Origin of the sequence: Pseudarthrobacter phenanthrenivorans Sphe3 (genome assembly GCF_000189535.1) — a bacterium.
Classification (GTDB): domain Bacteria; phylum Actinomycetota; class Actinomycetes; order Actinomycetales; family Micrococcaceae; genus Arthrobacter; species Arthrobacter phenanthrenivorans.
The window spans coordinates 727076-956337 of record NC_015145.1 but is presented as its reverse complement, the minus strand read 5'-3'; the positions used below and the strand labels follow the sequence as shown (position 1 = coordinate 956337).

Below are 229262 nucleotides of genomic sequence, written 5' to 3'. Positions count from 1 at the left end.
GCCAGGCAGAATCATCGCTGGTGTCCAGCAGGGCCACGGTACCGTGGGCCAGGTTCAGTGCCACGCGCTTGACGGCCAGCAGTTCCAGGTAAAGGTGCTCGTTCATCCGCGCCGGGGTGTCGATCATGTACTTCACGGCGTCCCGGACCTTGCGGTAGTTGGCGCTCTTTTCCCTGTGCATGTGCAGTTCCAGGGCGGAGCGCTGCTTGAGCCTCGGCTCGTGGCGGTTCAACCAGGTGACAGCGGCGTGCACGGCCACAACGAGGGTGAGCGAAACAGCGTAAATCCACCAGCCGCTGGACAGCAGGAACAGCGGCAGGTTGCCGATGGCCACGAGCGCGATGAACACGCGAAGCGCGGCGATGCGGCGCATGGTGCGGGCGACGGCGGCCACGCCGTCACGGAAACGGTGCTGTTCCTTGCGGGCCGCGGCGGGATCGATGGTGAACTCGTCAAGGACCAGGATGCCCTTTGCTTCCGGGCTCAGCATCTGCCCGTACCGGGGCATGAACGCGGGGACAGTCTCGATGGTTATTTCAGGTGTTGAGGTCATGAGAGGGCTTCCAAGATGCGGGGGTGGTTGCGGTGATCTTAGTGGTTCAGGAGCGCCCACGTATGCATAGGTCCACTATGTGAACACCCCGGCCTGCCGGGTGTGGTGCCAGGCACTGCAATTGGAACATCCGCCCGGTGCCGTCAGACTGAAGGAATGCAGACTTTCCTCCCGTACCCTGATTTCCGGCAAAGCGCCGCCGCCCTGGACACCGCCAGGCTGGGCAAGCAGCGCGTGGAAGCGCTGCAGACACTCCGTGCGCTGGTGATACCCGGCTACGGCTGGCAGACGCATCCGGCGATCCGCATGTGGATGGGTTACGTTCCGGCCCTCACCATGTACGGCCTGGCGATGGTTGACGAGTGGACGCAGCGCGGCCATCCGGACAACACGCGCGGGAACATCATGGAATTCGCGCCGCAGGCAGCGCACCCGGACTACGCGGCGAAGATCCCCATGCCGCCGTGGCTGGGAGACCCGGACTTCCACCTGAGCCACCGCTCCAAGCTGGTGCGGAAGGAGCCCAAGTTCTACGGCTCCCTCTTTGCCGACGCAATCCCGGAAATGGATTACCTCTGGCCGGAGCCGCGCCACGAGTTCCTGCCGGAGGAGGCCGAGGGTGACGTTCTGTGGATCCTCCGTTCGCCGCATCCCGACGTCGATCCGCAGGCCTTGGACACTGTGGCATTGCCTCCGGTGAACGGCTTTGCAGATACCCCAGCCGTTGACGAGTATGCGCCGGTCTACGTGGAGGACACATCCCGCCGGCCCTCGAAGCAGTCGCGGAAGGCACCGCCCAAGCCGCAGGCGAAGAAGCCCACCCGCAAGCGCCTGGCGCAGGAGGAAGCCTTCTCCACCCTTCCGGGCAAGACGCCCGTTGCTGTGCCCTTTGAGCACGGCGCCAAGTTCGCGGTAGGCCAGGTGGTGGGGCGTCCCATCACCCTGGAGGACGGCAGGTTCGGCCGGAACTTCACGGTCACGGAGATCATTGACCGCTCCGCATTCACTTACCCGGCCCTCCTGCAGGACCCGCGGGTGTTCTTCCCGGTGGAGGCGCCGTAGCAATGACCATCCTTCTAGCCGGCTGTGGCGACCTTGGCACCGAAGCCGGGCTGCGGTTCCATGCCCTCGGCCACCGCGTGGTTGGTTGGCGCCGCTCCCCGGCAAAACTGCCGGCCGCCATCGAAGGTGTGGCCGCTGACCTGAGCGCGCCGAACCTGCCGCCTGTCCCTGCCGACACCACCGCCGTCGTCATAGCTGTGGCGGCGGACTCGCCGTCAGAGGATGCCTACCGGGCAGCCTATGTGGAAGGCCTTCGCCATGTCCTCGCTGCCTTGGAGCGCGACGACGTGACGCCGCAGCGGGTCCTGTTCGTCTCCTCCACGGCCGTCTATGGAGATGCCGACGGCGGCTGGGTGGACGAAAGGACTCCGCCCGCCCCCGGCGGATTCTCAGGACGGGTCCTCGTCGAAGCGGAGCAACTCCTTCAGGACAGGTTCACCGGGACTCCAACCTCGGCGACGTCCCTCCGGCTGGGCGGCATCTACGGCCCAGGCCGGACGCGCCTGATCGACCAGGTGCGCGGCGGCGACGCCGTGATTCCGGAAGACGTCCGCTACACCAACCGCATCCACCGCGACGATGCCGCCGCGGCAATCGTCCATCTGGCGACGACGCCTGCCGAGCCGGCTCCCATCTATGGGGGCGTGGACAACGACCCCGCGGACCTGGGCAGCGTGCTGCGTTTCCTGGCCGCGGAAATGGGACAGCCCGAGCCTCCGGTTGGTGATGCCGGCCCGGCGCGGGGCGGCAACAAGCGCTGCCGGAATGACCTCCTGCGCAGCACCGGTTTCGAGTTCGCTTTCCCCTCGTTCCGGGAGGGGTACCGGGACATCCTTGCCGGCAACGGAGTCCGGCACCCGTAGCAGCCTGCGCAGTGGATCTCCCGGCCGGCGTTAGGCTGGCTGCCTGACCTCCGGCACGTGGGAAGGCGTGAAGCATGGATTTTCGGCACATCATCGAGACCGTTGGGGAGTTCGTCGACTTCGCAGGGGTGGCCGTGATGGTGATCGGCGCGCTCATTTCCATCCCCCTGGCCCTTCGGGGGCACCAGCCGCGCAGGCTGCCTGCCACGGCCGGGAAGCTGGGCATCTACCGCGCCTACCGCCAACTGTTGGGAAGGTCGATCCTCCTGGGCCTGGAGCTGCTGGTGGCCGCTGACATCATCCGCACCGTGGCGGTCACCCCTACTTTCGAAAGCGTCGGGGTGCTGGCCATCATCGTGCTGATCCGGACCTTCCTCAGCTTCTCGCTCGAGCTTGAAATCACCGGGCGCTGGCCCTGGCAGAAAGAACCCCGCACAACGGCGGAGCCCGCCGGGGCCGCAGCAGGCTGAACCGTGGTTCCCGCCAACGGGCTAGGCTTCACCCGTGGATAAGCACCCGCATGCCACCGACCCGTGGCCCGCGCCGCCGGAACTTCCGCTGCCTGCGATCATGGACCAGCGCTGGCTTGATGCAGTCTTCCTCCATTGGCGCATCCCTGAAGCAGCGGCGGCACCGTTTATGCCGGCGGGAGTGGAACCGGATGTTTTTGACGGGTCCACGTGGGTGGGGCTTATCGGGTTCCGCATGCAGGGAGCCGGAATCGGGCGGGGACCGGGAATCCCCTACCTGGGCTCCTTCAATGAAGTGAACGTCCGCCTCTATTCGCAAGAACCGGATGGCACAAGGGGCGTGGTCTTCCGAAGCCTGGACGCGGACAGGCTGCCCGTTGTGCTTGCGGCCCGGGCAGCCGGGATACCGTACGTCTGGTCCCGCATCCGGTCCTGGCGGGCACCTCGCGGGCGCTCCGGCAGCGATTCCGGTGAAGGCACTGCTGGCTACTCCGTAACCCGGTTCCGCCATGGAGCATCCAGCTGTTTCAGCGTCCGCCCGGACCTCACCGCTCCCGCAAGCGACCCACTGTCGATCCATGTCACAGCGCGGTTCGGACTCCACAGCCGGTTCCGGGGACAGACGCTCTTCATCCCCAACACGCACGAGCCGTGGCCGCTGTACCGGGCCGGGCTGCACGAGTTCCAGGACGGCCTGGTCAGGTCTGCAGGCATAGAGGTGAGCGGTCCGCCGGAGTCGGTCCTCTATTCACCCGGAGTGAGGACCCAGTTCGGCCGGCCGCGGGTGCTGAGCGGCTCCACGGGCCGGAACGTCAGGCGTCCTGCCAGCCCCGGCCCTCGCTGAAGGTAGCCACCAGCGTGCCCACGCCCTCCAGCAGGGAATTGGAAGGATCGAAGTACAGTGCGCCTTCCGTGGCGCGGCTGTGCAGAATGAGTTGCTCCGCCTCCAGCTTTGCCTCCGGCACGGTGGCACCGATGATGCCCGTCCTGGCCGGCAGTTCCGGCGTGTGGACGATCTCCGCGTTGGTCTCGGACAACGGGACGGTGGTGCCGGCGTTGATCTCATCGTGGGGGAACTCAAACTCGGCGTCGCCGGATTCGGCAGGAATGGTGTACTCCAGGAAATACGTCATGATTCCACCTTTGCAGAAACGCTTCCACGCCGAAAGTCTGCCCATTCCGGGCCGCTTCAAACACGTATTCCCACGTCAGGCTGACACTCCTATACTTGCCGGATGATGATGTCGCTGTGGTTTGGCGTCATAGCATCCAGCGCATTGGTGGTGGGTGCCCTCATCGGCGTCCGCTTCGAACTTCCCAAGCGCCTCCTGGCCATGCTGCTGGCGTTCGCCGCCGGTTCGCTCATCACAGCCCTGGCCTTCGAACTCTTTGAGGACGCCTACGAACACGGCGGCATCATTCGTGCCGCAATCGGCCTGATGCTGGGGGCGGTGGTCTTCACCGTCCTGAGCGCCCTGCTGGACCGGTGGGCCCAAGCGGGAGACGCGAAACGAGCCAAGCCCGCGGACGAGTTCCAGGGCAGTGCCAAGCTGGACACCGATGCTGCCGCAGAGGACAAGCCTGCCACGCAGGCGTCCACGAGCGGAGCCGCCGGACTCGCGTTGCTGGCCGCCGTCACGCTGGACGGCGTCCCTGAGAACCTTGCCTTGGGCATCTCGCTGGGCGAAGGAACCGGAGGCCTGGCACTGCTCGCCGCCATCTTTGTTTCCAACTTTCCAGAAGCCCTCGTGGGCTCGGCCTCTATGCGGAGCCAGGGCAGGTCGGCGGGCAGCATCATTGGGCTCTGGCTCGGTTGCGCCGCCCTGTTGGTCATCGCCGTCGTTGTCGGCGCCGGGCCGCTGTCCGGCACCGACCCGGAAGCCATCTCGGTTCCGCTGGCCTTTGCGGCCGGAGCCGTCATCGCGTCCCTGGCGGACACGCTGATGCCGGAAGCCTACGAGCATGGGGGTCCGGCGGTGGCGCTCAGCACCGCCGCCGGATTCGTCCTGGCGTTCGTTCTGTCACTTGCCTGAGCGACCAGCGGAAGCCTGACGAACCCCAGGCAGCGGCTACTTACCCAGTCCCGCTTTCCGAAGAGCTTCGGCCATGGCCGTGTTCACGGGCGCAGGCTTCCTGGAAGGCGCGGGCGCCGACGGCGCCGCCGACGAATGCCCCGGCGAGGCCACATTGTTCCCGGGCTTGCCGCCCTGCTCCTTGCCGCGCCCCGGATTCCGGGAACTGTTCCCGCCCCGCCCCGAAGTCGCCCGGCCGGCAGTCGGCTCGTCGTCGAGCCGCAGCGTCAAGGAGATCCGCTTGCGGTCAGGGTCCGCCTCCAGCACCTTGACCCGTACCACCTGCCCGGACTTCACCACTTCCCGGGGATCGGAAACAAAACGGTTGGACATCGCGGAAACGTGGACCAGGCCATCCTGGTGCACGCCCACGTCCACGAACGCCCCGAACGCGGCGACGTTGGTCACCGTTCCTTCCAGCACCATTCCCGGCTTAAGGTCCGAAATCTTCTCGATCCCCTCAGAGAACGTTGCAGCAGCAAACGCAGGGCGCGGATCCCGGCCCGGTTTGTCCAGTTCGGACAGGATGTCCTGCACGGTGGGCAGGCCCACTGAATCGTCCACAAAATCCCGCGGGTCCAGGGACGAGGCCGGCGCGGAGCCGGCAGCAACCAGGATCTTCCGGGCAACGGCGTACGACTCCGGGTGGACACTGGAGGCGTCCAGCGGTTCCGCTCCCCCGGTGATGCGCAGGAACCCTGCGCACTGTTCGAACGCCTTCGCCCCAAGGCGCGGCACCTTCTTCAGGTCACTGCGCTTGGCGAACGGGCCGTGCTGGTTCCGGTAGGCCACGATGTTCTCACTCAAAAGGGGTCCGACGCCGGCCACGCGGCTGAGCAGGGCGGGTGAAGCGGTGTTGACGTCCACGCCGACGGCGTTCACGCAGTCCTCCACCACCGCGTCCAGGCTGCGGTCGAGTTTTGAGGCCGTAACGTCGTGCTGGTACTGACCGACGCCGATGGACTTCGGATCGATCTTGACCAGTTCGGCGAGCGGGTCCTGCAGCCGCCGGGCAATCGAGACGGCGCCGCGCAGCGACACGTCCATTCCCGGCAGTTCGGCGGCGGCCAGGGCGGACGCTGAATAGACCGAGGCCCCGGCTTCGGAAACCACCAGCTTCTGCGGCTTGCGGTCCACATCCGGCAGCAGCTTGATCAGCTCGGCCGCCAGCTTGTCCGTCTCCCGCGACGCGGTGCCGTTGCCGATGGCCACGAGTTCGACGGCGTGCTGCCGCGCCAGGCGCACCAGCGTGGCCAGTGCTTCATCCCATTTCCGGGCCGGCGCGTGCGGGTACACCGTGTCCGTGGCCACCACTTTTCCGGTCCCGTCGACCACTGCCACCTTAACGCCGGTCCGCAGTCCCGGGTCCAGTCCGAGCGTCGCCCTGTTCCCGGCGGGAGCGGCCAGCAGCACGTCGCGCAGGTTGGCAGCGAACACGCGGACGGCTTCGTCCTCCGCGGCGGCGAACATCCTGCCGCGGAGGTCTGCTGTCAGCCTGGCAAGCAGCCGGGAGCGCCACGCCACCTGGGCGGTCTGCACCAGCCAGGCGTCGGCGGGACGGCCGCGGTGGGCGACGCCGAGGCACTTTGCCACCGCGGACTCGTAGCGCGCGCGGGCGGCGGCCAGGGCGTCGTCGTCCGTTGGATCCGCTTCGGCAAGGTCAAGCTCAAGGACGCCGTCCTTCTCGCCGCGCAGCAATGCAAGGACGCGGTGGGATGGCATGCCGGCAGGCGCCTGGGCGAACTCGAAGTAGTCGGCAAATTTCTGCCCGTCCGACTCCTTGCCCTTCTTCACCCGCGACACCATGCGGCCCTGGGTCCACAGCCTCTCCCGGAGGGTGGCCGCGAGGTCCGGGTCCTGGCCCACCCGCTCCACCAGGATGGCGCGTGCGCCCGCGAGCGCGGCAGCGGGATCGCCGATGGAGTGATCGGCATTGAGGTATTTCGCTGCCTCGCGTTCCGGGTCCAGGTCCGGCCGTTTCAGCAGGGAATCGGCCAGCGGTTCAAGTCCGGCTTCCCGCGCGATCTGTGCCTTGGTGCGCCGCTTGGACTTGAAGGGCAGGTAGATGTCTTCGAGGCGTGATTTGGTGTCCGCGGCGAGGATGGCTTTCCTGAGCTCAGGCGTCAGCTGGCCCTGCGCCTCCACCGCTTCAAGGACGGCACCACGGCGGTCGGCAAGTTCGCGGAGGTAGCGGAGCCGCTCGTCCAGGTCACGCAGTTGCGCATCATCCAGTGTTCCCGTGGCTTCCTTGCGGTAGCGGGCAATGAACGGGACCGTTGACCCGCCGTCGAGCAGCTCTACGGCGGCCTTCACCTGCCAGGCTTTGACGCCCAGCTCTTCGGCGATCTGGGAGTAGATTGCGTCGTCCGGGTTGGATGCGGACGGGGCGGACGGACGGTGCGGCAGTTGGGTCACCAGAACATCTTGCCTTACGCCGTTCCGCTCCTCCACTGCCGGCGCCGGGCAAGGGTATTCCGCTACCGCCCGCAAAGTGCTGTAGTGGAGGTGCCGTCACAGGCGCCCAATGCTCGAGGAAGAGGCCACCATGAGGGAACTGCTTATCGTTTTTCAGGAGGGATTCGAGGAAGCCAATATCACCGTGACGGTCAATGGCAAACAGGCCCGGCGCGACCTGGGCGTCTCCACCAACCCGATTCTTGGCATCGCCAACGAGGTGTCCGTGGAGCTTCCGGCGAAAGGCGCGCAGGTGGGCGTGGAGGTGACGAACCGTGGCCTGAAGGCGATTACCAAGGTCAGCGGGAAGCCGAAAAGTATCCTGGTTTCCATCGAGGACGGCAGGCTGGTGATGACGGAAGGCACGGGCAGGGAGGCGGTGCTCTAATGGTCGTGAGCCGCCCGAAATCAGGTCTGGCTAAAGTCCATTCGGTGGAGTAGCATCTGATCACCGCCGGCTTCCCTCGGAACCCGGCGGGCCACTTTTCACACTGTGAGCCGGAGGTCGTCGGATGGCCTGCGGCGCTGCTGCCGGGACAGCACACCGCGCAGCAAAACGACGGCGGCACCCAGGCCGGGTGCCGCCGTCGTACCTTTTAAGCCGCTGCTAGTTCTGGTAGGCGGGGTAGTCCGTGTAACCCTTGGCGCCATCGGCGTAGAAGGTGGACGGGTCCGGCTCGTTGAGGGGAAGGCTGTCCTTCCAGCGCCGGGCAAGGTCAGGGTTGGCGATGGCAGGGCGGCCCACCACCACGGCGTCGGCAAGGCCGTCGGCTACCAGCGAAGCAGCCTCATCACGGGTGGTGACCACACCGAAGCCGGTGTTGACCAGGAAGGTCCCGCCAAACCGCGCACGCAGGTCCTGGACCAGCTCGCCCGAGGGATCGTGGTGCAGGATGCTGAGGTACGCAAGGTTGAGCGGGGCGATGCTGTCCACCAGCACCTCGTAGGTGGCACGGACGTCGGCGGCATCAGTTTCAGCGATGCCCTGGACGTTGTGCTCCGGTGAAATACGGATTCCAACGCGGTTGGCGCCCAGTGCTGCCACCACGGCGTTGACGGTCTCGATGACAAACCGGGCGCGGTTCTCGGGGGATCCGCCGTAGCTGTCGGTGCGCACGTTGGAGTTGGGTGCGAGGAACTCATGCAGCAGGTAACCGTTGGCGGAGTGCAGCTCAACCCCGTCGAACCCTGCCTCAATGGCGTTCAGGGATGCGTTGACGATCTCCTGGATCACCATGGGCAGCTCGTCCGTGGTGAGTGCATGCGGCACGGGATAGGGCTGCTTGCCCTGCGGGGTGCGGACGTCGCCTTCAATCGCAACGGCGCTGGGGGCCACCAGTTCCAGTCCCCCTGTGATGTCCGGATGCGATACCCGGCCGCCGTGCATGATCTGGGCAAACATCCGGCCACCTTCAGCGTGGACGGCGTCGGTGACCTTTTTCCAGCCTGCCACCTGCTTTTCGGTGATGATGCCGGGCTGGCCGGCGTAGGAGCGGCCTGCCTGGGCGGGGTAGGTTCCTTCGCTGACGATGAGGCCGAGGGTAGCGCGCTGGCGGTAGTGCTCGACGACGAGGGGGCCGGGTACCCCTTCCTCACCTGCGCGGAGCCTCGTCAAGGGTGCCATGACCAGGCGGTTGGGAAGCTCGAGTTCGCCGAGGGTGAGGGGGGAAAACAGCATGCGCGGTTCCTTTCGAAAGCTGAAGACTTACTGTCTTGGCCAACTAGGAAGCTCCTGCAACTATTCCTGCTGCGACGGGAATCACCTTCCGAAGCGGACCACCGCGGCGCGGGTGACCCAATTACCGCACTGCGCCCGGGCACCCCTGCCCCTGCGGGTTGGTGTTGCAGTCATCGGCGTAGTTCCGGGTAAGTGACCGCCAGACGCTGATGGTCTGCGCGGGAGCGGTGAACTGGCCCTGCCCTGGAATCGGCAACTGGGGTCCGGCGTTGACTGAGTACGTGCCCTGGAAGGAAGTAGTCAGAACCACCTGGAAGTCGCCCGTGGTGCCGTAGGCGTGGCTGGTCCGGGTTTCCTCGCCCCAGCGGTCCTGCGGCAGGGGTCCTCCCATAGAAGGCTGTGGCCCGAAAACGGTCCCGTCCCCGTAGTTCCACGTGTATTGGACCGGGGTGGCAACGATATGCACCTGCTGCCCGAACATGGTGACGTCGAACTGCTGCTCGACTGCCTGGGCATAGAAGTTGGTCTCCGCACCCCTGAGCGTGTGCGGGCTGGGCTGGGCCACCACGGTTCCGGCACTGACCGGCAGGCTCTGGAACTGCCGCTGGATGTCAGCGGCAATCCGGGGCAGGAGGTCCTCGGGTTTCGCATCGTAAAGGCACGTGGGGCCGGAGTGGTGGGCCCAGACAGCACCCGGTACGCCTCGAGGACGTGAGAGCCAGGTGACGGGAATACCGTCTTCACCGTCCGGCCCGTCCTTGCACTCAATTTGCCTTGCCAGGCAGGGGGTGTCGAAGTCTCCCCCACCAAGATGGCACTGAAGTTCGTACTTGTACTCGTTGGGATCAGTATTGACGGCGTCAGGATCCGCGCGCCTGAATTCGCCAGTGTCAGGGTGAGGTGCCCAGTTATCAGCTCCCATTCGAAGCCCAGTGTCTACAAAGCCCCCGCCAATCCGTGGTTTCGGCTCTGCCCCCTCTTCTGCTTCAACAGCCAAGAAAGACGTCGTCAGGAGCACCGCCGAGCAGGCGAGGGTTGAGAGGACCTTGCCTATGTAAACCATGGTTACCGAGTCAACCCGAGGTCGCTGACTACCCATCCCCCGTCGGCAAACTTCACCATCGCGACGCTTCCAGCGTTCGTTGCAGGTGTCTTCTCTTGATAGGGGCTTCCATCCTGATTATGGATGACAAGCTCTGTCTGCAGTACTTGAAGAACAACCTGTGTAGTGCCGTCGGTAGAGGGCTTTGCAGTTGCAACAGGAACCTCTATTTGGCCGCCGGTAATCCACTTGCTTTCAGCCCAAGCAGCTTCGATATCGTCAATGAGCCCTCGACAAAAAGAGCACTCGGGTTTGGAGAGCTCCGACAGTTCCGCAGTGTCACCGGTTTCGTAGGAGTAACTGAGCACACTGAACCAGTGCTTCGCGAACGCCTCTGCCCCTTCCTTCGTCTCCGTCTTCGCCACCTCGGGCAGCACCGGGACGGGGACGTTCTGGGCGGGGCCGGATGCGTCTGCCGGTTTGTAGACGGCGCTGGGGGTCGGCGTCGGGGTGGGCGTAGGACTGGCCGTGGCCGATGCGGTGGGCGGGGAGGATTCCGGGCCTGGGTCTGCAGGTGCGTTGCCGGCACAGGCGGAAAGCATGAATACCGCCGCCACACCGGCGGAAACAGCACCTAACTGTTTTGCCCAAGCCGAAAGGAGTTTGTGTGTTGTCATGGGCCGCTAATCCCCCAGTAGTTTCAAGACGGCTTGCTCCGGACAGTGCCTTAAGGGTAGCCCAGGTCACATTTCTGCGATCAAACTTATCCACAGCTGCCCGACCACGGTTTTACCACCGGCACCGGCCCGGAAAAAGTCACAAGGGAAGCCGGCGCCAAAGCACCGGCTTCCCTTGTGACAGACAGTCAAGAAACTACTTCTGCGGAGGAAGCACCAACTCCCCTGTCTTATCCGTCGACAAGGCGAGGGATGAGACATACTGCGGACCGCCGTCGGGAGCGTCCTTGGCCGAGCGGACCATGTCCGGACGCTCAAACTCAATGCCTGTCACATGGCACAGCAGCTTGGCATCACTCGGGTTGCCGTCGGCGTCGAACATGGGCAGGTCAATTCCGTCATCGGTGCGGCGGAGGTAATACCGGCCGCGCGTAGCCAGCGCCAGCAGCGGCGGGAGGACCAATGCCAGCCCCACCGCGAAGATCGGCGAGAACGGCTGGATGGCGGATCCAAAGGCGCCGAAGAACACGGCAATGGAGATCCCCGCAGAAGCGAGCATCGAGACGAAGCCCACCGGGTTGACGGCGTACAGCATGCCGCGCCTGAATTCGGGCACCTTGGGCGAAATCTTCAGCAGGTACTTGTTGATGGCAATATCGGACGCCACCGTGACAACCCAGGCCATGGCGCAGTTGGCGTAGAACCCGAGGATGGTGTTGAGGAAGTCGAACATGTTGGCTTCCATCAGGACCAGGGCGATGGCCAGGTTGACCACCACGAACACCATCCGTCCGGGGTAGGTCTTGGTGATCCGCGTGAACGAGTTGGTCCAGGCCAGCGACCCCGAGTAGGCGTTGGTGACGTTGATCTTGATCTGCGAAATGACCACCAGCACCACGGCCAGCGTCATGGCCAGCCAGGCCGGCATCATTTCGCGGTAGACGCCCAGGAACTGGTGCACCGGCTCGTTGGCGGTGGCGGAGGCAGCCGGATCCAAAGTAGCGATCAGGTAGATGGCGATGAAGAGGCCGACGATCTGCTTGATGGCGCCGAAGATCACCCAGCCGGGCCCGGCGAGGATCACTGCCCGCCACCACGCACCCCTATTGGCCTCGGTGCGGGGCGGCATGAAGCGCAGGTAGTCGATCTGTTCGGCAATCTGGGCCATCAGGGACAGGCACACGCCGGCGGCCAGCATCACGGAAGCAAGGTTGGGCCCGCCGTCGCCCGATTGCCCGGTGTAGGCGAAGAAGGTGTTGATGCTCTCCGGGTGCGAAACCAGCAGGTAGCCCACCGGGACCACCATTAGGAGCAGCCACAGCGGGGTGGTCCACACCTGCAGCTTGGCCAGCGTGTTCATCCCGTAGATCACCAGCGGAATGATGATCACGGTGGATGCGGCGTACCCCAGCCACTGCGGGATCCCCAGGCCCACTTCCAGGCCCTGGGCCATGATGGAGCCTTCCAGGGCGAAGAAGATGAACGTGAACGTGGCAAAGATGACGTTGGTGACCACCGAGCCGTAGTAGCCGAAGCCGGAGCCGCGGGTGATCAGGTCCAGGTCGATGTTGTACCTGGCAGCGTAGTAGGCCAGCGGGAAGCCGGTGGCGAAAATGATGACAGCGGCCACCAGGATGCCGAAGATGGCGTTGACCGTTCCGTAGGCGATGCCGATGTTCGCACCGATGGAGAAGTCAGCCAAGTAGGCGATGCCGCCCAGCGCACTGGTGGCCACCACGCCCGCGCTCCACTTCCGGTAGGAGCGCGGCGCGAACCGGAGGGTGTAATCCTCGAGGCTTTCCTTGGTGGCGTTGAGTGCAGCGGCGTTGCCGGCTGCTGTGGTTGCCGCGGAACTTCCGACGACGGCGGCGCCAGGTGGTGCCGCCGGTTCCAGCAGTTGCGTTGTGTCTTTGTCGATGGCCATGTGATTGCGTCGCTTTCGTCCGGGAGGGGGTCTGAGGCGACGCTATCCAGCCAGATCGACGCTCCGGTCACAGCGTTGTTTCCGGGGTGTTAAGCCTTGACCAGTCCTGTAAACAAATGTCGGGGTGGGCCTTTGTTGTCCCTCCACAAAAAACGCTGGCCCTCGCCGACTTACGGTCAAAAGGAGAATTCCGCCGAACAAAAGGACAACCATGACAAATCATGCATTCCGGGAATATCCCATCCTCCAGACCGCCCGGCAGCAGGTCCTGGAACAGGGCATCGGCCTCACGGAAGCCCAACTGGTGGAGGTCCTCCGCCTGCCCGATAACGCCGTGCCTGCCGCCCTGGACTTGGCGCACCAGGTCCGCCTGGAGCACTGCGGCGAGGACGTTGAGGTGGAGGGCATCATCTCCATCAAGACCGGCGGCTGCCCTGAAGACTGCCACTTTTGCAGCCAGTCCGGGCTCTTTGACAGCCCGGTCCGCGGCGTCTGGCTGGACATCCCGGAGCTGGTCAAGGCCGCCAAGGAAACCGCCGCCACAGGGGCCACCGAGTTCTGCATCGTCGCTGCCGTCCGCGGGCCCGACATAAAGCTCATGAACCAGATCAAGTTCGCCATCGACCGCATCAACGAGGAGGTGGACATCAACATCGCCTGCTCCCTGGGTATGCTCACCCGGCAGCAGGTGGACCAGCTCGCCAGCTGGGGCGTGCACCGCTACAACCACAACCTGGAAACCGCACGCAGCTACTTCCCCGAGGTGGTGACCACCCACACCTACGAGGAGCGGCTGGAAACCTGCGCCATGGTCAAGGAAGCGGGAATGGAGCTATGCTGCGGTGCCCTGATCGGCATGGGCGAGACACTTGAGCAAAGGGCCGAACTGGCGGCCCAGCTCGCCGCCCTGGAACCGCACGAAGTCCCCCTGAACTTCCTCAATCCCCGGCCCGGAACCCCTCTGGAAAACCAGGAGATCATGGACGGCAAGGACGCCCTCCGCGCCATCGCAGCGTTCCGGCTGGCCATGCCCCGCACCGTCCTGCGCTACGCCGGCGGCCGCGAACTCACCCTTGGCGACCTGGGCACCCGCGACGGGCTCCTGGGCGGCATCAACGCCGTCATCGTGGGCAATTACCTCACCACCTTGGGCCGGCCTGCCGACGCTGACCTCAACCTCTTGGTGGACCTCAACATGCCCATCAAAGAACTCCAGAAGAGCCTGTGATCCCCAATCGCTCAATTGCTGATGCCTTCTGCGGCCTCTGCGGAGATCCGCAGGAAGGAGAGCCGCAGGAAGGTGATCCGCAGGAAAAGGAAACGTCCGACGGCGGGACCCCGCCGCCGTGGAACGTCCGGCAGGCAGGCGGTACTTCAGGCGACATCGACGCGCATGGCGCGTGCAGGGCGCGGTTGCAACTGGAGCCGCCCCGGTATTGCCCCCAGTGCGGACGCCGGCTCAAGGTGCAGGTCACGCCGCATTCCTGGCAGGCAAGCTGCTCGCGCCATGGCGCGACCAGGTCCTGAAGATGCAGAATTAAGCGCAACCGCTGGCGCATTTCTACATTGGGTAGAAGAATGGCTTCATGATGTTTGAACACGCAGATGGACAACCTGTACTGGAACTCGACGATGAGCAGTCCTGGCGCCTTCTGGAGGGCACCAAGCACGGCCGGCTGGTGGTCTCCGTGGCCGGAGAACCGGACATTTTCCCGGTCAACTACGTCACTTCCAACCGGAAGATCTACCTGAGGACGGCCCCGGGCAACAAGCTGGCCCAGCTGACCATCAACTCCACTGTGCTCTTCGAAACGGACGGAATCCTCTCCGAAGAGGCCTGGTCCGTGGTGTTGCGGGGGAAAGCGCGGGTGATCAGCAACTCGGCCGAACTTGAGGCCGTGGAGCAGCTGGGCCTGAAAACGTGGGTGCCGACGCTGAAGGATTTCTACGTCGAAATCGAGCCCACCTCTGTCAGCGGCCGCCACTTCCAGTTCGGGGAACAGCCGGAACGGGACATCTAGGACCCTCCTAGACTGGAAGCATGGCGGACAAGCTCTCCCCGGAGCGGCGCAGTTGGAACATGTCCCGGATCCGGGGCAAGAACACCAAGCCTGAGCTGGTGGTGCGCCGGCTCCTCCATGCCCTCGGGTACCGGTACCGGCTCCACGGCACGTCCGGCAGCGGCCGCCTGCCGGGCAACCCGGACCTGGTGTTCGCGGGGCGCCGGAAGGTCATTTTCGTGAACGGATGCTTCTGGCATTTCCATGACTGCCGGGTGGGGCAGCACGCACCCCAGGCCAACGCCGAATTCTGGGCGGCCAAGCGCACCCGTACCCGCGAGCGGGATGCCAATCAGCGTCGCCTGCTCACCGAGGCAGGCTGGGACGTCCTGACCGTTTGGGAGTGTAAGCTCAAGGACAGTTCGGCCCTGGAATTTGAGCTGGTGCGATTCCTGGAGAACACCCACTGAGCTGGTCGATTCAAGTGAGCCCAGGGGCGGCGAAAAACCGCAGTCTCATCAAGAAACCCACAATAATCCTTCCGAATCCTTTTGCCCGAAAGCAACACACCTAACCTGAAGTGACACCAGCGACCCACATAAGCGCACACTTCCAGGAATGGACTGCATTCGCCGAAAGGACCCCCATGAGCGCCGAAGATGACGTCCCCCGGCCCTTGGTGGACCAGTCCGTACTGGACCGGCTTCGGGAGGAACTGGCCGAGGACGAAGGCTACTGCAGGGTTTTCGTGGGGAACTTCATCGAGTACCTGCCGCACCGCATAGGGCGCCTCCGCCTGGCCCTGACCACTGGGGACCTGGAGGGTTCAGTGGACGCGGTCCTGAGCCTGAAGACCTCCAGCCAGATGGTGGGCGCCGAGCGGCTGGCGAGCCTGGCCATGGATCTGGAGGGCGAAATCCGGACCGAAGCCCGCGAGGCGGACGTGGCGGTAGTCCTTCCACAGCTGGCTGCCACCTTCCTGCGGACCATCAACTACTGCAGCCGGCAGACGATGCACCGGCTGCAGTCTCAGTGTTCCCCTGGTGCCAGGCGGTAGCCGACGCCGCGGACCGTCTGCAGCCAGCGCGGCTTCTGCGGCGAATCCCCCAGCTTCTTGCGCAGGTTCCCCATATGTACCTCGACGGAACGTTCGTCTGCCTCGCTGATGTAACTGCCGACGTCGTAATCCTCGTCGCGCAGCCGGCGGACCAGATCGGATTTGGTCCGGACAGTGCGGCCCGCTTCCAGGAGGGCGTGCAGGAGTTCGAACTCGGTTCGGGTGAGGTTCATTTCCTTGCCGTCCACAACCACGGTCCGGGACGAGTAACTCAACTCCAGGCCGTTGTGGCTGTAGTTCCCGCGCTCGGGATGGGCTGCTCCGGCCTCTGCGGATGGCTCTGCCGCGGGCGCTTCGGCGGGATCGGTAACGGATCGGGGCCGGCGCATCATGGCGGCAATCCGCGCGCGGAGCTCCCTGGGCCGGAACGGCTTGGTGAGGTAGTCATCAGCCCCGGATTCCAGGCCGATCAGGGTGTCCAGTTCCTCCGTGCGCGCCGTGAGCATCACGATGTACGCATCCGAAAATTCGCGGATCTGGCGGGAAACCTCAAAGCCGTCGATGTCCGGCAGGCCGAGGTCCAGGGTGATGACGTCGGGATTGAGGTTCTTGGCAATCAGGACGCCCTCAGCTCCGCTGCTGGCCACGCTGACATCGAAACCTGCCTGGGACAGCACCGTTCGTACCAATTCCCGGATGTCGTGGTCATCCTCGATGACCAGTCCAACTCGTGCATCACTCATAGCGCCCCCTCAGCAGCCAACGTCAGAAGTATAGCTGGCTGCCGATATCCTGCTGGTATGGCTCCGCACCACCGCTCCCACACGTCACCGCACCATGGCTGATCCGGCAACCTGGTCATCGGGCAGGCTGCGGTTTTTCAAGCGTCCGTTTCATGAGTACCGGCTGACAGACCGGGTGGCACTGAGCCAGATGCCGCTGTTTGTCACCACGCTGCTGACCGTGTTCCTTGTCCTGGCCTTTTTCCCCGGCACCATGAACAACCCGTTCTTCGCCACGTTCGTCATCTCCCAGCTCGCCATCATGGCCCTCTGCTACCTGGTGCCCTGGGACCGCCTGCCCTACACGAGCTTCCTGGCAATTCCGCTCCTGGACTTCATCTCCATCGGGGTTGGCAGGGAGGGCGGGCAGGACAGCCTGCTTGGCATCAGCCTCCTTGCCGTCTTCCCGGTGATTTGGTTGTGCGCCTCCGGGTACTACCCGCGGGCAGCGTTATGGCTTTCATTCCTGGGCCCGCTTGCCATCATCTGGGTCCCGCTGCTGCTGAAAGGGAACCTCACGCCCCAGGACCTGGCGCGTTCACTCCTGCTCCCGGTGATGATGCTTGGCATCGGCGTGTCCGTAAGCGTCCTTACCCACAGCATGATGCGGCAGCAGCGCGAACTTGAGGAGAAGGATGAGCTGCTGCAGGCCAGCCTGCGTGCAAGCCAGCGGCAGGAGTCACTGCTGAACACAGTCCTGGACACTGTGCACCTGGGCGTCCTGGCCGTGGATGCGGGCGGCCACGACATCCTGATGAACCGCAAGCAGCGGGCCAACCACGAACTTGCCCGCCCGCGTGACATTGCCGATCCCAACGAGTCCCAGCTGCTGGTGTTCGGCCCGGACCGGAAGACGCCCGTTCCGGTGGAGGAGCGCCCGGTCCGCCGGGCCGTCCTGGGTGAAACCTTCACCGACTACCTGGTATGGCTGGGTTCCGGAAGCGGCCAGCGGGCCGTGGTGACCACCGCCCGGGCCATGACCGACGACGACGGCGCGTTCGCGGGTTCAGTCATCGCCTTCAGCGATGTGACAGACCTGGTGAATGCCCTGGCCGCGAAGGACGACTTCGTCTCCAGCGTCTCCCACGAGTTCCGGACCCCGCTGACCTCCATCCTGGGCTACGTGGAAATCCTCCTCGCGGACGAGCCGGACGAATCGCAACGCGACATGCTCGAGATCATTCGCAGGAACTCTGAACGCCTTCTGACCCTGGTTTCGGACCTCCTCGCCAGCCGCAACGGCCAGCTGATCGTCACGCCCCAGACAGTGGACGTCGCAGAGCTGGTACGGTCCAGTGTCTCTTCGGCGCAGCCGCGTGCCGCGGCGGCCGGACTGGTGCTGAAAGCAGATACCCCGGACCGCCTCGAGGCCCATGTGGACGGAGCCAGGATCTCCCAGGTCCTGGACAATTTGGTGTCCAACGCCATCAAATACTCTCCCGGCGGCGGCCGGGTGCTGGTCACGCTGGCACAGGAGGACGGGCACCTTGAGTGCCGGGTGACCGACACCGGCATGGGAATGAGCCCCGAGGACGCATCCGAGGTGTTCGCCAAGTTCTTCCGTGCCAGCACCGTCCGGCGTACCGCGATCCCCGGCGTGGGACTGGGCCTGCCCATCAGCAAGGCGATCATCGACGCCCACGGCGGAACCATCGCCGTTCACAGCACCCTGGGCGAGGGAACCACGTTTACGTTCCGGGTGCCGGTCTAGCGGCCCTTACAACCTCGCCCCAGGATTGCCGGGCCAGCTCGCGGATCGCTCCAAGGATTTCCGACGGCGGCCGGGACAGGTCCACGGGAAACTCCACAATGTCGATATCGGTGTTGAGGATACGGCGGAGTTTCATCTCGCCGGACCCCGCGTAGACAAGCCAGGCGGTGGGAACAGCCAGCGCCGTGCAGTGGGCGAGCATTTGGTAGTGGTCTGCGGTCAGGGAGGCGCCGGGATCGGCCGCCGCCTTGTACTTGGTGTTGTAAACCACCACCGGCCGCCCGCCGAGCAGGTGAACGGCGTCGGGGCGCACCGAAAGCCTGTCCGCATCGTTCACGGCCTCGCTCAGGAGTGCGTTGTACTGGAGCCGGAGCTCCCCCGGATATTCGGCCATCGCTTCACGCAGCGCCGTGCCCACGAAGTCCTCGAAAACCTGCTCCATGTCCACCACGAATGAGGCAGTCTGCTGGCTGCCTTCGCCGGCTTCGGCCGAGGCGTTGCGCAGGATGAGCTCAGCCAGGCGCAGGACGGCGTGGTAGCGGACGTTCATCCGGGTGGCTTGCCACGGCGGCAGCGGCGCGCCGGCTGGAAGGCAAGTGACGGCGTCGAGCTTTCCCTTGAGCTGGCGCAGCCGGGCCAGCACCTCCGGCCGCACGCGCGGAACCTGGCCCATCCGTTCCAGCGCAGCCCGCAGGATCCGGTTCTCGGCGATGTCCTCGGTGAACTCGTCATAGGACACCTCCAGGGGCACCAGCATGCCCGGCCGCCGGGAGATCTGGTCCGAGATCCGGATCCTGCCCTTGACCGTCCGCAATGATTCATCCACCGTGAGGTAGCCCTGCAACACGCCGCGCCCCAGCGCCCGTTCGGCCAGCTGTGCCAGCGATTCAGCCAGCGCACCCCACAGCTCCCGGTCCTCCGAGGCGGCCACGGAATCGGGGCGGAACCCCTGCTCGCCGGCGTAGCCCAGCAGGAACAGGAGCCGGCTGAGACCCAAGCGGTCCTTGGGACGGACGTCCAACTGCACGGTGGAGGTCCGCACCGACCCCACTTTGCCTGCCGGCTCAATGCGGTACAGGCCCAGGCCCAGCGGCGAGACCTTGGCGAGGCCGCTGGAGTTCAGGAACGAGGCGCTGGCAGGGTCCAGCCGTTCCACGATGCCGCGGGACAGCTCATCCAGCACCAGGTGCCGGACGCGGCCTCTCGGGTCAGCGCCCTGCAAGGCGTCCCAGCAGCTGGTCCAACCCGAAGCGCTCCTCCAGCTGCGCCCGGGTGAGCTGGCCGTGGTAATGCTCCTCCAGCAGCGGCATAAGCTCGTACTTCCAGATCCGCCGCAGCCCGGCGGGAGTCTGCGCGGCGGGCTTCATGAAGTAGGACGGCCCGATCATCAGGTCGCGGTCCCACTCGTCGATCGCTGCGTTCAGGGCATCCAGCAGCAGGGCGGGGGTGGCGTCCAGCTGCCGGGCCTGCAGGAACCGCAGCAGCGAACCCTTCACAGGTTCCGTCTGCGGGTGCAGCTCGATGAAGGAGAACCGGCGCCGGATGGCTGCGTCCATCATGGCGATGGAGCGGTCGGCAGTGTTCATGGTGCCGATGATGTAGAGGTTGTCCGGCAGCGTGAACGGCTCGTTGGGGCTGTACTGGAGGTAGATCCGGTCGTCCCGGTATTCCAGCAGGAAGTACAGCTCGCCGAACACCTTGGCCAGGTTGGCGCGGTTCATCTCGTCAATGATGAGGAAGTACGGCTTCTTCTCGTTGCCGGGCTTGGCGGCCTCTTCCGCCAGGCGGCGCAACGGTCCGGCCACCAGTTTGAAGGACACCTGGCCGTCGTCCGTCTTGTCCGGCCGGTAGCCCTCGAAGAAGTCCTCGTAGGCGTAGGAGGGGTGGAACTGGACCAGTTTGACCCGCTCGTCCGTGGTGTCGTCCGCTAGCTCGGCGGCCAGGTGCTTGGCCAGGTAGGTCTTCCCGGTGCCCGGCGGCCCGTACAGGACCAGCTGCCGGTTCTCCTCCAGCAGCTCGGCGATCTCCTGGAGCGGTTCCAGGTCCATATGCAGCGAGTCCGCGAACTCGCGCGTCAACGGGCGGAAGCCCTCCTGGACGGGAGGTACGACGGCGGCCGCTTCAGCGTCGCCGTCGGGCTCGGTTTCCGCCTCGGGAGGGAGCAGTGCCTGCAGGGCCTGCAGCACACGCGTCACATCCACCACGATGCCGGCGGTGGCCAGCTGCCGCTGGACGTGCCGGGGCAGGCTTGCGGTGGCGTGGCCTTCGTCGAACCAGCGCACCTTGCGGCGCAGCCGCCGGTTGTCGTCGTTGTAGTCCGGTTCGCCCAGCACCCCGCCCAGGCGGACCGTTCCGGCGTGCTGGTACAGCACCAGGTCGCCGGGCTTCATGACGGTGAGGAAGGCAAAGACTGCCGTCTTGGTGTCCTCGCGCTCCACATACCCGAGGTGCTTGTAGTCCTCGTCCACGGCGTGCTGCACCAGCCCTGCCGTCACGCCCGGGTCGAGCAGGCGGAGGTGCTCGACGTCGAGCGTCACCTTCTCCTCGGCCTGCCACGCGGTGAGGAGCTCGGTGTTGTCGCCGTGGGTCCGCAGCAGCCAGGCACGGTGGCCCGGGTCGCCCACTTTGCGCCACTGGCTGACGAGTTGCCGGGCGTACCAGTCGATGCGCTGGCCGGCCTGCTCATCCAAGTGGAGCCGGATGCGGTGGATGTCCGCGGTGATGTCCTCTTCGCTGTCGCCCTTCGCACCGCCCACCAGGGAGGCGAAGGCGTCCCTGATCTCCTGCCGTTCCACGTCCGCCACCACTGGCTCGAAGTAGCTGGGCCAGGCGAGGAACTCGATGCTGCGGCGGATGGCAGGCTGGTCATCCGGTGCGGCAGCGGCAAGCCGGTGGAATTCCAGCGGATCCTGGAGGGCTGCCGTGATGGCGGCGGTGGGCTGCTGGTCCACATGCTGCACGAACCGGCACAGCCATTTCAGGTGGTCCCAGATGGTCCAGTTGAACTCCGCCGTGCGGTCCCTGATGACGCCGTGGTCTGTCATGCCCTGATACAGCTCTTCGGGCAGCTCCAGCGGAGGCTCAAGCCAGGACGCGGCCTCGGCAACGCGGGCACGCTTGACCTTCAGCGACTTCACCTCGTGGGCCAGCGGCAGTGACTGCAGGAAGAGCAGCTCGACGGCAAGCTGCTTCGCTTCGCGGGACGCGCCGTCCAGGTTCTGCCGCAGGTTGGTCATCATGGGAGCCTTGGGGTCCGGCGTCCCCCGTTCCAGTCTCTCCAGCAGCTCGGCCGCCGCCTCCGATGTCCAGGTCTGGGTCCGTCCGTCCAGCGCTGAGGGCTTCCCCAGCAGGCCCGGACCGAGCACGAACCACGCCGCATCCTCGATCTCCCGTGAGATGCCGAGGGCGCGGGTCATGGCAGCAGTGGAGGCGGGGGTCATGCATTCAAATTTACAGGGTCAAGCTGGATGGCCGCTCAACGGCCATCCAGCTTGGCCCGCCCGGCTCCCTATTTGGCTCCGGCTCCCCGCTTCCGGCCGAAGGTGAAGTAGCCCACGGGACCGACGAAGTTGATAAAGGATGCGGCGCGCCAGGCAGCCTTGGGCCCGTTAATGAGGGCGGCCGGGCGCTTGGAGATGTCACGCTGTGCTGCCACCAGCAGCGATACCTGGACGATGCCTACCAGGATGGTGCCGATCTTGGAAGACGTGGACATCTCTTTCCAGGTCTTCTTCTTCCTGGCGACGCGGGTTTTGTTCTTGGCCATCTGGCTTTCCCTTTCATGTTGGTGGTGGTTCCAGTCCAGTATGTCCGGCCGGTCCTGTACAGGGGCTTAGTGCCTGTACGGGGCCAGCCGGTCCTTTTGAATGGGCGTGAGCCGCTGGACCCTGCCAGTGGCTTCGTCCACGAACGCCAGGTGGCTGCTGGCTTTGACGCAGGCCTCCCCCGTAACCGGGTCCTGGACCAGGTAGTGGATGTCAAAGCTGGCGCCCTTTACTGCACCGATCCAGACCTGGACCACGGCGGGCACGTTGCGGTACTCCAGGGTGCGCACGTAGCGGATTTTGTGGTCCACCACCAGCGCCATGGTGCCGTCCGGCACGTCGTTGAACAGGGAGACGTGCGGTTCGATGCCGGGCAGACCCGCGCCCCTAGGCGGGCCGAAGGCAGCGATGCGGGCTTCCTCCAGCATGCGGACAATTTGGACGTTGTTGATGTGCCCATAGGCGTCCATGTCTCCCCAGCGCATGGGGACCAGCACCTCGATGCTCCGGCCCCCGTGGGCGCTCAACTGTGCACCGCCGTCGAATCATCCACTGGCACTTCCCCGGCATCGGCTCCGGCGAACTGGGACATGTACAGGCGGTGGTACGCGCCCCCGGCAGCCAGGAGCACCTTGTGGTTGCCCTGCTCCACGATCTTGCCGTTTTCCATCACCAGGATGGTATCTGCGTCACGGATGGTGGACAGCCGGTGGGCAATGACAAAGCTGGTGCGGTCCGTCCGGAGCGCTGCCATGGCCTTCTGCACCAGCAGTTCGGTACGGGTGTCAACGGAACTGGTGGCCTCATCGAGGATCAGCAGTGAAGGGTTGGCCACGAACGCGCGGGCAATGGTGATCAGCTGCTTTTCGCCGGCGCTGACGTTGTTGCCTTCCTCGTCGATCACGGTGTTGTAGCCGTCCGGCAGGGCGCGCACAAAGCGGTCCACGAATGTGGCCTTTGCCGCCGCCATCACCTGGTCCTCGGTGGCGTCCAGGTTGCCGTAGCGGATGTTCTCATAGATGGAACCGCCGAACAGCCAGGCATCCTGCAGCACCATGCCCACCTTGGACCGCAGCTCGGACCGGCTGAGGTGGGTGATGTCCACGCCGTCCAGCAGGATGGAGCCCGAGTTGAGCTCGTAGAACCTCATGACCAGGTTCACCAGGGTGGTCTTCCCCGCACCGGTGGGCCCCACGATGGCCACGGTGTTCCCGGGCTCCGCCGTAAAGGAGAGGTTCTCGATGAGCTCCTTGTCCTCGGTGTAGCTGAAGGTGACGTTCTTGAACTCCACGTGGCCGTCGGTCTTGGCCGGCAGGTGTTCCGTAGCGGTTTCGGCGTCCTGTTCGTCTGCATCCAGGAATTCGAAAACGCGCTCGGCCGAGGCCACGCCGGACTGCAGCATGTTGGCCATGCCGGCCATCTGGCCCAGCGGCTGGGTGAACTCCCGGGAGTACTGGATGAAGGCGGTGGCGTCGCCCAGGGACATGGACCCCGAGGCCACACGGAGTCCGCCCACCACAGCGATGCCCACGTAGCTGAGGTAGGACACGAACTGCATCACCGGGTAGATGATGCCGGAAACAAACTGCGCCCCGAAGCTGGCCTTGTAGAGGGCCTCGTTGCGTTCTTCGAACCGCTCCAGCATGTCCGCGTCCCGGCCGAAAACGCGCACCAGATCGTGGCCGGAGAATGACTCCTCGATCTGCCCGTTCAGCGCCCCGGTATTCTTCCACTGCGCCGCAAAGAGTTTCTGGCTGCGGACTCCGATCAGGCCGGCCGCCACCCCGGAGAGCGGAAGGGCAACAAGCGCGATCAGGGCCAGCTGCCAGGACACGATGAACATCATGATCACGATGCCGATGACGGTCAGCAGCGAATTGATCAGCTGGGCGAAGGCCTGCTGGAGCGCCTGCTGGATGTTGTCGACGTCGTTCGTCACCCGCGATAGCACGTCGCCGCGCTGGCGGGTGTCAAAGTAGTTCAGCGGGAGCCGGTTCAGCTTCTTCTCGGTGTCGTCGCGGAGGCGGCGGATCACCTTCATTACGATCCGGTTGAGCACGTAGCCCTGCAGCCACAGGAAGATGTTGGCCACGAAATACATGAGCAGGACCACCGCAATGAGCATGGTGAGCCTGTCAAAGTTGATGCCCGTGCCGGGCACCAGCTCCATCCGGGTCACCATGTCCGCGAAGTTGTCCTGGCCCTGTTGCCGCAGCCCGTCCACGAACTGTTCCTTGCTGACGCCCGGGGGCAGTTGCTTGCCTACCACGCCGGCGAAGATCACGTCCATGGCCTGGCCCAGGATCTTGGGGGCGATGACGTTCAGGACCACGGCCACCACCACCATGGCCACCACCACATAGATGCCCAGGGCTTCGGGCTTCAGCAACCCCATCAGCCGTTTGGCTGAGGGCCAGAAGTGCTCGGCCTTCTTGGCCGGCATCCCGCCGAACATGTCCCCGTCGGCTTCGGAGGGGGTGTATTCCTCCTCGACGAAGTCGTCGTCCTGCAGGACCTCCGCGTCCTCGGCGGGAGAACCGGCGGCCCGTCCTGGCGTTTCCTGGATGGACGTGGAGTCCTTCTTGCGGGGGCTCATGCCATTTCCTCCACGCTGAGCTGCGACTCAACGATTTCCTGGTAGGTGGGTGACGTTTCCAGCAGTTCCTCATGGGTTCCGCGGTCCACGATCCGGCCGTTGTCCAAGACCAGGATCTGGTCGGCGTCGGTAATGGTGGAGATCCGCTGGGCCACGATGATCACGGTGGCGTCCGCTGTGATGCCCTTCAGCGCAGCACGCAGCCGGGCATCCGTGGCGACGTCCAGGGCAGAGAAAGAGTCGTCAAAAAGGTAGACGCGGGGTTTGGTTACCAGCGCGCGGGCGATGCACAGGCGTTGGCGCTGGCCGCCGGAGACGTTGGTACCGCCCTGGGAGATCCGCGAATCCAGTCCGTTCTTCTTGGCCCGGACGAACTCATCGCCCTGGGCCACGCGCAGGGCTTCCCACAACTCCTGGTCCGTGGCTTCGGTCTTTCCGAACCGGAGGTTGTGCTCGATGGTGCCGGAGAAGAGGTAGGGCCGCTGGGGCACAAGTGCCACCCGCCGGGTGATGTCCGCGCGGTCCATCCTGCTGACCGGGACGCCGTCCAGCAGCACCTCCCCCTCGGCGGGGTCGTAGAGCCGTGGGAGGAGGGACAGGAGGGATGTCTTGCCCGCACCTGTGGAACCAATGATCGCGATGGTCTGGCCGGGACGCGCCGTGAAGCTGATATTGCTCAGCACGGGCGCCTCCGCACCAGGGTAGGCGAAGCTGACGTTGCGGTATTCCACCACCCCGCTCAAAGTGCCGGGGGCCTCCGGACGTTCGGGATCGTGGATGGAGGGTTCGACGGCGAGCACCTCGCCGATGCGGTCCGCGCACACCGAGGCACGGGGAATCATCATGGCCATGAACGTGCCCATCATGACCGCGATGAGGATCTGGAGCAGGTACTGGAGGAAGGCCGTGAGGGCGCCCACCTGCATCTCACCGGCGTCCACCCGCTGCCCGCCGAACCACAGCACGGCCGCTGTGGACAGGTGGAGGATCATGCTGATGGCAGGGAACATCAGGACAAACAGGGCACCGATCTTCAGCGAAACGTCTGTCAGTTCCTTGTTGGCCTCACCGAAGCGGTCCGTTTCATACGGCTCCCGGACGAAGGCGCGGACCACCCTGATGCCGATAATTTGTTCGCGCAGCACAGCGTTGATGCGGTCGATCTTCTTCTGCATGGAGCGGAAGAGAGGCATGAGCCGGACCACCAGGTAGCCCACCACGACGGTCAGGAGAGGCACGGAAACCCAGACCAGCCAGGAGAGGTTGAGGTCCTCACGGAGCGCCATGATGATGCCGCCCACACACATGATGGGGGTGGCCACCATGAAGTTCAGGCCCATCAGCACGAGCATCTGGACCTGCTGCACATCGTTGGTGCCGCGGGTTATGAGTGTTGGGGCGCCGAAGGCGTTGACGTCCTTGGCGGAAAAGCTGGTGACCTTGCGGAATACCCCTCGCCGCAGGTCGCGTCCCATGGCCATGGCCGTCCGGGACCCGAAGTAGACGCCGGCGATGGCGGTCCCCACCTGGATGAAGGCAACCAGCAACATCACGGCGCCGGTCCGCCAAATGAAGTCCGTGTCCCCGCGGGCCACCCCCTCGTCGATGATCCGGGCATTCAGGCTGGGCAGATACAGAGCCGCGATGGTGGACGCCAGCTGGAACACGATGACGGCCACGATGTATGGCATATACGGCCTGGAAAACCGCCGTATGAGGGTAAGGAGCATGCCCGCGGGTCCTTCGGGTAGGTCGAGGATGGGTTCGCAAAATACGAGGCTTAAGTAGTAGCAGCCGGGGCTGACATCCTTAGCCTTCCCACTCTACGAAACTCCTCCCCGGGGTGAAACAAGCGCCACGAAAGATCATCCGTGGGGATTACCTCCGCTCACCTGCCCGCGGAGGCGAACGCCGCCGTCGTGCTTTCCTGCTCCCGTTCCTGCTCGGGAGCCGGCTGGATGTCCACCGTCCGGCGCAGCGGCTTCTCCTTGATGAACAGCACTGACACCAGGGCCACCACGGCCACGGCGGCGGAGATCAGGAACACTTCGGCTGTGGCGTCACCGTAAGCGGCACGCATGACCTCCCGCACCGGTTCGGGCATGTGTGCAAGATCCATGCTGGAACCTGCCGACCCGCCCTGCACAGGGATGCCGGCCGCGGCCAGTCCCTGAGTGGCCAGCGCACTGACCCGGTTGGCAAGGACCGCGCCCAGGACGGACACGCCGATGGCGCCGCCCACCGACCGGAAGAACGCCACGGAAGCACTGGCCGTACCGATGTCCCCGGCCCGCACTGTGTTCTGCACTGCCAGGACAAGGTTCTGCATCAGCATGCCGAGGCCCAGGCCCAGGACGGCAGTGAAAACTCCGGCATGCCAGAGCTCAGTGGTGTGGTCCATGGTTCCGGCCAGGCCCAGTCCGCCGATCAGCAGGATGGAGCCGGCAACCAGGTAGCCCTTCCACTTTCCCGTGCGGCTGATCAGCAACCCGGACGCCACCGAACCGGCAAGGTTTCCGGCGATCATCGGCAGGGTGAGGAGCCCGGCTTCGGTGGGGGTGGCGCCGCGGGCCACCTGGAAGTACTGGCCCAGGAACGTGGAGGAACCGAACATCGCAATGCCCACGGCCACGGAGGCGAGGATGGCCAGGGCCGTGGTGCGTTCGGAGATGATCTTGAGCGGGATGATGGGCTGCTCCACCTTGGATTCCACCAGGACCAGCAGGGCCAACAGGATGACACCGCCGCCCACCATGAGGGCGGACTGCCAGGAGATCCAGTCGTAGTAGGCGGGGTTGCCGGCGAAGGAGACCCAGACCAGCAGGAGGCTCACGCCCGAGGTCAGCAGGACGGAGCCCAGCCAGTCGATCTTGGCGGGCCGCCGAACGTGGCTGATCTTGAGGGTGATCTGCAGCAGGATGAGGGCGACGACGGCGAGCGGCACGCAGACGAAGAAGGTCCAGCGCCAGCCGAGGGGGCTGTCCACGATGAAGCCGCCGAGCAGCGGCCCGCCGGCAGTGCCGACTGCCATGACAGCGCCCATGTAGCCGGAGTATTTTCCGCGGTTCCGGGGCGGGATCATGGTGCCGATGATGGCCTGCGACAGTGCCGTGAGCCCGCCCATGGCCACACCTTGGATCACGCGGGCACCCAGCAGCAGCGGGATGGTCTCGGACAACCCCGCAAGGACGGACCCTGCGACGAAGATGATGATGCTGAGCTGGACCAGGACCTTCTTGTTGAACAGGTCTGCCAACTTGCCCCAGATGGGGGTGGTGGCGGCGTTGGCCAGCAGCGCGGCGGTGATTACCCAGGCAAAGTCGGTCTGCGTCCCGTGGAGGTCGGACATGATGGTGGGCAGGGCGTTTGCCACGATGGTGCTGCTCAGGATCGCGGTGAAGAACGCGGCCAGGAGCCCGGTAAGGGCTTCCATGATCTGGCGGTGGGACATTTCGGGCGGAGTGCCTGCTGGGGCGCCGGCTGATGTGGCGGGGGCGGCAGTTCTTGCCATAGGTCTGCTCCTAAGCGGTGGTTGTGATGGTGCCGGCCGCCGTTGCCCGGGCTGAGGACTTCAGTGATTCGGTGAGCTTGTGCAGGATCGCCGCAGTGTTGCCGGCGTCCTCCTCACTCCAGTCGCGCAGGTACTCCTGCAGGACTGCTGAGCGCTGCTCCTCGATGCGGCGAAGCTTTGCGGCTCCCAAGGGCGTGAGGGCAACCAGCTGGGCGCGGCCGTCGTCGGGATCCTGCCTGCGGGCCACCAGGCCGTGCTCTTCCAGGTCCGCGATATGGCGGCTGAGGACCGGCGCACTGACACCCAACCGCTCCGCCAGCCGGGTCGCCCGGGTCTCCCCCTCCCCCACGAACCGCAGGACGCCCTGCAGCGCGACGCCGGCCTCCTGCCCCCGGGCGCTTGCGGTGGCGATGCACCGCACTGCCCGGTGAAGGTCGAAGATTTGATGGACGAGTTCTGCCGCCGTATCCGGTGCTACTGCCATGGTTCAAGGCACTCCCTACTTGTTTGCCTGAAGCAACTATATCCTAATTTGGTTACCTTAGGAAACTAACGCTTGGAGGTGGCACAACAAAAGGGGCCCCGGCTCCGATGAGCCGGGACCCCTTGCCGACCAGCAGGCCGGGTGCAACAGGTAATTACGCGGGCAAGTGTGTGGGCGCGAACATCTTCAGCAGCGTCTCCACCACGACGACGTTGGGCCCTTCCGCGGCGAAGCCAGCCTTCAGCGCCTCCCCCACGTCCTCCGGCGCCACCTTCGCAGCCGGCACGCCAAAAGCTTCTGCAAGTTTGACGAAGTCAGGCCGTGCAAGTTCCGTGGCCGTGGCCTTGCCAAAGGCGCCCACCATGTATTCGCGCAGGATGCCGTAGCCGCCGTCGTCCACTATCAGCCATGTCACCGGCACGTTGTGCTGTTTGGCGGTGGCAAGCTCCGCGATGGAGTACATGGAGGAGCCGTCACCCGAGACCGCGAGCACCCGGCCGGGTTTGCCAAGGGTTTCCAGCCCCACGGCCGCCCCGATGGCTGCCGGGAAGCCATAGCCCAGGCCGCCGGCGCCCTGGGCCGAATGGAACTGGCCCTCGCGGGCGTCCCAGCAGGACCATCCCCAGTAGGCGGCGATGGTCATGTCCCAGAAGGTTTGCATGTCCGCCGGCACTGCCTCGCGGATATCCGCCATGAACTTCAGTTCCTTGCCCAGGTCCTGGGATTCCAGGCGGGCGCGGACCTTGGCAAGGGATTCCTTAACCAGGCCCTCCGGCGACTGTCCGTGCCAGTCCGGCGTGGCTTCGGCAGGGACGGCAGCCAGGGCTTCGTCCAGGGCTGCGAGCGCCTGGCCCGCGTCGGCGCGGATTCCCAGGCCGGGGCGGTTGGATTCGAGGACCCGGGGCTCGGCGTCAATCTGGATGATCCGACCGCGGGGCTCGAACGTGAAGTAGTTGGACGTGACCTCACCAAGGGAGGAGCCGATGACCACCAGGACATCCGCATCCTCCAGAAGGTCCGTCATGTACCGGTCCTCGATCCACGACTGCAGGGAGAGCTCGTGGGTCCAGGGGAAGGCCCCATTGCCGCCGGGCGTGCAGATCACCGGTGCCCGCAGCTTCTCGGCGATGGACAGCAGCGACTTCTCCGCCCGGCCCCGCCGCGTCCCGCCGCCGGCAATGATCGCGGGACGTTTCGCTGCCTGCAGCCACTTTACGGCTTCGCGGACCAGCTCCACGCGCGGGGGGTTGTCCGCGGCTTCCGCCAGCGCATCCTCCACCGGCGGGACCATGATCGGGTCGAGCAGCACGTTCTGCGGAATCTCGAGCCACACAGGTCCCTGCGGTGAAGAGATTGCCTCAGTCCAGGCGTCCTGGATGGCGGACGGGATGCCCGAGGCATGCTGGATCAGCCGCTGGCTCTTGGTGACGTTCGCGGCCGAGGCCTTCTGGTCATCGAGCTGGTGCAGCATGCCCTTGCGCCGGGCGCCCAGGCCCTCGAGCGGGATCTGGCTGGCGACAACCACCATGGGAACCCCGGTGGCGTAGGCCTCCTGGAGCCCCGCCAGCGACGTCAGCGCCCCGGGGCCGGTGGAGAGGAAGAGGACGCCGACCTCCCCGGTGGCCCGGGAGTAACCGTCCGCCGCGAAGGCGGAGTTGTTCTCCACCCGCGAGGACACGAACTGCAGGTTGCCGCGGCCCATGGCGTCAAAGAGACCAAGGGCGTGCTGGCCGGGGATGCCAAAAACCGTCTTTGCCCCCAGCGCTTCGAGGGTCTCGACGACGAGGTCCCCGCCGTTGCGGGCGCCCGTGCCCTTATTCGGGGCTGCTGTCCCCGGATCGAAATCGATCATCAGTGCTACTCCTTGCCCGCGGCGGCGAAGCCTGCCGGCCGGCGGACCTCCTGGCCGAGGGCCTGTGCCGCGTAGCCGCTGGCTGCTCCAAACCGGTCCCCGGGCACGGCCTTGTCCGCCATCAGCGTCACCAGCTCATAGGCCACATGGCTGGCGGCAACGCCCGTGATTTCGGCGTGGTCGTAGGCCGGGGCCACCTCCACGACGTCGGCGCCCACCAGGTTCATGCCGCGGAAGCCGCGGATGATCTCCAGCAGTTCACGGCTGGTGATGCCGCCCGCTTCCGGGGTGCCGGTACCCGGGGCGTGGGCGGGATCCAGGACATCGATGTCCACGGAGATGTAAAGCGGTCGGCTGCCGATCCGGTCGCGGACCTTGGCCACGGTTTCCAGGACGCCCTGGTAGTAGACGTCAGCGGAGGTGACGATGCCGAACCCAAAGCGGTGGTCGTCGTCGAGATCCTTCTTGCCGTAGAGAGGCCCGCGGGTGCCGATATGGCTGATGGCCTCGGTGTCCAGGATGCCTTCCTCCACCGCGCGCCGGAATGGAGTGCCATGAGTGTATTCAGCACCGAAGTAGGTGTCCCAAGTGTCCAGGTGCGCATCGAAGTGGAGCATGGCGATGGGCTCCCCGGCGCGTTCGGCGGCGGCCCGAAGCAGCGGCAGGGCGATGGTGTGGTCCCCGCCCAAGGTCACCAGCTTGCTGCCGGCGGCCGTCAGGTCCAGCGCGTTCTGCTGGATGGTTTCGATGGCTTCATTGATATTGAACGGGTTGACGGCCATGTCCCCGGCGTCGGCCACCTGGATGTTTTCGAACGGGCTCACGTCCCAGGCCGGGTTGTACGGGCGCAGCAGGCGGCTGGCTTCCCGGATGTGGTTGGCGCCGAAGCGGGCACCGGGACGGTAGGAGACGCCGGAGTCGAAAGGGACCCCCACCACGGTGACATCAGCCTTGGCAACCTGGTCCAGCCGGGGAAGGCGGGCATAGGTGGCAGCTCCCGCATAGCGGGGGATCCGGGATGAATCGATGGGGCCAAGGTTGCCGTTGGCTTCGATGCGCAGCTCTTCCAATGGAGGCCTCTCCTTCAAGGAGTCGGGGACTGATGTGACTGCCATCATACACCCTGGTTTTCCTATGTGCATCAGTTGTTTACTTCGATCGCCTGCCCCGCGTAACCCGTGCGTTCCTGCCCAGTTACTCCCACCGCCACCTCGGCCATGCCCGCCCCACCCGCAGAATTCCGGCACTCATCATCACGACGAACCCGGTGTACGGCAGGTAACCGGGAAGGAACGCACACCACAGCCAGGAAGATGTGTCCACATAGGGCAGGCACCCGGTTCCCCTGCTGCAACACGGGAGATCAGATGCCGATGCAAGGACTACCAGGCGGCAATCCGGCACAACGGCCGGCTCAGTTGCGCCAGCGCCGCCGCCCATTACGGGCTCTGGCTGAGACAGACACCTTCACGGCTCCACCTGGCCTGCAATCACGGCCACGGCAGCGGCTTTGTCCGCCACCGCACAGTCAGGTTCGAGGGTCATCCCTCCCTGCCAATAGCTGCAGTGGAAGACGTCGCCCTGCATGCTTTGGGGTGCCTCCCGCCGCCAGCATCCACCGCGATAGCGACGTCGGCAGTCCGCCTGCACGGCGTATCCCCGGAACTGCTGGCCCGCGAACTGCGGGCAGACCGCTCCGGCACGGCACTCCGGGCACTTCGGGAACTGGACGTGCGGGCCGAATCCATTGTTGAGGTCGATGCTCAGCACCTGTTCCGGAGCAACGGGATCAGCTACGAGGCACAAGTCTTCCTGCCGGGATCGGCCGGGTTGACTTCCTGCTGGATGGTTTCCTCATCGTGGAGATCGACGGCTTCGCGTTCCACTCCAAACGTGAGGACATGCTCCGCGACCGGAACCGCAACAACGCCTCGGCCGTCAACGGGTATGCGGTCCTGCGCTACATGCCCGAGCACGTATGGTTCAGCCCGGATCAGGTTCTGGCGGAAGTCAGGGCGGTACTGGCGGCCCGCCACAGTACGGCTTATTGAGTGGTGTGCGTTCCAGCCCAGTTACCGCCGGACAACAACCCTTGGGCGGGACGAGTTCCCACAGTTACCTACGGCTGCACAACGTACTGGCGTAAGTAACTGGGACGGAACGCACGCGGCGGACAGAAAGGCAGTTACCGGCTCGCGGCGGGAACCAGGACCCAGAGCACCTCGACCGGCCTGTCCGTTGGGTTGATCCAGGTGTGCGGCTCGCGGCCCGGGAAGGTTACGGTGTCCCCCGTGCTGAGGTCGTATTCCTCATTAGTCAGGATCAGCCGGATGTCCCCCTTGATCACGTGGAGGACGTCGACGTCGCAGTCCACGGCGTAGAGTTCGGACTCGCCGCGGCCGTGCGGTTCGATCATCGCCTGGATGATCTGGACCCGCCGCTCGGAACGGGCCGTCAGGAGTCGCTCCACAATGCCATGGCCGCCCAGGGAGATCCGCGGCCCGTCGTTGCGCTTGGTCAGGTGCGTTTCCGGTGCGGCAAACAGGTCCCCGATGGAGATCGAGAGGACCTGGCACAGGGTGACCAGGGAGGCCACGGACGGGGAGGTAAGGTCGCGCTCCACCCGGCTGAGGAATCCCTTGGTCAGCCCGGTGGCATCGGCGACCTGCTCGATGGTGAGCCGCTGGGACTGGCGGGCGGCCCGGATCCTGGAACCGATGGCGACCGGAACATTGCTCGGCTCAACTGGCAGTGCCTTCATCTAGGAACCTTTCATTGCCGGCAGCCCGGCCCATTCTGGAGCAATCCTAATAGCCAAGGGCTTCTGTGACGTGTCATTGCAGGCGCGCCCCGGAGTCCAAAGCTCCCTTGACTGTTACCACCATCACAGCCTACTCTTTGGACAACACCTGTTGCCTATAGGGCAATATTCGAGAATCCCCTCTCACTCCCCTTTCTCCGCAGCAGTTGACCGGGCCTCCCTTTGCCCCGGCACAGCCAGGCTGCCAACATGCTCCAAGGAGCCCAACATGGACGCAAGCGTCATCAATATCGCCATCGTGGTGGTGTACCTGCTGGCAATGCTGGCTTTCGGCTGGTGGGGCAAGTCCCGCACCAAGAACAACAGCGATTTCCTGGTGGCCGGCCGCCGCCTTGGCCCCTTCCTCTACACAGGCACCATGGCGGCCGTAGTCCTGGGCGGCGCCTCCACCGTGGGCGGCGTGGGCCTCGGCTACAAGTTCGGCATCTCCGGCATGTGGCTCGTGGTCGCCATCGGCGCGGGCGTCCTGCTGCTGAGCCTGCTGTTCGCCGGCACCATCCAGAAACTGAAGATCTACACGGTCTCGCAGATGCTCACCCTGCGCTACGGCAGCAGGGCTACTGAAGCCTCGGGCATCGTCATGCTCGCCTACACGCTGATGCTGTGTGCCACCTCCACCGGCGCCTACGCCACCATCTTCGTTGTGCTCTTCGACTTGGACAGGGCCATGGCCATCGCAGTCGGCGGGGCAATCGTGCTGGTGTACTCCACGGTGGGCGGCATGTGGTCCATCACCCTGGCTGACCAGGTGCAGTTCATCATCAAGACCGTGGGCATCTTCTTCCTGATGCTGCCCTTTACCCTCAACGCAGCGGGTGGTTTTGAAGGCATCCGCAGCCGCGTGGACGAAAGCTTCTTCCAGATTGACGGCATCGGTGTGCAGACCATCATCACGTACTTCGTCGTCTATACCCTTGGCCTGCTGATCGGCCAGGACATCTGGCAGCGCGTCTTTACGGCCAAGACCCCCACCGTGGCCCGCTGGGGCGGCGCCACCGCAGGCATTTACTGCATCCTCTATGGCGTTGCCGGCGCATTGATCGGCATGGCCGCGAGCGTGGCCCTCGCCGACATCGAGATCGCGGTCAAGGACGACGTCTACGCCGAGGTTGCCCAGACCCTGCTGCCCGTGGGCATCGGCGGACTGGTCCTCGCGGCAGCGGTGGCCGCCATGATGTCCACCGCTTCCGGCGCCCTGATTGCTGCCGCCACCGTGGCCCGGGCAGATGTCCTGCCGTTCGTGGCCAGCTGGTTCGGCAAGGACATCAACACCGGGGACACGGACAACCCTGAGCACGACGTCAAGGCCAACCGCATCTGGGTCCTCGCCCTGGGCATCGTGGCCATCCTCATCGCCATCATCACCAAGGACGTGGTGGCAGCCCTGACCATCGCCTACGACATCCTGGTGGGCGGCCTGCTGGTGGCAATCCTCGGCGGCCTGGTGTGGAAGCGCGGCACCGGCCTGGCAGCCGCCGTGTCCATGGCTGTGGGATCCGTGGTGACCCTTGGCACCATGATCATCCTGGAAGTCAACGCCAAGGCGCCGCTGGACGGCATTTACGCCAACGAGCCCATCTACTACGGCCTGCTGGCCTCGGCAGTGGTCTACATCGCAGTGTCCCTGCTGACCAAGCCCACCGATCCGCAGGTCATGCGCAACTGGCAGCGCCGGGTGGCCGGGCAGGGCAACGAAGAGGCTCCGGTTCCCGCCGCAGCGCGCTGAGTCCGGCGAGATCCATCACCGGCAGGACGTACGACGGCGGCACCTCCCTTTGCTTGGCATGAAAGGGGAGGTGCCGCCGTCGTCAGTCCTACTCGGCCTCGCGGACCTCGTCCGGGTCGTCCAGCGGGACGGGGCGGTCCTCGGCGTCGATGACGATCGGAGGCGCCTGGACCACCGGTTCCTCCTCGTCCAGGAATTCGTCCTCCGTGTCCCAGTCGTCCTCAACTACCGGTGCATCCTCGGCGTAATCGTAGGCGGGATCCGCCTCGACGGCCTCCAGGTGCGGCATGTCCGGGTGCTGTCCGGTGGTGCTCATGATTGAACCTCCGTTTGTTCGCCTGACGTGCTCTTTCAGTGAGGGCGCTGGCTGCGCCACACTTTCATCACAGCACCGCCCGGCATGCGGGTCAATAGCATTGTGCTTGGAGCAAAGGGCCCTTGAAAAGGTGCCGAATTACGGCGGACCGAAACTTCCGGAAGAGGAATACCTGCCAAAAATCCGCGGAATTCCGCAGTAAGCTGGCACTGCAATGGGGCCGAACCATGCCCCATCCAGCCCAGGAGTACCCGTGTCCCAACAGGCCGAACCCAACCAGCAGGCCAACCGCCCCACCGCGTCCGAGGGGACACCTCCCTCCACTGCAGCGCAGCCATCCCAGCCAGGGCAGCAGCCCCAGCCCTCGCCGTCGGACATCAAGCGCTGGCGCCAATACCTGGCGGATGAGCGGGCAGAAGCCGCCGTCTACCGGGACCTGGCGCAGAACCGGCAGGGCGAAGAACGCGACATCCTCCTTGCCCTGGCCGAGGCCGAGGGCCGACACGAGGCGCACTGGCTCGCACTGCTGGGGGAACGCGCGGGCAAACCGCGGCGCGCCTCGGTCCGCAGCCGGCTGCTGGGCTTCCTGGCCCGCCACTTCGGCTCGGTGTTCGTGCTGGCGCTGGCCCAGCGCGCCGAAGGCCGGTCCCCCTACGCCAAGGATCCCAACGCGACGGACGCGATGGCCGCCGATGAGCAGATCCACGAGGAAGTGGTCCGCGGACTGGCAACCCGCGGACGGAACCGGCTGGCCGGCACCTTCCGCGCCGCCGTCTTTGGCGCCAACGACGGCCTGGTGAGCAAACCTGTCCCTGGTGATGGGCATGGCCGCCTCCGGTGTGGCCAGCAGTGTGGTGCTCCTGAGCGGCATCGCGGGGCTCCTGGCGGGGGCCATGTCCATGGGCGCCGGCGAGTTCATTTCGGTCCGTTCCCAGCGTGAACTGCTGGCGGCAACCCGGCCCACCCAGGTCACCCTGATGGCGGCCCCCAAGCTTGACCTCGAGCACAACGAACTGTTGCTGGTGTACCTGGCCCGCGGCATGACCCAGGAGGCCGCCGAGCATCGGGTTGCCGAACGGATGGGTCTGTTCTCCTGCGACTGCGATCCAAGCCTGTCGCTGCAGCCGGAACTGCCCGACGTGGAGGACCAGCACGAGGCAGTGGGCACTGCGTGGGGCGCGGCCCTGTCCAGCTTCTGCTTTTTCGCGTCCGGCGCCATCGTGCCCATCCTGCCGTTCGTCTTTGGCCTGACCGGCGTTGCCGCGCTGGTGGTGGCAGGCGTGCTGGTGGGCCTGGCCCTGCTGGTCACCGGCGCCACGGTGGGCCTGCTGTCCGGAACCTCACCCCTGACGCGCGGCCTGCGCCAGCTTGCCATCGGGCTGGGCGCCGCCGCCGTCACTTACCTGCTGGGGCTGGTCTTCGGCACCGTGGTGGGTTGACGGTGGGCGGTCTCCTGATCGGCGCGCGCTAGTGGAGCCGCTGCTGCCGGGGGAACAGCGGCACGGGGAACAGCGGCACGGGGAACAGCGGCAAGGGGGATCGCGGCATGCCGCAGCCAGGGTCCGCCGGGGTGCCCGCGAGGTTTCCAGGCTCTTCCTGATCGCCGCCCTCACCACGGTCGGCGTCGTGGGAGCAGCAGTGGTCCTCGACGGTCCACGCTTCAGGGAACTGCTGGAGGTACGGATCGGCCCCGGGAAGGTTCCTCCTGGCGGCCAGAACGGCGGCCAGGCTGACCAGCCTGCGGGCCAGGCCGGCCAGACGCCGCAGTCCGAAACGCGGATGGAGGCGCCGCCCCCGGGCTTCGAGGAATCGAAGGTTCCGCTGGCCGCGGCCAGCCCGCCGGCCGTGGGGAGTGACGCGTACCAGTTCCTTGCGGTCAACGGGGACGGGACGCCAGTGGGGTACTCCCCCTGCAGGCCGCTGCATTACGTGGTGAATGACGCGCTGGCACCCGCCGGTTCCCAACAGCTGGTCACCGATGCGATCACCAGCATCTCGGCGGCTACCGGGATCCAGTTCGTCTACGACGGCACCACCTTAGAGCAGCCCTCCCCGCAGCGGCCCCCGTATCAGCCGGACGCCTACGGCGAGCGCTGGGCGCCGCTGCTGATCGCGTGGACCACCCCGGAAACAGCGCCGCAGCTGAAGGGGAAGGTGATCGGCACCGGCGGCAGCACGCATTTCAGTTACGACGGCGGTCCCAAGACGTTCGTGACCGGGGGGCTGGACCTGGACGCCCCGCAGATCGCCGACGAGCTCCTGAACCCGGACGGCCACCTGTATGCCAGCGCCGTGATCCTGCACGAGCTCAGCCACGTGATGGGCCTGGACCATGTGGAGGACCCCACGCAGCTGATGTATCCGGAGATCGGGACGCCGGCGGGACTGTCCGCCGGGGACCTGAACGGGTTGTTTGAGCTGGGCAAGGCCCAGTGCCGCAAGGACCTGTGACCGCGCACTGTGACAGCCCCAAACTCCGGATCTGGCGGCCCTAACGGGCTTGCCCGGACCCAAGCTGTTTCCGCAGGATCTCCACAGCCTCCTGCACCGTGTCTACCAGGAAGATCCGGTCTTCCATGGCGCGTCCGGCCGCAAGGCTTTGGAGCATGGGCCACGCGGGGTACTGGTGCTCCCAGTGGTGCCTGCCCACCAGCACCATCGGCGTGATCTTTTCCCGCGCCCCGTAGTAGTTTTCGCAGGCGTCCTGGAAAATTTCCTGCACTGTGCCGGCAGCACCGGGCAGGAAAACGATCCCCCCATTGCACAGTTCCAGCAGGATGGCCTCGCGGATGGCGTTGGCAAAGTACTTGGCAATGTGCGTGGCGAAGTAGTTGGGCGGCTCGTGCCCATAGAACCAGGTGGGGATTCCCAGCGACGGCGTTCCGTCCGGAAAGCGTTCGACGACGGCAGCCGCCGCGCGTGCCCACGCGGACACCGAGGGACGGAACCCGGGGACGGAGGCGAGCATGCCCAGCGCGGCGTGGACGTCGCCGTCGGACGCGCCGCTGAGGTAGGCGCCGAGATTGGCGGCCTCCATTGCCCCCGGTCCCCCGCCGGTGGCCACCACATGGCCTTCCTTGGCAAGGAGCCGGCCCAGCATGGCGGCTTCGGCGAAACCGCTGGTCCCGCGCTGCGCGGCATGGCCGCCCATGACACCCACCATGGCCCGGCCTTTCCACGGCCCTGTCCGCGTCAGTTCCTCGAGCGCATCGCCGATCGCATGGTCATGCAGGGCGGAGGCCAGGGTGGCGTCGATCCGGTGCCGCTGGCCATGCTGGATGCTCCACTGGTAGATCAGCGCATCCGGCAACTGCTCATAAGGTGAGTCCGCCAGCCCGGCGTACAGCTCCTGGGGCGAGTAGAGGGTAGCGCGGTAGGGGTTGAACGGGACTGTCTCCAGCCGGGGGAAAATCAGCGCGCCCCGCCGTCGCAGGCGGTCCTCCATGCCGTCGTCGAACGTGCAGCCGAGGAAGATGGCACCTTCCACGTGCATGTCCGCCAGTTCGTCGGACCTCCCGCGCAGGTCCAGGGACTGCGCGTGCCAGCCGTGCATGTCGAGGGCACCTGCTGCCACCAGGCGGTCGAAGCTTTCAAGGTCCTGGACCTCGAGGTTGTGCGGGCTGGGACCCAGGTTTCCGGAAAGGTTCACGGTCTAAACCTAAAGCAACGCCGGGCCAGATACAGCTCCTCCGCAGGTCCGGAACGGGCTGGGCCTGACCCCGCGTTGATGTGGGAGGCTGACGAATCAGGCCGAAGTTCCGGTGGACGCGGGCGCCTCGACGACGGTCGCGAACAGGAAGGAGATGGCGGCGAGGATGATGCCGCGCCGGGCGTGGCCAGGTTCTTCCTTGGCCGTCACCTTTCCGCTTGACGGGCTTCCGGGGCCTGCTACGATCTAAGGGAAAGTATGTCCTATCAAGCGAACATATAGCGGCAAAGTGGCCGCCCTGCGTTTGAGTCCTGATCGGGCTGGGCCGCAGAAAGGAAAGCACCATGGCGAACAACCTGGGTCTCAGCATCGACCGCTCCTCCCCAGTTCCCTTGTACCACCAAGTGGTACAAGGCATAGAGGCAGCCATCTACAGCGGGGTCCTGGAGCCAGGCAGCCGGCTGGACAACGAAATCGACCTGGCAGCCCAGCTCAACCTTTCCCGCCCCACCATGCGCAAGGCCATGGACGAACTGGTCCGGTCAGGCCTGCTGGTGCGCAAGCGCGGAGTGGGCACCCAGGTGGTGTCGAGCCAGGTTCGCCGCCCGCTGGAGCTTTCCAGCCTCTACGACGACCTCACCAACAACGGCAAGAAACCCACGACAGAAGTCCTGAGCTTCTCCCATGTCGAGGCGGACGAACCTACGCTGGCCACCCTGCAACTGCCTGCCGGATCCAAGGTGTACCACTTCACCCGCCTCCGCAAAGTCGGCGGAAAACCGCTGGCCCTGATGGAGAACTGGGTCCGGGATGACATCGCCGAGATGGATGAGGCCATGCTGTCGGCTGAAGGACTCTATTCCATCCTGCGCCGCGGTGGCGTCAACTTCCGGCTCGCCAACCAACGGATAGGCGCTGTGGTGGCCAATGACTACCAAGCCACCCTCCTGGAGACCGCTCCCGGATCAGCACTGGTCACCATGGAGCGCACGGCCACCGATGACACCGGCCGCCGCGTGGAAACCGGGCACCACGTGTATCGGGCCGATTCCTACAGCTTTGAAATGACACTCGTACAGCGCTGATTCAAGGAGCCAACTGCATGACCAACTGGGTTTACCCCCTGGGTACCGCCGCCGACGGCAAGTGGGATGTCTCGATCGGAACGTCCGATTCCTCCCTCGCCGTGGACGGGTGGGCACACACCGGCCTGAAGGTGGCCACCCTGGCGGCAGGGTCCGACGTCGTCCTTCCCGCCGCGGATGAGGAACGCATCGTGGTGCCGCTCAACGGATCCTTCACCGTCACAGTGGACGGCGGGGAATACCAGCTGGCGGGGCGCGCCTCCGTCTTCAGCGGCCCCACCGACGTCCTCTATTCCGGCACCGGGCGCGCGGTGACCATCAGCTCGGCCGACGGCGGCCGCGTGGCGGTTGCCACGGCCCCGGCCAGGGCCTCGTACCCCACCCGCCTGGTGGCCGCCGCCGAGACCCCGGTGGAGCTGCGCGGCGCCGGCAACTGCTCACGGCAGGTCCACAACTTCGGCACGCCGGCGGCCCTCGAGGCAGACCGGTTTATCGTGTGCGAGGTCCTGACTCCCGCCGGCAACTGGTCCTCCTACCCGCCGCACAAGCACGACGAGGAAAAGGAAGGCGAGACGCACCTCGAGGAGATCTACTACTTCGAGACCCGGGTGGCGCCGGGGTCGGCAGCTCCGTCCGACGCCGATGCCATCGGCTACCAGCGCGTGTATGCCTCGGATGAGCGCCCCATCGACGTGTCCGCCGAAGTCCGCACCGGTGACGTTGTCCTGGTTCCCTACGGCTGGCATGGCCCTGCCATGGCGGCCCCGGGATACGACCTGTACTACCTGAACGTCATGGCCGGACCCGGCCCGGTGCGCGAGTGGCTGATCAGCGACGACCCGCACCACGGCTGGATCAGGCAGACCTGGGACGGCCAGGACATTGACCCGCGGCTTCCGTTCGGTTCCTAGGTCCTTCCGCCGCGCCGGGAGGGGCACCGGGTGACCATGCGCTCCAGCCCTGCATAGCTGGACAAAAGCTCAAACGTGAAGGGGCGCTGCAGGCTCCTTCGGCGCTTCCGCCGCGACCTCTGCCCCGCTGGCACTCCGTTTGGCGGCGGCGGCTGCGAAAGCCATGACCACCAGGCCCAGCAGTGTGATGCCCGCTCCTGCCCAGATGGGCGAGGTGTAGCCAAGCCCTGCAGTAATGGTGACGCCGCCCAGCCACGCGCCCAGTGCGTTGCCCACATTGAAGGCCCCGATATTTGCGCCAGAGGCCAGGGTGGGGGCGCTGCTGGCGTAGTTCATCACCCGCATCTGCAGTCCGGGGACGGTGGCGAAGCCAAAGCCGCCCACAAGGACCAGCGAGGCCACGGTAAGCAGTTGGCTGGTGGCCGTGAGGGCAAAGACGACGAGGATGGCGGTAAGGGCCGCGAGGACCACCAGCAGGGTCCGGTCCAGGTTCCGGTCAGCCGCTTTTCCGCCGAGAGTGTTGCCCGCGAAGAGCCCCAGTCCGAACAGGATCAGGAGCCAAGGCACCATGCCGGCAGCGAAGCCGGATACCTCGGTGAGGGTGTAGGCGATGTAGGTGAAGGCGCCGAACATGCCCCCGAAACCGAGGATCGTGACCACAATCGAGAGCCATACCTGGCCGGAGCGAAAGGCCCGCAGTTCGCCGCGCAGCCCTCCGCTTTCGCCCCGGGCTCCGGCCGCCTTGGGGACGAGCGCCAGGATCCCCGCGAGCGCCAGGACACCGATGGCGGTGATAGCCCAGAAGGTGGCGCGCCAGCCCGCAGCCTGGCCCAGGAGGGTGCCGAACGGCACGCCCAAAACGTTGGCCGCCGTCAGGCCGGTAAACATCAGCGCGATGGCACCCGCCTTCTTCGCAGGGGCAACCATGCCTGCCGCCACCACCGAGCCGATGCCGAAGAAGGCGCCGTGGGCCAGCGCCGCGACAACCCGGCCTGCCATCATTGGCCAGTAGTCGGCTGCGGTGGCCGAGAGCAGGTTACCCGCGATGAACAGGACCAGCAGCGCCGCCAGCACCGGCTTCCGCTGGAAGCGGGTGACGGCCGCGGTGAGGCCCAGTGCGCCCACAACCACCGCCAGCGCATAGCCGGAAATCAGCCAACCCGCTTCCGCTTCGGAAACACCGAAGTCCGCTGCCACCTCGGGCAGCAGGCCCATGATCACAAACTCGGTAAGTCCAATTCCAAAGCCCCCAAGGGCCAGTGCTATCAATCCGACAGGCATGCCGGTACTCCTCTGCGTTGTGTGGGGACGCGCATGTTGGTGTGCGCAGGATTGCGCGTAAACTACTTGCAGGCGCGGGATTTATTGTTGCATACGCAATTATCCCGCGCAAGCAACTATCTAGGTGAGGAGTACTACCATGGGCATTAAGGACGACGCCGTCGAGGTCCGGGCGCAAGGCTGGCGCACCCTTGCCGCCCTCCACGGCCTCATCGAGACGGAGTTGGAGCGCTCGCTCCAGTCCCAGTACAAGCTATCGGTGGTGGAATACACCGTCCTGGAAGCCCTGAGCAGGCAGGACGGCTGGCACATGCGGATGCAGCAACTGGCCCGCGCTTCTGCTCTGAGCCCCAGCGCCACTACCCGGCTGGTCAACCGGCTGGAGGACAGGGGCCTGCTGACGCGCATCCTGTGCGCCGACGACCGCCGGGGAATCTATACGGAGCTGACCTCCGCCGGCCTCAGCCTCCTTGAGGAAGCGAGGCCAGTGCACGACGCCACCCTTGAACGTGCGCTGCTTGCGGCACAAGACATCCCCGAGCTGGCCCCGCTGGTGGACGCGCTCCCCAAGCTGCACGCAGTGTCCTGACCCGGCTTATCAGGACACTTGGCTGGCTACGGCTCCTGCCACGCGTACCGGGAGGCCGCTGGCCAGGGATTCCTGCGCGGCGTCTGCCACCCGGGAGGCGGCCACGGCGTCCTCGGGCGTGCACGGGTTGTCCCGCTCGCCCAGGACAAGCTCAACGAAGGCGGCCATTTCGGAACGGTAGGCCTGGTCGAAGCGCTCGGCGAAGGTCCTGTGCGGCTCACCCGAAGGGAAAGCGACGCCGGGTTCGGCCGAGGCCATGGCTGTCTTTTCGTCCAGCCCCACCATTAGTGACCGATTGGATCCCTGGATCTCCAGGCGCACGTCATGGCCTGCTCCGTTGTACCGCGTGGCCGAAACCGTGCCTACTGTCCCGTCGTCGAACGTCACCAGGGCCAATGCGGTGTCCACGTCCCCTGCTTCGCCGATTGCCGGGTCACCGTTGTTGGAGCCTTTGGCGTAGACCTCGACGATCTCGCGGCCTGTCAGCCAGCGCAGGATATCGAAGTCGTGGACTGAACAGTCCCGGAAGAGTCCACCGGAGGTTGCCAGGAACTCCACGGGCGGCGGAGCCATGTCGCAGGTGACCGCGCGCAGGGAGTGGATCCATCCCAGCTCGCCGGCCTGGTATGCCCGCCGTGCCTCACGGTAGCCGGCATCGAAACGCCGCTGATGGCCGATCTGGACCACACCGTTGCTGTCCCGGATGTAGTCCAGGACGGGCAGGGCGTCCGCAACGTTCATGGCCACCGGCTTTTCGCAGAAGACCGGGATGCCGGCGTCCACTCCCGCCTTGATCAGTTCGGGATGGGTCGCCGTGCCCGTGGCCACCACCAGGCCGTCGATGCCGGAGGCGAGCAGTGCATCCACAGAAGAAAGGTACTCGGCGCCGAGGCCCGCGGCCACGCTCCGGGCATGCTCTTCGGCCACGTCCGTGAGCCGGAGGGTCACGTTAATTCCCTTCGGATTCAACACCTCGTTGAGGGCGACGATGTTCTGGGCGTGCATGACGCCGATCCGGCCTACGCCGACCAAACCAAGCGTTGCATTCTTCATGATTTTTCCTCTGCATAGACGGTAAAAGCGGTCCGGAAGGCGTCGAGGGCTGCGTTGCTGTCATCCTTCGCCCACGCCTCCATGCCGACTGTGCCCTTATAGCCAGCTTCGGCGAGGGCCCGGGCCACAGCCGCGTAGTTGATTTCCCCGGTGCCCGGCTCGCAGCGTCCCGGAACGTCCGCCACCTGGATTTCACCGATGTACGGCATCGCCGACCTCACAAGTTCGATGAGGTTCCCCTCCCCCAGCTGCGCGTGGTAAAGATCCAGCATCAGTTTGGCGTTCGGGTGCCCCGCGGCCTCCACCAGTGCCAGGGTGTCCTTGGCGCGTGCCAGCGGAATACCGGGGTGGTCCAGGATGGTGTTCAGGTTTTCCAGGCAGAACGTCAGGCCATGCTTTTCGCCCAGCTTCCCGAGCTTTTCCAACGTCCGGGCGCCCGTGGCCCACATGCGGCCGGAGGATCGGTAGACCGGGCGGGCGGCCCGGCCGTCCACAAGTTCCGCCGGGTGCACCACCATGCGGCTGACGCCGAGTTCGTGGGCAGTGGGGATCAGAGCTTCAGCTGTCCGCACCACGTCGTGGGCCGTCTCCGGGTCCACCAGGCTGCCGGACGTGTAGCCGGTCATGGAGGAAAAGACGGCGCCGGTAGCCTTAAGCGCCTGGATGTCTTTGTTCCGGGAATCCCACATTTCAACGTCGAATCCCGCCTCGTGGATCCGCCGTACCCGTTCCACGAACGGAAGGTCCAGGAAGACCATTTCGGCGCAGACGGCCAGCCGCATCAGAGCGTGGCCTTCTCGCTGACGGCGACAGGGGCGCCCCGTTTGACCGATTCGATGCAGGCCAGCGCCATGGCCAGGGCGCGGCGGGCGTCGGCGGCACCGGGGGCAAGGCTCACGTCGGACGACGGCGAGGGCACGCCGTCGCGCTTTGCCCGCACGGCCGCGGCGAAGTCGGCGAGTTCGTCCGTGTAGGCCTGGCGGAACAGCTCCACGTTGAGGCGCGGTGTATCCGCCGAAAGTCCTTCTGCGGTGTAGCGCCGGGCCGCCGTTTCGGTGGACCGGCCGGCCTGCACCATGCCTTTGGAGCCGAAAACTTCGCCACGGACGTCATAACCGTACAGCGCACTGAAGTTGGCTTCGGCCACGGCCACGGCACCGTTGCTGTACCGGATGGTCACCACCGCCGTGTCCAGGAAACCCTGGTCGCGCAGGGACGGCTCCACAAGCGCGTCCGCCACGGCGTACACCTCCACGGGTTCGGCACCCTCGTTGAACCAGTTGAGGGTGTCGAAATCGTGGATGAGGGTCTCCAGGAAGATGGTCCACGCCGGGACCCTGGCGGCGTTGGGGATGCTTCCGGTCCCGGGGTCGCGGGTCAGCGAGCGCAGGAGTTGCGGGGTTCCTGCGGTTCCGGCGGCGAGGTCCTTCTTCGCTGCCTGGAAGTCATCGGCGTAACGGCGGTTGAATCCGATCTGGAACAGGACGCCCGCCTCGTCCACGGCGGCGAGCGCGGCGTCCAGTTCGGCCAGGGACTGGCCGGCCGGTTTCTCGCAGAAGACGTGCTTTCCGGCTGCCGCCGCTTGGGCAATCAGTGTTGAGTGGAACCGTGCCGGGCTGGCGATGACCACGGCGTCAATCTCCGGATCGGCGAAGATGTCTTCGGCACTCGCTGTCACCTTCGCGGTACCCAGATCCTGGGCAAGGTTCTGCGCGGACTCTACGTTCGGGTCCGCAATGGCGGCAAGGTCGGCGCCGGGGACGCGGCGGGCGATGCTTTCGGCGTGGAAGGCACCCATCCAGCCCGAGCCGATGAGTCCAATCCGTACCGGTGCGGGCTGTGCCGCAGCGTTCTGCGTGATGTAAGCCAATGGCTAGTCCTCTCGATGTACTTACAGGAATGGGTCAGGCGAGCGTATTGCTTTCACCGGGAGATCGGAGTCGGCAGGCGAGCGGCGGGCAGGTGTGCAGGCGGCTTCAGTAGATGACCTTCGTGTAGGCGCCGTCGCTGTGCAGCGACCGGATCATTGCCTGGGCAACCTGGGACGCCCGCAGGCCGTCCTCTCCCGTGGCAAGCGGGGCCGGTTCACCGAGTTCGAGCGCGGAGATCCAGGCCTGCAGCTGGAGCCAGTAGGCGTCGGCGAAGCGGGGACGCCAGTCAGCGGGAATCCGTGAGCGCCGCTGGCCTTCCTCCTGCACGGCCGGGACCGCCGGTTCCGGCGGGGCGGTGGTGCCCCGCTCCGACACAACCTCACACGCGGTGGTGTAGCCGTATTGTGCATTGAGGAACAACTCCAGGGTGGCCAGGGTTCCGTCTGCCAGGCGGAACAGCATGAACGCCGGATCCTGGAGGCCGCCGCCGGCGAAGCGGGAACTCCGGCCCGCCTGCCACGAGACCTCGGCGATGGGCGAGTGCAGCAGCCAGGGGACGATGTCCAGTTCGTGGATGGCGGAATTGGTGATGGCGGATTCGGCTGTGGTGCCGGGACCGGTCTGGTTTTGGTCTTTCCACTGCCCGGCAGCGGGGGTCCGCAAGAAACGATACGGACCCCTGCTCACCAGTGAAGCGGGCCCGGGCTGCCTGCGGCTGCTGTCCAGCCGCTGTCAGCGAGCGTCGCCGACGTCAGCAACCTCGGCCTGTACTTCCTTGACGACGTCGCCGTGCCCGCCGATCTGTTCGAGCTCGTGGGCGAGCTCGGCGAGCTCGGCGCCGCCGGCCATCTGGGCCGTCAGCTCATCAAGGGTGATGTCCTTCTTGTCGTAGTAGCCGATGGACCTGCCGCGCTTCAGCAGCAGGAAGCGGTCACCGACTGGGAAGGCATGGTGGGGGTTGTGGGTAATGAAGATAACGCCGAGTCCGCGGTCGCGGGCCTGCAGGATGTAGCGCAGGACTACGCCCGACTGCTTCACGCCGAGGGCCGCCGTCGGCTCGTCCAGAATGAGGACCTTGGCACCGAAGTAGACTGCGCGGGCGATCGCGACGCACTGCCGCTCACCGCCGGAGAGCTGGCCGATGGGCTGCTCAACGTCACGCAGGTCGATGCCCATGTCCGCAAGTTCCTTCTTGGTGACGTCCTTCATCTTCTGGACGTCCAGCTTCCTGAACGGCCCGAAGCCGGTGGTCAGCTCCGAGCCCAGGAAGAAGTTGCGCCAGATGGGCATCAGCGGCACTACGGCCAGGTCCTGGTAGACCGTGGCGATGCCAACATCCAGGGCATCCCTGGGCGAGCTGAACTTGCGCTCCTCCCCCATGACTTTCAGGACGCCCTCGTCATGCTGGTGAAGCCCGGCGATGATCTTGATCAAGGTGGACTTGCCTGCCCCGTTGTCGCCGAGGACGCACGTAACGCGGCCGTTGTCAACGGCCATCGTGACATCCGTAAGGGCAACGATGCTGCCGTAGTGCTTGCCCACGCTCTCCAGGGACAGCAGGTGCACGGGCGTGTGGGTCAGCGGATCCTTTTCGTCCCTGAGGAGCTGCTGCTGGTCTATCTGCTTGGCGTTCATGGTTATCAGCCCTTACTTGCGTCTGCACGGCGCTTGACGTACAGGTTCACGATGGTGGCGAGGAGAAGCATCAGGCCCAGGAAGAACTTGAACCAGTCCGGGTTCCACTGGGCGTACACGATGCCCTTGTTGGCCATGCCGAAGATGAAGGCACCGATGGCGCCGCCGACGGCTGAGCCGTAGCCGCCGGTCAGGAGGCAGCCACCGATGACGGCAGCGATGATGTAGAGGAATTCGTTGCCCACGCCTTCACCGGACTGCACGGCGTCGAACGCGAACAGGTTGTGCATGCCGAGGATCCAGCCGCAGAATCCGACGGCCATGAAGAGGCCGATTTTGGTGGCTTTGACGGGCACGCCCACGGCGCGTGCGGCGTTCGCGTCGCCGCCAACGGCGAAGATCCAGTTGCCCACCTTGGTGCGCAGCAGAACCCAGGACGCCACGGCCACCAGCGCGATCCAGATGAAGACCGTGTTGTTGACGTCCACGCCGCCGATTTTCACCGAGGAGGCAAAGATGGCTCGAGCCGCCTGGTAGCCGTCCATGTCGGAGATCGATGGGGAGGACACGCCACCGCCGATCATCCGGGTCAGGCCCAGGTTGAGGCCGGTGAGCATCAGGAAGGTGGCAAGGGTGACGATGAAGCTCGGCAGCTTGGTCTTCATCAGGATCCAGCCGTTGATGAAGCCAATGGCCAAGGACACTACGAGGGCCAGGACCACGCCCACCCACACATTCATGCTGAAGTACCAGCTGAACATCGAGGCTGTCAGTGCTGAGCTGATCACGGCCACACCGGTGGAAAGGTCGAACTCTCCGCCTATCATCAGCAGCGACACTCCTACGGCCATGATGCCGATGGTTGAGCTGCCGTAGAGGACGGTGGCGAAGGCGTTCGGCTGGATGAATGTCTGCGAGACGGAAGCGAAGAAGACGAAGAGGACGATTGCGCCGACGAGCGCGCCTACTTCGGGACGCGCAAGTAGTTTCTGGAAGGGGTTCCGCTTGCTGACGCGTTCGTCGCGGACCGCCGGGGACTTGGTCACACTTTGGGTGATGGTCATGATGTTTCTCCTACCTAGCGCCGGATCCGCGGCTTGTCGCCGCGGATCCGGCGGGGCGGGTGTCCTAGCGGACACCCTCCTTGGCAAACTTGAGGACGTCGGGGGCTGCTGCCTGGTCGACGATTGAGGGGCCGGTTAGCACGGGCTGGCCGCCGCCAACGTGGATGCCTGCGCGCTTGGCCTGCCAGAGTGCGTCAATGGCGCCGTAGCCCTGGAGCCACGGCTGCTGGTCAACTGTGAAGGCAACCTTGCCATCGATGATCGCTTGGGCAAGATCACCGTTCATGTCGAAGGAAGCAATCTTGACCTTGTCCTTCAGGTTCAGGGACTCCACGGCCTTGTGAATCGTCAGCGTGAAGGGGGCTCCAAGCCCGATGATGGCATCCGCTTCAGGCGTGGCCTGGAGCTTCGCGGTGACAGTGGAGGAAACCTGCGTCATGTCCGTGCCCTGGACGAACAGGTTCTCGGTGGCCGGAATCTTGGATTTTACTCCGGCGCAGCGGGCATCGAGGGCAACATTTCCCTGCTCCATAATGACGCAGATGGGACGCTTGACGCCCATGGACAGAAGCTTCTCACCTACGGCGGCACCTGCAAGGTTTTCATCCGAACCGAAGTGGGTGAAGGCGCCAAGGCCCTGCCAGACGTCGGCTCCGGAGTTGAGGCTTACCACCGGGATGCCGGCGTCCGTTGCCTTCTTCAACGCGTCCTTGAGCGCATCCGGCTTGGCCAGGGTCACGGCAATGCCGTCAACTTTCTGGTCGATGGCCTGTTGGATCAGCTGCGCCTGGCGCCCGCCCTCAGGGTCCGAGGTGTAGAGCAGCTCCACGTTGTCCTTCGCCGAGGCTTCCTCGGCGCCCTTGCGCAGGATGTCCCAGAACGTGTCGCCCGGAGCGGCGTGGGTGACGAGAGCGATCTTCATCCGCTCGGTAGTGGCGACCTGGCCGCCGCCGGAGGTGCCGCCCTGTTCGGTCCTGCCGCCGGTGCTGGAGCAGGCGCTAAGTGCCATCATGGGGACGACCGCGGCTACCAGCGCCGCCTTCCGCCAGGAAAACTTCTTCACGATAAATCTCCTTCGATTTCGGGCTGACAACACGCTTCATCGCGTGCTCTGAAAATGCCTTCACCTAGATCATGGTGACCCGGTTCACAAAAGTCAATACTTTGTCCTGACATTAGCATGTTCTTACGTAAACAAACTTGCCTTTCCCTGATGATTGGGCCGTCCAACGCAGTCCCCGGAACTCCATCGGACAAAGGAAAATGCCCCCTTGAGGTCGTCTCAAGGGGGCATCATCTGGGTACTCAGCGTGTCTGCGGCACGGCCTCGCCGTCGCGCTCCGCCACGGCTTCGGGCCGTTCCCCAGCCACATTCTTGAAGTAGTGCTCCAGGTCCTCAAGGCTCTTGTCCTTGGTCTCGGGAACGTACCTGGCGGCAAAGGCAATAGCCCCAACGCCCAGCACGGCAAATACGAAGAAAGTGTTGGAAAGCCCAATGCCTGCCAGGAGTTGCGGGAAGCCGAAGCCCACCAGGAAGTTCACGATCCAGAGCACGAACGCGGACGCACCCATGCCGAGCCCGCGCATCTTCAGCGGAAAAATCTCGGACAGCATCAGCCAGGTCACGGGTGAAATGGCGCCCTGCTGGAAGGCCAGGAATGTCACAGTCAGCGACAGGATGACGAAACCCCGCGCAGCGCCCTCCGGCAGGATCAGCGAGAAGAGCCCGATCAGCAGCAGCGCCGTCGTCGTCCCTACCTGGCCCGTAATCAACATCCGGCGGCGGCCCACCTTGCCCAGGAGCCAGATGCCGACAAACGTGGCCAGCACAGAGATGACGCCGTTGGCGATGTTGGCTGTCAGCGCAGCTTCCCGCCCGAACCCGGACTCTGCCAGGATCTGGGTTCCGTAGTACATGATGGAGTTCACGCCGGTGATCTGCTGGATCACCGCCAGGCCGATCCCCACCATGAAAATCCTGCGCAGCCATGGAATTCCCAGGTCCCTCCAGGAGCCCATCTTGGACTTGTAGTCCTCTACGGCCATGGCCTTGACCTCTTCGAACTCCGCGCGCGCTTCAGCCTGCGAACGGATGCGCTGCAGCACGCTGAGCGTTTCGCCGAAGCTGCCCATGGAAGCCAGCCAGCGCGGACTTTCCGGCATGAAGTTCATCCCGATCCACAAGGCGATGGCAGGGAGCGTCGCAATGACGAGCATCCAGCGCCAGATGCCGCCGGCCTCGCCGAAGGTGTTGCCGAGGTAGGCATTGAAGATGAACGCCAGCAGCTGGCCGGTGACGATCATCAGCTCGTTCTGGGTCACGATCCGTCCGCGGCGGGCGCTCGGAGACACTTCCGCCAGGTACACGGGCACGGTAACCGACGCGCCGCCGACGGCGAGACCCAGCACGAACCGGGCTGCGATCATCACCTCCGTGTTCGGCGCGAAAGTGCAGGCCAGGGTACCCAGCAGGAAGATGACCGCGAGGACCATGATCATCCTCCTGCGCCCATTCCGGTCCGCGAGCCGGCCGCCGAACAGGGCGCCAAACGCAGCACCGAACAGCAGGGAGGACGTTACCAGCCCCTCCGTCAGGGGAGTCAGCCCCAGGTCCTCCTCCATATACGGGAGGGCGCCGTTGATAACGCCGGTGTCGTATCCGAAGAGCAGGCCTCCGAAGGTGGAGATGATGGTGACAGTGCGGAGTGCACGCTTGTGGTTCGTCGGCTGCTTGGACTGGGTATCTGCTGGAACAGGGGAACTCATCCATTCACTTTCTGGACGTACTGCTTCATGGTCTCCAGCTGGTAGCGGGAAACCTCGTCGGCATTCTCGTCTTCCGCGAAGACGCTGGACACCATCACGGTATCGTCCCGGTCCAGGAAGCCGATCTCCTTCAGTCCGCCAAAGAACTCATCCCAGTTCACGTCGCCGTCCCCAATTTTCAGGTGCTGGTGGACGCGGACCGGGTTGCCCGGCGGGTTGGTGATGTAGCGCAGGCCGTGGGAGGCGTGGTGGTCCATGGTGTCCGCAACGTGCACCAACCGCAGCTTGTCCCCTGCGGCCCGCATAATGTCCAGCGGCGGATTCTTCATGTGGAAGCTGTGCGAGGCCACGTAGACCATGCCAACGTTCTTCGAGTTGACGCCGCGGATCACGCGGAGGGCGGCGAGGCCTTCTTCCACGAAGTCGTCCGGGTGCGGGTCGATCAGCAGGTCGATGCCCTCCCGTTCGATGATGGGCAGCAGTTCCTCCATGGAGCGGTAGAAGGCCCTTTCGGACTCCTCCGCCTTCTCCGGACGACCGCTGAACTCGGTGTTCATCGTACTGACGCCAAGGTCCACGGTGATCTGGATGGCACGCTTCCAGTAGCGGACAGCCGCTTCCCTGGCGTCCTCGTCCGGCCCGGACCAGCGAAGCACCGGCAGTACGGAGGCAATTTCGATCCCCGCATCCTTGCAGGCCTTGTTCAGCTGGCGCACAAGTTCGTCATCCGCTTTGGGATGGTTGAAGAAGGGAATGAAATCCGCGTGCGGCGTCATCTGCATGTACTTGTAACCGAGGTCCGCAGCCACCTTCGGGAACTCAAGCAGGCTGTGCGAATGGTGGAACGGGGTGGGGTCAAGGGCGATTTTCACGAGAAACACTCCATCGTGGATCAGAACGGCAGGCCGGGAGGTTACTTGTACAGGTCGGGCTTTGCGGCGAGCTTCACGGCGACCTTTTCGCCGTTCTTCTGCGCTTCGACGCCTGCTTCGCAGCATGCTGCGGTGGCGTAACCGTCCCAGGCGGTGGGGCCTCCAATTTCGCCCTTAAGTGCCGCGTCCACCCATGACTGGATTTCGACGTCGTACGCCGCGCCGAAGCGCTCCTCGAAGCCGGGCGTGACGTTGCCGCCCCAGTGGCCGGCGCTGCGGGTGTAGGGTCCCTTGTCGCCGCCAATGTTGACGACGCCTTCCTCGAAGGAAGCCTGGGTGGCCACTTCGTAGCCGAACTTGGCGTTGACGAAGATTTCGACGTCGGCCAGGACGCCGGACTCAGTCTCAATCAGTACGTGCTGGGGGTCGTGCTGGCCTGCCGGGGCATTACGGGTGGTCTTGCCCAGGCGGACCTGGACGCTGGTGATTTCCTCACCGGTGAAGTACCTGATGGCGTCGAACTCGTGCACCACGGAGTCGTTGATCAGCATCTCGTTGGTAAAGCCATCCGGGGTGGTGGGGTTCCGGTGCTGGTGGTGCAGCATGAGCAGTTCGCCCAGTTCGCCGGTCCGGATGATTCCGCCCAGGGCCGCGTACTCGGCGTCGAACCGCCGCATGAAGCCCACCTGGATGCGCTGGTGGCCCAGCGCCACCTCAGCCTCGACGACCTTCCAGGAGGATTCGGCGTCGGGGGTCAGCGGCTTTTCGCAGAGGATGGGGATGTCCTTGGCGAGGGCCTTAAACAGGATGTCCTCGTGCAGGAAACCGGGGGTGGCGATCAGGACCGCGTTGACATCGCCATTGTTGAGGGCTTCCTCGGCGTCAGCAAGTGCCACGGCGCCAGGGATGCCTTCGATGGCAGCCTGGGCGCGGGCCAGGTCAACGTCCACGACGGCGGCAACTTCGGCTCCGTGGATGCGCTTGTTGAGGCGCTGGATGTGGTCCGCACCCATGCGGCCGGCACCGATGACAGCTACGCGCAATGTTTCAGTCATTGTCTTTTCCTTAAGTGTCTTGGAGGTAATCAGTTGACGGCGGTACGGGAGCCGCAGGACAGCAGGTACTTGCGGGTGCGCTTGGCAATCGGCATCGGCACATCGAACGCGACCGGATACATGTCCTGCTCCACAATGCCAAAGATGGGACGGTTCAGTCCTTCGACGGCTTCGATGACCGCGCGGAGGTCCGGCAGGCCATTGGGCGGTTCGGTCATGACACCGGCCAGGTTGGCGGCGGCCCACGTCATGTTCTCCTCGTTGACCTTCTTGAGGATCTCCGGATTGATCTGCTTCAGGTGCAGGTAGCCGATGCGGTCCGGGTAGTTCTTGATCAGTTCCAGGCTGGAAGCACCGCAGTATTCGGCGTGGCCGGTGTCCAGGCACAGGTTCAGGTACTGCGGGTCGGTGGCAGCCAGCAGGGTTTCAATGTCCTCCTGGGCACCCACGTGCGAGTCGGCGTGCGAGTGGAACTGCTGCTTCAGGCCGAAGTCCTCCAGCAGGGTCTTGCCCAGGCGGTTGTGGCCGTCGAAGAGGTCACCCCAGGCCTTGTCTGTCAGCGTGCCGCTTTCGACAGCCTCGCCGGTGACATCGTCGCGCCACATGGCCGGGATAACCACAATGTGCTCGCCGCCCATGGCTGCTGTCAGCTCGGCTACCTTGCGGGCCGGTTCCCAGGCGGTCTCCCACTGGTCCAGGCCCCGGTGGAAAGCGGTGAACACTGTGCCGGCGGTGACCTTCAGGTCGCGGGCCTTGAGCTCCTCGGCCAGCCGGGTGGGGTCGGTGGGAAGGTAGCCGTAGGGGCCCAGCTCGATCCACTTGTAGCCGGATTCTGCTACCTCGTCCAGGAAGCGTTCCCATGGGGTCTGTTTCGGATCGTCCGCGAACCAGACGCCCCAGGAGTCCGGTGCCGTGCCGATGATCAGCTTGTTCTCAGTCATGACAGCGTTGTCTTTCTAGTTGGACGGAAAGTTGTAGGAGGCGCCGGAGGCGTGGTGGGTTTCGGGCCAGCGTGAGGTGACCACCTTGCCGCGGGTGTAGAAGGAGACGCCCTCGGGGCCGTAGATGTGCTTGTCGCCGAAGAGCGAGGCCTTCCAGCCGCCGAAGGAGTGGTAGGCCACCGGCACGGGCAGCGGCACGTTGATGCCGATCATGCCCACGGTGACGGAGCGCTGGAACTTCCGGGCGGCGGCACCGGAGGAGGTGAAGATGGCGGTGCCGTTGCCGTACGGGTTGGCGTTGATCAGCGCGATGCCGTCCTCAAGGGTGTCCACGCGGACCACCACCAGGACCGGTCCGAAGATCTCCTCGGTGTAGGCGGTCATTTCGGTCTTGACGTGGTCGATCACGGTGGGGCCCACCCAGAAGCCGTCTTCGTGGCCGGTGACTACCAGATCGCGGCCGTCCACCACCATGGCAGCGCCGGCCTGTTCGGCTTCGGTGACGATCCGGACGATGCGTTCCTTGGAAGCAGGGGTGATGACCGGGCCCATTTCGGCGTCGGCTTCGGTACCGTTCTTGACCTTTACGGCAAGGGCGCGCTCTTCGACCTTCTTGACGATCAGGTCAGCAGCATCCCCGACGGCGACAGCGACCGAGATGGCCATGCAGCGTTCACCGGCGGAACCGAACGCGGCGGCGGCGAGGTGGTCGGCGGCGTTGTCCAGGTCGGCGTCAGGCATGACGATGGCGTGGTTCTTCGCCCCGCCCAAGGCCTGGACCCGTTTGCCGTGCTTGGTGGCGGTCTCGTGGACGTACTGCGCGATCGGGGTGGAGCCAACAAAGGAGATGCCGTCCACGTCCGGGTGGGTCAGCAGCCCGTCAACGGTTTCCTTGTCGCCGTGCAGGACCTGGAATACGCCGTCAGGCAGCCCGGCTTCCTTCCAGAGCTTGGCCAGGAGCAGCGAGGCGGAAGGGTCCCGCTCAGAGGGCTTGAGGATGAAGGCGTTGCCGGTGGCGATCGCCATCGGGGCCATCCACAGCGGCACCATCACCGGGAAGTTGAACGGGGTGATGCCTGCGACCACGCCGAGGGGTTCGCGGAAGTTGAAGACGTCGATGCCGGTGGACACCTGGTCGGAGTAGTCGCCCTTGAGCAGGGTGGGGATGCCGCAGGCGTATTCGATGACCTCCAGGCCGCGGCCGATTTCGCCCTTGGCGTCGGAGAGGACCTTGCCGTGCTCCGCGGTCACCAGCGCGGCGAGGTCGTCCACGTGCGCGGCGACGAGTTCGCGGAACTTGAACAGCACGGCGGTGCGCTTGGCCAGCGAAATGTCGCCCCAGGTGTCGGCGGCCTTGCGGGCAGCAGCGACGGCGGTGTCCAGGTCGGCGCGGTTTGCCAGGCGCAGGGTGGCGGACACGGCGCCGGTGGCCGGGTTGTACACGGATGTGGTCCGGTCACCCTCGCCGACGGTCTCGGCGCCGTTGATGAAGTGGTTGATGACGGTGGTCTCAGTGGTGGTGGCAGTCATGGGACTCTTCCTTGAGTGGTGTAAAGAGAGTGCGTGGTGGGTCAGGAGACAGGGGGTCAGCCGAGCAGTTTGCGCTGGCGGGACTTGTGGTCGGTGTAGGTCTGGAAGGCCGCTTTGGTGGATTCCAGTTCGGAAACCTGGGAGACGGGAACGTCCCACCAGGATTCCGACGACGGCGCGTCCAGGAGCGGGTCCGACTCGACGTGGATCAGGATCGGGCCGGAACCTTCAGGCGCTGCCTTCGCATCGCGGATGGCCTGTTCGAGTTCGGCGATGACCTTCTCCCCCGGTTCGATCCGGATCACCTTCACGCCCAGGGACCGGGCATTCAGGGCCAGGTCAACGGGCAGGGTCTCGCCTTCATCGAAGCTGTGGTGTTCCTCATCCAGTGCCCGGTACTTTGTGCCGAACCGCTGCGAGCCGAGGGATTCGGACAGGGAGCCGATGGAGGCGTAGCCGTGGTTCTGGATCAGGACGACGATCAGCTTGATGCGTTCGGCGACGGCGGTGACGAGTTCCGTGTGCATCATCAGGTAGGAGCCGTCCCCCACCATGACGACGACGTCCCGCACCTCCGCGCCATCGCCGCCTGCCGCCGTCGTGCTTGCCGCTTCGGCGAGGACCGCACGCTTGACGCCGAGGCCGCCGGGGATTTCATAACCCATGCAGGAGTAGGCATATTCGACGTGGTAACCGAACGGGTCCCGGACCCGCCACATCTTGTGCAGGTCACCGGGCAGGGACCCGGCGGCACAGATGACCACGTCGCGGGCGTCCATGGCGCGGGAGGTGGCGCCGATAATTTCGTTCTGCGCCGGCAGGGGCGTGTGACGGGTGTCGAACGCTTCGTCCACCGTGGCGTCCCAGCGCTTCTTCTCGGCCGCGACCTGCTGCTCCAGGTCGGCGCCCACGCGGTAGCCGCCCAGGGCTGCGTTGAGCTTGACCAGTGCCTTGCGGGCGTCGGCCACGATGGGCAGCGTGGTGCCGTGCTTGTACGCGTCGATCGGGGCGACGTTGATGTTGATGAAGCGCACGTCAGGGTTTTGAAAGGCGGTCCGCGACGCGGTGGTGAAGTCCTCATAGCGGGTGCCGATGCCGATGACCAGGTCCGCCTCGGCAGCGATGGCGTTGGCCGCCGTCGTGCCCGTGGAGCCGATGGCTCCGAGGCTGAACCGGTGATCCCAAGGCAGGACGCCGACGCCGGCCTGCGTGTTGCCCACCGGAATGCCGGTCAGCTCCACGAACTTCGCCAGCTCGTCGTTGGCATAGGCGTAGAGGACGCCGCCGCCAGCGATGATCAGCGGCCGCTTCGCGGCACGGATCGCCTCGGCGGCACGGCGGATGTCGCCATCCTCCGCGTCCGGGCGGCGGATCCGCCACTCCCGCTCGGCCAGGAACTCCTCCGGGACGTCGAAGGCCTCGGCCTGGACGTCCTGCGGCAGCGATATGGTCACGGCACCGGTCTCGGCAGGGTCCGTGAGGACCCGCAGGCCGTGGTGGAACGCGGAGAACAGCTGCTCCGGCCGGTTGACCCGGTCGAAGAACTTGGACAGCGGCCTGAACGCGTCATTGACCGTCAGGTCGTAGGCGTAGGGCTGCTCGAGCTGCTGCAGGACCGGGTCCGCGGCGCGGGTGGCAAAGGTGTCACTGGGCAGCAGCAGCACGGGAAGCCGGTTGGTGGTGGCGAGCGCGGCGCCGGTGAGCAGGTTGGACGAGCCCGGGCCGATGGAGGTGCTGACCGCGAAGGTCTGGCGGCGGCGTGTGTGCCGGGCATACCCCACGGCCTGGTGCACCTGGGCCTGCTCGTTCCGGCCCTGGTAGTAGGGCATGATGGCCGGGTCCAGCTGCTGGTACTGCTTCAGCGCCTGGCCCACGCCGGCCACGTTGCCGTGGCCGAAAATGCCGAAGGTTCCCGGGATCAGGCGCTCCCGGTAGTCCACCCCGTTGACCGAGTCCACGGTGTACTGCCTGGAAAGGTATTCGACGACCGCCTGCGCCACCGTCATGCGGCGGGTTCCCTGTACTGGTGCCATGGTGGGTCTACTCCGATGCTTCTGAAGTGTGGTTGAGAAGGGAAGCGGCGGTGGCGACGGCGCCTGCCACGTCCCCGTCAGCGGGATACAAGAGGGTCCGGCCAACGGTCAGGCCCTGCACTCCGGGAAGGGCAAGGGCTGCCTGCCAGCTGGCGAAAACTTCATCCTGGCTGCTGTCCGGGTCCCCGCCCAGGAGCACCGTAGGCATGGTGGTGGCGGCCATAACGCGTTCCATCTCCGCCACCACTGGCAGCTTCATCCAGGTATAGGCGCTGGTGGAACCCAACCCTTCGGCGATGGCAATCGACTTGATCACGGCGTTCGGCGTGAGGTCATTGCGGACCCTGCCGTTCTCGCGGACCGAGAGGAACGGCTCCACCATGGCGATCAGCTTCCGCTCCGCCAGGGAGTCAATGGCCTTTGCCGTTGCCTCAAGGGTCACCACGGTATCGGGGTCGCCCAGGCAGATGCGGGTCAGCATCTTGCCGCCGTCGGCGCCCAGGGCCTCAAGCGCTGCTGCGGTGTGCCCGGTGAAGCGGTCATCAAACTCGTTAACCAGCCCGGCAAGACCGCCACGGTTCATCGAGCCAAACACCAACTTGCCGTCCAGGGCTCCGAGCAGGAGCAGGTCGTCCATGATGTCCGGTGAGGCCAGGACGCCGTCAACCGCCGGGTTGGCCAGCGCGACCTGCAACCGGTCCAGCAGCTGCCGGCGGTCCGCCATGGCTACCGGATCGCTTCCGACGGCAAGGGCGCCGCGCGCGGGGTGGTCAGCAGCGACGATGAAGTTCTGCCGGCCGGACTTCAGTCCCGGATGGCGACGGCGGGCCTGGCGGCGCGGGCAACGGCGTCCGGATCTTCCAGCCCGGATGGTGCTCAGGTGTTCGTAGCGGCGGGGATCGTCATTGACCGCGTGGTTGGAGGCAATGGGCGTCAGGGTCACAGCGCGGCTCCTTCCGTGGCAAGCTGCTCAGAGGCGCCCGTAACGCTGCCAGGCACGGTGCGGCCGCGTTCGGCCAGCAGGGTGTTGACCTCTTCCGGCGTCGGCATGGCATCTGCGCAGGAGAGGCGGGAGGCGACGATGGCACCCGCGGCGTTGGCGTAGTCGAGGACCTGTTCCAGCGGCCATCCCGAAAGCAGGCCGTGACAGAACGCGCCGCCAAAGGAGTCGCCGGCTCCAAGCCCGTTCAGTGTTTCCACCGGGACCGGGGCGGAGACCACGCGCTCGGTGCGGGTCTTCGCCATCACGCCCTCGGCGCCGAGTTTGACGACGGCGATTTCCACGCCGGCGGCCAGGAGGCGGTCCGCCTGCTCGTCAGGGGTCCCCTCCCCCACAGCCACGGCACATTCCTTGTCATTGCCGATGGCAACGGTGACATGCGGGAGGATCTTGGCCACCTCGGCGCGGGCTTCTTCTTCCGAGTCCCAGAACATAGGCCGGTAGTCGAGGTCCAGGATAGTGAACTGGCCCTTCGACAGGCCGGTGCGGGGACGGGCCTCATGGGCGGAAAGGTGCGCGCTGCGGCTGGGCTCCTGGCACAGGCCCGTTACTGTGGACCAGAAAATACCGGCCTCGCGGATGGCGTCCAGGTCCAATTCCTCTGCCTTGATCTGCAGGTCCGGGGCCGTGGGGAGCCGTCCGTAGAAGTACAGCGGGAACTCGTCCGTAGCCGGCTTGATGGCACAGAAGGTCACCGCCGTCGGGTACTGCTCCACGGGTGACACGAACGTGTCATCGACGTTGAACTTGTGCAGTTCGCGGTGGAGGTACTTTCCGAACGCATCGTCCCCGGTGCGGGTAATCACACCTGTCCGGCGGCCGTGCCTGGCTGCAGCGACGGCGACATTCGACGGAGAGCCGCCAAGGTACTTTCCGAAGGACGTCACGTCCTCCAAGTCAACCCCAATGTCGTTCGGGTAGATATCAACGCTGATGCGCCCGATCGTAAGAAGCTCGTGGGTCACGGTAATCGTGGACCTTTCTGATGTGGAACTCTAAACCTGTTATGAGGGAGCCCTGGACTCGCTGCGGTGACTTACGCCACGGGCACTACTTTGCCCTAGCTTGGATGTCCTGTCAAACGTTTGTACTGACATACTTACAACGCGACGTGGTCGCTCTGAAATGACGGGCCATCCCAAACGGACGGCCTACTTTTTGGGTACAGCCAGTTCGCCGGTGACATATTGAGCACGGCCAAATCCAAAGGACCAGTCGCCGGCAGTGTTCTCCACATAGCCGATGAACACGTCTTCCCCGGCGATGCCCACCTCCCCGAGCTTTTCCGCCACGGCAGCGAACAACCGCTGTTTCGCTTCCTGCGATCGCCCACCCTGCGTGAAGATCTGGATCATTACTACATCCCGGGTCCGCTCGAACCCCAGGCCGGCATCCTGGGCAAAAATCTGCCCCTCTGGGTGCTCGGTGAGGATATGGAAGTAGTCCCTCTCGGGGATCGAGTATTCAGCCAGGATGGCGTCGTGGATGCCCCGGCTGAGCTGCTGCAGCGCTTCCCTGCCGCGCCCTTCATTTACATCAATGCGTACAAGCGGCATTCGCTTCTCCTTCGAGACTTTGTATTGACATACTAACAAAGCCGCCCCGCCCGAAGCAAGACCCAAAGGCTTGAAAAGGCAGCAAGACACGCCTACTCTTAAACAACCGAAAGGTTGATAAACGCGAAGATTGATGAAGGATGGCCCCGGTGAGCTCCGACAGCGCGGCCTTGGACTCGGCCTTCATGGCCCTGGCCGATCCCGTCCGGCGCAGTATCATCGCCCGGCTCAGCCGGGGTCCGGCCACTGTGAACGAACTGGCAGAACCGTTCGAGATCTCCAAGCAGGCAGTCTCGAAACATATACAGGTGCTCGAGCTAGCGGGGCTGGTGACCCGCAGCAGGGACGCACAGCGTCGGCCCGTGCACCTGAACCCGGCGCGGCTTGAGGAACTGACAGCGTGGATCGACCAGTACAGGCTGGTCCGCGAGGGGCAGTTCCGCAACCTCGACGCCGTACTTAGATCACATGCTGCAGCCGGCAGCGACTAATCTCCAAGGAGTCATCATGAGCAATTCCCTGAAACTCAGCGTTCCTGAAGGCGTCCCTTTCATCGACTACGAGCGGGAGTTCGACTTCCCCGTGGCCGATGTATTCCGCGCCCACAGGGAGCCGGACCTGATCGTCCAGTGGCTGGGCCCGCGGGGCTACAAGATGGACATCGACCATTACGATTTCCGGACCGGCGGCAGCTACAGCTACCTCCACACCGGGCCCGAGGGGGTCCCCTATGAATTCAGGGGGATCTTCCACACGGTCCGGGAGAACGAGTTCGCCATCCAGACCTTTGAGTTTGGCGGGTACCCGGACGTCGTCAGCCTGGAATTCATGACGTTCGAGGACCTGGGCAACGGCCGGTGCCGCCTGCGCGGCCACTCTGTCTACCCCAGCCAGGAGGCGCGGGACGGCATGGCACAGTCCGGAATGGAAGGCGGCATGAGCGAGGGCTACGAGCGACTGGACGAACTCCTCAGCGGGGCCAAGGTCTGAAGCGAAAAAAGGGACGACGACGGGAGGTCACCTTCGCGGACGAAGGCGACCTCCCGTCGTCGTACTTAACAGAAAAAAGCGGGGCAACCTGCCGTCCCGAAGGCCGGCAGGTCGCCCCGCTCTACAGCTGTACTGCTTCGCAGCCTAGAGGGCTGCGTAAACCTCGCGCAGCAGCTTGGCGGTCTCGGACGGCGTCTTGCCGACCTTGACGCCAGCGGCCTCAAGGGCTTCCTTCTTGGCCTGGGCCGTTCCAGCGGAACCGGACACGATGGCGCCTGCGTGGCCCATGGTCTTGCCTTCGGGGGCGGTGAAGCCGGCAACGTAACCGACAACCGGCTTGGTGACGTTGGCCTTGATGAAGTCGGCAGCACGCTCTTCAGCGTCGCCGCCGATTTCGCCGATCATGACGATGGCCTTGGTCTCGGGATCAGCCTCGAACGCGGCCAGGGCGTCGATGTGGGTGGTGCCGATGATGGGGTCGCCGCCGATGCCGATGGCGGTGGAGAAGCCAAGGTCGCGCAGTTCGTACATCATCTGGTAGGTCAGGGTGCCCGACTTGGAAACGAGGCCGATGGGGCCCTTGCCGGTGATGTTGGCAGGGGTGATGCCCACCAGGGATTCACCGGGGGTGATGATGCCGGGGCAGTTCGGACCAATGATGCGGGTGACCTGGTTGCCGTCGGCGTCGACCTTGGACTGGGCCAGCGCCCAGAACTCCGCGGAGTCCTGGACCGGAACACCTTCGGTGATGACGACGACGAGGCCGATGCCGGCTTCGATTGCCTCCACCACTGCAGCTTTGGTGAATGCCGGCGGCACGAAGACGATGGAGACGTCAGCGCCGGTTTCTGCCATGGCTTCCTTCACGGTGCCAAAGACGGTGATTTCCTTGTCGCCGTGCAGGACGGTGGTGCCGGCCTTGCGGGCGTTCACGCCGCCCACGATGTTGGTGCCGGCCTTCAGCATCAGGGCGGTGTGCTTGGTGCCTTCGCCGCCGGTGATGCCCTGGACGATGACCTTGGAGTCCTTGTTCAGATAAATAGACATGGTGCGTCCCTTTACTTCGCTGCGTTGGCGAGCTCGGCGGCCTTGTCGGCGCCCTCGTCCATGGTGGCGGCCAGGGTTACCAGCGGGTGGTTGGCCTCGTTCAGGATCCGGCGGCCTTCCTCGACGTTGTTGCCGTCGAGGCGGACTACCAGCGGCTTGTTCGCTGTGTGGCCGAGCTCGGCCAGCGCGCCCACGATGCCCTTGGCGACGGCGTCACAGGCGGTGATGCCGCCAAAGACGTTCACGAACACGGACTTGACCTGCTCGTCACCCAGGATGACGTCCAGGCCGGCGGCCATAACCTCGGCGGAGGCTCCACCGCCGATGTCCAGGAAGTTGGCGGGCTTGACGTTGCCGTGGTTTTCACCAGCGTAGGCAACGACGTCGAGCGTGGACATGACCAGGCCGGCGCCGTTGCCGATGATGCCTACTTCGCCGTCGAGCTTGACGTAGTTCAGGTCCTGCGCCTTTGCCTTGGCCTCGAGGGGATCGGCAGCGTCCTTGTCCTCAAGGAGGGCGTGCTTGGCGTGGCGGAATTCGGCGTTCTCATCGAGGGAGACCTTGCCGTCCAGGGCCACGATTTCGCCGGCACCGGTCTTCACCAGTGGGTTGACCTCCACCAGGGTGGCGTCTTCCTTCTTGAAGACGTCCCACAGCTTGAGGATCACGGCGGCGACCTTGCCGCGCAGTTCCTCGGGGAAGCCTGCGGCTGCGACGATCTCGTCAGCCTTGGCCTGGTCAATGCCCACGGCGGGATCGATGGCGATCTTGGCCAGGGCTTCCGGGCGTTCGACGGCGAGCTGTTCGATTTCCATGCCGCCCTCAACCGAGCACATGGCCAGGTAGTTGCGGTTTGCCCGGTCCAGCAGGACTGAGAAGTAGTATTCCTCGGCAATGTCCGCGCCCTGGGCGATCATCACCTTTTTGACGGTGTGGCCCTTGATGTCCATGCCCAGGATGTTGGTGGCGTGTTCAAATGCCTCATCCGCGGACTTAGCAACCTTGACGCCGCCGGCCTTGCCGCGGCCGCCGACCTTTACCTGCGCTTTGACGACAGTTACGCCGCCGATCTTCTCGGCAGCTGCCTTTGCTTCTTCTGGGGTGTACGCCACGATGCCGGCAAGCACGGGTACACCGTGCGCCTCGAACATATCGCGCGCCTGGTATTCAAACAGGTCCACGGTTTAGTGTCCTTCTACGTCGAAGTAGTTTCTGTACAGTCGGACACCATCGAAGACGATGACCGGGCTGCGGAATTGCACGCACCGGGGCCCTGTTGGAAACGAGCCACGCGGCGTGATGCTCCACTGGGAACTCTAGTCCTTTGTAGGGACCGGCCCGTCCCAGAGTACCCCTTATGTGAGTAACGACACTATTCTATGGAACGTAGAAAAACCGCGGATTTACGCGGATTTTGAGGGCTCGCCGGGGGCCGGCGAACTGCTGCTGCGGGGTACGGAGATCAGTTCGTAACGTTCGGCGGAAACGAAGAATCCGATGCCTGCTGAGACGTTTCCGCACGCGACCCCGCCGTTGTACGCAGAACACCGCAGCCCGTTGCGCTCGAGGTTCTGGCCTTCCGCGAGGACAGGCAACTCCGCGATCGGACCGGTCTTGTTTCCCTTTGGACCGTACGTTGCTTCCATTTGTGTGACACCGGAACGGCATTCGCCGTACCGTGCATCGTCCGGCGTGAGCAGCGCTACCCCGCCCAGGTAGCCGAGGTTGGTCCCCGCGCAGTCATCTTCCACGTCGCCCTGGTCCGGCTTGGGGTAGGTGGCCAGCTCGCAGTGGGCTACCGGCACAATGGCCAGTTTGTTGTTCTCGCTGTCGCTGAAGCCGTTTTGCCCGTACGGGAGGTTGATGTGGGCGCCGCGGGCTGACGTCAGGAAACACGCTACTGTCCGGTCCTCCGTAACAAACGCGAGGAGGTCGTCGGTGCCCGAGAAATCCTGGGGATCCACCAACGCTGCCTGCTTCAACTGCTCCAGGGGTGGAAGGGGCGGCGGAGGCTCATAACCGGGGTCCTCAACGGTGACCGAACAAGCCGTTGCGGCCATCAGGGACAGCGCGGCGGCCATCCCCCACACAATCCGTCGCATGGCACCCATTATGCGTTACTGCGGCAGCCGCCTGGAGCCGGGGACACTTTCGATGACCTCTGCTGCTGCCTGCGCCGGATCCTGCCGTGCGAAGTCTTCCCGCATCTGTTGAGCCCGGTTCTTCCACTGCGGGTCAGCAAGGATGGAACGCACAGCCGCACGGATCTTCTCCGGCGAGGGCGCCTCGGTCCGCAGGTTGATGCCGGCACCGGCGTACTCCACCCGTGCATTGACGTCACTCTTGCCCTCGTTGATGCCCGACACCACCAGCGGGACGCCTGCCGAGAGTGCCAGCTGTACACCGCCAAACCCGCCGTTGGTGATGAAGACATCCGTGGATCCAAAGGCCGCGCCAAAGTCCACGTAGTCCCTGATGTGGATGTGCGGTTGCGGATAGCGCTAACGCAGCTCCGCGGTCTTCCTGCCGCCGGTTGCCACGATGACCAGTGCGTCCATGTCCTTCAGCGCTTCCAGCGCGGGAATGATCAGTTTGTTCTGGTCCGCGTTGTCCATTGTGCCCTGGGTGAGCACAATGGTGGTCCGGTATCCGCGCGGCAGGTCTTCCGGGTCGGTATCACCGGGTGGCCGGAAGGGCAGGAGGGCCCCGACATATTTCACTTTCGGGTTCCTATTGCGGCGCGGAAAGTCGAGGGACTCGGTGCCGGCCTGGATGATGGCATCCGAGCACCGGTAGGCATCGTCGGTGAGCCTGGCCCCTTTGGGCACGTCCAGCCCATAGAAGCTGTGCTGGCGCTGGTAGCTCTGGTGGGCAGCGCGGAGAATCACTTTGTCCGACAGCAGCCCGGCCATGCCCTGCAGCGCCTTCTCGGCAGGGTTCCGCGGCGGCCGGAAGCCGAAGAAGAGTGGGGGCACCAGCGGATCGCTTTCCATATTGGGAATCACCACTACATTCACTACCGGCTTGGCCAGCAGGTGCGCAACGAGCCGCTGGATGAACATGGAGTGGTCCACTACCAGGACGTCGAAGGGGAATTCCCGGTCCAGCTCCCGGATGTCCTCAAAGAAGTTGCTGATGTTGCTGGCGAAGATCTTTTCACCGTCAAAACCGATAGCCATGGGTCCGTTGAGTTTTGCCCGTTCCGGGTACAGCTCGAAGAGGTTGTCGGCGCGGTGCTCAATGGCCCGTTTGAAGGGAAGGATGGGAATTCCGAGGTCCTGGAGCTTTCGGGCGAACACCGGCCCCGTGTACCAGCGGACATCATGTCCTCGCTCCTTCAGCTTCATGGCCACTCCGGTCATCGGATTGAAGTGGCCGTCGATTGCTTGGCTCGCGAACAGGATGTTCATGGTCCGCTCCGGTTGCTAGGCGCTGAGTTTCGTCAGCGGCGCGTACCGCAGGAGCAGGCGTTTCTCGCCGACGTCGAACTTCACCTTCGCCACGGTCTTGTCCCCCGCCCCTTCCAGGGCCAGGACCGTACCATTGCCAAAACTCGTGTGGTTGACCTTGTCCCCCACGCTCACAGCAATGATTTCCTTCTGCGGCTGAACCCGGTTCCGGGCAACGACCGCAGGGACATCGGCATTGAAGCCGGCTGATGAATCAGCCGCGGCGCCCCTTGCCGTCCCGGCGCCCCAGAAGGACCCGCTGTAGCGGCCGGACCCGATGGAGCCGCTGTTTCCCCAGCCGGCCTGGCGGCTGGTTCCTTCGCGTTTCCATTCCAGGAGCTCGGCCGGGATCTCCTCCAGGAACTGGCTTGCGGGGTTGTACTGGCTTTGGCCCCACATGCTGCGGACCTCGGAGCGTGTGACGTAAAGCCGTTTCCGGGCGCGTGTGAGCCCTACATAGGCAAGCCGTCGCTCCTCCGCCAGTTCCTTGGGGTCGGTGGCCGAGCGCTGGTGCGGGAAGAGTCCATGCTCCATGCCGGTCAGGAACACCACAGGGAACTCGAGGCCTTTGGCGGTGTGCAGCGTCATCAGGGTGACGACGCCCAGGCGTTTGGCCTCAGCTACCGCCTCGTCAATATCCGCACCGGGCGCATCGGGGATCTGGTCAGCATCTGCCACCAGGGAAACCTGCTCAAGGAATGCTTCCAGCGTCCCTTCCGGGTTCTCCTGTTCGTATTCGCGCACGACGGCGACAAGTTCCGCCAGGTTTTCCACGCGGGATTCGTCCTGGGGGTCAGTGCTGGACCGCAGCGTGGCAAGGTAGCCGGTCTGCTCCAGGACTGCTTCCAGCGCTGCCGCGGCGCCGGATCCGGCTGCCACCTCTGCCAGGTCGTCCAGGAGCTTAACAAAGCCGAGCACTGCGTTGACGGAACGCGTGGCCATCCCGGGAGCCTGGTCGGCACGCCGGGCGGCAGCCATGAAAGACGTGCGTTCGCGCTGGGCAAGGGCAGCAACGGCCCCTTCGGCACGGTCGCCGATGCCCCGCTTGGGTTCGTTAAGCACCCTGCGGAGGTTGACGTCGTCGTCCGGGTTCACCAGCACCCGAAGGTAGGCAAGGGCATCCTTGATTTCCTTGCGCTCATAGAAGCGCGTGCCGCCCACCACCTTGTAGGGCAGGCCCACCCGGACAAGGACATCTTCAATGGAGCGGGATTGCGCGTTGGTCCGGTAAAAAATCGCGACATCCCCGGGACGGAGGTTGTCCTCATCCTGGAGCCTGTCGATCTCCTTGGCGATGAACTGGGCCTCGTCATGCTCGTTTTCACCGACGTAGCCGATGATCTTGTGGCCCTCGCCCTCGGCGGTCCACAACCTCTTTTCGGGCCTGTTCGGGTTCCGGGAAATCACCGAATTGGCCGCGCTGAGGATGTTCTGGGTGGAGCGGTAGTTCTGCTCCAGCTTGATGGTCCGGGCTTCGGGATAGTCCTTCTCGAACTCCACGATGTTGCGGATGTCGGCCCCGCGGAAGGCGTAGATGGACTGGTCGGAATCACCCACAACGGTGAGCTCGGATGCCCCCGGCCCCTGCCCCACGATCTCCCGTACCAGGGCGTACTGGGCGTGGTTGGTGTCCTGGTATTCATCCACCAGCACATGCCGGAACCGCCGGCGGTAGGACTCGGCCAGCGCCGGGAACGCCCGGAACATGTAGACGGTCTCGGCAATGAGGTCGTCAAAGTCCATGGCGTTCGCCTGGCGCAGCCTCTGGGTGTACCCCTTGTAGACGTCCGCCACCGCCTGCTCGAACGGATCGTTGTAGTTCGCGGCCGAGGCGTAGGAATCAACGTCGATAAGTTCGTTCTTCAACGCCGAGATCTTGTGCTGGATGGCCTTCGGTGCAAACTTCTTGGGGTCCAGGTCCAGTCCTTTGGACACCTGCGTAACCAGCCGCAGCGAATCGGCGGAGTCATAGATGGAGAAGTTCGACTTCAGGCCAACGTTGGCGGCTTCCTGGCGCAGGATCCGAACGCAGGAGGAGTGGAACGTTGAAATCCACATGATCTTGGCGCGTCCGCCCACCAGGGCCTCGATGCGTTCCCGCATCTCGGCAGCGGCCTTGTTGGTGAAGGTAATGGCAAGGATTTCGCCGTGGTGCGCCCGGCCCGTGGCGATGAGGTAGGCAATCCTGTTACTGAGGACGCGGGTTTTTCCTGACCCGGCTCCGGCCACGATCAGAAGCGCCGGGCCCGCATGCTTGACCGCTTCCTCCTGCTGGGGGTTCAGCCCTTCCAGGAGTTGGGCCGCGCCAGGCCTGCGGCTGCCCTGATCTTTCCCTTCCGGTGCCCGGTCCAGGCGGACGCTGCCGCCCGTCGCGGATGCCGCTGCGGCGCCTTCGGACGGCGATTTGGTGCGGGCAGCCGCGGCGGGAGCAGCTTTGAACGGTCCGTCAGAGTACGGGTCAAACAACATATCCATGGTGCCTACAAGTCTAGGCGGTGGGGCAGACACACAGTTCCAGCCTGTGGATTAGAGGCCGTTATCCACATAGGGCAGGTGGGGCGTGCGTGAATCCCTAGGCCACCGAGCCCGACTCGAGGGCGGCACGCAACTCCCGTACCGCCGTCGTTCCTCCTGCCATGAACCACTCAAGGCCGTTCACGCGGACTGTGTCCACTGCCCCGCCGGCAGCCCGCACGATCGCTTTGCCGGGCAGCCAGTCCCATTCCGGGCAGCTGTGTTGGAACCAGCAGCCGATCTGGCCGTCGGCTACCCGGCCAAGGTCGCAGGAGCCGGAACCGAGCATCCGCAGTGCAGCGGCGGACGTGGCCGCCGCATGCCAGGGCATGGCGCACAAAGGGTCCATCAACCACGTGGGGTGGATGTAGGTGGCGGCGCCCAACTCCGCAACGGGGGTTGCATTGCGTTCCCCCTTGTTGTCATGGAACACCGTGAGGGGGTCGCCGTTCAGGGTGGCGGGATGTGCCCGGCCGCCGAGCCACAGCTTGTCCTCCTCAGGCTGGAAGATTGCGCCCAGCAGCACGTCGGACTGGTCCTTCAGCGCGATGGCCGAGCACCAGTAGGTGGAGCCGTGCAGGAAGTTGTAGGTGCCGTCCACGGGGTCAATCACCCAGGTACGGCCGCTGGTGCCCTGTACGGAGGCTCCTTCCTCGCCCAGGATGCCGTCGTGAGGGCGGCAGCGCTGCAGCTGCTCCAGGACATAGGCTTCGGCGGCGTGGTCAGCAGCGGTCACCACGTCCGAGATGGAAGTCTTTTGCTGCGACTGCAGCCCTGCCATCCGCATCAGGAGCGCCAGCTGCCCGGCCTCACGCACCAGCGCAGCCGCCAACTGATGATCGTCCAGGGAGGGGTCAAGTTCAACAGCGCTGTGCCGGCCAATGGTCATGGCTTCAGTTTATGGGGCTGGATAATGGTGCCATGGCCAAGACACCTGCGCAGCGGATCAAGAAGCACGGCTCCAAGGCGGTTGTCCCGCAGCACCACCTTCCTCCGGCGGTGAACCCCACCACGGCACGTACTCCGGAGAAAGCCCAAAGCAACAGCAACCTGATTCTGATCGCAGGGGTGGTGGCCAGCCTGTTCCTGTTCTGGTACCTGCACCTGCTGACGCTGGAACAGCTCCGGCAGCTTTCCGGCGGCCTGGCAATGCCTGATTCGCTTATTGGCGGCTTCGACCCCGCTTATATCGGCCAACTGCACTCGGCGATGGACGACGACGCCCGGGGCCAGCTCAACTACGTCCACAAAACAGCAGGCACCCTGTTCCCCCTCATCTTCGGGTTCACCTGGCTGCTGCTGATCGGGACGAACGTTGCCCGCAAAGCGCTCCGCTGGTCACTGTGGGCCTTGCCCCTGCTGTTCGTCGTGGTCCGGCTCTGGGGCAACGTGACCATAGACAGCGTGATGGCAGCAGAAACTGCCGACGCCGGACAGGTGGCCTTGGCGTCCGGACTCACCGTAGCCGGTTGGGTGCTTCTAGTCCTGAGCCTGCTGGCGGGTGCCGCCGCTGTCTTCCTCGGCGCCCGCAAACCCAAAGCGGCGCGCTGAGGACCGGCAGGCACGCACCTCCTTGCGGTGGCGGTGGACCTGCCGGGCAATAACCAGTCCCGCAGTGGCCATCCCCAGGGTGACTGGGTACCCCATGAGACGCTCCAGCGTGCCGGGCTCGGGAACGTCCATCCCCGTCAGGCCGCCCGTCGCGAGGGCGGCCAGTGACACAGCACCGCACACCAGGATGAACCAGGCGAAATTTGTCTTCCGCAGCCAGAGGATGCCCAGGACAAGCAAGGCGGCGGCCCCGGCGAGGAAGTACATCACCGCGCCAGCGATGTGCCAGCCGGACCCTGCGTCCTCGGGCACCAGCCCCACAATGACAGTCCCGGCCCCGGCGGTCCCGGTCAGGATGCGCACCCAGACAGCCGCCAGCCAGGGCTTGCGCCGCGGCTGCAGGCGCAGATCCGAGCGTGCCGCCACGCACAGCAGCCCGGAGCTCAGCAAAAAGGCCCCCAGCAGCATGCCGAGGCCCTGTACCACGAATGAGGCATTCATCAGCCAGTTCAATGGGGAACAGACCTCGCGTCCGTCAAAGACGCCGCAGTTCAGGGCGCCAAGGTCGCTGATGTAGCCGGTCCGCAGGTCATAGGGTTTGGGGCCGGCCCAGGCCCCGATCACCGCCGCCTCCGCCGCAAAATACTGCAGTACGCTCAGCACCGACCAGGCACCGATGTACTGGCGGGTGGAAACCGTATCCGGAATAAACGCGGCTGCGGGGGCGGCAGAGGGGGCTGAACTCATGCCTTGAGCGTAGTACGGCGCCGCACCTTGTATGCTTGTAACCGTGTCCGGCCGGACTGGCCCGCCGATCCAACGGACGCAGGCCCTCGTAGCTCAGTGGATAGAGCACGGCTCTCCTAAAGCCGGTGTCGTTGGTTCGATTCCAATCGAGGGCACTTGAACGCTACTCCCCCGGAGTTCGCACTCCGCGCCTATCTCCTGGGCACACCCCACCCCGGCGCCGCCAGGCTCGCCGCTGGGGCGGGACAGTGGACGGTCCACCGGGACCTCCTGGACCGTACAGAGGGCACCCGCGGAACTTTTTCCGGCGTCGTGCATTTTGTTCCCACGGACGACGGCGGCCTGGACCTTCACGAGGAAGGCACCATGCGCTGGCCCACCTTCACCGGCCCCGCCTCCCGCGAATACCTGCTGAAAACCACCGACCGTCCGGACGCACTGGATGTGTTCTTCCCGGACGGCCGCCCCTTCCACCGGATGAGCTTTACGCCGGCAGCCAACTCGGACAGCCACTGGTGCGATCCCGACACCTACCGGGTGGCCTACGCTTTCGGGGACCAGGACAGGTTCAGCTACACCTGGGACGTTAGGGGACCCCGGAAGGACCTGCTGCTCACATCCCGGCTGGTCCGGCTGGAAGGCGGGGAGGCGTGAAAGAGCGAATTGTGGTCTCCGCTGTTTGCGTCTTCGATGACGCCGGCCGGCTCCTGACCGTCAGGAAGCGCGGCACCGCCATGTTCATGCACCCGGGCGGGAAACCGGAAGCAGGCGAAACAGCGGTCCAGGCGGCAGCGCGGGAACTCGCGGAAGAAGTGGGCATTGTCCTTGACCCGCGGGACCTGCAGCTGATGGGCGTGTGGATCGCGGACGCCGCCAATGAGGCCGCCACGGATATCGAAGCGACGGTCTTCACAGCTCCGGGAACGTGGACGGCCCATCCTGCGGGGGAGATCGCGGAGATCCGCTGGCTGGACCTCGACGCGGACCACACCGAGGACCTCGCCCCGCTGCTCACGGACCACATCCTTCCGGAGCTCACCACCCGGCCCGGCGGCGCTGCCATGACGGGCGGCTAGAACTCGGGAACCGCCTCCTGGGCCACCGCCGTGGCCTCGTTGAACTGCGTCCGGTAGAGCTCGGCGTACCTGCCCTCTGCGGCCAGCAGTTCGGTGTGCGTCCCGCGCTCCACAATGCGGCCGTCCTCCACCACCAGGATTGCGTCCGCAGCGCGGACGGTGGACAGGCGGTGGGCAATCACGACGGCGGTGCGCCCCTCCAGCGCGGCCCCCAAGGCAGCCTGCACAGCGGCTTCATTCGTCGAGTCGAGCGCCGCTGTCGCCTCGTCCAGGATGACCACCCGGGGCTGGGCGATCAGCAGCCGGGCAATGGTGAGGCGCTGGCGTTCACCGCCGGAGAGCCGGTAGCCGCGCTCACCCACCACAGTGTCCAGCCCTTCCGGCAGGGAACGGATCATAGTTTCCAGCCTGGCCTGACGGATGGCCTCCCACATTTCCGCTTCTGTGGCATCCGGCCTGGCAAGCCGAAGGTTGGAGGCAATCGTTTCGTGGAAGAGGTGGCCGTCCTGGGTCACCATGCCCAGGGTCTCACGCAGGGAATCAAAGGTGACGTCCCGCAGGTCAACGCCTGTCCCCGGCACGGTGCCGCCCAGCCGTACGGCACCGGAATCAACGTCGTAGAGCCGTGCCAGCAGCTGGGCAATAGTGGATTTTCCGGCACCGGAGGAACCTACCAGCGCCACCGTCTGGCCGGGCTCCACGCGGAAGCTGATGCCGTGGAGCACTTCTTCCCCGCCCCGCGTGTCCAGCGTGGACACTTCCTCCAGTGAAGCCAGCGACACCTTGTCCGCCGAGGGGTAGGCGAAGCGCACGTCGTCGAACTCAACGGAGACCGGGCCGGCCGGAACAGCAACGGCATCCGGTTTCTGCTGGATCAGCGGCTTCAGGTCCAGGATTTCGAACACGCGCTCGAAGCTCACGAGGGCACTCATAATTTCCACCCGTGCGTTGGACAGCGCGGTGAGCGGGGCGTAGAGGCGGGTGAGCAGCAGCGCCAGCACCACAACATCGCCCGCGGCGAGTTGACCGGTGATGGCGTACCAGCCGCCCAGCCCGTACACCAAGGCGAGCGCGAGCGCTGAGACAAGCGTCAGTGCCGTGACGAAGGTGAACTGCAGCATGGCGGTGCGGACGCCGATGTCCCGGACCCGGCCGGCGCGGACGGCGAATTCACGGGACTCCTCGTCCGGGCGGCCGAAAAGCTTGACCAGGGTGGCGCCCGGAGCGGAGAAGCGCTCGGTCATCTGCGTGCCCATGGCGGCATTGTGTTCCGCCGCCTCCCGGCGCAGGTCCGCGAGCTTCGACCCCATCCGCCGGGCGGGGATGAGGAAGACAGGCAGCAGGATCATAGCGAGGACTGTCACCTGCCAGGACGTGCCCAGCATGACGACCAGGGTCAGGATCAAGGCCACCACATTGCTGACCACGCCGGACAGCGTGCCGGCGAACGCCGACTGGGCACCGATGACATCGTTGTTGAGCCTGCTGACCAGGGCGCCTGTGCGGGTGCGGGTGAAGAAAGCAATCGGCATCTTCTGCACATGGTCGAAGACGCGGGTGCGCAGGTCCACGATGACGCCTTCACCAATGGTGGAGGAAAGCCAGCGGCTGACCATCCCCAGGCCGGCCTCGGCAACAGCCACGACGGCGATCAGCACCGCAAGGCGGACCACTTCCTCCGCGGCGGCCTTGGCCACGATTGCGTCCACTACCTGCCCGGCGAGGACAGGCGTGGCCACGGCCAGGAACGCCATCACCACGGACAGGACCACGAAGGCGATGAGTTTGCCCCGGTGCGGCCGGGCGAAGCCCAGGACCCGTTTCAGGGTTGCTTTGGAGAAAGGCTCGGAACCGCTCTTGGCCCGGGTGATCTTGTACAGGGAGTTCCAGGCCACCCCTTCCATGCTCATTGCTGCTGCTCCTCTACCGTGCCGTTCTCAACAACCCAACGTACATCCAGCCGCACGTTCTCCAGCAGCCTGCGGTCATGGGTGACCAGCAGCAGTGCGCCGTCGTAGCTTTCCAGTGCCTCTTCCAGCTGTTCGATGGCCGGAAGGTCCAGGTGGTTGGTGGGCTCGTCCAGGACCAGGAGGTTAACGCCGCGGGCCTGGAGAAGGGCCAGGGCGGCCCGGGTCCGTTCGCCGGGAGACAAGGACTCAACAGTGCGGGCCGTGTGGTCCGCCTTAAGTCCGAACTTTGCCAGGAGGGTGCGGACCTCTGCCGGGTTCAGGTCCACCAGGACGGCCTCGACGGCGTCTGCCAGGGTCAGGTGGCCGGCCAGCAGCCCGCGGGCCTGGTCGATCTCACCGATGGCCACTGAGGCACCCATGGCCGCACTGCCGGAAGCCGGCTCGATGGCGCCCAACAGCAGGCGCAACAGGGTGGACTTTCCGGCACCGTTGGGACCGGTGATGCCTATCCGCTCCCCTGCATTGAGCTGAAGATTGACGGGGCCAAGCGTGAAATGACCCTGCTGGACCACGGCGTCGCGGAGCGTGGCCACTACGGAGCTGGAGCGCGGTGCCTTGCCGATGGAGAACTGCAGCTGCCATTCCTTGCGAGGCTCCTCCACCACGTCCAGCCGCGCTATCCGGGACTCCATCTGCCGCACCTTTTGGGCCTGCTTCTCGGAGGACTCGGTGCTGGCGGCGCGGCGGATCTTGTCATTGTCCGGGCTCTTCTTCATGGCGTTCCGGACGCCTTGGGAACTCCATTCGCGCTGCGTCCGCGCCCGGGAGACCAGATCCGCCTTGGTGGCGGCGAACTCGTCGTACTTCTCGCGGGCATGCCGGCGCGCAACCGCGCGTTCCTCAAGGAAGGCGTCATAGCCGCCGTCGTACACGGCCACGGTGTTCTGCGCCAGGTCCAGCTCTACGACGGTGGTGACGCAACGGGCCAGGAACTCCCGGTCATGGCTCACCAGCACCACGCCACCGCGCAACCCGGTGACGAAGTCCTCCAGTTTGGCGAGGCCCTCCAGGTCCAGGTCATTGGTGGGTTCGTCGAGCAGGACCACGTCGAACCGGCTCAGCAGCAGCGCCGCCAACGCCACCCGTGCGGCCTGCCCGCCGGAGAGGCCGGTCATGGCGGCCTCCGGGCCGGTGTCCAGCCCCAAGTCCGCCAATACAGCCGGAATCCTGTCCTCCAGGTCGGCAGCACCGGAAGCCATCCACCTGTCGAAGGCCAGCGCGTAAGCGTCGTCGGCTCCCGGCGTGCCGGAACCGAGGGCTTCTGCGGTGGATTCCATGTCAAGGGTGGCCTGCGCGCACCCCGTCCGCCGGGCGATGTAGCCGGCAACGGTTTCGCCTGGAACGCGTTCGTGTTCCTGCGGAAGCCACCCCACGAAGGCGTCCGCCGGAGCAAGGTGGACTGCCCCTTCCTGAGGCTGGTCCACGCCGGCCAAGAGCCGCAGCAGCGTGGATTTTCCTGCACCGTTGGCACCCACCACGCCCACCACGTCCCCAGGGGCGACTGTCAGGGAAAGGCCCGAAAAGAGCTGCCTGTGGTCATGGCCGCCGGAGACGTCCTTGGCGACGAGGGTTGCAGTCATCGTTCATCCTTTCGCCGCTGCGCCCGCAACGGGTTTCCTGCCGGAACCTGGCCGGCAGTGGCCATGCCGGGCGCCGGAAAGCAGGGGCACCGGCGGCAGGACATGAAAGAACCCGCTGGTCCGGACTTGGGGGGTGTACGGACCAACGGGCTCGACCATCAAGCATAGCCGAAACACCACCGGCGGTAAAATCGCCTGCAGGAGCGCAGGCTAAAATCAAGTCAAGTACCCGTTCTGCAGAGAGCCATCAATGACCCTCCCCGCCAAGGCATTCCAGCGCTGGCTGCAAGGCATCGCGCCGAATGCCAGCACGGCAGATGTCTGCAGGATCTCCGGGATCAAGCGGACCACGCTGGCGCAGCAGCTGGTCCGCGGGAAAGTCGCGGTGGCCACCGTGGTCAGCATCAGCCGCGCCTACGGCATCAATCCGGTAACTGCACTGGCCACCTTCGAGGCATACAGCGACCTGGCCAGTCCCCAGCCTCCGCCGCGCCGTTGCGAACTGGTCAGCCAGATTTCCACGGCCGACCTCCTCCGGGCGGCGCTGGCCCGCCCCGCATTGGATCTCTCCGGCAGGGCTGCCACTGAGCCTTCCCCGCTTTCCCCCGCACCGCATGCCACGTCCGTGAAGAACTGGGTGGACGCCATCGACGACGGCGAGCTGCGGCACCGCGTTTCCGCGGCTACGGGCATCGCACCCCAGAATTACTCCGCGCAGTTGACGGCAAACCGGCTGTCCCCGGAACTGGCCATTGCCACTTCCCTGGCCGCAGGGGTGGGCCCCGCCGGCGGGCTGGTGGCCACGGGCTTGATCACCGAGCAGGAAGCCGGCTGGCCGCCCGGCGCCCGGCAGGCCGCACTGGATGAATTGTCCGACGGCGAGCTCACTACCCTCGCAGGTGACAGACTTCAGGCACTGGGCAAGGTCCTGCGGCGCCAGGAGCAGGACCAAGCGCAGACGGAAAAGATTTGGGAGAACCTGGGATGATCGAAATACTTCAGTGGTCGACGCTGGCCATCTGTGGCCTGGTCGCTGCAGCCCGGGTGCCCAGTGCAATCCGCGGCGAGAACAGGACACTGTTCTACATCTTTGGGCTCATGACCTTGGCCATTCTGCTAAGCATCCAGGGCCCTTACGTAGCCATCGACCAGGCGTTGGGCGGAATCAACCTGGCCAACCTGCTCCTGCGCTTCGTGATCTTCGCAGCGATCTACTTCGTGGGTATCCGTGTCAGCCGCGGCTTCGGGGCAGACGGAGCCTACCGGCTGATCACGGGAAAAACCGGCATGTTGGTGCTCCTGGTGGTGTCCCTGGTGATGGTGGTGCTGTTCTTCATGATGGACACGGCAGGTTCCTCAGCCGGGCTGTCCGCCACGTCTGCCAAGAATGAACGGAACTTCGTCCTGGTGGAGTACTATGGCGCAGCCGGACGGGCCTACCCGGCCTTCGTGTCGCTGGCCCTGCTGCCTCCCATGGTCCGGGCGGTGCGGAGCCGCCTGCCCTTGCTCGTAAGGGTCGCCGCAGGCCTGTTGGCGTTGGGCGGGGTGGCAATCACCCTGACGCTGTTGTTTCCTGTGGTGCCACCCGCGTGGGGCGCACTTGAGTTCGTTGTCAACTACACGGCGGTGCTTTGCTTCGTCATTGGCCTGACGCTGATTTGGGCAGCGAGGGTTCGGAACAGGAAGAGCCCGGCGATAAGAAGGTCATCTACTGAAAAGTAACAAAGCTGCCTTTCACAAAATCATTAGAATGTGAAATAATCATGAATGTGTGAAGGTGGAGCGCAGCGCGTTTTCGAACGGGGATAAATTCTTGAACGTTTACCGCTCCGGGGGCCTTTGCACATATTGGGGGGATGAGTGGTGGCGGCCGTTGGGGACCGCCCCCACTCAGCCTATTTAAGCGACCACCCAGGGATCTCGGAAGGCCTCGTGAACGAGGCCCGGACGGACTGGACAGGACCTCCCCGCAGCAGGAGGGGATCCCGCTGAAGGTCCTCCTACGCCCGGGAAAACCTCAGGGTCACCAACTGGAAGGGCCGCAGCAACAGTGTTGCCCCATCCGCCCCCGCATCCACGCCGGGAGCCTCCACCGGGCGCTCCAGCAAGTCCACCGAAGTGACCCGCCGTACCGGGAAGTTCCCGCTGAGGCGCCCTGCTGAACGCTGTCCCAGCGATTCGTACAGGCGGACAATCACATCTCCGGACCCGTCCTCCGCCAGCTTGACTGCCTCAACCACCAGGGCCGGGTTGGTCACGGAAAAGAGCGGCTCCACCGCGGACCCGCCGCGGACCACGCGGGGCGGAAGGTTGGTGCGGTAGCCCTCCTCCACGGCTTCGGCGATGCCGGCACCCGGCCGGACGGTGACCGTGAACTCGTGCACACCGCGGTCCGCTTCGGGATCGGGAAACTTGGGCGCGCGCAGCAGCGAGAGGCGCACCGTGGTGGTGGTACCGCCGTCGGAATCCCTGATGCTGCGGGTGACGTCATGGCCGTAGGTGGATGCATTGGAGATTGCCACCCCATACCCGGGCTCCGCTACGTGGATCCAGCGGTGGGCACAGATCTCGAACTTCGCCGATTCCCACGAGGTGTTGGTGTGCGTGGGCCGGAAGACGTGCCCGAACTGCGTTTCGGATGCCGACCTGTCCGCCCGGACATCCAGGGCGAAGCCAAGTTTCAGCAGTTTTTCGCGCTCCTTCCAGTCCACTGACGTGGAGATGGTGAGCGAGGGGCTGCCGGCAGCCAGGGTGATGCGTTGGGTGACGGCTGAGGCGCCCGCGAGGCGCTCCACCACCACAGCGGCGTCGGCCCCTTCGCCGGTCAGGCGCACGGCGTCTGCGGAGGTCAGGGCGGTGACGTTGCGGCGGTAGAACTCGTCGATGTCCCACGCGTCCCACTCGTTGGGCGTGTCGCGGTGCAGCTCGAGCAGGTTGCCGCGCTGGCCCGGGGCAATGGCTTCCCGGCCACTTGCATGGTCCAGCAGCGAGGTAAGGAGCCCATCGGCGTCCAGGACTGCCCGGATGACGCCGTTATCCAGGATGTACCCCCCGTCGTGTGCCGTGGCATGAACCGGTTGGTGGAACGCTTCCGGCTGGCCCGCGGCCAGGGCCGGAACCCCGTCCCTGGCATGGGGCGCTGCATTCAACAGGAAGGCCTGCTCACCGCTGCCCAATGCTGCAGCGGCCGCCTCTCCGATGATCAGCTCCAGGGCATCACTTATGGCCCCGTAGTTCCGCTCGGCATCCTGGTGCACCCAGGCGATGGAGCTGCCGGGAAGAATGTCGTGGAACTGTTGAAGCAGCACCAGCCGCCACAGCCGCTTGAGCTCAGCAGCGGGGTAGGCAAAGGCGCCGCCAGTACGGACGGCAGCGGTGGCGCACCACAGCTCAGCCTCCCGCAGGAGGTGTTCGCTGCGCCGGTTCCCCTTCTTGGTCTTCGCCTGGCTGGTGTAGGTGCCACGGTGGAGTTCGAGGTACATCTCCCCCACCCAGACCGGCAGGACCGGGTAATCATCCTCGGCTTCGCTGAAGAAGCTTTCCGCCGAACCGATCCGGACTTTGGGCGAACCTTCAAGGTCTGCCGCCCGTGCCGCCGCGGCCAGCATCTCCCGAGTGGGTCCGCCGCCGCCGTCGCCATAACCGAATGGCACCAAGGACATGCTCCCCCGGCCGTGGTCACGGTAGTTCCGCTCCGCGTGCGCCAGTTCGCGCCCGGTCAACTCTGAGTTGTAGGTGTCCACCGGCGGGAAGTGGGTGAAGAGCCGGGTACCATCGATCCCCTCCCAGTTGAAGGTGTGGTGGGGCATCCTGTTGGTCTGGTTCCAGGAGATCTTCTGGGTCAGGAACCACCGGCTTCCAGCAGCTTTCACGATCTGCGGCAGTGCCGCGGAGTAGCCGAAGGAGTCCGGCAGCCATGCCTCCCGGCACTCTATTCCGAACTCGGCAAGGAAGAAGCCCTTGCCCTCCAGGAACTGCCGGGCCATGGCCTCGCCACCGGGCATGTTGGTGTCGGATTCAACCCACATGCCGCCGACCGGAACGAACTGCCCCGCACGGACCTTCTCCCGGATGCGGCTGAAGAGCTCGGGGTAGTACTCCTTGATCCAGGCCAGTTGCTGCGCGGAGGAGCAGGAGAAGACGAAACCCGGATCTTCGTCCATCAGCGCTATGACGTTGGAGAACGTCCGGGCGCATTTACGGATGGTTTCGCGGACCGGCCAGAGCCAGGCGGAGTCGATGTGGGCGTGGCCGGTGGCCACCAGCTGATGCGCTGAGGCGTATGCAGGCCGGGACAGCACCTCCGCGAGGGCTTCGCGCCCCGCGGCCGCCGTCCCGGGCACGTCGTCCGGATCCATCCGGTCCATCATGCGTTCCAGGGCGCGGAGGATCTCATGACGGCGGGGCAACTCAACGGGCAACACCGCCATCAGCCCGGTCAGCGTGCGGATGTCCTGCTGGAGTTCCCAGACGGTTCGGTTCATCTCGGCGATGGCTATGCTGCCGAGGCGGTACTGGGGCGCTGTCCCGGCGGTGGATTTGTCACCGTAGGGAGTGGGGGCAAAGGTCCATCCCTGCGCGACGTCGGGGTTCGCGGCAGCTTCGACATAGAAGTCGATAGCCATGCCGCCGCCCAGGAGCTTCAGCGGGATGTACTGGTTCCTTGGTGAAACCGCCTTGATGATGGAGCCGTCAGGCCGCCAAGCGATGCCCTCGCACTGGAACCCAGGAATTTCAACGGTGAAACCCAAGTCCACGATGACTTCAACGGTGGTGTCCGGTTCCGTTCCCCAGCCTTCGGGAACTTCGCCCTGCAGCCTGAGCCACTTGGTGCCCCACGGCCTTCCCCACGGGGCGCCGTGCTCCTGTGGCTGGAAATCCTGGCGCATGGCTTCCAGCGCCGGCACAGGTTCATCCGGGGCATCCCAGCTGGTCAGTGCCAGCGGCAGCGTCCGGGTGTAGACCGCAGCGTCGATGCGCTCCCGCACAAATCTGTGGAGGCGGACTTCCGTGATCCGGCGGTCGTCATGCAATGTTGGCCCTCTTTAGCGCTTGGGACTGGATCAATCGTGTCCATTCGATGGATAAATCTACCCGCTGGAAGACCGTTTACCAACCCTTGCGTAAACGCTTACCGCGTGCTTTCCGCCCGCGGAGGACTAAGGGCGGGGCACTTACGACGGCGGGGCTGCCGCTATCGGGCGCAAAATCCTTCCCTCACCTGCATAGACGTTGAGGCTGGTGCCCCTGCTGAATCCGGCCAGCGTGAGTCCGCTGGCCTCGGCGAGTTCCACGGCAAGGCTCGACGGGGCGCTTACGGCCGCCAGCACCGGGATGCCGGCCAACGCAGCTTTTTGGACGAGCTCGAAGGATGCCCGGCCGGAAACCTGGAGAACCGTCCCCCGCAGCGGCAGCAGGCCTTCGCGCAGGGCCCACCCCACCACCTTGTCCACTGCGTTGTGCCTGCCCACGTCCTCCCTGAGGCACAGAAGCTGCACGCCGCCGTCGTCCTCTACCCGGAAGAGTCCGGCAGCATGAACGCCGCCGGTATGGTCAAAGAGCCGCTGGGACTCCCGAAGGATGTCCGGCAGCGACGCGAGGGCCTCCGCGGACAGGGTCAGGGGATCGGCGGCAGGACTGAAGTGTGATGATTTGCGGACGGATTCAATGGAATCGGTGCCGCAAATGCCGCATGAGCTGGACGTGTAGACGTGCCTGCCCATCGAGGGAAGCTCGACGTCCGGGCGCAGCTGGGCCTCCACCACATTGAAGGTTTGCACCCCGTTTTCGTCCTCGCCGGCGCAGAACCGCAGCGAGACAAGCTGTCCGGCGTCCCAGATCACGCCCTCGGACACCAGGAAGCCGGCCACCAGGTCAAAGTCGTCGCCGGGAGTCCGCATGGTTACCGAAAAGGACAGGCTGCCCAGCCGGATCTCCAGCGGTTCTTCCACCGCCAATACGTCCTCCCGGTACCGGACCGGAAATTCAAGGGCCCCCGGGGAGCCGTCCAGTAGATACTTGTGCACCTTGCGGCGCTGGGTCACGCGTCCCATGTCCCACCGTTCCTGTTCATGTCTCCATCATCCCAATCGTCCGAAGGTGATACCAGCGGCGGCGGCCCGTGCGGGCGATCCTCAGCCAAGAAGGGCGCTCCAGTCCACAGGGCCGGCGGGCGCGGGTTTGGCCGCTGGCTTCCCCGTCCGCGCGCCGCTCCGCGGCTTCGTTTTGGCTGCGGGATCGGGGACGGCGGGAATAGGCAGCCCCCACGGCAGCGGGAAGGCCGGCACCAGCTCACCCAACTGCACCCCGTGCGGCGGGACAACCATGACGCCGTCGGCCGAAGCCAGCCCACGCATCATCCCCGGGCCGGTGTGCTGTGCCGGTGAGGCCATGCCGTAGAGGAGGCGGAACGGCATCAGGCGGGTGCGCCCCGGTTCCGGTTCCAGCAGGGTTCCGCAGGGCACTTCCTGGACGGCGGGCAGGGTGCCGTGCCCCAGCGCCGCCAGCAGCGGAGCTCCAACCGTGGAGAGGGCCATCATTGCGGCGAGCGGATTTCCCGGCAGCCCCAGGACGAACCTGCCGTCAGGAAGTTCGGCCAGCACGGCAGGATGCCCGGGGCGCATGGCTACCCCGTCAATGACCAGCCGCCCACCCAGCTCAGCCACGGCACGGCGAAGGTGGTCGGTGCCGGATTTTCCCGTCCCGCCAGTTGTGATGACCACGTCGGCCGGAAGGTCGGGCGCGCCGGGGGCCTCCGGAAGCACGTCCTCCAAGGCGCCCAGCCACTCAGCATAGGAATCGCCGATCCTCTGCTGGCCGCCCGCGATACCGCCCAGCATCCCAACGACTGCCGGCAGCTGCGGGCCGAAGGTGTCGCGGACCTGGCCGGGAACCGGAACGCCATGCTGCACCACTTCGGAGCCCGTCAGCAGCAGCCGGACCAGCGGTTTTCCCTGGACTACAAGTTCGTCGTACCCGGCAAGGGCAGCGAGGGCAAGATGCGCCGGATTCAGTACCACCCCGGCCTTGACAAGAATGTCCCCTTCCGTGGCCTCCTCCCCGGCTTTCCGGACATGCTGGCCGGTACGCGGCTCGCCCGGGCGTGCCGTCCCGCCGGTCATCAGGATGGGCAGCCCTTCCTCGTCCTTACCGAGCCGCGCGCTTTCGCTGCGCAACACCGCTTTCCCCCCGGCCGGGATGAGTCCCCCCGTTGCAATGGGGCTGGCCTGGTGCGGGGCCAGCGGAACGCCGGGCTCCACCAGGATCCATGGACCCGTACCGTTCACCACCCAGCCGTCCATCGCTGAGGAAGCATAGTGGGGCATGTCCTGCAGCGCCACCACGTCCTGGTCCAGCCGGCGCCCCAGGGCAAGTTCCAGTGAAACGGGACCAGCCGGAATGGGAGTTGCGGCATCAAATGCCGCTTGCCGGGCTTCTTCCCACGTATGGGCCAGGTGGTGGTGCCCCCCGGCCCCAGGTGTGCTCGGTTCTTCCTGGGCTTCCTGGGTCATTCGCCGGGAGCCCCGGCGGCTTCAGCGTCATAATCGGTGGCCAGGGAACGCGCCACGGCCAGGGCTGCCTCCATGGAAGCGTTGTTCTCAGCCTTTCCTGAGCCCGCAGCCAGGCCTGCGGCAAAGCCGGCAATGAAGGTGGTCAGCGGCGCTGCCGGCCGAACCACTGAGTGGGCGGCGACGCCGGCCAGGGCAAGAATGGCGTTGACGTCCACCTGGACGTCTTCCAGCTCATAGGCCTGGAGCAGGGATCTGCACCACTCCTCCAGCGTTTCATCCTGGCTTTTCACGAACTGCCTCCAATTTAGCTCCGGCTGCGCCGGTCCTGGTCCCCGCCCTGGCGCCCGGGGTCAATCCCTAATGCCGCGGCATCGTCCCAGGTATCCACATCTGCTGTGGAACCGGCGGGGACAGTGACAGGCTGCACGTCCAGACTAGCAAGGAGGGAGCGGACAGAAGCGTTGATTAAGGCACCACGGGACGAGAGGTCCTGCGCCGCGGTTCTTAACGCAGCCGTGCTGTAGAAACCGGCCAGTGGCTGAAGCCTGCCGTCCGCGGAACGCGCCACCACGCCGTCGCCACGGGCCGCGCGCAGAGCCGGCTTGAGGACGGCCAGGGCATCCTGGATCCGGGGCATGTCACACGCCAGCACCAGCGTATGCAAGGACCTGCTTCCAGTGTCAGCAAGAACAGCCAGTCCGGCGGCGATGGCCGCTGCCGGTCCGCCGAATTCCGGCTGTTCCCGGCAGTGGATCACGCCAGGAGGAAGGGTACCGGGGTCGGGGCCAACCACCACCGTGCGGGACGCGCCCCCAGCGGCGGCAAGGGCCCGTTGAAGGAGCGTGGAATCATGCAGGACAAGGTTCTGTTTGGCCACTCCGCCCAGCCGTGATGACCTGCCGCCAGCCAGAATTATGGCATCGAAGTCCAACCCGTCCTGTTCCACTCCCCCAGCCTAGCCATGTGGCGGCCGGAGATCACAGCGCCAGCTGGTCAGGCGGCGCGCTCCGGCAGCAGGAACGGGTCCCACGCCGGCGTCGGCTTCTCGAGTTCCTTGATCTGCCACATGCTTCCGTGCGGCGGTTCGGGAACGAACCGGAGTTTCCATCCCATTTCGGCGGGTGTGTGGTCGCCCTTGGCGTTGTTGCAGCGCAGGCAGGCCGCCACGAGGTTCTCCCACGAATCCGCACCACCGCGGGACTTAGGGTGGACATGGTCGATGGTGTGGGCCGCTTTTCCGCAGTAGGCGCATTTGTGCCCATCACGCCGCAGCACTCCCCGCCGGCTGACAGCCGTGGCCTGGTTGTATCTGGGACGGATGTAGCGGTTAAGGAGTATCACGGACGGCCGGCCCAGGATCTCCTGCGGTCCCACAACGGGATCGTCACCCTCGGCCACCACGCTTGCTTTGCCCGTGAGCACAAGCACCAGCGCCCGGCGGAAAGTGATAACCGCCAGCGGTTCATATCCAGCATTCAGAACGAGAGTGCGCATGCACGTACCTCTTCACGGCCGCACCCGTCAGGGGCACGAGGGCCGGCTGCCCTCGGCATGTCCGGGCTATGGATCGACACCACAAGAGTAAACACAGAAGCGCGCTATCAGCTAATCACGCTTTGGGGAGGTCCCCTGACGGCCTTCCCCGAGGGCCGTGTCCTGATCAGCTGCGGGCCGTGCCGCGACGGCGTCCCAGTTCAGTCCCGGCGGTTAAAGCAAAGAACCCCTGCCGGATGGGCAAGGGTTCTTTGACATGGGGGTCAGGCCTGGTGCGGCCCTCGCTTAGTTGACGCGGATGAAAACCGGGCCGGAGCCAACGTTGGCGCTGAAGACCACGGTCTGGTTGCCGTTGTAGCCACCGTGAACCGCCTGGCCGTTGCCTGCGTAAACAGCGATGTGGGCTACACCCGCGCCGCCGTCGGCGTAGTAGATCAGGTCGCCGGGCTGCGCTTCGGCAGCGCTGACGGTACGGCCCAGGGAGAGGTAGCCAGCGGGCCAGTCGTGGAAGTTGATGCCCACGGCCGCGAGGGAGTTGGTCACCAGCATGGTGCAGTCCTGCATGACGCCCAGCTGGGCGTACGCTGCGGAAAGGATGGCAGCACCCTTGCCGCTGGCGGATGCGGCAGGAGCGGCGGGAGCCGACGCGGTGGAGACCTTGGCGGTGACCTTGGGGGCGGCGGCAGCCTGGACTGCGGGAGCCGGAGCAGCTTCCTCCACCTCGACGGGCTCGGGCTCTTCGACGACGGGAGCGGGCGTGGTGGTCACGGCCGGCTTTTCGAAGGTGATCGCGATGGTGGAAGCAGCCGAAATCGGCGCCTCAACAGCTGATTCAACTTCCAGGGTGGAAGCCGGAGCCGAGTCGCGCTGGACGTTGGAGTCAGCAGCGTTGGCAGCGATGCCGCTGGTCAGGACCAGACCGGAAGCCGCAGCGATAACAGCGGCCTGGCGTCCAACGCCGCCGGCGTTGTCGCCTACAGCCTTGGCAATGATGGCGATTGAGCTGGTCTTGGTGACCTCGGCACGGTGCCGTGCGGTAGCACGAGTAGTCATCAGTTCTCTCTTTCGTTTTCCTCAGCGCCGTGTGGGCACACAGGGGTTTGGACGTGCCGGCATCTTGGGGGTACGCCGGCACGTCCCGAACGGGGATGTGGTGTAGCGGAAAGTGTGTGGAGCAAAGAAATAGCCCTTGGACCCGAAGGTCCAAGAACTATTTGTTGATGGTGAAGAAGGCCGAGCTGCCGGTGGCGGCTACGGCGTGGAGCAGCGTGCCCTGGGAAGGGTTAAGTGCGCTGACCATCATGCCGTTGCCAACGTAGATGCCTACGTGCGCTCCGCCGTTCTGCATGACCAGGTCACCCGGCTGCGGGGTGGAGGTGGGAGTCATGGCAGTCCAGGCGTTGACCCGGGGAATGCTGATGCCGGCCTGGGCGTAGACCCACTGGGTGAAGCCCGAGCAGTCCCAACCCGTGGTGGGGCTGGTGCCGCCCCAGACGTACGGACGGCCGATGCCGGTGTAGGCGATGGCGGCGATGCCCGACGTGGAGGCGGAGGATACGGTCTCTGCCAGCTTGTCGGCTGCGGATTCCGTGGCGGCGGCAGTGGTGGCTGCCGCGCGACCCTCGGTGGCGGTGGACTGGGCACGTACCGGCGCCGGCTTCGGAGCGGCGGTGGTCTTCACCACAGGGCGCTCGAAGGAGACGGTGGCGGTGGGTGCGGCGGTCACTGCCAGCGCAGCCTGCGCGGAGCCGGACTCGGTGGAAGCGGAAACACCAGCTGTGGTGTCCGCTGCGTTCGCAGGGAGGCCCATGCTGAGGATGAGACCGGAAGCAGCTGCAATAACGGCAGCCTGGCGACCTACTGTCCCGGCATTGGCACTAACAGCCTTGGACACGGAGTCCAAGGGGTTGGTACGAACCGTTTGCGCACGGTGGCGCGCAGAATGATGGCGTGAAGACACGAAGGTAGCCTCTCCCAATGCCTGCGAGGTGAGCTGTCGGATTCGGATGGGAGTCACCCGGCCACGCAACTTCCAAGGAAGCTTTTGTGACTTAACCCCAAGGTCTTCGCTAAAGCCAAGACCAAAATTGGTTCCCCCGCCCCTGCCAGACGATGAAATGCGAACGGACCTTGAGCGGTGGCAGAGTTAGGCAATCCGCACAAGAGCGTCAACTTCGGAAAAGTTGACGCGAGTTAGACGGTACAGCAGTTTTCGATGAATGTCACATTCAGGTCACGGCGGGTCACGATGATTCGAGAGTTCTGCATCATTTGACTACAGCCAGCCGGTCGGATCGACAACTTCACCGTTGACCTGCACCTCGAAGTGGAGGTGGCAGCCGGTGGAGGCGCCGGTGGTTCCACTCAAGGCCACAACGTCTCCGCGGGAGACGGTCTGCCCCTCCGTGACATTGAAGGACGAAAGGTGGTTGTACGTGGTTTCCAGGCCGTTGCCATGGTCCACCACGACGCGGTTTCCGCCGCCGTACTGGTGCCAGCCCACGAACGTCACGGTGCCGGTGGCAGCCGCCAGGACAGAGGTCCCGCATTGCGCCACGTAGTCCTGGCCGCGGTGGAAGTCTCCTGAGCCGCCCGTAATCGGGCTGACCCGGTAGCCGAAGGGTGAGGCAGTCGAAAGCGTGGCCAGGGGGGCGCCAAGGCTGCCGGCAGAGGCTGCCCGGGAGACGGCACCCGCGGACTGGGCGCTGAGGAGCTGCTTCAGCTTGCCGTCCGGATCAGCCTGCGTGACCACGGCAGAGCGGCTGAAATCGATCTGCGCCCCAGCCTCGGCAGAAATCTGCGGCTGCGCGGTCACCGCGGATGCAGCTACCGGGGCGGCGCCGGATGCGTCGGTGGCCATGACAGGGCTGGTGGCCGGAACGGTCACGGTCAGCACCAGGCCTGTGGCAGCGAGTGCGATGCCGGCCTTCTGGCCGATTCCACTGGCCGACGCGAATTCGGTGACCTGCCGGAAGGGACCTCGGCGGCGGCGGGCATCACGGTGGAAATCGCGGGGGCGTTCCATCGTGGTGACCTCGACAACCCGCGGCGTCGAGCTGGGGAGCGCCGCGCGGCGGCGTCCCCTGGGGGTCTGCATGGACAAGAAGGGTTCCTCTCTGGAAAGCCTGCGAAGTTAGCTGTCGGATTCGGGTCAGAGAGTTCAAAGACCCGGTCCGCCGTAAGCAAGCTCGGCACAGAGATATCCCCGAGGGATCCTTCGCTGGAAGAGGCTTGCTGCTGACGGACTTCACCCCAAGGCAGTCCCCCGGCTGCCGCTTGTGGTTCCCCCGCCTCTGCCAGTTATGACTCGTGCACCTGATCCGCTGGCAGAGCTCGGCTCCGGATCAGGTAACGCTTTAGTATCAACGCTTGGTTCAACTATAGGGGCTTAAGGCCCTAAGTAACAATTCCGTTATCTTTGCGTGACCAGCCCCACACGGGGTAACAGCTCCCCAAGAAAGGTCACTGGCGGACGGCTACAAAGACGTGCGCGGCAACTTCGGGCGGCAACTCCAGCGCGCCCTCAATACCGGCAACGCGCACTGAAATGTAATCGCCCACCCGTTCGAGGGTGACTCCTGCGCCAGGGCGGATACCGCCTTCATCGAGCTGGACCAGCAGCTCGGGTTCCACCTGGATCGGCTCGGCCAGGCGGCTGACAGTCACTTCCGAGGCCGGACTGTAGGACTTCATTGCTTCCAGCAGGCTGATGGCCCCATCGGCAAAGGAGGGCGAAGTCTGCCCGCCGAGCGCCGCCAGGCCCGGGATGGGGTTGCCGTAGGGCGACTCGGTGGGATGGTCCAGCAGTTCGTAAATGCGCCGCTCCACCCGCTCACTCATAACGTGCTCCCAGCGGCAGGCTTCGTCGTGGACATAGGCCCAGTCCAGCCCGATCACGTCAGCGAGGAGCCGCTCCGCCAGCCGGTGCTTGCGCATCACTTCGGTGGCGCGTTTGCGGCCGGTCTCGGTCAGCTCAAGGTGCCTGTCGCCGGAGACCACCACCAGGCCGTCCCGCTCCATACGGCCGATGGTCTGTGAGACGGTGGGCCCGGAATGACGCAGGCGCTCCGCGATCCGGGCGCGCAGGGCGACGATGTTTTCTTCTTCCAGCTCCAGGATGGTCCGGAGGTACATCTCCGTAGTGTCGATCAGATCCGTCATCCAGCTCAGCTCCTCGAGCGCATTTCCTTGCGTTGTCCCACCGTATCGCTTCCATCCGCGACGTGGTCCGTTGGAAAGCTTAGCCTATTTTGACTTTGTCCGAATAGTTGGGGACGTCATCCGGAGGCCCCGTCTCAGTGTCTGGACTATGACGCTGCCGGTTCCCGCCCCCACAGCTGTTCAGGCAGAATAAGGAGGGCCTGAGCTGCAGCCGCCACGGCTGCCTGCCAACAAACACCCGCCGGACCACCACCGCGTCCACGCCGACATTGGAGTACTTGTGAGCGAAAACAGCATCACTATTCCCGCCGACCTCCTGCCCCGGGACGGACGGTTCGGCGCTGGCCCCTCAAAGGTCCGCCAGGAGCAGATCGATGCACTGGCCGCGGCATCGAAGACCATCCTGGGAACGTCCCACCGGCAGGCACCAGTCAAGAACCTCGTGGGATCGGTGCGGGAAGGCCTGAGCCAGTTCTTCCGGGCTCCGGAGGGCTATGAAGTGGTACTGGGAGTGGGCGGGTCCACCGCGTTCTGGGACGTTGCCAGCTTCGGGCTGGTGGAGAAAAAGGCGCAGCACCTCTCCTTCGGCGAATTTGGTTCCAAGTTCGCGGCCGCCACCAACAAGGCGCCCTTCCTGGATTCGTCGTCGATCATTAAGTCCGAGCCCGGTACCCGCCCGGAGGCGCAAGCTGAAGCCGGAGTGGATGTCTACGCTTGGCCCCAGAACGAGACCTCCACCGGTGTTGCCGCCCCGGTGACGCGCGTGGCCGGGGCCGATGAGGGCGCGCTGGTGCTGGTGGATGCAACGTCGGCAGCAGGCGGCCTGGACGTTGACGTGGCGCAGAGCGACGTCTACTACTTCGCGCCGCAGAAGAACTTCGCCTCGGACGGCGGCCTGTGGCTCGGCCTGTTCTCCCCCGCCGCCCTGGAACGCGCAGCGCGGATCAAGGGCAGCGACCGCTGGATTCCGGACTTCCTGGACCTGCAGACGGCCATCGACAACTCGCGGCTGAACCAGACCTACAACACTCCCTCGCTGTCCACGCTGGTCACCCTGGATGCACAGGTGCAGTGGCTGAATGGGAACGGCGGCCTGGACTTCGCGGCCGGGCGCACGGCCGATTCCGCCGGCCGCATTTACAGCTGGGCTGAGGCCTCGGAGTTCGCCACCCCGTTCGTCACCAACCCGGACGAGCGCTCCAACGTCATCGCCACCATCGACTTCGACGATTCCGTGGACGCATCCGTGGTGGCCAAGGTCCTGCGGGCCAACGGCGTGGTAGACACCGAGCCGTACCGCAAGCTGGGCCGCAACCAGCTGCGCATCGCCACGTTTGTTGCCATCGAGCCGGACGATGTCTCCGCACTGCTGGCAAGCATCGACTACGTGGTGGGCGAACTGCGCAAGTAGCCTTCTTGATGACAAGCCTCTGAAGGGACTTGAAAGTACGACGGCGCCGCCCGGGTTCGTCCCGGGCGGCGCCGTTTTCGTTTAACTGGCTGGGAAACGTCCTCCCTGCAAAGGGAGCCGTCCCGCGTTACTCTGTGCCGTCGTCGTCCTCAGCAGGCTGGTCCCCAGAAGCTTGCTCCGTAGGCTCCCCGTCCGGCGAGTCCTGGTCCGCAGCACCCTGGCTTCCGCCTGCGGGCACTGCCCCTTCCGGATCCGCTGCCGGAGCCGCTTCCCCGGGACGCGCTTCGTCCGGGGCGGCAACCTCCTGAACCTGCTCGACATCCTGTTCGTCTTCCGGCCGGACGCGCTCCGCCCAGGGCACCCATTCGGGCGCAAGGATTGACTCCTCGGACGGCAGGAGCCCCAGCTCGTTAACCGTGACCACCTTGGAACGTGAGTTCCGGGTCAGCACCGCGTACCACTGCCAGCCCACGTATCCGGGCAGCCTGGACTCGAACAAGTGCGTCACCAGCCGGTCGCCCTCGCTCTTGGCCCCGAGATGCCGGCCGATGGTGGCTGCAGGCGTTATGCCCTGCACCGCGTCGCGGGCGGTGTCCACGGCCGCGGCCAGGAACGCGTCAGGCTTCCCCGTCCGCCACACCGGGACACCGGCGCGGCGCCTGGCGCCGGCTTTCGCACCGGCAGCGGCAACGCCAGCGCCGGACTTGCTTTCCGCTGCCCGGCCGCCCTGGTCCGGCGCAGCCGGTGCCGCCTGTTCAGGTTCCGAATTCATCGGTGCCTAAACGTCCAGCTCGTCGGCAACCTTACGCAGGGCAGCAGCAATCGCCTTGCCCTTGTTGCCTTCCGGGTATTTGCCTTTGGAGAGGGTCCCGGACAGGTTGTCCAGCACGGTCACCAGGTCCTGGACCAGCGGAGCGAGGTCCTTGGCACTGGGCCGCTTGGCCTTGGCAATGGACGGCGTCTTGTCCAGCACGCGCAGGCCCAGGGCCTGAGCCCCTTTGCGGCCGTCAGCCACACCAAATTCCACCCGGGTTCCGGCCTTGAGCTCTGTTACGCCTTCGGGCAGCGACGATTTGGGCAGGAAGACCTCCTGGCCGTCTTCGCCTGCGAGGAACCCGAAGCCCTTTTCCTTGTCATACCACTTGACCTTGCCGGTAGGCACGTAATCAACCTTCTTCGTTCTGACGTCTTCTGACACGGCCAGCCCTCACCGCGTCCGCATTGTTGTGCGGGTTTAGGGCATGACGGCTGTAACCGTGTTGGTCTATACCTCAAGGTTATCCTGCCAACCGCCGTAATCCCGCTTTCAGCGGTGCTGCCCAGGGTGCTCCACACAGCCGTTCACCTCCAGCGCCGCAGGAGCTGTAGCGTTACGTCCATGACACCCTCGCGCTACCGGCGTGCCCTGATGATCCTCGCGGCTGTTGTTGCCGTGCTGTCCCTGCTGGCAGTCGGCGCCGTGATGGCCCTTGCCTTCGCCGGCTCAATGGCTCCGGCTTGGGTTACCTATTCTGCGCTCTACGGTTTGCCGCTGGCCTTCATCCTGATGCTCTTCCTGGTTCTGGACGGCGTTGCCGGGCGGCGCCGGGCAGGAAAGCCGGACCGGCGGTAACGTTGGACTGATGTCCCTCATTCGCGCGTTGAGCAAGGAGCTGGAGGCACGCAGCGATGATTCTCTGCGGGCGCTGTTCGCTGCGCGGCCGGACCTCATCTCACCCACTGTCCCGGATTTCCCCGCCCTGGCTGCACGGGCCAGTGCCCGGCTCAGCGTCCAGCGTGCCCTGGAACGGCTGAACCGGCCGCAAATGCAGGTCCTTGAGACCCTTCACCTCAGCACCAACACGGACACCGGACACAGCGCATCCGCCGCCCAGCTCCGCAAGCTGATTTCAGGTTCTTCGGCCGCAACCGTTGAACGGCTCCTGGCCTCGCTGCAGGAACTCGCCCTGGTGCACCGCGCCGAACCCCCGCACGGCGTTGCGGACTCTGCCGCGAAGCACCGCTACTACCTCCCCGTCGGTTCGCTGAAGGACGTGGTGGGGATCTACCCGGCAGGGCTGGGCAGGAGCTATACGGAACTGGTCCGCCTCCAGCCGGCCTTCGCGCAGCGCGCGGTGCAACTGGTTACCGAACTGCACCGCAGCGGAGTGGCGATTCATGGCGCCACCACGCCCATGGAGGCCGCACTGGCGCTGCAGCACTGGACATCCTCCCCTGAGGCCCTCCACAGCATCCTTGCCACGGCACCGGAACGGACGACGGCGCTGCTCGCCAGGTTCCGGAACTGGGCCATGGGCGCCGTACCCCAGGCGCAACGAAAGGCCTCCATCAGCGCCGAGGGGTCCGACGTCGGACCCATTGACTGGCTCCTTGCACGGGGCCTCCTGGTGCCGCTCGACGCGGCGCACGTGGAACTGCCGCACAGCGTGGGCCTCTCACTGCGCGGCGGCGCGATCATCGACGACTTCACCCTCTCACCGCCTGTTCCCCAACTCGGCCGGACCACCGCCGCCCTGCGCAGGAACGCAGCACTCAGCGCCATCTCCGAGACGCTGCGGCTCGTGGGCGAACTGCTTCACGCCGTCCGGGAACAGCCCCTGGCCACTTTGCGCAGCGGCGGTGTGGGAGTGCGGGAGATGCGGCGGCTCGCGGACCTGCTGCGGATCGACCAGCAGCACGTCGGAGTCCTGCTGGAGCTGGCCGCGCTGGCCGGCCTCATCCGCCTCGACGTGGACTCTTCATGCTGGGTCCAGCCACCGCAGCTTGAATGGCTCATCCTTCCGCGGCAGGAACAGTGGCTCTGGCTGGTCAATGCCTGGCTTGCCAGCGAGCGCGTGCCCTCGCTGGTGGGCCAGCCCATCAGCGGATCCCGCGGGGTGCCGGCTGCGCACAGGTCAGCCTCCGGCAGCACCATCATCGCCCTTTCCGCCGAGGCGCAGCGGCCTGATGCTCCGGTGGTCCGCAAACGCATCCTCGAGATCCTGAACGAACTGACCCATGAAGCGGGTCCTGCAGACGGCACCGCTCCCGTGCTGGATGCGGCAGCCGTCCTGCAAAGGGCGGAATGGGCCCAGCCCCGCATGGCCAGGCGGTTCAGCTCCATGATCCGCGGAGTGCTGGCGGAGGCTGAACTCCTGGGCCTGGTGGGATCCGGAGCCCTCAGCCAGCTGGGAAGCGCCCTGGCCCAGGACAATCCCGACGACGCCCTGGCCATCCTGGGCGAGCATTTGCCGGCAGCCCTGAACCATGTGCTGCTGCAGGCGGACCTCACGGCGGTGGCCCCCGGCTACCTTGCCCCGGAACTCGCCGGAAAACTTCTGCTGATGGCCGACGCCGAGGGCCAGGGACCCGCCACCATCTACCGGTTCTCTGCGAACTCCATCAAGCGTGCGCTGGATGGCGGGTACGACGCTGCCGGGATCATGGCGTTCCTCCGCGAGCACTCCGCCACCGCGGTGCCCCAGCCCCTCGAATACCTCATTGAGGACACCGCTTCCCGGCACGGACGATTGCGGGTGGGGGCGGCCGCCAGTTTTATCCACAGTGAAGATGAAGGCGCGCTCCAGGAACTCCTCTCCGGGCCCAAGGCTGCCGGGCTGAACCTGGTGAGGATTGCCCCCACCGTCCTGGTTTCCTCCGCGGCTCCGCGCGAAACCGCCCAGGTCCTCCGGAGCCTCGGCCTCTCCCCCTCCGTGGACGGCGCCGACGAGCCTGTTGTCCGACTCCGGCCGGCCCCGGCACAGCCGGACGCCCAGCGCCCCGTCTATACCGCACCACGCACGGCGCCCGCGGCGGAGGAAGTGGACGCCCAGCTGGCCGTCCTGCGGCAGGCGCGTCCCGCCGTCGGACACCATGGATCCGCCGTGCACGCCGGCGAAGTGGGCACCCAGCTGGGGCTGGAGGCACTGCAGCGCGCCATCCGGCTCAAGCAGCGGATCAGCATGAACGTGGTGGACAGCATGGGGAATGCCAACCTGGAGATCGTTGTTCCGCTATCTGTAAGCGGCGGACGCGTCCGGGTCTTTGATCCGGCAAAGGAAACTGAACGGGTGCTGTCCATCCACCGCATTATCGATATTGAGGCTGCAGAGGAACTGCGCCAGTGAAGGACAACCCTGCGTGAAGGACAACCCTGCGTGAACGACGGACCCCTGATCGTCCAGAGCGACAAAACCATCCTGCTCGAAGTGGACCATGTGCTCGCAACCGAAGCCCGGCATGCCATCGCTCCCTTCGCGGAACTGGAGCGCGCACCCGAGCACATGCACAGTTACCGGCTGACACCGCTGGGCCTCTGGAATGCCCGCGCTGCCGGGCTGGACGCGGAGAAGGTCCTGGATACGCTCCTGAAGTATTCGCGCTTCCCCGTACCCCATTCGCTCCTGATCGACGTCGAAGAAACCATGTCCAGGTACGGACGGCTGCGCCTTGAAAAAGACCCGCAACACGGCCTGGTCATGCGGACCGACGACTACCCCGTCCTGGAGGAAGTAATCCGCGCCAAGAAAATCCAGCCCCTGCTGGGGCCCCGGATCGACGGCGAAACCGTGGTGGTGCACGGCTCCCAGCGCGGACAGCTCAAGCAGCTCCTGCTGAAGATCGGCTGGCCGGCGGAAGACCTGGCGGGGTATGTGGACGGCACCCCGCACCTGATTGCCCTGAATGAGGACGGCTGGAAGCTGCGGCCGTACCAGCAGATGGCAAGCGATAATTTCTGGGCCGGAGGCAGCGGCGTTGTGGTGCTGCCCTGCGGTGCGGGCAAAACACTTGTGGGCGCCGCTGCCATGGCGACCGGCTCTACCACCACCCTGATCCTGGTGACCAACACCGTGGCCGCCCGGCAGTGGAAGGACGAGCTGCTCAAGCGCACCTCCCTCACCGAGGACGAGATCGGCGAGTACTCGGGTGCCGTGAAGGAAGTCCGGCCGGTGACCATCGCCACCTACCAGGTGCTGACCACCAAGCGCGGAGGACTGTACCCGCACCTGGAGCTGGTGGACGGGCACGACTGGGGCCTGATCATTTATGACGAGGTGCATCTCCTGCCGGCCCCGATCTTCCGGATGACCGCCGATCTGCAGGCACGCCGGCGGCTCGGCCTTACAGCAACGCTGGTCCGCGAGGACGGCCGCGAGGGCGAGGTCTTTTCCCTGATCGGGCCCAAACGCTATGACGCGCCCTGGAAGGACATCGAGTCCCAGGGCTATATCGCGCCTGCAGACTGCGTGGAGGTCCGGGTAGACCTGCCCAAGGATGAACGGGTGGCCTACGCCATGGCGGACGACGCCGACAAGTACCGGCTCTGCTCCACCTCCGAGTCCAAGACCCAGGTGGTTGAGCAGCTGGTGGCCCGGCACGCGGGCGAGCAGCTGCTGGTGATCGGGCAGTACATCGACCAGCTGGACGACCTCGGCGAGCGGCTGCAGGCCCCGGTGATCAAGGGCGACACTTCGGTCAAGGTGCGCCAGAAGCTCTTCGATGCGTTCCGCGCCGGGCACATCCAGACGCTGGTGGTCTCCAAGGTGGCCAACTTCTCCATCGACCTGCCGGAAGCCTCGGTGGCCATCCAGGTGTCTGGTTCCTTCGGCTCGCGGCAGGAGGAGGCGCAGCGGCTGGGCAGGCTCCTGCGGCCCAAGAAGGACGGCCGTGCAGCCCGGTTCTACTCGCTCGTGGCCCGTGACACCCTGGACCAGGAATTTGCGGCAAAGCGCCAGCGGTTCCTGGCCGAGCAGGGCTATGCCTACCGGATCATGGACGGCAAGGACGTGGAAACGGCTGAATAGCTCCCAGCCGCGGTCATAGTGGTGCGAAGTGCACCGGCCGGGCTGCGTGGACTTGTGGCGCGGACGCAGGCTGGCGTGCAAACTGAAGGCATGCAGCGCACCCCAACCCCCGTAGTCCCCCTGCCCGGCCAGGAAGCGGCGTGGGATTATCCCCGTCCCCCGCGCGTCGAGGCTGGCAGCGCGAGGATCCGGATCGTCCTGGGCGGGGAGGTGGTCCTGGACAGCGTGGATTCGGTCCGGGTCCTTGAAACCAGCCATCCCCCTGTCTACTACTTGCCCCGATCGGCCTTCGCTCCCGGAACCCTGGAACCTGCGGATGGAAGCAGTTTCTGCGAGTTCAAGGGTGCGGCGCAATACCTCACAGTGCGTGGCGGCGGAAAGGTTGCTGAGGCTGCGGCCTGGTTCTACCCGGAGCCGGCTCAAGGCTACGAAGCGCTGGCAGGCCGGGTGGCGGTGTACCCGGGAAGGATGGATTACTGCGAGGTGGACGGCGAGCGCGTCCGCCCCCAGGCCGGAGGCTTCTACGGAGGGTGGATCACAGAACGGGTGGTGGGTCCGTTCAAGGGGGGAACCAGGAACGTTGCACTGGTAAGGGACCGCTTCCGTGGCCGTCCCGGGCGGATTCAGGTCCCATCCGGTTCCCAACGAATATCCAGACAACTCCCAGAGTCTGGGAGCATGATGGGAACATGAACAAGAACGGTCCAGAAGCAAAGCTCCTCGTTGTTGACGACGAACCCAACATCCGCGAGCTGCTCTCCACGTCGCTGCGCTTTGCCGGCTTCGATGTGGTTTCCGCTGCCAACGGACGGGACGCCCTGGCCGCCGCGGACGCCCACGCCCCGGACCTTGCCGTGCTTGACGTCATGCTTCCGGACATGGACGGGTTCACCGTCACCCGCCGCCTCCGGGCCTCCGGTAAGCACTTCCCCGTACTGTTCCTGACGGCCAAGGACGACACAGAGGACAAAGTCACCGGCCTCACCGTCGGCGGCGACGACTACGTCACCAAGCCCTTCAGCCTGGACGAGGTGGTGGCGCGGATCAGGGCAGTCCTGCGCCGCACGCAGCCGCTGCTCGACGACGACGCAGTGATCCGCGTCGATGACCTGGAGCTCGACGACGATGCCCACGAAGTGCGGCGCGGGGGCACTGTGATCGAGTTGTCCCCCACCGAGTTCAAGCTGCTCCGGTACCTCATGCTCAACCCCAACCGCGTGCTGTCCAAGTCCCAGATACTGGACCACGTGTGGGAGTACAACTTCAACGGTGACGCCTCCATCGTGGAGTCGTACATCTCCTACCTGCGCCGCAAGGTGGACATCGATCCCGATGCCCCCGCCCTGATCCAGACCAAGCGCGGCGTGGGCTACGTGCTTCGGACGGCAGAAAAGCGCTGACCTTGCTGCAGCGATGGAAGTCGGCCTCGCTGAGGACGCAACTGGTGGCCATGATCATGGCCCTGCTGATCGTGGCCCTCACGGTAACGGGGGCAGGAACGCTGGCGCTGCTGCACAACTATCTTCAGGCGCAGGTGGACGACAAACTTTACGCGGCCGTGGACCTGGCCCGGAAGCAGCGCTCCTTCACCCAGCTGCAGGCACCCACCAACCCGATGGTCCCCACCGACTATGCGCTGATCCTGTTCGCGCCGAATGAGGAGCCTTACCCGTTCGGCGGGGATCCTGACAGCCGGCCGGACATCAGCTCGCTCACTGTGGAGCAGGCACAGGGCCGTGGCGCGGTACCGTACCAGGTGCGCGGCACGGACGGCGGGAACTGGCGGGTGGTGGCCGTGCCCGTGCAGAACAACCAGACCACCGCCGTGGTGGTCATCGGGCTCCCGCTGAAGAGTGTGGACGATGTCCTCAAACACGCCACGGTGGTGGTCACCGGGGTTGGCCTGCTGACCCTGCTGCTGGCCTCCCTGATCGCAAGCTGGACGGTGTCCCGCGCGTTCCGGCCCTTGGCGCGGGTGGAAAAAACCGCCGCCGCCATCGCCGCCGGCGACCTCTCCCGCCGAGTGGACGTGGAGAATCCCAGTACCGAGCTTGGCCGCCTCAGCAGCTCATTGAACGCCATGCTCGCCCACATCGAAACGGCTTTCGCAGCCCGCACCGCGTCCGAGGCGAGGATGCGCCGGTTCGCCGCTGACGCATCCCATGAGCTGCGCACCCCGCTGGTGACCATCCGCGGGTTCTCTGAGCTGTACCGCCACGGTGCCCTGGCCACGCAGGAGGATGTGGCCACGGCCATGGGAAGGATTGAAAGCGAAGCCAAGCGCATGGGCTCCATGGTGGAGGACCTCCTGCTGCTGGCCCGCCTGGACGAGCAGCGGCCGCTGCAGCAAAAGCCCGTTGACCTCCAGCTCATTGCCCACGACGCAGTGGTGGACACGCAGGCCAGCGACCGTTCCCGTGCGATAGCACTGCTGGGGCTCGACGGCGGCCCTGCAGCGCCTGCCCCCGTACTGGGCGACGAGGCAAAACTTCGGCAGGTGGTGGGCAACCTGGTGGGCAACGCACTCCGCTACACCCCGGCCGGCAGCCCCATCGAGCTGGCCGTTGGAGTCAGGACTGTGGAGGACGGACGGCGCCGCTCAATCATCGAAGTGCGCGACCACGGACCTGGGATCTCCGACGAGGACGCGTCAAAGGTTTTTGAGCGTTTCTACCGGGCCGATACCTCCCGCACCAGGGAGACGGGCGGAAGCGGGCTGGGGCTGGCCATCGTGGCCGCGATCGTGGGCTCCCACGGCGGCTCCGTGCGGGTGGAAAAGACCGACGGCGGCGGGGCCACCCTTGTGGTCAGCCTTCCCCAGCGTGACGACGCAACCGCAGACGCGCCGGACGGCAGAACCGATGCAGCCGGAACCGCGGAGGAGAACAAAGGCAGCGACGGCGAGGTTATCCACATATAGCCGCGGGCCATGGCGGGACCCGGCCCCGGCTGCCTACGCTCGATTCCAGTGGTCCGGACCAGCCGGGCCGGAAGCGAAAGGCACACCATGAGCATCATTTCCGTTGATACCGAACTGCTCCAGCTGAAGTCCGCCACGGTCCAGGCAACGGTGGACAGGATCAGCGCGGACGTTCAGGCCATGAAACGGGGACTGGACGAACTGCAGGGTTCATGGCGGGGTTCCGCCGCCACGAACTTCCAGACCCTGATCACCGAATGGACCATCACGCAGGGAAAAGTCGAGGCCTCGCTGGCCTCCATCAACGCAGCCCTGGCCTCCGCGGCAGCCACCTATGCCCAGGCGGAGCAGGGCAATACCCAGCGGTTCAGCTGAACGGAGGGGCATTCCCGGGGTTGGCAGGGGCTCCCCGCAGGGGCCCTGCCGCTGAAGGGAGCCCCAGACTCAGGCTTCGGGAGTGCCCTGGTGGAACCGCAGCCGCCACCGGTCACCGTCAAGGACCCACAACGAACTTCTCAGGGTGGTGCCGGAACGCGCGAAGCTGCGGTATGTGAGGAGGACGGCAGCGGGGCCCACACGGTCGGCGCCAAGGATTTCGATGTCTGTGCGCTCCCCCGGGTCCTCTTCGAGGGCCATCATCATGGCATCCCGGGTCCACACCCTGCCGGAACTGCCGATCTCCATGAAGTCGGGGTGCAGCAGCACGGCCGTGCGTCCGATATCCCCCCGCACCAGGGGGCCAAGCAGCTCACGCTCCAATTCCTCCACGATGGATTCAGGCGGTGGGGCACCTGCCTGGCCAGATGTGTCCGCCGCATCGAACTCTCCGCTGCCCAGCTGGCTGAACAGATCCGGCTCATCGTAGCCCCCTGCCGGTCCCTGCAGTTGCGCTGCCGCTTCCGGCCGGGCCTGCGGCGCCTTCACCGGCGGGCCTCCCTGGGCAGTCGCTGCGGCTTTGGCGGCGGGAGCTGCGTGGTGGGCGCCGGGGAAGCCAGGTCCGGAGCGGGCAGCCACACCCTGCTGATAGGCAGTTGCGGCAGCCCTGGCGCGCTCGTCTGCAGCTTCGTTGAGGTCATGCCCGGCGTGGCCCTTAACCCATTCGAAGGTGTACTTGCGGCCGGCGAGCTCGCGGTCCAGTTCCTTCAGCAGATCCACGTTAAGGACGGGTTTGCCGTCCGCTTTCCGCCAGCCTTTCCGCTTCCATCCCGGCATCCACTTGGTGATGGAATTGATAACGTACTGGCTGTCACAGAGGATGCGCAGGTCCTCCTGGGGAACATGCGCAGTCGCGCGGAAAAGATCCAGGACAGCCATCAGCTCTCCCTGGTTATTCGTTCCATGGGGCCAACCGCCTGCGCGCCAGCAATCCTCGTTCACGTACCAGGCCCAGCCGGCCGGACCCGGATTTCCCAAGGCCGAACCGTCAGCCGCTGCAGTAATCGTCACCGGTCCATCCTGCCAGACCGGCACGACAATCGGCGCGCTGACCGCTGGAAAACGGTTACCCGAATCTCTTGACGTAAGCGGCCCGAGCGCGGAAGAATCACTCATATCAAATGAGAAAGCGTTTTCTCACCCGCCACGACATGGGGAAGCAGCGGCTGCTCCGTGGGATAAACGCCATCAGAACAAGGAAGGCCATCAATGACGATCCTGACCCTTAGCAGGAGAAGGTTCCAGCTCGGCGCAGCAGCCCTCGCCCTGTCCCTCCTCGCCACAGGCTGCGGCAGCTCAACCAGCGCCGGGGGCAATGAGGAAGTGACCCTGCGCTTTGCATGGTGGGGCAACGAGTACCTGAATACCCAGACCGAAAAGGTCATCGACGCCTTCGAGGCGGAACACCCGAACATCAAGATCGAGTCAGAGCCCGGTGAATGGAGCAGTTACTGGGACAAGCTGGCCACCAAGACAGCAGCCAACGATGCTCCGGACGTCATCCAAATGGACCAGAAGTACATCGCCGAGTACGGCGGACGCGGTGCGCTCCTTGACCTGTCCAAGCAGGACGGCATCGACACCTCCAAGCTGGACAAGGAGGCCTTGGCCTCCGGCCAATACGACGGCGCGCAGTACGGACTCAGCACGGGGCAGAACGCCTACGTCATCATGGCCAACACCAAGGTGTTTGAGGCAGCCAACGTTCCTGTCCCTGATGACACCACCTGGACGTGGGACGACTTCATAGAAACAGCGTCCAGGATCAGCGCCGCAGGTGACGGAAAGAACTACGGCGCCGCCTACGGCAGCAACGAAGCGGACCTGATCATCTGGCTGCGCCAGCACGGGGAAAACCTCTACTCCGAGGACGGCAAGCTGGACTTCGACACGGCAACGGCGGCGTCCTTCTGGGAGCGGCTGAAGGAACAGCGCGATTCGAAGGCAAGCCCGCCCGCCACGGTGGCCACGGAGGATTCGGGAGCGGGCCTGGAGGAAAGCCTCTTCGGGACCAACCGGGTAGGAATGGCGTGGTGGTGGACCAACCAGCTCGGGTCGCTTGAGTCGACCACCGGCAGCAGCATCAAGATGCTTCGGGCACCGAGCGTCGACGGGACGGCGGCGAAGAACGGCATGTACTACAAACCCACCATGTTCTGGTCCGCGTCCTCGCGCTCAAAGCACCCTGAAGCAGCGGCCACGTTCATCAACTACCTCACCAACAGCCCCGAAGCGGGCAGCATCCTGATGACGGACCGCGGAGTGCCCACCAACACGGAGATCGTGGAGAGCATCACCCCGTCCCTGAAACCTGCAGACACCACGGTGGTGGCTTTCCTCAAGGACATCGAGCCTGATATCAAGGATGCTCCGCCTGTTCCGCCGGTGGGCGCGGGCAGCGTGCAGAACGTGATCAAGCGGTTCACCGACGAGGTGCTCTACGACCGCCTCACCCCGCAGGCAGCGGCCGAGGCGTTCAAGAAGGAAGTGGAAGGAATGCTGGCCAGCGCCCGCAAGTAGGCCAGCACCATAAGGGCGGAAACATAAAGGCGGCCCCCTCATCAGAGGGGGCCGCCTTTATGTTTGTGCGGGACAGGGTCCAGCGGGGAGGCTTAGAAGCCGCCCATGCCGCCCATGTCGTCGCCGCCGCCAACCGGAGCGGGGTTCTTCTCCGGCTTGTCGGCGACTACTGCCTCGGTTGTGAGGAACAGGCCGGCAATGGAAGCCGCGTTCTGCAGGGCAGAGCGGGTCACCTTGACGGGATCGTTCACACCTGCAGCCAGCAGGTCCACGTACTCACCGGTTGCGGCGTTCAGGCCATGGCCGGCGGGCAGGCCGCGGACCTTGTCCACCACAACACCCGGCTCCATGCCGGCGTTGAAGGCGATCTGCTTCAGCGGAGCGTCGATGGCAACGCGGACGATGTTGGCACCGGTTGCTTCGTCGCCGGACAGCTGCAGGTTGGCGAATGCCTTGGCACCAGCCTGGATGAGGGCAACGCCGCCACCGGCGACGATACCTTCCTCAACAGCAGCCTTGGCGTTGCGCACGGCGTCTTCGATGCGGTGCTTGCGCTCCTTGAGCTCGACCTCGGTTGCGGCACCGGCCTTGATGACTGCAACGCCGCCGGCCAGCTTGGCCAGGCGCTCCTGCAGCTTCTCGCGGTCGTAGTCGGAATCGGAGTTCTCGATCTCGGCACGGATCTGGGCCACGCGGCCGGCGATCTGGTCGGCGTCGCCTGCACCCTCAACGATGGTGGTCTCGTCCTTGGTGACAACAACCTTGCGTGCCTTGCCCAGCAGTTCGAGGCCGGCGTTCTCCAGCTTGAGGCCAACTTCCTCGGAAATGACCTGGCCGCCGGTGAGGACGGCGATGTCGGCAAGCTGTGCCTTGCGGCGGTCGCCGAAGCCCGGAGCCTTGACGGCAACGGACTTGAAGGTGCCGCGGATCTTGTTGACGATCAGGGTGGCCAGGGCCTCGCCCTCGATGTCCTCGGCGATGATCAGCAGCGGCTTGTTGGACTGCATGACCTTTTCGAGGACAGCAACCAGTTCCTTGACGTTGGAGATCTTGGAGTTGACGATCAGGATGTACGGATCCTCGAGGACCGTTTCCTGGCGCTCAGCGTCGGTCACGAAGTAGGCGGAGATGTAACCCTTGTCGAAGCGCATGCCTTCGGTGAGCTCAAGCTCCAGGCCGAAGGTGTTGGACTCCTCGACCGTGATGACGCCTTCCTTGCCCACCTTGTCCAGGGCTTCAGCGATCAGGGCGCCGATTTCGTCGTCACCGGCGGAGATGGACGCCGTGGCGGCGATTTCTTCCTTGGTTTCGATTTCCTTGGCGGAGTTCAGCAGTTCGGCGGTGACGGCGTCAACGGCCTTTTCGATGCCGCGCTTGAGGGACAGCGGGTCGGCGCCGGCAGCAACGTTGCGCAGGCCTTCCTTGACCAGGGCCTGGGCCAGCACGGTAGCCGTGGTGGTTCCGTCGCCAGCGACGTCGTCAGTCTTCTTGGCAACTTCCTTGACCAGCTCGGCGCCGATCTTCTCGTAAGGATCGTCCAGTTCGATCTCCTTGGCGATGGAAACACCATCGTTGGTGATCGTGGGGGCGCCCCACTTCTTCTCGAGGACGACGTTGCGTCCACGCGGGCCGAGGGTGACCTTAACGGCGTCGGCGAGGGTGTTCAGGCCCCGCTCAAGGCCGCGGCGTGCCTCTTCATCAAATGCAATGATCTTGGCCATAACGGCAGTAGTCCTTTCGGGACAGTCGTTAAGAATGAACCTTCGCTGCAGTGCCCGCGACGGACGGTCCTTCCCCGGCGGCCTCTGTATGCCTCCGGCTGAGGACCTCACTCCAGTGAGGTGTTTCTTCGCTCCTCGACCGGTGCCGCGCGCCGCCGGCCGGAACCTGGCATTGCTTTAGCAGTCGGTACGTCAGAGTGCTAACTCAATAATTAGCACTCCCCACGTGAGAGTGCAAGCGAATAGGCAGCAGGAAGGGGCTTGGCCCGGCCCTCTTCGCCGAGGGCGATCAGCCTGCGGCGCGGCCTGCCGTTTCACGGCCGCTGACCGCTGGAATGTTGTCCGCCCCGAACGTGAAGATGGTAAAGGCTGCTGAGGTGATGTCCCCGTTGGCGTCGAACGCAACCGGGCCGGATTCGCCGTCGTAATTCATCTCCGCCCCGGAAGCCTTCACTGCCAGGCACTCCTTATAGCTGGCACACGGAGCGCCGGGCTCCTTCGCCCCAGCCTCCTTCGCGTCAGCCTTCGCGGGCTGTGCCGAGGTACCGCCCGACACAGCAATGAGGTTTGCCGCGATCGAACGCCCCGCGTCGTCCTCGGCCCTGGCTGCCGCCAGCGCGGCCAGGATGACGGCGTCATAGGTTTCTGCAGCGAAGGACACGTCCTTGAGTCCGGGATCCATGCCCAGCAACCGTTCCTGGAGTCCTGCAGAGGGGAGCCCGCCGGGAACGGCAGCGCGCGCACCCTCCAGGGCCTTGGTTCCCAGCTTGGATCCGTACCGGGCGAAAGCACCGTCACTGAGGAGAATCCTGGAACCTGCCAGGTCCGCGTTATGCAGTTCGGCCAAAGCACCCTGGGCACCGTCCCGGGCAATCAGGATCACCGCGTCGGGTCCTGCATCCCGGATGGCGGAAACCGCACTCCCTGCATCACCGGAAGCGAACCCCTCCAGTGCCGCCACGTCCACACCAGCCTGCTCCGCGGCATCGGAGACGGCGGCCGACACGTCGCTGCCGTAGGAGCCGTCCTGGTACATCACGGCGATCGTTGCCGCGCCGGCGTCCTTGGCGAGCTTGACCAGTACAGGCGCCTGCGCGATGTCGGCGGCCGCCGTCCTGAAGTAATATCCGCCGCTGGGGATGGTGCTCAGCGAGGCAGCGGTGTTGGCCGGCGAGATCAGGGGGGTGCGGGCCCGGGAAAGGATGTCGATGGCCGCGGCAGCGTGACTGGAATCGGTGGGCCCCACCACGACGTCCGCTTTTGCCTGGACCAGGGCCTGGGCCTGGGCGGCCGGGTCCTCCCCTGACTCAACGGGAAGGAGCTCCACCGGCCTGCCTTTGTGGCCGCCGGTCACGTTGATTTCCTTGACTGCGAGTTTGGCTGCGGCCAGCTGGGGGGCGTTGAGGAAGCTGTTGGCGCCGGAGTTGTCCAGGATCATGCCAACCCTCAGGGTTCCGTCACCGGAGGCTTCCACAGCTTCCACCCGCGCGTTTCCCGTCACCCCTGAACAGGCTGTCAGGGCCAGCGTGGCGCAGAGGACCGGGGCCAATGCCGGCCGAATATGCCCGGCGCCAAAAAACAAGCGCGTCACTGGACCGGCCGGACGCTTTCCGCCTGCGGGCCCTTTTCGCCCTCGCCGACTTCAAGTTCCACACGCTGCCCCTCGTCCAGCGCGCGGTAGCCCTCACCCTGGATGGCGGACCAGTGGACAAAGACGTCGTCCCCGGAGCCGTCTACGGTGATGAACCCGTAGCCCTTTTCCGCGTTGAACCATCTGACGGTTCCTCGTGCCATGATGACCACTCTTTCCGTTAGGTCCGGGAAACTGCGCCGGTGCCGCCAGCTGCAGAAGCCTGGATTTCACTCTAGCCAAAGCGCGCTGGCGTCGCTGGCACCAGCTGGCCCGGTCCGCAAACGTTATCCAGGCGTGACTGCTGAAGCCTGCGCTCCGGCTTCGATCGGGACCGGCGCTCAGCGGTATCCGGGGCCCAGCACCACAACCAGCGGAACCTGGAAGTCACTGCTGTTCACCACGGTGGGGACGCCCAAGAGCTCCGCAAGTGCCCGCGCGTTGGCCAGCTGGGCCTGCCCTGAGTAGAAGATGACGGAGCCCTGCTGGGGAGCGCCGGCCCAGTTGCCCACCTGCCCCAGGGGCCAGCCGGCTGACTGCACGGTGCCGCCAACGCGGCCTGCAAGGCCCGCGGTCCCGGTGGCGTTGTAGACGGCCACGGGCTGTGTCTTGTCCACTGACGCAGCCGGCGCAGAGGGCTCCGTCCCGGTGCCGGCGCCCGCAGGGTCGGTGTCCGCGGCCTCCCCGTCAGCCGCGTCGGAGGGCGTGGGTTCAGGGGAGGGCGTTGCGGAGATGTCCGGCGTGGCCGACGGCGTGGAACCTGTCCCGGCCAGGGGTGCCGCTTCGAGGCTGGCGGATGCCTGGCTGGCAGGGCCGCCGAGTCCGAGCTTCGGCAGGATCAGGAAGGACACCAGGCCGATGGCCAGTGCAACAATTCCCACGGCAAGGATGGGCCAGAGCCGGACCCGTGACGGAGCAGAGGCTGTGCGATGGACACCTTGTCGCGACGCAGTCTCCGGGACCTTGTCGAATTCATCGCGGGCATATTTGGTCATGGGAGAGAGACATCCTTGTGTGTTGCTGCTGAGACTCGTGCGAGTGCCTTATGCGTCAGACCCCAGGCGCCGTGCAGTCCGGGCACGGTGACGCGACGTACGTAGTCTACGCAATCTCTTGACCAGCATGGGGTCATGGGCCAGCGCATCCTCGGTATCGATCAATGCGTTCAGGAGCTGGTAGTAGTGGGTAGCGGAGAGGTCGAAGAGCTCGCGGATGGCCTGTTCCTTGGCCCCCGCGTACTTCCACCACTGCCGTTCCAGGGCCAGCATCCGCTGGTCACGCTCGCTTAAAGGCGAATCCCGGAGCGTGAATTCCGGCAGCAGGCTGTTGCGTTGTTCCTGCTCCGGCAGGTGCTCCCGAGCTGGCTCCGCCACGGCGCACTCTCCTTTGCTGGTTACGTAAAATGTCTGACCCCCATGCTACGGACGAATAACACCATTGTCATTTGCCGGGTGCGTGAACCGGTCTTCAGGGCGGCTGCAAGACACCTGCAAGAATAGGACGGTGTTTGAAACAGACGCGTTGTTCGAGCTCGAGCAGAAACCGGCAGGCCCCGGCTTCGCCGAGCTGGCGCGGCTCCCCCTTGACGAGCTCATTTCACCCGACTGGGCAGCCGCCTTGGCGGAGGTGGAACCCGAGCTCCGGAAGGTGCTGGCCTTTGTTGCCGGGGACGTGGCAGCCGGGCACCTGGTCCTGCCGTCGCCGTCGAACGTCCTGCGGGCCTTCCGCCAGCCCCTCGCGGACGTGAAGGTCCTGATCGTGGGGCAGGACCCCTACCCGACGCCCGGCCATCCCATCGGCTTGTCCTTTGCGGTGGATCCGCACGTCCGGCCGCTCCCCCGCAGCCTCGCCAACATCTACCGGGAACTGGAAGCGGACCTTGGCATTCCCGCCAGGGTCCACGGAGACCTCTCCGCCTGGGCCGGGCAGGGGGTACTGCTCCTCAACAGGGTGATGACCGTGAGGGCCGGAGCTGCCGGTTCCCACCGCGGCAAAGGCTGGGAGAAGATCACGACGGCGGCCGTGGAGGCCCTGGCAAGGCGCACGGCTCCGGACGGATCACCGCTGCCGCTGGTTGCGGTGCTCTGGGGAAAGGACGCGGAGAGCGTCCGTCCGCTGCTGCCCGGCGTCCCGGCGGTGTCCAGCGCCCATCCCAGCCCCTTGTCCGCTTCACGTGGTTTCTTCGGTTCCCGGCCGTTCAGCCGCGTCAATGCCCTCCTGCGCGACCAGGGCGCAAAGGACGTCATCTGGGAGCTTCCGCCGGCCCCCTAGCTTAGGCTTGCCTTATGAGCATTGTCCCCGCGGCCACCAGCGCCACCAAGAAAAACCGCCCGCAGGTCAACCTCACGGTGCTGCGCCGGGAGCAGCTGTCGCCGCATATGGTCCGCATCGTTGCCGGCGGCGAGGGCTTTTCCGGCTTCGCCAACAACGGGTTCGCGGACCGGTACATCAAGATCGTGTTTCCCCAGCCCGGCATCGCCTATCCCTCACCCCTGGACCTGTGGACGATCCGTGAAACCATGCCGCGCGATCAGTGGCCTTTTACACGCACCTACACTCTCCGTTGGGTGGATCCTGAGGCCCGGGAACTCGCCATCGACTTCGTGGTCCACGGCGACGAAGGCCTGGCGGGACCGTGGGCGGCGCACGCCCAGCCGGGAGAAACACTGACCTTTACCGGTCCTGGCGGCGCCTACAACCCGGACCCGGACGCCGACTGGTACCTCTTCGCCGGCGATGAGGCTGCACTGCCGGCCATTGCCGCCTGCCTGGAAGCGCTGCCGGCCGACGCGAAGGGGCTCGCCTTCATTGAAGTTGATTCCGACGACGACATCCAGCACGTTGCCGCCCCCGCCGGAGTCACGCTCCACTGGCTTTTCCGTAACGGCGTCCCTGCAGGCGAGAGCAGCCTCCTGGTGCAGGCGGTGGCGGATGCGGAGTGGCCCGAGGGCCGGGTGGACGTCTTCGCCCACGGCGAGCGTGGTTACATGAAGCAGCTGCGCGACGTCTTTTTCAAGCAGCGTGGCCTGGAACGCCGTCAGGTGTCGCTCTCCGGTTACTGGGCCAAGGGCCGCGTTGAAGACGTGTTCCAGGCGGAAAAGAAACTGCCGGTCGGGCAGATCTAGCCAGGCTGGTCTGGCCAAGGCTGTCCGGTCCGCTGCTGTCAGCGGCGGCGGGCGCGGCGCCGCTCGTTGCTCGCCAGGCCTCGCGTCAGGGGCCTGGCCAGGGTGTCACCGAGGACAATTCCGCCCGCGGTGCCCAGGACGATTGCCCCCGCGTTTAGCATGCCGCCCGCTCCCAGCAGGATCTCTGCCTCTTCGATGGTGAGCACGTACATCGACCGGAAGATTGTCAGGCCCGGCAGCAGGATCAAGGCCGCAGGCACTGCGACCACCAGCTGGGGCGCCCCCATGCGCAGTGCCACCACCCGTGCCAGCAGGCCGATGACCACGGCAGCCAAGGCGGGCGAAAAGCGGTCCCCGATGCCCAGGAGGCCGCCGCCCAGCAGGACGAAGTAGCCCGCGACTCCCACCGCCGCCGTGGGAAGCAGGAGCTGCCAGGTGGTCTGCTCCGTGATGCCGATGGCCATCACGGCCACGGCCACCAGGATGACCAGGAACCACAGGTCGTAGGCGGGCGGGAACGTCTGCGTGACATCGATGCGCTGCATGCCCGTGAGTTCACCCGCCACGAAGGCGACGGCGATACCGGCCACAATGGCCCCAAAAGTCAGCAGTGTGGACAGGAACCTGCCCGCCGCCGTCACGGGGAAGCCGTTGATGGCGTCCTGTACCGATGAGACGAGGCGTCCCGTGGGCAGGAGCAGGAGGATGCCTCCCACCACCACAATGGCCGGCGATGATGTCAGGCCGACCTGCCAGAGCACCAGTGCCAGCAGCGTCACCATAAAGGAACAGCTGGCTGTGATGAAGAAGTCCGGCACCCGCCACCGCCCGAGCTGCCGCGCGAGCAGGCTGACGCCGAGGTTGGCCACGAAGGCTGTGGCTGAGGCCACCGGACCGCCGCCGAGGACTGCCACGAACGCGGCAGCGAAGATGCCGAAGGCTGCGGTGACCATCCAGCGGGGGAAGGGCTTGGGGCTCGTGATGGCCTCGTCGAGCCGCCGGATGGCCTCATCGCGCCCCACTCCCCCGGCCACGATGTCGGTCACCAGCTGGTGGACCTTGGCCAGGCCCGCATAATTGTTCGTCCAGGAGCGGACCACCCTCAGCAACGAGATCGGCGTCTGGTCCTTCGGGGCGTAGTTGATGCCGACGGACTGGTTGGTGATGTCCACCTCGATGTTCTTCAGCCCCAGTGCCGCGGTGACGGCGATGATGCTGGTTTCGACTTCGAGTGCGCCTGCACCGTAGCGGAACATGGTTTCGGCGAGGTGCAGGGCGAAATCCAGGGTTTTGCGCGCGGAGGTATCCACGCCGCCCACCTGGATCATGGGGTTCGCATAGGGGCTGCCGGTAAGCCTGTCCACAATGCTCAGGGGGGCGGTAGGCGGGTTCTCACCTTGGACAAGCCGCCGCAGCATTCTCTTCGCCGCCGCGTTTTGGCGTACCTGGGAAGGAGTCAGGGGCTCGGTCTTGGGCAGGCCGTCAGTGGTCGGCCTGCGCTTTGGGGAGCCGTCGCCGGGGTGTCCGGGCCGGTCAGTCATGGGTCCCTCTCCCGTTGGGGCGTGCAGGGCAGGTCAGGCGGAGCGTTTGAGGGGCAGCTTGCCCAGCAGGAGCCGGGCTGCCCCGGCAGCCGCCCGGGCGAGCCGGTTGGCATGGAACACGGCTGGCCGGACGGGCATCACGAAGTCGCCCACCAGCTGGACTACCTCCCCGCCGAAGCCCTTCTTGAATTCGTAACCGCCGTGGCCTTCTTCATCCTGCCCGGAGATGCCGAATGTTCCGTAGAAGTTATAGCGGGGATACCCCTTCTCCAGGGCGTGGAGCATCATTCCCCAGTACAGGGACGTGGCGCCGTTGAAGTAAATGTAGTCCTGAACTGTGCCGCCGATGACGCAGACTACTTCGTCGCCGTAGCAAACGAAGTGGATGGCGGCCACCGTGGCCACCCCTACGGAATCGGGAAAACGTTCGATGTCCTTCAGGCTGCGTTCGTAGCTGTCCACCAGGTCCTGGACCACCTTGAGGCGGTTGGCCTTCTTCTTGCTGCCGGTCTCTTCCACTTCCCGGCGCAGTTCTGCGGCTGCGGCAGATTCTGTGGCGAGCCTTTCAGTGATGGATTTCCGGTATGCGGGGATATCGATCTTGGCCATCATGAGCTTGGTGAACTCGGGCGAGGTGGTGCGCAGCAGCTGCTCGTAGTAGGCCCGCTCGCGGTAGACAAAACCCTTTTCGTCACCCGCGCGGCTCAGGGCGCCGTAGAAATCGTCAAGGGTCTCCAGCGTGGCCTGTTCCAGGAAGACGCCGTTCTTCTCCGCCTTGCGGATGGCCTTTCGAGTGCGGTAGCTGGTGCTCATGATGAGTTCTTCCGCATCCTGGATGCCTTCAAGGTTCTTGATGAACATCCAGTTGACGTTGACGAAGTTCATGTCCAGTCCCTGGTGCTGGAATCCAAGCCGTTCCAGTTCTGCCACCAGCGGCCGGTTGTCTTCGACCTCGGGGTGTTCCGCCCCGTCAGCGTCACGCGCTATGTACTTGAGGTTCGGGGAGATCCGCAGTTCCGCGGCCTTGCGCTGGGCAGCGCGCTGCCGGAGAAGCACGACGACGGAACGCACCAGGTCTGCGTTCGCATAGTCCATCAGCGGGCCCTTTGCGCATTCGCAGACTGTGTAGCCGAGGCGCGTGCTGGTGTAGTTGAGCTTTCCGGCGGCCACCAGTTCGCCGTCCCGGCGGACGCCGAAGAGCTCCACCTGTTGCCCTCTGGCCCGCTGGAACCTGGCGAAGTCGATGGACTGAAGGAAGCTGTTCTGCGGGTGCTTCAGCGCGAACTGCTCGAATTCAGCATCGCTGAGCACAGCGAACTCCAGGTCGGCGGCGGAGATTGCATTCAAGGACGTACCTTCTTCACGAATGGGTGGCCTGGCAAGGCAGGCTCTGGGCGAGGTCGGTTTGGGTCGGGCAGGGCTGCAGGCAGTCGCTGCCCTGCTGCCGGGGTCAGTAGAACTGCTGGCCGGTGCGGGCAGTTTCGATCCGGCGGAACACCTTCTCTGCACCGGCTACCCAGAGCCGGTGCTTAAGGGGCGAAAGTATGTAGTCGTGGCATCCCACAAAGTCGGTGACAGTCTTGGTGAAGCTGGTCTTGAACATCCCCATGCCGTAGAGGTTGTGGCTCTTGTCCTTGATCCGGGCGGCGGGCGGGGTTCCGCAGAAGTCGTATTCCGTGCAGCCCAGTTCCTGCATGCGGCGGATGGCCGCCCACTGGACCAGGTGGGAGTCGCCGTACTGCTTGCGGTTCTGGGTGGACCCGCCGTCCTTGTAGGTGGCCTTGGCCCCGTAGTTGATCACGAATGCGCCCACGCTGGGTTTGCCGTCTTCGTAGGTGAAGAAGAAGTTGCCTTGGCCCCGTACGCAGAACTCTTCCCAAAAGGCGGCGTAGTACTCGTAGCTGCGCAGGGGCATGGAGCCCTTGGCGTTGACGGTGTCTGCCATGAGGTCATAGAGGGCCCGGTAGGTTTCGGGGCCGTGCTCCCTGCGGACCACCTCGCAGCCTTCCCGCTCGGCACGGCGGATGGCGTTGCGGGCGCGGGAGGAGATGGCCTTGAACACCGTCTCTTCGGACCCGGAGATATCCAGCAGGGCCGTCGAGTCGTTGGACTGGATATTGGGGGCCTTGACCAGCCCGGCGTGGGAAAGGTGTGCCTGGGCGTCCGGCGAGTCCACGATGTCCGGTTCCACCTTGATGGTGAAGACGTTCAGTTTCCGGCTCCGTACGAATGCTGCGCAGGCTTCCAGCGCCGGCTTCAGGTCCCCAGCTGCTGCAAGGTCCGGACCCTTGATGAGGTACCAGAGCCTGCCCAGGACCGGGAATTTCTTCTCGAGCACCAGGTTGTAGCTGGCGCTCTCCCCGGCTTCCAGCACCAGGAAGCGGACTTTCCAGCCGCTGCCGTTCTTGACCGAGGCGTACGCCGCTGACTGCAGCATGTTGCCGCCGTTGGGGTTGGCCGTGACGTGCTTGTCCCAGTTTTCAATTTCCTCGGCTGTGGCAAAGCGTGCGGTGAATTCTCGCAAGGGGGCCGTGTCCAATCGGTTTCGTGCGCGGTTCGGTACTCGTGTCTGCGTGCGGACATGCAGCCTCAAGTCTAAAGCCTGCGGGGGTTCCGGCATTTCAGCAGGCGCCGGCGGCGCCTTGACTCCGGTCGGGGCGTTGGCGAGGGTGGAAGCATGGAGCCGGACCACGATGAGTTGATGTCCCCGCAGGAACAGGGGAACAAACCGTACAGCAGGCGGGTGCAGGCGGCAGCGCTGGCCGCGTTCCTGGCAGCGTCGTTCCTGGTTGCCGGCCTTGGCGGATTCTCCACAGTCAGCAACGTGGACGGCTGGTACGCGACGGCGGACAAGGCACCGTGGTCTCCGCCCAACTGGCTCTTCGGCCCGGTATGGACGGTGCTTTACACAGCCATGGCGGTTGCCGCCTGGCTGGTGTGGCGGAAGCGCACGGACAGGACCAGGCCTGCGCTGGCAGCCTACGGAATCCAGCTCGTCCTCAACCTTGCCTGGACGCCGGTGTTTTTCGGGCTCTATCCCGTCCTCGGCACGGCAGCCCTGTGGGTTGCCCTGGCCATCATTCTTGCCCTCATCGCTGCCGTCACGGTGACGGTCCTGTACTTTGGCCCCATCAGCCGGACGGCCGGCCTCCTGCTGCTGCCCTACATCGCCTGGCTGGTCTTCGCTTCCAGCCTGAACTGGTGGGCCGCCGTCCATAACTGACGGCAGGGCCTGCCCCTTTTCAGTATTCTGTTCAGCATTCGACGACGTTGACGGCGAGGCCGCCCATGGCCGTTTCCTTGTATTTGGAGCTCATGTCCTTGCCGGTTTCACGCATGGTCACGATGACCTCGTCGAGGGAGACCCGGTGCGAGCCGTCGCCCCAGAGCGCCATCTTCGCCGCGTTGATCGCCTTCGCCGCGGCAATGGCGTTCCGCTCGATGCACGGCACCTGGACCAGCCCGCCGATCGGGTCACACGTCAAACCCAGATTGTGCTCCATCGCGATCTCCGCCGCGTTCTCCACCTGCGCCGGGGAACCGCCCATCACCTCCGCCAGACCCGCGGCGGCCATCGACGACGCCGAGCCCACCTCGCCCTGGCAGCCCACCTCCGCCCCCGAGATCGACGCCTGCTCCTTGTACAGCACCCCGACGGCACCGGCGGCGAGCAGGAACTTCACCACAACGTCGTCCCGGTCCTGCTGGGTGGCGTTCTCCATCCCCGGCGCGAAATGCAGCGCGTAGTACAGCACCGCCGGGATGATCCCGGCCGCACCGTTCGTCGGCGCCGTGACCACCCGGCCGCCGGAGGCGTTCTCCTCATTCACCGCCAGGGCAATCAAGTTAACCCACTCCTGCCAATACTTCGGGTCATGGAACTCCCCCGAGCCGGCACCGGAGTCCTGGCCGTCGACGGCAGGCTTCGAGCTTTCCTTCCGCAACCGGTCATACCAGTCAGGGGCACGGCGGCGGACCTTCAACCCGCCCGGCAGCACCCCCTCACGCTTCAGGGACGTGGCCACACAGCCCTCCATGACGGAGTAAATATGCAGCAGGCCCGCCCGGATCTCCTCCGGGGTGCGGCTGTCCTCCTCGTTGACCCGCATCACGTCGCTGATCCCCAGACCGGTCGCCCGGCAGTGCTCCAGCAGCTCCGCGGCGGTCCGGAACGGCAGCGGGAGTTCCTTCTTGGACTCCTCCAGCTCCTGCAGCGCCGCGTCCTCTTCACCCTCCCGGACAATGAACCCGCCACCCACCGAAAAAAACGTCGCCGTATGCAGGACGTCGCCGCCGGCGTCGGACACCGTGAACGTCATCCCGTTCGTATGCCGCGGCAGAACCGTCAACGGCCGCAACACCATATCCTTCACCCCATACGGCAACGCCACCGCACCGGCCAGCTGCAGCATCCCGGTCTCCGCGATCGAGGCCAGCCGCTCCTCCACCTCCTCCGGCAGGATCAGCTCCGGATGGAACCCCTCCAGCCCCAGCAGGACCGCCGTCATCGTCCCATGCCCATGACCCGTCGCCGCCAACGACCCATAAAGATCCACCCGCAACGACGCCACCCCAGCCAGGGCGCCGGAAGCCTTCAACTCCTCCGCAAAAACAGCAGCAGCCCGCATCGGCCCCACAGTATGAGACGAAGAAGGCCCAATCCCGATCGAAAACAGATCAAAGACTCCAACAGCCATGTGCTTGGTTCCTATGAGGTGTACTACTGATGTGAGACACAGTTTGAAAGGATTGTGCTCATGTCTGCTCGACTTACCTATTCCGATGAGTTCAAGGCTGATGCCGTTGAGCTCGTGGTTTCATCTGGGCGTTCACCCGCCTCTGTCGCTCCGGAGCTCGGCATTTCCGTTACCGCGTTGAAACGCTGGGTGCGACTGTCCCGTGAAGGGCAAACGGAGGGCGGCGGCAAACCGGATGATCCGGTGGATCCTGCGAAATACAAGGCTTTGGAGGCACGGCTGCGCGAGCTGGAGAGGGAGAACGATTTCCTGAAAAAAGTTTCGGCGTTCTTCGCCAAAGAACAACGGTAGAGGACTTGTACCGAGTTGTTCAGGAGAAGAACGCCGACTTCCCGGTGGCCTGGATGTGCCGTCAGCTTGATCTCCCACGGGCCACGTATTACCGGTGGCTGGACGCCGCAGAAACCCCGACCGCGCTCCGTCGCCGGGAGCTGACCGATCAGGTGAAGACCGTCTTCGATTCCTCCGACGGGATCTTCGGCCACCGCATGGTCCACACCAAATTGGCCGCCGCCGGCATCGAGGTTTCAGTGGGTACCGTGGCCGGGATTATGGCCGAGAACGGGTGGGTCGCCAAGCGGATGCGCGCCTTCAAGCGCACCACCATCCCCTCAGATCCGGACAAGGTCTTCGCGGACCTCATCGGCCGGGACTTCACAGCAGAAGCACCCGGAACGCGCCTGGTCGGAGACATCACCTACCTGCGCACTGACGAGGGATGGCTCTACCTGGCCACCGTCATCGACCTGTGCACCCGCATGGTCGTCGGCTGGGCTATGGCTGAACACATGCGCGCTTCGCTGGTCACCGGGGCCCTGACGATGGCCAGAGACCGCGGCCATTTGAGTCCCAACGCGATTTTCCACAGTGATCATGGAACGCAGTACACGTCACGCGAAATGGGCGCCTGGTGCGCCGGGAATAACATCCGCCAATCCATGGGCGCCACCGGGGTGTGCTGGGATAATGCCGTGGCGGAATCGCTGTTCTCATCGCTGAAAAACGAGTTTTACCATCACCACAGCTTCACCACCCGCCAGGACGCCAGACTGGCCACTATGCGCTACATCGAAGTGTTCTACAACCGCTGGCGGCCTCACACCAACAACGAAGGCCTGCCGCCGGCGACGGCTATGGCCAACTTCACAACCAGAAACCAACAGCTTCCCGCTGCTGCCTGACCGAAAAGAAACTACGCGACTGTCTCACATCCTTGACACACCTCACTAACTAGAAAGTTCGTGGCGGGGTTGGGTGCGCCTGGCCGAATTCCTCCGCGTGCCCGGGCCCACGCCGTTCGGGTTCCCTGGCCGAGCTTGCGAGGCGAGGGGAACGGCGGGGAGCACGCTTCCGGAATCCGCTCACCCACCGACGTCATCTCACCTTTGATGCAAGCGGCGGACTGTTGAACCGGAAACCGTTAGTAGCGCGGCCCCTGTGGGACCGGTATCCGGAAGCGTGCGTCTAAGGGAGCGTCACGTCCGCTCAGCGGGCGTCTTCGCGACCGAGCACGCGGAGGATGCCAGTCCCACCGGGCCCAAAGGTGACCACGGGGAGGCACCTTACCTGGAGCGTATATAGAACGGCAGGTCGACGACCTCGAACGGCTCTGCCTTGCCTCGCAAGTCGATATCCAGGGTGGTGCCAATTGCGGTGAACGCGACGTCGACGTAAGCCATCGCGATCGGGTATCCGAGGGTGGGCGAGGGCTGGCCGGAGGTCACTTCGCCCACGACGTTGCCGTCCTTGAGGACAGGGTAGTGGCTGCGGCCCGCGCGGCGGCCCAGTCCTTTGAGCCCTACGAGGCGGCGTCCGGAGGTGGTGCCTGCCCCGGCTTCCTTCTTAGCCGCCAAAGCTGCCTTCCCCACGAAGTCGCCTTCCTTGGAGAGTGCGACGACGGGTCCCAGGCCTGCGGAGAACGGGTCTCCGTGCAGGGAGAGTTCGTTTCCGTACAGGGGCATGCCGGCCTCGAGACGGAGGGAATCGCGGGAAGCCAGGCCCGCCGGTGTCAGCTCCCCCTCTTCGGCAATGGCAAGAAGGGCCTGCCAAAGCGCCGCCGCATCGCTATTGCCCACGAAGATCTCAAACCCGTCCTCGCCGGTGTAGCCCGTGCGCGCCAGCAGCAGGTCCTGCCCTGCGCCGCCCACGAGCAACGGAACCTCCACGGCGGCGTAGTACTTCAACTCCGTTACCAGCGGGTGCTGGGCGGCCGGTACCAGGCGGAGCAGCAGTTCCTGCGCCCTGGGACCCTGGACGGCGATCAGCGAGGTCGCCGCCGAGGCGTCAACCACCTGCACGTCGAAGCCCGCGGCCCGCTCAGCCAAGGCGGCGGCAACCACCGCCGCGTTGCCCGCGTTGGGAACCACCAGGAAAACGTCATTGCCGTCTTCAGCAGCGGGCCGGCGATAGGTGATGAGGTCGTCGATGATCCCGCCGTCCTCATTGCAGATCAGTGAGTACTTCGCTTTGCCCACCGCCATCGCGGAGATCTTTCCCACCAGCGCATAGTCCAGGAAGGCGGCGGCGTCCGGCCCGGTGACCCAGACTTCGCCCATATGGGAGAGGTCGAACAGGCCGGCGGCGTTACGGACGGCGTGGTGCTCGGCCAGCTCAGACTTGTACTTCAGGGGCATCTGCCAGCCGCCAAAGTCGGTGAAGGACGCTCCCAGTTTCTTGTGCTCGTCGTAGAGGGCGGTGTACTTCTCAGTCATGGGAAGTCCTTAGTTTTCGAACTCGGAAAGCGGCGGGCAGGAGCAGATCAGGTTGCGGTCCCCTGCGGCACCGTCGATGCGGCCCACCGGCGGGAAGTACTTGTCCTGCTTGAGGGACTTCACCGGGAACACAGCCTGTTCACGCGGGTAAGCGCGGTCCCAGTCGCTGCTGATGGCGGCCGCCGCGGTGTGCGGGGCATTGCGCAGCGGGCTGTCCGTCACGGTGAAATCACCCGCAGCAACCTGGTCGATTTCCGCACGGATGGAGATCATGGCCTCAATAAAGCGGTCCATCTCGCCCAGGTCCTCGGATTCGGTGGGCTCCACCATCAGGGTGCCCGCAACCGGGAACGCCAGGGTGGGGGCGTGGAAGCCGTAATCGATGAGGCGCTTGGCCACATCCTCTGCGGTGACACCGGTGCGGGCGGTGAGCTCGCGCAGGTCCAGGATGCACTCGTGCGCCACGAGCCCGCCCTCGCCGGTGTAGAGCACGGGGAAGAAGTCGTTCAAACGGGCGGCGATGTAGTTGGCTGCCAGCAGGGCCGACTTGGTGGCATCCGTCAGCCCCTGCCCGCCCATCAGCTTCACGTAGGCCCAGGAGATGGGCAGGACGCCGGCGGAACCGTACTTGGAGGCGGAGATGGGGACGTCGTTGCCTTCGGTCCACGTGGCCGCATTGCCCGGCATGAACGGTGCCAGGTGCGCCTTCGCAGCAACGGGCCCGACGCCGGGTCCGCCGCCGCCGTGCGGGATGCAGAACGTCTTATGCAGGTTCAGGTGCGAGACGTCGCCGCCGAACTGGCCGGGCTGTGCCAGGCCCACGAGGGCGTTCAGGTTTGCCCCGTCGATGTAGACCTGGCCGCCGGCGGCATGGACGGCGTCGCAGACCTCGCGGACGTCGGCGTCGTACACCCCGTGGGTGGAGGGGTAGGTGATCATGATGCAGGACAGCGCGTCCTTATTGGCCTCGATCTTGGCGTAAAGGTCTGCATGGTCGATGGTCCCGTCGGCAGCGGTGGCCACAACAACCACTTTCATGCCCGCCAGGACAGCGGAGGCGGCGTTGGTGCCGTGGGCCGAGGCCGGAATGAGGCAGACGTTCCGCTGCGCCTCACCGCGGGAGTGGTGGTAGCCACGGATTGCCAGCAGCCCGGCGAGCTCGCCCTGGGAGCCGGCGTTGGGCTGGATGGACACCTGGTCGTACCCGGTGATCTCGGTCAGCTGCGCTTCCAGGTCCGCGATCAGTTCACGCCAGCCCTCGGTCTGGGAGTCCGGCGCGAACGGGTGGATGGAGGCGAACTCCGGCCAGGAGATGGCTTCCATCTCGGCGGTGGCATTGAGCTTCATGGTGCAGGAACCGAGCGGAATCATGGTCCGGTCCAGCGCGAGGTCGCGGTCGCTGAGCTTGCGGATGTAGCGCAACAGCTGCGTTTCGGAGCGGTGCGTGTTGAACACAGGGTGCTGCAGGAAATCAGAGGAACGTTCGACGGCGGCGTCCAGGCCCAAGGCAGCGTCGCCATCTGCCGTGGACGAGACGCCAAAGGCGGCCAGGACGGCGTCGACGATTGCCGCCGTCGTGGTTTCATCCGTGGAGAAGCCCACCGTGTCAGCGTCGATGCTGCGCAGGTTGATGCCCTGCGCCTCCGCTGCGGCGATGATACCCGCAGCCTTTCCCGGGACGAACACGGTGACCGTGTCGAAGAAACTGGTGTGCCGCACCTCGAAGCCGGCGGCTTTGAGGGAGGCAGCCAGGGTCTTGGCGTGGACGTGGGCGGACCGGGCGATCGCCGCCAGGCCCTCCGGACCGTGGTACACCGCGTACATCGAGGCCACGATGGCCAGCAGCGCCTGGGCCGTGCAGATGTTGGACGTGGCCTTCTCCCGGCGGATGTGCTGCTCGCGGGTCTGGAGGGCCAGGCGGTAGGCCGGAACTCCCGCCGAATCCTTGGAGACGCCCACCAGGCGGCCGGGCATGGAGCGTTCCAGCCCCTTTTGCACGGCCATGTAGGCGGCGTGCGGGCCGCCGTAGAACAGCGGGACGCCGAAGCGCTGCGCCGAGCCGACGGCGATGTCCGCGCCCTGCTCGCCCGGCGGGGTGATGAGGGTGAGGGCCAGCAGGTCCGCGGCGACTGTCACCAGGGCGCCGCGCTCCTTGGCGGCAGCGATGACGGCGGACTGGTCCCAGACCCGGCCCGAGGCGCCGGGCTGCTGGAGGACGATGCCGTTGATGGCGCCGTCGGGCAGGCCGGCCGTCAGGTCCGCGACCTCAACCTCGAAGCCAAGCGCCTCGGCGCGGCCTTTTACGACGGCGATGGTCTGCGGCAGGCAGTCGGCGTCCAGGACAGTCTTGCCGTCGCGGGCGTCCTTGTTCTTGTTGGCCCGGCGCATCATCAGCACGGCTTCGGCAACGGCGGTGGCTTCGTCCAGCAGGGATGCGTTGGCGATGGGCAGGCCCACCAGGTCCTGGACCATGGTCTGGAAGTTCAGCAGTGCCTCGAGCCGGCCCTGCGAGATTTCGGGCTGGTACGGGGTGTACGCGGTGTACCAGGCCGGTCCCTCAAGGATGTTGCGGCGGATCACCGGCGGGGTCACGGTGTCGTAGTAGCCCTGGCCAATCATCTGGACGGCGGTCTTGTTCTTGGCGGCGAGCCTGCGGAGTTCTGCGAGCGCCTCCACCTCGCTCAGGGCGCCCGCCAGTTCCAGTACGGATTCCTGGCGGATGTCCTCGGGGACGGCGGTATCAACCAGCGCGTCCACGGTGTCGTAGCCAACGGCCTTGAGCATGGTCTCGACGTCGGCCTGGCGGCGGGTGCCGATGTGCCGGTCAACGAAGGTGGCGGCGGCGGTAGCAGTTGCCGGTGAGGCGGCCGGGGTAACAGTCACGAGGAGCTCCATAACTCAGGCGGCGCAGGGTACGCCACATCGATTCGGGTCCTCCCCGCTCTGTAGGTGAACCTGAGAGTTTCCGCGTTGCCGGCTTCCGCCGGCCCCGCTTGCACCGTCGGTGAGCGTTCCGGCCCGCGGCTCCGAGACCGGATGCGCGTGGGCCCTGTGCTGCTTTCCAGAGGTGCCTCGCCGCGGCGGTACGTGGGCCTGTGAGATTCCTGGGGAGGTATTGCTCCTACGGCGCCTGCTTGTACCTGAAGGCAGGACTCTCCCGCCGCAGATCAAAGGCTATTCAGTTGGTTCTTGTGCGGCGGCCGGTCAGGGCCCGCACGAAGCTAATTCTCCTATGCGGCAGGCAGCGGGGCAAATGGTCCTCAGCCCCGCAACCGCTCCACGGCCGCGAGGAGTTCTTCCACCTCACCCTGCCTGCCGGCGGCATTTCCAGCCGGTCCACTTTCCCACATGGCATTGAAATAGAGCCCGTCCCCCATGTACAGCACCGCCTTGGCCATCGCCGGTCCGACATCCTTGCCGATCAGGTCCAGCCACTGCTGCTGGATGGCTGCAAAACGTCGGCGGGCCTCCTCATGGGCCACCTCGGCCAGGCGGGTGGCAGCTACGAAGGAGCGGTCCAAGGGGGTATCTGCCCACAGCGACGAGCGGATGAAGTAGGCGGCAGCCCCTTCGGGGGCGGACGCCATCGCGGCAAGGTCCTCCCCCGCCAGGCGGTCAAGGCGTTCGAGGGTGGCGGCAATGAGGGCTTCCTTGTTGGGGAAGTGGTACAGGAGGCCCCCTTTGGAAACCCCGGCGCGCTTTGCCACCGCCTCCAGCGTCGCCGCGCGCTCCCCCACGTCGATCAGGAGTTCTTCAAAGGCATCGAGGACGGCATCCCGCGCGACAGGTTTTCTGGCCATAGGTCCCATCATCCAATGGTGGAAGACAATTTCTTAACTGTACCGTCCAGACGGTACAGTTATTGCATGACTGGCGATTCCCAACAAAACCCCACGCCCTTCGCCGGCAGTGCCGTTGACGTCCGCGAGGGGGCGATGGAGAAAAGCGCCTGGCGGGACTGGCTGGCGCTGGCGCTGCTCATGTTTCCCGTGCTGCTGGTGGCCGTGGACAACACCGCCCTGACTTTTGCGCTGCCGGCCATCGCCCACGCACTGGATGCTTCCGGTGTTGAGCTGCTCTGGATCGTGGATGCCTACCCCCTGGTACTGGCCGGGCTCCTTGTAGCAATGGGAACCCTGGGCGACAGGATCGGACGGCGGCGGCTGCTGATCATCGGCAGCGTCGGTTTCGCGGCGGTATCAGCCGCCACAGCCTTTGCCCCCACCGCCTTGTGGCTCATTGCCGGCCGCGCTGCCCTGGGCTTCTTCGGCGCCATGCTGATGCCCTCAACCCTGTCCCTGATCCGCAACATCTTCCCGGACCCCAACCGCCGGCGGCTGGCTGTCGCCATCTGGGCCGCCGGATTCTCGGGCGGCGCCGCCCTGGGTCCAATCTTCGGCGGATGGCTTGTGGAGCAGTTCTGGTGGGGAGCGGTACTCCTGGTGGCCGTACCCATCATGCTGCCGCTCCTGGCGCTCGGCCCGGCCTTTATCCCCGAATCAAAGGACCCTGAACCGGGCAGGGTGGATGCGCCAAGCATCCTGCTCTCCCTGCTCACCATGGTCCCGGTGGTGTTCGGGATCAAGGAGTTCGCCACGGAGGGCCCGGGTCCGCTGGCCCTGGGATGCCTGGCTTTCGGCCTGGCCATGGGCAGCACCTTTGTCCGCCGACAAAAAGGGCTGCGAAGTCCGCTGCTGGACATGTCCCTGTTCCGGAACAGGGTGTTCAGCATGGCCATTGCCGCCAACGTCCTGGCGTTGTTTTCCTTCAACGGGTTCATCCTCTTCCTGGCCCAGCACCTCCAGCTCATCGAGGGGATGTCCCCCTCGGCTGCGGGAATGGCGATGATCCCTGCCCTGGTGGCCACAGTGGTGGCGGGCCTGGCTGTGGTGCCGGTGGTCAAGAAAGTCCGCCCCGGCTTTGTAGTGGCATCCGGACTGGCCCTCAGTGCCGCCGGCTACAGCCTGGTGGCTTTTGGCAGCAGCACTGGCGGCTCTCCGCTCCTGCTGACCGCACTCCTGGTCCTGGCACTGGGCGTGGGAACGGCCGAGACCACCTCCAACGACCTCATCCTGGGCAGCGCACCGCCGGAGAAGTCGGGGGCGGCAGCGGCCATTTCCGAGACGGGCTATGAAGTGGGCGCCCTGCTGGGAGCCGCCGTACTGGGCTCCATCCTGACCGCCTCCTACCAGCAGAACCTGCGGCTGCCGGAGGACCTCGCCGAAACCGCCTCGAACCAGGGCATCCTGCACGCCGGGGAGACGCTCGCCGGGGCCATTGAACTGGCCGCCGGACTGCCCGGCCCCCTGGCGGAGGCGGTCCGGGAGGCAGCTGGAACGGCCTTCGATTCGGGCGTCCACATCACGGCGGCGATTGGGCTGGTCCTGATGGCGGCGGCGGCAGGACTGGCCGCCGTCGTCCTCCGGAAAGTGCCCAAGGCAGCCAGCTGAGAATGCCCGCCCAATGGTCGCCGCGGACAGCAAAAGGCGCCCGCCGCGGAGCCTTACTCCGGGGCGGGCGCCTGGCAGGCTGCTTCCCTTGCGGGCCTGCTACTTCGAGTCAGGCGCAGTGACGCTGGCCGTGGGTTTCATGGTCTCGGCGTTGACCATCCAGGCGAACTGCTCCAGCTTGGCGATGAACTCGTGCAGCAGGTCAGCGGTGGTGGGATCCTCTTCGTCCACTTCATCATGGACTTTGCGCATGGTTCCAACAGCAGCTTCAAGGGCTGCAACGATCCGCTCGATCGCATCCTTGGTGCTGATCAGGCCTTCGGGGAACTGCGCCAGACTTGTGGACTCCGCCACCGTGGAGCTGCGGCCGTCCGGCAGCGCGTGCAGGGCGCGCATCCGCTCGGCCGTGTCATCGGCGAACTGGCGGGCCGCGTCAACGATCTCATCCAGCTGCAGGTGGAGGTCGCGGAAGTTGGTTCCAACGATGTTCCAGTGCGCCTGCTTGCCCTGGACATGCAGTTCAATCAGGTCGGCGAGCACGGCCTGCAGGTTGTTGGTCAGTGTCGGTGAAGCTTTCATGCATCCTCCTCAATTGGTCCGGTAGTGCCGACGGTACCAGCCCCGCATCGCCGGGCGGCAGGGCCCGGACGGATTTCTCAGTGAGCTTACTAATTTCCCGGGGACCGACATAAACGAACGCGATTCATATTTGCCCTTGCGCCGCAGGTCACACACCTCCATACTAAATGAACGCCATTCATATAGTGACCCTCATCTCAACATCTCCAGAAAGTGGTGCCATGACCGAGACCATCCGCACCAGCACATCCGAAGCAACCGCCGGGCGGCACTCCCCCGGAACTGCCGGGATCAGTCCCAAGGGACTGAAGGGCGGGCAGCTGGGCCTCCTCGCCGTCGTCGTCCTGGGCATTTCCACCATTGCCCCCGCCTACACCCTCACCAGCGCCCTCGGCCCCACCGTCAATGAAGCCGGGCTCCAACTGCCGGTCATCTTCCTGATCGGCTTCATCCCCATGATCCTGGTCTCGCTGGCCTACCGGGAACTCAACGCCGATTCCCCGGACAGCGGCACTACCTTCACCTGGGTGACCAAGGCCTTCGGCCCCTGGATCGGCTGGATGGGCGGCTGGGGCCTGCTGGCAGCGAACATCATTGTGCTGTCCAACCTCGCCGGGGTCGCCGTCGACTTCTTCTACCTGTTCCTTTCACAGCTGACGGGGGCGCCTGAACTGGCTGACCTGGCAGCGAACAAGGCGGTGAACGTGGTGACCTGCTTTGTGTTTGTTGCCCTGGCCGTCTGGATCAGCTACCGCGGGCTCCACACCACCAAGATGGTGCAGTACGGCCTGGTGGGCTTCCAGCTGCTGGTCCTGGCGCTGTTCGTGGGCATGGCCTTTGCCAACTGGTCCGCGTCCGAAACCTCCATCCCCTTCAGCTGGGAGTGGTTCGACGTCACCCGCATTGAGACCTTCGGGCAGATCGCGGCGGGCATCTCGCTGTCCATCTTTGTCTACTGGGGCTGGGACGTCTGCCTGACAGTCAACGAGGAGACTGCCAACGGGAAGAAGGTCTCCGGGCTCGCCGGCACCCTCACTGCCCTCATCGTCCTGGCGATCTACCTGCTGGTGAGCATTGCCACCATGATGTTCGCCGGCGTCGGAGATACCGGCAACGGCCTGAACAACACCGAAATCCACGAGAACATCTTCACTGCGCTGGCGTCCCCCATCATGGGCCCGTTCGCCATCCTGATGTCCATGGCAGTGCTGTCCAGTTCCGCCGCCTCGCTGCAGTCCACCTTCATGTCGCCGTCCCGCAGCCTGCTGGCCATGGGGCACTACGGTGCCCTGCCGGAGCGGTTCAGCCGCGTCAGCAGCAGGTTTGCGACGCCGGGCTTCGCTACCGTGGCCGCCGGCATCATGTCCGCGGGCTTCTATGCCGTGATGCACGTAGTCAGTGAAAACGTCCTCAACGACACCATCCTGGCGCTGGGCCTGATGATCTGCTTCTACTACGGCCTCACCGCCCTGGCCTGTGCGTGGTACTTCCGCCAGAGCGTCTTCAGCAGCCTGCGCCACTTCCTGCTGCGGCTGGTGTGCCCGGTGCTTGGCGGCGTGGGACTGTTCGTGGTGTTCGGCCAGACTGCCGTGGACAGCCTGGCCCCCGAATTCGGCAGCGGCTCGGAGGTCTTCGGGGTAGGCCTGGTCTTCGTCCTTGGCGTCGGCATCCTGGCATCCGGAGCAGTCTTCATGCTCATCATGGCCCGGTTGCGCCCCGGGTTCTTCCAGGGCGAAACGCTCAGGCGCGATACTCCGGCGCTGGTGGTACCGGAGTAGGACGCAGGCGGGCTTGTCCAGCTGCTCCTTCCTGCATGGCAAAGGTGCCGTTCCCCGCTTCCGGGGAACGGCACCTTTCGTGGTGCAGTTGCCTTACCAGTAGTGTGCGACGTCCACTACCAGCCGGGAACCGGACCCGGGCCCGTCCAGGGTGAACACCCGGAACGGAAGCCGGGCACGGACCCCCAGTCCAATGTTTGTCTGGCCCTCAAAACTGCCGGCCCAGGCCACCTGGCGGAAAGTCTGGTACCCGGCAACGTTGGAGAGCTCGGCCCTGTTGGCGGGCGTGTACGTCGGCTGGCCGGTGTTGGGGTCATAGGCCGGAGCCTTCACGGTCACCTGCAGCCGTGCACCGCCGCGGACAGGAACGGTAAAGCCGGACCCGTCTTCGACTACCTTGGGCACGTAGCGCACCAGGTAGCCCACGGCCGGGCCGCTGAGGTCCACCACCATCCGGTCAAAGCAGTAATGCCGCCCGGTGCGGACGTTGGTGACGGATGCGGCGGCCAGGGTGCCGTCAGTCTTGGCCAGGGACCCCCAGACGAGGCCGCAATAGGACGTGGTTGCGGAGGCCTGCCCCGGAACCGCTATGCCCAGCCCCGCGGCCAGCAGGATGGCCGCGAGCCAGGTGGAGAACTTTTTCATTGTGGAGCCACCCAAAATGTGGAGCGATTGGATAGCTCAAGGGTAGGAGCGTTTAAGGTTCGAATCGAGGCCTGTTGCCGCTTCGGCGCACAACTGTTAATCACGGACCGGCTGCATTACGCATCCATAAAAGAGCGGCAGCAAACATGTGGTTCTTGACCGTTTCGGCACCGTTCCTGCACTGCCCCGTGATCCGGAATAACGACGGCGGCCGGAGACAAAAGAGCGCCGGCCACCTTGGAGGGTGGCCGGCGCCAGGCAGAGGGTGGGAGGTTAGCCCTCGCAGTCGCGGCAGTACTTCATGCCGTTCTTTTCCCTGGCCACCTGGGAGCGGTGGCGGACCAGGAAGCAGGAGGAGCAAGTGAATTCGTCGGACTGCTCAGGAACCACAATGACGGTCAGTTCCTCGTTGGAAAGATCAGCGCCGGGCAGGTCAATGCCCTCAGCGGTGTCGTTCTCATCGACATCAATGACTGCGGTCTGCGCGTTGCCGCCGCGTGACGCCTGAAGGGCTTCCAGCGAGTCAGCCGGAGTGTCTTCTTCCTGCTTGCGTGGAGCATCGTAATCAGTAGCCATAGCGTGTTCACTTTCGTTGCTGCGCAGCGCCATTTCAGGCACCTCAGTGAAGCAGTTTAGGGCATGATCCCGCTACCCGCGCAATAGTGTGTTCAAGCAGACATGCCGGTGGGCCCCTGCCGGGATTCGGCGTGGCTTTGCCGGGCGTGTTCCGCCCCAACGGCCACCCCGCTCAGTGCCGGCAGCCACCCCCAACGCGTGGCGTCGGCCGTGGCGTCAACCGCATGGCCGGCCTCATAGGTGAGTGCACCGGCAAGCCATGCACGGAACCGGCTAATGAAGTGTGATGCCATGCCTGGCAACTTACGCGGCCTTTGTTGTCACTGTGTTTCCGCCCGGTCTCATCTGCAATAAATTCCAGGCATACGCCACTCCGCGTCTAGGTTGTCCCGCGGCTGTCACGTTGCCGTCGCCGTGTCGGCTACCGTGTCGGCCTGCGGGTGCTGCCGGCGGCTCATCAGGATGAAGGGCGCGGCGATCAGCTGCACCGCGCCTGCCACGGCCAGCGACGCGGGGTAACCGTAGAGGTCAGCGGTACGGCCAAGCATCGGCTGCACCACCACTCCTCCTGCTGATCCCATGAGCGAGTCGAAGCTGAGGACGGTTGCGCGCTGCTTGGAGGCAATCATGTCGTTCAGGTACGCCTGCCGCACCGGGGTTCCGGCCGAGGAGACCACGGCCCAGAGTGCCAACAGCACCAGGGCAACCCAGAAGGTGGTGGTGACCATGAGCACCACCAGGATGAGGGCGCTGACAATGTTGGTGGCAATCAGGACACTGGTCCGCCGTTTCACCAGGTTCCGGACACGCGGCGCCATCCAGCCGCCTACGACATCGGCCCCGGCAACAATGGCCGCGGCGAGGCCTGCAATGGCGTACGCCCGCGGGTCTCCAAACAGCTGGAGCAGGTAGGGCTGCAGGGCGTAGAACACGTAGATGCCGACGCCTTCGGTGAACGGCGCAGCCAGCATTATGTACCGGACCGGCGGGTTCTTCAGCCCGTTGTCCACCGAGGCAGCGAGTACCGCGCGGGTTGCCTGCAGGGGGTGCGCCGAGCGCTCAGGCGTGAAGCCGACGTCGTGCATGAGCAGGAATGCGACGGCGAACATCGCCACCAGCACGCCTACCCGGAGCAGGAACGGAACCCCGAGGTTTGTTGCCTGTGCAATAACTCCGCCCGCAACGGACCCGGCCAGCATGGCAATCCCGGAGACCATCTGGCCCCGGCCCAGCACCGTCTCCAGGCCGCCTTCGTACCCGGAGAAACGCAGGGCGTCCACCAGCCAGGCCTCCACCGCACCCGAGAAGAAGGTGAACCCCAGGCCCAGGAGGACAGAAACCAGCGCCCACCACCAGAACGGAGCCGACAACTGCCACAACAGGTAGTACAGGAACGTGGAACCGGCCAACGTAATGGTGCCCAGCAGGAAGGAAACCCTGCGTCCCCAACTGTCCGCCACTACGCCGGTGGGGACCTCGAACAGCACCATGCCAACGGTAAAGAACGCGTTCGCGGCGAAAGCCTCGAGGTTGCTCAGCCCGGCGTCAAGCAGGAAGAGGGTATTGATGCCCCAGATGAACGATGCCGCCAGGGTGTTGCCCAGCGTCAAGGTGAGGTAGACGCGCTGGATCTTGCGGGCAGCGGCGTTCATGACGGGGACGGTCAGGCTTGGCTGAAGCTGGCGGGTACAGGATCATGCCGCAGGTAACTGCGCCGGAAGCGTCCGGTTCCCGCAGTCAGGGCCCTCAGGTCCACGGCGTACCGCAGCAGTTCCTGGTCCGGAACTTCAGCACTGATCTCGGTCATCCCGCCGCCTGACGATGTAGTTCCGGTCAGCCGGCCGCGCCGGGCGGAGAGGTCGCTCATCACGGACCCCACGTGCTCATCTGCCACCGAGATGGTGACCGAGGAGACAGGTTCAAGCAGTTGGATCCGTCCGGCTGCGGCAGCCTCCCGAAGTGCCAACGCCCCGGCTGCCTGGAAGGCGGCATCGGAGGAGTCCACGCTGTGTGCCTTGCCTCCAATGAGGGTCACCTTGAGGTCCACCACGGGGAAACCGGCGCTTACTCCCTTGTCCATTTGTGCCCGGACGCCTTTTTCAATCGAGGGGATGAAGGTCCCCGGAATGACGCCGCCCACGGTCTTGTCCACGAACTCGAAGCCGGCGCCGCGGGGAAGAGGCTCCACTTCAATATCGCAGACCGCATATTGACCGTGGCCTCCCGACTGCTTGACGTGCCTGCCGTGGCCCGCCGCGGGGCTGGCAAATGTTTCGCGCAAGGGCGTCACAACGTCCACGGTATGCAGTTTCACGCCCTGGTCGCGCAGCCTGTCCAGGACCACCTCCGCGTGGGCCTCCCCCATGCACCACAGGACGAGCTGATGCGTTTCCTGGTTGCGTTCCACCCGCAGGGTGGGATCACCGGCCGCGATCTTCCCGAGGCTCCGCGCCAGCGCGTCCTCGTCACTGCGCGAATCCGCTTCCACTGCCACTGGCAGCAACGGTTCCGGCATCTCCCAGGTGGCCAGCAGCAGCGGCCGGTCCCTGCCCGAGATGGTGTCTCCGGTTTCGGCGCTGCCCAGCTTGGCCACTGCGCACATGTCGCCCGCAATGCTGAAGGGTACGGGCCGCAGCGAGGCGCCCAGCGGGGAGTAAAGGTGGGTGACGCGTTCATCCGTGTCGTGGTCCTGGTGGCCCCGGTCCGCCAGCCCGTGGCCGCCCACGTGCACCGGAGCGTCCTCCCGCAGCGTGCCGGAGAATACGCGGACCAGGCAGATCCGGCCCAGGAACGGGTCCATGGAGGTCCGGACCACTTCCGCCGCCAGCGATCCGGCTGGATCGCAGGTGAGCGTACCGGCGGGCGCCCCCGCGAGGTCGGCAGCCTCCGGCACGCGCGCCTCCCGCGGCGACGGGAATGCCCGGACCAGCACCTCCAGCAGTTCCGCCGTCCCCAGGCCCGTGGTGGCGGACGTGGACAGGACGGGGAAGAAGGAACCACGTTCGACGGCGGTTTCCAGGTCCGCGATCAGGACATCGGTGTCGATGTCCTCGCCTCCCAGGTACCGGTCCATCAGCGTCTCGTCTTCACTCTCGGCAATGATTCCCTCGATGAGCTCCCCACGCGCGGGCCCGGAAGCTGCCAGTTCCCCGTCCGCCGCCCCGCGCAGGGTGGCGGAGGATTCCCCGGACGAGTAGTCGGTGACCGTCCCGGACAGGAGGCCAAGGAGGCCGGTGACCTCACCGCCGTCCCGCACCGGGACATACAGCGGCAGCACCCCCTCCCCGAACGCCTCGCGGCAGGCGGCCAGGACGCCGTCGTAATCCGCCCGCGGGTGGTCCATCCGGGTGATGGCGACGGCGCGCGGCAGCCGCATGTGCTCGCACTCACCCCACAGCGCAGTGGTGGTGGCATCGATTCCGTCGACGGCGGACACCACGAAGAGCGCGGCATCCGCTGCCCGCAGGCCTGCGCGCAGCTCACCGATGAAATCCGGGTAGCCCGGTGTGTCCAGGAGGTTCACTTTGACGCCGTCGATCAGCAAGGGCACCAGCGACAGCGTCACGGAGCGTTGCTGGTGCACGGCGGCAGGATCGGAATCGCTGACAGTGGTACCGTCCGGGATCGATCCTTTGCGCGTGATCATGCCGTTGGCCGCGAGGAGCGCCTCCACCAGCATGGTTTTCCCCGCTCCGGAATGGCCTACGAGGGCCACGTTGCGGATCATTGAGGGATCCTCGGCCGCGATGCCGGCGGAAAGGTCAGCGCGGCGCGCCTCAGCTCCGTTCCTGCCGGCCGCTGCCCTGGCTGAATCCTTGGTGCCTCTGACCGACATGGGAACCTCCTGGCGTCTTTGCCATCCGACCGGGCTGGAACATGTCCTCTGATTCGACACCCTGCGGGGCTGAACGGCAAGGGTCCTAAGGCCGGAACTAGGAGCCGCGGGCCTTGCGGGTGGCGGCGTCGTTTGCCTTTTGGATGGCCTTGACCAGTTCAGCCTTGTCCATCTTGGAACGGCCGTCGATGTCCAGCTCCTGCGCCAGCTTGTACAGGTGCTCTTTGGACGCGTTCGCGTTTACGCCCCCGGCGGTAGGTTCAGAAGACTGGAGGCCTTCCTCGGCGCGCTTGTCCGAGGGACCCTTCTTGTCCTTCGGTTCCCAGTGGTCGCCCACCTTCTCGTAGCTGTGCTTCAACGAGGCGTAGGCAGCCCGGGCAGCGCGGCCCTCGTCGTTGTCGTAGCTCTCAAGGGCGGAATCGTAGGTCTTGGCGAACGTGTCCTGGGCCTTTTGCTCAGAGCGCTGCAGGGTCGAGGGAAGCTCGTCCTTGCGGGCGTGCTGGTTCTTGCCGGTCTTGGGCATCGCACCCACACTCCTTTTATCAGCAGGCTGATCATTTGGATGATTCCAGCTTAGCTGCGGCGTGGGAAGTGGTGGAGCCCCCTGTCGGATTCGAACCGACGACCCCCGCTTTACAAGAGCGGTGCTCTGGCCAACTGAGCTAAGGAGGCGTGCCCCTGCGGGCGGGCACCTGAACGGCGCTAGATAAGGTTAGCCCAACTGGTGCCGGTGGTAAAACGCCGACGGCGGACCGGCTCCTCCAGCCCCTTAACGCCGGTGGCCCGCTTCCGGAGGAATCCGGAAGCGGGCCACCATGGCGTCCGCGGCATCCGCGGCTCCAGGCTTTTGGCTTTAGGCTTTGGCGTCGATGGCTGCCTGGATCTCGGCGTTCAGGTCCGAGGCGCCGTCCCACTTCTTGCCGTCGACGAACACCGTGGGCGTGCCGGTGATGCCTGTGTTCTCTGCCAGTTCGGTGGAGTACTTGACGTACGGCCGGAACGTCTTGTCGTCCACGCAGCTGTTGATGTCGGCTCCGATGTCGCTGGCAAGGGACTTCAACTTGTCGTCGGACAGGCCGGCGCCGCCTTCGGCAGGCTGGTTGTCGAAGAGGACGTTGACGTATTCGGCGTACTTCTCCGGGGCTTTGTCCGCTACGCAGGCGGCGGCATTGGCTGAGCGGGAGGAGTAGTTGGTGCTGGACAGGCGGTCCAGGAAGCCCAACGGCCGGTACTCCACGGTGATCTTGCCTTCGTTGCGGAGGCTGGTCAGTGTCTCGTTGTACGCCTTTTCGAATTGCAGGCAGGCCGGGCAAATGAAGTCGATGTAGGCAATGATCTTGACCGGCTGTCCGGCTTCTGCCTCAGCCCCAGGCGCCACAACCGGGTTGGGCAGCGTGTCAGGCTTGGCCGGAACGTTGGCCATGTCCACGGTGGCCGGGTCTGTTTTCTTGACCTCGGTGTTGGCCAGCAGGGTCACGCCGCCGTTGACGTTGGCATTTGCCGGCACGGGGCCCTGGTCAGCAATGGGGGTGTTCTGCTGCATGCTGGTGGTGACCACCAGTGCAACAACCGCCAGGATTGCCACGACGGCTGCCACGATGCCCCAGCCGATCAGCAGCTTGTTGCGCTTGTCCTTCTTAAGCTGCGCTTCGCGGATCAGGCGGGCCTTTTCCCGCGCTTCCGCGGTGCGCTCAGCCTTGGACTTCCGTACTTCGTTTGCGGGGCTCATGTGTTCCTTGGGTCGATTGACATTGGGGGACCAGTTCGTGGCAACTCCATACATTTTAGGCGAGAAAGCTGGGAGCTTGCCCTTTCAAGTATCAGCCGGGTTGACCACCGGACGAATAGCACGGGAGATGCCGTCCCGTTAGGGTTGGCTGAGAGGCACAAGCAACCCCAGGGGGCCGCAATGCAATCACCCGTCCAGGAAAAACCTACCGCCACTGCTGAGTCCGGGACCGCCGGCTCCAGCCAGGGCGGCCACACTAAGTACGACTTCATGGTGGTGTCGAACCGGCTGCCGGTGGACCGCTGCTCGCCCGGCGAAAGCGGTGACGACGGATCCGGCTGGCGCCGGTCTCCGGGCGGCCTGGTGACAGCACTTGCACCGATGATGACCAAGACTGACGGCGCCTGGGTGGGGTGGCACGGCGCGCCTGATGAAACGGTCACGCCCTTCAGCCATGGCGGCATGGACCTCGTCCCGGTCCAGCTCAGCACCGATGACGTGGAGCTCTATTACGAGGGCTTTTCCAATGCCACGCTGTGGCCGCTGTACCACGATGTGATCGCCCCGCCGGAGTTTCACCGGACATGGTGGGACGCTTACCGCAAGGTCAACAGGAGGTTCGCGGACGCCGTCGTCCGCCATGCCGACCATGGCGCTACGGTATGGGTGCAGGACTACCAGCTCCAGCTGGTGCCGCGCATGCTGCGGCAAGCCCGGCCGGACCTCCGCATTGGCTTCTTCAACCACATTCCGTTTCCGCCGCCGGAGATCTTTGCGCAGCTGCCGTGGCGGCAGGCAATCATCGACGGCCTACTGGGCGCGGACCTGGTGGGTTTCCAGCGGACCAGTGACGCCGGCAACTTCATGCGCTCTGCCCGCCGGTTCCTTGGCGCCAGCGTGAAGCAGCAGCAGGTCCATGTAAAGGGCCATGACGGCCAGGTCACGCACATCGCCCGGGCCCAGGCATTTCCCATCTCCATCGACGTCCAGCAGATCAGTGAACTCGCTGCCAAGCCGGAAATCATTGAGCGGGCGCGGCAGATCCGGCAGGACCTGGGAAACCCCAAAACCATCCTGCTGGGGGTCGACCGCCTGGACTACACCAAGGGCATCAGGCACCGGCTCAAGGCCTTCGAGGAGCTCCTGGCCGACGGCAAGCTTTCCGTTGGCGATGCCACACTGATCCAGGTGGCAAGCCCCAGCCGCGAGCGCGTGGAGCAGTACCGCCTCCTGCGCGAAGAAGTGGAAGGCACCGTTGGCCACATCAACGGCACCTACGACACCCTCGAAAACACCGCCGTCCGCTACCTCCACCACAGCTATCCGGTCGAGGAAATGGTTGCCTTGTACCTGGCCGCCGATGTCATGCTGGTCACCGCCCTGCGGGACGGCATGAACCTGGTGGCCAAGGAATATGTCACCGCACGCACCAACAATGACGGCGCGCTGGTCCTCAGCGAGTTCGCCGGCGCAGCCGACCAGCTCAAGCAGGCCCTGCTGATGAACCCCCACGACATCGATGGCCTCAAGAGTGCCGTAATGCGTGCGGTTGAGATGGAGCCGCGCGAAGCGGGCCGCCGGATGCGGGCCATGCGGAAGCAGATCCTGGAGCACGACGTAGACCACTGGTCAGCAGACTTCCTCCGGGCGCTCAATGAAAAAGTGGTGCGCGATGACTCCTGACGCACGTCGCGCAAAGCACCGGCTCACCCTGTCCCCCGAGCTGCGGGAGGCCATCCGGCGGATCGCCGCGACGGAGCACCTGCTGGTGGCCATGGACTTCGACGGGACCATGGCGCCCATTGTGGGCCGCGCAGAGGATGCACGCCCCCTCCCGCGGTCGGCGGCGGCCTTCGCCGGGCTTGCCGTGCTTCCGCGCACGACGACGGCACTCATCTCCGGCCGCGCCCTCGCCAGCCTGCGCGCCGTGGCTTCTCCTCCGGTGGACACGCTCCTGATCGGCAGCCATGGGGCAGAAGCATGGCTCGGACCGGGATCTGCCGGCCTGACCCTCGACGAGGAGCAGAAGTCGCGCCTGGCTGAAGTGCGTGCAATCCTGGCGGACATCGTCGAAGAAGCGCCGGGCACCCTCCTCGAGGACAAGCCCGCAGGCGTGGTCCTGCACACCCGCCTGGCCGCCGACGACGTGGCAGAGGACGCAGTGGCAGCCGCCCGCTCGTTGCTGCAGGACCGGAAAGGCGTGTTCCTCAAGGATGGCAAGCGCGTCCTTGAAACCTCGGTGGTGAACGCCTCCAAGGGCGAGGGTGTCACCTTCCTGCGGCAGATCACCGGCGCCACCGCGGTGTTGTTTGCAGGTGACGACACCACTGACGAGGACGCCCTGGCGCGTCTGGAACCGGGAGATGTGGGCGTAAAAGTGGGTCTTGATTTCACCCAGGCCCAGTACCGGGTGGAAGCGCCCGTCCACGTAGCCGAGCTGTTGGAGGTGCTGCTCCAGGAACGGAGTATGGCCGTGGCGGAGGAAGATTCCGGCGCCATTCCGGATTGATGCCCCACTTAAAGTTGCGCAAGCTCACATGTGACATCCGTAACATTTGCAACCACGCGCGATATATCTGACATACTCTTGCTTGTGATGTGGCGCACAAACACCGTGCGGCGTCACTCGGCGCTCCTGAACCTCGGTTAGGGAGCGCCAGCAACACAAAACTGAACAAACATGAACCATTCACAACGGATCGTCCGGCACGTACCTGCCGGTGAAGGGATTGATAACTGTGGCTACAGTTACTTTTGATAACGCTACGCGTCTGTACCCGGGCACAGATAAGCCCGCCGTCGATAAGCTCAACATCGACATCGCCGATGGCGAATTCCTGGTCCTCGTTGGACCCTCCGGTTGCGGTAAGTCCACCTCGCTGCGCATGCTCGCCGGCCTTGAGGACGTCAACGCAGGCCGGATCCTGATCGGCGACCGCGACGTCACCGATGTTCCCCCGAAGGACCGCGACATCGCGATGGTTTTCCAGAACTACGCGCTGTACCCGCACATGACTGTGGCCGACAACATGGGCTTCGCCCTGAAGATCGCAGGCGTCTCCAAGGAAGAGCGCGCCGAGCGTGTCCGCGAAGCCGCCAAGCTCCTTGACCTCGAGCAGTACCTGGACCGCAAGCCGAAGGCCCTTTCCGGCGGCCAGCGCCAGCGTGTTGCCATGGGGCGCGCCATTGTGCGTAATCCCCAGGTCTTCCTCATGGACGAGCCGCTGTCCAACCTGGACGCCAAGCTCCGCGTCCAGACCCGTACGCAGATCGCATCCCTCACCCGCCGCCTCGGTGTCACCACCGTTTACGTGACGCACGACCAGGTTGAGGCAATGACCATGGGTGACCGCGTGGCTGTACTGAAGGACGGCCTGCTGCAGCAGGTCGACACCCCGCGCAACCTCTACGACCGCCCCAAGAACGTGTTCGTTGCCGGCTTCATCGGCTCCCCCGCCATGAACCTGCTGGAACTGCCCGTGGTCGACGGCGGCGTCCAGTTCGGCGGCACCGTGTACCCCGTGCCGCGCGACGTCCTCGAAGAGGCACACGGTTCCACCGTGACGCTGGGCAGCCGTCCCGAGGACCTGGAAACCGCTCCGCACGGCGAAGGCCTGAAGGTTGAGGTGGACGTCGTCGAAGAGCTCGGTGCCGACGCCTACGTCTACGGCCACACCACGCTCGACGGCAAGGACCACGACATCGTGGCACGTGTCGACGGCCGCCGTCCCCCGATGAAGGGCGAGTCCATCTACGTCCGTCCGCAGTCGGGCCACGTGCACCTGTTCGACACCAAGACCGGCCTGCGCCTGGGCGACTAGTCCCCACCGGCACCGCATGAAACTGACGGCGGCCCTCCTCACGGAGGTGCCGCCGTCGGCCTTTAACGGGCAAGCCAAAGATTTAGCCGCCCGGCTCCAAGTACGGGAGAATTGATTCATGACTGAGGAATACACCGCCCAGTGGCACGACGAACCCACCGACTACGCGCAGATCGGAAAACTGCCCCGGTTTGTGGCTGCGAGTGCCGATGACGGCAAGGCAACTTCGGTCTCCAGCTCGCTCAACATCACGGCGGCAGCGGCAGATCCGGAGCTCCTGGACCTGCCGTGGCACATTGCCCTGGAAGACTGGCCGGCGGAGAACCTTGCCGCCCTCCCCCGCGGCATTTCCCGGCACATCGTGCGGTTCGCGCACCTGGGCGGCTCGGTCATCGCCATCAAGGAAACGTCCGAGCACGTGGCCCGGCACGAATACCACATGCTCCGCAAGCTTGCCCGGCTCGATGTTCCCTGCGTGGAACCGGTGGCAGTCATTACCGGACGGACCACGCCGGAGGGACGTCCGCTGAACCCGGTGCTGGTCACCCGGCACCTGAAGTTCTCCATGCCCTACCGCGCCCTGTTCTCGCAGATGCTCCGCAAGGACACCCTGACCCGCCTCATCGACGCGCAGGCACTGTTGCTGGTGAGGCTGCACCTCATTGGCTTCTACTGGGGCGACGTGTCCCTCTCCAACACCCTCTTCCGGCGCGACGCCGGCGCATTCGCCGCCTACCTTGTAGACGCAGAAACCGGGGAGCTGTACCCGGACCTGTCCACCGGACAACGCGAATACGACCTGGAAATTGCCAGGGTCAACATTGCCGGCGAGCTCATGGACCTGCTGGACGGCGGCCTGATCGAGGAAAAGGTTGACCCTGTGGCCACCAGTGAGCTGATCATGGACAGCTACCGCCGGCTGTGGGCAGAACTGACCGAGAAGGAATCCTTTGAACTCGGCCAGCGGTGGCGGGTGGGGGCCCGGATCCGGCGCCTCAACGAACTCGGCTTCGACGTCGAGGAGTACGCCATCAAGACCACCCAGAACGGCGCCACGATCCAGCTGCAGCCCAAGGTTGTGGACGCCGGGCACCACATGCGGCGCCTGCTGCGGTTGACCGGCATCGACGCGCAGGAAAACCAGGCCCGCCGGCTCCTCAACGACATGGACTCCTTCCGGGCGGACAACAACCCGGACATGGACGAGGAGTACAGCGCCCACCTGTGGGTCAGCCAGATTTTCGAACCTATTGTGCGGTCGATCCCGAGAGACCTCGCAGGCAAGCTGGAACCGGCCGAGGTGGTGCACGAGGTCCTGGAGCACCGCTGGTACATGTCGGAAAAGCAGGAACGCCACATCCCGCTGGCTGAAGCCGTCCAGTCCTACATCGATTCCATCCTGCGGCACCGCCGGGACGAGGCAGCCATCATGCTGAACCCGCCCACAGGGCTGCTGGAAATCCTTGAGGCCGAGACGGAGGAATCCCGCTACGGGGATGACGAGTCGATTGACGAGTACCCCGACGCGGACGACTGACGCTAGATAGCCTTACCGGGGTTGAGGATGCCCTGGGGATCGAACAGGTCCTTGATCCGCCGCTGGAGCTCCCGGACCGGTTCGGGCTGCTCCTGGCCCAGCCAGCGCAGTTTGTACTGGCCAACGCCGTGCTCTCCGGTGATGGTTCCGCCCATTGCCAGGGCCGCCGTGATGGATTCGTCCAGGACCCGGTTCAGGCGGTCCATAGCGCCGCTGTCCACCGCGCTTCCCGTTCGGTCGATCCAGAACGTGGGGTGCAGGTTGCCATCGCCGGCGTGCGCCACCACCTTCAAGTGGACGTCATGCTCCGCAGCCATTGACTCCAGCGCCGCCACGTAGTCCACCAGCCGGGACCTGGGGACGGCAACGTCCTCGCCCACGCGGTATTCGTCGTCCACTTCGACGCCCCTGCTGTGGCGGCGAAGCTCCACAAGCCGTTCAGCCTCTGCGCTGGCCTCCGTCGTGACAACTGCACCCCCGGTCCGCAGGACTTCCCGCACCACCTCGGCCTCAGCGGCGGCGCCAAAACCGTCGGTCTGGACCAGGAGCAGGGAGCGGCCGCGGGTGGTGAGGTCAGAGCCGTGGATCCCGTCCAGTTGGGCCAGGGTCCCGCCGTCGAGCAGTTCCATGATTGCGGGCTGGACGCGCGCCCTGCCCACTGCCAGGACCCCCGCAGCGGCCAGCCGGAAGTCCGGGTAGAAGGCTGCTACCGTGTGTACCTCGCGGGGCAAGTACTTCAGCCGCACCGTGACACCGACCACGATGCCGAGCGTACCCTCAGATCCCACGAAAAGCCCTGTCAGGTCATAGCCGGCCACACCCTTGAACGTCTGGTGCCCAGTATGGATGAGCGAGCCGTCGGCCAGGACAACGTCCAAGGCAAGGACAGAGTCCCTGGTCACCCCGTACTTGGCGCAACGCAGCCCGCCGGCGTTGGTGGCGACGTTGCCGCCTATGGTGGAGCTGCGGAAGCTCGCGGGGTCCGGGGCATACATCAGCCCATGTACCGCGGCTGCCTCGTTGAGGACGGCGTTGACCACGCCAGGCTCCACCACCGCCGTCTCATCGTCCGGGTTGATGTCGAGAATGCGGTCCATCCGTTCGAGGGACATAACGACGCAGTTCCTGGTGGCATGGGCGCCGCCGGACACCCCGGTGCCGGCGCCACGGGCCACGACAGCAACGCCGCTGCCGGCGCACGCACGGACCACTGCCTGCACGTCCGCTACGGTTTCCGGGAAAACAACTGCCAACGGCAACTGGAAGTCGAGAACGGGGGCCTGGTCAACCGCGTACCGGCGAAGCGCCGTCTCCGTCATGTCCACCTGGCTGGCCGCCAGGATCCCCTCCAGCTCGTCAACTACGCTTCCCACGAACCCTCCATCCGTCATTGCACATGTTCCCCCAGTCTAGGGCGGGCAGGGCCGGGCCCGGTCCTAGGAGTCCGGTGTGCCTGCAGCGCCCATGAAGCGGGCATATCGGCCAAGGATCTCCGGCCAGGCGGTGGCATACTTGGCCCGTGTGGCGGCCGGGTCTTCCGCCCCCTCCCAGCCCTCATGGAATACCCGCACCTCTGTCCCCTCCTCAACGGAGCGGAAAACGACGAGCAGTTCAGTGGACCACAAGGCAGTGGTACCGGGATGCCACGTGGCGTGGAAGGACAACGGCGGTTGCCAGTCATCCAAGGTGCCCCAGATGGTGGTCCGGCCGTCGTCCGCAGTCTCCAGGATGAGGTTTTCCTCGAACTCCACGTAGGAATCTGCACCGTACACGCCGTGGCTTTCGAGCGGCCACCAAAGGTGGGTGTGGTCCGTAAAGCCGGTAAAGGCGTGGGCAACGGCCCCCGGAACAACCACCGTGTTCACCACTGGGTCCAGGATCTGGAGGGCCTGGTGGTCATCACTCCCGGGAGGTTCCTGCGCGTGGCTGAAGAGGCTGTTCATGGTCCCCCACTTTACCGCCCCCACCCAACTCACGCTCTCGCACTTGATGTCGGGTTTCCAGACACGCTCTATCAGTTGATGTGGGGTTTCCCGGGACGCTCTATCAGTTGGCGTCGGGTTTCCAGGCACGCTCTATCAGTTGGCGTCGGGTTTCCAGGCACGCTCTATCAGTTGGCGTCGGGTTTCCAGGCACGCTCTATCAGTTGGCGTCGGGTTTCCCGGCACGTTCTATCAGTTGTTGTTGGGTCTTTCGACGCTGTCGTGGTGGTCGATGCCGGTCGGGCGGGGGTGGTGGGTGGGTCTGTCTGGGGCCGCGATAGAAAGCACATGAACTGAGAGAGCGTCTGATGGAAGGGCGCATCGAGTGGGAGAGGGTCCGGCCACCACGCACATCAAGTGGGTGGTGTGTGGGTGGTGTGTGGGTGGTGTGTGGGTGGTGTGTGTGTTAAATGTGGGAGGCCCCAACCATGTTCTGGTTGGGGCCTCGACCTAATGGTTGTCCGGCGGTGACCTACTCTCCCACACCCTCCCGGGTGCAGTACCATCGGCGCTGTGGGTCTTAGCTTCCGGGTTCGGAATGGGACCGGGCGTTTCCCCCACGCTATGACCGCCGTAACCCTGTTACCCGTCACCAACCCCGTTGGGGTGGTGTGGGAAGACTTGTGGTTACAACTGCTCCTGTTAGAGAGCGGTGGTGTTGTTTATTCAGTTGTTGGTTCCAGGCAACGTACCCGTGGCGGGTTTGTTGGTTGGGAACCACATAGTGGACGCAAGCAGTCTTGTTCATCTTTTTACCCTCCCCGTGGTGCAAACGCTTTTGAACCCGTTTGCGGGGTGGGTGTGTGGTGTAAGTTATCGGCCTATTAGTACCGGTCAGCTTCACGAGTCGTTAGTCCTCGCTTCCACATCCGGCCTATCAACCCAGTGGTCTGGCTGGGGGCCTCTCACACACAAGGTGTATGGAAATCTCATCTTGAAGCGAGCTTCCCGCTTAGATGCTTTCAGCGGTTATCCCATCCGAACGTAGCTAATCAGCGGTGCACTTGGCAGTACAACTGACACACCAGAGGTTCGTCCGTCCCGGTCCTCTCGTACTAAGGACAGCCCTTCTCAAATTTCCTGCGCGCGCAGCGGATAGGGACCGAACTGTCTCACGACGTTCTAAACCCAGCTCGCGTACCGCTTTAATGGGCGAACAGCCCAACCCTTGGGACCTACTCCAGCCCCAGGATGCGACGAGCCGACATCGAGGTGCCAAACCATGCCGTCGATATGGACTCTTGGGCAAGATCAGCCTGTTATCCCCGAGGTACCTTTTATCCGTTGAGCGACGGCCATTCCACAATGTACCGCCGGATCACTAGTCCCGACTTTCGTCCCTGCTCGAGATGTCTCTCTCACAGTCAAGCTCCCTTGTGCACTTACACTCGACACCTGATTGCCAACCAGGCTGAGGGAACCTTTGGGCGCCTCCGTTACTTTTTAGGAGGCAACCGCCCCAGTTAAACTACCCATCAGGCACTGTCCCTGACCCGGATTACGGGCCGAAGTTAGATGTCCAAAGTGACCAGAGTGGTATTTCAACGATGACTCCACCCGAACTGGCGTCCGGGCTTCAACGTCTCCCACCTATCCTACACAAGCCACTCCGAACACCAATACCAAACTATAGTAAAGGTCTCGGGGTCTTTCCGTCCTGCTGCGCGTAACGAGCATCTTTACTCGTACTGCAATTTCGCCGAGTTTATGGTTGAGACAGCGGGGAAGTCGTTACTCCATTCGTGCAGGTCGGAACTTACCCGACAAGGAATTTCGCTACCTTAGGATGGTTATAGTTACCACCGCCGTTTACTGGGGCTTAAATTCTCAGCTTCGCCGTGAGGCTAACCGGTCCTCTTAACCTTCCAGCACCGGGCAGGAGTCAGTCCGTATACATCGTCTTGCGACTTCGCACGGACCTGTGTTTTTAGTAAACAGTCGCTTCCCCCTGGTCTCTGCGGCCCCGATCCCCTCCCGGACGCGAAGTCCGATCAAGGTTGGGGCCCCCCTTCTCCCGAAGTTACGGGGGCATTTTGCCGAGTTCCTTAACCATAATTCTCTCGATCGCCTTAGTATTCTCTACCTGATCACCTGTGTCGGTTTGGGGTACGGGCGGCTAAAACCTCGCGTCGATGCTTTTCTCGGCAGCATAGGATCACCAAATCCCCCCAAACGGGGGTCCCATCAGATCTCAGGCATCATGAACAGCGGATTTGCCTACCGTTCGCCCTACATCCTTAGACCGGGACAACCATCGCCCGGCTCGGCTACCTTCCTGCGTCACACCTGTTAATACGCTTGCCTCCCAGGATCAGGTCCTGCGCTCCACCAAAACCCTCACACCACAAGGGTGATCGGGCAGGTCTCGGGCAGTTAGTATCCCCTGTTCAGCATGGGCGGTTTTTCGCCGGTACGGGAATATCAACCCGTTGTCCATCGACTACGCCTGTCGGCCTCGCCTTAGGTCCCGACTTACCCAGGGCAGATTAGCTTGACCCTGGAACCCTTGATCATTCGGCGGACGGGTTTCTCACCCGTCTTTCGCTACTCATGCCTGCATTCTCACTCGTGTAGGCTCCACCGCTGGTTTACACCGCGACTTCACCGCCCACACGACGCTCCCCTACCCATCCAAACACCTGAACCACGAAGGCTTAGTCATTGTTTGAATGCCACAACTTCGGCGGTGTACTTGAGCCCCGCTACATTGTCGGCGCGGAATCACTTGACCAGTGAGCTATTACGCACTCTTTTAAGGATGGCTGCTTCTAAGCCAACCTCCTGGTTGTCTTCGCAACTCCACATCCTTTCCCACTTAGCACACGCTTAGGGGCCTTAGTTGGTGGTCTGGGCTGTTTCCCTCTCGACTATGAAGCTTATCCCCCACAGTCTCACTGCTGCGCTCTCACTTACCGGCATTCGGAGTTTGGCTGACGTCAGTAACCTTGTAGGGCCCATTAGCCATCCAGTAGCTCTACCTCCAGCAAGAAACACGCAACGCTGCACCTAAATGCATTTCGGGGAGAACCAGCTATCACGAAGTTTGATTGGCCTTTCACCCCTACCCACAGCTCATCCCCTCCATTTTCAACTGAAGTGGGTTCGGTCCTCCACGACGTCTTACCGTCGCTTCAACCTGGCCATGGGTAGATCACTTCGCTTCGGGTCTAGATCACGCCACTGCAACGCCCTATTCAGACTCGCTTTCGCTACGGCTGCCCCACACGGGTTAACCTCGCGACGTAACACTAACTCGCAGGCTCATTCTTCAAAAGGCACGCCGTCACCAGAATCAGACTGGCTCCGACGGATTGTAAGCACACGGTTTCAGGTACTGTTTCACTCCCCTCCCGGGGTACTTTTCACCTTTCCCTCACGGTACTGGTCCGCTATCGGTCATTAGGGAGTATTTAGGCTTATCAGGTGGTCCTGACAGATTCGCACGGGATTTCTCGGGCCCCGTACTACTTGGGATACTCTCACAGGCGGCACAACGCATTACAGTTACGGGGCTAACACCCTCTCTGGCCGGCCTTTCAAGACCGTTCACCTATGCGCGCACATCACACCCCACCAGCCCGGCAGAACTGGTATGGAAAGTCCCACAACCCCGACCATGCAACGCCCGCCGGCTATCACACATGGAACGGTTTAGCCTGATCCGCGTTCGCTCGCCACTACTAACGGAATCACTATTGTTTTCTCTTCCTGCGGGTACTGAGATGTTTCACTTCCCCGCGTTCCCTCCACGCACCCTATGTGTTCAGATGCGGGTCACCAAGTCACTCGCGCGCTTGGCGGGGTTTCCCCATTCGGACACCCTGGGATCACAGTCCGGTTATCGACTCCCCCAGGCTTATCGCAGATTCCTACGTCCTTCTTCGGCTCCTAATGCCAAGGCATCCACCGTGTGCTCTTAAAAACTTGACCACAAAAGATCAAAAAACACTTTTCGAGAGAACCATGAAAACCAACCACACACAACAACACCACCACCAGGGCAGTACCACCACGCGCAGCCAGATCCAGGTTCATATTCTTGGAAATTGCTTCTTATAAAAGATGCTCGCGTCCACTATGTAGTTCTCAAACAACAACCCCAAACCACACACCACACACACACAACCCCCAAAGGGAGCCAACCGTGCATGATCGGTGCAGCCAGGAAACCAGAAACAAACAAACCCGGGAAAACCCCGGCCCTGTTGCCTCAGGACCCAACAGTGTGCCAAACACTAAACCACCCGCACCCCGCCCCGCCGTTCCAGGACAACCACCCAAAGGATGACCATCCGTACTAGACAAGACAAGAAACAAGCAGCCGCTATTTGTTGATATTCCACCCTTGAGCACCCGCCGCAGAACTTGCGTCTGCGCAACGGGCATATACTCCTGACAAACCCCCACCAGCGCATACACGCAGTGACAGGCCTGTAGGTGCTCCTTAGAAAGGAGGTGATCCAGCCGCACCTTCCGGTACGGCTACCTTGTTACGACTTAGTCCCAATCGCCAGTCCCACCTTCGACAGCTCCCTCCCACAAGGGGTTAGGCCACCGGCTTCGGGTGTTACCAACTTTCGTGACTTGACGGGCGGTGTGTACAAGGCCCGGGAACGTATTCACCGCAGCGTTGCTGATCTGCGATTACTAGCGACTCCGACTTCATGGGGTCGAGTTGCAGACCCCAATCCGAACTGAGACCGGCTTTTTGGGATTAGCTCCACCTCACAGTATCGCAACCCTTTGTACCGGCCATTGTAGCATGCGTGAAGCCCAAGACATAAGGGGCATGATGATTTGACGTCGTCCCCACCTTCCTCCGAGTTGACCCCGGCAGTCTCCTATGAGTCCCCACCATCACGTGCTGGCAACATAGAACGAGGGTTGCGCTCGTTGCGGGACTTAACCCAACATCTCACGACACGAGCTGACGACAACCATGCACCACCTGTAAACCGACCGCAAGCGGGGCACCTGTCTCCAGGCGTTACCGGTTCATGTCAAGCCTTGGTAAGGTTCTTCGCGTTGCATCGAATTAATCCGCATGCTCCGCCGCTTGTGCGGGCCCCCGTCAATTCCTTTGAGTTTTAGCCTTGCGGCCGTACTCCCCAGGCGGGGCACTTAATGCGTTAGCTACGGCGCGGAAAACGTGGAATGTCCCCCACACCTAGTGCCCAACGTTTACGGCATGGACTACCAGGGTATCTAATCCTGTTCGCTCCCCATGCTTTCGCTCCTCAGCGTCAGTTAATGCCCAGAGACCTGCCTTCGCCATCGGTGTTCCTCCTGATATCTGCGCATTTCACCGCTACACCAGGAATTCCAGTCTCCCCTACATCACTCTAGTCTGCCCGTACCCACCGCAGATCCGGAGTTGAGCCCCGGACTTTCACGGCAGACGCGACAAACCGCCTACGAGCTCTTTACGCCCAATAATTCCGGATAACGCTTGCGCCCTACGTATTACCGCGGCTGCTGGCACGTAGTTAGCCGGCGCTTCTTCTGCAGGTACCGTCACTTTCGCTTCTTCCCTACTGAAAGAGGTTTACAACCCGAAGGCCGTCATCCCTCACGCGGCGTCGCTGCATCAGGCTTGCGCCCATTGTGCAATATTCCCCACTGCTGCCTCCCGTAGGAGTCTGGGCCGTGTCTCAGTCCCAGTGTGGCCGGTCACCCTCTCAGGCCGGCTACCCGTCGTCGCCTTGGTAAGCCATTACCTCACCAACAAGCTGATAGGCCGCGAGTCCATCCAAAACCACAAAAAGCTTTCCACCAACCACCATGCGATGGAAGGTCATATCCGGTATTAGACCCAGTTTCCCAGGCTTATCCCAGAGTTAAGGGCAGGTTACTCACGTGTTACTCACCCGTTCGCCACTAATCCACCAGCAAGCTGGCATCATCGTTCGACTTGCATGTGTTAAGCACGCCGCCAGCGTTCATCCTGAGCCAGGATCAAACTCTCCGTTGAAGTAAAACAGACACAACCCCCAGCCCCGGGAAAACGGGACCAAAAAGCTGCACAAAATTTGAAACCAGCTGTCAAAACCAGACCACCCACAGGGGCGGATGACCCGGTCAATTCAACCAATCACTAAAACAATTGGTATCAACAAACTTGGCACACTATTGAGTTCTCAAACAACAGACACACCCGGCACCACCACACACCCTCAAGGCCGTGACTCGCTCCGGAGCAACTTTTCAAACTTACCCGCTGGACTCTCACTTGTCAAACCGGGGTCCGCGACTCTCTTTAGCCGAAGGCTTGAGTGTCGGTTTTTCCGTCTGACTCCGTGGAGCAGCGCGGAAATAAACTCTACCACCACTCTTGCGGGATCGCCAACCGGGCTTCGAGCGGGATCCTGCGGCCTGCTCTGCGGACAGGAAAAAGGCCCGGAATCCCAAGGATTCCGGGCCTTCCCCTCAAGGCGGTTCAGCGGAGCGGGACCACGTCAGTCGGCGGCCGGCGCTCCCGGCTTCAAGCCTGCGGCCGGCGCTCCCGGCTTGAAGTAAGCGGCACCCAGCGGCGGCAGGGTAACGCTCAACGTGGCCGGCTGCCCGTCCTGTCCGTGGGCCGTTGCCTTCAATTCGCCTGAGTTGAGGACACCGGATCCCCCGTAGGTTGTCGCGTCCGTGTTCAGCACCTCTTTCCAGGTCCCGGCCTGGGGGACACCCAAGGTGTAACCCGCGTGCGGGGCTCCCGAGAAGTTGATTGCGCAGACCAGCGGGTTGTTGTCGTTATCCCAACGGATGAAGGACAGAACGTTGCGGTCCGCGTCTCCCCCGTTGATCCACTGGAAGCCGCCGGGCTCGTTGTCCCGCGTGTACAGGGCGGGGGTGGAACGGTACAGCTCGTTCAGGTCCTTGGTCAGCAGCTGCACTCCCTGGTGCGCCGGGATGTCGGCGAGCCACCAGTCCAGCCCGTGCTGCTCGGACCACTCGGCTTCCTGGCCGAACTCCGTGCCCATGAAGATGAGCTGCTTGCCGGGGTGCGCCCACTGGTAGGCCAGGAACGCGCGGAGGTTGGCCAGCTGCTGCCAGCGGTCGCCGGGCATCTTGCGCAGCATGGAGCCCTTGCCGTGTACAACCTCGTCGTGGCTGATGGGCAGCAGGAAGTTCTCGGTGAAGGCGTAAACCAGGGAGAAGGTGACCGTTCCGTGGTGCCACTTGCGGTTGACCGGGTCCTCGGAGATGTACTTGAGGGAGTCGTGCATCCAGCCCATGTTCCACTTCAGCCCAAATCCCAGGCCGCCGTGGCTGGTGGGACCGGTTACGCCGGGGAAGGCCGTGGATTCCTCGGCGATCATCACCGCACCCGGGTGCGTTTTGTACACCGTGGCGTTGGCTTCCTGCAGGAACGAGATGGCTTCCAGGTTTTCCCTGCCGCCGAAGCGGTTGGGCTGCCACTGCCCGTCCTGCCGCGAGTAGTCGAGATAGAGCATGGACGCCACAGCATCCACGCGCAGTCCGTCGATATGGAACTCATCCAGCCAGTAGAGCGCATTGGCCACCAGGAAGTTCCTGACTTCGGTACGCCCGAAGTCGAAGATCAGGGTGCCCCAGTCTGGGTGTTCGCCCAGGTTGGGGTCGGCGTGCTCGTACAGGGGTTCGCCGTCGAACTGGGCGAGCGCCCAGGCGTCCTTCGGGAAGTGCGCCGGTACCCAGTCCAGCAGGACACCGATGCCGGCCTGGTGGAGCGTGTCCACCAGGTAGCGGAACTCATCCGGGTGGCCGAAGCGGGACGTGGGCGCAAAGTAGGAAGTGACCTGGTAGCCCCAGGAGCCGCCGAACGGGTGCTCTGCCACGGGCATGAACTCAACGTGCGTGAAGCCCAGCCACTTGACGTAGTCCACGAGCTCCTTGGCCAGTTCCCGGTAGCCCAGGCCCAGGCGCCAGGAACCGAGGTGCACCTCATAGACACTCATGGCGGAGTTGTGCGGATCCCGCTTCGCGCGGGCCTCCATCCACTCCTGGTCCTTGAAGGCGTAGGAAGGCTCCACAACCTTCGATGCAGTCAGCGGAGGTACTTCGGTGCCGAAGGCCAACGGGTCGGCTTTCTCCACCCAGTGTCCTGCCCGGGTGCGGATTTCGAATTTGTAGCACGCCCCTGCCACAACCCCGGGAATGAAGATTTCCCAGACGCCGGAGGAACCAAGTGAGCGGAGGGAGTTTTCGCGTCCGTCCCAGGCGTTGAAGTCGCCCTTGACCCGGACCGCCTGCGCATTGGGCGCCCAGACGGCGAAGGACACACCGTCCACGTCCCCCAAGGAGGATTTGTAGTGCTGGACGTGTGCGCCAAGCACTTCCCAGAGCTTTTCGTGCCGTCCCTCCCCAATCAGGTGGAGGTCGACTTCTCCTACTGTCGGCAGGTAGCGGTAGGGCTCGTCCACTGTGACCGGTTCGGCACCCGGATAGGTGACGGCGAGGCGGTAATCCGGGACGTGGCCCTGCTGGAGCGGGTCGATAACGGCTACCCAAACGCCATGAGCTTCATGCTCCATGGGAGTCTCGCCGGCCGCGGTGATGACGGTGACGGCTTCGGCGAGGTGCTTTACGGTGCGGATGGTGACGTGGCCGTAGTCGTCAAGGTGCGCGCCCAGGACTGAGTGGGGGGCGTGGTGTTCACCGTTCGCTATCCTACCCAAGGTGCCGTCATCCACCTGCAGGGGCACCCCTGGGCGGTCAGTTCGTGCTGAGCCTGTCATTTCGTTACCTTCCGATGCTGCTCCGGCGTGATCGCCGGTGCCGTTACCGTTGAGGAGCCGCCTGGAGGCGTTCACGGGGATCGCCAGCCAGTCGGGCCTGTTGCGCATTTCATAAACTACTTCGTACAGCGCCTTGTCCAGCCACAATGCCACAAACAGGGGGGACTCGCGGTCCACGGTGCCGGGAGTGACCCCCGCGTACCCGGCCAGAAAGGCCTCGGCACAGTCGTCCACCCAGGTGGCAGGCACGTGCGCGCCTTCCTGTTCGCGCTGTGCCGCGCCCGCGGCGTAGTCGAAGGAACGCAGCATGCCGACGACGTCCCGCAGGGGAACATCCGGAACGTTGCGTTCGGCGACGGGACGCAGGGGTTCGCCTTCGAAATCCAGGATCGCCCACCGTGCGGGGTTTCCCGCCTGCCCTGGCACCTGGAGTATCTGGCCCAGGTGCAGGTCCCCATGGATGCGCTGCAGTGGTCCTGCCGGGGCATGGTCCAGCCGGTCCAGCAGGGCGTCCAGGGCGTCGTCATAGGGGCCGACGGCGGACCGGGCTTCTGCCCATGCCTGCCGGACGCGCTGGGCTACTGCTGGAGCAATCAACTGGCCGGGCTCGGGTTCGACAGCCTGTCCCAGGGCCTGGGCCAGACGCTGGTGCACGGTTGCCGTGGCCTCGCCGAGGGCATGGGCCTCCGCCGTGAAGTCCGTGCCCGACCTGGCGGCATCCACGGCCAACCGCCACGCATCGCGGCCCCCGGCCAGGAATTCGTGGGCCACGGCCAGTTCGCCCTGGACGTAACGCGGGCCGGCTTGGGCTGCCGCGGATTCGTTGGGCTCCGCCCCGTTCTCGGAGAGCCACTCGCCCCGCACCCAGCCGAGCGTTGCTGGAACCTCGGAAGTACCTGCCGCCGTCAGCGCCGCACCTACTTCAACTTCCGGGTTGGTCCCGTGGGACAGCACCCGGAAGAATTTCACGATGGCGGCGGACTCGCCGTCGTCCACGATGACTGAACTGTTGGACTGCTCGCCGGACAGCACCTTCACAACCCCGCGGCTGGTGGGGAGCCGCTGCTCCGCTGAGACACGGAAGCCGGCGGCCGTCCCGCTCGGCGCCTTCTCCTCCTGCCGCATGAGCTCGAGCCAGCCGCCCACGAAGTCGGGATCGTGAACGGCGTCGTAGACCCAGGTCCTGGACGGGTCCATGCCGGCCGCCTGGCCCACCAGGGCCCGCTCCATGCCGGCTGCCGGAGCTTGGCGGAAGCTCAGCGGGACCTGGACCACGGCCGTCCGCTGGCCGCCGTCGGACGCCCTGGTGGTGACGCGCAGGAGGAACACCTCCAGGCCCGCGTGGCCGGAGGGGTCCTCCAGCCCCAGGCTTCCGGCCTGGGAGACCTCGAAGTCGGGTGTCTTGACCGGGAACCAGCGCTGCCGGGGCAGCCATTCGCGGAGGAGGGAAATCAGGGCGGGGGTGAGGATGGGCTGGTTCATGTCAGTTCTCAATCGAGAGGATCGGCATTGCCTGCGTATAGGGAGAGGACGGGTTGGAACCCGCTGAGCGGATCCGCAACCAGAAGAAGTCATGGCTGCCCAGGGTCAACGTGAGGTTTCCGTCCTCGTTGATGCCCGGGAACGGCTGGCCGCCAAACACATCCCGCAGCCCGCGTCCGGCGTACTGCGGAACCTTCAGTTGGGCTGCCACGGGATGCTGGGAGAGGTTGAAGGCACAGAGGATGGTTTCAGAGTCGGCACCGGCAGAATTGCCGTCCGGCAGCTCCCGCAGGTAAGCCAGGACGGCGTCGTGGTCGGCATCCACATGCTTGAACCCGCCCAGGCCAAAGGCCGGATGGTTCTTCCGGACGCTCAGGATCTGGCGGGTCCAGCGCAGCAGCGAACCTGAGTGGGCCGCCTCTGCCTCAACGTTGGCCATGCCGTAGTTGTACACCAGGGACTGGATGGGAGGCAGGTAGAGCTTGCCGGGATCCGCGTTGGAAAAGCCTGCGTTCCGGTCCGGATTCCACTGCATGGGGGTTCTGACGGCGTCCCGGTCTTCAAGCCAGATGTTGTCCCCCATCCCGATCTCGTCCCCGTAATACAGGAACGGGCTGCCGGGAAGCGAGAGCAGCAGCGCGTTGATCAGTTCGATCTCGGCGCGCGAGTTATCCAGCAGGGGCGCCAGCCTGCGCCTGATCCCGATGTTGGCCCGCATTCGTGGGTCCGGCGCATACCAGCCGAGCATGGCAGCGCGCTCATCTGCCGTGACCATTTCCAGGGTCAGCTCGTCATGGTTCCGCAGGAAGGTTCCCCATTGCGCCCCGTCCGGTATTTCCGGAGTGTCGTGCATGGTCTCGATGATGGGGGCGGCTTTCTGGTCCCGGAGCGCATAGTAAAGGCGCGGCATGATCGGGAAGTGGAAGGCCATATGGCATTCGGGTTCGTCTTCGGTACCGAAGTACTCCACCACTTCGTTGGGCGGCTGGTTGGCCTCAGCGATTATGACTCGCCCGGGGTAGCTTTCGTCCACCATGGTGCGGAGCCGTCGGAGGAACTCGTGGGTAGCCGGAAGGTTCTCGCAGTTGGTGCCCTCCTCCTCGTAGAGGTACGGGATGGCGTCCGCGCGGAACCCATCTATGCCCTGGTCCAGCCAGAACCGGACCACGTCGAACAGCGCCTCGATAACCTTCGGGTTTTCGAAGTTCAGGTCCGGCTGGTGGCTGAAGAAGCGGTGCCAGAAAAACTGGCGCCGGATGGGATCGAACGTCCAGTTCGATTCCTCGGTGTCCACGAAGATGATGCGCGCGTCCTGGTACTTCTCGTCCGTATCGCTCCAGACGTAGAAGTCGCCGAAGGGCCCATCCGGGTCCTTGCGGGACTCCTGGAACCAGGGGTGCTGGTCCGAGGTGTGGTTCAGGGGCAGGTCGATGATCACCCGGACTCCCCGTGCATGCGCCTCGGCAACCAGCCGCTTGAAGTCGCTGATGGTGCCGAATTCGTCCAGGACGGAGTTGTAGTCGGAGATGTCGTAGCCGCCGTCACGCAGCGGTGACTGGAAGAACGGCGGCAGCCAGAGGCAGTCCACGCCCAGCCACTGCAGGTAGTCAAGCCTGTCGATGAGGCCGGAGAAGTCTCCGGAGCCGTCACCGTTGGCGTCCGCGAAAGCTCGTACAAGTACTTCGTAAAACACGGCCTTTCGGTACCAGAGCGGATCGTGCTGGAGGCCCGGAGCGTTTAGCTCGAACGTGCTTTTTGGGGTGAAGTGCTGGCCGGAGCCCTGCGGGTTGAAATTCACTGATGCGTTCTCCTCACGCTCAGGATGTGGGCGGGCTCTACGTGCGGGTCCAGCCGGACGTAGTTGTACTCGCCCCATTCCCAGCTTTCACCGGAGATGAGGTCCTCCACGTGGAAGCCCCCGTTGTGCGTCAGGTCCTGGGGGTCCAGCTCAAGGGCTGCCAGGTCGAGCGACACTGTGCACTCCCGGGTTGCGTGCGGATCGACGTTGACCACCACGATGAGCGTGTCCTTGGATCCGTCCGGCAGCGTCTTGTGCTTGGAGTAGACCACGGTGGCTTCATCGGTGCTGTGGTGGACCGTGAGGTTCTGCAGGTCCTGCAGCGCCGGGTGGGCATGCCTGATCTCGTTAAGCCGCGTGATGTAGGGGGCAAGGGTGCGGCCGGAGTGCGCTGCCGCGTCCCAGTCGCGTTCCTTGTACTCGAACTTTTCGTTGTCGATGTACTCCTCCGCGCCGGGCCGGGCCACATGCTCATACAGCTCGTAGCCTGCATAGACGCCCCACAAGGGGCTGGCCGTGGCTGCCAGGGCAGCCCTGATCCTGAACGCCGCCGGGCCGCCAAACTGCAGGTATTCAGTAAGGATGTCCGGGGTGTTGACAAAGAAGTTGGGGCGGAAGAAGGCTGCTGACTCGTGGCTCACCTCGTTGAAGTAAGACTCGATTTCCTTCTTGGTGTTGCGCCAGGTGAAGTAGGTGTAGGACTGCTGGAACCCCGCCCGGCCCAGCGCGTGCATCATGGCGGGGCGCGTGAATGCCTCTGCCAGGAACACCACGCCGGGAACTTCCTTATTTACCTGTGCAATAAGCCATTCCCAGAACCAAACCGGCTTGGTGTGCGGGTTATCCACCCGGAAGATCTTTACGCCGTGGCTCACCCAGAGCAGCACAATCCGCAGAATTTCGTTTGAAAGACCTTCGGGATCATTATCGAAATTGAGCGGATAAATGTCCTGGTACTTCTTGGGCGGATTCTCGGCATAGGCAATGCTGCCGTCCACGCGGGTGGTGAACCACTCCGGGTGCGACTGTACCCAGGGATGGTCGGGAGCCGCCTGGAGCGCGAGGTCCAGCGCAACTTCCAGGCCAAGCTCATTGGCGCGGGCCACGAAGGCGTCAAAGTCCTCGAAGGTGCCGAGGTCGGGATGGATGGCGTCGTGCCCGCCCTCGGCAGCACCGATTGCCCAGGGCGAGCCTGGATCGTTTGGTCCGGCGATCAGTGTGTTGTTGGGGCCCTTGCGGTGCTGCACGCCGATGGGATGGATGGGCGGCATGTAGATGACGTCGAAGCCCATGGCGGCCACGGCGTCGAGCCGCTTGGCAGCGGTGCGGAAGTTTCCGGAGGTCCAGGCGCCCGTGGCGTGGTCCTTGACCGCCCCTTCGGAGCGGGGAAAGAACTCGTACCAGGCGCCGCGCCCGGCCCGGTCGCGTTCAACGTTCAGGGGGAACTTTTCGGAGACGGTCACCAGTTCACGGATGGGCTGGTGCCCCACAACCCCGGCTACGTCGTGCCCGAAGCCGGCGCCGAGGCGCTCTTCCGTGCTGAGGGATGTGTCGGCGAGCCTGCCGGCGGCGGCGCGGAGTACGCCCCGGTCCCACTCGCTGCGGGACTCGTCCTCGGCTGCTTCACCCAGCAGGGCGGATCCTTCGGCCAGCATCAGTTCCACGTCGATGCCGGCTTCCACCTTCACCTCGGCGTTGTGGTGCCAGGTGCCGTACCTGTCATGCCAGGCCTCAATGGCGAAGGACCAGTTGCCGGTGTCCGACGGCGTGAGGACGCCTTCCCAGCGGTCCGTTCCCATGCCGCGTTCCCCGCGGGGCGGTGCGAGCCTTACGCGCTGGCGCTCGTTTCCGTCCGGGTCAAAGAGCACTGCGCTGACGCCCAGCTGGTCATGCCCCTCGCGGAATGCGGTGGCCCCAACCACGATTCCTTCGCCTGGGAGGGCCTTGGCCGGGAATTTGCCTCCCTCCACGACGGGCTGCACGGCGGTGATCGGAAAACGTCCGAACCGCAGGCCGTCAGTGATGTGGCCCTTCGACAATTGCATTGATGCGGCACTGGTTCCTGAGTTAGTCGTCACAAGCTCGACGTTAGCGAGAAAAGACCCGGATTGCTAAGCCTGCGCACTAAATTCGTTGCGTCGCTCGTCATTTCCTTGGTGGCTGCTGTCATTTACCCAAAAGAAACCCGGGGCTGGTTCCAGCCGCGCAGGTTGTCGGTTAGTGTGACGCAGGTGAAGGCAATCCGCAGATTTACCGTCCGTACTGTCCTCCCCGAACCGATCCGTCCGCTGGCCCGGTTGGCGAGCAACCTGCGCTGGTCCTGGCACCGTCCCACGCGCGAACTTTTTGCGGGACTGAACCCCCGCCTGTGGGAGGAAAGCGGCCAGGACCCGGTGGGCTTCCTGGGAATGGTGAGCCGGGAAGAGTTCCAGCAGCTTGCGGCAAACCGTTCGGTGGTGGAGCGCGTGAGGGCGGCGGAAGAGGACCTCAACCGCTACCTTGAGGAGCCGCGCTGGTACCAAAGCCTTGGCCCGGACGCCCCGGCGTCAATTGCCTACTTCTCCCCCGAATTCGGCATCACGGAAGTCCTCCCGCAGTATTCGGGCGGTTTGGGCATCCTGGCCGGCGACCACCTGAAGGCGGCCTCGGATCTCGGCGTGCCCCTGATCGGCGTAGGACTGCTGTACCAGGCCGGCTACTTCAAGCAGTCCCTCTCGCGGGACGCCTGGCAGCAGGAGACCTATCCGGTCCTGGACCCGGACGGCCTGCCGCTGACCCTGCTGCGTGAGCCCGCGGCGGACGGCATCGGCCGTCCCCTGCAGATCGCTCTCCCCCTGCCCAACGGCCGCCGCCTGCTGGCACACATCTGGCGTGCCGACGTCGGACGCGTTCCCCTGCTGCTGCTGGACTCGAACGTGCCGGGCAACGATGACGCCGCACGCAGCATCACCGACCGCCTGTACGGGGGCGGCGGAGACCACCGGCTGCAGCAGGAGCTGCTGCTGGGCATGGGCGGCGTGAAGGCACTGCGGGCCTTCCAGAAACTGACCGGGACCACGGCGCCCGAGGTGTTCCACACCAATGAAGGGCACGCCGGCTTCCTGGGCATCGAACGCATCCAGGAACTGATGAGCGGGGATGAAGCCCTCACCTTCGATGAAGCCCTCGCTGCCGGCCGGGCATCCACCGTCTTCACCACCCACACCCCCGTCCCTGCCGGTATCGACAGGTTCGAGATCGCCCAGATCCACCACTTCTTCCAGGCAGGGCTGGCGCCGGACGTCCCCACGGACCGGATCCTGGAACTGGGCCGGGAGAACTACGCTGACGGTAACCCTTCCGTTTTCAACATGGCTGTGATGGGGCTTCGCCTGGCACAGCGCGCCAACGGCGTGGCCAAACTGCACGGGGAAGTGTCGCGGGGGATGTTCTCCGCCCTCTGGCCGGGCTTCGACCACTCCGAGGTCCCCATTACCTCCGTGACCAACGGGGTCCACGTCCCCACCTGGGTGGACAGCCGCATTTCCAAGCTGGCGCGTGACCAGTTCGGCAGCGAGGCTGAGGCGAACGGCCGCTGGGACCTCGCCTACAACGTCAGCGACGCCGACGTGTGGGCCCTGCGCCGCGAGCTGCGGGCTGCGCTGGTGGAGGACGTCCGCCGCAGGCTGCGGGCCTCATGGAAGAAACGCGGCGCTGCCGACGCAGAGCTGGGCTGGACGGACAATGTCCTGGACCCGGACGTCCTGACCATCGGCTTTGCCCGCCGCGTCCCCACCTACAAGCGCCTGACCCTGATGCTCCGCGAACCCGAACGGCTCAAGGCGCTGCTCCTCCACAAGGAACACCCCATCCAGCTGGTCATCGCGGGCAAGTCCCACCCGGCAGACGATGCCGGCAAGAAGATGATCCAGGACCTGGTCCGCTTCACCGACGATCCCGAGGTACGCCACCGGATCGCCTTCCTGCCGAACTATGACATCGCCATGGCCCGCACGCTTTTCCCGGGGTGCGACGTGTGGCTGAACAACCCGCTGCGGCCCCTGGAGGCGTGCGGAACGTCCGGAATGAAGGCAGCGCTCAACGGCTCCCTGAACCTTTCCGTCCTGGACGGCTGGTGGGACGAGATGTACGACGGCGAGAACGGCTGGGCGATCCCCACCGCCAACAACGGCGCGTCCGCCGAAGAACGGGACGACATCGAGGCCGCCGCGCTGTATGAGTTGCTTGAGACGCAGGTGGCTCCCCGCTTCTATGGCAGCACAGTCTCCGCCGGCGCCGGGGCGGCAGGGCCGTCGACGTCGGGCGCGGAAAAGGTGCCCACGCACTGGGTTTCCATGATCAAGCACACGCTTTCGCACCTCGGACCGCAGGTTTCTGCCGAACGCATGCTGCGGGACTATGTGAACATCCTCTACCGTCCGGCGGCGGAGGCGGGACGGAGCGCCTCGGCCAATTCCTACTCGCAGGCCCGCGCGCTGGCCGCCTGGACGGCAAAGGTACGCTCCGCCTGGCCGCTGGTCCACGTGGAGCACGTGGACTCCGTGGGCGTCTCCGAAGATCCGCAGATCGGCGACACCCTCCAGGTCAACGCGTACGTGGCGCTGCACAACCTCACGCCGGACGATGTTGCCGTGGAAGTTGCCTATGGGCGCGCCGAGGAGAGCGATACCCTCGCCGACATCACGGTCATGGAACTGAAGGTGCAGGAGGACCTGGGAAGCGGGCGCCACCTGTTCAGCGGCTCGCTGGTGATCGACCGTTCGGGGCCGTTCGGCTACACCGTGCGCGTCCTGCCCCGGCACGACGCACTGGCCTCGAAGGCCGAGCTGGGACTGATCGTCAACGCTTAAGGCATGCACACTGGCAAGGACCGGAGGAGACCATGACTGACCGTACCGTGGCCGATGTGATTGTGGACCGGCTCAGTGCCTGGGGCGTCAACCGGGTCTTTGGCTATAGCGGTGACGGGATCAACGGCTTCATGGGGGCCCTGCGCCGGGCCGAGGGACGGGTTGAGTTCGTCCAGGCGCGGCACGAGGAAACGGCCGCCTTCATGGCGGTGGGGCACGCGAAGTACACCGGCGGGGTGGGGGTGGTCACCTCCACCCAGGGGCCGGGTGCCGTCCACCTGCTGAACGGCCTGTATGACGCCAAGCTGGACAGCGTTCCGGTGGTTGCGATCGTGGGGCAACAAAGCCGGACGGTGCTGGGTTCCGCCTACATGCAGGAGATCGACCTCACCTCCCTGTTCAAGGACGTCGCGGCGCAGTTCGTCCAGCAGGTCAGCGCACCTGAGCAGGTTCCGATGGTCCTGGACCGGGCCTTCCGCACCGCCAAGGCCACTTCCTCGCCCTGCGTGGTCATCGTTCCGCACGATCTCCAGTCAGCGCCAGCGCCGGAACTCCCGCAGGAGCACGGCATCGTGGTTACCGCGCCGTCGTGGAGCACGGCAGCCGCTTCGCCCCGGGAAGAGGACCTGGACGCGGCCGCTGCCCTGCTGAACTCCGCGGAGAGGGTGGCGCTGCTGGTGGGCCAGGGAGCGCGGCACGCAGCCAAGGAGGTGGTGGCGGTGGCGGAGAAGCTGGGAGCCGGAATTGCCACCAGTTTGCTGGGCAAGCCGTACGTCGACGAAACGCTGCCCTTCGCCGTGGGCACCATGGGGCATCTGGGTACCACTGCCAGCGCGCACCTGCTGGGGCACTGCGATGCCCTGCTGATCGTCGGTTCCAACGATCCCTGGACCGAGTTCTATCCGCCGCCGGGCGCTGCCCGCGCCGTCCAGATCGACATCGATGAACGGAAGATCGGCAATCGCTACCCGGTGGAGGTGGGACTCGCCGGAGACGCAGCGGCTGCGCTTGAAGCCCTGGGCGCCAGGCTTGAGACCCGCCCGCGCGGCGCCTGGCGATCGGATGTGGAGGCGGAGGTCAGCCGCTGGCGCCTCCTCGCCGCGGACCGGGCAGCAGTGCCGGCCCGCCCCATCAACCCGGAGCGCGTGGTCCGGGAGCTGAACGGCAGGCTGCCGGCGGACGCCCTGGTGAGTATCGACGTCGGCAGTTGCGTTTACTGGTATGCGCGGCAGCTTGTCCTTCCGCCAGGTGTCCCTGCTCACCTTTCCGGGACCTTGGCAAGCATGGGGTGCTCCATCCCCTACGGCATCGCGGCGAAGCTGGCGCATCCCGAGCGTCCGCTGGTGGCGCTCGCGGGCGATGGGGCCATGCAGATGGCGGGCATCGCCGAACTGGTGACCGTCGCCCACCGGTGGCGGCAATGGGCCGATCCCCGGTTCGTGGTCTGCGTCTTCAACAACCGGGAACTGACCGAGGTGACCTGGGAGCAGCGGGAGTCCGAAGGCGAACCACGGTTCGCGGCCAGCCAGGAGCTCCCTGATTTTCCGTTCGCGGGGTACGCGGACCTGTTGGGCCTGACCGGCATCCGCGTCGAGGATCCCGAGCTCCTAGGGGACGCCTGGGAGCGGGCATTAGCGGCCGACCGTCCGGTGGTGATCGACGTGCTGACCGATCCCGAAATTCCCCTCCTGCCGCCGTTCCCGGCCGGGCGGGAAAAGGCGGAGACCATGCGCAAGGGCCTCGCAGCGGAGGTCGACGGCGGCCGTGCTTCCGCCTTGCTGGATACCTACCTCGGGCATGAGGAGCGTCCCCGGGTTTAGGTGCTCCTAGAGCAGCACGGCGGTCACGGCCAGGTCCTTCCCGGCATAGCGTTCCGCGTCCTGGAGGATCTCGCAGATTATCCCGAAGGACCTGTCAGCGCGGAACGGGGCAGCCACCTGCCACAGAACCGTCACCGGGGGATTCCCGTTGTCCGTGATGGCGTCGGCGAAATCATGCAGTGAGTCGTTCAGTGCGTCGAGGTTGACACCGTAGTCTTCCGGAAAATCCAGGACTTCGCCGAAGGTTTCCAGGACGGCCTTCTTGCTGTCCGCCGGGGGAATAACCAGGCTCCGGCGCCCCGCGTCCGTCACCTGCTCCTGCAGTTCTTCCAAGGTCCAGGTGTCGCCTGAGTAGATCTTCATCGCTGTGCTAGGTGCCTTCCAGTATGAACTTGAACGTCTGGTAATGGTCGTCCGTGTAGTACTTGTCCCCGCCGGCCCCCGCCACGATCCGGCGGGCGCCCCTGTCCGACTCTCCGGGCGTCGGCACCGTGTACTCGCGGTAATAGCCCCTGTCCCGCCGTGGCAGGATCCGCTCGAAGTTGCCGAACACCTGGTCGTCCTGGCTGTAGCGGTAGGGCCCGCCCCCGCGGATCATTCCGAGTACTCTCCGGCCTTCGGCCGGAAGCTCCGACTCCCTTATCGGAGGCAGCGTGGAGGGGTTGTTCCGGCCGGGCGCATCCTGTGTGGCCGCCACCTGCGGCTGCGAGGGCGCGGCAGCGGAGGTGGGCGCCGGCGTCGTACTTTCCGTCCACTGGCCCAGGACGCCGGTGCCGCCGAAAGCCAGCAGGGCAAGTACTGCCAGTCCTGCCAACAGCAGGGGCAGGAGGGAACGGTTGCGCATTCTGGTGCTCCCGGTCCTAGGTGCGGTAGATACTGATGGAGTGGGCCTCCACGAGGTCCTTCTCCCCCGCCGCCACCCGGCCGCCCTGGCGCACCTCGTGCAGGGGCGAGGTGGTCAGCCGGAGCTCGAACAACCGCTGCGAGGTGCCCTCGGCAGTGACGCGCGGCAGCGTGATCTGGACGTCCGAGCCGCTGCCGTTCACCACCATCAGTCCGGCCAGGGCGCCGTTATCGGAGCCCAGCAGGAGCTGCACCACGCGGTGCTGCGGGTCATTCCAGCATTCACGGGTCATGGGATGCCCGTCTTTGTCGAACCAGTACAGGTAGGACTGCTCGTCGCGGACGGGAAAGTCGTGCGGCTGAGCCGCGAGGAACTCCTTGCGCAAACGGATGTAGCGCTTGGTGCTGCGAAGCATCTCGTGGGACTCGGGCGTGCGGGTCCAATCCAGCCAGGCAATGTGGTTGTCCTGGCAGTAGGCGTTGTTGTTGCCGTGCTGGGTCCGGGCCAGTTCATCTCCGGCGGCAATCATGGGAACGCCAAGGGAGATCAGCATTGAGGCCATCAGGTTGCGGCGGGACTGGGCGCGCTTGGCAAGGATCCTGCCATCCTCGGTGGGGCCCTCCACACCGTGATTGTAGCTGCGGTTGTCCCCGTGCCCGTCCCTGTTCTCCTCGCCATTGTCCTCATTGTGCTTGCGGTCATAGGAAACGAGGTCGTTGAGGGTAAAGCCGTCATGTGCGGTGACGAAGTTTACCGATGCAAGGCGGGAACGGCCCGAGGCCTGGAAAAGGGCAGCGGACCCGGACAGCGCATCCGCAAGTTTTGCCATGGGTCCACCATGACCGCCGGCATCGAGGGCAGCGCGGTCGGCCAGCCAGAAGGAGCGAAGTGCGTCGCGGAAATGGTCGTTCCAGTCCACCCACCCTCCGGGGAAGCGGCCGGTCTGCCAGCCGCCGTAGCCCACATCCCATGGTTCGGCGATCAGCTTCACGTCGGAGAGGACCGGATCCGCGGCGATGGCGACCAGGAACGGATGCCGCGGGTCGAACTCGTTGGCGGCATTGCGGCACAGTGTCACGGCAAGATCAAAGCGGAAGCCGTCGATGTGGAACTCGTCCACCCAGTAGCGCAGGGAGTCAAGGACCATCTGGACTACCCGGGGTTCACCGAAGTTCAGGCTGTTTCCGCAGCCTGTAGTATCCACGTACTTTCCGTGCCCGTCGGTGCGGTAGTAGGTCTGCTCCCCCAATCCGCGGAAGCTGATCGTCGGGCCGTCCGGACCCCCCTCTGCCGTGTGGTTGTAAACGACATCAAGGATGACTTCCAGGCCTGCGGCGTGAAGGAGCTTGACCATGCCCTTGAACTCGTCCTGGACCGCCTGCGGCCCCGCTGCCTGCGCTGCCCGCGTGGCATAACCGGGATGCGGGGCGAAGAAGGCCGCCGTGTTGTAGCCCCAGTAGTTCGTCAGTCCAAGGTCCTGCAGGTGCGGCTCATCCAGGTGGAAGTGGACTGGCAGCAGTTGCACGGACGTGATACCCAGGCTGGTCAGGTGCTCAATGATGGCGGGATGGGCCATCCCGGCGTAGGTGCCCCGCAGTTCCTCGGGAACATCCGGATGGAGCATGCTCTGCCCGCGGACGTGCGCCTCATAGATGATCGTGTTTCGCCAGGGCAGTCGCAGCCGCTCGTCTGTTCCCCAGTCGAAGTCGCCGGACATGCGCACGCTCGTCAGGAAGCCGTCACGCTGGTCCACGGCGCGCCCGTAGGGATCCAGCAGCAGCGGCTGCCCGCCGTCGTCCTCGATGCCGCCGGTGGGAACCGAAAAAGGGAGGGAGTCCTCGCTGGAGGCAGCACGGAAACCGTACCGTGAGCCGTAGGGGAGGTCTTCCACGATTCCGTGGTGGACGCCATGGGTGACGTTGGGCAGCCGCTGGACACGCCAGCTTCCACCCGGAGCGATGTACACGATGTCCAGGCTGGCCACACCGGGAGCGAAGCAGGCCACGTTGGCGCGTCCGCCGGCCCGGTGGCGCGTCCCGCCCGAATCAGCGCGCGGAACACTAACACCAAGGGGTAGCGCCCTGGACGCGTCCATGGTTGAAGCAGTGTCGAAAAGCGGCATGACCATCACCTAAATATTAGCCGCCAAGGGCATCTCTCCCGCCCGGCTGCCATTGTGGCACCGGGTACTGCCCCCGTTGCCCGGGCAGGCCTCTGGCAAGCCGCTGCCCGGGCAACTGGTTACTTGGCCCCGCGCTGCCTACTTTGCGGCGCGCTGGCGCGAGATCTCGTAGAGCGAGATTCCCACAGCCATTGAGGCATTCAGCGATTCCATGGCGGAATCGATGGGGATGGAGACGATCTGGTCGCAGTTCTCGCGGACCAGGCGGCTCAGGCCCTTCCCTTCCGAGCCCACTACTATGCACACCGGCTCGGTCGCAAGCGTCAGGTCCGGCAGGGAAACGTCGCCGTCCCCGTCCAGGCCAAGAACGAAGATCCCCATGTTCTTGAACTGCTTCAGGGCGTTGTTGAGGTTCGACGCCCTGGCTACCGGGACGCGGACGGCCGCACCGGCGCTGGTCTTCCACGCGGAGGCGGTGACGCCGACGGAACGGCGCTCGGGGACGATCACGCCATGGCCGCTGAACGCGGACACGGAGCGGATGATCGCGCCGAGGTTGCGGGGATCGGTAATTCCGTCCAGCGCCACGAAGAGCGGTGCATTGGCGACATGCCCCTTCTTCCACTTCGCGACCGTTTCTTCAGCGAGCTCGTACGCGTCCTGGTAGTCGTACGGCGGGATCTGGAGCACCAGCCCCTGGTGGACGGCATCCTCGGTCATCCGGTCCAGCTCGGGTTTGCCCGTTTCGAGCAGCGGGATGCCGCGTTCGGCTGCGATCTTCAGGGATTCCTTGACCCGGTCATCCATTTCAATACGGATGGCCACGTGCAGGGCTTTGGCAGGGATGCCTGCGCGGAGCGCCTCCACCACCGAGTTGCGGCCGGTCACCACTTCCTCCGTGGCGCGGCCCTTGGGGCCGGACTTGGCGGCTCCGGCACTGCGCGCGCCGGGATTGCGCTTGGCTGCGGAACGCTCGGCAAGCTGCTTGGCCTTGTGTGCCTTGTGGTACGGGCGGTCCTCGGCTTTGGGCGTGGGGCCCTTGCCTTCCAGGGCCTTGCGCCCATGGCCACCGGTTCCGATGGTTGGGCCCTTCTTTGCTTTAACCGATCGGCGACCATTGTTGGCCATGTGTTCCACCCTTGATTGTGTTGACTGAGTCTGCCTACCAGTCTACTGAACCAGGAAAAATCGCCTCACGCGGCGGAAACGTCAGGACGGAAGCCGGGGATGTTCAAGCGCGCGTTCAGTCCCGCTTGAGGGTCCAGGTGGCCCCGTCCGGGCCATCCTCCACCACGATGCCGGCGTGCGCCAGGGTCTCACGGATAGCGTCGGAGGCGGCCCAGTCCTTCTGGGCCCGGGCGGCGGCCCGGGCAGCCAGCTGCGCCTGGACCAGCACGTCCAGGGCGGCTGCCTCCTTGCCGCTGCCGGCGTCGATCCCTGCCACAGCGTCAAGGCCCAGGACGTCCGTCATGACCCGCACCGTATCCAGCGCGAGGCGGGCGTCGTCGTCGTTCCCTTCGGCAAGCGCCGTGTTTCCGGCGCGGACGGTTTCGTGGAGGGCTGCCAGCGCGCGGGGGACGTTCAGGTCGTCATCCATGGCCTCGGAGAACGCTTCCATTGCGTTGCTGGACGGGCCGGAGCCGCCGTCCACGGAACCCTGCTCCTTGCCGAAGCGCGCCGCCGCCTTGGCCAGGAAGCCGTCAATACGTTCGACGGCGGCCGCGGCCTCCTGCAGGGAGGTGGGGCGGTAGTCCAGGACAGAGCGGTAGTGTGCCTGGCCGAGGTAGTAGCGGACCACGCGGGGTGACGCGAGTTCCAGCATCTCCGCAGGGCTGATGGTGTTGCCGATGGACTTGGACATCTTTTCGCCCTCGTACGTCACCATGCCGTTGTGCATCCAGAAGTTGGCGAACGGGTGCCCGGCCGCCTGCGACTGGGCCATCTCGTTCTCGTGGTGCGGGAACCGCAGATCCAGGCCCCCGCCATGGATATCAAACTCAGTCCCCAGGTACTTGGTGACCATCGCGGAGCACTCCAGGTGCCAGCCCGGCCGGCCGGCGCCCCACGGCGAAGCCCAGCTCGCCGTCGTCGGCTCTCCCTCTTTTGAACCCTTCCACAAGGCGAAGTCCCGGGGGTCCTTCTTGCCGCGTGGATCCGCGTCCGGTGCCGCCTGCATGTCGTCGATGTTCTGCCTGGTGAGTGCGCCGTACTTGCTCCAAGAACGGACGTCGAAATACACGTCACCGGAATCGTCCAGCGCCGGGTAGGCATGCCCGCGGTCGATCAGCTGCTGGATGAGGGCATGCATCTCAGGGATGTGGCCGGTGGCGCGAGGCTCGTAGGTGGGCCGGGAGACGCCCAGGATGTCATAGGCCTTGAGGAACTCGCGTTCGTAGCGGTAGGCCAGGGCCCACCACTCCTCCTCCGGGACCTCCCCCGCTTCGGGCTGGAAGCCGGGGGCGAAGGACGCCTCCGATTTAGCCAGGATCTTGTCATCAATGTCCGTGACGTTCCTGACCACTGTCACCCTGAGCCCCCGGAAAGCCAGCCAGCGCGTTAACTGGTCAAAAGCGATGGCCGAGCGGATGTGGCCCACGTGGGGCATGCCCTGCACCGTGGCTCCGCAGTAGTAAAGGCTGGCCTTGCCCTCGACGAGGGGTACGAAGTTCCGGACTTCGGCGGAGGCAGTGTCATAGAAGCGCAGGGTCACCGCTCCAGACTAGCCGATGGGTCCGATCAGCCGAGGGGAAGGTGCGGCCTCGGATAGACGAGGGCGGTGGCGACCGCGGAAATGCCTTCCCCGCGGCCCGTGAACCCGAGCCGGTCGCTGGTGGTGGCCGTAACACTGACCGGAGCGTCCGCGGCGTCGCTGAGGACCTGCTGCGATTCTTCCCGCCGCGGGCCGAACTTGGGTCGGTTCGCGACGAACTGCACGGCAACGTTGCTTATTTCGAACCCTGCAGCCCGGACTATCCGTGCGGCTTCGGCGAGCAGCGCGACCCCGGAAGCGCCGGCGAACTCGGGCCGGTCCGTGCCGAAGTGCGTACCCAGGTCACCTATCCCGGCAGCGGAAAACAATGCATCGGCGGCAGCATGGGCCACCGGATCACCATCAGAGTGTCCTGCCAGCCCTCGCTCCCCCGGCCACAGGAGTCCGCCCAGCCACAGCGGACGGGGCTGGTCCTCGGGGGTGTAAGCATGGACATCGAGCCCGATTCCCGTGCGGGGGATGATCATGTCCGCAGGTCCCATTCCTAGCCTTCCACCCAGCGTGCACCCAAAGGGCCTTCCAGCAGGCCCTCGGCGAGGATCAGGTCCAGCGGCGTGGTGATCTTCAAGGACTGCGTGGATCCCCGCACCACATGGACGGGTGTGCCCAACATTTCAACGAGCATTGCGTCGTCCGTGACGGCGGCGGACTCGTTGGGGGCGAGGCCCTGCGCGGCCTCATGGGCCTTCAGCAGGGTTTCGAGGTGGAAGCCCTGCGGCGTCTGGACTGCGCGGAGCTCCTCCCGGGGTGCGGTTCCCGTAACGATCTCCGGGGCGAAGCTGGCGTCTGTCCCCGTGGTGGGCGCAACCGTCTTGACCGTGTCCACAACCGCCACAGCGGGAATGACCGCCGCTGCACCCGCGGCCAATGCCTCAGAAACGCGGTGGAAGACGGATTCGGGGGTAAGGGCGCGCGCGGCGTCATGGACCAGAACCGCCTCGATGCCGTCCATCAGGGCAGCGATGCCCGCCCGCACGGAATCCGCACGCGTACTGCCGCCGTCCACGACGCTCAGGAGGGGGCCGCCGTCGGCCAGTTCTTCGCGGAACTCGTCGCAGAGCCGCCGGAGGGGCTCATCACCCGGGGGCAGCGCGACGCACACCTGGGTGGCGGCGCCGGACGCAACAATGCCGCGGAGGGCATGCATCAGGATCGGCTCGCCGCCGAGTGGTACCGCTGCTTTCGGCATGCCATAGCCCAGTCGTTGCCCAGAACCTGCTGCCACCAGGATCACGGCGGTGACCAGGCGGGTGGGTGATTCGCTCATGCGGACTAGCCTACGTCCCCGCGGGCAGCGGATGCCGAAACTGTGGGCTCAATCCGGCTGGCAGCGTTTCAGGGCAAAAAGAAGCCCCGGCGGCACCTGGGTGCCGCCGGGGTTCAATTCTTAGGAAGCCAGGACCTCGTCAAGAACGCTTGCAGCCTTCTCTTCGTCGGTCTTCTCAGCCAGCGCCAGCTCTGAAATCAGAATCTGCCGTGCCTTGGCCAGCATTCGCTTCTCGCCTGCGGAAAGGCCCCGATCGTGATCGCGGCGCCACAGGTCGCGGACGACCTCTGCAACCTTGATGACGTCACCGGAAGCAAGCTTCTCCAGGTTTGCCTTGTACCTGCGCGACCAGTTGGTGGGCTCTTCCGTGAACTCGGCGCGAAGCACATCAAACACGTGCTCCAAGCCATCCTTGCCCACGACATCGCGAACCCCAACAAGGTCAACGTTTTCTGCTGGAACTTCAATGGTCAGATCACCCTGAGCCACCTTGAGCTTGAGATACATTTTCTCTTCGCCCTTGATGGTGCGCATCTTGATTTCTTCAATCTTCGCAGCACCGTGGTGAGGGTAAACTACTGTCTCGCCGACCTCAAATACCATGTGGACATTTCCCCTTTCCCGCTGACCAGTTTATCACGTTTCAGGCATATGACCGGCCCGCGAGGGCGCCGCGAACCGCAGAAATACGCGGAAAATAGGCCCAATCCACCCCTCCTACCCTCTTGACGAACGCGGATAATAGTGCATGCTCCCTACTCAGAGGAAGGGGGATGTGACAGCGCCGAATCCTCGTTTGGCCCGCTTTGCGGATAGGCTATGCGTGATTAATGTTTCAAGACTCTTGAGGAGTACGCGACGTGCGTTTCACTGCGATGACCCGGGCCCAGCGCGGCAAACTGGCACTGACGGCAGCCGCCCTTGGCGTCGGACTGTTGGCGTCGGGCTGCGGGTACACCAATGCCCAGCAGACAACTGCGCAGTACCAGTCGTCGGACGGCATCATTACCGACCTCGGGCCGCTGAAGTTGCGCAACATCCTCATCATCTCTGCCGGCGAGGACCAGCCCGGCCGAGTCATCGGCGCGGTCTACAACTCGTCCTCCCAGGATGTGACGCTGACCCTCAATGGTGCCGAAGGCTCGCAGACGGAAGTTCCGGTCAAGGCCAATTCCTCAACTCTGCTCAATGACAGCTCCGACGAAGCCATCCTGAGCACAACGGGTGGAATCCCGGGCTCCCTGGTTGACGTCAAGATCAGCGAAAGCGGCACCAACGTGAGCAACACGGTCAAGGTGCCCGTCCTGGACGCCACGCTCGAGGAGTACAAGGAGTACCTGCCCGCCGGCAGCACGGTTTCGCCTTCTCCCACGCCGTCCCCGACGGCCTCTGAGCTGGGCGGCTCGAACCACTAGGCCCAGGCACGGATACAAGCAAGGGCAACATAAAAGGGAGGGGCCGTTCGGCCCCTCCCTTTTATGTTGCCCTTTTCCAGCTCCAGCCAGGCCCTGGCAGCCTAGGGTTCGAACTTGTAGCCAAGCCCCCGGACGGTCACCAGGTAGCGAGGAGCTGAAGGATCCGGCTCGATCTTGCCGCGGAGCCGCTTTACGTGCACGTCGAGGGTCTTGGTGTCCCCCACGTAGTCCGAGCCCCACACGCGGTCGATGAGCTGGCCCCGGGTCAGGACGCGGCCGGAATTCCGCAGGAGCATCTCAAGGAGCTCGAACTCTTTGAGCGGGAGCAGCACCTGCTCCCCGCCCACGCTCACCACGTGGCGTTCAATGTCCATCCGGACCGGGCCGGCCTGGACCGTTGAGGAAATCAGTTCTTCCGGCTCTCCCTGGCGCCTCAGGACCGCCCTGACCCGGGCAACGAGTTCGCGGGAGGAATAGGGTTTGGTCACGTAATCGTCGGCACCGAGTTCCAGCCCTACCACCTTGTCGATTTCCGCGTCCTTGGCGGTCAGCATGATCACCGGGACGCTGGAGCGCTGGCGGAGCTGGCGGCACACCTCAGTTCCTGACTGCCCGGGAAGCTGCAGGTCCAGCAGCACCAGGTCCGCCCCGTTCCGGTCGAATTCCGTGATGGCGTCCAGGCCGTTGTCCACGACCTCCACCTCAAAGCCTTCCTTGCCCAGCAAATAGGACAAAGGATCGCTGAATGATTCCTCATCCTCCACAATCAAGATCCTGCTCAAGCGTTTGCTCCTCGTTCTGTTGCGCCGGCGGCGCGGGGTACTGGGGTGACAGGTGGCTTGCCGGAAGCCTGGCGGGCCGTGCCGGCGGCCGGGGTGGCAGCAGGCGTGGCTTCTTCTCCGGCTTCCTGGCCTTCCATTTCCGGCAGTCGGAGGGTGAAAGTCGATCCCTGGCCCGGCTGGGACCACAGGGTGACTTCGCCGCCGTGGTTGGAGGCGACGTGCTTGACGATGCTCAGGCCCAGGCCGGTTCCGCCGGTATGGCGGGAGCGTGCCGCATCAACCCGGTAAAACCGTTCAAAGACCCTCTCCTGGTCCTCGGGGCTGAGGCCCTCGCCCTGGTCCGTCACGGAAATGGAGACCAAGCCGTCCCTGCTGCGCACACCGATGCCCACCCTGGTGTTTTCCGGCGAGTAGCGGATGGCGTTATCAATCAGGTTCCGCAGCGCCGTCACCAGGAGGTCCTGGTCACCGAATACCTTCGCCTCGGTCCGGCCACCCACAATGATCCGGATGTTCTTGCTCTCAGCCGGAAGCTGCGAGCGGTCAACGGCCTCGGCAATGACCGCGTTGACGTCAACCGGGCCGCCCTGCTGGATGACGCTGGCGCCCTGCAGCCGGGAGAGTTCGATGATGTCCTGCACGAGGGCGGCGAGCCGGCCCGACTCCTTGTGCATACGCTTGGCGAAGCGCCGGACGGCCAGTTCGTCGTCGGCCGATGATTCCAGGGCTTCGGCAAGCAGGGAGATGGCCCCAACGGGAGTCTTCAGTTCGTGGGATACGTTGGCCACGAAGTCGTTCCGGATCTCCTCCGTCCTGGTGATTTCGGTGCGGTCATCCGCCAGGAGCAGGATGTATTCCTCGCCGAGCATTGCGGCCCGGACCTGGACAATGATGGTCCCCTGCCCCAGCGGGCCGCGCGGAAGCTCCAGCCGCTTCTCCAGGATGACGCCATCCCGGCGGACACCGGCAGTCATGTCCAGCAGTTCCTTGTGGACTACCGTGTGTCCGCGGACCAGTCCATAGGCATAGGCGGCCGGGCTGGCCCGGACCACGCCATCCACGGCGTCCACCACCACAAAGGCACGTCCGACGACGGCCAGCACCTCAGCGGCGCCGGCCGGCAGGGCGATTTCCTCGGCATCCACGTCCAGCAGTTGGCGCTGCTTCTCGCTGACCCGGTATGCGAGGACGCCGAACGTGCCGAGCGCCAGGCCGATGAGGCCGGCCACCAGGCCGATGAGCATAGGATCCACAGCTCCACCTTATGCTCTTGCTGGCCGCAGTTCGGCGCGTCCGGGCCGCCTCCCGGAACGGTTCAACTAACGTTCACCTTCAAGGGCCTAACCGTTTACCGTGCAGTGGCACAGTGGTTAGTTGGAGTGCCGAATGGCGACGCGATTCCTGCTGCCGTGAGGACTGGCGGGAGTTACTAGGAAAGGACGCCTAAGTGCGTAAGGTTTTTCAGGAAGAGCTGACCCAGGTCGGTGACCAGCTGGTGGAGATTTCCCGGCTGGTCAGCGAAGCGATGGAAAAGGCAACCACGTCTTTTGAAGTGGCGGACGTGGACCTCGCACAGGACGTCATTGCTGCGGACGCCCGCATCGATTTCCTGCAGAACAGCCTTGACGAGAGGGCCATCGACATCCTGGCCCTGCAGGGTCCCGTGGCCAGCGACCTGCGGATGATTGTGGGCTCGCTCCGGATGAGCGCCTCACTGGAACGGATGGGCGATCTTGCCCGCCACATCGCCCAGCTGGCCCGCCTGCGCTACCCCTCCACGGTCATTCCCTCGTCCATGACGGATACCTTCAAGCGCATGGCCGAACTGGACAAGGAAATTGCCCGGAAGCTGACAGTGCTGCTGGAAACGCGTGACCTTGAGGTGGCCCGGGACATCCTGAAGGCGAACAGCGCCATCAACGATCTCCACCTCAGCGTCTTCAAGGCCATAGCAGCGCCTGAATGGACGGAATCACCCGCTACCACCGTGGATGTTGCCCTGGCGAGCCGCTACTTTGAGCGCTTTGCAGACCACGGTGTGTCTGTGGCCCAGAAGGTCACCTACCTGGTGACCGGCGCTTGGCAGCCCACGGGTACAGAGCACAGCTGAGAACCCGTACGGAGTTTTGGACATACGACGGCGGGCTGGTCACCTAAGGTGACCAGCCCGCCGTCGTTGTTCCAGACTGTGCGTTACTTCTTGCCCTGGTTGGCGACGGCCAGGATAGCCTGCTCGGCAGCTTCCGGGTCGAGGTAGGTTCCGCCGGGCTTGATCGGCTGGAAGTTCTCGTCGAGGTCGTAGACCAGGGGGATGCCCGTGGGGATGTTGAGGCTGGCGATGGCTTCGTCGCTGATGCCGTCCAGGTGCTTGACCAGGGCGCGGAGCGAGTTGCCGTGGGCGGTGACCAGGACAGTCTTGCCGGCCTTGAGGTCTTCCTTGATGTCCGACTCCCAGTACGGCAGCAGGCGCACGAGGACGTCCTTCAGGCATTCGGTCCGCGGAAGGGCGTCGCCGAGGTCTGCGTAGCGGGGGTCGTGGGCCTGGGAGAACTCGGAATCGTCGTCCAGGGGCGGCGGCGGCGTGTCGTAGGAACGGCGCCACTCCATGAACTGCTCTTCGCCGTACTCGGCGAGGGTCTGGGCCTTGTCCTTGCCCTGCAGGGCGCCGTAGTGGCGCTCGTTCAGGCGCCAGTCGCGCTTGACCGGGATCCAGCCGCGGTCGGCCTTGTCCAGGGCGATGTTTGCCGTGTTGATGGCACGCTTCAGCAGCGAGGTGTAGACGATGTCCGGGAGAACCTCGTTCTCAACCAGGAGTTCCCCGCCCCGTGCTGCTTCCTGGCGGCCCTGGTCGTTGAGGTCAACGTCCACCCAGCCGGTGAACAGGTTCTTGGCGTTCCATTCGCTGTGGCCATGGCGCAGCAGAATCAGCTTGTAAGTCATGAATTTCATCCTAGCCGAGCGCTGACGCCACCCGCCCAGCGTTACAAACGCTGCCCATTCCGCACGCAGGATAGGGTAGGGCGGTGGTTCAAAAGGCTGAGCGGGTTGCTGCCCCGCAACTCTCGGGCAGGAACAGGGCCGGCCGGCAAGGCAAACCGGTGGGCAACGTAACCCGCGGCACCACCAACCCCAACCGGATGCGCAGGGTGGACCGCTGGCTTGCTGGTCCGCAGGGCTGGCGGCTGCGGAAGGCCGTGGACCCGCTGATCGTGGACCTGGGCTACGGCGCTTCGCCAGCCACCGCCGTCGAACTTCATGACCGGCTCTCCGCCGTCCGGCCTGACGTGCAGGTCTACGGAATAGAGATTGAACCGGGACGGGTCCGGGCGGCCCTCCCCCTCGAGCGGCCGGGACTCAGCTTCCGGGTGGGCGGTTTTGAACTGCCCGTACCCGGCCAGCCTGTGCTGGTGCGTGCGTTCAATGTCCTGCGCCAGTACGAGGAAGCGGACGTGGCCGGAATCTGGCGGCTGGTGCAGGACCGGCTTGCCCCCGGCGGCCTGTTCGTCGACGGTACCTGCGACGAGATAGGGCGCCGCGTCGCGTGGATTGCCCTTGATGCGGAGCGGCCGGTGTCGCTCAGCATCTCCGTCCGGTTCGGCAGCTTCGAACTTCCCTCCGACGTTGCCGAACGGCTGCCGAAGGCGCTGATCCACCGCAACGTACCGGGCGAACCCGTGCACGCCCTGATGCAGGCGATGGATCGGGCCTGGCTGGAGTGTGCTCCACTCGCGGCCTTTGGAAACCGGCAGCGCTGGCAAGGGATGTGCAGCAGCCTGCGGGACGCGGGGTGGCCGGTACAGGACGGGCCTTCACGGTGGCGCCTTGGCGAACTCACCGTGGACTGGGACTCGGTGGCGCCAAACGCCGGCTAGGTCACCAGGGGCCGTACGGCCCGGTGTTGCGGCTGCCGCCCCGCCCGGCGTCCTTGACCGCCGGCCGCACGTCAGCCAGGTACACGGAGGCCGCGACGACGGCGGCGAGCCCGAACAGCCCCAGCGTGCCAAGGAAGCCGCCGCCGCCTCCGCCCAGCAGGGAGAGGGCACCCACCAGGGCCGCGCCGCCGGTGAGTGCCAGCCAGAAGGTCTTGGTCCGCTTGCCGGTTGCCTCGAACGCATTGGCACGGTGCCGGGCGCAGTCCACCACGGCCCAGAGCTCCAGCCCCAGCGCAACCAGGGCAAGGATAAGGAACACTGCCTGCTCTACAGGCCGAATAATCATTTCACCGTCCACAAGCCCAGCCTAGCCGCCCAGCGCGTCCAGCGCCTGCTTCAGATCGGCCCAGAGGTCCTCCACGTTTTCGATGCCGACGCTGAGCCGCACCAGGTTCTCCGGGACGCTGGCCGGTTCAGCCGTGTGCCGCCGTCGGCGTTCAATGAGGGACTCAACCCCGCCCAGCGACGTTGCGGGCAGCCAGAGATGAAGTGCGCGGACCAACTGGTCTGCGGCGTCAGCGCCGCTCAACCCTGCGGCCGGGGCCACCTGGATGCAAATGATGGAACCGAACCCCTTCATTTGCGCCTTGGCGCGTTCATGGCCGGGGTCGGCGGGCAGGCCCGGGAAGCGGATGGACTCGACCGCGGGATGTTCCTTCAGCCGTTCCGCCAGGACGGTGGCGGAGGCCTGGGACCGTTCTATCCGGAGCGCCAGGGTCCGCAGTCCGCGCAGTGCCAGCCAGGCTTCAAAGGGGCCGGCGATCCCGCCATGGATGATGCGGTGGTGCAGCAGTGCGGACCGGATGTCCGGGTTGGACGTGACCAGGGCGCCCAGGACAACATCGGAGTGGCCGGCGAGGTACTTGGTCACCGAGTGCAGGACGACGTCGGAACCCAGCAGGAGGGGTTGCTGCACCAGGGGCGTGGAGAACGTGTTGTCCGTAACGACTATTGCCCCTACCGCGTGCGCGTCCTCGGTGAGGGCGGCAACGTCGGCAATGCCGAGCATTGGGTTGGTGGGGCTCTCCAGCCACAGCATGGCGGCGCGTCGCGCTTCTGGACCGTGGGGCGCGAGGGCTTCCCTGACGGCCCCGGTATCGGCAATATCCACAGTCCGGAGCTCGATGAACCCCTTCTGGGCAAGCTCAGCGGCCATGACCAGGGAACCGGAGTAGCTGTGCGTGGGCATGACCAGCACTCCCCCTGCCGGGATCAGCGACAGCGCCGAACTCACGGCCGCAAGCCCTGACGCGTACAGCAGGCCCGGCAGGTCGGAACCCTCCAACTGGCCGAGGGCCTCTTCAAAGGGGTCCCAGGTGGGATTGGAGTAGCGGCCGTAGCCGCGGTCGCCGTCGCCCAGCGGGCCGCTGCCGAAGTAAGTGGAGGAAAGGACGATCGGCTGGTTAACCGGCTGGTCCCTTTCCCTCGGGGGACGTCCGGACGCAACCACTACCGTTTCGGCTGACAGGGCCGCCGCCTGCTGTTCGGAAAGACTCATGGTGACAGCGTACTGTCCGCCACTGACAGCCTCGAAAGCTGTTACCGGCCGCCTTAGACGGCCCCCGGGCAGGCAGCCTAATCGGGAAATGTCAGCGGGGGTCGGTAGGCTTGAGGGGTGAGCAAACAAAGGTCCGGTCTCTTCATCGCGTTTGAAGGCGGCGACGGCGCGGGCAAGTCCACCCAGGCTGCGCTGCTTGCTGAAACGCTCGAAGCACGAGGCTTGGCCGTTCTGCGCACACGGGAACCGGGCGGGACGCCTATTGGCGAGAAACTGCGTTCGCTGGTCCTGGACCATGGCCACGGGCTTATCGATGCACACACCGAAGCCCTGATCTTTGCCGCCTCCCGGGCTGCCCATGCCAGCCAGGTGATCCGGCCGGCCCTGGAGCGCGGCGAGGTTGTCCTGACGGACCGGTACATCGACTCCTCGGTTGCCTACCAGGGGGCGGGGCGGGCACTGGGTGAGGACGCGGTGCGGTCCCTGAACGAATGGGCAACGTCCGGCCTGCAGCCGCACCTCACCGTCCTGCTGGATGTTGATCCCGCCGTGGGCCGCAGCCGCCGGACGGCCGGCGACGCCGCCGAGGACCGAATGGAGTCTGAGGCTGACGAGTTCCATGCCCGGATCCGTGACGCTTTCCTGGACCTGGCGCGCCGCCGTCCGGAGTCCTACCTCGTGCTGCCGGCGCACCATCCCGTCAGCGAACTTTCCTCCCGGATCCTTGCCCGCGTGGACGCCCTCCTTGCCGGGAACGCACCGGCCCGGGCTGGGGCGGACGCCGGTGCACCCGGGGTCGGCGGCCACCCATGACCGTCTGGGATGACCTCCAGGGGCAACCCGCCGTCGTCGAACAGCTGCGTCAAGCCTCCAGCGGCGAAGGCCTGACGCATGCCTGGCTGTTCACAGGCCCCCCGGGATCCGGACGTTCCAACGCGGCGAAGGCCTTTGCTGCGGCCCTGAACTGCGACCAGGATGACGTCAGCCTGCGCGGCTGCGGAAGCTGCGCCGCCTGCCTGACCATCCTGGGAGAAACCCACTCGGACGTCACGTTCGTCCGGACCGAAAAGGTCACCATCACCATTGACGAGGCCCGGGAGCTGGTCGCCACTGCCGGGAACCGGCCTTCCTCCGGACGGTGGCGCATCATCGTAGTGGAAGACGCTGACCGGATGGCCGAACGGACCACCAACGTCCTGCTTAAGGCCATCGAGGAACCCACGCCCCGGACCGTGTGGATGCTTTGCGCGCCGTCCCCGGCAGACGTCCTGGTGACCATCCGCTCCCGCTGCCGCAGCGTCGCCTTGAGGCTTCCGCCAGCATCAGACGTGGCAGCCCTGCTGGTGAAGCGCGACGGCGTGGACCCGGCATTGGCGGAACAGGCGGCCAGGGCGGCACAAAGCCACGTGGGGATTGCCCGGCGGCTGGCGCGGGATCCAGCGGCGAGGGAACGCCGGCTAGAGACAGTGCGGTTCCCCCTGGGACTGCGCGGGGTCACAGCCGCGGTGATGATGGCGGACAAGCTTGTCAAGATTGCCACCACCGAAGCCAACAGTTCCAACGAGGAACGGGACGCCGCCGAAAAGGCGGCGCTGCTGGCCACCCTTGGTGCGCCCGAATCCGGGACCCTTCCGCCGGCCATGCGGAGCCAGGTGAAGCAGCTCGAGGAGGACCAGAAACGCCGGGCCAAGCGCTCCATCACGGACTCGCTGGACCGCACCTTGACGGATCTCCTCTCGTTCTACCGGGATGTGTTGATCATCCAGCTCGGGAATGCTGTGGAGCTGGTGAACGTTGAGTTGAGGAGTGAATTGGAGGAATTCGCCCGCCGTTCCACTCCGGAGTCCACTCTTGCCCGGATGGACGCCATCAACACAGCCCGCGAACGCATCACCACCACCAACGTTGCACCGCTGTTGACCATTGAGTCCATGGCAGCCAGCCTGATCTAGTCCTTCAAGGAGACCGATGACTGCCCGCCCTCTGCCCGCACGCCCACGATCTGCGGCTCCAGGCGTCCGTGCCCTCGGCGCCATGGTCCTTGCCATGGTCCTGGCCTCCTGCAGCCTGCTCAACGGTGGTGACAGCAGCCAGGAGGCTGCCACGGCCAAAGCGGACCCCTCGATCGTTGCCAGCGCTCCGGCAGGGCTGGAAGAGTTCTACTCCCAGGAAGTCGTCTGGGAGCCGTGCGAGAGCCAGTTCCAGTGTGCCAAGGTGACCGTGCCCATGGACTATGACAATCCGGACGGCGAAACCATCCAGCTCGCCGCACTGAGGGCCTCCAGCACGGGCAAGAAGACGGGCAGCCTGCTGGTCAACCCCGGCGGCCCCGGCGCCTCAGGCTATGACTTCGTCAAGGATGCCGCAGGCACCCACTTTTCGCAGCCTGTGCGCGATGCTTTCGACCTGGTGGGCTTTGACCCGCGGGGTGTCAAACGCTCGGCACCGGTTACCTGTATGACCGACGCCGAACGCGATGCCGCCAGGGCGAAGATCTACGACCTGGAAACGGACGCCGGTTTGGCCGCAGCCTTGGCGGACAACAAAGCCATTGCTGCCCAATGCGGGGAGCAGACAGGCCCCGTGCTGGCGCACATCGACACTGTAAGTTCGGCTAAGGACCTGGACATCCTTCGGGCCGTAGTCAACGACCCCAAGCTCAACTACCTCGGCTACTCCTACGGAACATTCCTGGGCTCCACATACGCCTCGCTGTTCCCGGACAACGTGGGACGGATGGTCCTGGACGGGGCGCTGGATCCGTCCATCAGCAATGAAGAACTCACCAGCGGCCAAGCCCGTGCGTTCGAGAAGGCCCTCCGTGCCTACGTCGCCAGCTGCCTGGGCCAGGACGGCTGCCCGCTGAGCGGGGATGTGGACTCCGGGGTCCAGCAGATCCGGGACCTGATCGCCGCGGTCCAGGAAACTCCCCGCACGGCAAAGGACGGGCGGGTGGTCAACGACACCATGTTCGTCAGCGGCCTCATCACCCCGCTCTACAACGACCAAAGCTGGCCCGCACTGACCCAGGCGCTGGAAGCTGCCATGACAGGGGATGTGAGCCTGATGCTGCGGCTCGCAGACCTGGGTGCAGACCGTTCCTCCAACGGCACCTACACGTCCAACTCAACCTTCGCGTTCAATGCCATTAACTGCCTCGACTACCCCATGGAGTCGGACACCGCCGCCATGCGGGCCGAGCAGCAAAGCCTGATGCAGGACTCCCCCACGTTCGGGTACTTCTTCGCTTACGGCGGGACAAACTGCGTGGACTGGCCGCATGACAGTGTGCGGGCCCCTGCGCCTGTGAAGTACGACGGCGATTCGCCCATCGTGGTGATCGGTACCACCGGCGATCCGGCCACTCCCGTGGAATGGGCAGCATCACTCCGCAAGCAGCTGGGCAACGCCGCACTGTTGACGTGGGAAGGCGAGGGCCACACCGCCTACGGCCGTTCCAACGCGTGCCTCGAAGACGCGGTTGACGCCTACCTGGTCAACGGACAGGTGCCCGCCGACAACACCGTGTGCTGAAGGCCTCATACCGGGGCTGCCGCCCCATTTTGACCCGGGCGCGGGGACTCTATTACAGTTGACTCTTGCATGAAGCGCCCGGTTCCGCCGGGGATTTCGTGCGGTGCTTCCTTAGCTCAGTCGGTAGAGCGTTTCACTCGTAATGAAAAGGTCATCAGTTCGATTCTGATAGGAAGCTCGGGATAAACCCCGGACAGCCCCTAAATCTAGGGGTTTCCGGGGTTTTTCGCTGGTTAAGGTGGAGTCTTTCCGGGGAAGGGCACACCAGATGTTCGAGTAAAGCGCGCTCGAAGCGCAGCCAATGACCCAGTATTCTGCATGGCATGGCTACAGGGGGAACAGACGCCGATGGGGACACGGAGACGAAGGCCGCTCCGGTCGAGGACGGTGGCTCGATGGAGCTCGTCCGCTTGCCCGCTTGGGAAGTAATGAATGAGCGCACCTCGGACTAGCAGCTGACAGGGTGCGGGCAGCCATTGGTTACCCAGGAAAGGCTGCAGAATCTTCCCGGGTCAAGAGGAAGTAGTTTCTGGCCAGCCCGAAAAGGAGGCGGCCATAATGGGTTCATGAGCCTGAGAGCGTCTACCGCGGAGGACCCTTCTGGGGAGTGCGGCGGCCTCGGGGCGGCGACCGAAGTCGCCGACGACGGAAGAATCCGCACATCGTGGCGGGCCGCCGTCGTGATGACCTCCACAGGCGGGCAAGCCAAGCTCCGTGACATGCCCTCCGCCGCGAGCACTCCCGGAGACGGCACCGTACATGCTGTGCTGCCGGTCCCATCATGACCGGACAGCCAGGGCGGCGCCCGCCACTCGACGTAATGTTCCTCAGCGGTGACATTGGGAATCTCAATGTTTCTGTCAAGCCGCCTGAGCGGTGATGCGTGGCATTGGTTCCTGGTAGATGGTGTGGTCACGGAGCATCGCCCAGAGGACGTTGATGCGACGTCTGGCGAGGGCGATGAGGGCCTGTTTATGCGACTTTCCTTCTCCGCGCTTCCGGTCGTAATAGGTTCTTGAGGCCGCGCTGTTCTTCAAGCTGGAGAGGGCGGCGAGGTAACAGGTCCGCAGGAGCCTGCGGTTAAAGCGACGTGGTCGGTGCAGGTTCCCGCTGATTCGTCCGGAATCGCGCGGGACGGGAGCCAGCCCCGCGACGCTGGCGAGCCGGTCGACTGAGTCAAACGCGTCCAGGTTGCCGCCGATGTTCGCGAGAAAAGTAGCTGCGAGTACGGGGCCGAAGCCCGGCATGGTGAGCAAAACATCGGCGCTGTCGTGCTTCCCGAACAGGTCCGTGATCTGGGCATCGATGCCGGCGATCTCCGCATCGAGAGTGCTGATTTGCCCGGCCAGCCGGACGACCAGGGCAGAGCCTGTGGTCTGAGTTGGCAGTACGGTGTGCTGGGAGTTTGCGGCTATCAGTGCCTTCTCTGCCATCTTGGCACTATTGCGGCAGCCGCGTTTCCTCAGCCAACCGGTGAGCCGAGCTAGTCCGATCCGCCGGATGCCCTCGGGTGTCTGGTAGCCGCCCAGGAGGACCAGGGGCGCCTGTTTGGAGTAGTCGAACGCACGCTCGAGAGCCGGGAAATATTCCAGCAAGGTGGCGCGGAGCCTGTTGATCGCCCGGACACGGTCGCAGATCAGATCCGTACGGCGGGCGGTGAGGAGCCGCAGGTCAACGCTGATCTGGTCCGTGCGGCGGACTGGTTGGAGGTCCGTGCGCATCCGTGCCTGGTCAGCGATGATCCTGGCATCTTTCGCGTCGGTCTTGCCATCTCCGCGGTAGGTCTCCGCAGCGTGATGCACGATCCGTCCAGGTATATAGAGCAGTTGCTGGGCGTGCGCGGCCAACAACTCGATCAACAGGGCCGCTCCGCCGGAATTCAGATCCGTGGCCCAGCAGACTTCGCCCCCGGCCGCGATCTCCGCGATCGTGGCTATGAGTTCGAGCACTGCGTTTTCGTCGTTCTCGACCCGTTTCGAGAGCAGCACGGTCCCCGTCTGATCGATCACGACGCAATGATGTGCTCTTTTGCCTGAGTCGATTCCTACCCAGAATGCCGGCATGTTCAGTCTCCTTCGATCAGCTCCAATTTCGGTTGGCCCTGTCGATAACTACGCCGGCACGTCCTTACCCAACGATCAATGTCGTAATTCTCAATCAGCGGTCGAGTCATCGGCGGGCAGCGGGCGGCCATTCCCAGTGAGCCATCCAAGCGGCAGGGCGACCTAGGCCATACCCGCCACCCGAGGGTGATCGAAACACTACGACAGCTCCGAAATCACCCACAACAAAATCGTAAGGACATTGGGGGCAACCTCCCGCCAACCTTCGCGATCGCCGGAGAACTAGCGCGGCGTGGCCATCACGTGACCATCGCCGGCGTGCGCCCGCGCGCCCAGGGGCCAGCCCCCGCAGGCGTGACGATGGTGCCGTTGCCCTCCCTGGCACAAATGGACGTCACCAGGCCTACAGGGAGGTTTGGTCACCTGCCTGCGCTGATGCGGATGGCACTGGGGCGAGGAACCGCCCGGGATGTCCGCTCCCTGCTTGCCAGCCAACGTGCTGACGTGATCGTTGTTGACGGCGTCATGCTCGCTTCGCTGCGGGAAGCCCTCAGCACCGGTACCCCGTCCGCCGTGCTGTTTCACTCGCTCGGGAAGTTCTGGGAGCAGGGCATGGGCAACCCGGCCCTGAACGTGGCACTGCGGCCTTTTGGCCTCAGCCCCATGGCTCTCCTGAGCGGTGTGCTGCGCGGCTCCTGCCCACCGACCGCGCCATAGATCCCGCCGGGCAAGAAGCGTGCCGGATCGCGTTCGAATGGCTCGGCACAACCGAGCAGGCAAGTCCCCCTGTCCCCCGCGCGCCCGGAAACCCGCCGCTCATCCTTGTCAGCCTCAGCACCGTTTGGCAAAAGGACCACGAGGACGTGTACCGGAGGATCATCATCGCGTTGGGGCAACTGACAAAGGGCACGTCAGCAGTGCGGGCCATAGTGACCACCGGCGGAATGCCGATACAAATTGGGCAGTCGCTCCCGGCCAATGTGGAACTCCAGGGGCGGATTCCCCACGAGCAGATCATGCCCCACGTCGACCTTGTCATCGGCCACGGCGGACACTCCACCACCCTCAAAGCCCTCGCTCACAGCATCCCCCTCCTGGTGCTGCCGCTGGACCCTTCATCCGACCAACCACTCATAGGCAGCGTCGTCGAACGCAACGGGCTCGGCCGTACCCTCTCCGCAGAAGCGGCTCCAGAAACTATCAGCAAAACCATCAACGACATCCTTACAGACCCGGCCATCCTTGATGCCACAGCACGCACGGGCGAACGCCTCCGCAGCCAGGATGGAGCGCGGAAAGGAGCCGACTGCATCGAAAGGATCGGTTACCGTCCCTGAGACCAGCACGCTTCCTCGGAACTGTTCTGGATTGCCGAACCTGCCCGGAGCGAACGAGGTTGCCCATGCACGTAAGAGTGCACGAAAGCGTACCTGTCAGCCACGAAGGCTGAAGTAGCTCTTCGGGTCGTCGGTGCCCAGGAGGTCGTGTTGGAAGGCGATGGCATCCACCGGCCGGGTGTCCACGAACAGGACCGCAACCTCCCGGGAGTGGACCACGGTGTAGCGGGTTGGGCCTTCCACCCAGGAATGGATCCCGGTGTACTCCTCGACGAACAACCCGTCGCCGAGCAGGCCCCGCTCATTGAGCAGGTCATAGACAACATTCCAGGCGAGATCCATGAGTTCGTGGATCGCGGCCTCAACAGTTGGAGCCGTCATAGCTCCATGGTGCTCCCGGGCACTGACAGTCTCGCGGACGACGGCGGGCGTGTCTGTGGGTGGCGTCTGCACGCACGGAGCGGGCCAGAGCTGAAGCAGGCGGCCCCGCCTAAGATTGCGTTCATGGAAGATGAGGCCCTGGCCACCATCGCACAAGAGCTGTACGCCAGGCCGCTGGAGGAGTTCGTGGCGGCCCGGACGGCAGCAGCCAAGGACGTGGCGCCTGACAAAGACCTCAGTGCTGCCGTCCGGGCGCTGCCAAAGCCCTCTGTTGCTGCCTGGGCCGTGAACATGCTGGCCCTGCACCGGCCCGATGTCCTCTCCGGGCTGGCCGGCCTCGGAACCCGCATGCGCGCCGCCCAGGCAGCCCTTGATGCTGCCGCCCTCCGTGAGCTGGGACGTGAGCGGCGCACGGTGTTGTCCGCCGCCGTCGACACCGCACGCTCAGTGGCAGCGGACCAAGGCCGGAGCATCAGTGAAGCCATGGCGGGAGATGTCGAAGAGACCCTTCGGGCGCTGACGGCAGACGAGGGGGCGGCCGCCGCGGCCATGAGTGGACGGCTCCTGAAAACACTGTCCGCGGACGGCGTGAATGCGGTTGACCTGGCGGGGACCGTGGCAGTCCCCTCCGTCCTGCCGGCTGCCGCCACAGCGCCGCCAGCAGCCCAACCATCAGCCGGGCCGGCAGCTGCGGCGGGCAGGAAAGCGCGTACGACGACGGAAGCGCCACCGCGGCGCACGGCGGACAAGCCGCGGCTTGAGGCCGTCCGGCAGGCTCCGCGGCCAGCGTCGCCTCCTGCGCTGGAGAAAGCCAAGGCTGCCCTGGCCGACGCCCAGGCGGCGGAGGCCGAGGCGGCCCGCGAGGCCCAGGAGCTCCAGGAGCGGGCGGACGACACACGGACGGAAATCGCGGAGCTCCTTCAGGAGACGGCAGAACTGCGTGCCCGGCTCAGAGGGGCGGAAGAGCAACTGGACCGCTCCCGGAAAACGCTGGCGGCAACCACGGCTGAGGCAAAACAGGCGGTACGGGCCGCCGAAAAAGCGGAGCGGACGGCAATGCTGGCGCAGGAACGGGTACTCCGGCTGAACAACACGCGGGCGTGATTCCAAGGAATGTCAGACCCCGGTTGCACACTGGATTCATGGAGAACCAACAGGTACAGGAATTTCACGTCACGTACTTCGACGCTGACTGCGGCCGCGTCCGGGCCGAGGTTTTTGACACGCTGGCAGAGGCCGAGAGGTTCGCCAGCCGGCACTGCGCGGAGGAGGACGGCTGGGCTGTCGTTGATTCCGTGGCAGTGGAGCAGATCCGCACCGCGGCCTGACCCGGGCCCGCTGGCTCCCCGGTGCGCCGCTGGTGGGCCGCTGGTGGGCCGAAGACTGAAACGCGTGCCGCCGCTTAAAGCGGGCCGCCCTGCCGGAAGAGCTCCGGCAGGGCGGCTTGAAGACAGGCGCCCGCGGGGCACCCGTTCAGTGGAAAGTGTGAGGGCTATGCGAAATCGGAGACCGCCGGGTCAGGGCCGATGCGGCCTTCACCCTTGGCAGAACGGTCCAGCCCGTTGATGGCCTCGACATCCTCCGCGTCCAGGGAGACATCCAGCGCCGCGTAGTTTTCGCGGATCCGGGACTCCGTGACGGACTTGGGAATGACCACGTTGCCGATGGCAAGGTGCCAGGCGATAACAACCTGGGCAGGCGTTGCACCGTGCTTGGCCGCGACGGAGGCCACCACAGGGTCCTCCAGCAGCTCGCCGCCCTGCCCCAGGGGTGACCATGCCTGGGTGAGGATCCCCTTCGATGCGCCAAACTCGCGCAGCTCACGCTGGCTGAAGTACGGGTGGAGCTCGATCTGGTGGATAGCCGGGACCACTCCCGTTTCATCGATGAGCCGCTGCAGCCCTTCCGCGCTGAAGTTCGACACCCCAATGGACTTCACCCGGCCGCGCTTCTGCAGTTCGATGAGCGCCTTCCAGGTGTCAACGTACTTGTCCTGCTTGGGCTGCATCCAGTGGATCAGGTAAAGGTCGAGGGTTTCCAGTCCCAGCCGTGCCATCGAATCCTCGAAGGCTGCCAGCGTGGACTCATATCCCTGGTCCGAATTCCACAGCTTGGTGGTGATGAACAGCTGCTCGGGAGACAGGCCGGAGCTGGCGATCGCACGGCCCACGCCTGCCTCGTTGCCGTAGATCTTGGCGGTGTCGATGTGCCGGAAGCCCGCTTCAAACGCCTGGCGGACAACCTTCTCCGCCACGTCGTCCTCAACCTGCCACACCCCGTAGCCGAGCTGCGGGATGGTGTTTCCGTCATTGAAGGTCAGAGTAGGTGAAAGAGTCATCTGATCATCCTGCCAAACCTCTGTGCCGTGTCCGGCCGAATCGGCACGGAGTAAGCCAAACGCTTAACAGGGAATATCAGGAAGGGCAGCTACGAGGCTTCCTCGTGGAGGTGCCGCTCCGCTTCCGCAACCTGCTGGAACACTGCCTCCGCCCGCCGTCGTACGGATGCTGCCCCTACCGGAACCGGACCAATGGCCAGGCGCAGCATGGCGGCCGCTTCCGCCGTGGTGGCCAGCGAATTCCCGGCTTTGGACAGTGCCCGGTGAACTCCGGCAAGGGCAGCGGGGATGTCGAGGCTTTCATTCGGGGACCGTCGCTGCGCTTCCATGCACACCAGCCTTACCCTTTCCAGCAGCGAGGCAAGCTCGTTGGCGATGTCCACCAGCTCGTCGTACAGCTGGTCGTCTTCCACCCCTTCGAGCACCTGGTGGTAGCGGTCCAGCCCCCGCTGGAAGCGGTCGTGGGCACGGCGCCACAACCCTTGCCCCAGTTCGGCGTCGTCTTTCCGCCCCTGCCTGGCGGCGCTGAAAAAGCCCAAGGACCTTAGAGGTACTGTCCCGGACCGTGGTCCGGTTCGTCACGCTGCCCGGAGCGTGCGGGATGGCCGCCCCGCTGGCCGGCAGTTGCGCGCTGGGGCTCGCCATTTTCACCAATCACAACCCCGGGGGCGATCATGGTGCCCGGCGGCAACTGGCGGAGCTGCATCTGCGCTGCGGCATGCTCGCGTGCGGCGTGCTGGGCTGCGATGGCTGTCTGGATGCCGTGGAACAATCCCTCGAGCCACCCCACGAGCTGGGCCTGGGCGATCCGCAGTTCCGCGTCAGACGGAGTGGCCTCATCGGAGAAGGGAAGGCTGATCCTGTCCAGTTCCTCCACCAGCTCAGGGGCGAGCCCGTCTTCCAGCTCCTTGATGGAACGCTCATGAATCTCGGCGAGCCTTCCGCGAGCGGCGTCATCCAAAGGCGCGGACTTCACTTCCTCCAAAAGCTGCCTGATCATGGTCCCGATCCGCATTACCTTGGCTGGCTCATCCACCAGGTCCTGAAGGTTGCTGCCCTTGGGCTTGCTGCCATCCGCCAGGCTGCCCTGCGCGGGCACCGGCGCCTGTTGCTCGTCGATGGGGGTACCTTCTACCGGGAGGTCCTCAGCTGCCTGAGTGTCTTGTGGATCGCTCATGCGTTCATACTCTCATGAGCGATCCACCAGGAAGCCACTTCACGGGCCTCCCCGCCGCTTGTCCGCTGCAAGCTCAATCAGCAGCACCGGCCCTGCGGGTTGGAGTCCTGGCGGTCCGTCCGGTCCCGCCAAAACTCCCTCTCGCTCAGCGGCGGCTCCCGGTGGCCGGCCAGCCGGTGGTGCTCCAGGTACTTGGCATAGGCATCGGCACCCATGACGCCGCCGAGATACCGGGCGAAGCCCCTGAACCCGTTGGAGAGCCCGGTGAGAGCCGTGCTCATCAGTGGTGCCCTGCCCGCTCGAACCGGAGTTCCGCCGGAACCTTGTCCCATTCCGCCATCAGCTCGCGCTCAGCGGGGGTGGGAATCAGCCCTGCCGGTGCAAAGACGCGCGAAGGCTTGGCGGGGTCTTCGTTGTCCGTGACGACGGCCCCCGACCTGCGGCTGCGGAACGCCTTGACCGTGGCAAGCACCGCCGTCGCGATCACAATGATGCTGAGCACCACGAAGATCACGGACAGCCAGCCCTGGATGCCGGTGTTGCGGACCACGGCCTCCATGGCCGCCGCGGACTTCGCGGTACCGAACTCGGTCTTACCCTCTGCCAGGGCTTTGCTGAAGGCCGCGTTGTTGGCGAAGTAGCCCACAGCCGGAGTGGGCGAGAAGATCTTCTGGTAGCTCGCAGTGATGGTGACCACGGCGGCGAACGCCAGGGGGAGCGCCACGATCCAGAGGTACTTGAACGTGCCGCGCTTGGCCACAATGGCCAGGCAGACGGACAGGGCAATGGCAGCGAGCAACTGGTTGGCAATGCCGAAGAGCGGGAACAGCGTGTTGATGCCGCCCAGTGGGTCGGTAACACCCATCAGCAGCACGGCACCCCAAGCCCCGACCATGATCGCGGTGCAGAGCCACGCACCCGGCCGCCAGGAGTGCTCCTTGAACTTGGGGACGAAGTTGCCAATGGAATCCTGCAGCATGAACCGGGCAACACGGGTGCCGGCGTCCACTGCGGTGAGGATGAACAGCGCTTCGAACATGATGGCGAAGTGGTACCAGAACGCCATCATCGCGGTTCCGCCAATGAACTGCTGCATGATGTGGGCCAGGCCCAACGCCAGCGTGGGCGCGCCGCCAGTGCGTGACACGATGCTTTCCTCGCCCACGTTTTCCGCTGTCTGGGCGAGGAGGTCCGGGCTGATGTTGACCCCTGTCAGGCCCAGGCTGTTGACCCAGGCGGCCGCTGTCTCCACCGTTCCGCCGGTCAACGCCGCCGGAGAGTTCATGGCGAAGTAGAGTCCGCGGTCAATGGAGATGGCGGCGACAAGCGCCATGATGGCCACGAACGACTCCATCAGCATGCCGCCGTAGCCGATAAACCGCGTCTGGCGTTCCTTCTCCACCAGCTTCGGCGTGGTGCCCGAAGAGATCAGCGCATGGAACCCGGACAGGGCCCCGCAGGCGATCGTGACGAACAGGAACGGGAACAGGGCACCCGGGAACACCGGGCCGTTCTCCCTGCTGGCGAACTCGCTGAAGGCCGGGACGGTGATCTCCGGGCGGACCGCGATGATGGCCACCGCGAGCATCACGATCACGCCGATCTTCATGAACGTGGACAGGTAGTCACGCGGCGCCAGCAGCAGCCACACCGGCAGGATCGCCGCGATGAAGCCGTAAATGATGATGCCCCAGGCGATGGTGACGCGGTCCAGGCTGAAGATGTCGGCGCCCCACGGGGTTTCGGCCACGATGCCGCCGCCGATGATGGCCGCCATCAGCAACACAAACCCGATCAGCGATACTTCCATGACCTTGCCGGGCCGCAGGTAGCGCAGGTAGACACCCATGAACAGGGCGATGGGGATGGTCATGCCAACGGAAAAGACACCCCATGGGCTCTCACCCAGGGCGTTGACGACGACGAGCGCCAGGATGGCGACGATGATCACCATGATGAGCAGGGTAGCGATCAGGGCGGCGGTGCCGCCTACAACGCCGAGTTCCTCGCGGGCCATCTGCCCCAGGGACCGTCCCCCGCGCCGCATCGAGAAGAACATCACCAGGTAATCCTGGACGGCGCCGGCAAGGACGACGCCGATGATGATCCAGAGAGTGCCGGGCAGGTAACCCATCTGCGCGGCAAGCACGGGTCCTACCAGCGGGCCGGCGCCGGCGATGGCGGCGAAGTGGTGGCCGAACAGGACGTTGCGGTCTGTCCGGACATAGTCCTTGCCGTCCGCCTTGTACTCGGCCGGCGTGGCACGCCGGTCATCGGGCCTGGTGATGTAGCGCTGGATGACCTTGGAGTAGAAGCGGTACCCGATGAGGTAGGTACAGACTGAGGCGAACACGAACCAGATGGCGTTGACTGTTTCGCCGCGGATGATGGCCAGCATGAACCATGCCACGCCGCCGAGGAGTGCGATCGCAGCCCAGAGCGCGATCTTTCCCGGCGTCCACTTCTTCTCTTCAGCCTCCCGGACGGCCTCATCCACAGCTGTTGGGGGAAGGGCCGGATCGGTGGCGACCACGCCCTCTCCCCCGGATGCTTTCCTCCGCTGATCAGGCGTTTCGGCCATGTCTCCTCCTTGAGATGGTGCAGATCTCCCTTGCTGAGCAAGCTTACCCAGCCATGCTCCCGTTCCCGAAGGTTTTGTGCCCCAGTCGCGAGGCCGTGCGCCGAGCGGACGGGACGTGGCGGCGAAAGGAATTTGTGCCATAACAGGAAAGCCTCCGTCCGGATGGTCCGGGCGGAGGCCTTGGCTGCTGGTGCAGGCGTGGGGCGGTCCTCAGGCGTGGGCGTACGTGAGGCAGTCGGCGTTGTCCGCCCCCGGCCCCACATGGACCTCCGGCGCCTTGCACATGAGGTGGTCGTTGTGGACGCATTCGGAGCGCTGGCACGCCCCGACGTCGGCCAGCACCTTGGGCAGCCCGCCGTGGATGCCGGTCTCGATGAACGTGGCGCAGTGTGCGTGGTTCTCGGCGCCGCCCACAGTGATGGCGGCGGCATTGCAGTTGGTGTGGTCGTTAAAGGAACAGTTCGTTACGCTGCAGTCGGCGACGTGCGTTGTCATGAGCTTCCTCCGTGGGTTCCGCCGCCCGGGCGGACGGCTCCTTGACCTACGGTAGGCCCAAGGCAGCGAATCAAAAAGACCCAAATATGTTGCCTATTTCCCCTGCGCCTGCTGGACCATCCTTGCCTCGCACAGGTCCAGCCACCTGACCTCTGCTTCGGTCTGGAAGATCAGGGAGTCCAGGACCAGCAGCCAGGCGGTATCACTTGAACGCTGGTTGGAGGACGTGTCGCGGCGCGTCCGGGTGTAATCCTGCAGGGCCTTAAGGGAAGCCGACCGCTGGGCCTGGATGATGGCCTGGACGTCCACGCCCGGCAGGGTGACCGCGAGCGCGAGCTTGATGGCAAGTTCGTTCCGGGGCGGGTTGTTCCGTTCCACCGGGTCAACAAACCAAGCCTGTATTTCTGCCCTGCCTGCAGCCGTGATGCTGTACATCACGTGTCCGCCGCCGTCGTCGTCCTCACGCGCAACCAGCGCGTCCCGCTCGAGCCGGTCCAGCGTGGTGTACACCTGCCCGATGTTCAGCGGCCAGGTGGTGCCGGTCCGGTTCTCGAACTCCAGCCGCAACTGGTAGCCGTAGCGCGGCTGGTCCTGCAGCAGTGCGAGGAGGCTGTGACGGATGGACATGCTGTTCCTTGTACTCGGCGAGCATTGGACGTCGGGCGGACCTACATGAGCAACAGGATCTTTCCGACGTGCTCACCGGTATCAAAATAGCGGTGGGCCGCCCGCACCTGGTCCAGCGGGAAGGTCTTGGCTACCAGCGGCCGGATGCTGCCGTCGCTGACGAGCGGCCAGACAGCTTCGCGGACGGCATTCATGATGGCGCCTTTCTCCGCCACCGGCCGCGGGCGCAAGGCAGTGGCCACCACGGCGGCGCGCTTTTTCAGCAGCTGTCCCAGATCGAGCTCACCCTTCGTTCCGCCCTGCAGGCCGATCACCACGAGGCGTCCGTAGTCAGCGAGCGCGTCCACGTTTTGGGCCAGGTACTTGGCACCGACGACGTCGAGGATGACGTCAGCGCCTTTTCCTCCGTTTTGGCGGCGGAGACTCTCAGGAAAATCTTCCTCGGCGTAGTTGATCGCGATGTCGGCGCCCAGGAAGGCCTTGGCCGTGCCCACCTTCTCGTCGGAGCCGGCGGTGGCGGCAACCCGGGCGCCGAGCGCCTTGGCGAGCTGGATGGCCATGGTGCCGATCCCGCCCGTAGCCCCGTGGATCAGGACGGTTTCGCCCGCCTGCAGCTGGGCCGTCATCACCAGGTTGGAGTAGACAGTGGCCGCGACCTCGGGAAGGGCCGCCGCGGTCACCAGGTCAACTCCCTCGGGTACGCGCAGGACCTGCTCGGCCGGTACGGCAACCTGCTGGGCGTACCCGCCACCGGCCAGCAGCGCCACCACCTTGTCCCCCAGGGAGAACGCCTTCTTGACGCCGGGGCCGAATCCCGCAATCCGGCCGGACACTTCTAGTCCGGGAATTTCCGAGGCTCCGGGAGGCGGCGGGTAGAACCCCCGGCGCTGCTGCACGTCCGCCCGGTTCAGGCCGGCAGCCACAACATCAATGAGCACCTCACCGTTTCCCGGTACTGGAGCCTCCGTCTCGCGGACCTCCAACACTTCCGGCCCGCCGGGCTCTGAAATGAAGACGGCTTTCATGGAACACTCCCGTTTTTGAACTGAATACTGCGTGCAACCAGTGTGCACCGGACACCTTGCGGACTCTGTTTTGTTGCAGGCAAGTGCCTATGAAACACTACTGGGTGAGGAAGGTTGTCCGAGCGGCCGAAGGAGCTAGTCTTGAAAACTAGTGTGCGGTAACCCCGTACCAAGAGTTCGAATCTCTTACCTTCCGCGAATAGGGCCCCTGTCCGCCAGCATGCTGGCGGACAGGGGCCCTTCGTTTGCCGCCTGCATGCCCTGTCCATGAGCGCGGGCGGGCCGCTTGTAAATTCTTTGGACAAATGTTCCGCCAAGGCCTTTTCCTCTAGCTACCGGCCGGTATCCTTTGTGGTGGCCGGCACATGGAGTGCGTGCGGGCCACGATAAACTGCCAACAGCATCACCGGGACACGGGGCCGCGGGGGCTCCGGGCCGATGGGCGTCCGCTCCGCTGGGGAGCGCTCCGCCGAATGCACGCGCCAGCCACCCTGCGTTCATTCAGCGCTGTTGTGATGTTCCGGATACCACTTGACCAGGAGCAGGATCCGGGCCCTGTCCGTCGGTACAACCCGGACACCTTCCATCGGGTCCCCTACCGGGGACACCCTTATGAAAGTAAGAGCGGATGCATCAAACACCTTGGAAACTAGCGCTGGGCACGGCGTTGTCGGCGGGGCTCTTGGCTCCCCTGGCAGCGGTCCCGGCGGCCGCGGAGGTCTCGCCCGCGGCAGGAACCTCACCCGTTGTGATCAACGAGGCCTATCTCAGCGGCGGCAGCAGCGGCGCCGCCTTCAAGAACAAGTTCGTGGAGCTCTACAACGCATCGGGTGCTCCCGTTTCCCTGGACGGCTGGTCGGTCCAGTACCGCTCCGCCGCCGGAACAGGTTCGCCCACCGGTGTGACGGCCCTTTCCGGCTCCATTCCGGCCAGGGGACACTACCTTGTCCAGGGCGGAAGCAATGGCGCCAACGGGGCGGATCTCCCCGCACCCGACCTGGTTTCCACTGCCCTGAATCTCAGCGGCACTGGGGGGACCATCGTGCTCGCCAAGCAGCCCACCGCCGTCGCCCTGGCCACCGGGTCCCAGGTGGAGCCGGCCGGTGTAGCGGACCTGCTGGGCTACGGCACCTCGAACACCTTCGAAGCCCTGGTTGCCCAGGCCCCCGCGAGCAACACCGACGTCAGGAGCCTGAACCGGGCGGCCGGCGCGGACAGCAACAGCAACGCCGCCGACTTCAGCTTCAACGCCACCATCACACCAACCGGCACGGGCGGGGCTGCCACCCCGGAGCCGGATCCCACGCCCGACCCCGCGCCCGCCACCCGGACCATCGCCGAGATCCAGGGCACTGGCACCGCAAGTCCCCTGGCCGGATCGACGGTAACCACCACGGGCAAGGTCACCGCCGTCTTCGCAACGGGCGGGCTCAACGGCTACTACCTGCAGACTGCAGGCACCGGCGGCGACCTCACAGCCACCAACCATGCGGCGTCGGACGGCATCTTTGTGTACTCCCCCGCCACTGTGGGCTCGGTCCAGCCCGGCGACTACCTCCAGGTGACCGGCGCAGTAGCCGAGTACTACGGCATGACCCAGCTCAACGTCACCGCGGCTGCCTCCCTCACCAAACTGATGGAAGCCGCGCCTGAAGTGAAGGCCACCGCCTTCACGCTGCCCGCCAGTGAGGCTTTCCGCGAATCCCTCGAGGGAATGCTCCTGGCTCCGCAGGGCCCGCTGACCGTCACGGACAATTACGCCCTGAACCAGTACGGCGAGATCGGCCTTGCCGGCGGGACCACTCCCCTGGCCCAGCCCACCGCCGTCGCGCCGTACGGTTCCGCCGAATACGCCGCAGCGGTGGCGGACAACGCCGCCCGCGGGATCAAGCTCGACGACGGTTCCAGCACCAACTTCCTGCGCGACGCCGCAACGAAAGCCCAGGTGCTGCCCTACCTGACCCCCACTGACCCCGTCAGGGTGGGCTCCACCGCCACCTTCTCCACCAACGTGGTGCTCGGTTACGCCAACAACGCCTGGAAACTCCAGCCCCTGACCCACCTGACGGAAGCCAACAAGGCCACCGTCCAGCCCGCAGCCTTCGGCGCCACCCGCACTGACGCTCCGGCCGCCGTCGGAGGCAACCTCAAGCTCGCCTCCTTCAACGTCCTCAACTACTTCCCCACCACGGGAGACCAGCTCACCGGCTGCACCTATTACGATGACCGCGAAGGCAACCCCATCACCGTCCGCGGCGGTTGTGACGCCCGCGGAGCGGCCAACGCCGAGAACATCAAGCGGCAGCAGGACAAGATCGTCGCCGCCATCACCAAGGCCGGCGCCGACGTGGTCACCCTGATGGAGATTGAAAACTCCGCCCAGTTCGGCAAGGACCGGGACGACGCCCTGGCCAGGCTGGTGGAGGCCCTGAACATCGAAACGCCGGGCATTTGGGACTACGTCCGTTCGCCCGCCAACGCCCCGCCGCTCAGCGACGAGGACATGATCCGCACCGCATTCATCTATAAGAAGGCTGTTGCTGAACCCGTGGGTGATTCCATCATCCACAATGACACCGTGGCGTTCGCCACCGCACGGAAGCCTCTGGCCCAGGTCTTCAAGCCCGTGGGCGGCGACCCGGGGACAGAGTTCATCGCCATCGCCAACCACTTCAAGTCCAAGGGCTCCGCCGCCACGCCGGAGGACACGGACAAGGGCCAGGGCGCGTCCAACCTGGCCCGCACCGCCCAGGCGAAGTCCCTCCTCGATTTCGCCACCTCACTGCAGGAGTCCAAAGGCACCGACAAGGTGTTCCTGATCGGCGATTTCAACGCATACGCCAAGGAAGACCCCATCAACGTCTTCACTGCCGCTGGGTACGTCAACCAGGACGGGAAGGCGCGCAATGCCGACGGAACCTCCAAGCACTCGTACCTGTACGGCGGGATGGTGGGATCCCTGGACCACATCCTCGCCTCCCCCGCCGCCGACGCGGCCGTCACCGGCGCGGACATCTGGAACATCAATTCCGTGGAGTCCGTGGCCCTTGAGTACAGCCGCTACAACAGCAACATCACCAACTACTACGCACCGGACCAGTACCGTGCCAGCGACCATGATCCCGTCATTGTGGGCCTGGACCTGGTATCCGCACCTGCCACCGTTGACCTGAATTTCCTGGGCATCAACGACTTCCACGGCAGGATCGACTCCAACACCGTCCTGTTCGCGGGCACCATCGAGAAGCTTCGTGCGGCCGCCGCTCCCGGCGCCACCGCCTTCCTTTCCGCCGGCGACAACATCGGCGCATCGCTCTTCGCGTCCGCCGTCGCCAAGGACCAGCCCACCATCGACGTCCTGAACGCCTTGGAGCTTCAGGCCTCGGCAGTGGGCAACCATGAGTTCGACGGCGGGTGGGCGGACCTGCGCGACCGCGTCATTTCCGGCGGCGCCAACGCGAAATTCCCGTACCTGGGGGCCAACGTCTACAAGAAGGGAACCGCGGAGCCGGTCCTGCCCGAGTTCACCGTCCTGGACATGAACGGAATCAAGGTGGCGGTCATTGGCACGGTGACCCAGGAGGTTCCCTCCCTGGTGACTCCCGCGGGCATCGCCGACCTCGAGTTTGGCGATCCAGTGGATGCCATCAACCGGGCTGCCGCACGGATCACGGCGGAGAACCTTGCCGACGTCATCATCGTGGAAAACCACGACGGCGCGGGGTCGGGAACGGTGGAAGGGTCCACTTTGGCGGAGGAAGTGGCAGCCGGGGGACCGTTCGCGAAGCTGGTCACCGAGACGTCTCCGGACGTCGACGCCATTTTCACGGGACATACCCACAAGGAGTACGCCTGGGACGCGCCCGTCCCGGGCGTTGAGGGCAAGACCCGCCCGATCGTCCAGACAGGAAACTACGGCGAGAACGTCGGGCAGATCCAGCTGACGGTGGATAACGCCACGAAGCAGGTTACTTCCTACAAGGCCGGCAACGTCAAGCGCACCACCGACCCCGCTGCCGGTCTGATCGCCGCCTACCCGCGCGTTGCCGCCGTCGACGCGATCGTGAGGAAGGCACTCGCGGACGCCGCCGCCGTCGGAAACCAGCCTATTGGTTCCGTCACGGCTGACATCACCACGGCGTTCACCACGGACGCCACCGGCGCCCCGAAGCGTGACGACCGCGGCAGCGAGTCCACCCTGGGCAACCTGGTGGCGGACTCCCTGCTGGATTCCCTGCAGCCCGCCGAGCTGGGCGGTGCCGAGATCGGCGTGGTCAATGCCGGCGGCTTGCGGAACGAGCTCTACTACGCGCCCGACGGAACCATCACCTACGCCGAAGCCAACGCGGTGCTGCCGTTCGTGAACAATCTCTGGACAACATCCCTGACCGGTGCCCAGTTCAAGACGCTCCTGGAGCAGCAGTGGCAGACCAACCCGGACGGCACGGTTCCCAGCCGCGCCTACCTCCAGCTGGGCCTGTCGAAGAACGTGAACTACACGTACGACGCCGCCCGGCCCGCCGGGGACCGCATCACATCGGTGCGGGTAAACGGCGAGCTTCTTGACCCGGTGAGGTCCTACCGGATCGGCACGTTCAGCTTCCTGGCAACGGGAGGCGACAACTTCCGGATCTTCACCGAGGGCACCAACACCAAGGACTCGGGGCTCGTGGACCGGGATGCCTGGATCAGCTACCTGCAGGAAAGCAGCCCGGTCTCACCGGACTTCGCCCGCCGTTCCGTGGCTGTCACCAACACCACTGCAGCTGAAGTGAAGCCCGGGGAGGCCATCATCCTGGCGGTCTCCAAGCTGGACCTGACCTCCCTGGGCAGCCCGGCGAACAAGAGCCTGCTGGCCGTGTTTACGGATGCCGCGGGGAAGGTAACCGAGCTTGGGACGGTTCCCGTGGAAGGCGGCGCGGCAAACATTAGCCTGCCGGTTCCATCGGATGCCGCTGCGGGGGCCGGGACGCTGCTCCTCACCGCCGCAGAATCCGGCACCAAAGTCACGGTGGACGTGGAGGTGGCGGCCATGGATCCGGCAGGTCCGGTGTGCACCGCTCCGGCCAAGCCCTCCCGGCCCGCCGACCTTGCCGGCCAGGCCAACTACGGCCAGGCCATGGCCGCCTACCGGGCCTGCCTCCGCGGCTGACGAACCGCGGCTGACAACCCGGATGAGGAGTGTCCACCCGCCTTCCGGCAGTCAGGGACGCTCTCTCACTTAATGGGCCTTAAACCGATTCGCTCTCTCACCCGGTGAGAGAGCGAATCGGGCAGGTTCAAGGGGTCGTTGCAACACCTGAGTGATTGGGGTGTTGTTGTGGGTTTTGGTCGGCCTGAGCTGTTGCAGTCGGTGGTGCGGGTTTTCTGGGAGGCGCGGTCTTCTGGGGCATCTGATGAGGTGGCGGCGGCGGTGGCCGGTATGTCCCTGTCTGCGGCCAGGTTGATCGTCCGTCAGCATGGTGGGGTGGATCCTGCGAAGAAGCCCCCGTGCGGGCGGTTCCTGTCCTTCGATGAGCGCGAGTTGATCGCTGTGTGGCGGGCGGCCGGGTGCGGCGTGCGGGAGATCGGCCGGCGTTTGGGCCGGAACCCGTCCACTGTCAGCAGGGAGCTGGGCAGGAACATCCGGAACGGGGGCAACCGTCCGTACCTGGCGTCCTCGGCGCAGAACCGTGCGCAGAAGCTGGCGCGCAGGCCTAAGGCACGGAAGCTGGCTTTCAACGAGGCCCTGGCGCTTTACGTCGCCGGAATGCTGACGGCGCGGGAACGGTTGTCCCCGGAGCAGATCAGCGCCCGGCTGCGGATTGATTTCCCCGATGATGAAAGCATGCGCATCAGCCCGGAGACCATCTATCAGTGCATCTACATCCAGGGCCGCGGCGGGCTGAGAGCCGAGCTCGCTGCTGCTCTGCGCACCGGCCGGGCCGTGCGGCAGCCAAACCGGCGCGCGGGCATGCGAAGGCCCCGGGTCCCGAAAGAGTTGCTGATCAGTGAACGCCCCGCGGAAGCCGATGACCGGGCAGTGCCCGGGCACTGGGAATCTCAATGTTTCTGTCAAGCCGCCTGAGCGGTGATGCGTGGCATTGGTTCCTGGTAGATGGTGTGGTCACGGAGCATCGCCCAGAGGACGTTGATGCGACGTCTGGCGAGGGCGATGAGGGCCTGTTTATGCGACTTTCCTTCTCCGCGCTTCCGGTCGTAATAGGTTCTTGAGGCCGCGCTGTTCTTCAAGCTGGAGAGGGCGGCGAGGTAACAGGTCCGCAGGAGCCTGCGGTTAAAGCGACGTGGTCGGTGCAGGTTCCCGCTGATTCGTCCGGAATCGCGCGGGACGGGAGCCAGCCCCGCGACGCTGGCGAGCCGGTCGACTGAGTCAAACGCGTCCAGGTTGCCGCCGATGTTCGCGAGAAAAGTAGCTGCGAGTACGGGGCCGAAGCCCGGCATGGTGAGCAAAACATCGGCGCTGTCGTGCTTCCCGAACAGGTCCGTGATCTGGGCATCGATGCCGGCGATCTCCGCATCGAGAGTGCTGATTTGCCCGGCCAGCCGGACGACCAGGGCAGAGCCTGTGGTCTGAGTTGGCAGTACGGTGTGCTGGGAGTTTGCGGCTATCAGTGCCTTCTCTGCCATCTTGGCACTATTGCGGCAGCCGCGTTTCCTCAGCCAACCGGTGAGCCGAGCTAGTCCGATCCGCCGGATGCCCTCGGGTGTCTGGTAGCCGCCCAGGAGGACCAGGGGCGCCTGTTTGGAGTAGTCGAACGCACGCTCGAGAGCCGGGAAATATTCCAGCAAGGTGGCGCGGAGCCTGTTGATCGCCCGGACACGGTCGCAGATCAGATCCGTACGGCGGGCGGTGAGGAGCCGCAGGTCAACGCTGATCTGGTCCGTGCGGCGGACTGGTTGGAGGTCCGTGCGCATCCGTGCCTGGTCAGCGATGATCCTGGCATCTTTCGCGTCGGTCTTGCCATCTCCGCGGTAGGTCTCCGCAGCGTGATGCACGATCCGTCCAGGTATATAGAGCAGTTGCTGGGCGTGCGCGGCCAACAACTCGATCAACAGGGCCGCTCCGCCGGAATTCAGATCCGTGGCCCAGCAGACTTCGCCCCCGGCCGCGATCTCCGCGATCGTGGCTATGAGTTCGAGCACTGCGTTTTCGTCGTTCTCGACCCGTTTCGAGAGCAGCACGGTCCCCGTCTGATCGATCACGACGCAATGATGTGCTCTTTTGCCTGAGTCGATTCCTACCCAGAATGCCGGCATGTTCAGTCTCCTTCGATCAGCTCCAATTTCGGTTGGCCCTGTCGATAACTACGCCGGCACGTCCTTACCCAACGATCAATGTCGTAATTCTCAATCAGCGGTCGAGTCATCGGCGGGCAGCGGGCGGCCATTCCCAGTGAGCCATCCAAGCGGCAGGGCGACCTAGGCCATACCCGCCACCCGAGGGTGATCGAAACACTACGACAGCTCCGAAATCACCCACAACAAAATCGTAAGGAGGGCGATCTGATCATCGGTACCCCTGGCGCCGGGGCGATCGGAACCCTCGTGGAACGCAGTAGCCGTTTCGTGATGCTCCTGCACCTGCCTAACGGACATACCGGCGAGCAGGTGCTGGCCGCCATCGAGGCAACCCTTCCGACCCTGCCGGCCCAGCTGCGCCGGTCCCTGACCTGGGACCAAGGCGCTGAGATGGTCGGCATTCACGAACGCGTCAGGATCGCCACCGGCGCCGAGGTCTACTTCTGCGATCCTCACTCACCCTGGCAACGCGGCACGAACGAGAACACCAACGGACTCCTGCGACAGTACTTCCCCAAAGGCATGGACCTCACCACCGTCACCCGCGCAGACCTCGACTACGCTGCCGCAGGACTCAACGGACGCCTACGCAAAACCCTCGGCTGGAAAACACCCGCACAAGCCCTCCAGCAAATACTGGAAGAATCAGCAGCATAGGACGTGTTGCAACGACCACTTGAATCCGCCTCGGTTTAACCAACATCAAGTGAGAGAGCGTCCGGGGAAGTCACAGCTCCAGGATTGCCTGGGCGATCTCGTCCGCGTCGCGCAGCGTCCGTTGGCCGCTGCGGTAGGCGGGCATGCCGGGCTGCACAGCTTCGGCAGCGATGGCGGTCCCCCACTGGGAGGACGAAAGCTGCAGGCCGAGCACGAAAAGGCCTTCCGTGACGGACCCGTTCGCTGCCACCGGGCGGTAGGGGTGCGGAACGACGTCCAGTCCGGTGGACTGCACCGGCGCGCCCTCCGCCGTCATCATGAGTTTGGACCTGACCAGCCCGTCGGCGAGCAGTTGCTCCAGCACGGGGGAATCGTTTGCTGCTACGCGGTTGCCGGGCGCGAGCGCCTCCACCATGGTCTTGGCCGTCACGGGCTGTCCACCCACCCATGGGGAGGATGCCGTGAAGGCGCCCGCCCGGCGGTCCACGCCGAATTTCGGGTCGGGTCCCACAAAACTGACAATCCCGGCCCGCGCCAGCGCAGCCAGCTGTTCGGAGCGCAGCGCGGGGGGCCCGCTGGCGAGGCCCTCAACGAAGGACTCGAACCAGCCGCGCAGCCCGGCAACCCAGGACTCGTCCGTGATGCCGCCGTCGGCCACTGCTGTCTTAAGCACTGCCCGCCCATGGTGAAGTGCCCCAATGGCCATCTTCACGGGGTCGTCCTCGCCGAGCGCGGAACGCCTGGCGTCATCCAGCAGGTAATCCACGACGGCGGCGTCGAGTTCGGCGCGTGAGGCAAACGAGCGCCCGGCCAGCGGAGCGGCCAGCCCTGGCAGGTCAAGGCGGTGCCTCGGTCCGACGTGGATGGCGAGCACGCTCTCCACGCCGTCCTCCCACTTGGCGGCGCTGTGGGCGTGCGGGTGCAATGCTTCTTCCAGGGCTGCGAGGAAGGCGTCCGGATCCGGTACGGCGTTCGGCTGCGAGCGCACCAGTGTGGAGTAGTACGCCCACAGTGCGTCGCGGTGCAGGAGCGGCCAAAGATCGTGGTCGAAACCGGGCCGGATCCCGGCCGTACGGAAGCGGTCCAGCGCAGCTTCCGTGAAATAACGCAGGGTCACGGATGCCGGGTAGTAGCCCGCCAGTGCCGCCTTGGCCCGGTAGGGTGTTCCCCGCCTTGAGGCGGCAATGATGTGGGGCTCCTGGCCCGAGGGCTCGTAGCGGAGTGAACTGCCGTTGCTGACGAACTTCCCGCCGCGGCCTTCGGTGAGCTGACCCATCGTGTCGAAGAAGTTCAGGCCCATGCCGCGAACCAGGACGGGTTCGCCGGCGGGGACCCTGGACCAGTCCACGTCGGCCGGCACTGCGGGCGGCAGGTACCTCAGGCCCAGCTGCTCCGCCGAGGCCTGCAGCTCCCGCTGCTCAGGGTTCAGGCGTGAGGGGATGTGCCCGAGGGCCAGCACCACTGCGTTGGCGCGGAGCGTGCCGCCGGCGGCCAGGCCGACGTCGAACGTTCCGTCCCCCGCGGGCCGCACCGATTCGGCGGAAGTCTCATGGAATTTAATGGTGACGCCGCCCGGCGCCTTCTGCGTCAGCTCCTCCAGGGTGGAGCGGAGGTAGCGGCCGTACAGGGCGCGGCTGGGGAAGTCGCTGGATCCCAGGACTGCCAGTTCGGCCCGCTCATCCGCGGTCAGGGACGGGGACGGGGCCAGCTGCTGCCCGGCCCGCCATTGGTCGAAGGTGGTCCCTGCGACGGGTACGGCCAGGGACGGATCCTGCGGTACCAGGGTGGGATAGAAGGACTGGGTGTTCATCAGGTACAGGCGGGACTGCCGGGGCTGCCAGACGTGCCCGGGGCCTGCAGGGTAGGGATCGATGACGTCGATGTGCAGGTCCGCAGATGCTGTCCCGGCCGCGGCGGCCGCAGCAGTGTGGGCGAGGAGCCGCTCCAGCACGCTGGTGCCCCGCGGGCCCGCGCCGATAATGGCGGCCCGGATGCTCTGCGTTTTTTCCACGGCATCCAGAGTATCCGCTATGGGCTGAACGCTTGACTTGCCAGCGGTCTGCGGATGTTGTTTGGATGGGGCGCATGACCACCACAGCAGCTGATCAAGCGCCCGCCCCGGGTTCCGGCACTACGCCCGGCACCTCCCCGCAGGGCCCGGCGCCCGAACCGACAGACGAGAACGTCTGGCTGGAGGAGATCTACGGCGAAACGCAGCTGGCCTGGGTCAAGGAACAGAATTCCCGCACGGAGGACCTGCTGGAGGACGCGGACTACGCGGCGCTGGAAGGAAGCATCCTCGAGGTGCTGGACTCCACCGACCGGATCGCGATGGTGGGCAAGCGCGGCGACTGGTACTACAACTTCTGGAAGGACCGGCAGAACCCCAAGGGACTGTGGCGCCGCACCACGTGGGAGAGCTACTGCTCGGACGCGCCGGAATGGGATGTGCTGCTGGACGTCGATGCGCTGGCCGCCGCGGAGGACGTCGAGTGGGTCTTCCACGGCGCAACGTTCCTCCGCCCCGCGCCGGGCGAGCCGTACCGGCACGCACTCCTGGCCCTGTCCCCGGACGGCGGCGATGCTAACCGCTACCGGGAATTCGACGTTGAGTCGCGCATGTTCGTGGACCCCGTGCAGGGCGGCTTTGACCTGCCGACGGCGAAGGGCAACGTTTCGTGGCTGGATGCGGATACGCTGCTGGTCGCCTCCACCGCCGAGGGCCTGCCCAAGACGGCCTCCTCGTACGCACGCACCGCCGTCACCCTTACGCGCGGAGCCTCCCTCACGGACGCCCCCCGCCTGTTCGAGGTGCCCGAGGACCACATGATGGCGGTGGTGGCGCACGATTCCACTCCCGGCTTCGAGCGGACGTTCGCTGTGGACTACATCGATTTTTACAACCGGCGGAACCTGGTGATGCGGGACGGGGAATGGGAGCAGATCGACGTGCCCACCGACGTCAACGTCAGCGCCCACCGTGAATGGCTCCTCTTCCGCCCACAGCAGGACTGGACCCTGGACGGCACCACCTACCCGGCGGGGTCACTGCTGGTCGCCAGGTTCGAGGACTACCTGGCCGGCCACCGCGGCATTGCCGTGCTTTTTACCCCGGACGCCACCACGTCGCTGCAGTCCTGGAGCTGGACCCGGAATTTCCTGCTCCTCAACCTGCTCAAGGATGTTTCCTCCGAGATCCGGGTGCTGGATCCGTCCCGGCCAACCCACAATGCTGAGGCGGCCTGGTCATCCACATTGCTGGACGCCTGCCCGCCACTTCATGACGTCAACGCCTACGCGGTGGACGATGAGGACGATGCCGACGGCGGCGCCGGCGACGATTTCTGGCTCGTGGCCACCGGTTTCACCACGCCCAGCACCCTGATGCGGGGCACCCTGGCGCGGGCGGCTGACAGGACTGCCGGAGTGGTGAGCCGGCACGCAGCGGTGAAGGCATCGCCGTCGTTCTTTGCGGAAGAAGACTATGAGGTGCAGCAGCACTTCGCCGTGTCCGACGACGGCACCCGGGTTCCGTACTTCCAGGTCGCCTCACGGGACCTGGCGCTCGACGGGCAGAACCCCACTCAGCTGTCGGGCTACGGCGGCTTCGAGGTCTCCCGAACCCCGGCCTACAGCGGCACGGTGGGCAGGGCCTGGCTGGAACGCCGTACCGCTGCTGCGCCGGGCGCGGACGGGGAAGCCCCGCACTCGCGCGGCGGCGTGTACGTGGTGGCGAACATCCGCGGCGGCGGCGAATACGGCCCGGCGTGGCACCGCGCAGCCCTGCAGGAGAACCGGCACAAGGCCTACCAGGATTTCGCCGCGGTTGCCCGGGACCTCATGTCCCGCGGGGTCACCTCCCGGGAGCGGCTGGGTTGCGTGGGCGGATCCAACGGCGGCCTGTTGGTGGGCAACATGCTCACCCGCTACCCGGAACTTTTCGGCGCAGTCTCCTGCGGCGTGCCGCTGCTGGATATGCGCCGCTACACCAGGCTGTCCGCCGGCCACTCGTGGATCGCGGAGTACGGTGACCCGGATGTGCCGGAGCAGTGGGAGTACATCCGGACCTTCTCCCCCTACCACCTGCTCAAGGACGGGGTGGAGTACCCGGAAACGTTCATCTGGACTGCCACGTCCGATGACCGGGTTGGACCGGTACAGGCCCGCAAAATGGCAGCCCGCATGCTGGCCATGGGCATCCCGAACGTCTGGTTCCATGAGGCGCTGGAGGGCGGCCATGCCGGCGCGTCCGACAACCGGCAGGCAGCGGCCCTGCAGGCACGCAGCCACCACTTCCTCTGGAAGGCACTGGCGGGCGGGACACCCTAGCGTTGGCGCTGACAGTCCGGCGGGCTGCTCCCGCTGACGTTGAGCGGCTGGCGGAGGTCCATATCCAATGCTGGCGTGAGACCTACCGCGGGATGCTCTCCGAAAGGTTCCTGGCATCGCAGGACCCCGCTTCCAGGCTGTCCCTCTGGCGCCGACTGCTGGAATCGCCGGAACCGGCTGATGCGTGGGTGGCGTGCGACGGCGGCACGGTGGTTGGATTTGCGGGCGTCCGCCACGTGCCCGCCGGCGAGGTGACGCATGATGCCCCGCCGCCGTCGTCGGGCAGCCTGGAACTGTGGGGGCTGTATCTGCTGGCCTCGCACCAAGGCCTTGGCCTGGGACGCCGCCTCCTCGAGGCGGCCCTGGGCAACAGCGCAGCCAGCCTCTGGGTAGCAGCGGACAACGCCCGGGCCATCGGGTTCTACCGGCGCTTCGGCTTTGCTCCGGACGGCGCCGAGGATGTGATTCCGACGTGGGAGGACCTTCACGAGATCAGGATGGTCCGGGCCGGGCAGGGCCCCGGGCCGGACAACCCCGGGTAACGGCGGCGTGCTGCCCGGCCTGCCGCATCCGTTTTGCACTGCATGCCCGGATCTGCGTATCCTTGGTGGGCTAGGAATAGCAATTGGAGACGTGCCAGAGCGGCCGAATGGACTTCACTGCTAATGAAGGGTCGGGGTTAAACTCGACCGGGGGTTCAAATCCCCCCGTCTCCGCGTTTGTGGTGAGTCGAGACATCCTTCACGGATGAGTCGAGTCATCGGTAACACCCCGGTCTTCGGACCGGGGTGTTTTTCTTTGCCCTGTTTTTCTGGGTTGGTAGTTCCGGGTGGGGTCGATGGTGAGTTCGCGGATGATCTCGCCGGTGGTTGCGTCGCTGATGGTGACGTCGTTGTCGTGGATGAGCATCAGGACGTGTTTGCGGGCGTAGGCGCGGCCGATGCCGATGTGGCGGAGTTGGCCTGCGTGGCGGAGGGTGAGTTTCCCGAACTGGTCGACGCGGTCGATGCGCCGACGCCAGTGATCTCCTTGTTTGGATCCGGTCGGTGATGCTTTGGGTATCGCGGTGTAGGCCGCGGCCGGGGTGCGGCGGTCCAGGGCCCGGTGGGGGCGTTCGTGGTTGTAGATGTGCCGGAACTTTTCCAGCTGTTCGTTCAGGTCTTGAAGGGTGTGGGCCCGGGGTTGGCCGGTGAGCCAGCGTTTGAGGGTCTGGTGGAAACGTTCGATTTTGCCTTGGGTCTGCGGGTGGTTCGGGGCGCCGTTCTTTTGGGTGATGCCCAGGGCGTGGAGATGGTGTTCGAAGGCGTTCCTGCCGCCTTTCCCGCCCGCGAGGCGGGTGGTGTAGACCATGCCGTTGTCGGTCAGTGTCGAGGCCGGTAGCCCGTGTTCAGCAGCGCAGGCCAGGAACGTGGTGACCACGGCGGTGACGGTGACGGGTTTGAATCCGGTGCAGGCGAGCAGGTAGCGGGAGTGGTCATCGAGGAAGTTCAGGATCTCGATGTCGGTTCCGTCGGCCAGGGCCCAGTGGGTGAAGTCGGATTGCCAGGTTTCGTTGGGCTGGTGTGCTTCGAAGCGGTGCAGTGAGGCTTTGGGCCGTTTCTTCGGATCCGGAGTGATCATTCCTTTGGTGTGCAGGAGCCGGCGGATCGTGGACGTTGACGGCGCGGGTACTCCTTCTTGTTCGAGGTGCCAGGCGATCGTCACGGGCCCGGCGTCCAGGCCGGCGGTTTGCAGTTCCTGCCGCAGGGTAAGGATCCGCGCGGCTACCGTTTCGGTGGTGCGGCGCGGGTTGCTGAGGGGGCGTTTGGATCGGGGGTCGACGGCGGCGATACCTCCGGCGGACTCGCGTCGGAGGAGCTCGTGGACCCAGCGGCGGCTGACTCCATACCGGCGGGCAGCTTCCGTAACTGTCAGGCCTTGGTCACGGACGGCGAGGACGATCACTTTCTGCTTCGACATGCATCATGCTGGATCCCTGCCGGTGTGAACGATGTCCCGACTCACCGGTGAAGTGTCAACTGGGAACGATGTCCCGACTCATGTGAGAACTATGTCGTGAAACTAGACACCCCCGTCTCCGCGTTTGGCCCCGGTCCTGGACCGGGGCCTTTTGCGTACCCGGACGCCAGTCCCTCAGTGCCCCTACCCTCCGCCACCCCTCCGTCCGCGGGACGGACACCCGGAGCTTTCGAGGTTCCGCCGGTGGCAGGATAAACGGATGGCAGCAAGCAATCAGGTGGCCGATGGAGCCGGCACCGTGGAGGTGTGGAATCCCCGCCTCGCACTCCTGGTGGCCGCGACGTTCTTCATGGAGTTCCTCGACGGCACCGTCCTCACCACCGCAATCCCCAATATCTCCGCCGACTTCGGAGTGCCGGCCGCCGACATCAACATCACCATGACGGCGTACCTGCTGACGGTGGCGGTGGGGATTCCCATCAGCGGCTGGCTGGCGGAGAGGTTCGGCGCCCGCCGGGTGTTTTGCCTCGCCATCGCCGTCTTCACCGTCGCGTCCCTTGCCTGCTCGCTGAGCCAGGATCTGTCCATGCTGACGCTCAGCCGCGTAGTCCAGGGCGCGGGCGGGGCCATGATGGTTCCCGTGGGGACCCTGCTGGTCCTGCGGGGAACCCCGAAATCCGAACTCCTGCGCGCCACGGCATTCCTGGTGTGGCCGGGCCTCCTGGCTCCGGTCCTGGCTCCGCTGGTGGGCGGCGCACTGACCACGTACCTGTCCTGGCACTGGATCTTCCTGATCAACCTTCCGTTGGGGGCTGCCGCCCTGATCGCAGCGTTCCGCCTTGTCCCTTCCACCGCGGGCGACACCGGCCGGAGACTGGACTGGCCGGGCCTCGTCCTCATCACGGTAGGGGTAGGGGCCCTGGTGGTTGGGCTGGAGATGGCCAGCACCCATCCTGACGTTCCGTGGGCCGGCATCAGCGCGGCGCTCGGGGCGGCGTCCGTTGCCGCGGCCGTGCTGTGGATGCGCCGCGCGGCTAATCCACTTTTTGACCTCTCTGTCTTCCAGACCCGCACTTTCCGGGCGATGGCCACCGGCGGCTTTATCTACCGGCTGACCATCAGCTCTGTGCCGTTCCTGCTGCCGCTGATGTTCCAGACCGGATTCGGGTGGTCCCCGCTGCATGCAGGGGTTATGGTGGCCGCCGTCTTTGTGGGCAACATAGGGATCAAACCTGCCACCACTCCGCTGATCCGGCGCTTCGGCTTCAAGCCAATGCTGGTGTTCGCCTCACTGGCCTCGGCGGTCACCTTTGCCCTCTGCGCCCTGCTGACGGCCGAGACCCCCCAGGCCCTGACCTTCGCACTGCTCGTCTGCAGCGGCGCCTTCCGCTCCATCGGCTTCTCCGCCTACGCCTCCGTGCAGTACGCAGACATCGTTCCCTCACAGCTCACGTCAGCGAACACCGTCTCAGCCACCCTCGTCCAGCTGGCACACGGAGCGGGCATTGCCGTGGCCGCCCTGCTGATCCGTGCCCTGGACGGGTTCAGCGGTTTTCCTGGGGATTCTGCCGGTCCCTTCCGCGGCGCGTTCCTGGCCATGGCGGCCTTGATGCTTGCCAGCACGGTGGACAGCCTCCTGCTGTCCAGGCATGCGGGAGCCGAGGTCAGCCGGGCCAGAACCCGCCCCGCCTGAAGCCACCCGCCAGAACGAAGTAGGCTTGAGCTGAGCCCGCCAGAACTCAGCCGGCCCGCGCTGAGCCCGCCAGAATTAGCCGGCCTGCGCCAGCACCAGCGGGAGCACTGCCCCCGCCCCGGCCTGCCGAAGTGCACGGCCGGCCACAGTGAGGGTCCACCTGCTGTCCACGATGTCATCGATCAGCATCACGCTGCCGCCCTGCACGGAACCCAGCGCTGCTTCGAGTTCCGGGCCCACCACCAGGCGGTCCCAGACCCCCGCCAACCGGTAGGCGCTGTTGCCGCCGCGGCTTCCCGTAGGTCCCCCGTGCGCCAGTTGAAGTTCGCCCAGGTACGGGATCCGGCCGATCTCGGAAATGCCGCGGGCAAGGGAACCCACCAGTTCCGGCTTGGCGCGGGAGGGGACACTCACAATGGCGGCAGGCCGTCCGGCCCCGCTCCAGCCCGGATTGCGGGCATCTCCGCTTCCCCATTCGCGGAGGACCTGCACGCATGCCTGCAGCATGCCGGGCTCGACCGGACGGTCGCTGGCCCCGGCAGCAAACAACTCCCGCAGCGCCCCGCCCCAGCCCAGGTCGGTCAGCCTGGCCAGGACTCGGCCCTCCGACAGTCCTTCTCCGCCCTTGAGCTTCCCCTTGACCGGGACGCCAAGGCGGTCCATTCCGGTGGGCCACTGCAGCCTGGCCTCAAGCACGCTGCCCGCCCTGCTGAGCGTCTGGCCGGCAGCCTGGGTAGCCTGCTCAGCAATATCGGCCGGGAACCACTTCCCGGCGCAGTTATCGCACCGGCCACAGGCATGGGCGGTCTCGTCGTCAAGGACGGAGGTGATGTACTCCATCCTGCAGCCGGCGGTGTCCTGGTAGATCACCATGGAGTCCTGCTCATCAACCCGGGCCTCGGCGATCCGCTGGTACCGTTCGGCATCGTAGGCCCAGGGCTGGCCCGTAGAGCGCCAGCCGCCGCCCACACGTTCCACCGCGCCGTCCACCGACAGGACCTTCAGCAGCAGCTCCAGCGGGGTACGGCGGAGGTCCACCCGCGCCTCCAGGGCAACAGTGGAGAGTGCCGTTCCTGCCTCAGCCAGTGCAGTAAGGACGGCCGCGGCTTTTTCCTCGGACGGCATGGACGCCGTAGCGAAGTACCGCCAGATGTCCCGGTCCTCAGAGCCGGGCAGCAGCAGGACGTCGGCGTTTGCGGCACCGCGGCCGGCACGTCCCACCTGCTGGTAGTACGCCACTGGGGAGGAGGGAGCGCCCAGGTGGACCACAAAGCCCAGGTCAGGCTTGTCGAAGCCCATCCCCAGGGCGGAGGTGGCCACCAGCGCTTTGACCTGGTTGTCCTTCAGCAGCTGTTCGGCGCGCTCCCTGTCAGCAGGGTCCGTCCGGCCGGTATAGGCCAGTACCTCGTGCCCGGCCTCTGCCAGGAGCCGGGCGGTGTCCTCCGCCGCGGACACGGTCAACGTGTAGATAATTCCGCTGCCGGGGAGATCGGCGAGATGCGTCAGCAGCCAGCCCAGCCGCTGCCTGGCGTCAGGGAGGGACAGGACACCCAGGCGCAGCGAGTCCCGGCCCAGCGCGCCGCGGATGGTGAGGACGCCCGCTCCGAGCTGCTCTTCGATATCGTGCACCACCCGGGAGTTGGCGGTGGCCGTGGTGGCCAGCACCGGGACTGTATCCGGCAGCTGGTTAATCAGGTCGGCGATCCTCCGGTAGTCGGGGCGGAAGTCGTGGCCCCAGTCAGAGATGCAGTGTGCCTCGTCGATCACCAGGAGGCCGGTGCGGCGGATGAGTTCGGGCAGCTGGTTTTCGCGGAAGGACGGGTTGGTCAGGCGCTCCGGGGACACCAGCAGGACGTCCACCTGGTCCGCGGCGAGCTGTTCCCGGACCGTGTCCCATTCCAGCTGGTTGGCTGAGTTGATGGCGACAGCGCGCACACCTGCCCGGGCTGCCGCCGCCACCTGGTCCCGCATCAGGGCCAGCAAAGGGGAAACGATCAGGGTTGGCCCGGCGCCGCGGCGCCGCAACAGCAGGGAAGCCACGAAATAGACAGCCGACTTCCCCCAGCCGGTGCGCTGGACCACCAAGGCCCGCCTGCCGCCGTCGACCAGGGCCTCGATGGCTTCAAACTGGCCCTCGTGGAAGTCCGCCGCCTGGTTGCCAACCAGCTCGCGAAGGACAGCCAGAGCCTGCCCGTGTGTAGCGGTTGCGCTGCCCGTGGCGGCGTTTGCCGAGTCGGGTCCTTCGGTGGTTGCCGGTTCGGAAATGACGGTGCCCTGCTGGTTATCGACCATTGATTCAGTATCCCAGCCACCTCCGACACCCGCCGACCCGGGTGTCCTCTATGTGGAAACCGGGACTTCAAATCGCATCAACAGCAGTGCTATCCGGGCTGCTCCCGGACTCCCCCTCCACAGGCAGTTTGGCGGCCCACGTAAGATAAAGCCCGTGACTAGCGAACAAACAGCGACTTTTGACCTTTCGGCATCCTTCAAGGCGTACGACGTCCGCGGCATCGTGGGCGAGTCCATCACCGCCGAAATCGTCGAGGCCGTAGGGGCCGCCTTCGTGGACATCCTGGAGCTCCAGGGCCAGACCATCCTGGTGGGTGGAGACATGCGGCCCTCCTCCCCCGAGTTCAGCAAGGCCTTCGCCAACGGCGCCACCACCCGCGGCGCCAACGTGGAACTCCTTGACCTGATTTCCACTGATGAGCTCTACTTCGCCTGCGGCTACCTGAACCGAGCCGGTGCCACCTTTACCGCAAGCCACAACCCTGCCGGCTACAACGGCATCAAGATGTCCAAGGCGGGAGCGGTGCCCATCTCCTCCGAGTCGGGACTCAAGGACATCCAGACCCTCGCTGAGCGCTACCTCACCGAGGGGTCGATCCCGGCGGCCGGCACCCGGGGTACGATCAGCGTCCGGGACGTGCTCAAGGATTACTCCGAATACCTGCGCAAGCTGGTGGACCTCTCCGGTTCCCGGCCGCTGAAAGTCGTGGTGGACGCAGGCAACGGCATGGCCGGCCTCACCACCCCTGCCGTGCTGGGCGACACCCTGCTTCCCAAGCTGCCCCTGGATATCATTCCCCTGTACTTCGAGCTGGACGGGTCCTTCCCCAACCATCCTGCCAACCCGCTGGAACCGGAAAACCTCCGCGACCTGCAGGCGGCCGTAATCGAACATGGCGCGGACATCGGACTTGCCTTCGACGGCGACGCCGACCGCTGCTTCGTGGTGGACGAGAAGGGCGAGCCCGTTTCGCCGTCGGCCATCACCGGGATGGTGGCGCGCCGCGAGATCGCCCGCGCCAAGGCTCAGGGCGAAGCCCGGCCCACCATCATCCACAACCTCCTGACCTCGCGCGCCGTGGCAGAACTGGTGGAGCGCGACGGCGGCCGGGCAGTCAAGACCCGCGTGGGCCACTCCTTCATCAAGGCCGTCATGGCAGAGGAAGGTGCAGTGTTCGGCGGAGAGCACTCAGCGCACTTCTACTTCCGCGACTTCTGGAACGCGGACACGGGAATGCTGGCGGCCATGCACGTCCTGGCAGCCCTCGGCGAGCAGGACGGTCCCTTGTCGGAGCTTGGCCGGGAATACGAACCGTACGTCAGCTCCGGCGAAATCAACTCGGAGGTCGAGGACAAGCCCGCCGCGGTCGAGCGCGTACGCGCTGCATTTGCCGGCGAAGACATCACGATCGACACCATGGACGGCAGCACCTTCACGGCGAACGACGGCAGCTACTGGTTCAACCTGCGCCCGTCCAACACGGAGCCCTTCCTGCGGCTCAATGCAGAAGCAACGGACCGGGCAACCATGGAACGGATCCGTGACCGGGTCCTGTCCATAGTCCGGGGCTAAGGGCAGCATGACAGGCAGCAAGGGGCCGGCCAGCGAAGAACAGGACGCCCGGGCACAGTCTTCAGGGTTGCAGGATGCCGAAACGCACGGCTCCTGGCGGGACTCCGTGCCCGACACCACGGCGACCGACCTGGAAAACCTGTTGGGAACCGGTGTCAGCGCCGCCCAGGAGCAACTCCAGCGCAACGGCGGCTTCCTGCCCTTTGCCCTGACCGTGCAGAACGACGGCGAGGTGCGGCTCGTGGCGGTCTCTCCCGCGGATGCCGCGGAGGACTCGGACGGCGACTTTGATGCCGATGCGATGATCAGTGACCTTACGGCGCTGCTGCGGCAGAACCGGGATGATTTCCGGGCAGCCGCCATCGTGTGCGACATCCTGCTGGTGGAGGATGACTCGGACGCCATCCACGTGGCGGCCGAGCACCGCGACGGGTCCGTCTTCGCGGCGGTCCTCCCCTACTCCGCCAACGCCGGCACCCAGACGTGGGAATTCGGCGAGCTGGCGGCGGACACCAACGAACCCGCCGTGTGGGTGGACTAGGCCGGCCAGCCGCCCATGAAGATCAACGCCTTCGCCGATGTCAGCCTGCGTGCCCTCATGGTGCTTGCAGCAGCGCCGGAGGGTGCCCTGCTGACCACGCAGAACATCGCCGATTCCGTGGGGACGCCCTACAACCACGTCAGCAAGGCAATGGCAAAGCTGCGCAGCCTGGGACTTATTGACGTGGTGCGCGGGCGTACAGGCGGCTCCAGCCTGAGCCACGCCGGACGGTATGCCACGGTGGGGCAGGTCCTACGGCAGCTCGATACGCGCACCGACGCGGCGGATTGCGTGGCTCCGGGCGGGAACTGTCCGCTGATCAATGAATGCAAGCTGCGGTCAGCCCTGGCCCGCGCCCGCGAAGCGTTCTACCGGGAACTTGATTCCGTGGTTATTGCCGACCTCCCGGGTTCCAGCCAGATGGCTCCCGTCTTCACCATGATCGGACTGCGTCCGGGGCTCTAGAACTGGCGGGCTTTCCTGTGCAACCGTAACCGGGATGCCGCCAAGATAACTGTTACAGCCCGATTTGCCTTAGCTTTCTACAAGATGTAGAAATTGGGTACTGAAACCGGTATTTCATATGCAGGTTTTCGAGAAGGCCGGACGAAGGCCCCGGTCCCTACCTCAGGAGTTCGCATGCTCTCGGAAAAATCCCGCCCCGTCATTGAAGCCACCCTGCCCCTGGTGGGCTCCCGGATCGGCGCCATCACGCCGAAGTTCTACGCCCGCCTCTTCGCCGCGCACCCGGAACTCCTTGACGGCGTGTTCAGCCGTTCCAACCAGCGCTCCGGCAACCAGCAGCAGGCGCTGGCCGGGAGCATCGCGGCTTTCGCGACGCACCTCGTCAACAACCCCGGCACCCTCCCCGAGACCGTCCTTTCGCGCATCGCCCACCGGCACGCTTCCCTGGGCATTACGGAACCGCAGTACCAGGTGGTCTACGAGCACCTGTTCGCTGCCATCGCCGAGGACCTCGCGGAGGTCATTACCCCGGAAATCGCCGAGGCCTGGACCGAGGTGTACTGGCTGATGGCCGATGCCCTGATCAAGCTGGAGAAGGGCCTCTACGCGGCACAGGCCAACGACAAGATGTGGATGCCGTGGCAGGTGGTCGCCAAGACGCCAGCGGGAGCAGGCTCCATGACCTTCACCCTTGAGCCTGCTGACGACACCCCCGTCACTCCGGCCCTCCCCGGCCAGTACATCAGTGTCAAGGTGACGCTGCCCGAGGGCCTTCGCCAGGTGCGCCAGTACTCCCTTTCCGGTGAGGCCGGAACCAGCCGCAGCTTCACCACCAAGCTTGACGACGGCGGGGAAGTGTCCCCCGTGCTCCACAACAACGTGCAGGTGGGTGACGTCCTGGAGATCTCCAACCCGTACGGCGAAATCACCCTGAAGGACGGCGACGGTCCCGTGGTGCTGGCCTCTGCGGGTATTGGCTGCACCCCCACCGCCTCCATCCTCCGCTCGCTGGCCGAGTCCGGATCCGACCGGCAGGTCCTGGTGCTTCACGCGGAAAGCACGCTGGACAGCTGGGCCCTGCGCAGCCAGATGACGGACGACGTCGAACGCCTGGAGGATGCCGAGCTGCAGCTATGGCTGGAGCAGCCTGTGCCGGGAACCCGTGAGGGCTTCATGTCCCTGCGCGAGGTGGATCTTCCGGCTGACGCTTCCCTGTACCTGTGCGGTCCGCTGCCGTTCATGAAGAACATCCGGAATGAGGCCATCAACGCCGGCATTCCCGCCACCCGGATCCACTACGAAGTATTCGGGCCGGACATCTGGCTCGCCAGCTGAACCATCACGGGTGGGCCCACGCCGGCAGGGTTCCCTGGCCGAGCTTGCGAGGCTAGGGTGCCGGCGGGGAACGACGGCGGCGCCGCACCTTTATCCGAAAAGGTGCGGCGCCGCCGTCGTTATGCCTATTTGTTACCGGCTGGTCAGCTGTGGTCAGCCATGCGTTCCTTCAGGGCTTCAAGCTCGGCACGCAGCGCGTCCGGGAGTGAATCGCCGAACTGTGCGTACCAGTCCTCGATGGACGCCAGCTCGGCGTCCCATTCCTCCCGGTCCACGCGGACAGCCTCCTCCACGTGCGCATGGGTAAGGTCCAGGCCGGTCAGGTCCAGCGAGTCGCCGGCGGGCACGTAGCCGATGGGGGTCTCCACGGCTTCAGCCTTGCCCTCCAGGCGCTCGATGGCCCACTTGAGGACGCGGGCGTTGTCACCGAAGCCCGGCCAGGCGAACCCGCCCTCTGCCGTGCGGCGGAACCAGTTCACCAGGAAGATGTGGGGCAGCCGCTCGGGGTTCGCCTTGCCGGAAACGCTGATCCAGTGCTTGAGGTAGTCCCCGGCGTCGTAGCCGATGAACGGCAGCATGGCCATGGGATCGCGCCGGAGCACGCCCACCTGGCCTGCGGCCGCGGCCGTGGTCTCCGAGGAAAGCGTGGAGCCCATGAAGATGCCGTTGGTCCAGCTGCGGGCCTGGGTCACCAGGGGAACGGTGGTCTTGCGGCGTCCGCCGAAGAGGATGGCGGAAAGCTCCACACCTTCAGGGCTGTAGTACTCCTCGGCCAGCATGTCGATCTGGGAGATCGGGGTGCAGAACCGCGAGTTGGGGTGGGCTGCCGGCTTGTCCGAATCGGGGGTCCAGGAGTTGCCCTGCCAGTCGGTCAGGTGCGCAGGGACCTCGTCCGTCATGCCCTCCCACCACACGCCGCCGTCGTCGGTCAATGCCACGTTGGTGAAGATGCTGTGGCCCTTGGCGATAGCCCGCATGGCATTCGGGTTGGTGCCCCAGCCTGTACCGGGCGCGACGCCGAACAGGCCGGCCTCGGGGTTGATGGCGCGCAGTTCGCCTTCCTTGCCGATCCGCATCCAGGTGATGTCGTCACCAAGGGTTTCAACTTCCCAGCCCTCAATGGTGGGGTCCAGAAGGGCAAGGTTGGTCTTGCCGCAGGCGGAGGGGAAAGCAGCGGAGATGTAGTAGTTCTTCTTCTCCGGCGAGGTCAGCTTGAGGATGAGCATGTGCTCGGCAAGCCAGCCCTCGTCCCGGGCCATCACCGAGGCGATGCGCAGGGCGTAGCACTTTTTGCCCAGCAGGGCGTTGCCGCCGTAGCCGGAGCCAAAGGACCAGATGGAGCGCTCCTCGGGGAAGTGCACAATCCACTTGTCCGGGTTGCAAGGCCACGGAACATCCGCCTGGCCGGGCTCCAGAGGAGCTCCAAGGGAGTGCAGCGCGGGCACGAAGAACGCGTTGGTCTCGGTGATCTTGTCCAGCACAGCAGTGCCGATGTTGGCCATGATCCGCATCGAAGCGACAACGTACGCGCTGTCGGTGATCTCCACGCCGAACTTGGGGTCCTCGGCGTCGAGGTGGCCCATGACAAACGGGATGACGTACATGGTGCGGCCGCGCATGGAGCCTGCGAAAAGGCCGCGCAGCTTGTCCTTCATCTCAGCCGGGGCCATCCAGTTGTTGGTGAAGCCGGCGTCGCGCTTGTTCTCGGAGCAGATGAAGGTCTGCTCTTCGACGCGGGCCACGTCCGCGGGATCGGAGAAGGCTGCGAAGGAGTTGGGGAACAAATCCTGGTTCAGCCGGGTAAGGGTTCCTGCGGCCACCAGTTCATCGGTCAGCCGGGTGTTCTCCTCCTCGGAGCCGTCCACCCAGTAGATACGGTCCGGCTGCGTTAGCTCTGCAACCTCTTCGACCCACGCCAGCAGGCCGGCATGTGTGGTGGGTGCTTTCTCAAGCAACGGTTTCTGCGCCAGATCGCCCATTTCGGTTCCCTTCCTCGGGGTACATCGGTGTGTCCTAAATGCTATGGTCCGGACCACCTGCGTTTTTTGGACGCATACTGATGAAAAGCGCGCTTCAAAACGCACTTCCGCGGATTTACAAGGAAAATTAGCCGCAAAACCGGCATTTTAGTGACGAAGGTCACCTATACCGGTCTAGTCGTGGAGATTACACGGGGTTCGATTTGGCACTCCGGCCCACCCTCGCGTAAAGTAATTCGAGGTTCAGGGAGAGCGGTTCTTCTCCCGGGACACGGAATGCGCCCATAGCTCAGCTGGATAGAGCGTCTGTCTACGGAACAGAAGGTCAGGGGTTCGAATCCCTTTGGGCGCACCAAGCAAGGTCCGCACTGGTTCACCGGTGCGGACCTTTTTTGTTACTCAAACTTCCACCTTCCCCGGGCGTAGGCTGTCCCCATGATGCCCAAGCCTGTGAAGCAGGAATTTGACGTTGTAGTAATCGGCGCCGGAGCCGTGGGGGAAAACGTAGCTGACAGGGTGGCGCAGGGCGGCCTGTCAGTGGTGCTGATAGAGGCAGAACTGGTGGGCGGCGAGTGCTCATACTGGGCATGCATGCCTTCAAAAGCCCTGCTTCGCCCCGGAACGGCGCTGCACGCGGCCCAGACCACCCCCGGAGCCAAGGAAGCCGTCACGCGTACCCTGGATGCCGCAGCCGTTCTCAAGCGCCGGGACTATTTCACGTCCAACTGGGAGGACGGCAGCCAGGTGGCCTGGGTCAAGGATTCAGGGATCGAGCTCATCAGGGGCCACGCCTGGCTGACTGCCCCCAGGATCGTCCAGGTGGCCGGCCTCGACGGCACATCCCACCACCTGGAGGCGCGGCACGCGGTGGTCCTGGCCACCGGATCCGTGCCGACCATGCCCGGCATCAAGGGGTTGGAGGACCTGCAGGTCTGGGGCACCCGCGAGGCCACCTCGGCACGTGAGGTTCCGGAGCGCCTCGCCGTCCTGGGTGGGGGTGTTGCGGGCACGGAACTGGCCCAGGCCTTCGCGCGGCTGGGCTCGTCAGTGACACTCGTGGCCCGGAGCGGGCTGCTGGGGAAATACCCGCAGGAGGCTGCCGCCCTGGTGGCAGCCGGGCTGCGCGCGGACGGCGTTGAAATCCGCCTCAACACGGTAACGGACAGCATCACCGAAAACGACGACGGGACCTTCAGCCTGCAGTTGGGCGACGCTTCCAGCGTCACCGCGGACAAAGTACTGGTCGCCACCGGCCGGCATCCCGCCCTTGAGGGACTGGGGCTGGAGAGCGTGGGCTTCGAACCGGATGACGACGGACATTTGTCCCTGGCCACCGACACCTCAGGGCTTGTGCAGGGAACGCGCGGGGGCCAGGCCTGGCTCTATGCCGTGGGCGACGCCGCCGGCAGGAACCTGCTGACGCACCAGGGAAAGTACGAGGCCAGGGCCACCGGGGACGCCATCGCGGCCAGGGCGAGGGGCGAACTCTCGGGAACCCCGGAGGACTGGAGCGCTTACGCCCAGACAGCCAACGACCATGCGGTCCCCAACGTCGTGTTTACAGACCCGGAATTGGCCACTGTGGGCCGCACCCTGGCAGGCGCCCGCGAGGATGGTTTCAACGCTTCCTCAGTGGAACTCCCCATCCAGGTGGCCGGGTCCTCACTGCACTCGGAGAACTACGAGGGCTGGGCGCAGTTGGTGGTGGATGAGGACCGGCAGGTGCTGTTGGGCGCTACGTTTGCCGGCCCCGATGTTTCGGAGCTCCTGCACGCGGCAACCATCGCCGTGGTAGGCGAGGTGCCGCTTAATCGGCTCTGGCACGCGGTACCTTCCTACCCGACCATCAGTGAGGTGTGGCTTCGGCTGCTCGAGAAGTATGGGCTTTAGCGTCGCTGTAAACTCCGATATTTGAACTGACTGGTCAGTTTAGTTAGGCTGGGAGCAGACGCATTCCGCGAAAGGCAACCCTTGCTCTCAGCACACCGGCTCTCAGCAAAGGGCCGCAGGGATCCCCTGCTGCCCCCGACGTCGCTCACCCTCCAGCGAGGCAACCTGCTGCTGGTTTCCGGCGGACGGCAGGACCACCGCACCGCCCTTGCCCTCATTCTCAGCGGCAGGATGAAACCAACCGGTGGCCACGTCAGCTGGGACGGCAGTGAGCGGATCAAGCCCCGCCGCCTGGCCAGCGCCCTGGTTGACTCCCCTGGCGTCAACGAGCCCGAACAGCACCTCAGTGTGCGGGACCTTGTCACCGAGGACCTGGCCCTGGTCCCCCGGCGTTACCGGGGTGCGCTGCTGAGCAGCCCATGGCTGAAGGTGAACAGCTTTGAGGACATCGCAGGGCTGTGGACGGAGCAGCTGGAACCTGCCCGGCGCCTTGAACTGCTGACGGCACTTGCGCTGGCCAATCCGCGCACGGACCTGCTGGTGGTCGACTCCCCCGACCGGCACAGCGCCGACGAGGAGGACTGGCTGCCGCGCCTGCAGCAGTTGGCGTTCGACGGCGGGCGGCCGCTCGCCGTCGTAGCCGTTGTAGGTGCCCTCCCGCCGTCGTGGACAGGACCCGCCGCTGCCATCGGCAACGAGGCAGTCCAGGAACCCGCCGGCGTCGACGGCCAGGGGCTGGCCGTCGACGAGCCGGAGGCAGCGAAACCCGCCCACCGTGAACCCGAGGTTGCAAAGTGACAGTACTGCGGCTGGCCCGCTCCGAACTCAAGCGGATGACCGGAGGGCTGTTGCCCAGGCTGACCATCGTTGCGTTGGCAATGGTTCCGCTTCTATACGGCGCGGTGTACCTGTACGCCAACTGGGACCCCTACGGCAACCTCGACCATCTCGACGCGGCGCTGGTGGTTGAGGACACCGGCGCCGTCTCCGGCGACGGCACACGCCTTGAGGCAGGCGCGAAAGTGGCGGACAGCCTGCTGGAAGGCAATGTGTTCCACTGGATTCCGGTAGCCACCGCGGAAGAGGCGGACAACGGCGTCAGCAGCGGAGAGTACGCCTTCGCCCTGAAGATCCCGGCGGACTTCTCAGCCAACCTGGCCTCCCCGGGCAGTTTCGATTCCGCCAGGCAGGCGATGCTCAACGTCACCACCAACGATGCCAACAACTACCTGCTGAGCACTATCGTGGACAAGCTCACCACCGCCGTCCACAGCAGGGTGGCCACCGAGGTCGGCGAGGAAACGGCCAACCAGCTCCTCACGGGCTTCGGCACCATCCACTCCCGCATGGTGCAGGCCGCCGACGGCGCCGGGCAGGTAGCCGACGGCGTGGCGCGCCTTCGCGACGGTACTGCCACCCTCCGCGAGGGAACCGCCGGCCTCAGCAACGGGGCAGGCGAGCTCTACCAGGGGCAGGTGAAGCTGCGCGACGGCGCCAACCAGCTGACCGACGGCGCCGGGCAGCTCAGCAGCGGCCTTTCGGTCCTGAAGGACAAGACGGCAACGCTGCCCACCGACACCCAGACGCTTGCCAACGGGGCGGCCCGGGTGGCGGCCGGAAATGCGCAGCTGAACACCAAAGTGCAGGAGGCCGCCGCCCAGCTTGAGGCCGCAGACCAGGGGCTCCGGGCACGCGTCGCGGACACGAATGCCAGGCTTGTGGCGGCTGGCGTCCTGACGCAGGAGCAGGCCGACGCGATCCTGGCCGATTTCGACGCAACGGCCGGTTCCAGCCCGGTTGCGGCAGCGCGGACGAAAATCCAGGCGGACGCCGCCCAGATCCAGCAACTGGCTGACGGAGCCGCATCCGTCAGCACCGGCGCAGCGCAACTCGCCGCCGGCACCCCGGCGTTGCGGGACGCCGTGTCACAGGCATCCTCCGGAGCTGACCAGCTGCACACCGGCGCTGCAGCGCTGGCTACCGGAGAGCAGTCCGCGCTTGACGGTGCCCGCCGCCTGGCGGACGGCGCCCGCACGCTGGATGACGGAGCGGCCCAACTGTCGGCCGGCGCGGGTACGGCCGCGGACGGCTCGCGCACCCTCGCGGACGAACTCGGCAAGGGTGCCGGGCAGGTTCCCAATCCGGATGACTCGCAAAAGGACAACCTGTCCCGGGTCATGGCCGACCCCGTCGCGGTCAGCAACATCTCGCAGGCGAAGGCGGAATCGTACGGGGCAGGACTGGCGCCGTTCTTCCTCACGCTGGCCCTGTGGATCGGCATCTTCATGCTGGTCCAGGTGATGCGGCCCATCACGCAACGGGCCTTGGCCTCAAACGCCCCTGCCTGGAAGATCGCACTGGGCGGCTGGCTTCCCTTCCTGGCCGTCTCAGCGGTGCAGGCCACCCTCCTGACCCTGGTGGTGAACCTTGCCCTGGGGCTCGATCCCGCCCATCCGGTGCTGATGTGGCTCTTCATGCTCGCCGCAGCCACGGCCTTCAGTGCCATCATCCAAGGCGTGGTGGCACTGCTGGGGTCCCCCGGAAAGCTTGTGGTGCTCATCCTGCTGGTTCTGCAGCTGGTGTCGTCGGGCGGCACGTTCCCCTGGCAGACCACTCCGGAACCGCTCCACGTGGCGCACGGTGTCCTGCCGATGGGGTACGTGGTGGCCGGAATGAGGCACCTGGTCTACGGGGCGGACCTGTCCATGATTGGCCCCACCGTTGCAGGGCTGGCGGGCTACACGCTGCTGGGCGCGGCCCTGTCCACCCTCGCCGTGCACAGGAACAAATACTGGACCTTGAAGACGTTGAAGCCGGAGATCGCGGTATGAGCGGCGACCTGGCCGGACCACGGAAGAACCTCCGTCCCGCCCGGACCTCGGCCACCCGCCAGAGGCTCTTCGATGCCTCAATGGAACTCATTGGCGAGCGCGGTGCAGCCGGAGTGACGGTGGACGAGATTGCCGCCGCGGCAGGGGTCTCCAAGGGAACCGTCTATTACAACTTCGGCAGCAAGTCCGAGCTGATTGCCCAGTTGCTGCGGCACGGCGTGGACATCCTGAAGGCCCGCCTGCTGGAAGCGTCAACGCGGGAAACCGGGCACGCCGCAGGCGCTGCCGGTCCCGGCCCGGCAGAGGATCCGCTGCTGGCCATGGAGGCAATGATCGGCCAGGCGCTGGACTTCATGTCCGACTACCCGTCCTTCGCCAGACTGTGGGTCAGCGAGAACTGGCGCACCCCGAGTGAGTGGCAGGGCACGTTCGCTGTCCTCCGGGGTGAACTGCTGGCGGTCATCGCGGCGGCCGTCGAGAAGGTTGCGGAGACCTATCCCGTGGACCCATCTGTTTCCCGGGGCAGCCTGGAAACGGCGATTTTCGGCGCCTGCTTCGTGGTGGGCCTGGACCGCCAGACGTACCACCCCGAGCGGACGCGTGACCAAAGCGTTGCAGCAATTATGGCCATCATGCGCGGCTACGTGCGCCAGCAGCCCTCTGCTCAGGAATGATGGAACCCATGGGGAAAAGCGGAAGGTTTGCGGTCACCGCCGGCATTGTTGCTGCCGGGCTGCTGGTGCTGACCGGGATGACGCTCGCGGAACCGGTATTCGTGGCGTTCCTCGGCGTGCTGTTGCTGGCCTGCCTGGCCTGCCTCATGGAAATCCTGAACCGCGGACGCCGTGCCGCGCTCCTGGCTGCCGGAGCGGGAACCAGCCTTACCCTCGGGTTTTCACTCGCCTTTGTCAGCACGTGGGAACTTGCCTTTGCCGGCGAGTCGTCCTTCATTGGCACCCCGCTCCCCACGGGCGATCCTGACAACTACTTTTTCGGCGCTGCTGCGGCGGGTCTGGGCACCTTGTCCGTCCTCTTCCTCGGTGCTGCCTGGCCGCACGGGCGGCGGCTGCGGCCACGTGCGGGGCCTTCCACCGTTACAAGGCGTACGACGGCGGCACGCAGGCCCGCTGCCCCCGGAGCAGGCCGAGGCAGGGCGCCCCAGCGGGCAACGCACCAGCAGGCGCCAAGCCAGCGCACCCAGGCGAAGAAACCTTCAGGTGACGGGAAGGGCGGCGTCCGCACCCCCGCACGCGTACCTTCCGCGGCTGCCCGCCGGCCGTCGTCGTCCGCTTCACAGGCAAGGACAGCGGCACAGGCCAAACAAGCGGCACAGAAGCCCGGCAGCAGGTCCACTCCCCGGCGCTAAACCCGGCGGCTGGTGCTGCGCAGGTGCAGCGCCTCCGTGCGCAGTGGGTCGTGTGCACTGGCCGGGGTGAACCGGTCTAGTGCGAGCGGGGCACCTTGAATTTGGTGATGCGTGCGTCCTGGCCATCCAGCTCCGCCCAGGATTTCTCGGTTTCAAGAACAGTGAGGGCGTTGGTGGGGTACCGTGTGGCGGCGTCCATGTAGGCGTCGTGGTCGGAGTCACGTGAGGCAAGGTGCATGGCAAGGTCCTGCACGCCGGGCAGATGCGAAATCACCATCAGCGTGGTGACCGTGTCCGGGACATGGTTGATCACGGTGAGCATCCTGAGGGCGGAAGCGGCATACAGCCCGTCTTCAAGCTTGGGCGTGGGCGCCTTTTCGCCCAGCTCGGAACACACCCACGTGCACGTCTGCCTGGTCCGCAGGGCGCTGGAGCAGAGGATGAAATCCGGCACGATGTTGTGCTTGAGCAGCCAGCGGCCGGCCAGCGGCGCTTCCCGGTGGCCGCGTTCCTCCAGGGGGCGCTCATGGTCAGCCACCCCGCCCGGCCAGTCGGCCTTGGCATGCCGCATGATCACAAGCCGTCGAAGATGGTGCTCACTCATGCCCCAAGCCTAGTTCCCCTGCGTAAGCCCGAGGAGGCACGTGCTCCGGGAGCGAGGCTGACCGGCGGGCGTGGGACCTAGATCGAGTATTCCGGAGCGGCCCAGACAACAACTTCGGGGTGCTCGTAGAACCGGTAGCCCTGGCCACGGACCGTGCGGACGGTGTTGGCGAGGCGGCCAAGCTTGGAGCGGAGACGGCGGATGTGGACGTCGATGGTGCGCTCGTTGGGCACTTCTTCGGCGTTGCGCCACAGACCTTCGAGGAGTTCGTCGCGGCCCACGGTGCGGGTGCCGTTTTCCACGAGGTAGTTGAGGAGTTCGAACTCCTTGAACGTCAGGTTGAGCGACTCGCCGTCCAGGTGGACTTCGCGGCGGGCAAGGTCGATCAGGACGCCGGACGGGCGCGGCTCCTGGGCCTGCTGAGGGCGCGCAGCTTCCGTGCGCTGGCGGGTGTTGACTGTGGGGTCGCCGAAGGTGGAACGGACGACGTCGAGCGCGGAACCAGGGGTGCCGGCGGGGGCTACGGCAACGGCCGCGTAGCTTTCCGCGCCGGATACCAGGGACTGGGCGTAGGCGCGGATTTCCTGGGCCAGCTTGGCGATGGAGGTCCCCGCAGCAGCTGCTGTTTCCTCATCGATGCCCATGTAGAGCACGAATCCCCGGGCCACATTGTCGGCGGCTACGGGACGGACGGCATTCGGTCCGGCCACGACGGGGGTGGGTGCGGTCATCGGGGCTGCGTCGGCGGGCTGGACTGCCCGGAGCTGGCCGTACGAATTGGGGTTGAATCCCTGCGGCGCGTAGCCCTGGGAGGGGAAGCTGCTTCCGGACGTAGAAGGAGACAGTGCGGGGCGGGGTCCGAAGCCGGGGCGGAGACCGGAGGGCTGGGCCCCCTTGGCGGCGTTACGGACAGAAATGTGGACGTATCCGGATGCAACTGACATGAATGCTTACCTCAATGTGAATGGCCGTCATCACGGCCCGAATGCTGGGTTTCCCCGCAATGCGAACTGGGGAGGGGCGCCCGACGCTGGGCTGGGGGCGAATGCCTAGAGAACTTCGAAGGGTGGGAAGGTCAGGCGTGCATTCGACAACAGCGCATGTCGGCAGCAGCGGATGTGCTGGGCCAATATTCTGCGGCTGCAGGTGCTGTTGAGTTCTTGTTCACATTGGAAGTGTGCAGCGTAACAATGGCAACTTGCAAGTAACAATGGACGCAAACGTCCGCATTGTGAGACTAAAACGGCTAACGTGGCGCAAATCACGATTCTGGAAGCCCCGCGAAAATAACAAGTGTTATCCCCCGCGGTGCCCTTTTTAAGGCCTCCTGCAGAATTTTATTCGCCAGAACGTTCCCGTTTCATCGAAGTGTTCAGTGAGATCCCCCGTAGCGGAATCGCATCCCCACCCTTCCCGCCATGTCCAGCCGCCCCCGGTTGTGGACGATAATTTTTTCCCGCGCGCCGCCAAGGCGGGAGCAGAGGCGGCCTTAAAAGGGAGGATGAAACCCGGCGGGGTGCTTCGCCGTCCAGCTGGCAAGTACGGGATTCACAGCTCGGGCACAGGCTTGCCACAGCTTCGCCCCAACCGACGGCCGGAGAGTTGTTCCATGGCAAGACCGCAGCCCATAACCAACAACCTCCCAAGCCTCACGCACCCGGACGGCTCTCCCATCAGGGCCCTGGTGGTTGATGACGAACCGAGCCTCTCCGAGCTCATGAGCATGGGATTGCGGATGGCTGGTTGGTCTGTGGCTGTAGCGGCCGACGGCCCTGAAGCTGTGAAGATGGCCAAGGACTTCCGGCCGGACGTGCTGGTCCTGGACGTGATGATTCCAGGGTTCGACGGCGTGGAGGTCCTCGGCAGGATCCGCGCATTTGCACCTGAATTTCCTGCGCTGTTCCTGACTGCGAAGGATGCGGTCCAGGACCGGATTGTGGGGCTTGCCGCCGGCGGGGACGACTACGTCACCAAGCCGTTCAGCATGGAGGAAGTCCTGCTGCGGCTGCACCGCCTGGTCCAGCGCTCCGGCGTTGCCGCCATGGACACTGCCGAGCTTGTGGTGGGAGACCTTGTTCTCAACCTCGACACCAGGGAGGTGGCGCGGGCCGGCGAGGCGCTCCAGCTGACTGCCACCCAGTTCGAGCTGCTCCGCTACCTCATGGAAAACCCCAAGCGAGTCATCAGCAAGGCCCAGATCCTGGACCGGGTCTGGAACTACGACTTCGGGGGCCAGGCCAATATCGTTGAGCTTTACATCTCCTACCTGCGCAAGAAGGTGGATGCCGTCCATCCGCCCATGATCCACACGGTGCGGGGCGCCGGGTACGTGATCAAGCCGGCGGAGTAGCGGCAGTGGCGTCCCCGCAAAGCGCGGAACCCCCACGCAGGGAACCGGAACGCCGCAGCTGGCTTAGGCCAGGCACCTGGCACCTGCGGACCAGGCTCATCCTCCTGGCCATGGCGCTGCTGATTGCCATCTGCGGCGCGGTGGGCGTGGCAAGTTATGCCTCGATGGATGCGTTTCTTACCCGCCAGCTGGATGAGCAGTTGAGCCAGGCGGCGGCCCGTTCCGATGATCCCGGCCGTCCGCCCTCCGGCGGCTTCAATGGAAGGGACCCGCTGGATGCACGCGGCCAGAGCGTGGGGACGCTGAACGCCAGGATCCTCGACGGCCAGGTCAGCAGCGGCGGGTTCCTGACCTCCAACACCACACGCTCCCCCTTGTCCACGGAGGACAAGCAGGTCCTGTTGGCTCTGGCCACCGACGCCCGCCCCGTCGACCGGACGCTGTCCAACGGAGACTACCGGCTCGTCGCAGTCAGGACCGGTTTCGACGACGTCCTGGTGACCGGCCTGCCCCTCGCGGTCAAGCAGGGCACCCTGGCTTCCCTCGTCTGGACCTTTGTCATTGTCTCGCTGGGCGGCCTGCTGCTGATCGGGCTGGTGGGAACGGTCCTGATCCGGCGCACCATGAAACCCCTTGAGCAGCTCTCGGAGGTTGCCACCCGAGTGTCGCAGCTGCCGCTGGATGCCGGCGAGGTGGCACTTGCCGTACGCGTGCCGCCGTCGAACTCCAATCCCGGAACTGAGGTCGGCAGCGTAGGGCATGCCCTGAACCTCATGCTGGACAACGTGGCAAACGCACTCCAGGCGCGGCAGAAAAGCGAAACCAAGGTGCGGCAGTTCGTGGCGGATGCCTCCCATGAGTTGCGCACGCCGCTGACGGCAATCCGGGGCTACACGGAACTGATGCGGATGACGGAAACTTTCACTCCGGACGGGGAGAAGTCGCTTGCGCGGGTGCAAAGCCAGTCCGAACGGATGACCGCCCTGGTGGAAGACCTCCTGCTGCTGGCACGGCTGGACGAGGGCCAGCCGCTGAAACTGGGCGAGGTGGACCTGACTCAGTTGGTGGCGGAAGCGGTCAGCGACGAGAAGGTCATGGCGCCGGGGCATACATGGCGGCTGGAACTCCCCGAGGAACCAGTGGTGGTCTATGGCGATCCGTCACAGTTGCGCCAGGTGCTGATGAACCTCCTGTCGAACGCGCGCAAGCACACTCCTGCGGGAACGACGGTGGTCACCGGGGTGGGAAAGCCGTTTGAGGGAACCGCCGTGGTGACGGTAACGGACGACGGCGTAGGGATTCCTCCGGAGTTCGTGGACCAGGTTTTCGCGCGGTTTGCCCGCGCAGACGCGGCGCGGACGGGCGCCGGGGGGAACGGTTCAGCTGCCGCCGAGGGGACGAGCGGGCTGGGCTTGTCCATTGTGGAATCCATTGTGGAAGCGCACGGCGGGCGGGTAACGGTTACGTCACAACCGGGACGCACCCGGTTCACCCTCCAACTGCCGCTGCCACCCGGCCAGTCCTGGTAAGGTCACGGCCAGTCTTCTTAGAGACGCAAGGCGGCTCGCCGTCGTCGTGATCCCTGTTACCAAAATGTGACTTAAGCCCTGCACTCCTGTACCGTCGATTGGGTGCGGTTCCCGATCGGGGGCGCATATCCGGATGACGCCAAGCTCTGCCGCTTCCCGGATTCCGCTTGAGCAAAGGCAGAGGCGGGGGACCCAACCGTCCCGGGCATTGACTGCCCTTGGGGTTAAGCCAGCACGTGATCTTTCCGTGTGGCCGGATGCCCTCATCCGAACCCGACAGCTAACTCCGCAGGTGTGAGAGGCGATCCATCATGTCCAAGTTCCTTATGAAAGCACGCCCGAAACCGGGCACTGAAACCGGCGCTCCGCGTGCAACAGGCAAAATTCCGTCCTTCGGCCAGCGCGCCGCAGTCGTTGCGGCATCCTGCGCACTCCTGGTTGGAGTGGGGGCAGCCGGCCAGGCGACGGACACCAGCAACCGTGTGTCAGCCAGCCAGGACCAGGCCGCCGAGGTCCAGTCGAAGCTGAGCATTGAGCAAAGCGAAATCCAGGCGAACCCGGCGCCGTCCCCCGAGCCGATCAACGTTGTCCCCCAGGCCGCCGAACCGGCTCCTGCCCCGGCAGCCGAGCCTGCTCCCGCGCCGGCACCGGAACCCGCACCTGCTCCGGCTCCCGCTCCCGAGCCCGCGCCCGTCGTCGCGGTTAACGATCCGGCTGGAGCGCAGGCCTACGCCGCAGGCCAGCTGGCAAGCTACGGCTGGGCACCGGACCAGATGCAGTGCCTGCAGACCTTGTGGACCAAGGAATCGGACTGGACCACGACGGCAACCAACCCGAGCAGCGGCGCCTACGGCATCGTCCAGTCCCTGCCTGCCGAGAAGATGGCCAGTGCCGGTGCGGACTACCTCACCAACTACCGGACCCAGATCAACTGGGGCCTGAACTACATCCAGGAGCGCTACCAGTCGCCGTGTGGGGCACTGAACTTCCACTACGCCAACAACTGGTACTAAACGGAACGGCCGCCGGGTCCCCGGGTTTAGCCGGGAGCCCGGCGGCTGTTGCCGTTGATCCACCCGTTGAACTGCTGCCGGGCCCGGGTTACTTTGAACCATGAAATTCACCACCACCATTCAGGGAAACGGCGGCACCACCACCGGCATCGTAGTGCCGGGCCACGTGGTTGAAGCCCTGGGTGCCGGCAGGCGGCCGCCGGTGGTGGTCACCATCCACGGCAAGAGCTACCGGAGCAGCATTGCCGTGATGGGCGGGCAGAACCTGATCTCGCTCAGCGCCCACAACCGGGAATTCACCGGGGTTTCAGCCGGCGAGACAGTGGATGTCGAGGTGGAACTGGATACGCAGCCGCGGATTGTTGAAGTCCCGGATGATCTTGCGGCGGCGATGGCCGCCGAACCTGTGGCCCAGCAGTTCTATGCCACGCTCAGCTACAGTGCCCAGCGCCGCTATGTGGAGCCCTTAGGCGAGGCGAAGACACCGGAAACGCGGGCAAGGCGGATCGCCAAGGTGGTTGCGGATCTCAAAGCCGGAAAGAAATGAGTGCCCGGCCTTCATCGCCGCTAACCTCAACCGGAACCCCCGTCAGCGCCTGTCCCCATTGTGCCTCATGGGACGGTATCAGTACGCGGGATTGGCGGGGCGTCAGCCCTCGCGGCCCGGGATGTACTGCACGGACCAGCGGTTCCCGTCTGGATCGGCAAAGTACACGAAGTGCCCCCAGTCCTGCACGTCGATGTCGCTGACTTCAACGCCGTTGCCCTTCAGGTGGCTGTGGGCGGCCTGGATGTCGCTGACCACCAACTGGAGGTTCGACCCCGTGCCGGGAGGCGCATCCGTGAGGCCCTCCCCGATGCAGATGGAGCAGGCCGAGCCTGGAGGCGTCAATTGAACGAACCTGATGGAATCCGTGGGGCGCTCGTCAAAATCCGGGTTGAATCCCACCTTATTGACGTAGAAGTCCTTGGCGCGGTCCACATCTGACACGGGGACGTACACGAGTTCGAGTTTCCAGTCCATCCGCACAGGCTAGCCTTCCGGTTTTGAACAGGAAAGGCTTGAGTCTTAGCCGGCGATGCCGTAAAGCCGGTCGCCGGCGTCGCCAAGTCCCGGAACGATGTAGGACTTCTCGTTGAGCTTCTCGTCGATGGACGCCAGGACGATGGTCACGTTGGCCCCGGAGAGCTCTTCCTCCAGCTTGGCGAGCCCCTCTGGCGCGGCCAGCAGGCAGATGCAGGTTACGTCGGACGCGCCGCGCTTGAACAGGAATTTGATGGCTTCGCGGAGGGTTCCGCCGGTGGCCAGCATCGGGTCCAGGACGAAGATCTGCCGGTCCGTCAGATCCTCCGGGAGCCGCTCGGCGTACGTGATGATGTCCAGGGTTTCCTCGTCCCGCGCCATTCCCAGAAAGCCCACTTCGGCGGTGGGGACAAGCTTGGTCATGCCCTCCAGCATGCCCAGGCCGGCGCGGAGGATGGGCACCACCAGCGGGGTGGGCTTGGTGAAAGCTGTGCCCACGGTGGTGCTGACGGGCGTTTCGATGGTGACGGGTTCGGTGCGGACTTCGCGCGTGGCCTCGTAGGCAAGGAGTGTCACCAACTCCTCCGTCAGCTGCCGGAAAACCGGAGACGGGGTGTTTTTGTCCCTCAGGACGGTGAGTTTATGGGCGACCAGCGGGTGGTCCACAACGAGAGTGCGCATGGGTCAAAACTATCACCCGGCGTTATCCCTCCCGCGGTCAGTGTGCCGCCCGTCATGGTGCACGGCGTCAGCCACCACGTCCCGGACCACGGGATGCTCAAACGTAGGTGCGGGGCCGGCGTGCTCCCTCTTCCGGGTCAGGTGGAAGAGCCGGTGTGCGAGGATCACCATGCCCACCCAGGCAAGGCCCAGGAGCCACCCGGCCATTACGTCCGTCAGCCAGTGGTGGCCCAGAAAAACCCGGCTCAAGCCCATGGCGATGATGAAGATGGCACCGGCAGTGATGGCGGTGATCCTGGCCCAGAGCATCTGGAACTGCAGGCACATGATGTATACAAGGACGCCGATGACCACGGTGGTGTTCAGCGTGTGCCCGCTGGGAAACGATGGCGAGCTTTCGTACGGAGGGACGGCTTCGGAGTGGTCCGGGCGGGTCCGGCCCACGAGCCGTTTGCCGAGGGTGGTGGCAGTGGTGGACACCAGTGCTGCACCGCCCACGAGGATGATGGGCCGCCATGTCCTGCTCAGGAAGGTGAGCCAGGCGGTGAGGACGCTGGCAAGGATTGGCATCCCGATGCCTCCGCCCACGTTGGTGAAGCCCGTGACAAAGGCGTCCGTCTCCGGGTTCCGCAGCGTCTGGAAATATTCCAAGGTGGGGATATCAAGGCTCGCCAGGCCTTCCTCGTCCACCACGTCGGAGTACACCTCGGTGCCCAGCACGGCCATGGTGACTACCAGCGCTCCGCCGATGATCATGGTCAGCCACAGGGCGGCATAGGGTTTGATCCACTTGTCCATGCGGTCTCGGACGGTGCTCATTCTGCCTCCCGGCGGTGTGCGTCACGGGCTCTGGGTATCCTTCGAAACTATCATTGAGCCATGGTCTCCGCTGAAAAACACGACACGTGGATGGGTCTCGCCCTCGCGGAAGCCCGCCGTGCCCTCGCCACGGAGGACGTGCCCATCGGCGCTGTGGTGATAGGGCCCGACGGCGCCGTGCTGGGTTCCGGGCGCAACCAGCGCGAGGAGCTGGGCGACCCCACCGCCCACGCCGAGGTGGTTGCCATCCGGGAGGCGGCGGAGCGGTTGCGCCAGCTTTCGCTGAACGGGGGCGGCCGCGGAGACGGCTGGCGGTTGTCCGACTGCACGCTGATAGTGACACTCGAACCCTGTGCCATGTGCGCCGGCGCGATTGTCCTGGCCCGCATTCCCCGGGTTGTGTTCGGCGCCTGGGACGAGAAGGCCGGGGCTGCCGGTTCAGTGTTCGACGTGCTCCGCGAGCGCCGGCTGAACCACTGGGTGGAGGTTTACCCGGGCGTCCGGGAAGCGGAGTGCGCCGCTTTGCTGCGCGAGTTCTTTGCCGGGCATCGAACGCGGCTCTGAGCCGCCGGCCAGCGCTGGGCATTGAGCCAGCGGCTGGGCATTCAGCCAGCGGCTGGCATTCAGGCGGCCAGCGCGTCACCGAAGAGGTGTTCGGCGAGCGTGGTCAGATGCTCCGGAACATCCGCTTCATCCCAATGCTTTCCCCGGCCAAGGAAAACAGCCGTCCCACGGGGGACAATCTGCTCCTCCACGCCGCACTCGCGCATCAGCTGGGCGGCCCGGAGGTTGAGGGGGAAGTTCCCGCCTTGGGCCTCGGCATTCAAGTAGACATGCCAGTCTCCCCGAATGAGGGCCTCAACAGCCCCGCCCACCAGGTCCTCCAGGGCTCCAGGTTCCGCTTCGAGACGCTGCAGACGGATCGGCTCGATGCTCTCGGCCGGGATGATCAGTGCTGTGTGATTGTTCGTGTTCACGGTGCTCTTCTTCTCCACTCACATTAACAGTCGGCGCTGACCGGATGTTCCCTGCTCAGGAGCGGTTCAGGGCCTGCGTGATCAGGTGGAGGGGCCCGCGGACATGGCCTCCAGCACCTTGGCCGCTGTCCGGTCCCAGCCCGGCAGCCTGCCCCTTGCCTCCCGGGCCCGGGCCTGCCATGCAGCCCTGAGGCCGGCATCCTCAAGCCACTGCCGCAGCACTCCGGCCAGCACGGCGGGATTTTCAGGATCGTCATCGGCAGGAAAGGCAACTGCTGCTCCCGGTAGCCCGCCGTCGTCGTCGGACTCCTTTCGCGCGGCCTGTTCCGCGAGTGGGCCCCGCTCCCCTGGTGCGACCTGCTCCCCTGGTGCGCCTTGCTCTGCCGGCGCGCCGAGCCGAAGGGCCTCGACGGCGCCGGTCCCGGCGCGCACCACCACGGGAATCCCGCGGGCCAGCGATTCGGTGACCACCATGCCGAAAGCCTCGGCGCGCGATACCAGCAGGCTGAGGTCAGCCCGCCCCCAGGCCCTTTCCAGCGGCTCGCCCGTCAGCTCCCCCTCGAGCCGGATGCGATGGCCCAGCCCGAGGTCCTGCACAGCAGCACGGACTTTCGTGGCGTAGCCCTCATCTGCCTCGTCTGACCCCACGAAGGATGCAGTCCAGTCGAGGTCCTGGAGCCGGGCCAGTGCGGAAATTGTCAGCAGCTGGTCCTTGTTGGGCAGGAGTGCGGCCACCACCAGGAAGTGCGGCGGAACGGAACCCTTCGCCAGGGGCGCCGGGTCTGTGCCGGGAAGCGCCACCGCGAGGCCGTGGAGTCTGTGGCGTCCTTCAAGGACCTTGCTGGCCCAAGTGCTGGTACAGATGACGCCGGTAGCGGCACGCAGGGAGCGCGCCTCAAGCTCGTGGCGGGCGGGCGCAGGCATATGGACCAGCACCCAGGTTTCCCGCCCGGCCTTGGCGGCGAACTCGAGTTCATCCGGAGCGCCCATGGCGATCAGCCCATCCACGAGGGCCACGTCGTTCCGCGCCGCGCTCCGGATGGAGTTCCGGGCAGCGCTTTGGGCCTCGTTCTGGACCTCGGCGTGCGGTTCCCATGCGCCAAGGAGAGTGCCCAAACGGCGCCGTGCATGGGCGCTGGCGTAGGGCCAGGATCCGTCCACCTGAACCACCTCGACCTCGATGCCGTTGGCCTTCAGGCCTCGGACCAGCCGGGCGTTGTAGACGTTGCCGCCGGAGTGGTGCTGGATGTTGCCGGGGACCAGCAGGCGGATGCGCTGCATGGGATCAGGACGCCGGAAGGTCCACCGCCGGGAGGTCCAGCGAGAAGGTGGCCCAGGCGTCGGGGTTCTCGCGCAAGGTGACGTCGATGCCCGCCAGCTGCGCGCCGTCGTCGTCATCCTTCAGCTTTTCCGCCACGGACCGGGCAATGTAGTGCGCCAGCGCCTCGGTGGTGGTGAGCTTGCCCTCGAAATCGGGATGCTCGTCCAGGTTCCGGTAGTTCAGTCCGGCCAGCACCTCCTCGATGATGGTGCCGGCTGCGCCGATGTCCAGCACAATGGCGTCGTCATTGAGCGTCCGACGGCGGAAGGCCACTTCCGCAACGAACGTCGCCCCGTGCAGGGCCTGGGCTGGCCCGAAGGCCTCCCGCGGGAGGCTGTGGGCAATCATGAAATGGCGGCGGACGGTCAGGCTGAACATGATGAGTTACCTCTGGTCTTCTTGGGTGGGATTCCGGGATTCGTCGCACGGGTACTCGATGACGTGGCAGAGGGCGTCAAGCCGGCCGTGGGCGAGGTCCTGAACCACCCCGGGCAACTCGGCGAACGGCGAGACACCAGTCAGGAAGACGTCAAACACCGGGTCCTTCAGCAGGGAAACGGCGAGATTTAGGCGATCTGCAGTGGTCCTGCGGTGGCGGCGGGCACGAGCCACCACTCCCACTTGGCTGGCGCGGATGGACAGCCGGCGGGCGTGAAAGTCCTCCCCCAGCGGCAGCGTCACCTCGCGGTTGGCGTACCAGGACATTTCGATGACGTCTCCCTCGTCCCCGACGAGCTGCAGGCTTCGCTCCAAGCCCTCCTGCGAGGCGGAGCAATGGAAAACGATGTCACAGTCGGCGAGGGCGTCGTCAGGATGGGCGAAGTCGACACCGAGGGTATCCGCCAGCTGCTTCCGGCTGGGGTCCAGGTCCACCAGTTGCAGGCGGTCCAGTGGAAAGGTCCTCAGCAGGGTGGCCACCATGCCGCCAACCAAGCCTGCACCCACAACCGCAATACGGTCTCCCAGCCGCGGGCCGGCCTCCCACAGTGCATTGACCGCCGTTTCCA

199 protein-coding genes, 6 tRNA genes, 3 rRNA genes, 4 pseudogenes and 4 riboswitches (2 of these 216 running past the window's edge) are annotated in these 229262 nt (G+C 65.2%); of the genes and pseudogenes, 84 read left to right on the top strand and 128 right to left on the bottom strand.

Annotated features, from left to right (window positions below):
• On the bottom strand, positions 1-553 hold the 5' portion of the coding sequence (locus tag ASPHE3_RS04505; protein ID WP_013600046.1) for a hypothetical protein. It extends 38 nt beyond the left edge of the window; only the first 553 of its 591 coding nucleotides appear in the window; its start codon is at positions 551-553; its stop codon lies beyond the left edge, outside the window.
• Positions 554-709: 156 nt separating this feature from the next.
• On the opposite strand from ASPHE3_RS04505, the gene ASPHE3_RS04500 reads away from it, so the two are divergent.
• The 4 genes from ASPHE3_RS04500 to ASPHE3_RS04485 all read left to right on the top strand — a co-directional run bounded on the left by ASPHE3_RS04500 (position 710) and on the right by ASPHE3_RS04485 (position 3792).
• A complete protein-coding gene (locus tag ASPHE3_RS04500; protein WP_013600045.1) occupies positions 710-1615 on the top strand; it encodes an MSMEG_6728 family protein in 906 nt (301 codons plus the stop codon).
• A gap of 2 nt (positions 1616-1617) precedes the next feature.
• Positions 1618-2478, top strand: coding sequence for an SDR family oxidoreductase (locus ASPHE3_RS04495; protein WP_013600044.1), 861 nt, complete (start codon positions 1618-1620; stop codon positions 2476-2478).
• Positions 2479-2552: 74 nt separating this feature from the next.
• Positions 2553-2948: a DUF1622 domain-containing protein gene (locus tag ASPHE3_RS04490; RefSeq protein ID WP_013600043.1), complete on the top strand. Its 396-nt coding sequence runs from the start codon at positions 2553-2555 to the stop codon at positions 2946-2948.
• A gap of 34 nt (positions 2949-2982) precedes the next feature.
• A complete protein-coding gene (locus ASPHE3_RS04485; RefSeq protein ID WP_013600042.1) occupies positions 2983-3792 on the top strand; it encodes a YqjF family protein in 810 nt (269 codons plus the stop codon).
• Here ASPHE3_RS04485 and ASPHE3_RS04480 read toward each other — a convergent pair.
• Positions 3761-4081: a hypothetical protein gene (locus tag ASPHE3_RS04480; protein ID WP_013600041.1), complete on the bottom strand. Its 321-nt coding sequence runs from the start codon at positions 4079-4081 to the stop codon at positions 3761-3763. The genes ASPHE3_RS04485 and ASPHE3_RS04480 overlap by 32 nt on opposite strands.
• A 102-nt stretch (positions 4082-4183) precedes the next feature.
• Here ASPHE3_RS04480 and ASPHE3_RS04475 point away from each other — a divergent pair, with 102 nt between their 5' ends.
• Positions 4184-4981: a ZIP family metal transporter gene (locus ASPHE3_RS04475; RefSeq protein WP_041651975.1), complete on the top strand. Its 798-nt coding sequence runs from the start codon at positions 4184-4186 to the stop codon at positions 4979-4981.
• A gap of 36 nt (positions 4982-5017) precedes the next feature.
• Here ASPHE3_RS04475 and ASPHE3_RS04470 read toward each other — a convergent pair whose 3' ends face one another.
• Entirely contained in the window at positions 5018-7435 is a 2418-nt protein-coding gene (locus ASPHE3_RS04470) for a Tex family protein (RefSeq protein ID WP_013600039.1), read from the bottom strand.
• 109 nt (positions 7436-7544) lie between these two features.
• On the opposite strand from ASPHE3_RS04470, the gene ASPHE3_RS04465 reads away from it, so the two are divergent.
• Positions 7545-7862: a hypothetical protein gene (locus ASPHE3_RS04465; protein ID WP_013600038.1), complete on the top strand. Its 318-nt coding sequence runs from the start codon at positions 7545-7547 to the stop codon at positions 7860-7862.
• A gap of 219 nt (positions 7863-8081) precedes the next feature.
• Here ASPHE3_RS04465 and ASPHE3_RS04460 read toward each other — a convergent pair whose 3' ends face one another.
• The 4 genes from ASPHE3_RS04460 to ASPHE3_RS04445 form a co-directional block, all read right to left on the bottom strand.
• The gene (locus ASPHE3_RS04460; protein WP_013600037.1) at positions 8082-9152 is read right to left on the bottom strand and encodes an alkene reductase; all 1071 of its coding nucleotides are present in this window, start codon (positions 9150-9152) and stop codon (positions 8082-8084) included.
• 121 nt (positions 9153-9273) lie between these two features.
• Positions 9274-10074, bottom strand: coding sequence for a hypothetical protein (locus ASPHE3_RS04455; protein WP_013600036.1), 801 nt, complete (start codon positions 10072-10074; stop codon positions 9274-9276).
• A gap of 143 nt (positions 10075-10217) precedes the next feature.
• Positions 10218-10871 (bottom strand): DUF6318 family protein, encoded by a 654-nt coding sequence (locus tag ASPHE3_RS04450; protein WP_013600035.1) that lies wholly within the window; start codon positions 10869-10871, stop codon positions 10218-10220.
• A gap of 196 nt (positions 10872-11067) precedes the next feature.
• Positions 11068-12795, bottom strand: coding sequence for a purine-cytosine permease family protein (locus ASPHE3_RS04445; protein ID WP_013600034.1), 1728 nt, complete (start codon positions 12793-12795; stop codon positions 11068-11070).
• Positions 12796-13006: 211 nt separating this feature from the next.
• On the opposite strand from ASPHE3_RS04445, the gene bioB reads away from it, so the two are divergent.
• The 5 genes from bioB (at position 13007) to ASPHE3_RS04425 (ending at position 15852) form a co-directional block, all read left to right on the top strand.
• A complete protein-coding gene (bioB, locus tag ASPHE3_RS04440) occupies positions 13007-14023 on the top strand; it encodes a biotin synthase BioB (protein WP_013600033.1) in 1017 nt (338 codons plus the stop codon).
• Positions 14020-14322 carry a biotin synthase auxiliary protein BsaP gene (gene bsaP, locus ASPHE3_RS22990; RefSeq protein ID WP_013600032.1) on the top strand — a complete coding sequence of 101 codons (303 nt, stop codon included), beginning with the start codon at positions 14020-14022 and terminating at the stop codon, positions 14320-14322. The genes bioB and bsaP overlap by 4 nt, the downstream gene beginning before the upstream one ends.
• Before the next feature lie 59 nt (positions 14323-14381).
• Positions 14382-14816 (top strand): pyridoxamine 5'-phosphate oxidase family protein, encoded by a 435-nt coding sequence (locus tag ASPHE3_RS04435; RefSeq protein ID WP_013600031.1) that lies wholly within the window; start codon positions 14382-14384, stop codon positions 14814-14816.
• 20 nt (positions 14817-14836) lie between these two features.
• A complete protein-coding gene (locus ASPHE3_RS04430; RefSeq protein WP_013600030.1) occupies positions 14837-15265 on the top strand; it encodes a very short patch repair endonuclease in 429 nt (142 codons plus the stop codon).
• Between the two features lie 176 nt (positions 15266-15441).
• A complete protein-coding gene (locus tag ASPHE3_RS04425; RefSeq protein ID WP_013600029.1) occupies positions 15442-15852 on the top strand; it encodes an Hpt domain-containing protein in 411 nt (136 codons plus the stop codon).
• Here the strand turns inward: ASPHE3_RS04425 and ASPHE3_RS04420 are convergent.
• Entirely contained in the window at positions 15825-16595 is a 771-nt protein-coding gene (locus tag ASPHE3_RS04420) for a response regulator transcription factor (RefSeq protein ID WP_013600028.1), read from the bottom strand. The two genes, ASPHE3_RS04425 and ASPHE3_RS04420, sit on opposite strands and share 28 nt — an antisense overlap.
• A 94-nt stretch (positions 16596-16689) precedes the next feature.
• Between ASPHE3_RS04420 and ASPHE3_RS04415 the strand changes: the two genes are divergently transcribed.
• The gene (locus tag ASPHE3_RS04415; protein WP_013600027.1) at positions 16690-18345 is read left to right on the top strand and encodes a sensor histidine kinase; all 1656 of its coding nucleotides are present in this window, start codon (positions 16690-16692) and stop codon (positions 18343-18345) included.
• Here the strand turns inward: ASPHE3_RS04415 and ASPHE3_RS04410 are convergent.
• The 11 genes from ASPHE3_RS04410 to ASPHE3_RS22575 form a co-directional block, all read right to left on the bottom strand.
• Positions 18323-19567 (bottom strand): McrC family protein, encoded by a 1245-nt coding sequence (locus ASPHE3_RS04410; RefSeq protein ID WP_254362979.1) that lies wholly within the window; start codon positions 19565-19567, stop codon positions 18323-18325. The genes ASPHE3_RS04415 and ASPHE3_RS04410 overlap by 23 nt on opposite strands.
• Positions 19554-21785: an McrB family protein gene (locus tag ASPHE3_RS04405; protein WP_041651974.1), complete on the bottom strand. Its 2232-nt coding sequence runs from the start codon at positions 21783-21785 to the stop codon at positions 19554-19556. Before ASPHE3_RS04405 ends, ASPHE3_RS04410 begins: the two co-directional genes overlap by 14 nt.
• Positions 21786-21853: 68 nt before the next feature.
• On the bottom strand, positions 21854-22111 hold the full coding sequence (locus ASPHE3_RS04400) for a membrane protein (RefSeq protein WP_013600024.1): 258 nt from the start codon (positions 22109-22111) through the stop codon (positions 21854-21856).
• Between the two features lie 66 nt (positions 22112-22177).
• On the bottom strand, positions 22178-22594 hold the full coding sequence (locus tag ASPHE3_RS04395) for an acyl-CoA thioesterase (RefSeq protein ID WP_041652554.1): 417 nt from the start codon (positions 22592-22594) through the stop codon (positions 22178-22180).
• 38 nt (positions 22595-22632) lie between these two features.
• Entirely contained in the window at positions 22633-24705 is a 2073-nt protein-coding gene (locus tag ASPHE3_RS04390) for an ABC transporter ATP-binding protein (protein ID WP_013600022.1), read from the bottom strand.
• Positions 24702-26435, bottom strand: a complete 1734-nt coding sequence (locus ASPHE3_RS04385) for an ABC transporter ATP-binding protein (RefSeq protein ID WP_013600021.1) — start codon at positions 26433-26435, stop codon at positions 24702-24704. Before ASPHE3_RS04385 ends, ASPHE3_RS04390 begins: the two co-directional genes overlap by 4 nt.
• Positions 26436-26593: 158 nt before the next feature.
• Positions 26594-28216, bottom strand: a complete 1623-nt coding sequence (locus tag ASPHE3_RS04380; protein WP_041651973.1) for an MFS transporter — start codon at positions 28214-28216, stop codon at positions 26594-26596.
• A gap of 10 nt (positions 28217-28226) precedes the next feature.
• On the bottom strand, positions 28227-28700 hold the full coding sequence (locus ASPHE3_RS04375) for a MarR family winged helix-turn-helix transcriptional regulator (RefSeq protein ID WP_013600019.1): 474 nt from the start codon (positions 28698-28700) through the stop codon (positions 28227-28229).
• A gap of 154 nt (positions 28701-28854) precedes the next feature.
• Positions 28855-30552 (bottom strand): thiamine pyrophosphate-binding protein, encoded by a 1698-nt coding sequence (locus ASPHE3_RS04370; protein WP_013600018.1) that lies wholly within the window; start codon positions 30550-30552, stop codon positions 28855-28857.
• Positions 30553-30557: 5 nt separating this feature from the next.
• A complete protein-coding gene (gene speB / locus ASPHE3_RS04365; protein ID WP_013600017.1) occupies positions 30558-31622 on the bottom strand; it encodes an agmatinase in 1065 nt (354 codons plus the stop codon).
• 397 nt (positions 31623-32019) lie between these two features.
• Complete coding sequence (locus tag ASPHE3_RS22575) at positions 32020-32358, bottom strand: hypothetical protein (RefSeq protein ID WP_049786037.1); 339 nt, start codon at positions 32356-32358, stop codon at positions 32020-32022.
• A gap of 53 nt (positions 32359-32411) precedes the next feature.
• On the opposite strand from ASPHE3_RS22575, the gene ASPHE3_RS22570 reads away from it, so the two are divergent.
• Positions 32412-32603 carry a DUF559 domain-containing protein gene (locus ASPHE3_RS22570; RefSeq protein ID WP_049786036.1) on the top strand — a complete coding sequence of 64 codons (192 nt, stop codon included), beginning with the start codon at positions 32412-32414 and terminating at the stop codon, positions 32601-32603.
• A gap of 134 nt (positions 32604-32737) precedes the next feature.
• On the opposite strand, the gene ASPHE3_RS04355 is transcribed toward ASPHE3_RS22570, so the two are convergent.
• Positions 32738-33313: a helix-turn-helix domain-containing protein gene (locus tag ASPHE3_RS04355; RefSeq protein ID WP_013600016.1), complete on the bottom strand. Its 576-nt coding sequence runs from the start codon at positions 33311-33313 to the stop codon at positions 32738-32740.
• Positions 33314-33581: 268 nt separating this feature from the next.
• Between ASPHE3_RS04355 and ASPHE3_RS04350 the strand changes: the two genes are divergently transcribed.
• Positions 33582-35099, top strand: a complete 1518-nt coding sequence (locus tag ASPHE3_RS04350) for a sodium:solute symporter family protein (protein WP_013600015.1) — start codon at positions 33582-33584, stop codon at positions 35097-35099.
• Between the two features lie 88 nt (positions 35100-35187).
• Here the strand turns inward: ASPHE3_RS04350 and ASPHE3_RS04345 are convergent, their stop codons facing one another.
• A complete protein-coding gene (locus ASPHE3_RS04345; RefSeq protein ID WP_013600014.1) occupies positions 35188-35415 on the bottom strand; it encodes a hypothetical protein in 228 nt (75 codons plus the stop codon).
• Positions 35416-35668: 253 nt separating this feature from the next.
• Here ASPHE3_RS04345 and ASPHE3_RS04340 point away from each other — a divergent pair.
• Both ASPHE3_RS04340 and ASPHE3_RS04335 read left to right on the top strand, forming a co-directional pair.
• Positions 35669-36854 (top strand): annotated as a pseudogene (locus tag ASPHE3_RS04340) (VIT1/CCC1 transporter family protein).
• Between the two features lie 31 nt (positions 36855-36885).
• Positions 36886-37866 (top strand): matrixin family metalloprotease, encoded by a 981-nt coding sequence (locus ASPHE3_RS04335; protein WP_013600013.1) that lies wholly within the window; start codon positions 36886-36888, stop codon positions 37864-37866.
• A 40-nt stretch (positions 37867-37906) separates the two neighbouring features.
• Here ASPHE3_RS04335 and ASPHE3_RS04330 read toward each other — a convergent pair whose 3' ends face one another.
• Complete coding sequence (locus ASPHE3_RS04330) at positions 37907-39064, bottom strand: LOG family protein (protein ID WP_013600012.1); 1158 nt, start codon at positions 39062-39064, stop codon at positions 37907-37909.
• A 344-nt stretch (positions 39065-39408) separates the two neighbouring features.
• On the opposite strand from ASPHE3_RS04330, the gene ASPHE3_RS04325 reads away from it, so the two are divergent.
• Both ASPHE3_RS04325 and iolB read left to right on the top strand, forming a co-directional pair.
• A complete protein-coding gene (locus tag ASPHE3_RS04325) occupies positions 39409-40149 on the top strand; it encodes a GntR family transcriptional regulator (protein WP_013600010.1) in 741 nt (246 codons plus the stop codon).
• 17 nt (positions 40150-40166) lie between these two features.
• Positions 40167-41060 (top strand): 5-deoxy-glucuronate isomerase, encoded by an 894-nt coding sequence (gene iolB, locus ASPHE3_RS04320; protein ID WP_013600009.1) that lies wholly within the window; start codon positions 40167-40169, stop codon positions 41058-41060.
• Between the two features lie 69 nt (positions 41061-41129).
• Here the strand turns inward: iolB and ASPHE3_RS04315 are convergent, their stop codons facing one another.
• A complete protein-coding gene (locus ASPHE3_RS04315) occupies positions 41130-42341 on the bottom strand; it encodes an MFS transporter (RefSeq protein ID WP_013600008.1) in 1212 nt (403 codons plus the stop codon).
• Between the two features lie 139 nt (positions 42342-42480).
• Between ASPHE3_RS04315 and ASPHE3_RS04310 the strand changes: the two genes are divergently transcribed.
• A complete protein-coding gene (locus tag ASPHE3_RS04310) occupies positions 42481-42930 on the top strand; it encodes a MarR family winged helix-turn-helix transcriptional regulator (protein ID WP_013600007.1) in 450 nt (149 codons plus the stop codon).
• 9 nt (positions 42931-42939) lie between these two features.
• Here ASPHE3_RS04310 and ASPHE3_RS04305 read toward each other — a convergent pair whose 3' ends face one another.
• From ASPHE3_RS04305 to ASPHE3_RS04230, 16 genes and pseudogenes are all read right to left on the bottom strand, one after another.
• Positions 42940-43983 (bottom strand): Gfo/Idh/MocA family oxidoreductase, encoded by a 1044-nt coding sequence (locus ASPHE3_RS04305; protein WP_013600006.1) that lies wholly within the window; start codon positions 43981-43983, stop codon positions 42940-42942.
• Positions 43980-44765 (bottom strand): TIM barrel protein, encoded by a 786-nt coding sequence (locus ASPHE3_RS04300; RefSeq protein WP_013600005.1) that lies wholly within the window; start codon positions 44763-44765, stop codon positions 43980-43982. Before ASPHE3_RS04300 ends, ASPHE3_RS04305 begins: the two co-directional genes overlap by 4 nt.
• Positions 44765-45853, bottom strand: a complete 1089-nt coding sequence (locus ASPHE3_RS04295; RefSeq protein WP_013600004.1) for a Gfo/Idh/MocA family oxidoreductase — start codon at positions 45851-45853, stop codon at positions 44765-44767. The genes ASPHE3_RS04300 and ASPHE3_RS04295 overlap by 1 nt, the downstream gene beginning before the upstream one ends.
• A gap of 106 nt (positions 45854-45959) precedes the next feature.
• Positions 45960-46517, bottom strand: coding sequence for a Gfo/Idh/MocA family oxidoreductase (locus ASPHE3_RS04290; protein ID WP_049786035.1), 558 nt, complete (start codon positions 46515-46517; stop codon positions 45960-45962).
• A 69-nt stretch (positions 46518-46586) separates the two neighbouring features.
• Positions 46587-47489, bottom strand: a complete 903-nt coding sequence (locus ASPHE3_RS04285; protein WP_013600003.1) for an ATP-binding cassette domain-containing protein — start codon at positions 47487-47489, stop codon at positions 46587-46589.
• Positions 47490-47494: 5 nt separating this feature from the next.
• Positions 47495-48553, bottom strand: a complete 1059-nt coding sequence (locus tag ASPHE3_RS04280) for an ABC transporter permease (protein WP_013600002.1) — start codon at positions 48551-48553, stop codon at positions 47495-47497.
• A gap of 64 nt (positions 48554-48617) precedes the next feature.
• A complete protein-coding gene (locus ASPHE3_RS04275) occupies positions 48618-49616 on the bottom strand; it encodes a substrate-binding domain-containing protein (protein ID WP_013600001.1) in 999 nt (332 codons plus the stop codon).
• Between the two features lie 242 nt (positions 49617-49858).
• Positions 49859-51319, bottom strand: coding sequence for a sugar porter family MFS transporter (locus tag ASPHE3_RS04270; protein ID WP_041651972.1), 1461 nt, complete (start codon positions 51317-51319; stop codon positions 49859-49861).
• Positions 51316-52191, bottom strand: a complete 876-nt coding sequence (locus ASPHE3_RS04265) for a sugar phosphate isomerase/epimerase family protein (protein WP_013600000.1) — start codon at positions 52189-52191, stop codon at positions 51316-51318. Before ASPHE3_RS04265 ends, ASPHE3_RS04270 begins: the two co-directional genes overlap by 4 nt.
• A gap of 41 nt (positions 52192-52232) precedes the next feature.
• A complete protein-coding gene (locus ASPHE3_RS04260) occupies positions 52233-53246 on the bottom strand; it encodes a Gfo/Idh/MocA family protein (protein ID WP_013599999.1) in 1014 nt (337 codons plus the stop codon).
• 29 nt (positions 53247-53275) lie between these two features.
• Complete coding sequence (locus tag ASPHE3_RS04255; protein WP_013599998.1) at positions 53276-54187, bottom strand: sugar phosphate isomerase/epimerase family protein; 912 nt, start codon at positions 54185-54187, stop codon at positions 53276-53278.
• Positions 54188-54202: 15 nt separating this feature from the next.
• Complete coding sequence (locus tag ASPHE3_RS04250; protein WP_013599997.1) at positions 54203-55717, bottom strand: CoA-acylating methylmalonate-semialdehyde dehydrogenase; 1515 nt, start codon at positions 55715-55717, stop codon at positions 54203-54205.
• A 56-nt stretch (positions 55718-55773) separates the two neighbouring features.
• Positions 55774-57723 (bottom strand): 3D-(3,5/4)-trihydroxycyclohexane-1,2-dione acylhydrolase (decyclizing), encoded by a 1950-nt coding sequence (iolD, locus tag ASPHE3_RS04245; RefSeq protein WP_013599996.1) that lies wholly within the window; start codon positions 57721-57723, stop codon positions 55774-55776.
• Between the two features lie 34 nt (positions 57724-57757).
• A pseudogene (locus ASPHE3_RS04240) lies at positions 57758-58693 on the bottom strand (Cgl0159 family (beta/alpha)8-fold protein).
• Positions 58690-59715, bottom strand: coding sequence for a 5-dehydro-2-deoxygluconokinase (gene iolC / locus ASPHE3_RS04235; RefSeq protein WP_013599994.1), 1026 nt, complete (start codon positions 59713-59715; stop codon positions 58690-58692). Before iolC ends, ASPHE3_RS04240 begins: the two are co-directional and overlap by 4 nt.
• Before the next feature lie 186 nt (positions 59716-59901).
• Complete coding sequence (locus tag ASPHE3_RS04230; protein WP_013599993.1) at positions 59902-60306, bottom strand: tautomerase family protein; 405 nt, start codon at positions 60304-60306, stop codon at positions 59902-59904.
• Positions 60307-60446: 140 nt separating this feature from the next.
• Between ASPHE3_RS04230 and ASPHE3_RS04225 the strand changes: the two genes are divergently transcribed.
• Both ASPHE3_RS04225 and ASPHE3_RS04220 read left to right on the top strand, forming a co-directional pair.
• Positions 60447-60797 carry an ArsR/SmtB family transcription factor gene (locus tag ASPHE3_RS04225; RefSeq protein ID WP_409372047.1) on the top strand — a complete coding sequence of 117 codons (351 nt, stop codon included), beginning with the start codon at positions 60447-60449 and terminating at the stop codon, positions 60795-60797.
• Positions 60798-60813: 16 nt separating this feature from the next.
• Positions 60814-61296: an SRPBCC family protein gene (locus tag ASPHE3_RS04220; protein ID WP_013599991.1), complete on the top strand. Its 483-nt coding sequence runs from the start codon at positions 60814-60816 to the stop codon at positions 61294-61296.
• Positions 61297-61440: 144 nt separating this feature from the next.
• Here the strand turns inward: ASPHE3_RS04220 and sucD are convergent, their stop codons facing one another.
• The 7 genes from sucD to ASPHE3_RS04185 form a co-directional block, all read right to left on the bottom strand.
• The gene (gene sucD / locus ASPHE3_RS04215) at positions 61441-62343 is read right to left on the bottom strand and encodes a succinate--CoA ligase subunit alpha (RefSeq protein ID WP_013599990.1); all 903 of its coding nucleotides are present in this window, start codon (positions 62341-62343) and stop codon (positions 61441-61443) included.
• Positions 62344-62354: 11 nt separating this feature from the next.
• The gene (gene sucC / locus ASPHE3_RS04210) at positions 62355-63524 is read right to left on the bottom strand and encodes an ADP-forming succinate--CoA ligase subunit beta (RefSeq protein WP_013599989.1); all 1170 of its coding nucleotides are present in this window, start codon (positions 63522-63524) and stop codon (positions 62355-62357) included.
• Between the two features lie 222 nt (positions 63525-63746).
• Positions 63747-64454 carry a hypothetical protein gene (locus tag ASPHE3_RS04205; RefSeq protein ID WP_041651971.1) on the bottom strand — a complete coding sequence of 236 codons (708 nt, stop codon included), beginning with the start codon at positions 64452-64454 and terminating at the stop codon, positions 63747-63749.
• A gap of 6 nt (positions 64455-64460) precedes the next feature.
• Positions 64461-64820, bottom strand: a complete 360-nt coding sequence (locus ASPHE3_RS04200; RefSeq protein ID WP_302050774.1) for a glycosyltransferase — start codon at positions 64818-64820, stop codon at positions 64461-64463.
• A gap of 24 nt (positions 64821-64844) precedes the next feature.
• The gene (locus tag ASPHE3_RS04195) at positions 64845-65753 is read right to left on the bottom strand and encodes a glycosyltransferase (protein WP_013599986.1); all 909 of its coding nucleotides are present in this window, start codon (positions 65751-65753) and stop codon (positions 64845-64847) included.
• A gap of 15 nt (positions 65754-65768) precedes the next feature.
• Entirely contained in the window at positions 65769-68267 is a 2499-nt protein-coding gene (gene pcrA / locus ASPHE3_RS04190) for a DNA helicase PcrA (RefSeq protein WP_041651970.1), read from the bottom strand.
• 97 nt (positions 68268-68364) lie between these two features.
• The gene (locus tag ASPHE3_RS04185) at positions 68365-69195 is read right to left on the bottom strand and encodes an inositol monophosphatase family protein (RefSeq protein ID WP_013599984.1); all 831 of its coding nucleotides are present in this window, start codon (positions 69193-69195) and stop codon (positions 68365-68367) included.
• 32 nt (positions 69196-69227) lie between these two features.
• Between ASPHE3_RS04185 and ASPHE3_RS04180 the strand changes: the two genes are divergently transcribed.
• On the top strand, positions 69228-69857 hold the full coding sequence (locus tag ASPHE3_RS04180; protein ID WP_013599983.1) for a hypothetical protein: 630 nt from the start codon (positions 69228-69230) through the stop codon (positions 69855-69857).
• On the opposite strand, the gene ASPHE3_RS04175 is transcribed toward ASPHE3_RS04180, so the two are convergent.
• Positions 69786-70604: a DUF998 domain-containing protein gene (locus ASPHE3_RS04175; protein ID WP_013599982.1), complete on the bottom strand. Its 819-nt coding sequence runs from the start codon at positions 70602-70604 to the stop codon at positions 69786-69788. The two genes, ASPHE3_RS04180 and ASPHE3_RS04175, sit on opposite strands and share 72 nt — an antisense overlap.
• Positions 70605-70686: 82 nt before the next feature.
• Between ASPHE3_RS04175 and ASPHE3_RS04170 the strand changes: the two genes are divergently transcribed.
• From ASPHE3_RS04170 to ASPHE3_RS04160, 3 genes are all read left to right on the top strand, one after another.
• Positions 70687-70759: transfer RNA gene (locus ASPHE3_RS04170), tRNA-Arg, on the top strand.
• Between the two features lies 1 nt (position 70760).
• Complete coding sequence (locus ASPHE3_RS04165) at positions 70761-71258, top strand: DUF6314 family protein (RefSeq protein WP_013599981.1); 498 nt, start codon at positions 70761-70763, stop codon at positions 71256-71258.
• Positions 71255-71680 carry an NUDIX hydrolase gene (locus ASPHE3_RS04160; RefSeq protein WP_041651969.1) on the top strand — a complete coding sequence of 142 codons (426 nt, stop codon included), beginning with the start codon at positions 71255-71257 and terminating at the stop codon, positions 71678-71680. Before ASPHE3_RS04165 ends, ASPHE3_RS04160 begins: the two co-directional genes overlap by 4 nt.
• Here ASPHE3_RS04160 and ASPHE3_RS04155 read toward each other — a convergent pair.
• Positions 71677-73590, bottom strand: a complete 1914-nt coding sequence (locus tag ASPHE3_RS04155; protein ID WP_013599979.1) for an ABC transporter ATP-binding protein — start codon at positions 73588-73590, stop codon at positions 71677-71679. The genes ASPHE3_RS04160 and ASPHE3_RS04155 overlap by 4 nt on opposite strands.
• A complete protein-coding gene (locus tag ASPHE3_RS04150) occupies positions 73587-75230 on the bottom strand; it encodes an ABC-F family ATP-binding cassette domain-containing protein (RefSeq protein WP_013599978.1) in 1644 nt (547 codons plus the stop codon). Before ASPHE3_RS04150 ends, ASPHE3_RS04155 begins: the two co-directional genes overlap by 4 nt.
• Positions 75231-75480: 250 nt before the next feature.
• On the opposite strand from ASPHE3_RS04150, the gene ASPHE3_RS04145 reads away from it, so the two are divergent.
• Positions 75481-76218 (top strand): hypothetical protein, encoded by a 738-nt coding sequence (locus ASPHE3_RS04145; protein ID WP_013599977.1) that lies wholly within the window; start codon positions 75481-75483, stop codon positions 76216-76218.
• Positions 76215-76952 (top strand): hypothetical protein, encoded by a 738-nt coding sequence (locus tag ASPHE3_RS04140; RefSeq protein ID WP_013599976.1) that lies wholly within the window; start codon positions 76215-76217, stop codon positions 76950-76952. Before ASPHE3_RS04145 ends, ASPHE3_RS04140 begins: the two co-directional genes overlap by 4 nt.
• A 278-nt stretch (positions 76953-77230) precedes the next feature.
• Here ASPHE3_RS04140 and ASPHE3_RS04135 read toward each other — a convergent pair whose 3' ends face one another.
• From ASPHE3_RS04135 to ASPHE3_RS04090, 10 genes are all read right to left on the bottom strand, one after another.
• The gene (locus ASPHE3_RS04135; RefSeq protein ID WP_013599975.1) at positions 77231-80263 is read right to left on the bottom strand and encodes an alpha-mannosidase; all 3033 of its coding nucleotides are present in this window, start codon (positions 80261-80263) and stop codon (positions 77231-77233) included.
• 141 nt (positions 80264-80404) lie between these two features.
• A complete protein-coding gene (fdhD, locus tag ASPHE3_RS04130; protein WP_013599974.1) occupies positions 80405-81283 on the bottom strand; it encodes a formate dehydrogenase accessory sulfurtransferase FdhD in 879 nt (292 codons plus the stop codon).
• Positions 81284-81364: 81 nt separating this feature from the next.
• Positions 81365-82741: a molybdopterin molybdotransferase MoeA gene (locus ASPHE3_RS04125; RefSeq protein ID WP_013599973.1), complete on the bottom strand. Its 1377-nt coding sequence runs from the start codon at positions 82739-82741 to the stop codon at positions 81365-81367.
• Positions 82738-83031: a DUF6457 domain-containing protein gene (locus ASPHE3_RS22220; RefSeq protein WP_013599972.1), complete on the bottom strand. Its 294-nt coding sequence runs from the start codon at positions 83029-83031 to the stop codon at positions 82738-82740. Before ASPHE3_RS22220 ends, ASPHE3_RS04125 begins: the two co-directional genes overlap by 4 nt.
• A 14-nt stretch (positions 83032-83045) precedes the next feature.
• Positions 83046-83687 carry a molybdenum cofactor guanylyltransferase gene (gene mobA / locus ASPHE3_RS04115; protein ID WP_246084718.1) on the bottom strand — a complete coding sequence of 214 codons (642 nt, stop codon included), beginning with the start codon at positions 83685-83687 and terminating at the stop codon, positions 83046-83048.
• Between the two features lie 47 nt (positions 83688-83734).
• On the bottom strand, positions 83735-84235 hold the full coding sequence (locus tag ASPHE3_RS04110; protein ID WP_013599970.1) for an HNH endonuclease: 501 nt from the start codon (positions 84233-84235) through the stop codon (positions 83735-83737).
• 285 nt (positions 84236-84520) lie between these two features.
• Positions 84521-85288, bottom strand: coding sequence for an NlpC/P60 family protein (locus ASPHE3_RS04105; RefSeq protein ID WP_013599969.1), 768 nt, complete (start codon positions 85286-85288; stop codon positions 84521-84523).
• A 157-nt stretch (positions 85289-85445) separates the two neighbouring features.
• Positions 85446-86129, bottom strand: a complete 684-nt coding sequence (locus ASPHE3_RS04100; RefSeq protein ID WP_041651968.1) for a C40 family peptidase — start codon at positions 86127-86129, stop codon at positions 85446-85448.
• A 70-nt stretch (positions 86130-86199) separates the two neighbouring features.
• Positions 86200-86382, bottom strand: a riboswitch (cyclic di-AMP (ydaO/yuaA leader).
• Positions 86383-86510: 128 nt separating this feature from the next.
• Complete coding sequence (locus ASPHE3_RS04095) at positions 86511-87332, bottom strand: M23 family metallopeptidase (RefSeq protein ID WP_013599967.1); 822 nt, start codon at positions 87330-87332, stop codon at positions 86511-86513.
• A gap of 10 nt (positions 87333-87342) precedes the next feature.
• Positions 87343-87553, bottom strand: a riboswitch (cyclic di-AMP (ydaO/yuaA leader).
• Between the two features lie 144 nt (positions 87554-87697).
• Positions 87698-88396, bottom strand: coding sequence for a metal-dependent transcriptional regulator (locus ASPHE3_RS04090; RefSeq protein WP_013599966.1), 699 nt, complete (start codon positions 88394-88396; stop codon positions 87698-87700).
• 280 nt (positions 88397-88676) lie between these two features.
• On the opposite strand from ASPHE3_RS04090, the gene serC reads away from it, so the two are divergent.
• Complete coding sequence (gene serC, locus ASPHE3_RS04085) at positions 88677-89807, top strand: phosphoserine transaminase (RefSeq protein ID WP_013599965.1); 1131 nt, start codon at positions 88677-88679, stop codon at positions 89805-89807.
• Positions 89808-89934: 127 nt separating this feature from the next.
• Here serC and ASPHE3_RS04080 read toward each other — a convergent pair whose 3' ends face one another.
• Positions 89935-90579 carry a DUF3027 domain-containing protein gene (locus tag ASPHE3_RS04080; RefSeq protein WP_013599964.1) on the bottom strand — a complete coding sequence of 215 codons (645 nt, stop codon included), beginning with the start codon at positions 90577-90579 and terminating at the stop codon, positions 89935-89937.
• Positions 90580-90585: 6 nt separating this feature from the next.
• Positions 90586-90969 carry a cold-shock protein gene (locus ASPHE3_RS04075; protein WP_013599963.1) on the bottom strand — a complete coding sequence of 128 codons (384 nt, stop codon included), beginning with the start codon at positions 90967-90969 and terminating at the stop codon, positions 90586-90588.
• 216 nt (positions 90970-91185) lie between these two features.
• On the opposite strand from ASPHE3_RS04075, the gene ASPHE3_RS04070 reads away from it, so the two are divergent.
• From ASPHE3_RS04070 to ASPHE3_RS04040, 7 genes are all read left to right on the top strand, one after another.
• Positions 91186-91419, top strand: a complete 234-nt coding sequence (locus ASPHE3_RS04070) for a hypothetical protein (RefSeq protein WP_013599962.1) — start codon at positions 91186-91188, stop codon at positions 91417-91419.
• Positions 91420-91429: 10 nt separating this feature from the next.
• Entirely contained in the window at positions 91430-93913 is a 2484-nt protein-coding gene (locus tag ASPHE3_RS04065; RefSeq protein ID WP_013599961.1) for a helicase-associated domain-containing protein, read from the top strand.
• Positions 93914-93943: 30 nt separating this feature from the next.
• Positions 93944-95590, top strand: coding sequence for a DNA repair helicase XPB (locus tag ASPHE3_RS04060; protein ID WP_013599960.1), 1647 nt, complete (start codon positions 93944-93946; stop codon positions 95588-95590).
• Positions 95591-95680: 90 nt separating this feature from the next.
• Positions 95681-96283 (top strand): DUF427 domain-containing protein, encoded by a 603-nt coding sequence (locus ASPHE3_RS04055; protein WP_013599959.1) that lies wholly within the window; start codon positions 95681-95683, stop codon positions 96281-96283.
• Positions 96280-96990 (top strand): response regulator transcription factor, encoded by a 711-nt coding sequence (locus tag ASPHE3_RS04050; RefSeq protein ID WP_013599958.1) that lies wholly within the window; start codon positions 96280-96282, stop codon positions 96988-96990. The genes ASPHE3_RS04055 and ASPHE3_RS04050 overlap by 4 nt, the downstream gene beginning before the upstream one ends.
• Positions 96991-96992: 2 nt before the next feature.
• On the top strand, positions 96993-98510 hold the full coding sequence (locus ASPHE3_RS04045) for a sensor histidine kinase (RefSeq protein WP_041651967.1): 1518 nt from the start codon (positions 96993-96995) through the stop codon (positions 98508-98510).
• Positions 98511-98597: 87 nt separating this feature from the next.
• Positions 98598-98885 (top strand): WXG100 family type VII secretion target, encoded by a 288-nt coding sequence (locus tag ASPHE3_RS04040; protein ID WP_013599956.1) that lies wholly within the window; start codon positions 98598-98600, stop codon positions 98883-98885.
• A gap of 69 nt (positions 98886-98954) precedes the next feature.
• Here ASPHE3_RS04040 and ASPHE3_RS04035 read toward each other — a convergent pair whose 3' ends face one another.
• Complete coding sequence (locus ASPHE3_RS04035; RefSeq protein ID WP_013599955.1) at positions 98955-99956, bottom strand: ribonuclease HI family protein; 1002 nt, start codon at positions 99954-99956, stop codon at positions 98955-98957.
• A gap of 198 nt (positions 99957-100154) precedes the next feature.
• Between ASPHE3_RS04035 and ASPHE3_RS04030 the strand changes: the two genes are divergently transcribed.
• Positions 100155-101465 carry an ABC transporter substrate-binding protein gene (locus ASPHE3_RS04030; RefSeq protein ID WP_013599954.1) on the top strand — a complete coding sequence of 437 codons (1311 nt, stop codon included), beginning with the start codon at positions 100155-100157 and terminating at the stop codon, positions 101463-101465.
• Between the two features lie 92 nt (positions 101466-101557).
• On the opposite strand, the gene groL is transcribed toward ASPHE3_RS04030, so the two are convergent.
• From groL to ASPHE3_RS04005, 5 genes are all read right to left on the bottom strand, one after another.
• A complete protein-coding gene (gene groL, locus ASPHE3_RS04025) occupies positions 101558-103186 on the bottom strand; it encodes a chaperonin GroEL (protein ID WP_013599953.1) in 1629 nt (542 codons plus the stop codon).
• Between the two features lie 289 nt (positions 103187-103475).
• The gene (locus tag ASPHE3_RS04020; protein ID WP_013599952.1) at positions 103476-104777 is read right to left on the bottom strand and encodes an ABC transporter substrate-binding protein; all 1302 of its coding nucleotides are present in this window, start codon (positions 104775-104777) and stop codon (positions 103476-103478) included.
• Positions 104774-104980, bottom strand: a complete 207-nt coding sequence (locus tag ASPHE3_RS04015; RefSeq protein ID WP_013599951.1) for a cold-shock protein — start codon at positions 104978-104980, stop codon at positions 104774-104776. Before ASPHE3_RS04015 ends, ASPHE3_RS04020 begins: the two co-directional genes overlap by 4 nt.
• A gap of 177 nt (positions 104981-105157) precedes the next feature.
• Positions 105158-105811, bottom strand: coding sequence for a LytR C-terminal domain-containing protein (locus ASPHE3_RS04010; protein ID WP_013599950.1), 654 nt, complete (start codon positions 105809-105811; stop codon positions 105158-105160).
• A 48-nt stretch (positions 105812-105859) separates the two neighbouring features.
• Entirely contained in the window at positions 105860-106189 is a 330-nt protein-coding gene (locus ASPHE3_RS04005) for a DUF3263 domain-containing protein (protein ID WP_013599949.1), read from the bottom strand.
• Between the two features lie 130 nt (positions 106190-106319).
• Between ASPHE3_RS04005 and ASPHE3_RS04000 the strand changes: the two genes are divergently transcribed.
• Positions 106320-107087 (top strand): uracil-DNA glycosylase, encoded by a 768-nt coding sequence (locus tag ASPHE3_RS04000; protein WP_013599948.1) that lies wholly within the window; start codon positions 106320-106322, stop codon positions 107085-107087.
• Positions 107088-107101: 14 nt separating this feature from the next.
• Entirely contained in the window at positions 107102-107941 is an 840-nt protein-coding gene (locus ASPHE3_RS03995) for a siderophore-interacting protein (RefSeq protein WP_013599947.1), read from the top strand.
• A 38-nt stretch (positions 107942-107979) separates the two neighbouring features.
• On the opposite strand, the gene ASPHE3_RS03990 is transcribed toward ASPHE3_RS03995, so the two are convergent.
• From ASPHE3_RS03990 to ASPHE3_RS03980, 3 genes are all read right to left on the bottom strand, one after another.
• Positions 107980-109482: a threonine/serine exporter family protein gene (locus ASPHE3_RS03990; protein WP_013599946.1), complete on the bottom strand. Its 1503-nt coding sequence runs from the start codon at positions 109480-109482 to the stop codon at positions 107980-107982.
• A gap of 33 nt (positions 109483-109515) precedes the next feature.
• Positions 109516-110829 carry a peptidoglycan bridge formation glycyltransferase FemA/FemB family protein gene (locus tag ASPHE3_RS03985; RefSeq protein WP_013599945.1) on the bottom strand — a complete coding sequence of 438 codons (1314 nt, stop codon included), beginning with the start codon at positions 110827-110829 and terminating at the stop codon, positions 109516-109518.
• Between the two features lie 103 nt (positions 110830-110932).
• Positions 110933-112006, bottom strand: a complete 1074-nt coding sequence (locus tag ASPHE3_RS03980) for a lipid II:glycine glycyltransferase FemX (RefSeq protein ID WP_013599944.1) — start codon at positions 112004-112006, stop codon at positions 110933-110935.
• A gap of 153 nt (positions 112007-112159) precedes the next feature.
• Between ASPHE3_RS03980 and ASPHE3_RS03975 the strand changes: the two genes are divergently transcribed.
• A complete protein-coding gene (locus ASPHE3_RS03975) occupies positions 112160-112705 on the top strand; it encodes a TspO/MBR family protein (RefSeq protein ID WP_013599943.1) in 546 nt (181 codons plus the stop codon).
• Positions 112706-112736: 31 nt separating this feature from the next.
• Here ASPHE3_RS03975 and ASPHE3_RS03970 read toward each other — a convergent pair whose 3' ends face one another.
• Positions 112737-114179: an L-serine ammonia-lyase gene (locus ASPHE3_RS03970; RefSeq protein WP_013599942.1), complete on the bottom strand. Its 1443-nt coding sequence runs from the start codon at positions 114177-114179 to the stop codon at positions 112737-112739.
• Between the two features lie 60 nt (positions 114180-114239).
• On the opposite strand from ASPHE3_RS03970, the gene ASPHE3_RS03965 reads away from it, so the two are divergent.
• Entirely contained in the window at positions 114240-114530 is a 291-nt protein-coding gene (locus tag ASPHE3_RS03965; RefSeq protein WP_013599941.1) for a transposase, read from the top strand.
• Between the two features lie 5 nt (positions 114531-114535).
• Positions 114536-115420, top strand: a complete 885-nt coding sequence (locus ASPHE3_RS03960; RefSeq protein ID WP_013599940.1) for an IS3 family transposase — start codon at positions 114536-114538, stop codon at positions 115418-115420.
• 381 nt (positions 115421-115801) lie between these two features.
• On the opposite strand, the gene gcvT is transcribed toward ASPHE3_RS03960, so the two are convergent.
• The 3 genes from gcvT to ASPHE3_RS03945 form a co-directional block, all read right to left on the bottom strand.
• On the bottom strand, positions 115802-116950 hold the full coding sequence (gene gcvT / locus ASPHE3_RS03955; RefSeq protein ID WP_013599939.1) for a glycine cleavage system aminomethyltransferase GcvT: 1149 nt from the start codon (positions 116948-116950) through the stop codon (positions 115802-115804).
• Positions 116951-116959: 9 nt separating this feature from the next.
• The gene (gcvP, locus tag ASPHE3_RS03950; protein ID WP_013599938.1) at positions 116960-119845 is read right to left on the bottom strand and encodes an aminomethyl-transferring glycine dehydrogenase; all 2886 of its coding nucleotides are present in this window, start codon (positions 119843-119845) and stop codon (positions 116960-116962) included.
• Positions 119846-120021: 176 nt separating this feature from the next.
• Positions 120022-120120: riboswitch (glycine riboswitch) on the bottom strand.
• 90 nt (positions 120121-120210) lie between these two features.
• Positions 120211-120750 (bottom strand): TetR/AcrR family transcriptional regulator, encoded by a 540-nt coding sequence (locus tag ASPHE3_RS03945; protein ID WP_013599937.1) that lies wholly within the window; start codon positions 120748-120750, stop codon positions 120211-120213.
• Positions 120751-120885: 135 nt separating this feature from the next.
• Here ASPHE3_RS03945 and ASPHE3_RS03940 point away from each other — a divergent pair, with 135 nt between their 5' ends.
• On the top strand, positions 120886-122400 hold the full coding sequence (locus tag ASPHE3_RS03940; RefSeq protein WP_081459885.1) for an MFS transporter: 1515 nt from the start codon (positions 120886-120888) through the stop codon (positions 122398-122400).
• Positions 122401-122499: 99 nt separating this feature from the next.
• Here the strand turns inward: ASPHE3_RS03940 and ASPHE3_RS03935 are convergent, their stop codons facing one another.
• Positions 122500-122979, bottom strand: coding sequence for a Dps family protein (locus ASPHE3_RS03935; protein ID WP_013599935.1), 480 nt, complete (start codon positions 122977-122979; stop codon positions 122500-122502).
• A gap of 221 nt (positions 122980-123200) precedes the next feature.
• Between ASPHE3_RS03935 and ASPHE3_RS03930 the strand changes: the two genes are divergently transcribed.
• Positions 123201-124757 (top strand): APC family permease, encoded by a 1557-nt coding sequence (locus ASPHE3_RS03930; RefSeq protein ID WP_013599934.1) that lies wholly within the window; start codon positions 123201-123203, stop codon positions 124755-124757.
• 93 nt (positions 124758-124850) lie between these two features.
• Here ASPHE3_RS03930 and ASPHE3_RS03925 read toward each other — a convergent pair whose 3' ends face one another.
• The 8 genes from ASPHE3_RS03925 to ASPHE3_RS03890 form a co-directional block, all read right to left on the bottom strand.
• Complete coding sequence (locus tag ASPHE3_RS03925; RefSeq protein WP_013599933.1) at positions 124851-125402, bottom strand: AMIN-like domain-containing (lipo)protein; 552 nt, start codon at positions 125400-125402, stop codon at positions 124851-124853.
• 273 nt (positions 125403-125675) lie between these two features.
• On the bottom strand, positions 125676-125978 hold the full coding sequence (locus tag ASPHE3_RS03920; RefSeq protein WP_041652542.1) for a DUF4193 domain-containing protein: 303 nt from the start codon (positions 125976-125978) through the stop codon (positions 125676-125678).
• Positions 125979-126070: 92 nt separating this feature from the next.
• A complete protein-coding gene (locus ASPHE3_RS03915) occupies positions 126071-126271 on the bottom strand; it encodes a hypothetical protein (protein WP_013599931.1) in 201 nt (66 codons plus the stop codon).
• Between the two features lie 105 nt (positions 126272-126376).
• Positions 126377-127630, bottom strand: coding sequence for an MFS transporter (locus ASPHE3_RS03910; protein WP_013599930.1), 1254 nt, complete (start codon positions 127628-127630; stop codon positions 126377-126379).
• 11 nt (positions 127631-127641) lie between these two features.
• The gene (locus tag ASPHE3_RS03905) at positions 127642-129813 is read right to left on the bottom strand and encodes an elongation factor G-like protein EF-G2 (protein WP_013599929.1); all 2172 of its coding nucleotides are present in this window, start codon (positions 129811-129813) and stop codon (positions 127642-127644) included.
• Positions 129814-129910: 97 nt separating this feature from the next.
• Positions 129911-130336: a ChaB family protein gene (locus ASPHE3_RS03900; RefSeq protein WP_013599928.1), complete on the bottom strand. Its 426-nt coding sequence runs from the start codon at positions 130334-130336 to the stop codon at positions 129911-129913.
• A gap of 72 nt (positions 130337-130408) precedes the next feature.
• Positions 130409-130485: transfer RNA gene (locus ASPHE3_RS03895), tRNA-Thr, on the bottom strand.
• A gap of 181 nt (positions 130486-130666) precedes the next feature.
• Complete coding sequence (locus ASPHE3_RS03890) at positions 130667-131542, bottom strand: DsbA family protein (RefSeq protein ID WP_013599927.1); 876 nt, start codon at positions 131540-131542, stop codon at positions 130667-130669.
• A 180-nt stretch (positions 131543-131722) separates the two neighbouring features.
• Between ASPHE3_RS03890 and ASPHE3_RS03885 the strand changes: the two genes are divergently transcribed.
• The 4 genes from ASPHE3_RS03885 to ASPHE3_RS03870 all read left to right on the top strand — a co-directional run bounded on the left by ASPHE3_RS03885 (position 131723) and on the right by ASPHE3_RS03870 (position 136900).
• Positions 131723-133225, top strand: coding sequence for an alpha,alpha-trehalose-phosphate synthase (UDP-forming) (locus ASPHE3_RS03885; RefSeq protein ID WP_013599926.1), 1503 nt, complete (start codon positions 131723-131725; stop codon positions 133223-133225).
• On the top strand, positions 133215-134051 hold the full coding sequence (otsB, locus tag ASPHE3_RS03880; RefSeq protein WP_013599925.1) for a trehalose-phosphatase: 837 nt from the start codon (positions 133215-133217) through the stop codon (positions 134049-134051). The genes ASPHE3_RS03885 and otsB overlap by 11 nt, the downstream gene beginning before the upstream one ends.
• Before the next feature lie 229 nt (positions 134052-134280).
• On the top strand, positions 134281-135363 hold the full coding sequence (locus tag ASPHE3_RS03875; protein WP_013599924.1) for an ABC transporter ATP-binding protein: 1083 nt from the start codon (positions 134281-134283) through the stop codon (positions 135361-135363).
• 118 nt (positions 135364-135481) lie between these two features.
• Positions 135482-136900, top strand: coding sequence for a DUF4032 domain-containing protein (locus ASPHE3_RS03870; RefSeq protein ID WP_013599923.1), 1419 nt, complete (start codon positions 135482-135484; stop codon positions 136898-136900).
• A 2-nt stretch (positions 136901-136902) separates the two neighbouring features.
• On the opposite strand, the gene ASPHE3_RS03865 is transcribed toward ASPHE3_RS03870, so the two are convergent.
• The 8 genes from ASPHE3_RS03865 to ASPHE3_RS03830 all read right to left on the bottom strand — a co-directional run bounded on the left by ASPHE3_RS03865 (position 136903) and on the right by ASPHE3_RS03830 (position 152915).
• Positions 136903-138291 carry an FAD-binding oxidoreductase gene (locus ASPHE3_RS03865; RefSeq protein WP_013599922.1) on the bottom strand — a complete coding sequence of 463 codons (1389 nt, stop codon included), beginning with the start codon at positions 138289-138291 and terminating at the stop codon, positions 136903-136905.
• Positions 138292-138336: 45 nt separating this feature from the next.
• Complete coding sequence (locus tag ASPHE3_RS03860) at positions 138337-138843, bottom strand: SRPBCC family protein (RefSeq protein ID WP_013599921.1); 507 nt, start codon at positions 138841-138843, stop codon at positions 138337-138339.
• A 498-nt stretch (positions 138844-139341) separates the two neighbouring features.
• Positions 139342-139458: ribosomal RNA gene (gene rrf / locus ASPHE3_RS03855) — 5S ribosomal RNA — on the bottom strand.
• Positions 139459-139685: 227 nt separating this feature from the next.
• Positions 139686-142812, bottom strand: a 23S ribosomal RNA gene (locus ASPHE3_RS03850).
• 518 nt (positions 142813-143330) lie between these two features.
• Positions 143331-144853: ribosomal RNA gene (locus ASPHE3_RS03845) — 16S ribosomal RNA — on the bottom strand.
• The 16S, 23S and 5S rRNA genes sit together here, the layout of an rRNA operon.
• A 484-nt stretch (positions 144854-145337) precedes the next feature.
• Positions 145338-149072, bottom strand: a complete 3735-nt coding sequence (locus tag ASPHE3_RS03840; RefSeq protein ID WP_013599920.1) for a 1,4-alpha-glucan branching enzyme — start codon at positions 149070-149072, stop codon at positions 145338-145340.
• A 1-nt stretch (position 149073) separates the two neighbouring features.
• Positions 149074-150870 (bottom strand): maltose alpha-D-glucosyltransferase, encoded by a 1797-nt coding sequence (gene treS, locus ASPHE3_RS03835; RefSeq protein ID WP_013599919.1) that lies wholly within the window; start codon positions 150868-150870, stop codon positions 149074-149076.
• A complete protein-coding gene (locus ASPHE3_RS03830; protein ID WP_174266586.1) occupies positions 150867-152915 on the bottom strand; it encodes an alpha-1,4-glucan--maltose-1-phosphate maltosyltransferase in 2049 nt (682 codons plus the stop codon). The genes treS and ASPHE3_RS03830 overlap by 4 nt, the downstream gene beginning before the upstream one ends.
• 186 nt (positions 152916-153101) lie before the next feature.
• On the opposite strand from ASPHE3_RS03830, the gene glgP reads away from it, so the two are divergent.
• Together glgP and ASPHE3_RS03820 are read left to right on the top strand one after the other, a co-directional pair.
• Positions 153102-155720 (top strand): alpha-glucan family phosphorylase, encoded by a 2619-nt coding sequence (glgP, locus tag ASPHE3_RS03825; RefSeq protein ID WP_174266585.1) that lies wholly within the window; start codon positions 153102-153104, stop codon positions 155718-155720.
• Positions 155721-155752: 32 nt separating this feature from the next.
• Positions 155753-157540, top strand: a complete 1788-nt coding sequence (locus ASPHE3_RS03820) for a thiamine pyrophosphate-requiring protein (protein ID WP_013599916.1) — start codon at positions 155753-155755, stop codon at positions 157538-157540.
• A 6-nt stretch (positions 157541-157546) separates the two neighbouring features.
• On the opposite strand, the gene ASPHE3_RS03815 is transcribed toward ASPHE3_RS03820, so the two are convergent.
• From ASPHE3_RS03815 to ASPHE3_RS03780, 8 genes are all read right to left on the bottom strand, one after another.
• Entirely contained in the window at positions 157547-157903 is a 357-nt protein-coding gene (locus ASPHE3_RS03815) for a barstar family protein (RefSeq protein WP_013599915.1), read from the bottom strand.
• Between the two features lie 7 nt (positions 157904-157910).
• A complete protein-coding gene (locus ASPHE3_RS03810; protein ID WP_013599914.1) occupies positions 157911-158384 on the bottom strand; it encodes a guanyl-specific ribonuclease in 474 nt (157 codons plus the stop codon).
• Between the two features lie 16 nt (positions 158385-158400).
• A complete protein-coding gene (glgX, locus tag ASPHE3_RS03805) occupies positions 158401-160512 on the bottom strand; it encodes a glycogen debranching protein GlgX (protein ID WP_013599913.1) in 2112 nt (703 codons plus the stop codon).
• A 132-nt stretch (positions 160513-160644) separates the two neighbouring features.
• Positions 160645-161634: a 23S rRNA (guanosine(2251)-2'-O)-methyltransferase RlmB gene (rlmB, locus tag ASPHE3_RS03800; protein ID WP_013599912.1), complete on the bottom strand. Its 990-nt coding sequence runs from the start codon at positions 161632-161634 to the stop codon at positions 160645-160647.
• A 115-nt stretch (positions 161635-161749) separates the two neighbouring features.
• Positions 161750-163216: a cysteine--tRNA ligase gene (gene cysS, locus ASPHE3_RS03795; RefSeq protein ID WP_013599911.1), complete on the bottom strand. Its 1467-nt coding sequence runs from the start codon at positions 163214-163216 to the stop codon at positions 161750-161752.
• Between the two features lie 26 nt (positions 163217-163242).
• Positions 163243-163758, bottom strand: a complete 516-nt coding sequence (ispF, locus tag ASPHE3_RS03790; RefSeq protein ID WP_013599910.1) for a 2-C-methyl-D-erythritol 2,4-cyclodiphosphate synthase — start codon at positions 163756-163758, stop codon at positions 163243-163245.
• 2 nt (positions 163759-163760) lie between these two features.
• Entirely contained in the window at positions 163761-164543 is a 783-nt protein-coding gene (ispD, locus tag ASPHE3_RS03785; RefSeq protein ID WP_013599909.1) for a 2-C-methyl-D-erythritol 4-phosphate cytidylyltransferase, read from the bottom strand.
• Between the two features lie 120 nt (positions 164544-164663).
• The gene (locus ASPHE3_RS03780) at positions 164664-165146 is read right to left on the bottom strand and encodes a CarD family transcriptional regulator (RefSeq protein WP_009357288.1); all 483 of its coding nucleotides are present in this window, start codon (positions 165144-165146) and stop codon (positions 164664-164666) included.
• 272 nt (positions 165147-165418) lie between these two features.
• Here ASPHE3_RS03780 and ASPHE3_RS03775 point away from each other — a divergent pair, with 272 nt between their 5' ends.
• Positions 165419-165958: a hypothetical protein gene (locus ASPHE3_RS03775; protein WP_041651962.1), complete on the top strand. Its 540-nt coding sequence runs from the start codon at positions 165419-165421 to the stop codon at positions 165956-165958.
• A 101-nt stretch (positions 165959-166059) separates the two neighbouring features.
• Here the strand turns inward: ASPHE3_RS03775 and ASPHE3_RS03770 are convergent, their stop codons facing one another.
• Together ASPHE3_RS03770 and ASPHE3_RS03765 are read right to left on the bottom strand one after the other, a co-directional pair.
• Positions 166060-166740, bottom strand: a complete 681-nt coding sequence (locus ASPHE3_RS03770) for a response regulator transcription factor (RefSeq protein WP_013599907.1) — start codon at positions 166738-166740, stop codon at positions 166060-166062.
• Positions 166737-167984 carry a sensor histidine kinase gene (locus ASPHE3_RS03765; RefSeq protein WP_013599906.1) on the bottom strand — a complete coding sequence of 416 codons (1248 nt, stop codon included), beginning with the start codon at positions 167982-167984 and terminating at the stop codon, positions 166737-166739. The genes ASPHE3_RS03770 and ASPHE3_RS03765 overlap by 4 nt, the downstream gene beginning before the upstream one ends.
• 203 nt (positions 167985-168187) lie before the next feature.
• On the opposite strand from ASPHE3_RS03765, the gene phoU reads away from it, so the two are divergent.
• Positions 168188-168850: a phosphate signaling complex protein PhoU gene (gene phoU / locus ASPHE3_RS03760; RefSeq protein WP_013599905.1), complete on the top strand. Its 663-nt coding sequence runs from the start codon at positions 168188-168190 to the stop codon at positions 168848-168850.
• 83 nt (positions 168851-168933) lie between these two features.
• Here the strand turns inward: phoU and ASPHE3_RS03755 are convergent, their stop codons facing one another.
• Positions 168934-169680 carry a phosphoglyceromutase gene (locus ASPHE3_RS03755; RefSeq protein WP_013599904.1) on the bottom strand — a complete coding sequence of 249 codons (747 nt, stop codon included), beginning with the start codon at positions 169678-169680 and terminating at the stop codon, positions 168934-168936.
• Between the two features lie 83 nt (positions 169681-169763).
• Between ASPHE3_RS03755 and ASPHE3_RS03750 the strand changes: the two genes are divergently transcribed.
• Complete coding sequence (locus ASPHE3_RS03750; protein WP_041651961.1) at positions 169764-170612, top strand: class I SAM-dependent methyltransferase; 849 nt, start codon at positions 169764-169766, stop codon at positions 170610-170612.
• Position 170613: 1 nt separating this feature from the next.
• On the opposite strand, the gene ASPHE3_RS03745 is transcribed toward ASPHE3_RS03750, so the two are convergent.
• Together ASPHE3_RS03745 and ASPHE3_RS03740 are read right to left on the bottom strand one after the other, a co-directional pair.
• A complete protein-coding gene (locus tag ASPHE3_RS03745) occupies positions 170614-170970 on the bottom strand; it encodes a DUF2516 family protein (RefSeq protein WP_041651960.1) in 357 nt (118 codons plus the stop codon).
• A gap of 9 nt (positions 170971-170979) precedes the next feature.
• Positions 170980-172170 carry a trans-sulfuration enzyme family protein gene (locus tag ASPHE3_RS03740; protein WP_013599901.1) on the bottom strand — a complete coding sequence of 397 codons (1191 nt, stop codon included), beginning with the start codon at positions 172168-172170 and terminating at the stop codon, positions 170980-170982.
• 117 nt (positions 172171-172287) lie between these two features.
• On the opposite strand from ASPHE3_RS03740, the gene tmk reads away from it, so the two are divergent.
• The 5 genes from tmk (at position 172288) to ASPHE3_RS03715 (ending at position 176489) form a co-directional block, all read left to right on the top strand.
• On the top strand, positions 172288-172983 hold the full coding sequence (tmk, locus tag ASPHE3_RS03735) for a dTMP kinase (RefSeq protein WP_013599900.1): 696 nt from the start codon (positions 172288-172290) through the stop codon (positions 172981-172983).
• Entirely contained in the window at positions 172980-174122 is a 1143-nt protein-coding gene (locus ASPHE3_RS03730; protein ID WP_013599899.1) for a DNA polymerase III subunit delta', read from the top strand. The genes tmk and ASPHE3_RS03730 overlap by 4 nt, the downstream gene beginning before the upstream one ends.
• Before the next feature lie 16 nt (positions 174123-174138).
• Positions 174139-175704, top strand: a complete 1566-nt coding sequence (locus ASPHE3_RS03725; protein ID WP_013599898.1) for an alpha/beta hydrolase — start codon at positions 174139-174141, stop codon at positions 175702-175704.
• Between the two features lie 105 nt (positions 175705-175809).
• Positions 175810-175882: transfer RNA gene (locus ASPHE3_RS03720), tRNA-Thr, on the top strand.
• 388 nt (positions 175883-176270) lie between these two features.
• Complete coding sequence (locus ASPHE3_RS03715; protein WP_013599896.1) at positions 176271-176489, top strand: hypothetical protein; 219 nt, start codon at positions 176271-176273, stop codon at positions 176487-176489.
• A 75-nt stretch (positions 176490-176564) separates the two neighbouring features.
• On the opposite strand, the gene ASPHE3_RS03710 is transcribed toward ASPHE3_RS03715, so the two are convergent.
• On the bottom strand, positions 176565-177767 hold the full coding sequence (locus ASPHE3_RS03710; protein ID WP_013599339.1) for an IS110 family RNA-guided transposase: 1203 nt from the start codon (positions 177765-177767) through the stop codon (positions 176565-176567).
• Between the two features lie 186 nt (positions 177768-177953).
• Here ASPHE3_RS03710 and ASPHE3_RS21380 point away from each other — a divergent pair, with 186 nt between their 5' ends.
• Positions 177954-178484, top strand: a complete 531-nt coding sequence (locus tag ASPHE3_RS21380; protein ID WP_302050773.1) for a glycosyltransferase — start codon at positions 177954-177956, stop codon at positions 178482-178484.
• Between the two features lie 146 nt (positions 178485-178630).
• Entirely contained in the window at positions 178631-179104 is a 474-nt protein-coding gene (locus ASPHE3_RS03700; RefSeq protein ID WP_013599894.1) for a glycosyltransferase, read from the top strand.
• A gap of 96 nt (positions 179105-179200) precedes the next feature.
• On the opposite strand, the gene ASPHE3_RS03695 is transcribed toward ASPHE3_RS03700, so the two are convergent.
• Entirely contained in the window at positions 179201-179485 is a 285-nt protein-coding gene (locus ASPHE3_RS03695) for a hypothetical protein (RefSeq protein ID WP_013599893.1), read from the bottom strand.
• 123 nt (positions 179486-179608) lie between these two features.
• Here ASPHE3_RS03695 and ASPHE3_RS03690 point away from each other — a divergent pair, with 123 nt between their 5' ends.
• Complete coding sequence (locus ASPHE3_RS03690; RefSeq protein WP_013599892.1) at positions 179609-180589, top strand: hypothetical protein; 981 nt, start codon at positions 179609-179611, stop codon at positions 180587-180589.
• Positions 180590-180627: 38 nt separating this feature from the next.
• Positions 180628-180813 (top strand): hypothetical protein, encoded by a 186-nt coding sequence (locus tag ASPHE3_RS03685; protein ID WP_041651959.1) that lies wholly within the window; start codon positions 180628-180630, stop codon positions 180811-180813.
• A gap of 164 nt (positions 180814-180977) precedes the next feature.
• On the opposite strand, the gene ASPHE3_RS03680 is transcribed toward ASPHE3_RS03685, so the two are convergent.
• The 8 genes from ASPHE3_RS03680 to ASPHE3_RS03645 all read right to left on the bottom strand — a co-directional run bounded on the left by ASPHE3_RS03680 (position 180978) and on the right by ASPHE3_RS03645 (position 187728).
• On the bottom strand, positions 180978-181823 hold the full coding sequence (locus ASPHE3_RS03680; RefSeq protein WP_013599890.1) for an aldo/keto reductase: 846 nt from the start codon (positions 181821-181823) through the stop codon (positions 180978-180980).
• 89 nt (positions 181824-181912) lie between these two features.
• On the bottom strand, positions 181913-182362 hold the full coding sequence (locus ASPHE3_RS03675; RefSeq protein ID WP_013599889.1) for a hypothetical protein: 450 nt from the start codon (positions 182360-182362) through the stop codon (positions 181913-181915).
• A 5-nt stretch (positions 182363-182367) separates the two neighbouring features.
• Positions 182368-183000 carry a bacterial proteasome activator family protein gene (locus ASPHE3_RS03670; protein WP_013599888.1) on the bottom strand — a complete coding sequence of 211 codons (633 nt, stop codon included), beginning with the start codon at positions 182998-183000 and terminating at the stop codon, positions 182368-182370.
• Between the two features lie 77 nt (positions 183001-183077).
• Entirely contained in the window at positions 183078-183281 is a 204-nt protein-coding gene (locus ASPHE3_RS03665) for a YbdD/YjiX family protein (RefSeq protein ID WP_013599887.1), read from the bottom strand.
• Complete coding sequence (locus ASPHE3_RS03660) at positions 183281-185581, bottom strand: carbon starvation CstA family protein (protein WP_013599886.1); 2301 nt, start codon at positions 185579-185581, stop codon at positions 183281-183283. The genes ASPHE3_RS03665 and ASPHE3_RS03660 overlap by 1 nt, the downstream gene beginning before the upstream one ends.
• Before the next feature lie 210 nt (positions 185582-185791).
• Entirely contained in the window at positions 185792-186076 is a 285-nt protein-coding gene (locus ASPHE3_RS03655; protein ID WP_013599885.1) for a DUF1540 domain-containing protein, read from the bottom strand.
• 93 nt (positions 186077-186169) lie between these two features.
• On the bottom strand, positions 186170-186703 hold the full coding sequence (locus ASPHE3_RS03650) for a PadR family transcriptional regulator (RefSeq protein ID WP_013599884.1): 534 nt from the start codon (positions 186701-186703) through the stop codon (positions 186170-186172).
• A gap of 41 nt (positions 186704-186744) precedes the next feature.
• On the bottom strand, positions 186745-187728 hold the full coding sequence (locus ASPHE3_RS03645) for an NAD(P)H-quinone oxidoreductase (protein WP_013599883.1): 984 nt from the start codon (positions 187726-187728) through the stop codon (positions 186745-186747).
• A gap of 108 nt (positions 187729-187836) precedes the next feature.
• Between ASPHE3_RS03645 and ASPHE3_RS03640 the strand changes: the two genes are divergently transcribed.
• The 3 genes and pseudogenes from ASPHE3_RS03640 to ASPHE3_RS03630 all read left to right on the top strand — a co-directional run.
• Positions 187837-187924, top strand: a tRNA-Ser gene (locus tag ASPHE3_RS03640).
• Between the two features lie 432 nt (positions 187925-188356).
• Entirely contained in the window at positions 188357-192880 is a 4524-nt protein-coding gene (locus ASPHE3_RS03635) for an ExeM/NucH family extracellular endonuclease (protein ID WP_041651958.1), read from the top strand.
• Positions 192881-193027: 147 nt separating this feature from the next.
• Positions 193028-193768, top strand: a pseudogene (locus ASPHE3_RS03630) (IS30 family transposase); the annotation flags it as partial.
• Between the two features lie 14 nt (positions 193769-193782).
• On the opposite strand, the gene ASPHE3_RS03625 reads toward ASPHE3_RS03630, so the two are convergent.
• Positions 193783-194985 (bottom strand): IS110 family RNA-guided transposase, encoded by a 1203-nt coding sequence (locus ASPHE3_RS03625; protein WP_013599339.1) that lies wholly within the window; start codon positions 194983-194985, stop codon positions 193783-193785.
• A 237-nt stretch (positions 194986-195222) separates the two neighbouring features.
• Here ASPHE3_RS03625 and ASPHE3_RS21960 point away from each other — a divergent pair.
• Positions 195223-195684, top strand: a pseudogene (locus tag ASPHE3_RS21960) (IS30 family transposase); the annotation flags it as partial.
• A 70-nt stretch (positions 195685-195754) separates the two neighbouring features.
• Here the strand turns inward: ASPHE3_RS21960 and ASPHE3_RS03615 are convergent.
• The gene (locus tag ASPHE3_RS03615) at positions 195755-197695 is read right to left on the bottom strand and encodes an FAD/NAD(P)-binding protein (protein ID WP_013599879.1); all 1941 of its coding nucleotides are present in this window, start codon (positions 197693-197695) and stop codon (positions 195755-195757) included.
• Positions 197696-197769: 74 nt separating this feature from the next.
• On the opposite strand from ASPHE3_RS03615, the gene ASPHE3_RS03610 reads away from it, so the two are divergent.
• The 3 genes from ASPHE3_RS03610 to ASPHE3_RS03600 all read left to right on the top strand — a co-directional run bounded on the left by ASPHE3_RS03610 (position 197770) and on the right by ASPHE3_RS03600 (position 200729).
• A complete protein-coding gene (locus ASPHE3_RS03610) occupies positions 197770-200013 on the top strand; it encodes a prolyl oligopeptidase family serine peptidase (protein WP_013599878.1) in 2244 nt (747 codons plus the stop codon).
• Between the two features lie 2 nt (positions 200014-200015).
• On the top strand, positions 200016-200555 hold the full coding sequence (locus tag ASPHE3_RS03605; RefSeq protein ID WP_013599877.1) for a GNAT family N-acetyltransferase: 540 nt from the start codon (positions 200016-200018) through the stop codon (positions 200553-200555).
• 85 nt (positions 200556-200640) lie between these two features.
• Positions 200641-200729: transfer RNA gene (locus tag ASPHE3_RS03600), tRNA-Ser, on the top strand.
• 25 nt (positions 200730-200754) lie between these two features.
• On the opposite strand, the gene ASPHE3_RS03595 is transcribed toward ASPHE3_RS03600, so the two are convergent.
• Complete coding sequence (locus tag ASPHE3_RS03595; protein ID WP_013599876.1) at positions 200755-201972, bottom strand: IS481 family transposase; 1218 nt, start codon at positions 201970-201972, stop codon at positions 200755-200757.
• Between the two features lie 259 nt (positions 201973-202231).
• Here ASPHE3_RS03595 and ASPHE3_RS03590 point away from each other — a divergent pair, with 259 nt between their 5' ends.
• Positions 202232-203665 carry an MFS transporter gene (locus ASPHE3_RS03590; protein ID WP_013599875.1) on the top strand — a complete coding sequence of 478 codons (1434 nt, stop codon included), beginning with the start codon at positions 202232-202234 and terminating at the stop codon, positions 203663-203665.
• Between the two features lie 75 nt (positions 203666-203740).
• Here ASPHE3_RS03590 and ASPHE3_RS03585 read toward each other — a convergent pair whose 3' ends face one another.
• Positions 203741-205957, bottom strand: a complete 2217-nt coding sequence (locus ASPHE3_RS03585; RefSeq protein WP_013599874.1) for a RecQ family ATP-dependent DNA helicase — start codon at positions 205955-205957, stop codon at positions 203741-203743.
• 154 nt (positions 205958-206111) lie between these two features.
• On the opposite strand from ASPHE3_RS03585, the gene ASPHE3_RS03580 reads away from it, so the two are divergent.
• The 4 genes from ASPHE3_RS03580 to ASPHE3_RS03565 all read left to right on the top strand — a co-directional run bounded on the left by ASPHE3_RS03580 (position 206112) and on the right by ASPHE3_RS03565 (position 209871).
• The gene (locus ASPHE3_RS03580; protein WP_013599873.1) at positions 206112-207530 is read left to right on the top strand and encodes a phosphomannomutase/phosphoglucomutase; all 1419 of its coding nucleotides are present in this window, start codon (positions 206112-206114) and stop codon (positions 207528-207530) included.
• 7 nt (positions 207531-207537) lie between these two features.
• A complete protein-coding gene (locus tag ASPHE3_RS03575) occupies positions 207538-208071 on the top strand; it encodes a hypothetical protein (protein ID WP_013599872.1) in 534 nt (177 codons plus the stop codon).
• Between the two features lie 15 nt (positions 208072-208086).
• The gene (locus ASPHE3_RS03570; RefSeq protein ID WP_013599871.1) at positions 208087-208536 is read left to right on the top strand and encodes an RrF2 family transcriptional regulator; all 450 of its coding nucleotides are present in this window, start codon (positions 208087-208089) and stop codon (positions 208534-208536) included.
• Positions 208537-208710: 174 nt separating this feature from the next.
• On the top strand, positions 208711-209871 hold the full coding sequence (locus ASPHE3_RS03565) for a globin domain-containing protein (protein WP_013599870.1): 1161 nt from the start codon (positions 208711-208713) through the stop codon (positions 209869-209871).
• A gap of 143 nt (positions 209872-210014) precedes the next feature.
• Here ASPHE3_RS03565 and ASPHE3_RS03560 read toward each other — a convergent pair whose 3' ends face one another.
• Positions 210015-211850: a phosphoenolpyruvate carboxykinase (GTP) gene (locus ASPHE3_RS03560; protein ID WP_013599869.1), complete on the bottom strand. Its 1836-nt coding sequence runs from the start codon at positions 211848-211850 to the stop codon at positions 210015-210017.
• A 278-nt stretch (positions 211851-212128) separates the two neighbouring features.
• Here ASPHE3_RS03560 and ASPHE3_RS03555 point away from each other — a divergent pair.
• The 6 genes from ASPHE3_RS03555 (at position 212129) to ASPHE3_RS03530 (ending at position 217937) form a co-directional block, all read left to right on the top strand.
• Positions 212129-212205 (top strand) — tRNA-Arg (locus ASPHE3_RS03555).
• Positions 212206-212288: 83 nt separating this feature from the next.
• The gene (locus ASPHE3_RS03550; RefSeq protein ID WP_409372051.1) at positions 212289-213740 is read left to right on the top strand and encodes a dihydrolipoyl dehydrogenase family protein; all 1452 of its coding nucleotides are present in this window, start codon (positions 212289-212291) and stop codon (positions 213738-213740) included.
• A gap of 81 nt (positions 213741-213821) precedes the next feature.
• Positions 213822-214538 carry an ABC transporter ATP-binding protein gene (locus ASPHE3_RS03545; protein WP_013599867.1) on the top strand — a complete coding sequence of 239 codons (717 nt, stop codon included), beginning with the start codon at positions 213822-213824 and terminating at the stop codon, positions 214536-214538.
• Positions 214535-216571, top strand: a complete 2037-nt coding sequence (locus tag ASPHE3_RS03540) for a YhgE/Pip domain-containing protein (RefSeq protein ID WP_013599866.1) — start codon at positions 214535-214537, stop codon at positions 216569-216571. Before ASPHE3_RS03545 ends, ASPHE3_RS03540 begins: the two co-directional genes overlap by 4 nt.
• Positions 216568-217245, top strand: coding sequence for a TetR/AcrR family transcriptional regulator (locus ASPHE3_RS03535; protein WP_013599865.1), 678 nt, complete (start codon positions 216568-216570; stop codon positions 217243-217245). The genes ASPHE3_RS03540 and ASPHE3_RS03535 overlap by 4 nt, the downstream gene beginning before the upstream one ends.
• Positions 217246-217253: 8 nt before the next feature.
• Positions 217254-217937, top strand: a complete 684-nt coding sequence (locus ASPHE3_RS03530) for a hypothetical protein (protein WP_013599864.1) — start codon at positions 217254-217256, stop codon at positions 217935-217937.
• Between the two features lie 76 nt (positions 217938-218013).
• On the opposite strand, the gene ASPHE3_RS03525 is transcribed toward ASPHE3_RS03530, so the two are convergent.
• Positions 218014-218541 (bottom strand): SixA phosphatase family protein, encoded by a 528-nt coding sequence (locus tag ASPHE3_RS03525; RefSeq protein WP_041651956.1) that lies wholly within the window; start codon positions 218539-218541, stop codon positions 218014-218016.
• A 77-nt stretch (positions 218542-218618) separates the two neighbouring features.
• Positions 218619-219485 carry a winged helix-turn-helix domain-containing protein gene (locus ASPHE3_RS03520; protein WP_013599862.1) on the bottom strand — a complete coding sequence of 289 codons (867 nt, stop codon included), beginning with the start codon at positions 219483-219485 and terminating at the stop codon, positions 218619-218621.
• Positions 219486-220150: 665 nt separating this feature from the next.
• Between ASPHE3_RS03520 and ASPHE3_RS03515 the strand changes: the two genes are divergently transcribed.
• The 4 genes from ASPHE3_RS03515 to ASPHE3_RS03500 all read left to right on the top strand — a co-directional run bounded on the left by ASPHE3_RS03515 (position 220151) and on the right by ASPHE3_RS03500 (position 223980).
• Positions 220151-220891: a response regulator transcription factor gene (locus tag ASPHE3_RS03515; RefSeq protein ID WP_013599861.1), complete on the top strand. Its 741-nt coding sequence runs from the start codon at positions 220151-220153 to the stop codon at positions 220889-220891.
• Positions 220892-220896: 5 nt separating this feature from the next.
• Positions 220897-222420, top strand: a complete 1524-nt coding sequence (locus ASPHE3_RS03510) for a sensor histidine kinase (protein ID WP_013599860.1) — start codon at positions 220897-220899, stop codon at positions 222418-222420.
• 144 nt (positions 222421-222564) lie between these two features.
• Positions 222565-222726, top strand: a riboswitch (cyclic di-AMP (ydaO/yuaA leader).
• Positions 222727-222731: 5 nt separating this feature from the next.
• Positions 222732-223433, top strand: coding sequence for an aggregation-promoting factor C-terminal-like domain-containing protein (locus tag ASPHE3_RS22215; protein WP_013599859.1), 702 nt, complete (start codon positions 222732-222734; stop codon positions 223431-223433).
• A gap of 100 nt (positions 223434-223533) precedes the next feature.
• Positions 223534-223980: a YdeI/OmpD-associated family protein gene (locus ASPHE3_RS03500; protein WP_013599858.1), complete on the top strand. Its 447-nt coding sequence runs from the start codon at positions 223534-223536 to the stop codon at positions 223978-223980.
• A gap of 102 nt (positions 223981-224082) precedes the next feature.
• Here ASPHE3_RS03500 and ASPHE3_RS03495 read toward each other — a convergent pair whose 3' ends face one another.
• Genes ASPHE3_RS03495 through ASPHE3_RS03485 form a run of 3 tightly spaced genes read right to left on the bottom strand, consistent with a single transcriptional unit; the run spans position 224083 to position 225957 of the window.
• Positions 224083-224457 carry a glyoxalase superfamily protein gene (locus ASPHE3_RS03495; protein WP_013599857.1) on the bottom strand — a complete coding sequence of 125 codons (375 nt, stop codon included), beginning with the start codon at positions 224455-224457 and terminating at the stop codon, positions 224083-224085.
• A 45-nt stretch (positions 224458-224502) separates the two neighbouring features.
• Positions 224503-225138, bottom strand: coding sequence for a uracil phosphoribosyltransferase (gene upp, locus ASPHE3_RS03490; RefSeq protein ID WP_013599856.1), 636 nt, complete (start codon positions 225136-225138; stop codon positions 224503-224505).
• A gap of 12 nt (positions 225139-225150) precedes the next feature.
• A complete protein-coding gene (locus ASPHE3_RS03485; protein WP_041651954.1) occupies positions 225151-225957 on the bottom strand; it encodes a phosphatase PAP2 family protein in 807 nt (268 codons plus the stop codon).
• 60 nt (positions 225958-226017) lie between these two features.
• Here ASPHE3_RS03485 and ASPHE3_RS03480 point away from each other — a divergent pair, with 60 nt between their 5' ends.
• Positions 226018-226521: a nucleoside deaminase gene (locus tag ASPHE3_RS03480; protein ID WP_041651952.1), complete on the top strand. Its 504-nt coding sequence runs from the start codon at positions 226018-226020 to the stop codon at positions 226519-226521.
• 59 nt (positions 226522-226580) lie between these two features.
• Here ASPHE3_RS03480 and ASPHE3_RS03475 read toward each other — a convergent pair whose 3' ends face one another.
• The 4 genes from ASPHE3_RS03475 to ASPHE3_RS03460 form a co-directional block, all read right to left on the bottom strand.
• A complete protein-coding gene (locus ASPHE3_RS03475; RefSeq protein ID WP_013599853.1) occupies positions 226581-226934 on the bottom strand; it encodes a hypothetical protein in 354 nt (117 codons plus the stop codon).
• Between the two features lie 81 nt (positions 226935-227015).
• Positions 227016-228215 (bottom strand): glycosyltransferase family 4 protein, encoded by a 1200-nt coding sequence (locus tag ASPHE3_RS21180; RefSeq protein WP_013599852.1) that lies wholly within the window; start codon positions 228213-228215, stop codon positions 227016-227018.
• A 4-nt stretch (positions 228216-228219) separates the two neighbouring features.
• The gene (locus ASPHE3_RS03465) at positions 228220-228633 is read right to left on the bottom strand and encodes a 6-pyruvoyl trahydropterin synthase family protein (RefSeq protein ID WP_013599851.1); all 414 of its coding nucleotides are present in this window, start codon (positions 228631-228633) and stop codon (positions 228220-228222) included.
• Between the two features lie 6 nt (positions 228634-228639).
• A protein-coding gene (locus ASPHE3_RS03460) for a zinc-dependent alcohol dehydrogenase (RefSeq protein WP_013599850.1) crosses the window boundary here: on the bottom strand, positions 228640-229262 show its 3' portion. Its footprint extends 406 nt past the window's final position; the window shows 623 of its 1029 coding nt (coding positions 407-1029); the start codon falls outside the window, past its right edge; the stop codon is at positions 228640-228642.

Bases quoted from the DNA above. Each gene is read 5' to 3' on its own strand.
- ASPHE3_RS03595 (WP_013599876.1), bottom strand. From the start codon at position 201,972: ATGTCGAAGCAGAAAGTGATCGTCCTCGCCGTCCGTGACCAAGGCCTG.
- ASPHE3_RS03695 (WP_013599893.1), bottom strand. From the start codon at position 179,485: ATGACGGCTCCAACTGTTGAGGCCGCGATCCACGAACTCATGGATCTC.
- ASPHE3_RS04465 (WP_013600038.1), top strand. From the start codon at position 7,545: ATGCTCGAGGAAGAGGCCACCATGAGGGAACTGCTTATCGTTTTTCAG.
- ASPHE3_RS04350 (WP_013600015.1), top strand. From the start codon at position 33,582: ATGGACGCAAGCGTCATCAATATCGCCATCGTGGTGGTGTACCTGCTG.
- ASPHE3_RS03485 (WP_041651954.1), bottom strand. From the start codon at position 225,957: ATGAGCACCGTCCGAGACCGCATGGACAAGTGGATCAAACCCTATGCC.
- ASPHE3_RS03860 (WP_013599921.1), bottom strand. From the start codon at position 138,843: ATGAACAGCCTCTTCAGCCACGCGCAGGAACCTCCCGGGAGTGATGAC.
- glgX (WP_013599913.1), bottom strand. From the start codon at position 160,512: ATGGTCATGCCGCTTTTCGACACTGCTTCAACCATGGACGCGTCCAGG.
- ASPHE3_RS03495 (WP_013599857.1), bottom strand. From the start codon at position 224,457: ATGGACTGGAAACTCGAACTCGTGTACGTCCCCGTGTCAGATGTGGAC.
- ASPHE3_RS04030 (WP_013599954.1), top strand. From the start codon at position 100,155: ATGACGATCCTGACCCTTAGCAGGAGAAGGTTCCAGCTCGGCGCAGCA.
- ASPHE3_RS03525 (WP_041651956.1), bottom strand. From the start codon at position 218,541: ATGAGTGAGCACCATCTTCGACGGCTTGTGATCATGCGGCATGCCAAG.
- ASPHE3_RS04300 (WP_013600005.1), bottom strand. From the start codon at position 44,765: ATGCGGCTGGCCGTCTGCGCCGAAATGGTCTTCCTGGACCTTCCGTTC.
- ASPHE3_RS03910 (WP_013599930.1), bottom strand. From the start codon at position 127,630: ATGAACGCCGCTGCCCGCAAGATCCAGCGCGTCTACCTCACCTTGACG.
- iolB (WP_013600009.1), top strand. From the start codon at position 40,167: ATGACCAACTGGGTTTACCCCCTGGGTACCGCCGCCGACGGCAAGTGG.
- ASPHE3_RS03680 (WP_013599890.1), bottom strand. From the start codon at position 181,823: ATGACTCTTTCACCTACTCTGACCTTCAATGACGGAAACACCATCCCG.
- ASPHE3_RS03975 (WP_013599943.1), top strand. From the start codon at position 112,160: ATGGAGCCGGACCACGATGAGTTGATGTCCCCGCAGGAACAGGGGAAC.
- groL (WP_013599953.1), bottom strand. From the start codon at position 103,186: ATGGCCAAGATCATTGCATTTGATGAAGAGGCACGCCGCGGCCTTGAG.
- ASPHE3_RS03665 (WP_013599887.1), bottom strand. From the start codon at position 183,281: ATGAGCACGGCTCTCACCGGGCTCTCCAACGGGTTCAGGGGCTTCGCC.
- ASPHE3_RS04420 (WP_013600028.1), bottom strand. From the start codon at position 16,595: ATGAGTGATGCACGAGTTGGACTGGTCATCGAGGATGACCACGACATC.
- ASPHE3_RS03925 (WP_013599933.1), bottom strand. From the start codon at position 125,402: ATGAAAAAGTTCTCCACCTGGCTCGCGGCCATCCTGCTGGCCGCGGGG.
- ASPHE3_RS04125 (WP_013599973.1), bottom strand. From the start codon at position 82,741: ATGACCCAGGAAGCCCAGGAAGAACCGAGCACACCTGGGGCCGGGGGG.
- ASPHE3_RS03815 (WP_013599915.1), bottom strand. From the start codon at position 157,903: ATGAAGATCTACTCAGGCGACACCTGGACCTTGGAAGAACTGCAGGAG.
- ASPHE3_RS03625 (WP_013599339.1), bottom strand. From the start codon at position 194,985: ATGCCGGCATTCTGGGTAGGAATCGACTCAGGCAAAAGAGCACATCAT.
- ASPHE3_RS04095 (WP_013599967.1), bottom strand. From the start codon at position 87,332: ATGCAGACCCCCAGGGGACGCCGCCGCGCGGCGCTCCCCAGCTCGACG.
- bioB (WP_013600033.1), top strand. From the start codon at position 13,007: ATGACAAATCATGCATTCCGGGAATATCCCATCCTCCAGACCGCCCGG.
- ASPHE3_RS04080 (WP_013599964.1), bottom strand. From the start codon at position 90,579: ATGAATTCGGAACCTGAACAGGCGGCACCGGCTGCGCCGGACCAGGGC.
- ASPHE3_RS04015 (WP_013599951.1), bottom strand. From the start codon at position 104,980: ATGGCACGAGGAACCGTCAGATGGTTCAACGCGGAAAAGGGCTACGGG.
- ASPHE3_RS04375 (WP_013600019.1), bottom strand. From the start codon at position 28,700: ATGGCAGTAGCACCGGATACGGCGGCAGAACTCGTCCATCAAATCTTC.
- pcrA (WP_041651970.1), bottom strand. From the start codon at position 68,267: ATGGATATGTTGTTTGACCCGTACTCTGACGGACCGTTCAAAGCTGCT.
- ASPHE3_RS04430 (WP_013600030.1), top strand. From the start codon at position 14,837: ATGGCGGACAAGCTCTCCCCGGAGCGGCGCAGTTGGAACATGTCCCGG.
- ASPHE3_RS03480 (WP_041651952.1), top strand. From the start codon at position 226,018: ATGGTCTCCGCTGAAAAACACGACACGTGGATGGGTCTCGCCCTCGCG.
- ASPHE3_RS04260 (WP_013599999.1), bottom strand. From the start codon at position 53,246: ATGACTGAAACATTGCGCGTAGCTGTCATCGGTGCCGGCCGCATGGGT.
- ASPHE3_RS04345 (WP_013600014.1), bottom strand. From the start codon at position 35,415: ATGAGCACCACCGGACAGCACCCGGACATGCCGCACCTGGAGGCCGTC.
- ASPHE3_RS04445 (WP_013600034.1), bottom strand. From the start codon at position 12,795: ATGGCCATCGACAAAGACACAACGCAACTGCTGGAACCGGCGGCACCA.
- ASPHE3_RS03610 (WP_013599878.1), top strand. From the start codon at position 197,770: ATGACCACCACAGCAGCTGATCAAGCGCCCGCCCCGGGTTCCGGCACT.
- ASPHE3_RS03465 (WP_013599851.1), bottom strand. From the start codon at position 228,633: ATGTTCAGCCTGACCGTCCGCCGCCATTTCATGATTGCCCACAGCCTC.
- ASPHE3_RS04110 (WP_013599970.1), bottom strand. From the start codon at position 84,235: ATGCGCACTCTCGTTCTGAATGCTGGATATGAACCGCTGGCGGTTATC.
- ASPHE3_RS04315 (WP_013600008.1), bottom strand. From the start codon at position 42,341: ATGCCTGTCGGATTGATAGCACTGGCCCTTGGGGGCTTTGGAATTGGA.
- ASPHE3_RS03715 (WP_013599896.1), top strand. From the start codon at position 176,271: ATGAGCCTGAGAGCGTCTACCGCGGAGGACCCTTCTGGGGAGTGCGGC.
- ASPHE3_RS04105 (WP_013599969.1), bottom strand. From the start codon at position 85,288: ATGACTACTCGTGCTACCGCACGGCACCGTGCCGAGGTCACCAAGACC.
- ASPHE3_RS03820 (WP_013599916.1), top strand. From the start codon at position 155,753: ATGACTGACCGTACCGTGGCCGATGTGATTGTGGACCGGCTCAGTGCC.
- ASPHE3_RS04450 (WP_013600035.1), bottom strand. From the start codon at position 10,871: ATGACAACACACAAACTCCTTTCGGCTTGGGCAAAACAGTTAGGTGCT.
- ASPHE3_RS22215 (WP_013599859.1), top strand. From the start codon at position 222,732: ATGTCCAAGTTCCTTATGAAAGCACGCCCGAAACCGGGCACTGAAACC.
- ASPHE3_RS03865 (WP_013599922.1), bottom strand. From the start codon at position 138,291: ATGACGGATGGAGGGTTCGTGGGAAGCGTAGTTGACGAGCTGGAGGGG.
- ASPHE3_RS03560 (WP_013599869.1), bottom strand. From the start codon at position 211,850: ATGGGCGATCTGGCGCAGAAACCGTTGCTTGAGAAAGCACCCACCACA.
- ASPHE3_RS04390 (WP_013600022.1), bottom strand. From the start codon at position 24,705: ATGAGCCCCCGCAAGAAGGACTCCACGTCCATCCAGGAAACGCCAGGA.
- ASPHE3_RS03890 (WP_013599927.1), bottom strand. From the start codon at position 131,542: ATGAGCCCCGCAAACGAAGTACGGAAGTCCAAGGCTGAGCGCACCGCG.
- ASPHE3_RS04225 (WP_409372047.1), top strand. From the start codon at position 60,447: ATGGCCCCGGTGAGCTCCGACAGCGCGGCCTTGGACTCGGCCTTCATG.
- ASPHE3_RS03965 (WP_013599941.1), top strand. From the start codon at position 114,240: ATGTCTGCTCGACTTACCTATTCCGATGAGTTCAAGGCTGATGCCGTT.
- ASPHE3_RS04220 (WP_013599991.1), top strand. From the start codon at position 60,814: ATGAGCAATTCCCTGAAACTCAGCGTTCCTGAAGGCGTCCCTTTCATC.
- ASPHE3_RS04305 (WP_013600006.1), bottom strand. From the start codon at position 43,983: ATGAAGAATGCAACGCTTGGTTTGGTCGGCGTAGGCCGGATCGGCGTC.
- ASPHE3_RS04040 (WP_013599956.1), top strand. From the start codon at position 98,598: ATGAGCATCATTTCCGTTGATACCGAACTGCTCCAGCTGAAGTCCGCC.
- ASPHE3_RS04065 (WP_013599961.1), top strand. From the start codon at position 91,430: ATGTCCCTCATTCGCGCGTTGAGCAAGGAGCTGGAGGCACGCAGCGAT.
- ASPHE3_RS04285 (WP_013600003.1), bottom strand. From the start codon at position 47,489: ATGAACGCCAAGCAGATAGACCAGCAGCAGCTCCTCAGGGACGAAAAG.
- ASPHE3_RS03590 (WP_013599875.1), top strand. From the start codon at position 202,232: ATGGCAGCAAGCAATCAGGTGGCCGATGGAGCCGGCACCGTGGAGGTG.
- ASPHE3_RS04500 (WP_013600045.1), top strand. From the start codon at position 710: ATGCAGACTTTCCTCCCGTACCCTGATTTCCGGCAAAGCGCCGCCGCC.
- ASPHE3_RS04255 (WP_013599998.1), bottom strand. From the start codon at position 54,187: ATGACTGAGAACAAGCTGATCATCGGCACGGCACCGGACTCCTGGGGC.
- ASPHE3_RS04495 (WP_013600044.1), top strand. From the start codon at position 1,618: ATGACCATCCTTCTAGCCGGCTGTGGCGACCTTGGCACCGAAGCCGGG.
- ASPHE3_RS04395 (WP_041652554.1), bottom strand. From the start codon at position 22,594: ATGCGCTGGGGAGACATGGACGCCTATGGGCACATCAACAACGTCCAA.
- ASPHE3_RS03755 (WP_013599904.1), bottom strand. From the start codon at position 169,680: ATGACTTACAAGCTGATTCTGCTGCGCCATGGCCACAGCGAATGGAAC.
- ASPHE3_RS03520 (WP_013599862.1), bottom strand. From the start codon at position 219,485: ATGTCAGTTGCATCCGGATACGTCCACATTTCTGTCCGTAACGCCGCC.
- ASPHE3_RS04180 (WP_013599983.1), top strand. From the start codon at position 69,228: ATGGCCAAGACACCTGCGCAGCGGATCAAGAAGCACGGCTCCAAGGCG.
- ASPHE3_RS03945 (WP_013599937.1), bottom strand. From the start codon at position 120,750: ATGGCCAGAAAACCTGTCGCGCGGGATGCCGTCCTCGATGCCTTTGAA.
- ASPHE3_RS03900 (WP_013599928.1), bottom strand. From the start codon at position 130,336: ATGCCCAAGACCGGCAAGAACCAGCACGCCCGCAAGGACGAGCTTCCC.
- ASPHE3_RS03765 (WP_013599906.1), bottom strand. From the start codon at position 167,984: ATGCTCATCGGCCTGGTGGCCGGCCTCATCGGCCTGGCGCTCGGCACG.
- ispF (WP_013599910.1), bottom strand. From the start codon at position 163,758: ATGGGACCTGCGGACATGATCATCCCCCGCACGGGAATCGGGCTCGAT.
- gcvT (WP_013599939.1), bottom strand. From the start codon at position 116,950: ATGACTGAGAAGTACACCGCCCTCTACGACGAGCACAAGAAACTGGGA.
- ASPHE3_RS04355 (WP_013600016.1), bottom strand. From the start codon at position 33,313: ATGAAGGCACTGCCAGTTGAGCCGAGCAATGTTCCGGTCGCCATCGGT.
- ASPHE3_RS04050 (WP_013599958.1), top strand. From the start codon at position 96,280: ATGAACAAGAACGGTCCAGAAGCAAAGCTCCTCGTTGTTGACGACGAA.
- ASPHE3_RS04480 (WP_013600041.1), bottom strand. From the start codon at position 4,081: ATGACGTATTTCCTGGAGTACACCATTCCTGCCGAATCCGGCGACGCC.
- ASPHE3_RS04325 (WP_013600010.1), top strand. From the start codon at position 39,409: ATGGCGAACAACCTGGGTCTCAGCATCGACCGCTCCTCCCCAGTTCCC.
- ASPHE3_RS03570 (WP_013599871.1), top strand. From the start codon at position 208,087: ATGAAGATCAACGCCTTCGCCGATGTCAGCCTGCGTGCCCTCATGGTG.
- ASPHE3_RS03730 (WP_013599899.1), top strand. From the start codon at position 172,980: ATGACCGTCTGGGATGACCTCCAGGGGCAACCCGCCGTCGTCGAACAG.
- ASPHE3_RS03840 (WP_013599920.1), bottom strand. From the start codon at position 149,072: ATGAACCAGCCCATCCTCACCCCCGCCCTGATTTCCCTCCTCCGCGAA.
- upp (WP_013599856.1), bottom strand. From the start codon at position 225,138: ATGCGCACTCTCGTTGTGGACCACCCGCTGGTCGCCCATAAACTCACC.
- ASPHE3_RS04380 (WP_041651973.1), bottom strand. From the start codon at position 28,216: ATGGCAAGAACTGCCGCCCCCGCCACATCAGCCGGCGCCCCAGCAGGC.
- iolD (WP_013599996.1), bottom strand. From the start codon at position 57,723: ATGACGGTGGCGCAGGCGGTCGTCGAATACCTTTCCAGGCAGTACACC.
- ASPHE3_RS03885 (WP_013599926.1), top strand. From the start codon at position 131,723: ATGCAATCACCCGTCCAGGAAAAACCTACCGCCACTGCTGAGTCCGGG.
- ASPHE3_RS03725 (WP_013599898.1), top strand. From the start codon at position 174,139: ATGACTGCCCGCCCTCTGCCCGCACGCCCACGATCTGCGGCTCCAGGC.
- ASPHE3_RS03660 (WP_013599886.1), bottom strand. From the start codon at position 185,581: ATGGCCGAAACGCCTGATCAGCGGAGGAAAGCATCCGGGGGAGAGGGC.
- ASPHE3_RS04230 (WP_013599993.1), bottom strand. From the start codon at position 60,306: ATGCCGCTTGTACGCATTGATGTAAATGAAGGGCGCGGCAGGGAAGCG.
- ASPHE3_RS03585 (WP_013599874.1), bottom strand. From the start codon at position 205,957: ATGGTCGATAACCAGCAGGGCACCGTCATTTCCGAACCGGCAACCACC.
- ispD (WP_013599909.1), bottom strand. From the start codon at position 164,543: ATGAGCGAATCACCCACCCGCCTGGTCACCGCCGTGATCCTGGTGGCA.
- ASPHE3_RS04185 (WP_013599984.1), bottom strand. From the start codon at position 69,195: ATGACCATTGGCCGGCACAGCGCTGTTGAACTTGACCCCTCCCTGGAC.
- ASPHE3_RS04435 (WP_013600031.1), top strand. From the start codon at position 14,382: ATGATGTTTGAACACGCAGATGGACAACCTGTACTGGAACTCGACGAT.
- ASPHE3_RS04055 (WP_013599959.1), top strand. From the start codon at position 95,681: ATGCAGCGCACCCCAACCCCCGTAGTCCCCCTGCCCGGCCAGGAAGCG.
- ASPHE3_RS04140 (WP_013599976.1), top strand. From the start codon at position 76,215: ATGATCGAAATACTTCAGTGGTCGACGCTGGCCATCTGTGGCCTGGTC.
- ASPHE3_RS03780 (WP_009357288.1), bottom strand. From the start codon at position 165,146: ATGGTATTTGAGGTCGGCGAGACAGTAGTTTACCCTCACCACGGTGCT.
- ASPHE3_RS04155 (WP_013599979.1), bottom strand. From the start codon at position 73,590: ATGAGCATGGAAGGGGTGGCCTGGAACTCCCTGTACAAGATCACCCGG.
- ASPHE3_RS04280 (WP_013600002.1), bottom strand. From the start codon at position 48,553: ATGACCATCACCCAAAGTGTGACCAAGTCCCCGGCGGTCCGCGACGAA.
- ASPHE3_RS04175 (WP_013599982.1), bottom strand. From the start codon at position 70,604: ATGAGTTCAGCCCCCTCTGCCGCCCCCGCAGCCGCGTTTATTCCGGAT.
- ASPHE3_RS04010 (WP_013599950.1), bottom strand. From the start codon at position 105,811: ATGACCAAATATGCCCGCGATGAATTCGACAAGGTCCCGGAGACTGCG.
- ASPHE3_RS03670 (WP_013599888.1), bottom strand. From the start codon at position 183,000: ATGAGCGATCCACAAGACACTCAGGCAGCTGAGGACCTCCCGGTAGAA.
- ASPHE3_RS03655 (WP_013599885.1), bottom strand. From the start codon at position 186,076: ATGACAACGCACGTCGCCGACTGCAGCGTAACGAACTGTTCCTTTAAC.
- ASPHE3_RS21180 (WP_013599852.1), bottom strand. From the start codon at position 228,215: ATGCAGCGCATCCGCCTGCTGGTCCCCGGCAACATCCAGCACCACTCC.
- ASPHE3_RS03920 (WP_041652542.1), bottom strand. From the start codon at position 125,978: ATGGCTACTGATTACGATGCTCCACGCAAGCAGGAAGAAGACACTCCG.
- ASPHE3_RS04370 (WP_013600018.1), bottom strand. From the start codon at position 30,552: ATGATCGATTTCGATCCGGGGACAGCAGCCCCGAATAAGGGCACGGGC.
- ASPHE3_RS04400 (WP_013600024.1), bottom strand. From the start codon at position 22,111: ATGGCCAAGAACAAAACCCGCGTCGCCAGGAAGAAGAAGACCTGGAAA.
- ASPHE3_RS04090 (WP_013599966.1), bottom strand. From the start codon at position 88,396: ATGACGGATCTGATCGACACTACGGAGATGTACCTCCGGACCATCCTG.
- ASPHE3_RS03870 (WP_013599923.1), top strand. From the start codon at position 135,482: ATGACTGAGGAATACACCGCCCAGTGGCACGACGAACCCACCGACTAC.
- gcvP (WP_013599938.1), bottom strand. From the start codon at position 119,845: ATGGAGCTCCTCGTGACTGTTACCCCGGCCGCCTCACCGGCAACTGCT.
- ASPHE3_RS03650 (WP_013599884.1), bottom strand. From the start codon at position 186,703: ATGTCCATCCGTCACAGCCTCCTCGCACTGCTGCAGGACCAGCCGCGC.
- ASPHE3_RS04310 (WP_013600007.1), top strand. From the start codon at position 42,481: ATGGGCATTAAGGACGACGCCGTCGAGGTCCGGGCGCAAGGCTGGCGC.
- ASPHE3_RS03740 (WP_013599901.1), bottom strand. From the start codon at position 172,170: ATGAGTCTTTCCGAACAGCAGGCGGCGGCCCTGTCAGCCGAAACGGTA.
- ASPHE3_RS03550 (WP_409372051.1), top strand. From the start codon at position 212,289: ATGCCCAAGCCTGTGAAGCAGGAATTTGACGTTGTAGTAATCGGCGCC.
- otsB (WP_013599925.1), top strand. From the start codon at position 133,215: ATGACTCCTGACGCACGTCGCGCAAAGCACCGGCTCACCCTGTCCCCC.
- ASPHE3_RS03575 (WP_013599872.1), top strand. From the start codon at position 207,538: ATGACAGGCAGCAAGGGGCCGGCCAGCGAAGAACAGGACGCCCGGGCA.
- ASPHE3_RS03915 (WP_013599931.1), bottom strand. From the start codon at position 126,271: ATGGCATCACACTTCATTAGCCGGTTCCGTGCATGGCTTGCCGGTGCA.
- ASPHE3_RS04270 (WP_041651972.1), bottom strand. From the start codon at position 51,319: ATGAGTTCCCCTGTTCCAGCAGATACCCAGTCCAAGCAGCCGACGAAC.
- ASPHE3_RS03535 (WP_013599865.1), top strand. From the start codon at position 216,568: ATGAGCGGCGACCTGGCCGGACCACGGAAGAACCTCCGTCCCGCCCGG.
- sucD (WP_013599990.1), bottom strand. From the start codon at position 62,343: ATGTCTATTTATCTGAACAAGGACTCCAAGGTCATCGTCCAGGGCATC.
- ASPHE3_RS04145 (WP_013599977.1), top strand. From the start codon at position 75,481: ATGACCCTCCCCGCCAAGGCATTCCAGCGCTGGCTGCAAGGCATCGCG.
- ASPHE3_RS03990 (WP_013599946.1), bottom strand. From the start codon at position 109,482: ATGACTGACCGGCCCGGACACCCCGGCGACGGCTCCCCAAAGCGCAGG.
- ASPHE3_RS03710 (WP_013599339.1), bottom strand. From the start codon at position 177,767: ATGCCGGCATTCTGGGTAGGAATCGACTCAGGCAAAAGAGCACATCAT.
- ASPHE3_RS03970 (WP_013599942.1), bottom strand. From the start codon at position 114,179: ATGGCTGTTGGAGTCTTTGATCTGTTTTCGATCGGGATTGGGCCTTCT.
- ASPHE3_RS04475 (WP_041651975.1), top strand. From the start codon at position 4,184: ATGATGATGTCGCTGTGGTTTGGCGTCATAGCATCCAGCGCATTGGTG.
- ASPHE3_RS03810 (WP_013599914.1), bottom strand. From the start codon at position 158,384: ATGCGCAACCGTTCCCTCCTGCCCCTGCTGTTGGCAGGACTGGCAGTA.
- ASPHE3_RS03775 (WP_041651962.1), top strand. From the start codon at position 165,419: ATGACCCGGGCCCAGCGCGGCAAACTGGCACTGACGGCAGCCGCCCTT.
- rlmB (WP_013599912.1), bottom strand. From the start codon at position 161,634: ATGGCCAACAATGGTCGCCGATCGGTTAAAGCAAAGAAGGGCCCAACC.
- ASPHE3_RS03935 (WP_013599935.1), bottom strand. From the start codon at position 122,979: ATGAAAGCTTCACCGACACTGACCAACAACCTGCAGGCCGTGCTCGCC.
- ASPHE3_RS04455 (WP_013600036.1), bottom strand. From the start codon at position 10,074: ATGGGAGCTGATAACTGGGCACCTCACCCTGACACTGGCGAATTCAGG.
- ASPHE3_RS03905 (WP_013599929.1), bottom strand. From the start codon at position 129,813: ATGTCGGTCAGAGGCACCAAGGATTCAGCCAGGGCAGCGGCCGGCAGG.
- ASPHE3_RS04070 (WP_013599962.1), top strand. From the start codon at position 91,186: ATGACACCCTCGCGCTACCGGCGTGCCCTGATGATCCTCGCGGCTGTT.
- ASPHE3_RS03685 (WP_041651959.1), top strand. From the start codon at position 180,628: ATGGAGAACCAACAGGTACAGGAATTTCACGTCACGTACTTCGACGCT.
- ASPHE3_RS03565 (WP_013599870.1), top strand. From the start codon at position 208,711: ATGCTCTCGGAAAAATCCCGCCCCGTCATTGAAGCCACCCTGCCCCTG.
- ASPHE3_RS03635 (WP_041651958.1), top strand. From the start codon at position 188,357: ATGCATCAAACACCTTGGAAACTAGCGCTGGGCACGGCGTTGTCGGCG.
- ASPHE3_RS04405 (WP_041651974.1), bottom strand. From the start codon at position 21,785: ATGACCCCCGCCTCCACTGCTGCCATGACCCGCGCCCTCGGCATCTCA.
- ASPHE3_RS03530 (WP_013599864.1), top strand. From the start codon at position 217,254: ATGGGGAAAAGCGGAAGGTTTGCGGTCACCGCCGGCATTGTTGCTGCC.
- ASPHE3_RS04415 (WP_013600027.1), top strand. From the start codon at position 16,690: ATGGCTGATCCGGCAACCTGGTCATCGGGCAGGCTGCGGTTTTTCAAG.
- ASPHE3_RS04490 (WP_013600043.1), top strand. From the start codon at position 2,553: ATGGATTTTCGGCACATCATCGAGACCGTTGGGGAGTTCGTCGACTTC.
- ASPHE3_RS03830 (WP_174266586.1), bottom strand. From the start codon at position 152,915: ATGCAATTGTCGAAGGGCCACATCACTGACGGCCTGCGGTTCGGACGT.
- ASPHE3_RS03930 (WP_013599934.1), top strand. From the start codon at position 123,201: ATGACCGAGACCATCCGCACCAGCACATCCGAAGCAACCGCCGGGCGG.
- ASPHE3_RS04150 (WP_013599978.1), bottom strand. From the start codon at position 75,230: ATGACTGCAACCCTCGTCGCCAAGGACGTCTCCGGCGGCCATGACCAC.
- fdhD (WP_013599974.1), bottom strand. From the start codon at position 81,283: ATGGGACGCGTGACCCAGCGCCGCAAGGTGCACAAGTATCTACTGGAC.
- ASPHE3_RS04205 (WP_041651971.1), bottom strand. From the start codon at position 64,454: ATGGGTGCCATGCGACGGATTGTGTGGGGGATGGCCGCCGCGCTGTCC.
- ASPHE3_RS04250 (WP_013599997.1), bottom strand. From the start codon at position 55,717: ATGACTGCCACCACCACTGAGACCACCGTCATCAACCACTTCATCAAC.
- ASPHE3_RS03995 (WP_013599947.1), top strand. From the start codon at position 107,102: ATGAGCATTGTCCCCGCGGCCACCAGCGCCACCAAGAAAAACCGCCCG.
- ASPHE3_RS03690 (WP_013599892.1), top strand. From the start codon at position 179,609: ATGGAAGATGAGGCCCTGGCCACCATCGCACAAGAGCTGTACGCCAGG.
- ASPHE3_RS04425 (WP_013600029.1), top strand. From the start codon at position 15,442: ATGAGCGCCGAAGATGACGTCCCCCGGCCCTTGGTGGACCAGTCCGTA.
- ASPHE3_RS04385 (WP_013600021.1), bottom strand. From the start codon at position 26,435: ATGCTCCTTACCCTCATACGGCGGTTTTCCAGGCCGTATATGCCATAC.
- ASPHE3_RS03645 (WP_013599883.1), bottom strand. From the start codon at position 187,728: ATGAAAGCCGTCTTCATTTCAGAGCCCGGCGGGCCGGAAGTGTTGGAG.
- ASPHE3_RS03940 (WP_081459885.1), top strand. From the start codon at position 120,886: ATGGAGAAAAGCGCCTGGCGGGACTGGCTGGCGCTGGCGCTGCTCATG.
- ASPHE3_RS04195 (WP_013599986.1), bottom strand. From the start codon at position 65,753: ATGAACATCCTGTTCGCGAGCCAAGCAATCGACGGCCACTTCAATCCG.
- ASPHE3_RS03500 (WP_013599858.1), top strand. From the start codon at position 223,534: ATGAAATTCACCACCACCATTCAGGGAAACGGCGGCACCACCACCGGC.
- ASPHE3_RS03515 (WP_013599861.1), top strand. From the start codon at position 220,151: ATGGCAAGACCGCAGCCCATAACCAACAACCTCCCAAGCCTCACGCAC.
- ASPHE3_RS04460 (WP_013600037.1), bottom strand. From the start codon at position 9,152: ATGCTGTTTTCCCCCCTCACCCTCGGCGAACTCGAGCTTCCCAACCGC.